The following is a 230,686-nucleotide window of genomic DNA, read 5'->3' as shown; positions in this document are numbered from 1 at the left end:
GCGACGCGCTCGCCCCCGGAGATGAGCTGGTGCGCCATCTCGAAGGCGACGACCCCGCCGAAGGACGACCCGCCGAGCACGTAGGGGCCCTCCGGCTGGATGTGCCGCCGTACCGCCTCGAGGTAGCGCGCGGCCATCTCCTCGACGCGGGTCAAGGGCGGCGCCTTGCCTTCGATGCCCTGCGCCTGCAGCCCGTACACGGGCTGCGCCGGGTCCAGGCAGGTGGCGAGATCGTGGTAGAAGTAAACGTGCCCTCCGACCGGGTGCATCAGGAAGAGCGGCCGCCCGGTGCCGGGCTTGATCCGCACGAGCGAGGGGGGCAAGAGGCGCGCGGGAGAGCGCCGCGACATCGAGGTGGATGAGGGCGAGTCGGACTGCGCGATGAGCTCGGCCAGGGCCGCGACGGTCGGCGCGTTGAGCAGGCTGTGGCCGGGGAGATCCATGTTCACGACGTTGCGCAGCCGGGAGATGAGCTGGACGGCGAGCAGCGAGTCGCCGCCGAGCGCGAAGAAGTCGTCGTGCACGCCGATCCGCTCGATGCCGAACAGCTTCTCCCAGGTCTCGGCGACGGCGCGCTCCAGCGGATCGCGCGGCGCCACGTAGGCCGTGCCGAGGTCGGGCCGCGGGTGGACCGATCTCGGGATGCCCTCGGACTCGACGTCCCGCGAGGGCGGCGCGATCGAGCTGGCCGAGGGGCGCTGCTTGGCCTGCGCTTCACGCTTCAGGACCAGGACGTGGGGCGTGGGGCTCGTGAGGACGCGCATCCAGGCGTCGAGCGCCTCGTCGCGCGAGATCCCCTCCTCCGCGGCGGCCGCGCCGCCCTCGCTCGAGTCGGCCGCGGGCTCGGGATCCTTGCCGCGCGAGGCGTCCTGCCGCTGCCACGGGTCCGACTCGATCGCGATCGTGAGCGGGCCGTCACCGGCGGCCCGCCGCTGCGCGAAGGCGCCGAGGAAGGCGGTCGCGGCGCACTGGCCCGCGAGGTCCGCCCCGCGGGCGCCCGCGGTCCGCGCGGCGCACAGCGCGACGAAATCGGGCCGGAGGCCCCGGAGCGCCTCGTCGAGGACGAGCGCGCCGTCGAGCTTCGGGGCGAGGAGCGCCTCGCCCTCCTCGCGCGTCATGCGCTGGAGGGGCACGGCGCGGCGGGCGCCCGCCGCGTGGATCACGCCGTCGATCCGCCCGAAGCGCTGGAGCCCCTCGGCCACCGCGCGCTGCATGTCGTCGAGCCGCGTGACGTCGGCCGTCACGAGCAGCACCTCGGCGCCCAGCCGCTCCATCTCGAGCACCGCGCCGATCTTGCGGCGTAACGCGTCGGAGGCGCCCGCGCCGGCGAGGTCGCCCCAGGCCTCCCGGGGCGGGAGCGCCGTCCGGCCCGCGAGCACGAGCTTCGCGCGCGCGACCTTCGCGAGGTGCTCCGCCATGGCGGAGCCGACGACCCCGAGCCCGCCGGCGATCAGGTAGACGCCGCCCTCCCGCAGGCGCGGCGGCAGGCCCTCGGCGCGGTCCATGCGCGCGGGCTCGAAGATCCGGACCCAGCGCTCCCCGTTCCGGTAGGCGATGACGGGCTCGGTCTGCTCCAGCGTGACCTCGGCGAGGAGCTGGTCGATGAGCCTCGCCTCCTGGAGCGTCCGCGGCTCCGGCAGGTCGATGTCGACGCTGATGCACGAGATGTTCGGGTACGCCCTGGGGATGGCCTCGCACGGGCCGAGCAGCGTGGCCTTCTCGGGGCAGAGCACCGCCGGGTCGGTCACCTTCTGCATGTGGCTCGTCACGACCCCGAGCCGCACGTCGTCGCGGAGCCCCGCGTCGCTGATGCCCTGGGCCAGCGCGACGAGGCTGGCGAACCCGAGCCGCTGGGCGTCCGCGAGGCGGGCGGCGTCGAGCGGCGCGCGCGCGGGCTTCGTCACGCCCCACAGGAACATGATGCGCGAGGGGGAGACGCCCGCGGCGCGGAGCGCGCGGAAGAGGGATGCGTGGTCCTCGCGGCTCGCGGGGGCGACGGTGAACTCGCCCTCGCCCGTCGCGGCGAAGCCCTCGCCCGGCCGCACGGTGATGACCTTGTAGCCGTCCCGGCGGAGCCGCATCTCCATGCGGGCGCCCAGCCCGTAGCTGTCGGCGAAGACGACGCAGCACTGGGCCCTCGGCGGCCGGGCCGACGCCTTCATCGACCCCGACAACACCGAGCGCTTCCAGGCCTGGAGGTGGATCAGGCCGGCCGGCTCCGGCGCGCTGCGCGCCGGCCGGCGCGCGGCGGTCGTGGCGGCGGGCGCGGGCGGGTCGATCCAGTACCGCTTCCGCTCGAACGGGTAGGTCGGCAGGGACACGCGCCGGCGGGGCTCGTGGGTGTACAAGCCCGACCAGTCGAGGCGGACGCCGGAGAGCCAGAGCTGGCCCAGCGTCTCCAGCAGGAACCCGATGTCGGACTGGCGGTGGTGGACGTGCCGGATCGACGAGAGCATCACCCGGCGGGCGCCCCGCGCGGGGTGATGTTTGGCCAGAGTCGCGAGCACCCGGCCCGGGCCGACCTCGAGCAGGGCGCGGGTCGGATCGGCGAGCACCTCCCCGAGCCCCGCCATGAAGCGCACCGGCTCGCGCACGTGCCTCGCCCAGTACGCGGGGTCCTGCGCGTCGGCCGCGGACAGCCAGGTGCCGGTGACGTTCGACGCGATCGGGATCTTCGGGGCGCTCGGGCGCGCGCGGGCCACGATCGCGGTGAACGCGGCGAGCATCGGCTCCATCATCCGGGAGTGGAACGCGTGCGAGGTCTGGAGTCGGGTGCACTCCAGCTCGCGCTCGGCGAAGAGCCGGTCGGAGAGCGCCTCGATCGCGTCCTCGGGCCCGGCCACGACGCAGGCGGACGGCCCGTTGACGGCCGCGAGCGAGAGCGCGCCGCCGCCCTCGTCGAGCAGCTGCTGCACCTCGGCCTCGGGCAGCGGGACCGCGAGCATCGCGCCCGGCGGCATCTCCTGCATCAGCTTGCCCCGCCGGGCGACGATCCGGAGCGCGTCCTCCAGCGAGAAGACGCCCGCGAGGCAGGCCGCGACGTACTCGCCGAGGCTGTGGCCGATCATCGCCGCGGGCCGGATGCCCCACTCCATCCAGAGCGTGGCCAGCGCGTACTCGATCACGAAAAGCGCGGGCTGGGCGAAGCGCGTCTGCTTGAGCATCTCCGCCGCCGCCGCCTCCCGGCCCGGGGGCGGGTAGATCACCTCGCGGAGATCGAGCCCGAGCTCCGGCTGGAGCATGGCCGCGCAGAGATCGACGCCGGCGCAGAACGTGGGCTCCAGCTCGTACAGCTCGCGCGCCATGCCGGTGTACTGCGTGCCCTGCCCCGGGAACATGAAGACGACCGGGCGGTCGACGGCCTCCTCGACGTGCGCGAGGACCCGCCGCTCCCCGAGCGTCGACAGGAGGCTCACCGCCTCCTCCGCGTCGTTGCAGACGAGCATGCGCCGGTGCGGGAACGTCTTGCGGCCGACCTGGAGCGTGAACGTGACGTCGGGCAGGCTGACGTCCGGGTGCGCCTTGAGATACCCGACGAGGTTCTCGGTGATCGTGTCGAGCGCGGTCCTCGTGCGGGCGGAGAGCAGGAGGAGCTGCCAGGACCGCCCGCCGGGCGCCGCCGCCGCGTGGGGCGCCTCCTCGAGGATGGCGTGGGCGTTGGTGCCGCCGATGCCGAACGAGCTCACGCCGGCGCGGCGGGGCCCGTCGCCGGGATCCCAGTCCGCGAGCGCCGCGTTGACGTAGAAGGGGCTGTTCGCGAAGTCGATCTCGGGGTTCGGCGTGTTGAAGTGCAAGGTGGGCGGGAGCTGCCGGTGGCGGAGCGCCTGGACGACCTTGAGCAGGCCGGTGATGCCGGACGCGACGTCGAGGTGTCCGACGTTCGGCTTGGCCGAGCCGAGCGCGCACCAGCCCTTGCGCTGGCTGCGGGAGCGGGCGTGGAACGCCCTGGTCAGGGCCGCGACCTCGATGGGATCCCCGAGGCGCGTGCCCGTGCCGTGGGCCTCCACGTACGAGATCGTCTCCGGATCCGTGTTCGCCATCGCCAGCGCCTGCGTGATGGCCTGCACCTGCCCCTCCACGCCCGGCGCGGTGAACCCGATCTTGGCCGATCCGTCGTTGTTGACGGCCGAGCCCCGGATCACCGCCTCGATGTGATCGCCGCTGTCGAGGGCGTCCTCGAGCCTGCGCAGCACGACAACGCCCGCGCCGTTCCCGGCGACCGTCCCCTGCGCCTCGGCGTCGAACGTGCGGCAGCGCCCGTCGGGCGAGAGGATCATGCCGTGCCGGTAGAGGTAACCCGACCGCGTGGGGACGTTGATCGCCACGCCGCCGGCCAGCGCGATGTCGCACTGGTACGTGAGCAGCGCCTGACAGGCCATGTGGACGGCGACGAGCGAGGTCGAACAGGCGCTCTGCACCGCGACGCTCGGCCCCCGGAGGTTCAGCTTGTAGGACGTCCGCGTGGCCAGGAAGTCCTTGTCGTTGGCGATGTACATCTGGTAGTCCATCGCCTTCCTGAGCTCGTGATTCGGGTAAAGGTTGCTCAGGAAATACGTGTCGTGGCCGCTCGCGCCCGCGTAGACGCCGATGGTGCCTTTGAACGCCTCGGGGTTGTAGCCGGCGTGCTCCAGCGCCTCCCAGACGCACTCCAGGAAGAAGCGGTGCTGGGGGTCCAGGATCTCGGCCTCTCTCGGGGTCATCCCGAAGAAGGCGGCGTCGAACCACTCCACGTCTTCGAGCACGGCCCGCGCGCGGACGTAGCTCGGGTCCGAGGCCACCTCCGGGGGCACGCCCGCCGCGGCGAGGTCCTGATCCGAGAGCGCGACGATCGACTCGACTCCATCGCGCAGGTTCTGCCAGAAGGCGTCGACGCTCCTCGCGCCCGGGAAGCGGCCCGCCATCCCGATGATCGCGATCTGGTCCTCGGGGACGGGTTGATCAAGCGGATCCATTCTGTCTGCTCTTGGCTGCTTGCTTCTTTCGTTTCAGGATCTCTCGCTGCTTCAGCGCCCGCGCGTCGGCCGCCGAGAGCTCGCTCCCACGGCCGCTGCTGCTCGCGAGGAACGCGGCGAGGTCGGTGACCGTCGGGCGCGCGAAGATGTCGACGAGGGAGAGATCGCTCCCGAACGACTCCCGGACGCGCTCGTGGAGGCGTACCAGGAGCAACGAGTGGCCGCCCAGATCGAAGAAGTTGTCGTGCACGCTCACGCGCTCGATGCCGAGGACGTCCTGCCATATCGCGATGAGCCGCTCCTCGAGCGAGCTCCGCGGCGCCACCATCGGCGCGCTCTCGGGGCGGAGCTCGCCGGGGGCCGGCAGGGCGCGGCGGTCCACCTCGCCGTTGCCCGCGAGGGGCAGCGCGTCGAGCAGCACGATGGCCGAAGGGTGCATGTAATCGGGCAGCCGCCGCTGCGCATGATCGCGGATCGTGCGCTCGAGCCCGCCCGTCGGATCCGCCGTGAATGGGCGCGCGCGGGCCCCGGCTTGCCTGGGCGGCGCCGCGGCCCTGCTGCCGTGAGGGACGACGTACGCCACGAGGCGCCGGTCGCCCGAGCGCGCCGGCTGCGCCACCACGACCACCTCGCGCACGGCCGGGTGCTCGCCGAGGACCACCTCGATCTCGCCGAGCTCGATCCGGTAACCGCGGACCTTGACCTGCTGATCCATGCGGCCGAGGAACTCGAGCTGCCCGTCCGGCATCAGGCGGACGCGATCGCCGGTCCGGTACAGCCGCCCTCCCGGCTCGCCGCCGATGGGATCGTGGATGAACCGCTCCGCGGTGAGCTCCGGCAGATCGAGGTAGCCGCGCGCGAGGCCCTCTCCGCCGATGCACAGCTCCCCGGGGACGCCGGCCGGGACCTCGTTGAGCTCCTGGTCGAGCACGTGCACCCTCGTCCCGGAGATCGGGCGCCCGATGGGCACCGCGTGGCCGACCGGGCGTTCCACCGTGGCGCAGCAGGCGAACGTCGCGGCCTCCGTGGGTCCGTAGCCGCTGATCATCCGGCACCCCGGGAGCTCGGCGAGGACCCGATTGACGTGCTGCGGGGACAGGACATCCCCCCCGGCGACGATCTGGCGCAGGCCGCGCAGCGCCGTGATCCGCTCGTCCACGAGGAGGTGGAAGACGCCGGCGGTGAGCCACACCGTGGTCACCCCGTGCTGGCGGATAACGCGATCCAGGTCGTCGAGCGACGCGGGCACGGGGGGCATGACGACCAGCCGTCCTCCGTTGAGGAGCGCGCCCCAGATCTCGAACTGCGATGTGTCGAACGAGATCGACGCGAGCTGCAGGAAGACCTCGTCCGGCGCGAAGCTCGCGTAGGTCGTGCCCTTGACGAGCCGGGCCACGCCCCGGTGGGGCACGGCCACGCCCTTGGGCCGGCCGGTGGAGCCCGACGTGTACATGACGTAGGCGAGCTGGTCTGGCGTCGCCGGCGCCGACGGGTTGTCGTCGCGCGCCCGGCCGATCTCCTCGCGGTCCGCGTCCAGGCAGAGGACGCGCGCGCGGCACCCCGGCAGCGCCTCGCCGACGCGGGCCTGGGTCAGCATCACGCGGGCGCGAGCCTGCTCCATCATGAACGCGAGGCGATCGGTGGGGTAGGTCGGATCCAGGGGCACGAAGGCGAGGCCCGCCTTCAGCACGCCGAGGAGCGCGACGATCATCTCGACCGACCGGTACATGCACACGGCCACGCGATCTTCGGGCGCGAGGGCGCCCTCGTCGGTGCGCGCGAGGGCCCCCTCGTCGGGGCAGGGCGCGGCCCCGGACCCCGGCGCCTCGCGGACGCGGAGGCCGAGCAGGGTGTGCGCGAGCTGGTTGGCCCGCCGGTTCAGCTCGCGGTAGGTGAGCGACGTGACGTTCCCCGCGCCGTCGTCGAAGACGACCGCGACGGCCTCGGGAGAACGCTCGACCTGGGCCTCGAAGAGGCGGTGAATGCACACGTCCGACCCGGGGCCGGCCGGGGCGGTGCCCCACGCGCGGAGCGCGCTCCGCTCCTCGGGCGTGAGGAGCGGGAGCGCCGAGAGGGGCAGGTCGACGTCGCGCGACGCGCCCTCGAGCAGGGTCTCGTAGTGGCCCGCCATCCGCTCGATGGTGCGCGCGTCGAACAGCGCGGCGCTGTACTCGATGCGCCCGATGATGCCGTCCTCGCGCTCGTCGAGCTCCAGCGTGAGATCGAACTTGGACGCGCCCGTGTCCACGTCGAGCTGACCCAGGGTCCAGCCCGGATCGATCGCCGGCACGGGCGGCTCCAGGATGAAGGCGACCTGGAACAGCGGGTTCTGGCCGGGGACCCGCTTCGACTGGAGCGCCTGCACGACGCTGGCGAACGGCACGTCCTGGTGCGAGAGCGCGGCCTGGCTCACCGCCCGCACGCGCCCGAGCAGCTGCCGGAACGTGGGGTCTCCGCGCAGGTCGGTGCGCAGCACGAGCGTGTTCAGGAAGAAGCCGAGGAGGTCCTCGGTCTCCGGCGGATGGCGGCACGACGCGGACGTGCCCACGACGATCTCGTCCTGCCGCGCGTACCGGCAGAGCATCGCCTTGAAGGCCGAGAGCAGGACCACGAAAAGCGTGACGCCCTGCTCCCGGGCCAGCGCCTTCAGCCGGAGGGTGAGCTCCCTGGACAGGGCGACGCAGTGGCGCGCCCCCGCGAGGTTCGGGGCGGCCGGACGTGGCCTGTCGGTCGGCAGCTCCAGGGTGGGGAGGTCGGCGAGCTGCCGTCTCCAGTAGTCGAGCTGCGGCTGGTGGGCGCCGCTCAGCTGCTGTTCCCGCTGCCAGACCGCGTAATCGGCGTAGTGGATCGCGCGCTCGGGCAGCGGCGACGGCCTGCCCGCGGCGAACGCCTGGTAGAGCGCGTGGAGCTCCCTCGGGAGCACATCGAAGATGGAGACTCCATCCATCAGGATGTGGTGCACCACGACGAACAGCACGTGTTCGGCCTCGTCGAGCCGGACCAGCGTGGCCCGGAGCAGCGGGCCGCGGGCGAGATCGAACGGGCGCCGGGCCTCGTCGGTGGCGAGCGCGACGGCGCGCTCCCACCGCGTTTCGGCCGACAGCGCCGGCAGCGCCGTCAGGTCGACGACGGGCAGGTCGAGCGGCGCCGGGGGCTGGATCTGCTGCACGGGCTCGCCGCGGACGACGGCGACGACGCTCCGGAGGATCTCGTGGCGCCTGAGGAGCTCGTCGAGGGCGCGCCCCAGGGCCGGGACGTCGAGGGGCCCGCGGAGGCGCAGGGAGAACGGCTCGTTGTAGAACAGCGCGCCCGGGTGGAGCGCGGCATGGAGCCAGATCTGCCGCTGCCCGTGCGAGAGGGGGATGGGCCGGTCCCGCGGCGCAGGCGGGATGGCCGCGGCGGCCGGGCGCTGCTTCGGCCGGGGGAGCGACGCCACGAGGTCGGCCAGCGCGGCGACCGTGGGGGCGTCGCACAGGCTCTGCAGGGAGAGATCGACGCCGAGCGCGCGGCGCAGGCGGGACAGCACCCGCGCGGCGAGCAGCGAGTGCGCCCCGAGGTCGAAGACGTCGTCGTGGACGCCGATGCGCTCGATCCCGAGCGCCTCGGCCCACGCCGCGGCGATCGCCGCCTCGATCTGGTTGCGCGGCGCGAGGGGCTCGCCGTCGCCGCGATCGGGCCGGGCGGCGTCCGGCGGCGGCAGGGCCGCGCGGTCCACCTTCCCGCTGGGGCCGAGCGGCAGCGCGTCGAGCAGCACGAACGTCGACGGGATCATGACCTCGGGGAGGCTCTCGCGGAGGAAGCTGCGCAGCGCGGGCACGACGGCCCGGGGGGCGGCCGGGGGCGCGTCCGGCGCGTCCGGGCGCGCGACGACGTAGGCGACGAGGCGGCCCTCGCTGGCGACGGCCACCGCCGCGCGGACGGCGGGGTGGCGCCCAAGCGCGGCCTCGACCTCGCCGAGCTCGACGCGGTGGCCGCGGATCTTCACCTGCTGGTCGACGCGCCCGAGGAAGGCGAGATCGCCGCCGGGCAGGCGGCGCACCACGTCGCCCGTCCGGTAGAGCCGGGCCTCCGGGAGGGCGCTGAACGGATCGGGGACGAACCGGGCCGCCGTGAGCTCGGGCTGACCCAGGTAACCCCGGGCCAGGCCGGGCCCGCCGAGGTAGAGCTCGCCGGACTCGCCGTCCGGGACCGGACGCATGGCGGCGTCGAGCACGAAGCAGCGCGTGTTCCTGATCGGTCGGCCGATGGAGAGCGGCTCGCCGGGGTCCCGATCCGGGTCGAGCCCGTCGGCCATCGTGGCGCACACGGTGGACTCGGTGGGACCGTAGGCGTTGATGAACGTGCGCCCCTCTGCCCAGCGCGCGGCGAGGTCGGCCGGGCAGGATTCGCCGGCGACGATGAGGGTCCGGAGCGCGGGCAGCGAGCGCTCGGCGCCCTCGGGGAAGGCGGCGAGCGCGGAGGGGGGGAAGGTCGCGATCGCCACCTCCTCCGCGCGCATCCGATCGAGGAGCGCGCGCCCGGGGATCATCTCGAACTTCGTCCCCATCACCAGGGTGCCTCCCCGGGCGAGCGTCATCGCGATCTCCCAGACCGACGCGTCGAAGCTGAGGGACGCGAACTGGAGCACGCGGCAGCCCGGCGCCACGTCGAATCGCTCGGCCAGCGCGCGGGTGAGGTTGGTGAGGCCGCGGTGCGTCAGCAGCGTGCCCTTGGGCCTGCCGGTCGAGCCCGACGTGTAGATGACGTAGGCGAGGTCGTCGGGGCCCGTGGTGTCCGGCGGGTCCTCGCCGCTGAAGCCCGCGGTCAGATCGCGATCGCCGTCCAGGAGGACCACGCGCGCCCCGTGGCGCGGCAGCGACGGGAGCAGCCGCGCCTGGGTGAGCAGGACGGGCGCCCCGGCGTCCTCGAGCATGAAGGCGACCCGCTCCCGCGGGTACGCGGGGTCGACAGGGACATAGGCGCCGCCGGCCTTGAGCGCCGCGAGCAGCCCGATGAGCGCCTCCAGGGAGCGCTCGGCGCAGAGCGCGACGAGGACGTCGCGGCCGACGCCCAGGCTCCTCAGGTGGTGCGCGAGCTGGTTCGCGCGGCGATTCAGCTCCTGATAGGTGAGCCGGTCAGGGCCGAAGGATGCGGCCACGACGCCGGGCGTGCGCCCGGCCTGGAGCTCGAACGAGCGATGAATGCTGGCGTCCTCGGAGCTGAAGTCGTGATAGGTCATGTCGTGTGTGGTGGCAGGAGTCTCTTCAGGGGCAGAACATCAGCCGCCGTGTGCGAGCCCGAGCAGCGACGCGAGGGCGTCACGCATCTCGTTCAGAACCGTCCCAGGAGCACCGGAGTGAGCTCCAGGGCGGCAGCCGGTGACACGGGCGCGCCCCCGACGTTTCAGGGGCGCGGTCGGCACGGATACCATGCTGCATCACGCTGGTACTCACGCTTCGATGGGCGAGTCCATCGACGCCGTGGCAGGGTGACGGTCCACAATTCAAGGCTATTCGCAGCGCAGCCGATTACACACAACCGCGGAATGAAGGTCAAGCGGGACGTACGGCTTTTTTCGGCGTGGAGGGGCATGTGGTCGCGGCGCTGCGTCATGAGGCGATCGCTCCCGGCCGGCAGTCTGGCCCGCGTGGCCCGCGTGGCCCGCGACGACCGCGCCGGGCTCGCACACCGCGACGGAGCCCGCCGCGAACGAGGCGTCGGGAGCACTCGTAATCAGGTGGTGATCGACGATGTCCCGATTGCCGATCGTACGGGTTTCATGAATCGAACATCGCCGTTCTTCAGAGGTCGCCGAGAGGGGCTGTCGAGCGTCCGCCCCGGCCCCGACCGCACCGAGACATCCCTCGCGCGGAGCCCTGCCGCGGGGCGGGCCCGCGGCGCGTCCATCGCCGGCGCCGCCTCACCGCGCCTCCGCGGCGGACGCGCCGCGACCCGGACCGGCGCCGCGCTCACCCGATACCCACGCGCTCCTCGTTGAAGCCCTCCGTCCGCGTCATCGCCGACTGGAAGAGGCTCGCCAGCACTTTGACCGGCCACGACAGGCTGTCCATCGACCGGCACCACTCGAGCGCCAGGAAGCCCGCGGCCCCGACCGCGAGCAGCACCGCGGTCGTGATCAGCACGACCCGGCTGTGCAGCGACAGCCGCGGCGGGCGCTCGCCCCGGAGCCGCAGCCTGGCCCGGCGCAGGAGCTCGTCGTGCACCGGGAAGCCGAGGCCGCCGAGGATCACGAGCGTCATCACGACGATGCAGGCCGCGGGCGTCGCGGTGGACTATGGAATACATCATGGACGCCGCTGCGGAGGAGCGGCTTCAGCAGTACATTGACGGCATTGGCACGGTCCTCGGTCATCCCAAGCGCCGGGAGGCGTTTGCGAGCTACACGCTGGGGCTTCTCAGCGATCTGGAACGCAAGAGCGTTGAGCCGATCGCCGCGTTGGGAGTGTGCCAACGATCCAAGTCGCCGGCGCGAAGCGCAGATCCCTGACGGCATTCAGTTCAAGAGCAAGGTGGATCTGGCACTCGACGCGATCGAGCGCGCTGCGGCCGACAACGTGCCGGGTCAGCTCGTGCTTGCGGACGCCGTCTACGGTCGCTCGGCAAAGTTTCGCGACACCGTGCGCCTGCTCGGCTTCGACTACCCCGCTGTGGCTGCTCATCGAGTGGCCGTTCGGCGAAAGCGATCCCTCGAAGTTCGCGGTCACGACGCTGGGGACCAAGATGTCCAAGAAGCAGATCGTACGCCAGTACAAGGAGCGCTACCGAACTGAGCAGGCCTACGAAGAGATGAAGGGCGAGCTGGGGCTCGATCACTTCGAAGGGCGGCGATTCCGAGGCTGGCACCACCATGTTTCCGTCGTCCTGTGCTGTTACGCCTTCATCGTGGCCGAGCGTGATCGGTCTTTTTTTCCCTCGGCAGACGCCGAAGGTCACGCCCACCCGCTCCGCTTCGCGGCCTGAGCGTCACTTCGCCGACTCGCTCGCGACCGTTCGCCGCGCGATCGCTCGCGCCTTGATCGCGTGGCTGCCTCGTTGCCCTGCGTGCCACCGCCCGCCGTTACGCCGCGGCGCGCATTGGTTCGTGTCCGCGCCGCGCTGACACAGTAGTGGTAGGCTCTTCTGGCTTCGCAGGGCGCGGTCCGATGCGCTTGCGCGCCAACGTGGGCGACTTGCCGAGGCGAGCACGCCAGCGTACTTGACGGTGTGAAAGCGCGGCGGCGGGACGCTGGCCGCGAGGCGGCACACGAGCGAGAGCGGATCCATGTCCACCGCGACAGTCCCGTCAGCGAAGGCGCGCCTCCGCGACAGCCGCACCAGGCCGTCCTGCTGCGGCTCGACGCGCTCCTTTGCGCTCGGGGGTCGCAGCACGTAATGCAGCAGCGCCTCCCTCGCCGCGGCATGGTGCGCACCGGCGCGCGTCGCTGCGTGCGAGGTGAAGCCATCGAGCGCAGCGCACAGCGGCTTGTCGTACGCGAGCGCGCTCGGAGAAGACGGCGAGAGCCCGCGGAGCCACTGCGGGGCGACGACGTATGGCGCGGCTCTCGTCCCGAGACGGCGGAGGCACAGAGCGCTGCCTCGGGCTCGTCGTCCTCCTCGACGTCGTGCTCGAGCTCGAGATGCCCGTGCCGCCGGAGGTAACGGAGCATCCGCCCGACGGCGTGCTCTAGGACCTGACCGACCTCGCGCTCGCAGGTGACCGAGTTCGTTCCACACGAGCTCGGTGCCGTCTTCGTGATAAGCCCCGTCGAGGAAGACCACGTGCAGATGCGGATTGAGCCGCATGTCGCCGGACGTGCGTTGCACGTCGGTCACCGCCGGGCTATCGCCCATGGCGGAGCGGCGGGCCGGGGGGCGGCGGGCCGCGACGCGCGCTGCCGCGGCGGCGGAGGCGCTCGCCGAGCACCCGGCTCGCGCTCGATATGTCGGCGCGCGAGAACGCAGAGCGCGAGCGGGCAGCGTTGCAGGAGGAGATCATCCGGGTGCAGCAGAGCCGGCTAGCGGAGCTGTCCACGCGATGATCCCGATCACCGAGCAGGTGATGGTCATGCCTCTCATTGGGACCATGGATGAGCAGCGTGCCAGGCACGTGCTTGAATCTGCGCTCTCTAGCGCCGAGGCGTGGTGCGCGTGCCGCCTTCGTGCCAGCATGCAGGAGCCGCTTCGCCACTCGTTTTCCCACCGCTCCCCGCGGCGTCCGCAGTTCCGCCATGGCGTCGCCATGCAGCATCGCGGCGAGAGAGGGTCGTCGCCTGCGCACGCCGCCGCGCTTGCCTCCCGGCACAGGCCTGGTGCTTGCCGCCAGGATCTCTGCGATGACGAGACGGAGGCAGACGAATATTAATAATTTCAATCTGCTCTGTCTGATTCGCGGCCGGGTCGCCGTGAATCGACCCGAGGGGTAGGGTCACGGGCTGGAAGGAGAGCGCGCGCCTTGCGCGAAGATCCCGCTCGGGCTGGTCGATTGGGTTTGACATCAGAAATGTGATCGTTCACATTTCGAAAGGGGTATACTTGTGCTTTGCCCTGGGTGGGTCGTCCTGCGTGCCTTTGCGCGGGCTGTCCTCCCATCGGATGGGCGCCTCCGTCGAGTCAGCACCAGGGGTGCGGGGCGCCGGCAATTTCGCTCGCGAGAGGATTCAACGTGCGCCTGAACACAACGTGGTACCGAGCAAGAAGAATGACCCTGTCGGCGATGGCGCTGGCCATCGTCGCCGCGATTCCGTCCCCCGCTCGGGCGGACAACCCGATCGTGCAGACCTCCTACACGGCCGACCCCGCTCCCATGGTGCACGAAGGCAGGTTGTACCTCTACACGTCCCACGACGAGGACGTGTCGGTGAACAACTTCTACACCATGAACGACTGGAGGTTGTACTCCACCACGGACATGGTCAACTGGACGGACCACGGCTCGCCCGCGGGCTACAAGACCTTCAGATGGGGAACCGGCGATGCGTGGGCGCCGCAGGGTGTCGCCAGGAACGGCAAGTATTATCTCTACGTGCCGCTGAACAACGCCACCGGCGCGAAGATCGGCGTGGGCGTATCGGACAACGTGGCAGGCCCGTTCATGGACCCGCTGGGGAAGGAGCTGGCCCAGAAAGACAGCGGCAACATCGACCCGACGGTGTTCGTCGACGACGATGGACAGGCGTACATGTACTGGGGGAATGGCACCCTCCGGTACGTGAAGCTGAACTCGGACATGATCAGCACCTCGGGAAGCATCACCAACGTGTCGTTGAATGGCTTCACCGAGGGGCCGTGGTTCTACAAGCGAGGGTCGCTGTACTACCTCGTCTACGCCGCCATCTCCGGGAGCGAGAAGATCAGCTACGCGACCAGCAACAGCCCGACCGGGCCCTGGACCATCCGCGGCGACATCATGGGCGCTGGCCGCACCTTCACCAATCACGCAGGCGTCGTCGACTACAAGGGGCACTCGTACTTCTTCTATCACAACAGCGCATTGCCGGGCGGCGGTGACTTCAAGCGCTCGGTGTGCGTGGAAGAGTTCAAGTACGGCGCCGACGGCAGCATTCCGAGTCTCACGATGTCCACGAACGGACCGCCCGCCATCGCCACGCTGGATCCGTTCAAGCAAGTCGAGGCCGAGACCATCGCCTTCTCGTCCGGGCTCAAGACCGAGGTGTGCACCGACACCGGCGCTGGCATGAATGTCACGTCCGTCAGCAATGGCGACTACATCAAGGTGAAGGACGTCGATTTCCTGGACGGCGTGACCTCCTTCGAGGCTCGGGTATCGTCCGCAGCCGGCAACGCGAAGATCGAGCTCCACCTCGACAGCCAGAACGGCACGCTGCTCGGGACGTGTGACGTCTCGGGCGCGTCGTCCTGGACCACCAAGACCTGCGCGGTCAGCGGGGGCAGCGGGAAACACGACTTGTTCCTGAAGTTCGTCGGTGGCGGCGGCGACCTCTTCAAGTTCAACTGGTGGCGGTTCACCGGACCCACCATGCCGGGTGACGGGGGCGACGGAGGCGGCGGAGGCGGTACCGGCGGCTCGGACCAGGGAACGGGCGGCAGCGGTGGCAGCGACGGCGCCGGGGGCGGGGACACGACCTCGGGCACCGGCGGCAGCGCCAGCGCCGGGGGCACGACCTCGAGCAGCGGCGGCTCGGTCACCGCAGGCACCGGTGGAACGACCGGCACCGCTGGCTCGGCCAGCGCCGGATCCTCCGGTGGAAACGACGCGGCCGGCGACGACTCAGACAGCTCGTGCGCTTGCCGGACGGGCGCGAGTACCGGGAACGGCGGACTCGCCGCCGCTCTCTGGCTGGGCGCTTCTGCGCTCGTTCTTCGGCGTCGGCGCCGGTAGGCGCTCGCGATCCGGTTGCTGTATCAGGTCGTCTGGCAGCGCGCGCTCTACGCGATCTACGGCATCGACATCCTGTCGGTCACGATCGTCGTCACCGCGTTCATGCTTGGTCTCGGCCTCGGGAGCCTCGCAGGTGGGGCGCTTTCGCGCCGGTACCCGCAAGCTGCGGTGACGCTGTTTGCGCTCTCCGAGCTCGGGATAGGCCTCTACGGCGCCTTCAGCCTTCGCCTCTTCGCCCTCATTGCAGAGGTCACGCACGGCATTGGCCATGTCGCCACGGGTGGGGTGGCCTTCGTGCTCGTGGTGCTCCCGGTCATGCTGATGGGAGCCACACTTCCCCTCCTGGTCGCGCACGCCACGTCGCGATCGCATGACGTCGGTCGCTCGCTAGGTAACCTGTACTTCACCAACACGCTGGGCGCTGCGTTCGGTGCCTTTCTGGCGGCGCGCTACCTGCTGGGCGGGCTGGGCCTCCGGGCCACGGCGGAGGTTGCCGCGGCGCTCAACGTATTTCTCGGTGTGCTCATGATGGTTCTGCGCCGGGGGCGTCGCGGCGAGCCATGAGGCTCCTCGTTGCCGTCCTCGTCGCCACGCTCGGCGGTTATCTCGCGCTCTCGCACGAGGTCCTCTGGGTCCGGGTCTACGGCTTTACGCTCGAAGGCGCTCCGGACGCCTTCGGCTTTCTGCTCGCGGCCTACCTCGCCGGTCTGGCCGGTGGATCGCTCCTCGCCGGTCGCTACTGCCGGAGCGCGGCGGCGGAGCGCTCTGGACAGCTCTACCGGGTGGGCGGGGTGATCTTCGCCGGGGCGCTCGCGGCCTTCCTCGTTGCCCCCGCCGTCGCGCACCTCGTCGGCCGCGGTGTGGAGCCGGCCTCGACGCTGCCTGTCTTCGCGCTCGCCAGCGCCTGCCTCGGCGCGGGGTTCCCGCTCCTGTGCCACTTCGGGATCCGCGCGGGCGAGCTGGTCGGCGCGAGGCTGTCCTATGTCTACGTCGGCAACATCGTGGGCTCGACGCTGGGCAGCCTGGTCACCGGCCTCGTGCTTCTGGATGTCTTGCCTCTGCGCGAGCTGAACGTGGCCCTCGCGATCGCGGGCGCCGCGATCGGCGTGATGCTCATGCTCTCCGCGTCGACGACGGCGCGCTCGCGCGTGTTCAGCGGCGCCATCTTGGCCGCCGCCATCGCGTCCTTCGTGGGGTCGGCGCCCACGCTCTACGGCGACCTCTACGAGAAGCTCCTTTACGGGGAGGAATACCGCGAACACGGTCGCTTCGCCCACGTCATCGAGCGTCGCGAAGGCGTCGTCACCGTCTCCCGGTCGGGCACGGTGTACGGCGGCGGATCCTACGAGGGCATCACCAACGTCAGCCCGCTGCCGGAAAAGGACGAGAACCGGGTGCTGCGGGCCTATCTGGTGTCCGCGTTCCATCCCCAGCCGCGCGACATCCTCATGGTCGGCCTCGGATCCGGCTCCTGGCTTCAGGTGCTGGCGAACGACCCCGACGTCGAGCACCTCACCGTGGTCGAGATCAACCCCGGGTTCGTGGAGGCGGCGCGGCGCGCGCCCGTCGTCGCGAGCGCGCTGGACAACCCCAAGGTGGAGCTCCTCATCGACGATGGCCGGCGCTACCTGGGGCGGACCTCGCGGCGCTTCGACGTCATCGTCGAGAACACGATCGTGTACTGGCGCTCGTATGCCTCGATGTTGCTCTCCCGAGAGATGATGGATCTGACCCGCCGTCACCTGAAGCTGGGCGGCGCGCTCACCCCCCGAGGCGGGCGCAGTACCTCACGAGCCGCTCCCGTCCCTCATCGTCCCATCCCTCGATCCGTACCGCAGCTTGCACATCGAGCCGTCGAACTCCGCCGTGAGCGGTCTCCGCCGCTTCGCCTCTAACCTGGCCTCTCCGGCGCCCTTGCGTTGAGATCTCTCTCCGGATCCTTGGCCGGACCTCTGGCGGGCGGAGCTAGATCTTCTCCCAGCGCCTGCTCTCGGCGGAACGGAACAGCGCGTCGATGACCCGCATGTTGCCGACCGCGACATCGATCGAGTTCTCGACCGGGCTGCCCGTGCGGATGGCGCGCGAGAACGCCTCGCTCTGCAGGTGGTACTGGTCGACGACGGGGAACGAGGTGACCTTGGCCGAGCTGCAGTTCAGCGTCGAGCCGTCATCAAGGAAGATCTTGCACGGCTGGTCGGCGGGGGCGTTGAACGGGATCTCGATCTCGATGCGGCCCTTGGTGCCGAGCGCGTTCACGCGCTGGTAGGCCACCGCCTGCGTGCTGCACGTGAACGTCAGGTGCGCGCCGCCGTAATCGAGCAGGCCCGAGGTCAAGCGGTCGGTGCCGAACTCGGGATCGCGCTCGACGAGCACCATCGCCCGCACGGGCTCGCGTCCGAACAGCAAGCGCGACGTGTTCACCGCGTAACAGCCGATGTCGTAGAGCGCGCCGCCCCCGACCTGTTCCCTGTTGCGGATGTTGGTGGCGTCGCGGTTGAAATACGAGAACGCCGCCTGGACGCTGACCAGCTCGCCGATCCGGCCGCTTCGCACCCAGTCCCTGGCCTGCTGCCACTGCGGGTGATAGCGGATCATGAACGCTTCCGCGATCCGCTTGTCCGTCTCGTGCTGGACGTCGACCAGCGCAGCGGCGTCCTTGGCGCTGAGCGCGATCGGCTTCTCGCACAGGACGTGCTTGCCGGCGCGGGCCGCGCGCGCGGACCACTTCACGTGCAGGTGATTGGGCAGCGGGATGTAGACGGCCTCGATCTCCGGGTCGTCGAGCAGCTCATCGTAGCTTCCGTACGCCCTCGGGATCCCGAGCGACTCTGCAGCGGCGCGCGCCTTGCCAATGTCGCGCGATGCCAGCGCGGCGATCTCGGTCAGGGGCCCCCGCCTCATGCTGGGCAGGCTGACCTTCACCGCGAAGTTGCTCGCCCCGAGGACGCCCCAGCGCACGGGGGTGATGGACTCGCTCGACTTCGGATCTAGCGCGGATGTGGACATGGGCACCTTGCAGCGCGCGACGCGGGTGGCCGGCGGCGCGCCTGTAAACGCTCGACGTGAATCGACCCGACGGGCAGGGCCAGGGGCTGGAAGCGGGAAGGAGAGCTCGCGCCCTGCACGAGGAGCGGAGAGGGCGAGAGGGCAGGGCGCGGCGCGTCGGAAGGCGGCGTCACGGCGCTTCGCCTTGTACTCCGCCTTTGTCTGGACCCGTCTTGATCCAGCCCTGCGTCGGACAGGCTATCTGTCCTTTGGCGCCACAGCCGGAATCCTTCCCCTCAGTGACCGATGCGGAGACGTCCGCTGTCCCGCCCGCGGCCCACGCTGCGCCCGCAAAGCCGCCCGCAAACCCGCAGGCAAAGCCAGTGCCGACGCTCACCATCACGGCACCCATCAGCTTCACGCTCATCCACATCCGACGTCTCCTGATCAGGGAAGGGGCAAGCTCAGCCACATGTTCGCAGCTCGGATACAGATTGTGATCGTTCACATGTCAGGGTCAATCAAAATAGATCGACGCGTGGCCATCCTCGGCCCCCATCGACGCGTGATCGACGCGTGGCGGCGGCCGGCCGCGGCGCCCGCGTGAGCTGTCCCACGAGCTTGGCTTGTGCGAGGTCGCAGGTTCCGGGGAGACCAGAGGGGGCTCCCGTGCAGCGCCGGCTCGGCCTCGAGCAGGATGCGCGCGGCGCTGGAGGGCCCCGCCAGCGTCCTCCGTCCTCGGGCTCGAGGGGACCCACATTCCGGTCGATTGGCGTTGACTCACGAAATGTGATCGTTCACATTGCGTTCGGGGGTATCCTTTTGCTTCGCCCTCGGTGGGTCGCCCTGCGCGCCGAGACCTTCGTCTTCTGAGCGGTCCCGGCACCGCTTCCGTTCGCTCGGCCGTCGCGGAAGCGATTGGCGATCGATGGCGCCTGGCGTCTCGCCAGAGGTGATTCACGGGAGGCCACGGTACACCCTGCTGACTCGACGGCTGTCATGAAACCTCAGGTATCGGAGAGCAAGATGAAGAAGCCGTCATGGCACGAACTCCGTTTCTCGAGAGAAGTCGCCGCCGTTTGCGCGCTCGCGTTCGCGGCCGCGTGCACGGGCGCGCTGGGTGACCCGACGGAGGGCGCTGGGGCATCCTCTGCCGGGGAACCCGGGGAAGATGAGACGCCGGCGGGCTCGGACCCGCCGCAGTTCCAGCCCGCGGCCGGGATGCTGCGCCGTTTGACGAGGACGCAGTTTCGCAACGCCGTGCGTGACATGCTGGGCGTCGAGGTCGATATCCAACAGCTCGACGCCGACAGCTGGAACGGTAACTTTGCGGTCATCGGCGCCGCGACCGTCGTGACCTCGGAGCGAGGCGTCGAGCAGTACCACGCGGCCATCGAGAGCGCCGTCGACGCGGTGTTTGCGGATACCGCGAGGCGAGACCAGTTCATCGGCTGCACGCCCAGCGGCGCGGAGAACGACGCTTGCGTGCGCGGTTTCATCGAGGCGCTGGGGCTTCGTGCGTGGCGTCGCCCGCTCGAGGCTGCCGAGGTCGACCGGCTCGCGGCCGTCGCCGCGAAGGCCGCGACCGAGCTCGAGAGCGCCGTCGAGGGGGCCCGCTGGGCGACGGTGGCCCTCTTCGCGTCTCCGAACTTCCTGTACCGCCCGGAGCTCGGAGCTCCGAGCGCCGACGGGTCGCTTCGCTTGACGGGCTACGAGATGGCGTCCCGGCTCGCGTTCCTTGTGTGGAACAGCCTGCCAGACCAGGAGCTGCTCGACCAGGCCGCGAGCGGGGGGCTCGGAACGGTGGAGGGGATCCGCGCCGCGGCGACGCGGCTGCTCGAGGCGCCTGCCGGGCGCGAGGCGGTCGGCGCCTTCGCCGAGGAGTACATGCGGCTCGATCGGATCAGCACGCAGGCAAAAGACACGGCGCTCTTTCCGGAGTACAGCCCCGCGCTGCAAGCGGCGATGGTCCGCGACATGCGAGGCACCTGGGAGGTCCTCGCGTTCGACGATCGCACGAGCGCGCTCGACCTGTTCTCGACCACGAAGGCCGTCGTCAACACCGAGCTCGCCCAGCTCTACGGTATCGACGCCGCCGGCCTGAGCTCGAGCGCCTTCGAGGTCCGCTCGTTGCCTGCGGACGGCCCGCGCGTCGGGATCCTCAGCAAAGCAGGCTTCCTCTCGCAGTTCGCGAACCAGAAAGAGGGCTCTCCCACCCTGCGCGGCAGGTTCATGCGTGACGCCCTCATGTGCACGCCCATCCCGCCGCCCCCCGGCGACGTCGCCCTCGAGCTCCCGGAGCCACCTGCGGACAAGCCCCTCACGAAGCGTCAGCGGCTCGAGATCCACCGGACCGAGCCCGCCTGCGCCGGCTGCCATTCGTACATGGACCCGCTGGGCCTGCCGCTCGAGACGTTCGACGCGATCGGCCGCTTCCGCACGACCGATCACGGCCTGCCGATCGACCCGAGCGGCGAGTTCGACGGGGTGCCGGTCGCCGACGCGCGCGCGCTCGGCGTGACCCTCAGCTCGAGCGCGTCGGTCGCTGAGTGCCTCGTCCGCAAGTACTACACGTATGCAGCGGGTCACGAGGAGAGAGACGTGGACGAGCGCGTGCTGGACGCGCTGACCGCTTCGTTCGAAGGGTCGGGGTACAAGCTGCGCGAGCTGGTCCTCGACGTCGTGACGAACGACGCTTTCTCGTCCGTCGCCCCCCAACCCTGATCGCAGGTACCCCCAATGACGAACAAAGCTTTGAACCGACGAACTGTTCTCCGGGGCATTCTGGCGACGGGCGCCGCCGTCACCATCCCGCTCCCCCTGCTCGAGATCATGCTGAACGAGAGCGGCACGGCGCACGCTCAGACGAAGACCCCGGTCTCGCCGCTCTACGTCACGTGGTTCTTCGGGAACGGCACGCTGCCCGGTCGCTGGAAGCCGACGCGCACGGGCTCCGGTCAGGCCTGGGATCTCAGCCCCGAACTGGAGCCGCTCGCGGACCTCAAGTCGTATCTCACGGTGATCAGTGGCCTCGAGAACAAGCTCGTGGTCTCCGGCGTCGAGCACCCCACGGGGTCGGCGGGGGCCACGACCGGCGCGCCGCTCAGCGGGAACGCCGTGCGGGCCGCGTCCATCGATCAGGTCGTCGCGAACGCCATCTCGGAGGGGGCGCCGTACCGCTCTCTCGAGGTGGGATTGACCCCGGCGACGCCGGGCGGCCCTCAGGACTCGCTGCATACCGTCTCGCACAGGGGGCCGAACGCGCGCAACAACCCGGAGTTCGATCCGAAGGCCGTGTTCAATCGATTGTTCATGAGCGGCTTGCCCGAGCCCAGCGACGACGGCGCGGCGCAGGCCACGAAGCTCGCGAACGTCCGGAAGAGCGTGCTCGACTCCATCCTGCAGGACGGCGCGAGCCTGAAGCAGCGGCTCGGGGCGGCCGACAGGCATCGTATCGAGGAGCACCTCGAGTCGATCCGGGCCATCGAGCAGCGCCTCGATACCATGTCGTCCGGCGGCGGTTCGACCGCAGCGTGCAAGAGCCCGACGGCCCCCACCGCCGGCAAGGACTCGCAGAGCGAAGCGCCCCCTGCGGTGAACACCGCCATGGTCGAGCTCTCGGCGCTCGCGCTCGCCTGCGAGAGGACCCGCGTGCTCTCGTTCATGTTCTCGCTGCCCGCCGCGCACGTCTACTATCGGCACCTCGCGCAGGACATGAACGACGACTTTCACGACACCATCTGCCACGGAGATGCCGGAGATCAATCGAGTCAGCCTCGCGTCGACAAGGGCGTGATCTACACGATGCGCTGCCTGAACGAGTTCTTGACGAAGCTCAAGGACACGCCGCACGGCAGCTCGAACCTGCTCGACAGCTCGCTCGTGTACGTCACGTCCGACACCGCCTGGGGTAAGATACACACGAAGATGGAATGGCCGGTGCTCTTCGCCGGGAAGGCCGGAGGGCGGCTGCGCGGCGACGAGCACCGCAACTTCCCCGGCGACAACCTGAGCAAGGCGCTCCTGACGGTCGCCCAGGTCATGGGCTTGAACGTGAAGGAGATCGGCGTCGACGCGGGGCGGGTCACGTCGCCGCTCGCGGGCATCCAGGTCTGAGCGCGGCGTCGCGGCGCGTCGAAGAGGCGCTCCGCAGGCGCCCGCTGACCGGCCCGCGCCGCCGCATCGTTCCCAACGGAGAATGGTGGTTTTATGAACTCGATTTCATCGTTCGTTACAGCGCGGCTCGTCTACGCGAACCGCACTGCCATCGATGACCCCGGTCCGAGTCCCGATACCGCCGGGATGCGAAGTATCTGCGCAACGCCGGCGATGGCTCTGCTTGCGCTGCTGCTTACGGTCGCCGGATGCAGCAGCTCCGAGACGGGCGGCACGGGGGGAGCCGGGGGAACCGCGGGAGCAGATCCGGGCGATGCCGGTACGCATGACGCCGCGTCGGGCTCGGGTGGCGGTGGTGGCACGGGTGGCGGCGGTGGCTCAGGTGGCGGCGGTGGCTCGGGTGGCGGCGGTGGCTCGGGTGGCGGCGGTGGTTCAGGTGGCGGCGACGCCGCTCCAGACCTGGCAAGCTATGCGAGCGGGTTGGACAAGCTGTTTGTCGATGCCCCATGCGACCCGTCGACGCCCTTGCCGCTGGCCCCCATGGCGACGTGCAATCATCCGCCCAACACACAGCGCATCGAGAAGCAGGTGATCTTCGGCGGCGATCCGAGCACGACGTACTCGGTCAAGCTGCGGGTGCGCGGGATCTGGGAGCCGACGGACATCGAGGGGGGGGAGATGCCCATGAAGCCGTTCATGATCGGCGGCAGCATTGGCCCCAGCGATTCCATCAACTACCAGCAATATTCGATTGAGGTGAGCGAGCCGCACCAGACGTACTGGCTGAACAATTATCAGTACCGCGCTCACGACATTCACAAGGAGGACTACGAGGCGACGATCCAGATCAACGGCGGCGCCATGGTCAAGGTGGTGATGAACGATGGCAACGAACGCCAGATCGCCAATTGGACAAGGGACTATTTCGAGGGGCTGCCACCGTACGACACGGCGCCGACCCCCGGCCAGATGCTGCGCCTGGACGTGGTGTCGGTGAGCAAGTAGGGCGGCGCGTCGGCAAGCCTGCTGCGCGCCCCGAATCGTCGCTCGCTCTCCCTCAAATCGCCGAGGATTCCTCGGTCGGGCTCGGTGGCTTCGGGAGAGACCTGTTCGACATCCGGCGCGCAGCAGCGGGCCAGAATCTCGAGGCGGCCCAGCAAGCTGATCGAGGAGGTGGGGCAACCTGTTGGAGCTCGATGAACTCCAACAGGTTCGGCCCGCTAGCGAACTGCCTTCAACAGGCCAAGGCGGTACGGGAGCTGCGAGTATTCGCCGCCCGAGCCCGGATTGCGTCCTTGATACAGGAACTGCAGATTGCAGGTGTCGAGCGTCGCGGTTTCGTCGTTGCCATCGCGCAACAGCTCGCCATGGCTGACGTCGTCGCTCCAGTCAGCTACGCCTGGCGCGTAGGTGACGTTGTTTTGACCTGCGAACGGCGCGTTCCAGGTATGCGCGAGCGGGGTCCACGCGCCGTCGAGGCGATCCGCGGTGAACGAGCGATAGAACCTGGCGCCCGTCGGGCCGATGGCCTCGATCACGGTCAAGTACTTGTTCATGCCTTTGATCTTGTACGTGGAGCTCCCCTCGAACAGGTTGTTGCGATTCGAGTCCTGAAGGGCGACCGAGACCTGGCCGAATCCGTTCGGAAAATTCTGCAGGGTGGTCTGGCTGCGGTACATCCGACCGTCGTCGCCGGTGAAGAAGAGATAACAGCTGGCGCTGTCGCAGATCACCCAGTAATCGATGGGCAGGCTGGGCATGCCAGCAGGCGTGGACGCGAAGAAGTTCTGGGGTCTGGTCCAGGTTTCGGGGCGACTCGGGTCGCTGGTCGTGGAGAACTGCGGCGGCTGCGATTGATAGATGAGGTACCACTTGTTCTGAGGCCTGAAGAAGAACATCTGCGGCGCGCACCGATAGCCGCTGAAGCCAGGCGTACGATCCATGTAGTAATGCGATGCGGACGCGGCCTGGGACCAATCGGCGAAGTTCAGGTAAGTCATCTGCCAATTCCCGGCGGTGTTTGCCGTGGTGGCATAGACGTGCCATCGGTCGTTGAAGAAGGAGACCGTCGGATCTTTGATGGACACGATATTGTGAGTCGCGTCGGACTTCGGGCTTACCAGCGTGCTGCTCGACTGCCAGCGGAAGGTGGTGGGCAAGCCGCAACCTTCGCCGCCCCCGCTTCCGCCGGCTCCGCCGGCTCCGCCGGTCCCGCCGGTTCCGCCGCCCCCGCTGCCACTGCCCGAGCTCACGGGCGTGATCCGGAATTGCTGATTGGTCCCGCCGTTCGACGCCCATTGAATCAAGGCGGTGCCGTCCGCGGTGCCGCGGCCGTAGACGTCCAGGGACTTGCCGCTGTTGCGCGCGGTGAGGCGCACGACGCCGCTGGCGACGTCCGTGAACGACCACTGCTGGTTTTCCCCGGTCCAGCAGGAGTATTGCTGGACGCGGGCGCCGTCGCTGGTGGAGGCGCCCGCGACGTCCATGCAACGGTTGCTGTTGACGTTGCGGATGCGATAGTAGCCGCCGCCTGCCGATTCCATGCGGAACTGTTGCCGCGTCGAGCCGTTGCAGCTGGCGATCTGCAAGGCCGCTGCGTCCGCGGTGCTGCCTCCGGCCACCTCGACGCATTTTCCGCTCTGGACCCCGACGATCGTGTAGGTCGCCGCGGTGTCGATGGTGACGCTCTCGGCGAGCTCATCGAACTCGTGGCCGTCTTCATCGAGCTGCTCGGCGGAGACGCACGCGGCCGTGGCCGCGATCGTCGTGAGCAGCGACCATCGTCTGAATCGGATTCTCATCATCATCCCCTCTGTTCAAAGGCATACGAAGCGGGAAGGAAGACACATGGAAAGGCGCCCGGGATCGGCTGCGCAAGCTCTGGCCCTAAGGGTAGACTCGTCGACCTACGACCGAGCCGACGAGCCTGCGCAGCGATCTCCGGGCGCGTGGATGTCCGTGAAACGCGCGTCAGCGCGTCCGGGGTCAGCGCCCCAGGTAGCTCATCAGCCAGGACATGGCGGGCCGCATCTGGCCGCTGCTGCTCATGAGTCCTGAGTTGGCCACCCACGTCTGGCCGCTGATGTACCCCCACAGCGTGATGCCCTTCACGCTCGGATGCTCGTAGAACATGGGGAACTGGCTCTGCATCACGTTGAGCTGCTGCGTGTCGTTCGCCAGGTTGATATCGTACTCGGTGATGTAGACCGGTAGGCCGGTGCCGGCGAGTCGGTCGAGGAAGCCCTTGACGGTGCTGGTGTTGAGCTTGTACGCGTCGTGAGCCTGAGCTCCGATGCCGTCGATGGGAGCCCCTGCCGCCCGGATCCGATTGACGATATTGAGCGTGTTCTGATTGTCATTGCTGTACTCGATGTTGTTGTAGTCGTTGAGCAGCAGCTTGGCGTTCGGGCAGTACTGCCGCGCCCACTTGAACGCTTGCACGATCCAGTCGTAGCCGCTCGAGCCCGCGCCGCCGAGGGCGTTCATGTACGACGGGGTGGTGTGCGGGGGCGGCTCGTTCACGACGTCGATGACGGCGACGTCCGGGTAGCGCTGGCAGAACGCCTGGATCCACTCTTCTACCTCTGCGCGTTGCTCGCTCTGCGACAGATTGGCGATCCAGCCCGGCTGCTGGGCACCCCAGATCAGGGTGTGGCCCTTGTAGGGAATGCCCTTCTGGCGAGCGTAATCCCGGACTCGATCCATGCCGGACCAGTTCATGACGTCCCGCGTGCCTTCGACGGAGCCCCACTTGCCCTCGTTCTCTGGGCTGATCTGGTTCCAGTACCGGGACAGATCCGATCGCACCTGCCCGCCGGTCGTGATGTTGCCGACGAACTTGCCGCCGGTGCCGCCGCCGCTGCCGCCGGTGCCGCCGCTGCCGCCGGTGCCTCCGGCGCCGCCGGCGCCGCCGGTGCCGCCGGTGCCCCCGGTGCCGGTGCCGGTGCCCGAGCTCACCGGCGTGATCCGGAATTGCTGATTGGTCCCGCCGTTCGACGCCCATTGAACGAGGGCGGTGCCGTCGGCGGTGCCGCGTGAGTAGACGTCCAGGGACTTGCCGCTGTTGCGCGCGGTGATACGCACGACGCCAGTGGCGACGTCCGTGAACGACCACTGCTGGTTTTCCCCGGTCCAGCAGGAGTATTGCTGGACGCGGGCGCCGTCGCTGGTGGATGCGCCCGCGACGTCCATGCAACGGTTGCTGTTGACGTTGCGGATGCGATAGTAGCCGCCGCCTGTCGATTCCATGCGGAACTGTTGCCGCGTCGAGCCGTTGCAGCTCGCGATCTGCAAGGCCGCTGCGTCAGCGGTGCTGCCTCCAGCCACTTCGACGCATTTTCCGCTCTGGACGCCGGCGATCGTGTAGGTCGCCGCGGTATCGATGGTGATGCCTTCGGCCAGGTCGTCGAACTCGTGGCCGTCTTCATCGATCTGCTCGGCGGAGATGCAGGCGCTGAGCGCGAGCGTCGCGAGCAGGGGCCATCGTTCAAATCGCATTCTCATGAGGTTCTCCTGTACCCAAGCGGGCATGTCCTAGGCCGTGGCGTGAAGCGGCCCCTTGGGCGCATACATAAGTCGTTGCTATGGCGTCGCTTCTTCATGGGGCGGGCGTGCGGGTCGCCGTGGAGACGAGGCCTCGCGCCCAGCGCTGCTGAGGCACGACCGCGACGTTCGCGAGCTCACGGTTGCTCGTCCGTGATGGCCGAGCGAACCCAACCGATGCCCAGATCGATCGGCTGGCGAAGGTCTCGGTGCGCATGACCGCCCTTCCGAAGCGAAGCAAAAGAATACCGACGGGCCTCAATGTGAACGCTCACATATGGGATGTCAATCACAGAAGGCTGTTGGGTGAAGGCGGCCCCGTCGATTCATGGGTAAGTTGTCGATACGGTGTCGCTTTTTCAGAGAGGCCGGATTGCATCGCAAAATATTCTGTCAGCCCAGGGCAGCTCCCGCAGTTGGGACTTGACATCTCCGAGGGGGTTGGACGTCTTTCTCCCTCTCCACACTGAACTTCTCTTCCTCCTACATTGGACTTCCTTCTCCCCCAACAGGCGCGAGCTGCGCCGCGCGCTCTGGCGGGGGACGGCCGCGCTGCCGGCGGCTGTGCTCGCCGCCACGCCAGGGCGTGCCCGCGGCGGGGGCACCGGCTCACCGCCATCCGCGCCGGGCTGGAAGATGACGCCGAGAAGCTCGCGAGCGCCATCCGCGCCGCCGCGCTCGTCGCGGACCGCGGCCGCGCGCTCGCCAAGGAGGTGCGGGCGCTCTCGCAGGGGCTCGGCGGGCGCCTCCTGTCCGGCGCGGACACCGCCTCGTCCGAGGGCGGGATGACCATCGAGCTCGAGCACCGGAGCAGGCTCTTCACCGTGGAGTTCGGCCGGGAAGGGGGGAAGGGCGCGTTCGGCACCCGCGTCCGCGCGGCCCGCGCCGCGTCGCCCTCGGAACGATTCACCCTGAGGCGCCGGCCCGGGCGCAGCCCGCCCCGGGGCGCGCCCGATCCGTCTGGCGACGACGCCCTGCCCCGGGCCTAGGAGCTCCTGACGGAAGCGCCCGACCGGGTGGCTCCGCGCCTCGGTGAGGAGCTGCGGCGCGAGATCGCCGCGCTCCGGCCGGCGTCGATCGTGGGCGACGAGGCCGCGGTCACGCTCGCGTTCGGCCACCTCGAGACGGGGCGCGAGCGGATCGAGCGCGCGATCGCGATCGTCTCCGCGCTCGCGGCCCCCGAGCCGCGCGGGCCCTATCGCTGATCGCCGCGCGACGCGCTCCAGGTCGGCGGGGCGCGGTCGATCCTGTACCCGCAGCAACGACCTGCTGTTGCAGCTGGCCAAGGGGGGCATGGGGCTGCGCCGTATCACCCCTGTCACACCTGACACGTGCCACACCGGTCAGTGTGGCAGGCACCCGGCCGCCGCGCGTGTGCGCGCTGGCGCTCCCGGGAGAGGGGGTGTCCTCTGGGCGGGAGGGGGCAGAGCGCGAAATTCATCGGACATGGCCGCGTGTCGCGCGATATCGCGGCCTGTCATCGCTGCTGGCCCCGCTCTTGCCATCTCCTGCGGTGAAGGCCGCCGCGACGCGCTGACGAGCCGACAAGCCCGCAGGGTAGCCCGCGGGCGCGCCGCATTCGTCGTGATCGAGGGTGTGTCGCGCGCCGGCCGCCGCGCGGGCGGGAGCCTGCGCTCAACCCACGTCTGACCGAGGAGAATGACCATGACCTTGAATTCGATGCTCCGTGATGTCTCGATGGCTCGCACCGCCCGCCGCGCCGCGGCCCTCGCGCTGGGGCTCTGCGCCTTCAGCGGCTGCGCCGTGGGGCAGGAGCCGGCGGACGAGGCGGTCGAGGAGGGGCTCGCCCCGATCACGAGCCTGCAGCTCTCGAACGGCGCCGAGGTTCATTTCTACGAGCCGGAGGAGGGCCGCGTCCTGGCCTTCACCACCGGCAAGCTCGCCGAGTCCATGGAGCGGCTGCCCCCCGTCGCGCTCTACGAGGCGCTCTCGCGAGAGGCCGCGCCGCCGGCGCTGATCGCGGCGCAGGACCGCATGGACGCGGCCCGGCTCGCGGGCGGCGCGCGCCGCGCAGCGATCGCGCCCGGCGTGGACGTGATCGAGGAGGCGAATCCGGCGCCGCGAGCGGGAGAGGAGCTCGGGACCGCCGCGCAAGCGCTGACGGCGAGCGATTTCGTGGCGAGTTATTGCAGCGCGAGCAGCGTCGATTTCGATTATTGCTGGACCGACAGCACCGTTGGCCGCACGGTCGAGGTCAAGGGCACCAAGTGGTATCACGCCCACGCGGACTCCACCTCGGGCACCATCCAGATGGCGGTGTACTACAAGAACATGTGGGGCAACGATGTCCTGGTCTTCCTCCGGACCGTCACGTCGACGGGGGGCGTGTTCTCGTACGAGACCGAAAACAACGATACGTACAAGGTCGTCATCTCGCAGGTGGACCCCGGCAACACCTATCATCTCTCGGTCCACGGCGATCAGTAGGCGGCGGCCCGTCGCGCCCTTCTGCGCGGCGAACCGCCCAGGCGAGATCGGCCGCTCTCGGGCCGGTCTCGCCTGGGCGTACCCTCGCGGGGGCGATACCCTGGGCGAGGATGGAGCCCATCTTCGTCCTGATGATCATCTCGGGGATCGCGGGGCTCGCGCGCGTCTTCGCGCACGCGCGCAAGGACGCGCGGCGAGCGGCCGAGGCCCGCTGGCGGCTCGCACGGCCCATGTGGCAGCGCGCGGCGGCCCTCGTCGGGGGGGAGTTCCGGTCGGGTCCGGGCCCCTTGGGGGACCCGCGGATGCAGATCTCCGTGGTGCTCGACAGCGTCGCGCTCCTCGTCGACCACGACGTCGATCGCAGCGGCGCGGCCGCCGTTCGCTACAGCACCCGCATCACGGGCACGGTGAGGAACCCGTCGGGCCTCAGGCTCCGGGTCAACGAGCAGCAGCTCGACCGGCCGAGCGGCGGGGACTTCCGGGCGCGGCGCGTGGACGTCGGCGACCCGGCGGAGGACGGCGCCTTCGTCGTGCAGGCGAGCAGCCCGGAGCTCGCGCGCTGGTGGTTCACGCGGGAGCTGCGCGAGGCGCTCCGCGCGGCGACCGACTACCAGCTCACGCTCGAGTCGCACCGGCTGACCGCGATTCGCGCCGGGCTGGAGGACGACGCCGAGAAGCTCGCGAGCGCCATCTGCGCTGCGGCGCTCGTCGCCGGCCGCGGCCGGGCGCTCGCGAAGGAGCTGCGGGCGCTCTCGCAACAGCTCGGCGGGCGCCTGTCGTCCGGCGCCGGGACCACCTCGTTCGGAGGAGGCATGACCATCGAGCTCGAGCACCGCGGCCGGCGCCTCACCGTGGCGTTCGGCCGGGATGGAAGGCGGGGGGCGTTCGGCACGCAGGTGCGCGTCGCCCGCGCCGCGTCCCCGTCGGAGCGGTTCATCGTGAGGCGCCGGGCCAGGCGCGGGACGGACCCGGTGATCTCCGGGCAGCCCGACGACGGCGGCCTGTCGCGGGCGTACGAGGTGCAGGCCGACGCGCCGGACCGGGTGGCGTGGCGCCTCACCGACGAGGTAAGGCGCGAGATCGCCGCGCTCCGCCCGGCGGCGGTCGTGGGTGATGAGGCTGCGGTCAGGCTGGTGTTCGGCCGCATCGAGACGGGGCGCGACCGCATCGAGCGCGCGATCGCGATCGTCTCCTCCCTCGCGGCGCCCGCGCCGCACGGGCCCTACCGCTGACGGCGCGGCGAGCTGCCATGTCAGCTCGCGGCGCTGCCACAGGACAACCAACGCGTGCGCTTCGCGCGCCTGAGCTTGCTCCACTGGCTGGCGGGGCGTGATAGATCGTGGGCCTGCGGCATGCAGCCTCGGGTCGATTCCCTGGCGCCTCCTCCGTGCGCGGCCTCCCAGGGGCGGAGAGGGGCAGGATGAGCGCGGGTCGGGACGAGCCGACGACGCTGGTCCGCACCCGGCGGCGCGCCGGCTCCAGCGGCGAGCCGCGGCCGTTCCTCTTTCTCGTCTTGCAGTGCCAGCGGCCGATGGATCCGCCCGCGCGGCTCTCGCTCGACGGGGTCGACGAGGTGCGGTTCGGGCGAGGCCCGGTGCGCTCGATCGACCGGCGGACCGAGGCGGACCGGGCGCTGCTCGACGTGCGCCTCGAGGACGGCTGGGTGTCGTCCCGCCACGCGCGGATCACGCGCGACGGCGGCGGCCAGCTCTGCCTGGAGGACCTCGGCTCGACGAACGGCACCTTCGTGAACGGCGTGCCACGGCGGAGCGCGACGCTCGCCGAGGGGGACCTGATCGAGCTCGGGCACACGTTCTTTCTGTTCCGCGAGGTCGCGGTGCCCGACGAGGCGGCGAGCGACGCGGTCCAGGCGGCGGATCAGCCGTTCGGCCTCGCCACCTTCTCGCCCGAGCTGTCCGAGCGCTTCGCCTCCCTCCGGGCCGTCGCGCCCGCGCCCATCCCCGTCGTCCTCCAGGGCGAGAGCGGCACCGGCAAGGAGGTCGCCGCGCGCGCCATCCACGCGCTCTCGGGGCGGCCCGGCCCGTTCGTCGCCATCAACTGCGGCGCGCTGCCCGAGAGCCTCATCGAGTCCGAGCTGTTCGGCCACAAGAAGGGCGCCTTCTCCGGCGCGGCCGAGGACCGGCCCGGCCTCATCCGCGCCTCCGACCGCGGCACGCTCTTCCTCGACGAGATTGGCGATCTACCCGCGGCGTCACAGACCGCGTTCCTCCGCGTGCTGCAGGAGTCGGAGGTCGTCGCGGTGGGCGCGACGCGCCCTGTGAAGGTCGACCTCCGCGTGGTCGTGGCCACGCACCGCGACCTCCCGGCGATGGTCGAGCGCGGCGACTTCCGGGGCGATCTCTTCGCGCGCCTCTCGGGCTTCGTGCTCGAGCTGCCGCCCCTGCGCAGGCGCCGGGAGGACCTCGGCCTGCTCATCGCCGCGCTGCTCCGCCGCGCCGCCCCCGACCGGGCCGCGTCGATCTCGCTCGGCTGCGAGGCGGCGCGCGCGCTCCTCCTGCGCGAGTGGCGGCTCAACGTCCGCGAGCTGGAGAAGTGCCTGGCGACGGCGATCGTGCTCGCGGGCGGCGGCCGGGTGGAGCTCGACCACCTTCCGCCGCCCGTCGTCGTGCCGCGGAGCAGCCACCCGCCCGAGGCCTCGAAGCCCGACGCCCAGCCCGCCGAGCGCCAGCGGCCCGCCGAGGAGGACCAGCAGCGGCGCGAGGCGCTCATCCGCCTCTTCCGCGAGCACCGCGGGAACGTCAGCGCCGTGGCGCGGGCGATGGGGAAGGGGCGAACGCAGATCCACCGCTGGATCGCGCGTTATGGCATCGAGCCAGGCGACTACAGGGACGGGTGAACGCGCGCTTGGGCGACCGCGCGGCCGCGCGCCCGCGCGGCGGCCACCGTTCAGGGACAGAGCGGCGGGTTGACGGACAGCACGCTGCCGGGCAACAACGGCGCGAACGGAGAGAACGGGAAGTCCCGGACGACATCCGACGGGTGATTGAGAAACACCGTGATCGGATGGGGCCATGTGCCCCCGTCGCCCTCGCACTGCTGGAAGTCCCGGTCGCCCTCCACGAGCCCCCCGTCGTCCACGGAGCACTGGTGGAGCGGCGGACAGTCCGTCACGAGGTGCGATTCGCCGCAGGCGCCGACCGAGGTCGCGACGCAGTCGACCTCGCCCTCGGCGCCGGCGCAGAGGCGTTCCCCCACGTACGCGGCGTGATCGCTCCAGTATTCACCCGTGCAGGCGAAGGCGTGCCGATAGATGGCCTGCCCGGAGAACTCCAGGGGGGCCGGAGCAGGGTGGAATTCGCCCTTCTCGTCGACTTCGTTCATCCCCACCGCGAGACGGGGGTGGAGGGGCTCATTGCCCCACAGGTTCCCGTAGAACGCGCCCTCGCGCCAGCCGAAGACATCGGCCTCCGCCGCCGGATACACCGCGGCGCGGAACGTCGCCTCGGCGATGGAGACGGCGCCGGGCGGTGGCGGAGGGCTCGGCCGCGGGTGGCTCGCGACGCTGAAGCGGCGGTTCCTCTGGAGCACCGCGGCGACGCCTCCACCCGGCGCGAGGAGGCCAACGCGGCCGGTCGTCCGCGGGCCGCTCATGAGGCTGAAGTAGCCGCTTTGAGGGCAGACGAAGCGGAGCGCGGGCTCGGCGCGGCTGTCGCAGCGCACCTCGCTCGGATCGATGTGATCGGGGGAGTCGGCGTCGCAGCCCCGGATACCGCTGCAGACGCGAAGCACCGTATCGCTGACGGGCAGCCCAACGGCGCTCGCCGGGTCGTCGGAGCAGTCGGTCAGGGGCGCGTCGCCGGTCGCGATGAACACGGTCGAGCCCGGGGTGCAGGAGCCGACGTGCTGGGCTGTCCATCCACAGCTGCGCGACGCGCCCTGGGACTCGGTCGCGCACCGCCTGAAGCTCGGAATGGTGTCGCCGTCCTCCGTGTTCGTCACGACGCGGACGGAGGGCGCCGGCGTGAGGAGCCCCGGCCGGTGCTCCGGGAACGCCTGGCCTCGCATCGAGACGGTGATCGAGCGGCCCATGGCGTTCACGAGCGAGAGCATGCACGCCGAGACGAGCTGCTGGCACTTCGCCCCCACCGGGCCCGCGGCCCAGGCAGGGCAGATCCCGATCTCGCCGTCAAACGTGAATTCCTCGCCTGTCGACGTGTCGGTGTACGACACGCTCTGGCCTATCTCGAGGGCGCAGGCGACGAGGTATTTCATCACCTCGCGCGTGGGTTCGTGGCGGAGCTGGCGGCGGAGCGCGGGATAGGGCCCGGTGTCGGCGTAGCTCTCGGTCGCGAGCGGGCGGAGCACCATGGCGGGATTGGCGCGCGGGTTTGCGATCAGCGCGTTGCGGGTGAGCGCCTCGGCAGAGAGGCCGTTGCCATAGACGCCCTGCACGGCCTCCGCGAACGCCGCCACGGCCACCCCGCTGGCCGACCCGCCGCTGGCCGACCCGCCGCTGGCCGGCCCGACGGCCGACCCGCTCGAGCTGCCGCTCCCCGCCGGCGCCGCGTGCGGCGCCCCGTCGAGCGGCGAGGCGTCGTCGCCGACGCCGGCGCAGCCCGCGCCGGCGCTCGAGAGCCCGAGACAGAACACAAGCAGCCCAGGGATCCGGTAGATCATCACGCGGTCAGGTTCCTTTCTCGTCCTGGCGAGCCGATGATCGGTTCACGCTTCGCCGTTTTCGCCGTTCGATTCCGGCGGCAGGAGCGCGCGCTCGATCTCGTCGAACCGCTGCTCCCAGAAGCCCGCCGAGACCGCCCTTGCCTCCCGCACGAGCGCCAGCGCCTCGCTGGCGGCGCCCGCCCGGAGGGCCGAGAGGGCCGCGCCGTGCAGCGCCTCGGCGTGCTCATGGAGGATCGCGGTGTGCCGCGCCTCCTCCACGAGCGCGCGCCACGCCGCAGCGTCGAACCGACCGGCTGCCCGGTCGTCGAGGGCCTGTTGCACCAGACGTGCCAGCGTCCGGGCACAGGGGGTGAGATCGCCCTGGGGGATGCCCGCGCGGGCCTCGGCCAGGCGGCGGGCCGCCTCGTCGTGCTCGCCGCGGGCGACGTGGATGCGGGCGAGGAGGAGGACGTCGTCCGGCGAAGGGCGCTGGTTGACGTAGCGCCGCTGGAGGTCGAGGCTGCGGCGCGCGAGCGGCAGGGCCTCGTCGGGCGCGCCCATCCAGTACCGCAGCTCGGCCAGGTTCAGCGTGGCCCAGCGCTCGAGCTGGGCGTGGCCGAGCTCGCGGGCGAGGCGGACCGCGTTCCGCTGGTCCTCGAGCGCGCGGCCTTCCTCGCGCCGCTTCACCCACATGAAAAGCCGGTTGATGTACGCGGTGCACAGGTGGAAGGCATCGCCGACGCGCAGGCAGGCCACGACGACGGCCTCGCCGTGGCCCTCGGCCTCGTCGAGGCGGCCGGCCACCGAGAGCGCGCCGACGAGCAGCAGCCGGGCGATGGCGTGCGCCTCGTGATCGCCGAGGGCGAGCGCGCCGCGGGCGGCCCGCTCCAGCTTGGGGATCCCCTCGTCGACGCGCTGGTCGCGGCAGTCCGAGCGGCCGCCCGCGAGCAGGCAGCGCGCGTCGAGGCGCGCGTCGCCGAGGCCGGCGCAGAGCTCGGCGGCGCGCGCCGCGACCGCCGCGGAGGCGGGGAAGTCCTCGAGCCAGTCGAGCGCGGTCGCCTCCTCGAGCAGGAGCTCGGCCGCGCGGGCCCGGTCGCGTGCGGCCTCGGCCAGCGCGCGGGCGGCGCGCAGATCGGCGAGCGACTCCTCGAAGCGCTGCAGGCGGTAGCGCGCCCGGCCTCGGCCCGCGAGCGCGCGGCTGCGGGCCTCGGGGTCGTCGCGCTCGAGGAGGCCGACGAGGCGCAGGGCCGCGGTGAAGCGCTGCTCGGCCTCGACGACGTCGTGCCGGGCGAGCGCCTCGTCCGCGAGCTCGGCGTGCGCCGCCGCCGCCGCGGCCAGGTCTCCCGAGGCGGCCGCGTGCCGGGCGATCCGGGCGCGCGCCCCCGCGGCGCGCGGCGCGCCAAGGAGGCCCTGGAGGACGGCTGCGTGCAGGGCGCGGCGGCGGGCGGGCGGGATGCGCGCCTCGACGGCCTCGCGCAGGAGCGGGTGCCGGAAGGCGTAGCGCGGCGGCGACGCCGAGAGCGCGACGAGCACGCCGGCCCGGGCGAGGCGCGCGAGGCCGACGCCGGGGTCCAGCGCGCCAGCCGGCGGCGGCGCGGCCGCAGCGCGCAGGGCGGCCTCGAGCTCGGCCGGGGAGAGGTCGTCGCCGAGGATCGCCGCGCGCTCGAGCAGGTCGACGAGCGGCGGCGGCAGGGCCGCGAGCGCGCGCTCGGCGAGGCGCTCGCCGAGCGGCGCGGCCGACAGGGAGAGCAGCTCGTCCGGCGCGAGCGTCCAGCCCTCGCCGCCCCGCGCGCGCTGGATCGCGCCGCCGACGCGCAGGGCGCACGCCACCTCCACGAGGTCGCGCGGGACGCCGCGCGCCAGCGCGTGGAGGCGATCGAGCACGGCGCGGGGGACGAACTCGACGGGGCGGAGGTGGTCCTGGAGCAGCGCGCCCGCGGCCTCGCCGTCGAGCGGGCCGAGGTCGAGCGCCACGCGGCGGGCGGCGCGCTCCCCGAGCCCCGGACGGAGCGACGCGATCGAGGGCCGCGCGGCGAGCACGATCGCGAGGCGCGCCGCGCTGCCCTCGGCCGTGGCGAGCTCGATCGCGTCGAGCGCGGCCGCGTCGGCGCGGTCGGCGTCGTCGAGCAGCAGCGCGAGCGGCCCGGCGGCCGCGAGGGCGGCCGCGAGCGCGCGGGCCTCCGCATGGCGGCGCGCGCCCGGCGCCTCCAGCAGCGGCGCGGCGGCCGGGTCTCCTGGGGCGAGCCGCCCAAGGGCGAGCCCGACGGCCGGCCACGCCCGCGCGGCCTCCGGTGCGCCGAGCCGCTGGAGGAGCGCTTCCTGGGCGCTCGCGTCGCGCTCGCCGCTGGCCGGCAGATCCAGGGCCGCCCGCAGGAGCGCGGCGAGCGTCGCGCCGTGCTCGGCCGCCTCTGGCCGGAGGGCCGCCGCGGCGTGCACGGTCGCGCCGCCGGCGTGGAGCGCCGCCGCGAGCGCTCCGAGGAACCGGCTCTTGCCGTGCCCTTCCGCGCCGAGCGCGGTGACGAGCGCCGGGCCGCCGCCGGCGAGCGCCTCCTGCGCGGCGGCGAGGGCCGCGCAGAGCGCCGCATCGCGGCCGCGCAGGGAGGTCTCGCCGGGCTCGTCGGGGGGCGCGTTGCGCGGATCGGGGGGCACATCGCGCGGATCGGGGGCCGCATCGCTCGGAGAGGGCGGGGTAGCGTGCGGGCCGTCCGCGAGCGCGTGCCGCGCTTCGGCCGTGAGGATCGCCGGCGGCATGGCGTCCGCATCGCCCGGGCCGGCCCCCCAGGTCTCCGCGTTCTCGAGCGCAGCGCCCGCGAGGGTGACGCCGTGCGTGCCCTCGCGCACCCGCAGCGGAGCCAGGTGGACCACGAGGGGCGGCTCCGCTGCGCCGGCCTCGGCGAGGCGCCGGGCCACCCGCGCCGCCGCGCGCACACCGTCGCCTGGCGCTTCGGCGGCGGGGAAGGCGAGCACCATGCGCTCCCCGCGAAAGCGCGCCAGGATGCCGCCGTCGGCGCGGGCGATGTCGACGAGGGCATCCGCGCGCTCCCGCGTGCGCAGGGCGAGCAGCGCCACCATCCGGCGCAGGCCAGCGGTGGGAGTGGGCGCGTCGGAGCGGCCATGGGGCGCGTCGGATCGGCCTTCGGCGATGTCCGATCGGCCTTGGGACGTGTCGGATCGGCCTGAGGGCGTGTCGGATCGGCCTGCGGGCGCGCCGGAGGAAGCCGCGCGCCCTCGGGACGGGGCGACCCGCGCTTCGACCGACGCCGCGAGCGCGCGCGCCACGTCGCTCGCGCGGTCCGGGCGGGCCTCGGGATCCTTCGCGAGGCAGCGGAGGACCGCCTCGTCGGCGCCCTCCGGCAGCTGCGCGATCGACGACGGCGGTTCGGGGCGGCGCGCCACGTGAGCCTGCCGCACCTCGGCCGCCTCGCCGACGAACGGCGGCCGTCCGGTGAGCAGCTCGAAGATCATCGCGCCGAGCGCGTAGATGTCGGCGCGCGTGTCGACGGCGCGCGCGAGGCACTGCTCCGGCGCCATGTACGCCGCCGTCCCAAGGATCGTCCCCGTCTGCGTCAGGTCGGGGCCGAGCGCCGCGCGCGTATCACCATCGGCGCGCGCCTGCGCGGCCAGGCCAAAGTCGATCAGCGCGACCTCCCCGCCCGGCCGGAGCCACACGTTCTCCGGCTTGAGATCGCGGTGCACCAGCCCGGCGCCGTGCACCGCGTCCAGCGCGACCGAGAGCGCGCGCACGATCGCTGACGCCTGCTCGATCAGCATCGCGCCGGTGCCCGGCAGGTCCGCGAGGCAGCGCGCGAGCGAGCTGCCCTCGAGCCGCTCCAGCACGAGGAATGGGCCGAGCTCTCCCGAGAGCCCGCGGCCGAGCAGCGCGGGGACCAGCGGCGGCGCGAGGCGGGCGAGCGCCGCGGCCTCGCGCTCGATCCGGCCGTCGTCCTGCCGGCGCGCCACCTTGAGGGCCACGGCGCGGCCGTCGCCCTCGCGCGTCGCCGCGTAGACGCGCGCGAACCCCCCTTGCCCGAGCAGCCCCTCGATACGGAACCCTTCGACGAGGAGCCCGGGCACCAGCGGCGACGGATCCTGATCGAGCGCCTCGTGCTCGCCCTCGCCGGCGCTCGTCACCGACGATGTGGCCAGGGGGTGCGCCGGGCACGCGGCGCCGGCCCGCCCTGGGAGGCGGCGATGGCACTCGGAGCAGCGCATGGGGCGCGAGTATAGTGGGGTAGGGTGCCATGCGGCCGCCTGCCGAGCTCAACCAGGACGAGACAGCCGTCATCTCGGGCCGAGCGCTGGAGCTCGAGGCGAGCGCCGCCGGCGACGCGCTCCCTGCCGGCGCGGTGGTCGGGGGTTACGTGCTCGACGACGTGCGGCTCGGGGGCGGCTTCGGCGTCGTGCACCGCGCCGTCCCGGTCGGGGGCGGCGCGCCGGTCGCCCTGAAGGTCCTCCGCCGTGGCCTCTCGCTCCTGCCGGCGATCCTCCGGCGCTTCCAGCGGGAGGCGGAGGTGCTCGCGCGGCTCAAACATCCGGCGATCGTCGAGGTCCGCGGCGTGGGCGCCCTGGACGACGGCCGGCCATACATCGCGATGGAGTGGGTCGAGGGCCGGAGCCTCGCGGCGGAGCTGCGCGCGCGGGGCGCCTTCTCGCCGTCCGAGGCGGTCGCCCTGCTCGAGGAGGTCGGCGGCGCGCTCGCCGCCGCGCACGCGATCGGCGTCGTGCACCGCGACGTGAAGGCCCAGAACGTCATGGTCTGCCCTGGCGCGGGTGCGCCCGGCGCGCCGGGCGTGAAGCTCGTCGACTTCGGCATCGCGAAGCTCCTCCGCCCGCGCGATGTCGATCGCGCGCGCGGCGGCAAGAGCAGCAGCCTGATCCTCGGCACGCCGCTCACGATGGCCCCGGAGCAGATCCTCGGCGGCGCGGTGGACGCGCGCACGGACATCTACGCGGTGGGCCTGCTCGCCTACCAGCTCGTGACGGGTGAGCTGCCGTTCCAGGGCGCCGATGCGGTCGAGACCGAGGAGATGCACCTGCGCGCGCCGCCGCCGTGCCCGAGCGACCGCGCGCCCGTGTCGGCGGCGTTCGGCGCGGTGGTGCGCCGCTGCCTCGCCAAGGAGCCAGCGGACCGATACGCCGGGGTGCCCGAGCTGCTCGCCGCCCTGCGCCGGGCGGTCGGCGCGCCGGGCCGCCAGGCCGTGGCGCCTGTGGCGGGCTCGCCGGTCGACGCTCGCCTCGCGGGCGCCTGCGCGCAGGGGCAACGCGCGCCGCAGGGGCTGTGCGCCGCGCTGCTCGTCGAGGCCCGGCTCTCGGCGCCGGACGACGCCGGCGACGAGGCGCTCGCCGACGTGGAGCGCCTGGTCCAGGCGGCGCGCGCGGCGCTCGTCGGGCTCGGGGCGACGCTCGTGGTCGAGAGCGCCGACGCGCTCCTGGCCGCGCTGCCCGCGCCGTACGATCGCGCGCCGGAGCGGGCGCTCGGCTGGGCCCTCGAGCTCTGGGCGGAGCTCCGCGCGCGGGATGGCGCGAGCCCCGAGGTCCTCCCGCGCCTCGCGCTGCACGCGGCCGAGCCCGAGGCGCTGCGCGGCTGGGCGCCCGCCGCGACCGGGGCGGGCGTGTTCGTGACCGACGCGTTCGCCGAGGGGCTCGCCGGGGAGGCCGGGGAGGGGGAGGCAGGGGAGGCGGGGGAAGCGGGGGAGGCGGGGGAGATCGAGCGTGCGCCGCGCCCGGCCGAGGGCGGCGCGCTGCGCCGGGTGGCGCCGTGAGCGCCGCGGCCTGACCCGGGCGGCGCGCTGACGCGGCCGCTGCCACAGGGTGTCACAGGGGCGGTGTGGCAGGGGACAGCCGGGATGTGGCAGGCAGGGGGCCTGCGCGGCGCGGAGCCGTCCTGCGCGAGCGCGGCGACGGCGGCGAGGGGCGCGCCGGCTGCGCGTCGCTCCCAGGTTTCCGGGTGATCGGTGGGAATCGCCCTCGGCGGGCGACGCGAGGCCGCCGGCGCCGCGCGCTGGCAAGCCGCTTGCGATGGGGCTCCGCCGCGAGGCGCCGCCGCGGCCGCGCCGCTCCTGGCGCGCTGCGCGGCTGGCTGCCTTCGGTTCGACAACAAGAGAGCTCAAGAGAGCTAAGGAGATCCCGTCATGCGCATCGTTCGCTCTGCGTTCCCCCTCGTCGCCCTGTTCGCCGCCGGCTGCGCCGTCGAGGCGGCCGACCCTGAGCTCATGGAGGACGCCCCGTCCCTCTCCGAGACCTGGACCGTCAGCAACGCCGCGGTCAACGTGCGCTGGGACTCGGGCCTGAACGCCAACCTCTCGGCCTGGGAGTATATTCACTGCCACATAGAGAATGGCGCTGGATTCATGTTGACCGACCTCAGCGCGTTCCAGGAGCCCCTCACCGAACCTGACGAGTTCATCGCCAGGATGTCCGGCGTGTGCCGGGAGTTCGACCTCCTGCTGCCCAATCTCCCGCGGACCGGCGCGATCGACGCGGAGACCATCTTCTCGTGGCCGGGCGGCTTCCGCGCCGGCGCGCTCAGCACCGCCATCCCGGCCGCCAACTACCCCACGGGTCTGCAGCTCAAGGTGGACGGCGCCAGCACCTATGTGAAGGACGTGCGTATCAACTACGCTCCCAGGAACGCGGCCAATACGGCCCTCGACCTCGCCTCGTCTTCCCACACGAGCTATGCGATCGGGTACGCCGGGAACAACGTGACCCTGAGCTGCCCGGCCCAGCAGGTGCTGACAGGGCTGGATCTCCGCTACGACACGGTCGAGGGGAAGGTCCGGGTCCTGGAGATCCACTGCAGAGCGCTGCAGCCCTGAGGGGCCAGCGAGGGGCAGCGCGCTCTCGTTCTGAAAAAGGAAAAAGAGAGCTCGCTGCACATGGCAGCTGCGCGCCTTTCCGCCCGCGGCGTTCCACGAGACGGGGCGAACACACGCCGGCGACGAAGTGGCGCGGCCATCGCGGCCTTCATCACCAAGGTATTCCACGAGGGCCCCGGGGTTCCGTTGAAGGCGGCGCAGCCGGCGACATTCACGATCGACACCTTGACCGGCGTGTCAGAGTAATCCACGATACCGCACTTCCGGTTGACCGTATTCACGGGGATTGCCGAGTCGCGCGCTGTCGAGGTGCTTGAAGTGCCTTTGGGCCTTGACCAGAGTGGGTAACTGCTCGCGCGTCGAACGCCGGCCTTCGAGCGAGTCCGCCACGAACAGCAATAAGAAGTTCGCGATCTTCTACGCGTCATATCACGTTCTGAACAGCGTCTTCCCGCGGAGCAACCCACGACCAACAGGTCGATCCGCAGGCGGATCTAGATGCCCATGACGTTGACCGTCCTGTTGCCGGTCTTGAGATGGTTGAAGGGCTCTGGGACCACGCGGTCGATGCCCAGCTTGTACAGCTGTCCCCTCTCGAAATCGCGTTCTTTTACGCTGGTCATCTCCGTGTAGCTGGGAGGTGGCCGCCGACGCTGACGCTTGACGCGCTCGACGTCGTGCACAAGAGCGGACCCATGATGGGTATTCGAACGCGACAATGGCTGGGTCGAACGCGACAATGGCTGGGTCGAACGCCACCATGGCTTGGTCGAACGGGACAATGGCTGGGCGTCGGGCTCCTCGCGGCGCTCATCGTCCTCGGCACGCAGCTCCTCAAGCGCCGCGCAGGAGCTGGAGGCCGCTCCGTCGCCACGGTGACGTATGTCTGGATGCAGCGGAAGGGGCCTGATGGGCCGAACGTCAGCGTCGATCTCTACGCGCCGCCGCGCGCGAGCAAGCGCGGCCCGCTGGTCGTTTTCTTGCAGGGAAACGAGCCCTCGCAGCCCGACGAGCGATTCGCCTTCGCTGCGAACGTTGGCGACTCCCTACAACGAAACGGGGTCACCGCCGCCGCCGTCTCGTTCAACATCCACTCGGGCTACACGCTGCGCGCGTGCGCTGCGGACGTCGCCCGGGTCCTGCAAGAGGTGACCGACGCGCGCAACCCGACGCGCCTGGTCCTCGCCGGTCGCGGCCTCGGCGCGTGGATGGCGTCCATCCTTGCGCTCGATCGGCGGCTCCTCGAGGGGGCCGGCATGGATCCGAAGCGCGTCGATGGCGTCATCCTGTTGCGTGGCACCTACGACCTCGGCGAGGCGGCGCTCGAGGGGCACCCCGACGCGGCGTTCCTCGCGGCCTCGGTCGAAGATCGCAGGGAGTCCTCGCCCATCACGTACGCGCGGTCCGATGCGCCTCCGTTCTTGATGCTGTTCGGCTCGGAGGACGACATCGGCTGGGCGCGTCTCGGTCGCCCCTTCGCGCGCGCGCTCCAGAATGCGGGCGCGCCCGACGTCGACTTCTTCGTCGTCCCCAGGCGCGATGCGCACAGCATCTTGCACTGGGCCGGAAGGGGAGACATGGTCGGCGATCTGGTGTTCCCCTTCATTGCCTCGGGCTTCAAGGACATCCCCATCGACAACCCCTTCGGCGTGCTCCGCCGCTGGGGTGCACGGCCGCCGCTCGACCTGTCGGAGCTCCGCAAGGATCCCCGGGCCATCACCACCTACCCGGTCGACGCCGCGCTACGGGAGACGATAAGCGGCCTTCTGGGCAAGGGGGGGCTCGAGCACTACCCCTTGCCCGGCAGGACGTATCAGGCCATCGATCTGCTCGCCTACCTGGCCGAGCGGCCGAAGTCCGAGGTGGGCGAAGGGGACTGGCTGGTGGTCTCGAACCTCCGGGGCGAGCAACAGTACTTCTCGCGCGAGGTGCTGAAGAAGGCGCAGGCGGTCATCGTGGTCGGACTCGACGACGAGGACAATCTCTACCGCATCGTCGACTTCTACCGGCTGAAGCGCGCCTACTCGTGGATCAAGGGCGAGGAGCCAATGCCCATGATGATCCGGCCGCTCGGCGCGTTCCTGCACTTCCGGACGCCGCCCGCGGACCTGGGGAACAAGACCTACGCGGCATTTGGGCTCGGTACGGCGAGCTTTCACTGGGTAGAGGGCGATCCGCTCGCGCCGCTCCGCTCGCTCCCCGGCGGACTGCGCGAGGTGCTGATCGGCGAACAAGGGTGCGTCAAGTGCCACAGCTTCCGTGGCGTCGAAGCGCGGGCGCACCACGCGCTGGCGCTCGACGGCACGCCGTACGGAGCGTTCGCGCTGCCGCTCGAGGACTACCCGAGCGAGGTGTTGCGGCGCTTCTTGTTCGAGCAGGACGCGGTGGCAGAGAGCTTCGGGGTCGTGCCGATCCGGGTGGAGGAGACCGTCGCGCGGCAGCTCCTCGACGTGGTGAACCACGAGAAGAACGAGAAGAACTAGCTGCCCGCAACCTCAGGGTTCTACTTGTTCGTAGAGCGCCGCCGCCCACTCGGCGTGAGCGCGCGCCGAGGGGTGCAGGCCGTCGCTGGCGAGCATCTGCGCCTCCGCCTGCCTGTGCATGAGCGGATACAGGTCCACGTAACGCGCGCCGGCGGCTCGTGCCTCGTCGCGCAGAATGGTGTTGAAGGCGACGATATCCGCGCCGATCTGCCGCGGATCTCCGAACGAAGCGGCGGCCGGAGAGAGCGACCAGTCGGGCTGCGGGAGCGCCACGATCCGATCCGGCGCGACGCCTGCGTCGATGATCGATCGGAGGAGCACCCGCACGCGCGATCGGTAGGCGTCCGCGCTCCAGCGACGCACATAGTCGTTGGCGCCCGCCGCGAGCGTCACCAGCGTGGGGCGAAAGGGCGCCACCTCCGGGATCTCCCGCTCTTGCACGTCTTCCGTGGTGTAGCCGTTGACCGCCACGTTCTTGAGGGTCACCCGGCGGCCCTGCGCGCGCCAAAGCTCAGCGAGACGCGAGGGGAACGCGTCGGCAGGCTGGTTCCCGGTCCCTGCCGTGAAGGAGTCGCCGAGCGCCAGATAGCGGATCTCCTGGAGCCCGCGCGTGGGCGCGACATCCTCGCTGGCGCCGGTGGGCGCGCTCCGTGGATAGCCACCGCGCAGAGTCAAGGTGAGCAGGAGAATCCCACCGAGCAGGAGCAAAACGGGCAGGAGAAGCGGGCGGATCCAGCGCATCAAGAAGAATAGCATCACTTCATCACCGATCTAGATATCCTTCGAATCGCTCCTTGCGGATTGACCACGGGCTCGGCCAAGGCTCATGGTGCCGTGGACGATTCGTCGATTCAGAGCGCGCCGTCTGTCCGAGCCTGGCTGCGACGCCACCCGCGAGCTTCGAGATGACCTGTTTGTCGAGGACATCGATAGCCCTCGGCGTCCTGGAGATCCACTGCAGCGCGCTGCAGCCCTGAGCGGACCCGGGTCGGCGTGGGAATATCTTTTCACGGCGGGATCGTGCATCATCGAACGAGGGTGCCCCGGAGACGCGCCGCGATCCCGCGGCGGCATCGGACGGCGGACATGGCTGGATGACATGAGCATATGACGACCCCTCTCCGCGCCGAGGAAGCGCTCGCGAGCCTGCGCCGCGCGGGGCTTGCGACCCAGATCGACGCCGCGGCCTTCGCGGCGGCGTGCGACCAGGAGCGAGGCGGCGCGCCGCTTGACGCCGAGATCGCGCTCTCGGCGCTGGCCTCGGTTTACGGCGTGCGCGGTCCCTCGGACGCGAGCGCCGTCGACCGCGCGTTCGTGGTGGACGAGCACGCCGCGACCGACCCGGCGGTCCTCGGGGCCGTGTGGCTCGCGCTCGAGCGATGGCTCGAGCACCCGATCCCCGTCTCGGTAGCGACGGACCTCGACGAGCTCGTCGCGTATGCGGGCGACGTGTGCTTTCTTCGCCGGCACGCCGACGCCGCGGGCGAGGCGCCGTATCTCTTCTCCATCGACAGGTGGCGCACGGGCGATGACACGCCCTACTCGCTCTACGCGCTGCGGAGCGACGGCAAGCCGCTGTACGCGCTCGGCGTGCCCGTCCAGTTCCACGTCCATCCGGACACGGAGGCAGCGGCCGCCGGCATCTTCCGCACGGATGGCCTCACGCCGAGCTACCGCGAGCACGCGCCGGCATGCGCCGCGTGCCGCGACGCGCTCCGGCGTGCCGCGGATCGAGGCGTCCTGCCCGACGTGTTCCGGCCGCTCCTCAGGTAGGGTAGGGACCGGTGGCCTGGCAACGGTTCAGACCGGCAGCCTGGGTGGCTCCTGGACGGGCGAGGGATTGCACCAATGCGTAAAAATTTTATTTCGATTGGACTGCTCACATGCCTGCTCTGGTCTTGCGGCTCGCCGACGTCGGGTCCGGATGATGCGGCCCCAGGAGGAAGCGGGGTGGGCGGCGCGAGCGCAGGTACCGCGGGTGTTGCCGGATCGAGCGGGGTTGCGGGCGCTGGCGGTGCTGGCGGGATCGACGACATGGCGGGCACGAGCGGCGTCGCCGGAAGCAGCAGCAGCGCGGGCGGCGGCGGCACAGCGGGCGCTGGCGGCATGGACACGTTCTCCTGCGCTGTTGGTCCCGTGCCCGAAGCGATCCGTCAGGCGTGGGACGTCGATCCGTTTTATCAAAAGTACGCCGATGCGAACGGGATCCCGGTGATGTCGTCGAATGCCCCGTCGGACGCGTCGGTCGAGCTCGCGTGCCGGCTGGTGATCGAGATGGTGAGCATGCGGGACGACGCGCGGCTCGCGCTGATTGAAAATCACACGTTCTTTGCGATGCTCGGGGTCGACGAGCTGACGAACGATATCCCCGAGTATGCGTACATGCCGGACTCGATCAACGAGCGCGCTCGGGGGCTCGGAGGCAATCCGGGGCTGTGCTCGGAGGAGGGCATCCTGTGCGGGCCGACGGATCGCTGGCGCGGCGAGAGCATCTGTGTGCACGAGTTTGCGCACACGATCTCGCTGTATGGCTTGTACGACGCCGATCCGACGTTTGAGTCTCGTTTGGAGGAGGCGTACCAGAACGCGCGCGACAAGGGGTTGTTTGCGGACACGTACGCCATGGAGAACGCGCAGGAGTACTTCGCCGAAGGGGTGCAGGACTGGTACTACACGAACCTCGAGTCCGATCCGCCGAACGGCGTGCACGGCCCCATCGACACGCGGGAAGAGCTGCTCGAGTACGATCCGGCGCTCTACGATTTGATCAGCGAGTGGCTCTCGACGAACGTGAGCTGGGAAGACTGCTACCGCGACGGATGAGCTTCCCGCGCGCGCTCGCTCGCGAGCAGCAGCGAGTGTTTGGCTTTTCGGAGGCCGTTTGCTCGTCCGTCAGGGCGCCTTCACCTCGACGGGGATCGTGGAGCTCGCCCCGGCGCCGTCGCCGAGCTGACCCAGGGTGCCTCTGCCCCAGCACAGGACCTGGCCAGGGCCCGTGGGGCCGCACGCCCCCTCGACGATCGCGCACGTGTGGAAGAAGCCGGCGCTCACCGCGACGACCTTGGCGAGCGCGGTGCCGTCGCCGAGCACGACGGGTTCCATTCGCGTAGTATCGGCCCTCGTCGGCGTGCTGCGACCGAGCTGCCCTTGCTCGTTGCTGCCACGGCAGCGGAGCTGCCTCTGGTCGTCGATCGCGCAGACGAAGACGTAGCCGGTGGACATCGGACCCCAGACACCCGGGATCGCGGCCGCCGTCCCGGCCGGGGGAGCCTCGGCGCCGTGCTGACCTGAGCTGTTGTTCGTCCCCCAGCAGAAGAGGCCTCCCGCGTCATCGCGCGCACAGCCGAAGTTCGTGCCGTAGGAGATCTCGGAGAAGGGCAGCGTCGCGCCCGCCGCGATGAGCGGCGTGTGCGCGCTGTAGTTCGCGCCGCCCTCGGAGCCGGCGGGGTCGTTCGTGAGGATATATCCGCCGCCGATCGCGCCCCAGCAACGCAGCCCGTCTTCCACGACCCCGGTCGAGAAACAGCTTCCTATCGAGCCGATGCCCGGCGCGAGGATGGCTTTCGGACCGGCCGTCGCGGTGAAGTTGAACGCTCTCACCGGGACGAGGCTCTCCTCGCCGGTCGCCTCCGGCCCGAGGCTCGAGAACAGGTTGGACCCCCAGCAGTAGATGCTGCTGGTCGAGGTGAGCGCGCACGCCGAGTACCACTCTGGCGCGATCTTGCGCACGAGCAACGGGGCCGCGCCGTCATTGACGATCGCCGGGGCGTCGTGGGCCATCGCGTCCTTGGAGCCATTCGCGAGGATGCCGGTCTCGTTGTTTCCCCAGGTCCAGAGTCGGAGCTGGCTATCGATGGCGAAGGTCGCCTGCTCGGTCAACGCGATCTGCGTGATCGTCGCCGCGCCGAGCGACGCGGGAAAATGCACTCTCACCGGCGTGCTCGAGGAGACCGCCATCGCCTGCGGAACACCCAGCTGGCCGAACGAGTTGTCCCCCCAGCAATAGAGGGAGCCGTCATGCCGGATCGCGCACGTATGGCTGCCGCCCGCAGCCACCATGATGGCGTCGGCGAGCGTGGGGCTGTCTGGCGGGATCTGGCATCCAGGATCACCCCCGCCGCCGCCGCCCCCGCCGGACGCCCCAGCGCCGGACGTCCCACCGCCGGACGCGCCCCCGCCGCCCCCGCCGGGCGCGCCGTCGCCTCCGCCGCCCTGCGAATCGATCGGGCCGCCGCCTGTTCCGCCACCCGCGCCGCTGTTCGAGAAACGCCGGTCGGGAGCGGTGCATCCTGCCCCCGCAGCGAGGGTGGCGGCGACGACGAGAAAGGAGCAGATGTTCGGTCGCATCTGGGTGTTCCTCTTCATCTCAAGCATCCGGTTACACTCCTGGCGTCCTTTACACAGCCTTACCGCACAGAGGACAAGAAGTCCAGTTGGGGCAGGATCACCGATGTCCCCGCTTTCCCGGAAGCCTCAGGGGCGCTTCAGGTGGTGCGGATCGACGCGACCACCTCGACGTCCTTACCGGGGCCGGCGGCCCCGACTTCGCCGGCACGGTCTCGCGATCCCAGGCGCCGTCCCCCCGCGACCACAGCAGGGTGCCCCGCCCACCGACCGCGAAGAGCCGATAGGCCGGGCTCGGGTACGCGGGGACGGGCGGGACGACCGGCGGGGCCGCGGCCGGCGCCGTCGCTGCGCTCGGAGGGACCGGCGCGGGTTGGGCGGCTTGAACGCGCCAGGCGAGGACCGCGAGCCCCGCCACGAGGACGACGCCGCCGACGACCAGCAGGAGCAGGAGGGACATGGCGCGAGACTATACGCGGGGAGCCGTCCGGTCCTTGAGGTTCATGCCGGCGCTCGGACGTGATGGGAGGAACACCCCATCGCCGCGCTCATCGAGGACCTGTCAGCAGAGATATGCGTAGAAGTTCCCGAGGGCGCGAAGCGGCTCGACCACTTCCTTCTTGCCGCCCGCCAGAGCCGATTGCCTCCAGCGAATCGCTCTGTCGAGCATGGCTGCAATCCTCCGCTCGAGCTCGGAATCCCTCATGAGCGGCGCCCAGAGAAGCATGCCTGCGCCGTCGACACCTGCGCCACCGTATGCGACCCAGGTGGCGGGATTCTCCCGCCTGAAGTGGAGCAGAAACCTGTGAGCCGATCCGTCAGAGAATTCCAGACAATTGATCGTGCCTGATCGCCACGTGACCAGGTCAGCCACGTCGAGCCCGTTCATCACGGTCGATCGCCAGGTTGCTCCCAGGTCATCCGAGCTCCTGACGGCCTCGGGTACGAGCCCGTCACCAACGTTGAGCTCCACCGACGGCAGCGCTCCCACGAACGCCCAGGTGCCGAACAACGCGCCCCGACGGTGTGAGCCTCGCAGGGGCTCCCCACAGTCGCAACGAATCGTCCACCGCCCGTCGTCCAACCGCACCGGCTTGCCGAGGAGCGATGCGAGCGGCAGGCCACAAGCGTCGCACGCCGTGGGAGGTCGCCAACCGGGAACACCCTTGCGCGCACCGAACGGAAGCCGCGAGAAACAGTTGTCGCAAAGGGCAATGCCTGCCAGCTGGATGCTTCCCGCGGTAAACGGGCATTCGATGTGCGCGTTGTGCAAGCCGGTGGCTGTCGAGCCTTCCAAATGTCCACTCCTTTGCCGGACTTGGTCACGGACGTGGGGCCAGGAAATCCAAACGGGATTCGAAAGTCAAGCTCCTCGTAAGGGCCAGATGGCCCGCCGTTCGGCTGAAAGAGCCTGTCTTCACAAGGCGGACAAACGCTCGCGTCGCCAGAAGTTGATTCACTGTCATCTGAGCTTTCCATGGGCACGCGGCCTGTTTCTCCGTGAATTGGCATGGTTCTGACGGGACCTCATCACCATGCCCGTCCGCCTTTCCGCCGTGATGAGCGAACCAGGCGCGCGCGGGGGCGAGCAACGGCGCAGCCGAGCAGCAGGCGACGGCGGGCAGTGTGCGCCGTGGGAGGAGCTGTCCGAGCCGCCGAGGTGCTTCGTGGGGGGCCACGCTGGCGACCCGCGGCGGCCGCGGATATACACCAGGTTGATGCCTCCCGCGCCGTCGCTGGTCGATGCCATCCACAGCCTGATCTCCGCGTTCGGCGCGAGCTTCGCGCCCGGCGACGCGGCGCCTCTGTACGAGGTGAGCCTCGACGGGCCGAGGATCCGTCTGACCACGAGCCGCGGTGTGATCGAGGAGCACGCGTCCGAGTGGAAGCGCCTGTGCGGCCGGCTCTGGGTGCAGGCCCTGCCGGACGAGCGCGCGCGGGCGCTCGAGATCCTGCTGCCCACGCTCTCCGACTTCGATGGCGCGGTGTGGGCCCCGATGCAGCGCCTGCTCGAGGCGGACGCCGTGGCGTCGGCGCTGCGCACGCTCGAGGCGTCCCTGCCGGATGCGCTCGAGGCCCTCGCGTGTCGATGCTCCGCCTCGTTCGCCGAGTCGATCCACGGCGAGCACCCGTTCGTCCGCGGCGCGATCCCGGCCGCGCAGGACGCGGCCTTCGCGAGGAAGAGCGCGCTCTCGCCCGTGGAGCTCGTGAAGATAGCGCTCGAGTTCCTGGGCAGCGCCGTGCCCCTCGAGCGCCTGGAGGCGCTCTACTGGCTGCGCGAGGCCATGCGCGAGAACCCGACGAAGGTGCTGGGCATTCATCGCCTGCTCGCGCAGCACGTGCTGCCCGTGTGTCGCCAGGGCGTGGGGCTCTGGCGCGAGGGCGCCGTGGGCGTGATCGAGCGCTGGGTAGCGCGCCTGGTCTCGCGCGCCGCCTACCCGGAGGCGCTGCCGATGCTCGACATCCTGCTGGCGTATGGCGTGGCGATCCCAAACCTCTTGCCGCTGCGCTACGAGGCCCTGCTCGCCTCGAACGAGCCGGCCGAGGCGGAGCGCACGCTGCTGCGCCTGCGCGCCATCGCCGACGCCTCGGGGCACCTGCGCTCGCCCTGGGTGCGGGCGGACAGCCACGTGGACGACCTCTGCGCCATCGCCTCGTGGAAGGCCGCCAAGGTGTTCCGCCAGGTCGCCGACGGCGCGCACCCCTTCACGGAGCGGCGCCTGAAGAACGAGCCCGGTCCGCCGGCCGTCACCGCGTCGGAGGCGTCGGAGATCAGCCGTGGCCTCGCGGCACACGCCCTGGAGCTCTTCCAGCGCCGCGCCGCCCAGCCGCCCGCGGTCGCGTATCCCCCCCGCTACGACGTCTACATCGCGTGGGCCAGGCAGCTTGCCGACCATGGCCAGGATCCCCGGGCGACGCCGGAGTGATCCCCGAAGGGTCCTCACGCGCCGAAGAAGCGCAAATAATAGGCGCGGTTCTCTTCCTCGGAGAGCGCCCGGACGCCGAAGTGCTCGAGATCGTCATCCGGAAGGCGCAGCGATTGTAGCGCGCGTCCGACGCGCTCACGGACGCGAAGCTCGCGGCCGTCGTCGATGGTGCCACCCGCGCTCGGCGCGTCCCCGGCGCGGATTCGAACGACGCCGCCCGGGAGAGAAGCCATCTCCACGGACGGCGCGAGCGAGGCGAGCTCTTTGTTCATCCGTTTCGCGAAATCAGGCCCGAGCAGCGTGATCCACCCGACGTGGAGCAGATAAGGTTGATTGCCCCAGATCGAGTACACGAACGGCTCTCCCACGGTGATCCCCGGGAAATCGCGGATCCACGAGGCATAACTCGGGAGCCCTCGTTCACGCAGGGGCCCCCACTGGTCCTCGAGCCATCGCTGCGCGTCTCCGTCGGGGCCGAGGTACTGTGAAACGCCGCACCAGCCGGAGGTGAGCTCGAGGCCTCCGCAGAGCTCGTCCACGAGGGTCGCGAGCTCGGAAGGGCGCGACGCCCACGCGATCGGGAGGCACCCGCGGGCCGCGGCGCCTTCGGGCATGAGCTCCCCGACGAGCGTCGGGGGCTCGGGAAGGCGCACATTTTTCCCTGCGGCGAGCGAATGAACGCCCCCGACCCGCCGATTTTTTGCGTCGAAATGGGAGGACCACGACGCCTGGGCCTGCGCGACGCTCGATGCCCGATAGGCCTTGTGGTCTCCCCCCTTCGAGAGGAGGCCCGTGTCAGGGAATCGCGCGAGCCAGCGCGCGCCGAACTCGCGGACCGCGGAGCGCACGGTCGCGTTTTCCCCGGCCGCCACCACCACGATCTCGATGCAAGGAAGCACGAGCACCTCCTGTGTGTCGGGATGGCGAAGGGCCAGCGGCTCGAAGGCGCCGAGCGCCGACGCCTCGGTCGCTCCCGCGGCACGCCTTTCCGCGGCGACGCCTCGCGGCGGCCGCTCGGCGCGCACGGGCGCGAGCTCCTGATGCAGTCGAAGCTCGACGAGCGCTTCACGCCACTGGCTCTGGAGTCGCGTCCGAAGCCACGTGCTCGCCTTGGGCGGAAGGACGAGGCCTTCCACGGAGCACTCCACGTCGTGATCACTGGACCAGAGAAACGACGCGCCCCCCGACAAGCCACCGTGCCGCGACAGCTCGTCGAGCAGGTGGAGCACGCGCGACTCGACCTCGGGTCGAGAGATCCCGTCGGCATCCGCCGCAAAACGAAGGCTCAGGAACGCGGGTTCGGTGGGCTCGACGCTCTTCGGCCAATCGATCGTGGCGGAGGAGCGGGCGGGGCGGTTTGCCATGGCGCCCGCCCCGTAGACCATGCCTCGATGTGGCGCAAGGGCCGTCGCGAGCGGCGAGCTCGCGACGCCTCGGCTCGCTCTCACAGCCGCTTCAGAAACGCCACCAAGTCGCTCTTCTGATCGGCGGTCAAGGCTTCGGGAGGGCCGATATCACCATCAGGGTCCGGCTCCTTCTCCCCAGGTAGGGTGAGGGATGGAAATCTGGAGAGCAGGTGGTCGCTGTAGACTTCAACAACCCTCTCCAGGGTGTCCGCGGCATTGTTGTGGAAGTAGGGGGCAGATTTCCCTATTCCACGCAATGTTGGTACGTCGAATGCCTCAAAATCGTTGGGGCTTCCGGTAATCATGGAGCGACCCGGATCGGCAGAAAAAAGTTGTAGCCCGAAGTTCGGCCCCGCGACGGGGTTGCCATCGCTGTCCAAATTGTCACCGAATCCCGCGGGGGCGCCATCGCCGTCCAGATCGTCATCGAAGCCCGGCGGGGGAGTCGGAGGCAGGTCCGCGGCGATCTCTTTTCGAGAATCGTTCGTGTAGAACCGATACCGGTAACGTGGAAAGCTTACATCTCTTGTATAAACATGCGAATCAGGGTCTAGCTGACCCATAAATGTTTCGTATGCTGACCCAATATTCAAAAATTCGTTCTTGGGTTGAGCTGCGAGCACCGGGGTTGGGGGATCCGTAGCTGGTACTTCATAAAGGACGGTTCCGTCGGGTTTGATCACTGGGAAGGCCAGATCGTGAACATCCCGATCCACGATGGTCGCCTGGTTGCTGCCCCCATGGCATGCCGCGCATATGGCCTTGTAGACCTCTCGTCCCCGCTCCTCCGTCGGAGTGAGATCGAGCTCGTCCTCCACGTTGGGCGCGTCCTCCGGGGCACCGCCGCCGGCGAGATACTCCGCGACGCTGCGCGCCCGGTCCGAGGAGAAGACATCGCGCTCGAACGCGGCGATGCGATCGAGCTCGCTCCGGGGAGCCTCGCCGCCTTCGCTGTGCCCGGTGATGGCTCCCTGGGCTTGATCCTCGAGCGTTGCCATGCGTCCATCCAGCTGAAAAGGCGCGGTCAACGCGGAGTCAGCGATGGAGGGCACTCCGCGCCATACGAAGAGCTTGCGATCGCCGGGGGTGATCACGTTGCCATCATCGTCTATCAGGTCCATGTTGTCGGGCAATGTGAGCCACACGCGCACGAGGCCCTTTTTCAGGTGTTCGAATGTGAGCTTTTCGGCCGTGGGGTCGTCGGCGTCGATCGCGTTGAACAGCGGGTCGTCCGGGTTCGTCTCCAGCAGCCGCGCCACGTGGGCGGGTGTGAGCGTGAAGTTGTCCTCCGGTACGTGGCAGGTGGCGCACGAGCGGCCGTTGGTGTGCGGGAAGGGCGTGCTGAAGAGCTGCTCTCCCGTGAGGTCCTCTCTGCTGGTGTTGCGTGTGCTGCTCGTGCCACAGGCGCTCGTCGCCACCAGCACGACAGCGGCCCAATGCCAAGGGGGAGCCACGAGCCGGCCTGGACGCGAGCCACCGGACGGCTCGCGCTCTCTGCGGAAGGAGTGTTGGGTCATGGTTTGTCCGTCTGAGCGAGTTGGCTTAAGGATTTGACTGGCCTTCTCAGCTCTCCCATTGGGCGCGTGGCTCGGCCATGCACTTCCGACGAGCCGGCTGTACCTTCCGACGAGCGGTCGCTCGGTGCGCACGAGCCGGTGAGCGCTCGGTTGCGGCCCTTCTTTCCGTCATCGTGCGAGCGGAGAAGGTTGTAGACCGTCTCCCCGAATGGTAGTTGTTGCTTCATGGAAGGATCTGCTTCGCGCGTGCCGCTGACGCTCCACACGCGACGACGTTGGCTCCTCGGCATGGCCTCGGCGATTGGCGTCGGGGTGCTCCAGACCGCCCCTGATCTCGGCGGCGGGGAGCACATCGTGAGCATCGTCATCAGCTTCTCGCTCTGGCTGGTCGCGGCGCCGGTGGTGCTGCTCGCCCTCGCCGTCGCCTTCGAGCGCGGCGTCGAACGCCGTTTCAGCCCGACGAGGTTGTTGGTCGTCAGCCTCCTCGCGGCGGTCGTCACCGGGGCCCTGTTCGCGCTCGCGTTCGTGCTCGTCTTCGAGGGGCTCCTCGGCTTCGAGCTCGACGAGAAGGGGCCGCTCTCCCCACCGCTCGTCGCGGGGTTCGGCGCCGTGATGGGCCTCGTGCTCGCCGGCATCTGGGGGCTCGCCTTCGTGTCCCCGCACGTGACCGAACAAGCCCAGCGCCGCGCGCTCGAGACGGAGAAGCTCCGCCTCGAGGCGGAGCAACTCCGGGTCTCGGCGGAGCTCGCGCGCTTGCGCTCACAGCTCGAGCCGCACTTCCTCCTCAACACGCTCAACACGATCGCGGGGCTCGTCGTTCACGATCCGCGCGAGGCGCGGCGCTTGATCGGGTCACTCGGAGACCTGCTCCGGGACTCGCTGCAAGGGGAGGACGAGATGCAACCGCTCGACCAGGAGATCACGTGGCTCAGGCGCTATGCGGAGATCCTCGAGTCACGCCACCGTGACGCCCTGCGCTTCGACTGGGACATTCCAGCCGGCGTCGGCGGCGTGCTGCTGCCCCGACTCTTGCTGCAACCCCTGGTGGAGAACGCGGTCCAGCACGGTGCGCTGTGTCGCGCAGGCGGCGGGCGGGTGACCGTGCGGGCGGCGATCCATGAGGCTGGCACTTCATCGAAGCTCGTATGTACAGTGACGGACAACGGGCCCGGCCTCTCGGCGAACGAACCGCGCTCGGGCGCGCTGGGCCTCCACACCGTGCGTCGACGACTCCAGCTGAGGTGCCCTGGATCAGAGCTGCGCCTCTCGTCGTCGAGCGAAGGGACCGCTGCAGTCGTCGAGGTGCTGATGACTCGAGGAGCAACGGCATGAGCACGGAGAGCGACGCGAAGCTACGTGCGCTCGTCGTCGAGGACGAGTGGGCGGCGCGCAACTACCTCGTCGAGCTCCTCGATGGGTCGAACCTCGCGCAGGTCGCGGGCGCCGTATCGTCCGCGGAAGAAGCGCGGGAGATCCTCCTCGGAGAAGGGCGCCACGCCTTCGATGTGGTGTTCCTCGACGTGCGTCTCTCCGGCGGCCGCAACGAGGGGCTCGACATCGCGCGCGAGCTCGCGGCGCTGCCGGGCGCTCCGTTGCTCGTGCTCGCGACCGCGTTCCACACGCATGCGCTAGAAGCCTACGATCTCGGCGTCTCCGACTACCTTCTGAAGCCCTTCACCGAGCAACGTGTCGAGCAGTGTCTGAAGAGGCTGCGGGCCCGCGATCCGCGGCCGGAGCGCGCGAGCCCGCTGCGGATCGCCGCGCGACGGAACAAGGGTCTCGTGCTGTTCGACCGGGACGAGGTCTGGGCGTTCGAGGCCGCGGAGCGATTGACGCAGGTGCACACGGCCCACGGCGTCTTCGACATCGACCTCTCGCTGACGGCGATCGAGTCGTCCTTCGGGCGGTCCTTCGTGCGCGTGCATCGCAACTGGCTGATCAACGTGGCGCACGTCAAAGAGCTCACGCGAGAGGGCGAGACCCGCGTCTGGGTAGGCGAGGGTCTCGCAGCGCACGGTCGCGGTGTCCACGCGCCGGTCGCGCGTGAGCGCGCGCAACAGGTGCTCGACCTACTGCTCGCAAACACCACTGGATTGCGCCGCGGAAACGAACCCACGCGAGCGAGACGGCGCGGAGATGCGTGAGCGCCGCGACCTCAGGATCGATTGCCCTTCGCCTTCGTCGCTGCTTTCGTCGCTTTCGTCGTCTTTATCGCTGCCTTCGCCTTCGTCTTCGTCGCTGCCTTCGTCGCCTTCGGCTTCGTCTTCGTCGTCTTTGTCGCGGCCTTCACCTTCGCCTTCGTCTTCGTCGCTGCCTTCGCCTTCGCAGGCGGGGGCTCTTCGCGAGCCTTGAGCCGCCGCGCGCGCGACATGCTCTCTTGCTCGACCTCCTCGATGACGTGGCTCGGCATCTTCACGTCGCCCTCGCGCACGATCATCCGGCCCTTCGCAACCTCGACCCGCACCCCCGAGTCTTGATCGAACACATGATGCAAGAGCACCTCGCCCTTGGCGTCGAGCTCCGCGGCGACGCCGAGCACCGCCGTGACCGTGTCCGCGTCGTCGCGATGCATGAAGCCGCGGAACGTCACGACGGAGCCGTCAGCGATGGCATCGAAGAAGTACGCCGCGCGCTCCCCCGCCGGAGCGCTCGGGTCGAGCAGGGCCTCGCGTGAGGTCCACTCGAGCGCTTGGCCGACCTTGAGCTCCAGGTGGGGATGGGAGCGTTGTGCCAGGCCCGTGGGCCATCTGCTGTCGGAAAGCGGAGGGAGCCGTGGACGACGTAGAACCAGACCATCGGGCTGCGAGCCTACCCGGCTCGGAGCTCCGCGTCTCGATAATCCGAGGACGATCAACCTCGACGTCGTGTCGAGTTGGCCCGACGTCGAGGGAGCCGCGTCGACGCAGCCCTCGGCTTCCGGGCGCCGAAGAGGTCAGCTCTCGATGGTGTAGCAGTCGAACCGATAGGCGCCCGGCGCGGCCGCCTCGACCTCACGCGCGACCTTCATTCCGAGCTCTTTCCAGGTCTCGTCCTGGTCCGCCATGACCTCTTCGGGCATGCCGTAGTAGTTGTAGGACGAATAAAGGAGCACGCAGAGAGCGCCGGCCTCGGTCTCCCCGTAGTCATGGCGGCGAGGCTCGATCGCCTCGTCGTGCTCGTCCGTCACGCCGAGCGTTCGCGTTGCCTGACGCACCAGCTCGACGATGGCCTGTTGCTCCCGCTCGTCGAAATCCTTGCCGTCGGTGCGTCGAACGAACAAGGCGGGACCAAAAGCGGACATGCCCAAACGGTAGTCGAGCCGCCTGATGCTCGTCAAGCATCGCGCTCCGACCTCGCGTCGCCGATGACGCGGTGGGGCGGGACCAAGGCGCGTCGATCTTGTCGGACGAACACGCGGTGCCCTGTGGGTCACGGGCAATGTTGTCGGGATGGCGTGCCAAGATCTGGCCGGCACACGCCTGCACGGAGACTTCGATTGGTCCGTATATCGAGAGAACGGAATGGGTCTGCATAGCGCTCACTGCACTCCCGCCTGCTCGCGTCGAGGTGCTCGACAAGCTGCTGGCGGACTCTTCCAGTCGCCGCCCTTCAGGTAGCGCTCGCTGAAGGCGCGAAGTAGCAACTCCGCTTGGTTGCGCCACGAAGCGTGCTCCGGCGTGAACGGCGCTCCGCAGCCCGATCCCGAGCAGCGATGACCCGCCCTGCAGCACGAGCAGGTGCCCGAGCATCGAGCTGCCGGACGCCTGCTCCTCACCGCCACCGCCTTGCCGCGCCGCACATCCCCGGGCAGGCTTCCGCCATGGGCCAGCCCGCCGCCAAGCAGCGCCGCGCGACGTACGCCGACCTCGAAGCGGTCCCGCCGAACAAGGTGGCGGAGCTCATCGCGGGCACCTTGCATGGGTTCCCCAGGCCAGCGCCGCCTCATGCACGCGCATCGTCTCGCCTCGGCATTGAGCTAGGCGGTCCGTTCGATGCAGGGAAGGGGGGGCCTGGCGGCCCGGCCAGCGCTCTGCGTGCCGGTACAGCTCCACGTCCATCCGGACGCCGAGGCTGCGGCCGCCGCATCTTCCGCACGGACGGCCTCACGCCTAGCTACCGCGAGCACGTGCCGGCGTGCGCCGCGTGCCGCGACGCGCTCCGGAGCGCGGCGGATCGGGGCGTCGTGCCCGACCTGTTCCGGCCGCTCCTCGGGTAGGGAAGAGATGCCGGCGTGACGGTGCCTGACAGGACCTGGCCAGCTTCGCTCCGTGCCGCAGTGTTCGCACCGTCGCGCGCTACCCGCATCTCGGGCTCGTTCAAGACCTCGTTCGCGCTGTTCTCGGGAGCGCCTTCTGGTTACAACCGGGCAGCAATTCGGCCGGTCGAGACAACTTGTGGTGTATCAAATAGCGCCCGTGCCAATTTGCTTAAGTAACAATTGAGGTTGATCTACGAACATTGTGCGCTAAGCGGCGCCTGTGTCCGCCCTCCTCGATCTCAAAATCAACCGCATCACCAATCGAAAGATCGTCGATTTGAAGCGGAGAATTGAGGTCCGTTTCGCGAAAGAATGCTCGTTCTCCGAATCGAGGTTTCACGAAACCCCAGCGATTCCCGGTATCGATCTCTTCGACCACGCCGGATTCCATGGGCAACTGCACATTTTTCGATTCCACGTAGTCGATCGCCCGAGCTGTCACGTCGACGGGGTGCTCGCCCATGCTTGCGTTTGAGCTGCTCGGTGGGAGCTCCCCGCGAGACGCTCGCATGAAGGCCTCACAAAAAGAAGACGCACTGGCGGGCCGCTCTACCGGTTCCCACGCGATTGCCTGCCGCAATACGTTTTTTACCGCGCTGTTGCATCGCAAGCCATCCAGCACCCGCTCCGGTGCGCGCATCACGATCGGTGGCAGCTCCGCCCCGTGCAAACAGAACATGGCTGTCATGCCGAGACCATAGATGTCGGCCCTTGCGTCCGCGTCTTGCGGCCGATGCATGCATTCCGGCGCAGAGTAGATGAACGTCCCGAGCGCGCCCGTCCGCGTTCCACCCGTCGTATACCCCGCGGCGACGAGATCGAAGTCAGTCAGCTTCGGTTCGCCATTCTCATCCAGCAAGATATTTGCGGGTTTGACGTCGCGGTGGACCAGGCCCTTCGCATGGGCGAACGCGAGCGCTTCCCCTACCCTCAGAATGACCGACGCCACGCGGTCCGGTGTTAACAGATTCTTCAGGATCGCCCGTTGAAGGTCATCGCCCGCCACGAACTCCATCACGAAATAGTGCCAGCCTCCATCCTCGCCGCGCTGCTCGAAGACGCGAACCACAGCGGGATGCTCGAGTTCCGCCATGATCCGTGCCCCACGAAAGAAGCGCTCTCGCCTGTGCGGATCACCGGCAAGGTTCGAGTGCATGACTTTGAGCCCCACCGTCTGGTTCCGCTCGCGGTCGAATGCCTTCCACACGAAGGCGAAACCGCCGCGACCGACAGGCTCGAGCAGGAGGTAGCGCCCATCGCCGAGTGAGTCACCAGCCCGGAGCTGGCCGCCATCGCGAATCTGCCGCTTCAGATTCAGGATCTCTCGGTTGAGGTGGGCTGCGCTGGCGCCGATAGCTCCAAGTCTCGCCTTGCGGGCGAGCGCGTCTTCAAGCTGCTCGCTCAGTAGACGCGTCGCATCATCGGGGTACTTCGGGCTTGGTCCCCGCTCCGGGCCGGGGCCTCGACCATTCCTGTTTCCGCTCCCGATAGCCCATGCATCGCCAAAAGGCTCGGTGGTGTCGAGCCGGGGCGGGGAAACCGCGGTGGATGAAGTCGCTCGTCCAAGCTTGTTAGTAGCCTCCCGAATCGCCTGGACCACGTGCGCCCAAGCCTCGTCGCGGTTCGGCCAACTCGCGATAGGCTTTCCGCCGCGCGGGAGCACCTCTATCTTCCGGAAAGGTGCCCCCGTCCAGTCGCAGGCCCGCAGTATGATCGGTATGACGAGCGCTTGGCCGGTATGGTGGCGCTCTATCGCTCGAGCCACCTCGACGTCATAGCAATCATCGGAGGCGAGATAGTCGCGGCTCACGAGGAGGAGGAGCACCTGAGCCGCTTTGAGCTGGATGGCGACCGCGGCGGCTCGATCCTCGCCGGCATTGATGCGCCCGCGGTGCCACGTTCGAATCATACCGTTCCGCTGCATGAGGGCGAGACTGTTCTCGAGCTCGATGAGCAGGGCCTCATCTTCCGGGGCGTAGGAGATGAAGATTGCGACCGGTCCGTTCGCCGCTGTCTCCGTCACGGTCCGTGGGGTGGATCGTGCCCGCGGCATGGCGACCTTCCAGGGCGGCATCTCTCCGACGACAAGACGCTCGTAGTTCTCGTGTAGCCACCAGCAGAAGGTCGATCGGCGAACGTGCTCGGTGAGATCCTTCTCTTCACCGAGCACGGCCCGTAGCCGCGCGCGCACCTTCACCTGCCCCGAAACGCCCCGCTCGCTCGCGGCGCCGAGGAGCAGCGACGCGACATGGCGGTTGGCATCGGAGCCGAGCACGCAGGTGAGCTCTCTGGGTAGAAGCGCACCGAAGAGCCGGTGGAGCTTGGCGCTGGGTCTGCGCTTGAGGTCGCGTGCGACGGCCATCGCGAGGATACGCTCGAACTCAGCCTGGATTGCCGCCGCGCGCGCGGCGGTATCGGCCGGCCACGTGTGCATGCGTAGCCCGACGATGACTTGCACGACCTCGGGGGCAGTGAGAAGCGATCGGACGTCGACTGCGTCGCCTCGGCCCGCGGGCGTGATCGCCCGCGCGTTCCATAGCCTCTTTTGGGCACTCTCCACGCTCAGCTCGGCGGCGGGCGTCACGTGCACCCAGGCCATGAAGTCGAGGTAGCGCTTCTGCCACTCGGCCCAGCCGGGAGGGTCGAAGCTATTCCAGACGGTGATGAGTTGTTCGTCCGTCAGCATGTTGATCCTACAGCCTGGTGCTTCACGAGCCCGCCCGCGTCCCCCGCCGGGCATTCCGATGGCAATCGGCACCTCTGCCAGGGCGTAGCCGGCGTCGTGTGCGACGCTCGGCGATGATACCTGGCCGTCCGAGCGCGGATGGCGCCCTGAATACGTGCCCGTTGGCCGGATGCAGCTGACGACGCGCCTGGGTTCCTGGACGGCCCCGCCCGGTTCCTGGACAGGCGTACCTGGGTTCCTGGGTGGCGCGCCCGAGTTCCTTGACGGCCCCGCCCGCGTCCTGACGAGGCGGACGCGGCGCGAGATCCGCGATCAGGGCGTTGTGCCCTGGCGTTCCAGAAGGCGCGCTGTCATCGCCTGCGCGGCGTCGGCGACGCGGGCGGCAGCGCGCGCCGCGTCGCTGACCACCTCGTCCACACGGCGCGCGCCGTCGCTCCCGGCCCGCCCCCAGAGCAACGCCGCGGGCAGCGCGATCCCGAGCGCCACCGCCACCGCCACCGCGGCCGCCGCGACGCGCAGGGGCCGCCTCCGCGCCGCTGCCGGCGGCGCCACCGGCACCCCTGCCGCGGCCTCGAAGGCGGAGATCATCGCCTGGACGCTGGGGAACCGCTCCGACGGGCTGATGGCGAAGGCGCGCGCGAACCACGCCTCCAGGGCGGGCGGCGCGCCCGGGCACAACGTGGCCAGCGGGGGGCGCCCGCTGACCAGGATGGCCGCGAGCACCGCGGCCAGGTTGCGGCCCGGGAACGGCTGCCGCCCGGTCAGCGCCTCGTGCGCGACGACCGCGAGCGACCACATGTCGAGCTGCGGGCCGCCCAGGCCATCACACGTGTGCTCCGGGCTCAGGTACGCCGGCGTGCCCAGCACCACGCCGTCCGCGGTGCGGCGGCGGAAATCGGCCGGCCGATCCTGGCCGACCCACTTGGCGATCCCGAAGTCGGTGATCTTGGCGCAGAGGTGGCCGTCGCTCCCCTCGACAAGAAGGATGTTCGACGGCTTGATGTCCCGGTGCACGACGCCGAGGCCGTGCGCCACCGACAGCGCCTCGCCCAGCTGCCGCAGCAGCGACGCGAGCTCGATGGCGGGGATCGTCCCTCGCTCCTCCAGCAGCTGACGCAGCGACCTGCCGCGCACGTGCTCCATCACGATGTACGGGCCCGCCGCCAGGTCCTCGCCGGCGTCGAGCACGGCGACGACGCCGCGGGTCTTCTGTCCGAGCTGCGCGGCGACCCGCGCCTCCAGGCGGAACCGCTCGATCGCATCGACGTTCCGCCCGCCCCGCGCCACCGTGAGGAACTTCAGCGCGACATCGGCCCGCCGGACGCCGTCGTGCGCGCGCCAGACCTCGCCCATCGCGCCGCGCCCGAGCAGCTGTTCGACCTGGTAACGCCCGTCGATGAGGCGGCCTCGCAGCCGTACGGAGCGGCGCGAAGAGGCAGGGCGGGAGTCTGCCGGTCGATCAGCGAGCGCGACAGCAGCGCGCGCGCTGTCTCTCCTCTGGGAGTCAGGTTGTGAATCGAACGAGGAAGGATGGAACACGATCGAGCACCTCCGTGCCGCCTCTGTGTCCCAGCCACGTCGGTGTCCCTCTCGGGCGACGCGCTGGGGCCAGGGACCGGGGCATGCCCAGAGCGTATCGCGAACCTGGCACCCTGGGAATCCCGGACAGCACACCTCCAGCAGAGTGCCAATCGGGGATATGTACTCACAAGGTCGTACGGCCGCGCTGGATGTCGGGCCGGGAGCGCAGCGCGGCGCAGAGCCGGCGCGTCGCCTCGCGCAGCTCGCCTTCGTCGAGCGACGCGAACCCGAGCCGCGCGGCGCGCGGTTCGCCCCCGCGGAAGCTGAAGCGCGCGCCGGGGTAGAACCCCACCCCGTGCCGGGGGGCGGCGCGCGCCGCGACCTCGGTGTCCACGCCCTCGGGGAACGAGACCCAGAGGCTCATCCCGCCGGCCGGGACGGTGAGCTCCGCGGCGCCGCCCAGCTCGGCCCAGAGCGCCTCCGCGAGCGCATTCCGCCGCGCCTCGTATATGCGCCGCATCTTGCGCGCGTGGCGCGAGAGGAGCCCGTCCTCGATCAGCGCGGCCACGGCCCGCTCGAGCGCTGGGCTGCCGTGTCGGTCGGCGCGCATGCGCTGCGCGGCGAGCGCCTCGACGAGCGGCCGCGGCCCGGCCACCCACCCGAGGCGCAGCCCGGGCGCGAGGATCTTCGACAGCGTGCCGACATAGATCACCGCGCCCATGTCCGCGGCCGCGAGCGGCAGGACCGGGCGGCCGTCGTAATGGAACTCGAAGTCGTAGTCGTCCTCGAGGACGGCGATCCGTCGCGCGCGCGCGACGTCGAGCAGCTGGAGCCGCCGCGCCGTGGACAGCGTGACCGTGGTCGGGAACTGGTGGTGCGGCGTCAGGTACAGGAGCCGCACCGCCCGCCGCGCGGCGAGCGCCTCCAGCGCGTCGACGCGCAGTCCGTCGCTGTCGACGCCGATGGGCAGGAGCTCGGCGCCGGTCGACGCCAGCGCGTCCCAGGCCGGCGGATAGCCGGGGTCCTCGACTGCGACGGCGTCGCCCGGCCCGAGGAGCCGGCGCGCGACCAGATCGATCGCGCCCTGGCTGCCCGCCGTGACGAGGAGCTGGTCCTCGTCGCACGCGAGCCCGCGCGTCTCCCGCAGCAGCGCCGCGAGCGCGCGCCGGAGGTGCACGTCGCCCCGCGGATCGCTGTACCCGAGCGCGGCGCGGCCGCCCGCGCGCGCCGCCGCCCGGTACGCCCGGGCCAGCTCATCGGCGGGCGCCAGGCGAAGGTCGGGCAGCCCCGCCCCGAAGTGGAGCACGCCCCGGCGCGCCGGATCCGGCGCGAAGGGGCGCCACGCCGGGCGGGCAGGGATGTCGTAGCCGAGCTCGCCCCGGGGCGCTGCCACCCCGCGCGGGCGCGGCGGCAGCGCCGCGGAGACGCGCGTGCTGCGCTCGGCGGAGCTGAGCCAGCCCTCGGCCTCGAGCTCGTCGTAGGCGACCAGCACGGTGTTGCGGTGCACCCCGAGCGTCTGCGCCAGCGTGCGCGACCCGGGCAGCACCGCGCCGGGCCGGAGCCTCCCGCGGGTGATGTCCGCGGCGATCCCCCGGGCGATCTGCCGGAACAGCGGCTCCGCCGAGCCCGGGTCGAGCGAGACGGGGAAGGTCCACGGGCGCATGGTCCAGCCATCATGCCAGAAATGGACCTCCTCGCTGGACCACCCCGGATCCAGCTTCCGGGGCGAAAGAGGAGCCATGACGATCTCGCATTCCGCCCCGCGCCCCGCTGATCCTGCCGCCGTTCTCGCCGCCCGCGGGCTGCGCCTCGCCCCGCCGTGGGCTTCGCCCCGCTTCGCCTGGGCGAGCGCGCTGCTGCTCCGGCTGGGCCTCGCCGCCGCGTTCCTGTCGGCGGTCGCCGACCGCTTCGGCCTGTGGGGGCCACCCGGCACCGGCAACGTGGCCTGGGGCGAGTGGGGCCGCTTCGTGGCGTACACCGGCGCGATCAACCCGTGGGCGCCGGCCTGGATGGTCCCGGCGCTGGCCTGGTCGGCGACCGCGCTGGAGACGGCGCTCGGCGTCGGCCTGATTGCGGGCGTGTGGACGCGTGCGGTCGCGTTCGCGAGCGGGATGCTGCTGCTCGCGTTCGCGCTGGCGATGACCTTCTCGGGACGCGGCGTCGAGGCGGTGCTCTCGTACTCGGTCTACACGGCCGCGGGCGGGGCGCTGCTGCTCGCGGCCGCGCCCGCCGTGCCCTACCGCGCGCTCGCTCGCGGGGGCCAGCGCGCCAGAACCCCTTGAACCGGGCCCTCGCACCGACGACGTTACGCCGCCCGTCATGCCCGGCGACACCCAGGCCGTTCCCGCCATAGCCTCTGCGGCGCCCTTCGAGACCCGCGCGGCCCTCCTCGCCTGGCTCGCGCAGCACGGCGTCGCGCACCTGGCCCGGCTGAGCCTCGAGGCGGTGGCGCCGCGCGTCGACCCCACGCTCTGGCCCGAGCTGCAGCTCCTCGGCGCGCGGCGGCGCCTCATCGACCTCGCGAGCGCCGAGTCGCTCGCGAGCGCGCTCGCGTGGCTCGCGCCGTCGCGCCTCCGCGACGTCCTGCCGCCGCTCGTGGCTCGCTTTCTGGAAGACGAGCGCGACGACGCCGCGCTCGCGCGCGCCGCGGCGCCGTCGCTGCTGCGGGCGCCCGAGGAGCCGCGGGCCCTGTCGGCGCACGAGCGGCTCTGCGAGCTGCGCGCGCGTGTGCCGGACGCGGCGGCCCCGCGCCCCGAGCGGGCGCTCCGGGGCGCGGCGCTGCGGTTCGACGCCGCGCTCCCCGGCTTTCGCCTCGACGACCCGCGGCCCTTCGAGGCGCACCGCGCGGGCGCCGGCTTCGTCAGGCCGGAGGCGCGGCTGACCCTCGCGCCCGGGGCCCTCCGCGCCGAGTGCGACTGCGGCGCGGGCGGCTGCGTCCACGTGCTCGCGGCCATCGACGCCGCGCTGCTCTGGCTCCGCCAGCCCTCGAGCGAGGCCTTCTTCCAGGCGCTCGACGAGCTCGGCCGCCCCGCCTGGGAGCGCGCCTTGCTAGCGCTCGACAGGGCCCTCGACGAGGGCCCCGGGGCGCGCGGCGGCGTCGAGCTCGCCTTCCGGCTCGACGTCGTCGAGGCGGCCGGCGCCGTGGTCGCGCCCTGGATCCACCGGCTGGGCAAGAAGGGGCAGCGCGGCGCCGGGGCGCGGCTCGGCAAGAAACGCCTGCTCCTGGAGCACGGCGGAAAGCTCTCCACCGAGGACGCCCGCATCGCGTCCCTCCTGCCCGAGGGCAACGCCTTCGCCTCGCGGGCGCTGCTCGAGGCGCTCATCGGCCACCCGCGCCTCTTCCTCGACGAGGCGCCCGACGTCGCCGTGCGGATCGAGCGCGCGCCGGTGGGCGTCGTGGCCGAGGAGCGCCACGGCGCCGTGCGGGTGAGCGCCGGCGTCGAGGGCACGGCGCTGCCGCCCGCGCTGCTCGATCGGGCGCGCCGGGCCCGGCCCGAGGAGGTGCTGTTCCTCTGGGACTGGGACAAGGGCGCGCGGCGGCTCACGCTGCTCGACGTCAAGGCCGAGATCCGGGCGCTGCTCGACGTGCTTGCGCGCGAGGGCGACGTCTTCCCGCCGGAGAGCCACGGCGCGCTGCTCGCCGCGCTCTCGCGGTGGGCGCTGCGTGTGCCCGTGGCCATGCCGCGCAGCGTGATGGGCGAGTCGGTCCCGCCGGAGCTGCTCCCGGTGCTTCGGCTCACGGCCCAGCCCCGCGGCGCGGTGGAGGTCGAGCTGCGCGTGCGGCCGCTCGCGGACGCCCCGCCCCTGGTGCCGGGCGCGGGCGCGCGTGACGTTCACGTGCGGCGCGGCGATCGGACCCTTCACGCAGTGCGCGACCTGCGCCGGGAACAGGACTTCGCCGCCGCGCTCGCCGCCGAGCTCCCGCTCGCCGGGGCCGAGCCATTCGAGGACCGCCCGTTCCACTACCGCTTCGCCAGCGCGCAGGGAGCGCTCGATCTGCTCGCGGTCTGCGCGCGGCGCGAGCCGCCCCCGGAGCTCGAGTGGGTCAGCGAGCCCCTGCGCGTCGTGGGCGACGGCGGCCCCCGCGCGCTCAAGGTCGTCCTCGAGAAGCGGCGCGAGTGGTTCGGCGCCCTCGGCGGCCTGAGCGTCGCGGGAGAGCGCGTGGAGCTGGCCCGGCTGCTCGATTCGGCGCGCCGCCACGAGCGCTACGTGCAGGTCGAGGGCACCACCTATGTGGAGCTGGGCGAAGCCCTGCGCGCGCATCTGGAGCGCCTGGCCGACCACGTCCACGACTTCCGGCACGGCCTCTCGGTGGGTCCCTCGGCCGCCATGGTGCTGTGGGAGCTCGAACGAGCGGGCGCCGCGCTCGAGGCGGACGGCGCCTTCCGGCGGCTCGTCGAGCGGGCCGTGGCGGCCGGCGAGCTCTGCCCCGCCGCGCCGGCGGCGCTCGTGGGTGAGCTCCGCCCTTACCAGCTCGACGGGTATCGTTGGCTCGTGCGGCTCGCGGCCTGGGGCGCGGGGGGCGTGCTGGCCGACGACATGGGCCTCGGCAAGACGGTGCAGGCGCTCGCTGTCCTGATCGAGCGCAGCGAGAGCGGGCCGGCGCTCGTCGTCGCGCCCACCTCGGTGGCCTTCAACTGGCAGGACGAGGCGCGGCGCTTCGCGCCCTCCCTCCGCCTCACGCTCTACGCGGACGAGGCCGATCGCGACGACGCGCTCGCGCGGCTCGGCCCGGGCGACGTCCTGGTGCTCAGCTACGGCCTGCTCGTGCGCGACGCCGCGCGCCTCGCGGCGCGGCGCTTCGCCACCGTCGTCTTCGACGAGGCGCAGAGCCTGAAGAACGCGACCACCCAGCGCTTCCGCGCCGCGAGGGCGCTCCAGGCGGACTTCAGGTTCGCGCTCTCGGGAACGCCGATCGAGAACCACCTCGGCGAGCTCTGGAGCCTCTTCGCGCTTGTCTTCCCCGGCCTCCTGGGCGGCTGGGACGCGTTCCGGGACCGCTACGCCATGCCGATCGAGCGGCAGATCGACCCTGCCGCGGGGCCCGCGCTCGCGCGCGTGCTCGCCCCGTTCCTCCTCCGGCGGACCAAGGCGCAGGTGGAGGCCGAGCTGCCGGCGCGCACCGAGGTGCGCGTGCCGGTCGTGCTCTCGGGCGCCGAGTGGCAGCTGTACGAAGACGCGCGCCTCGCGGCGCTGTCCGACCTCGAGACGCCCCGGGCGGTCCGGCGCGAGCAGGAGCGGCGCGTCGAGGTGCTGGCGGCGCTCACGCGCCTCAGGCTGCTCGCCTCGCACCCGCGCCTCTACGACGCGCGCTCGACGCTCGACTCGTCCAAGCTCGCGCGCTTCCTCGGGCTCGTCGACGAGCTGTGCGCGGAGGGGCAGCGCGCGCTCGTGTTCAGCCAGTTCACGTCGCACCTCGCGCTGGTGCGCGAGGCGCTCGAGGCGCGCGGCGTCGCGTACGTCTACCTCGACGGCGAGACGCCCCGGAAGGCCCGGGCCGAGCGGGTGCGCGAGTTCCAGGAGGGGTCGGCGCCGCTCTTTCTGATCTCGCTCAAGGCGGGGGGCTTCGGCATCAACCTCACGGCGGCCACCAACGTGATCCACCTCGACCCCTGGTGGAACCCCGCGGTCGAGGATCAGGCCTCGGACAGGGCGCACCGCCTGGGCCAGCGGCGGCCGGTCACCATCTATCGCCTGGTGGCGCTCGGGACGATCGAGGAGAAGATGCTGTCGCTGCACGCGGAGAAGCGCTCGCTCGTGGCGCAGGTGCTCGGCGGCAAGGACACCGCCGGCAAGCTCTCGACGCAGGAGCTCGTCGGCCTGCTCTCGGCGCAGCTCCGGGGGCCGGACGGCGGCGAGGGCGGGGACGGTGAGCTCTCCGACTCAAGCCCTCCGAGTCGGTGATGGGTGAGGGGGGTTGAACCGCCAAGCCGACAAGGATGGGGCGATTCCCCCCATCGGCCACCAACGTGAACGTTTACGTGGTCGTGGTCGTTTACGTGGTCGTGGTCGTGGTCGTGGTCGTTCACGGCCTACCGTTGACGACCACGACCACGACCACGTAAACGTAAACGTAAACGTAAACGTTGGGATGTAGGAGAATGCGGCGCGAGGCTTGGTTAACGCCTATGGGGATTCCCCCACTACCCCGAGTCGCGCTCTTCCTTACCGGAGCGAGATCTGGTGCGCGAACTGCGACTCCTCGAAGGAGTAGGCCCAGAGCGACGTGTCGCGCTCATCGTAGAGCCAGGCGTGGACGCGCGGCCCGCCTCCCTGCGCCAGGAGCGGGTAGGTGAGCAGGTGATCGAGCTGGGTCAGCACGTTCTCCTGGGCCGTCACCTCGCGGAGGGCGTCACGGTGGAGGCCGCCGTAGTTGTGGCGCACGAGCTCGATCGTCGCGCGCGCCGCGGGCACCTGGGACAGGAGCCCGAATGTCTGTCGGTCGCGTTCCCCGTCGAGGAGCACCTCGAGCGCCGCGCACCGGACGTGGCCGCAGATCACGACGTCGTGTGTCTCCCGCATCGAGAGCGACAGCAGGAGCGAAGCATTCTCGCTCTCGGCGTTGTTCTTCCAGGGCGCCACGAGGTGCGCCGGCGATCGGACCTGCGCGCAGGGCACCCCGTCGGCGGCGAGCCCCATCCGTCCGAGGGGGAGCGCGGCGTCGAAGCATGAGATCAGCAGCGTATGGCGGGGATCCAGCGCGGCGGTCGCGCGCCGCCGCCGCGTCGAGGCCGGGGCCTCGGGTGACGTGCTGTTCCAGAGCTGCATCGGTTCTCCTCGCGGACCAGGAGCGGTCCCCGCATGAGTCGGAACGAGCGCGCGCGAGGTTCCCGAGCCCTGCGCGTTATCGGGCAAGGGGAAGCGGCGCCGGGCGAACAGGACGAGGGAAACCGGGCGCGCGGCCATGGCGCGAGGCGGCCGAGCGGCGGCGCTCAGAGACCTTCCGCCCTGCGCGGCTGCCTCCGCGCAGAGGGGCCGCCTCGCGCGGGCGCTTCGCCGCCCTCACACCTCTCCGACCTCGCTCGCAAACGCCTGCGCAGGGTCGGCCTGCCTCGCCGGGTTGCCCGGAGGCGCCTTCTGAACGAGGGGCCGCTTCCATCGCCCCGAGGCGTAGTACGCCGTGCCGGCGACCATCGACACGATGAAGCTCGCCGCGATGGCGTACCAGACGCCCTTCACGCTGTGCATCTCGCGCGAGAGCCAGTACGCGAGCGGGGCGCGGACGACCCAGAGGCTGAGCAGCGTTGTCGCGGTCGTGATCATGGTCGCGCCGGCGCCGTTGATGATGCCGTTGCTCACGAAGGTGAGGCCGAAGAACACGTAGCACGCGCCGACCGTGTGCAGGTACGACACGCCGAGCTCGATGACGGCCGGATCGGTGATGAACACCCTGAGGAGCGCCTCGGGGAACGCGACCGCCATCGCCGAGATGAGGAGCGTCATGCCGCCGCTGAACACGCACCCCCACGCGAAGATCTCGCGCACGCGGCCGTGGTGCCCCGCCCCCAGGTTCTGCCCGGCGAGCGTCGATATCGCCATCCCCATGTTGATCGCCGGCAGGAAGGCGATCTGGTCGATGCGCGAGGCCGCGCCGAACGCGGCGGTCGCGACCTCCCCGAACCCGTTCACGATCCCCGTCACAACGACCATGCCCAGCGCCACCACCGACTGCTGGACAGCCGCCGGCACGCCGATACGCAGCGTCTTTCGGATCGTCGGCCCGAGCTGGCCGAAGCGCGGCCAGCTCGGCGCGATCAGCGACCCGCGCGACCTGCGGGCGTGGAGGTACAGGTTGAGCGCCACGAGCGCGACGGCCTGAGAGAAGAGCGTGGCCCAGGCCGTCCCGTTCAGGCCGAGCTCCGGCAGCCCCAGCCGCCCGAAGATGAGGAGCGGGTCGAGGACGGTCGTCAGCACGACGGAGCCGAGCAGGAAGTAGAGCGGCGTCTTCGAGTCGCCGGTGCCTTGCAGCATGCTTCGGAGCGCGAACATGCCGAAGCTGAACGGCAGCGAGAGCAGGTAGATGCGGAGATAACTCACCGACGGCGCGAAGACGTCGGCCGGCGTGTCCATCGCGCGGAGGATCTGGGGCGTGAAGAGCTCTCCGAGGGCGGTCAGCAGGAGGCCCAGGCCGTAGATCAGCACGGTGGAGCCGTCGACCACGCGCCGCAGCTCATCGAACCGCCTGGCGCCGAAGCTCTGCGAGACGAGGATGTTCGTTGCCAGCGTCATCCCCATCCCGACGCCGAAGATGGTGAAGACGATCGGGAAGCTCACGGTGACGGCCGCCAGGGCCGCCGTGCCCAGGTACTGACCGACCCAGATGGCGTTGATGAAGCTGTAGGTCGTCTGAAGGAAGCCCCCGATCAGCATCGGGAGGGAGAACGTCACGATATGTCGCGGGATGCTGCCCGTCGTCAGATCGGTTCCAAACTTCGATGGCATCAGGTTCCTCGCTTGGGCGCGGCTGGAGAGCGGCCTCGTGGAGGGTCGTTCAATCGCGGCGTAACGTAGTGAACGCGCGGCGACAGTCCACCCGTCCACCCCGCTGGCGCGCAGCTTGCAATCGGCTGACGCCGCTGAGCGCTCCAGCCCTGTCCACGAGCGCCAGCGAGGAGAAACGACATGCCGAAAGCGAAGTCCGCGAACGCTTCCCGGAACCCGGGAGCACGGCCCGCGTCGTCGGAGCCTTCCGGGGCGTCCCTGCCGCTGGCGCTCACCGCGGCCGAGCAGGATCTCCTGGGTCGCGCCCTCCGGTTCCTCGTCAACATCCAGGCCGCGCCGTTCATCGCGCGGGCGCGTCGCGAGGGCTACGCGGCGAACGAGCACCGCGAGGGGTGGCGGCTGTTCAAGCTCGCCTCCGGCGAGCAGCGCCCGCTCGAGCACCTCTTCGCGGAGGCCGCGGTGGAGGCCGTGAGCGGCGGAGGCGTCGAGGGCGCCGAGCGGATGCAGCTGCTCCGGGAGGTCGACGTCTTCGAGAACACGTGGTTCCCGCGCACGCGCGCGATCATCCGCCGCGTCGTGGCGCGCGAGCGGCGCGACGGCTTCGAGGCCGCGTTCTTCAAGCACCTGGAGCCGCAGCCGCTCGGGTCGACCGTGATCATGGCGGTCGGGACGTACCTTCGACGCCTCGAGGGGCTCGCCAGGAACAGCGATGGCGACGCGAAGAAGGTCCACAAGACGCTGGCGGCGCGCGGGCTGACGGAGGCGAAGGTGCAGCAGGTGCGCGATCTGCTCGCGAAGCTCGAGGCCGGCGCCGGGGCGCGGGCGCAGCCGCCCCGGGTGCCGGCGGCCGAGCTGGCGAGGGCCTGGCGGGAGCAACGGGAGGGGCTCGAGGGGCTGCGGGACTGGTTCAACGACTGGGCGACGACGCTGCGGCAGGTCTTCCCGGTGAAGGCGCAGATCCAGCTCGGCCTCACGGCCGTGAAGCGCACGGCGGCCGCCGGAGAGGTGATCGAGGAGGACGTGTCGCTCGACGAGGACGAGGGCGCCGAGGGGGAGGTCACCGGCGCGGAGCCGCTGCTCGGCTGACGCTTTTCGGCCGCCGCGGTGCCGGACCGGCGCCCGCGGCGCCCACGCTGCCAGCGCAGATCCCGTGCGCAGGCGCACAGACCACACAGGTGGCGGGGATGGGAGCTCGTGCGGCGCCAGGCCGCAGAGGCGGTTACGCAACCGCTTGCTCTCTTCCGCAATGGATTGCGGCATCCAGCAAAAGGTCGCGCTCCGAGGGTCCCGGCGGAACGTCCCGCACGGCACGAGCACGGCTGCGTGCAGGCGGCCGCGCTGCGGGAGAGGCTCGCCCCGTCGACTGGGCTTGTCGTCGGAGCCACGACTCGGTTCTTCGTCGGAGCCACGATTCGGGCTCGTCGCCTGAGCCACAGCCCGGTTCCTCGCCTGAGTCTGAGCCATGACTGGGCTCGTCACGTGAGCCATGACTGGCTCGTTGCCTGAGCCACAGCCCGGCTGCTCGCGTGTACCACGACTCGGTGCCTGGGAAATGCCGCAATGCCGAGCGGCCTGAAATGGCGGAAGAAAAGGAGGAGAACGGCGGGAGCGCTGGTGTGAGCTGGTGTGAAGGAGAGGGGCTGACGCATCCGAGGCGCCGACACCGGACGATGTGGGGGGGTATGCTATAGAACCTTCCAGCAGGCAGCGACGGTTGGCTGCTTGAGCATCGGTCCGGGTACGCCGTCGGGTTCTCTCGCCAGAGCGGCGCGACGAGCTCGACATTCGGGAGCGTTGCGTGTCGATAGGGGGTGGGGACGTTTCGTCCGGAGCCGCCGCGCGGGCGTGGCAGCGATCGGAGGGGCCAGGATGAGCCGTGAGACCCTCGCGCCAGGGACGGTGTTCCAGGGTCGCTATGAGATCCTGTCCTGCTGCCGAGCGAGCGGCCGAACTGTCGTTTACAGGGGCCGGCGCATCGGGGGCGGTCGGCCTATCGTCCTCCAGATTCTCCATCTGCCTCGCGATGGAGACGGCGGGCACCCTGCGCGGCGCTCCATCTCGCGGTTCCTGCGGGAGATGCGCTCTGGCACACGGCTCCAGCACTCTCCGATCATCCGGCCCGTCGACTGGGGGCAGGCCGGCGAGGGGCGGCTCTATACCGTCTTCGAGCTCATGCCGGGGCACACCCTGCGGGAGGTGATGCCCTCGCAGGACGACCTGCAGCAGCACGCGTTCGGCGCGACCCTGCCGCAGGCGACGCTCGAGCTCAAGGAGGCGCCCCGCCGCGACGCCGAGGCCCAGGAGCAGAGACAGCCGGACCGGCCGGGATCGAGCGGAATGGGTGACAAACCGGACGAGACCACGCTCGCGCTCGCCGGACTGGCACCCACAGAGGCGTCGGCCGGCGTGACGCCCGAGGAGCGAGCGCGCGAGGCCGCAGCGCCGTCGGTGCACGTCGCGCACGACGCGCACGGCGCAACCACGGTGGGGGGAGCGACGCCGACGGGGCGCGGTCCGGGCTCCGCGCTGCCGGACGTCGGCGGCACGATCAAGCATTACGAGATCATCCGCAAGCTGGGCCGGGGCGGCATGGGGATCGTGTACCTGGCCCGCGACACGAAGCTCGGGCGCCTCGTGGCGATCAAGCTGCTGCTCGAGTTCAGCGGACAGGGGAACGAGCGCTTCCTGGACGAGGCGCGGGCCACGGCGCGCTGCCGTCACGAGAACATCGTGGTGATCCACGAGGTGGACGAGATCCGCGGCCACCCGTACCTGGTGCTCGAGTACATCAAGGGCCGCACGCTGAGCGAATGGCTGACCCAGCGCGAGCACCCGAGCGCGCCAGGGCCGCTCGCCGCGATAGGGCCGTCCGGCCCGATGTCGCCCGGCCAGGTGGTCGAGCTGATGATCCCGGTGGTCCGCGCGCTGGTCTGCGCGCACGAGCTCGGGATCGTGCACCGCGATCTGAAGCCGGAGAACATCCTCATCGACGACGCCGGGAGCATCAAGGTGCTCGACTTCGGGATCGCGAAGCAGCTCGATGTCAGGGTGATGTCGACGCTCACGGGCGCGCAAGCGACGCTCGCGCGAGGCCACGGCGATGGCCACCGGAGCGGGCTCATCGGCACGCCGGCCTACATGTCGCCCGAGCAATTGCTGGGCGGGGACGTCGATCCTCGCAGCGACCTCTGGGCCGTGGGCATCCTCCTGTACACGCTGCTGGTGGGGGCGCATCCGCTCGACCCGTTCTCGGTCGCGCGGCTCGCGGACATCGTGAAGCTCGATCTCCCCATGCCGCGCGTGAGCGCGCGGCGCCCGGACGTGGGCGTGCTCGGCGATCTGGTCGATCGCTGCTTGAAGAAGCGCAAGCACGAGCGCATCGGCTCGGCCAAGGAGCTGCTCGCGGAGCTGGAGGCGCTGCTGCCCGGTCGAAAGGCGCTCGAGCTGGGCGACGACGAGAGCCCGTTCGCGGGGCTGTCCGCGTTCCAGGAGTCGGACGCCGCGCGCTTCTTCGGCCGTGATCGCCAGATCGCCGCCACGACGACGCGGCTGCGCTACCAGCCGCTCCTCACGGTCGTCGGCCCGTCGGGGGCGGGCAAATCGTCGTTCGTGCGCGCGGGGGTGATCCCTGCGTTGAAGCGCGGCAGCGAGCGGTGGGAGACGTTCATCGTGCGGCCAGGGCGCCGGCCGCTGTCCGCGCTCGTCGATGTGCTCGTGCAGGTGGCCGAGTCCGAGGTGGCCAGCACGGGGTCCGGGTCGGCCGAGCTCGCCGACCACGACGCGATCGTCGCCACGCTGCGCGCGCAGCCTGGGCACCTGGGCGCTCGGCTGCGCGCGCGCTGCCGCCGCGAGGGGACAAGGCACCATGTCCTGCTCTTCGTCGATCAGTTCGAGGAGCTGTACACGCTCGGCGCCAGCCGCGAGGAGCGGGCCGCGTTCGTGGCCTGTCTGGAAGGCGTGGCCGACGATGCGTCATCACCCCTCCGCGTGCTGCTCGCCGTCCGCTCGGACTTCCTCGATCACATGGCCGATGATCACGATTTCGTGATCGACGTGACGCGCGGTCTGTCGCTGCTGCCGCCGATGGGGCGCGACGGCCTGCGCGACGCGCTGACGAGGCCGCTGGAGGCGGCCGGTCATCGCTTCGAGACGGCCGAGATGATCGAGGACATGCTGGGCACGCTGGAGAGCACGCGGAGCCCGCTGCCGCTCTTGCAGTTCACGGCCGCGAAGCTGTGGGAGGCGCGGGATCGCGAGCACCGGCTGCTGACGCGAGACAGCTACGACAGGCTGGGCGGCGTGGCCGGCGCCCTGTCCGCGCACGCGGACGCGGTGCTCTCGGCGCTGCCGGTGCGCGAGCAGCGGCTGGCCCGGGCGGTGCTCGTGCGCCTTGTCACGCCCGAGCGCACGCGCGCGGTGGTCAGCCTGGAGGAGCTCCACGGGCTGGCGCAGCACGGCGAGGGGCCTGCGGGCGAGGCGATCGAGCAGGTGGTCCAGCACCTGGCCGGCGCGCGGCTGCTGCTGATCGAGACCGGGGGCGAGCGCGAGGGCACGACGGTGGAGCTTGTGCACGAGTCGCTGATCGAGCGGTGGCCCAAGCTTCGGCAGTGGCTCGCCGAGGGCGAGCAAGACGCGCAGTTCCTGGCGCGGCTGCGCGCCTCGGCGCAGCAGTGGGAGGCGAGCGGCAGGGCCGAGGGGCTGCTCTGGCGCGACCGCGCGGCCCAGGACGCGAGGGCGTGGTACGAGCGCCGGCGCGCCGCGCAGGGCGCCGAGGGGCGAGCGGGGCTGGGCAAGCGCGAGGAGCGCTATCTCCTGGCCGTCGTCGAGCTCGCCGAGCGCGCGCGGCGCTTGCGGCGGCAGTTCGCCATGGGCGTGATCGCGACGCTCAGCGCGTTTGCGATAATGGTGTCGTACCTGGCGATCCGCGCGCAGGCGGACGCGCTCCTGGCGCGCAACGCCACCCGCATGGCGGCGGCGCGCGAGCTGCAGTCCGATCCCACGACGGTGCTGGCGCTCTTGCGGGAGGTCGAGCCGCCCGAGGTGCCGCGCGGGTGGGCCACCCTCGCGCGCTGGGCGCTGCACAGCTGGGTCGCGCGCGTGGTGCTCACCCATCCGGATTTCGTGATCCGCGCGGCGTTCAGCCCCGACGGCAAGCACATCGCGACGATCTGCGCGGACAGGGTCGTGCGGGTGTGGAACGCGGACGGCACGGGCGAGCCGCTGGTCTTTCGTGGCCACGACGCGCCGATCAACTCGGTGGCGTTCAGCCCCGACGGCGAGCGCATCGTGACGGCGTCCGACGACAGGACAGCGCGGGTGTGGCGCACGGCGGGTGTGGGCGAGCCGCTCGTCCTCCGCGGTCACGAGGAGGGGGTCTATTCGGCGGCGTTCAGCCCCGATGGCGGGCGCATCGTGACGGCGTCGTTCGACCGGACCGCGCGGGTGTGGAAGGCGGATGGCACGGGCGAGCTCGTGGTCCTTCGGGGGCACGCGGAGCCGGTCTATTTCGCGGCGTTCAGCCCCGATGGCGGGCGCATCGTGACGGCGTCGTTCGACCGGACCGCGCGGGTGTGGAAGGCGGATGGCACGGGCGAGCCGGTGGTCCTGCCCGGTCACGAGGATGCCGTCTACTCTGCGGCCTTCAGCCCGGATGGCAAGCGCGTCGTCACGGCGTCATGGGACAAGACGGCGCGGGTGTGGAACGCCGATGGTGCGGGCGAGCCCCGGATCCTGCGCGGTCACGAGGATGTCGTCTACTCTGCGGCGTTCAGCCCGGATGGCGAGCGGATCGTCACGGCGTCGTGGGACAAGACGGCGCGGGTGTGGAACACCGATGGTGCGGGCGAGCCCCGGATCCTGCGCGGCCACCAGGATCGGGTCTATTCGGCGGCGTTCAGCGCCGACGGCAGGCGCATCGTCACCGCGTCCTATGACAAGACGGCGCGGGTGTGGAACGCCGAGAGCACGGGTGAGCCCCTCAGCCTCCGTGGTCACGAGGATTCCGTCTCCTCGGCGGCGTTCAGCCCGGATGGCAAGCGCATCGTCACGGCGTCGTGGGACAAGACAGCGCGGGTGTGGAATGCCGAGGTCGCGGGAGCGCCCGTGACCCTCCGTGGCCACGAGGATGCGGTGTTCTCGGCGGCATTCAGCCCTGACGGCAAGCGCATCGTCACCGCATCCGACGACAAGACGGCGCGGGTGTGGAACGCCGACGGCTCGGGGGAGCTGCTGGTGCTCCGCGGTCACGACAACAGGGTTCGCTCGGCGGCGTTCAGCCCTGACGGCAAGCGCATCGTCACGGCGTCCTTTGACAAGACGGCGCGTGTGTGGAACGCCGACGGGTCTGGAGAGTCCGTGACGCTCCGTGGTCACGCGGACAGGGTGCGTTCGGCGGTCTTCAGCCCCGACGGCGGGCGCATCGTCACCGCCTCGTATGACAACACGGCACGTGTATGGAACGCCGATGGCACGGGCGAGCCCGTGGTCCTGCGAGGGCACGATCGTTGGGTCTTCTCCGCGGCGTTCAGCCCTGACGGCAAGCGCATCGTCACCGCGTCGTGGGACAAGACGGTGCGGGTGTGGAACGCCGACGGCACAGGCAAGCCCGTGATCCTGCGTGGTCACGAGCACCTGGTCAATGCTGCGGTGTTCAGCCCTGACGGCAAGTACATTGTCACCGCGTCCGACGACAGGACGACGCGGATATGGAATGCCGACGGCACGGGCGAGCCCCTGGTGCTGCGCGGGTCCGATGCGCCCGTCAACGCGGTGGCGTACAGCCCCGATGGCAAGCGCATCGTCACCGGTTCCGACGACAAGGTCGCGCGGGTGTGGACCGACCTCGAGCCGCTCCGCGGCGTCGATGACCCGAAGCTGTGGATGGCGACGACCTACTGCATGCCCGTCGAGCGGAGGATCGAGCTCCTTCGTGTGCCCGAGTCGGCCGCCCGGGCGAGCCAGGAGGCCTGTCTGCGGCAGGTCGCGGCGGTCCGCGCGGCCGCACCGGAAGGTCAGGCGGATTCGGGGGGCCGGCTGAGCGGCACGGCCGGCCGATGACGAGCCTTATCGATGCGGGGTGAGGATGTTTCGCCTGAAGCTGGCGAGCGTGGCGGCGGCGAGCGGAGGGGCCAGGATGAACCGGCGGATCCTCGCGCCAGGGATGGTGTTCCAGGGCCGCTACGAGATCTTGTCATGCTTCCGGGCGAGCAGCCGAGCGGCGGTCTACAAAGGGCGGCTGATCGAGAGCGGTCAGCCGATCGTCGTTCAGATCCTGCGCCTGGCGCGGGATGGAGCTGGCGCGCATCTGGTGCGGCGTGGCCTGGCGCGATTCCTGCGGGAGATGCGTTGTTGCACGCGGCTCCACCACCCCCGCATCGGCTGGCCCATCGACTGGGGGCACGCCGGCGAGGGGCGGCTCTATGCCGTCTTCGAGCTCCTGCCCGGACGTGCGGCCGGCGCGGAGGGTAGCGGGCGGGAGGGCCTGGAGCCGAGAGGAGAGGGGGCGAGCGGAGATTCCGAGATTCCGGCGCGGCGGCGGCCGGACCGCCCGAGCGCGAGCGGAGCTCCTGGCGAAGAGGCCGTGCCCACGCTCGCTCTCACCGGCATGGCGCCCGCGGAGGCCGCGGCCGACCCGATGCTTGCGGAGCAAGCGCAGGAGGCCGAGCTCCCGCCGACGCAAGATGGGAAGATGCTGGTGGGAGCGACGCTGGCGGAGCGCGCTCTGGATTCCGTGCTACCGGACGCAGGCGGCACGATCAAGCATTACGAGATCATCCGCAAACTGGGCCGGGGCGGCATGGGGAGCGTGTACCTTGCGCGGGACACCAAGCTCGGGCGCCTCGTCGCGATCAAGCTCCTGAGCGAGCACAGCGGGCAGGGGAGCGAGCGCCTTCTGGCCGAGGCGCGGGCCACGGCGCGCTGCCGGCACGAGAACATCGTGGTGATCCACGAGGTGGACGAGATCCGCGGCCACCCGTACCTGGTGCTCGAGTACATCAAGGGCCGCACGCTGAGCGAATGGCTGGCGCAGCGCGAGCACCCGAGCGCGCCAGGCCTGCTCGCTGCGATAGGGCCGTCCGGCCCGATGCCGCCCGGCCAGGTGGTCGAGCTGATGATCCCGGTGGTTCGCGCGCTGGTCTGCGCGCACGAGCTCGGGATCGTTCATCGCGATCTGAAGCCGGACAACATCCTGATCGATGACGCAGGATGTATCAAGGTGCTCGACTTCGGGATTGCCAAGCAGCTCGATGTCCAGAGGATGTCGACGCTCCCGGGGGCGCGGGCGGCGCTCGCGGGAAGCGGTGTTGAGGGCCATCGGAGCGCGATCATCGGCACGCCGGCGTACATGTCGCCCGAGCAATTGCTGGGCGGGAATATCGATCCTCGCAGCGACCTCTGGGCTGTGGGCATCCTTCTGTACACGCTGCTCGTGGGGGCGCATCCGCTCGACCCGTTCTCGGTCGCGCAGCTCGCGGACCTCGTGAACTTCGATGTCCCAATGCCTCGCGTCAGCGCGCGGCGCCCGGACGTGGGCGCGCTCGGCGACCTGGTCGGCCGATGCCTCAAGAAGCGGAGGCAAGAGCGGATCGGCTCTGCCAAGGAGCTGCTCGCCGAGCTGGAGGCGCTGCTGCCCGGCCGAAAGGGGCCCGAGCTCGGCGAAGGAGAGAGCCCGTTTGCAGGGCTATCGGCGTTCCAGGAGTCGGATACCGCGCGGTTCTTCGGTCGCGATCGCGATGTCGCCGCCATGACAGCGCGGCTGCGCTACCAGCCGCTGGTGACAGTTGCCGGCCCCTCCGGGGCGGGCAAATCGTCGCTCGTGCGCGCGGGGGTGATCCCGGCCTTGAAGCGCGCGAGCGAGCGGTGGGAGACGTTCATCGTGCGGCCGGGGCGCCGGCCGCTGTCGGCGCTCGTCGACGTGCTCGTGCAGGTGGCCGAGCTCGAGGTTGCCGAGCACGACGGGATCGTCGCCGCGTTGCGCGCGCAGCCGGGCCATCTGGGGGCTCGGTTGCGTGCGCGCTGCCGCCGTGAGGGGACGAGGCATCATATCCTGCTCTTCGTCGATCAATTCGAAGAGCTCTATACCCTTGGCGTCGCGCCCGAGGAGAGGGCCGCGTTCGTCGCCTGTCTGGAAGGTGCGGCGGACGACGCGTCGTCGCCCCTGCGTGTCCTGCTCGCCATTCGCTCAGATTTTCTTGATCGAATTGCCGATGATCACGATTTCATGGGCGATGTGACACGCGGCCTCTGCCTGTTGCCGCCGATGGGGCGCGAGGGCCTGCGGAACGCGTTGACGAGGCCGCTGGAGGCGGCCGGTCATCGCTTCGAGACCACGGAGATGGTCGAGGACATGCTGGGTACGCTCGAGAGCACGCGGAGCCCGCTGCCGCTCTTGCAGTTCACGGCCGCGAAGCTGTGGGAGGCGCGGGATCGCGAGCGCCGGCTCTTGACGCGAGACAGCTACGAGAGGCTGGGGGGCGTGGCCGGGGCCCTGTCCGCGCACGCGGACGCGGTGCTCTCGGCGCTGCCGGCACGCGAGCAGCGGCTGGCCCGTGCGGTGCTCGTGCGCCTTGTCACCCCCGAGCGCACGCGCGCGGTGGTGAGCCTGGACGAGCTTTACGGTGGCGCGACGGGCGTCGAGGAGGGGGCGCTTCTGGCGATCCCGCAGGTGGTCCAGCACCTGGCCGGTGCGCGGCTGCTGCTGATCGAGACCGGGGGCGAGCGCGAGGGCACGACCGTGGAGCTGGTCCACGAGTCCTTGATCGAAACGTGGGCGCGGCTCAGGCAGTGGCTTGCGGAGAGCGAGCAAGACGCGCAGCTTCTGGCCCGGCTCCGAGCCGCGGCCCAGCAGTGGGAGGCGGGCAGGCACGCCGAGGGGCTGCTCTGGCGCGACCGCGCTGCCCAGGAGGCCCGAGCATGGTACGAGCGCCGCAGCGCTGCGCAGGGCGCCGAGTGGCGCGTCGGGCTCGGCAAGAGGGACGAGCGCTATCTGCTGGCTGTCGTGACCCTCGCCGAGCGAGCGCAGCGCTTGCGGCGGCGGCTCGCTATGGGCGTGATCGCCGCGCTCGTTGTGATCGCGCTCATCGTGTCGTACCTGGCGCTCCGCGCCGACAAGGAAGCGCAGCATGCGCAGACCGAAGCCCTTCAGGCGCGCAATGCCACCCGTATGGCCGCTGCGCGCGAGCTGCAAGCCGATCCGACGACCGTGCTCGCGATCTTGCGCGAGGTCGAGGCGCCCGATATGCCGCGAGGCTGGGCTGCTCTCGCGGGTTGGGCGCTGCACAGCTGGGTCGCTCGCGCGATGCTCACCCATCCGGACGGCGTCGTGTGTGCGAGCTACAGTCCTGACGGCAAGCGCATCGTGACCGCATCCTTGGATAAGACCGTGCGTGTGTGGAACGCGGAGGGTGCGGGCGAGCCCCTGGTCTTCCGAGGTCAAGACAGCGTTGTTCGTTCGGCGGTATTCAGCCCTGACGGCCAGCGCATCGCAATGGCGCTGTATGACGAGACTGTGCGTGTGTGGAACGCGGATGGTACGGGCGAACCCCTGGTCTTCCGGGGTCATGAAGCCCCTGTCCATTCGGCGGCGTTCAGCCCCGACGGCAAGCGCATCGTCACCGCGTCCTGGGATAAAACCGTGCGGGTATGGAACGCGGAGGGTACGGGTGAGCCCCTGGTCTTCCGGGGTCATGAAGCCCCTGTCCATTCGGCGGCGTTCAGCCCCGACGGCAAGCGCATCGTCACCGCGTCCATGGACAGGACCGCTCGCGTGTGGAACGCGGATGGCACGGGCGAGCCCCTGGTCCTCCGCGGTCACGAGGAGGGGCTCTATTCGGCGGCGTTCAGCCCCGACGGCAAGCGCATCGTCACCGCGTCCTTGGACAGGACTGCGCGCGTATGGAACGCGGATGGCACTGGCGAGCCCCTTGTCCTCCGGGGTAATGAGGAGCAGGTCTCTTCGGCGGCGTTCAGCCCCGACGGCAAGCGCATCGTCACCGCGTCCTTGGACAGGACTGCGCGCGTATGGAACGCGGATGGAATCGGCGAGCCCTTGGTCCTTCGTGGCCACGACGATGTCGTCTACTCGGCGGTGTTTAGCCCTGACGGCAAGCGCATCGTCACCGCGTCTTTGGACAGGACCGCGCGCGTGTGGAGCGCGGGTGGCGCGGGCGATCCCTTGGCGCTTCGCGGTCACGAAAATCCGGTCGTCTCGGCGGCGTTCAGCCCCGACGGCAAGCGCATCGTCACCGCGTCCTTGGACAGGACCGCACGCGTGTGGAGCGCGGAGGGCGTGGGCAATCCCTTGGTGCTTCGCGGTCACGAGGCCCCGGTCTTTTCGACGGCGTTCAGCCCCGACGGCAAGCACATCGTCACGGCGTCAGGGGACGAGACCGTACGTGTGTGGAGCGCGGATGGCGTGGGCGATCCCTTGGTGCTTCGCGGTCACGAGGCCCCGGTCTTTTCGGCGGCGTTCAGCCCCGACGGCAAGCGCATCGTCACGGCCTCCTGGGACAAGACCGCTCGCGTGTGGAGCGCGGATGGCGTGGGCGATCCCTTGGTGCTTCGCGGTCACGAGGATCCGGTCGTTTCAGCGGCGTTCAGCCCCGACGGCAAGCGCATCGTGACTGGGTCATGGGACAAGACCGCTCGCGTGTGGAACGCGGACGGCACGGGCGAGCTCCTGGCCCTTCGTGGTCACGAGGGTCCGGTCTTTTCAGCGACGTTCAGTCCCGACGGCAAGCGCATCGTGACTGGGTCATGGGACAAGACCGCTCGTGTGTGGAACGCGGACGGCACGGGCGAGCCCCTGGTTCTGCGTGGTCACGAGCACTGGGTCAGTTCGGCGGTGTTCAGCCCCGACGGCAAGCGCATCGTCACCGCGTCCCGGGACCATACGGTGCGGATATGGAATGCGGATGGCACGGGCGAGCCTCTGGTCCTGCGCAGCTCCGATTCCCCGGTGAACAGCGTCGCGTTCAGCCCCGATGGCAAGCGCATCGTCACCGCGTCGGACGACAAGGTCGCCCGGGTGTGGACCGACCTCGAACCGCTCCACGGCGTCGATGACCCGAAGCTGTGGACTGCGACGACCTACTGCATGCCCGTCGAGCGGCGGATTGAGCTCTTCCGCGTGCCCGAGGCCACCGCTCGAGCCCACCAGCAGGCCTGTCTGCGCCGGGTCGACGCAGCCCGCGCGGCTGCTCCTTGAAGTCGGCCGGACTCGGCCGCCGGACCGCGTGGCACGCCCGACCGATGACGGGTGTTGTTCCCCCGCGTTGTACATGCTGCCAGGGCGGGCCGGAACGCAGCGCGGAATCGGGGGCTGCCCGTCGGCCAGGTTGCTCACCCGAGGTGCGACTGCAATAACAGGGTGCGACGACCAACAAGACCATTGCGCGGAAATCGCTGGAACGTCGAGTGAACTGAGATTGTGGGGAAGGGAGCCGCCCGGGCATCCAGCAGAGCGGCGATGCCGGACGGGGCGGGGGGGCGATGCCATCGAGCAAGGATAGGCAGCAAGGCTGCCTGAGCGTCGAGCCGGATGCGCCGTTGAGCTCTCTCGTCTCGAGCAGCGCTCCTGGTGAAGAGGCGGTGCGCACGCTCGTGCTCCCCGAGCTCGCGCGCGCGGGGCCCGCGGCTGGCTCGATGCCCGAGGAGCGAGCGCAAGAGACCGGGATCCGGCCGACGCCGGCGTCGAAGACGCTGGCGGGAGCGACGATGGTGTACCGCGCCCGGGGCTCGACGCTCGCGGACGTCGGCGGGACGATCAAGCACTACGAGATCATCCGCGAGCTGGGGCAAGGTGGCATGGGGATCGTGTACCTGGCTCGGGACACGAAGCTCGGGCGCCTCGTCGCGATCAAGCTGCTGCTCGAGTACAGCGGGCAGGGGATCGAGCGCTTCCTGGCCGAGGCGCGTGCCACGGCGAGCTGCCGGCACGAGAACATCGTGGTGATCCACGAGGTGGACGAGATCCGTGGACACCCGTACCTGGTGCTCGAGTACATCAAGGGCCGGACGCTGAGCCAGTGGCGAGCCGAGCGCGAGCGCTCCGGCGCGCCGGGTCCGATGCCGGTCGGGCTGGCGGTCGAGCTGATGATCCCGGTGGTCCGCGCGCTGGTCTGCGCGCACGAGCTCGGGATCGTGCACCGCGATCTGAAGCCGGAGAACATCCTCATCGACGACGCCGGGAGCATCAAGGTCGTCGACTTCGGGATCGCCAAGCAACTCGATGCCAAGCTGCTATCGACGCTCACGGAGGCGCCGGGGGCGCTCGCGGGAGAGGATGAACCGAGCTTTCGGAGCGCGCTTGTCGGAACACCGTCGTACATGTCGCCCGAGCAATTGCTGGGCGAGGACGTGGACGCTCGCTGCGACCTCTGGGCCGTAGGCATCCTGCTGTACACTCTGCTTACCGGGGCGCACCCGCTTGACCCATCCCCGATCGAGCGGCTCGCGGACATCGTGAACTTTGATGTTCCCATGCCCCAGGTCACCTCGCGCCGCCCGGGCGCGGGCGCGCTGGGCGCCCTGGTCGACCGGTGCCTGAAGAAGCGGCGGGACGAGCGCATCGGCTCGGCCAGGGAGCTGCTCGCCGAGCTCGAGGCGCTGCTGCCCGGTCGCAAGGCGCCCGGGCTCGGCGAGGACGACTGCCCGTTCGCGGGGCTGTCCGCGTTCCAGGAGTCGGACGCCGCGCGCTTCTTCGGCCGCGATCGGGACGTGGTCGCCATGACGGCGAGGCTGCGTTACCAGCCGCTCGTGACGGTCGCCGGCCCCTCCGGGGCGGGCAAGTCGTCGTTCGTGCGCGCGGGGGTGATCCCGGCGTTGAAGCGCTCCAGCGATCGCTGGGAGACGTTCACCCTGCGCCCAGGGCGCCACCCGATGTCGGCGCTCGTCGATGTGCTCGCGCAGGTGGCCGAGTCCGAGCGCGCGGGCGCGCCGGCGGGCCCGGTCGAGCTCACCGGGGACGGTGGGATCGTCGCCACGTTGAGCGCGCAGCCGGGCTATCTGGGCGCCCGGCTGCGAGCGCGCTGCCGCCGTCAGGGGACAAGGCACCACGTCCTGCTCTTCGTCGATCAGTTCGAGGAGCTGTACACGCTCGGCGCGAGCCGCGAGGAGCGGGCGGCCTTCGTCGCCTGTCTGGAGGGCACGGCCGATGACGCCTCATCGCCCCTGCGGGTCCTGCTCGCCATCCGCTCGGACTTCCTCGATCGCATCGCGGATGACTACGAGTTCATGACCCACGTGACCCGCGGCCTCTCGTTGCTGCCGCCGATGGGGCGCGAGGGCTTGCATGAAGCCTTGATGAGGCCGCTGGAGGCGGCCGGTCTTCGCTTCGAGACCGCCGAGATGGTCGAGCACATGCTGGATACGCTGGAGAGCACGCGGAGCCCCTTGCCGGTCCTGCAGTTCACGGCCGCGAAGCTGTGGGAGGCGCGGGACCGCGCGCGCCGGCTGCTGACGCGGGACAGCTATGAGCAGCTCGGCGGCGTGGCCGGGGCCCTATCGGCGCACGCGGACGCGGTGCTCTCGGCGCTGCCGGTGCGCGAGCAGCGGCTGGCTCGGGCGGTGCTGGTGCGCCTTGTCACGCCCGAGCGCACGCGCGCGGTGGTCAGCCTGGACGAGCTGTGTGAGCTCGCACAGGACAGCGAAGGCCACGCCGGTGAGGCGATCGCGCAGGTGGTCCAGCACCTGGCCGGTGCGCGGCTGCTGCTGACCGAGGCCGGCGGCGAGCGCGAGGGCACGACCGTGGAGCTGGTCCACGAGTCGTTGATCGAGAGGTGGGCAAAGCTCGGGCAGTGGCTTGCCGAGAGCGAGCAAGACGCGCAGTTTCTGGCCCGGCTGCGCGCCGCGGCCCAGCAGTGGGAGGCGAGCGGTCACGCCGAGGGGCTGCTCTGGCGCGATCGCGCAGCGAACGAGGCCCGAGCGTGGCGCGAGCGCCGCCGCGCCGAGCAGGGCGCCGAGTGGCGCTCCGGGCTTGGCCAGCGCGAGGAGCGCTATCTCCTCGCCGTCGTGGCCCTCGCCGAGCGCGCGCGGCGTTTGCGGCGGCGGCTCGCCATGGGGATGATCGCGACGCTCACCGCGATTGCGCTCATGGTGTCCTACTTCGCGATCTGCGCCGACCGGCAGGCCAGGCGCGCCGAGCAGCAGGCCGCGCGCGCCGACCAGGAAACGGCCCGTGCGCAGGCCGAAGCCCGAGAAGCGCGCAACGCCACCCGCATGGCCGCGGCGCGCGAACTGCAGACCGACCCCACGACAGTGCTCGCGATATTACGAGAGGTCGAGCCGCCCGGTGTGCCGCGAGGGTGGGACTTTCTCGCGCGCTGGGCGCTGCACAGCTGGCTCGCTCGTGCGGTGCTAACCCATCCGGATGGGCTCAATTCTGCAGCGTTCAGCCCCGACGGCAAGCGCATCGTCACGGCGTCGTGGGACAAGGCGGCGCGGGTGTGGAACGCCGACGGCACGGGCGAGCCCGTGGTCCTGAGGGGCCACAGCAAGCCGATCTGGTCCGCGGCGTTCAGCCCTGACGGCAAGCGCATCGTCACGGCGTCCTGGGACAAGACGGCGCGGGTGTGGAACGCCGACGGCACGGGCGAGCCGCTGGTCCTTCGTGGCCACGAGGAGCGTGTCGCGGGCGCGGCGTTCAGCCCCGATGGCAGGCGCATCGTCACGGTGTCCCAGGACAAGACGGTGCGGATATGGAACGCCGACGGCACCGGAAGTCCCCTGATCCTTCGGGGCCATGAGAATCTGGTTTGTTCCGTGGCATTCAGCCCCGATGGCAAGCGCATCGTCACGGCGTCGTGGGACAAGACGGCGCGTGTGTGGAACGCCGATGGCACGGGCGAGCCGCTGGTCCTTCGTGGTCACGAGGACGTGCTCAACGCTGCGGAGTTCAGCCCTGACGGCAAGCGCATCGCCACCGCGTCCTCGGACAAGACGGTGCGGATGTGGAACGCCGACGGCACGGGCAAGCCCTTGGTCCTCCGGGGGCACGAGCAGGAGGTGTCCCATGTGGCGTTCAGCCCCGACGGCAAGCGCATCGTCACCGTGTCCCGCTGGGACAAGAGAGTGCGCGTGTGGAACGCAGATGGCACGGGCGAACCCATGATCCTTCGCGGTCACGAAAGTGGGGTGTACTCGGCGGCTTTCAACCCCGACGGCACGCGCATCGTCACCGCGTCCAATGACAGGACGGTGCGAGTATGGAATGTCGCGGGTACGGTGGAGCCGTTCGCCTTTCGGGGACATGAGAATGCGGTCTATTCGGCGGTATTCAGCCCCGATGGCAAGCGCCTCGTCACCACGTCGTATGACAAGACAGCGCGGGTGTGGAACGCCGATGGGTCGGGTGAACCGTTGATTCTCCGTGGTGAGGCTCCGATCTATTCGGCGGAGTTCAGCCCTGATGGCAAGCGCATCGTCACCGGGTCGTATGACAAGACAGCGCGGGTGTGGAACGCCGACGGCTCCGGTGAGCCCATCGTGCTGCGTGGTCATGAGGACCGGGTCTGCGCTGTGGCGTTCAGCCCTGACGGCGAGCGCATCGTCACCGGGTCGTATGACAAGACAGCGCGGGTGTGGAACGCCGATGGCTCCGGAGAACCGACGGTGCTCCGTGGTCACGACGATTGGGTCCATTCTGCGGCGTTCAGCCCTGACGGTAGGCGCATCGTCACGGCTTCCCGCGACGAGACGGTGCGGGTATGGAATGCCGATGGCACGGGCGAGGCGCTGGTCCTTCGTGGTCACGAGGCTCAAGTCAGCAAGGCGTCGTTCAGCCCCGATGGCACGCGTATCGTCTCGGCGTCATGGGACAAGACAGCGCGGGTGTGGAACGCTGACGGCGGGGGCAAGCCCCTGGTCCTCCGGGGCCATGAGCACTGGGTGAGTGCTGCGGCGTTCAGCCCCGATGGCAAGCGCGTCGTCACCTCGTCCGAAGACGGAACGATACGGGTATGGAATGCCGATGGTACGGGCGAGGCGCTGGTCCTCCGTGATTCGGAGTCTCCCGTCAACAGCGTAGCGTTTAGCCCCGACGGCAAGCGCATCGTGAGCGGGTCGGACGACAAGGCCGTGCGGCTGTGGACCGATCTCGAGCCGCTCCACGGCGTCGATGACCCGAAGCTGTGGACCGCGACCACCTACTGCATGCCGACCGAGCGGCGGATCGAGCTACTCCGCGTTCCTGAGGCCGTGGCCAGGGCTCATCAGGAAGACTGCCTGCGCCGCGTCGAAGCGGCCCGCGTGGCCGGCCCCGGGGCTCAGCCAGGCTCAGCTGGGAACCCGAGCGGCAGCGCCGGCCGATGACGGGCATCCCGCCGTCGTACCGCACCCGCCACCAGGACGGGCCGCTCATGGCGCGACGGTGGGTAGGACCGATGCTACAATCGTGGACGGAAAATACGGTTGCCTGAGCATGAGGTCGGGTACGTCGTTGAGCTCTCCTGCCAGCGCGGCGCGGCGAGCTCAACCGTCGTGATCGTTGCGTATCGATGCGGGGGGGACGCTTCGCCCGAGGCTGGCGCGCGAGGCGGCAGCGATCGGAGGGACCATGATGAACCGGGGGATCCGCGCGCCACGGACGGCGTTCCAGGGTCGCTACGATATCCTGTCATGCTTCCGGGCGAGCAGCCGAGCGGTCGCTTACAAAGGGCGACTGAGCGAGCGCGGTCCGCCGGTCGGCCTCGAGATCCATCGTCTGGCACGAGACGGCGATGGCGCGCGCCTCCTGCGGCGTTGCGCGCGGCTACACCACCGCCGCATCGTCCGGCCGATCGACTGGACACGTGCCGGCGACGGGCAGAACCATGCTGTCTTCGTCGAGCCGGGCGCACCGAACGACGTGGAGGGGAGCAGGCAGGAGAACCGGGAGCCGAGAGGAGAGGAGGCGAGCAGCGGTTCCGAAGCGCTGGTGCGGCGGTCGCCTGATGACGCGATATCGAGCCCCGCTCCTGGCGAAGAGGCGGTTCGTACGCTCGCGCTCACCAGCCTCGCGCGCCCGCGGGTCCCGGCTGACGCGGTGCCCGAGGAGCGAGCGCAGGAAGCCGCGCGTCGGCCGGTGGAGGCGGCGACGACGCTGACGGGAGCGACGTTGCTGGACGGCGCTCGGGGCTCCCCGCTCGTGGGCCTCGGGGGCACGATCAAGCACTACGAGATCATCCGCTCGCTGGGGCAGGGGGGAATGGGGATCGTGTACCTGGCCCGGGACACGAAGCTCGGGCGCCTGGTCGCGATCAAGCTGCTGCTCGAGTACAGCGGGCAGGGGATCGAGCGCTTCCTGGCCGAGGCAAGGGCGACGGCGCGCTGCCGGCACGAGAACATCGTCGTCATCCACGAGGTGGACGAGATCCAGGGATACCCGTACATGGTACTCGAGTACATCAAGGGCTGCACGCTGAGCCAATGGCTGGCCCAGCGCGAGCGCCCCGGCGCGCCAGGCCCGCTCGCCGCCGTCGGGCAGGCCGATCCGATGGTGGCCGGCCAGGTGGTCGAGCTGATGATTCCGGTGGTTCGGGCGCTGGCCTGCGCGCACGAACTCGGGATCATTCACCGCGATCTCAAGCCGGAGAACATCCTCATCGATGACGCAGGGGGCATCAAGGTGGTCGACTTCGGGATCGCCAAGCAACTCGATGCCAAGCTGATATCGACGCTCACGGGCGCGCGGGCGGCGCTCGCGGGGGGTGAGGCTCAGGGCCCTCGGAGCGTGATCATCGGCACGCCGCGCTACATGTCGCCCGAGCAATTGCTGGGCGGAGACATCGATGGTCGCAGCGACCTCTGGGCCGTGGGCATCCTGCTCTACACGCTGCTCGCGGGGTCGCACCCGCTCGACCCGTTCTCGCCCGCGCGGCTCGCGGACATCGTGACACTGGATGTCCCCATGCCGAGCGTCGGTGCGCGGCGCCCGGACGCGGGCGCGCTGGGCGCCCTCGTCGATCGGTGCCTGAAGAAGCGGAGGAACGAGCGCATCGGCTCGGCCAAGGAGCTGCTCGCCGAGCTGGAGGCGCTGCTGCCCGGTCGAAAGGTGTCGGAGCTAGGCGAAGGAGAGAGCCCGTTCGCGGGGCTGTCCGCGTTCCAGGAGTCGGACGCGGCGCGCTTCTTCGGCCGCGATCGGGACATCGCCGCCATGATAGCGCGGCTGCGCAATCGGCGGCTCCTCACGGTTGCCGGCCCCTCCGGGGCGGGCAAGTCGTCGTTCGTGCGCGCGGGGGTGATCCCGGCGTTGAAGCGCTCCAGCGATCGCTGGGAGACGTTCATCCTGCGCCCCGGGCGCCGCCCGCTGTCGGCGCTCGTCGATGTGCTCGTGCAGGTGGCCGAGTCCGAGGTCGCCGGCGCGATGGCGGGCTCGGTGGAGCTCGCCGAGCACGACAGGATCGTCGCCACCTTGCGCTCGCAGCCGGGCCACCTGGGCGCCCGGCTGCGAGCGCGCTGCCGCCGTGAGGGGGCAAACCACCATATCCTGCTCTTTGTCGATCAGTTCGAGGAGCTGTACACGCTCGGCGCGAGCCGCGAGGAACGTGCGGCGTTCGTCGCCTGTCTGGAGGGCGCTGCCGACGACGCCTCGTCGCCCCTGCGCGTCCTGCTCGCCATTCGCTCGGACTTTCTCGATCGCACCGCGGATGATCACGATTTCATGGGCAACGTGACACGCGGTCTCAGCTTGCTGCCGCCCATGGGACGCGAGGGATTGCATGACGCCTTGACGAGGCCGCTGGAGGCGGCCGGCCATCGCTTCGAGACCGCCGAGATGGTCGAGCACATGCTCGATACGCTGGAGAGCACGCGGAGCCCCTTGCCGCTGCTGCAATTCACGGCCGCGAAGCTGTGGGAGGCGCGGGACCGCGCGCGCCGGCTGCTGACGCGGGAAAGCTATGAGCAGCTCGGCGGCGTGGCCGGGGCCCTATCGGCGCATGCGGACGCGGTGCTCTCGGCGCTGCCGGTGCGGGAGCAGCGGCTGGCTCGGGCGGTGCTGGTGCGCCTTGTCACGCCCGAGCGCACGCGCACCGTGGTGAGCCTGGACGAGCTGTGTGAGCTCGCACAGGACAGCGAAGGCCGCGCCGGTGAGGCGGTCGCGCAGGTGGTCCAACATCTGGCCGGGGCGCGGCTGCTGCTCATCGCGACCGGCGGCGAGCGTGAGGGCACGACCGTGGAGCTGGTTCACGAGTCGTTGATCGAACGGTGGGCAAGGCTCGGGCACTGGCTTGCCGAGAGCGAGCAAGACGCGCAGTTCCTGGCCCGGCTCCGCGTCGCGGCCCAGCAATGGGAGGCGAGCGGTCATGCCGAGGGATTGCTCTGGCGGGATCGCGCGGCGAACGAGACCCGAGCGTGGCGTGAGCGCCGTCGCGCGGAGCAGGGCGCCGACTGGCGCATTGGGCTCGGCAAGCGCGAAGAGCGCTATCTCCTCGCCGTCGTGGCCCTGTCCGAGCGCGCGCGGCGTCGGCGTCGGCGGCTCGCCATGGGGATGATCGCAATGCTCTCCGCGATTGCGCTGATGGTGTCGTTCCTCGCGGTCCGCGCCGACCGGCAGGCCAGGCGCGCCGAGCAGCAGGCAGCGCGCGCCGACCAGGAAACGGCCCGTGCGCAAGCCGAAGCCCGAGAAGCGCGCAACGCCACCCGCATGGCCGCGGCGCGCGAGCTGCAATTGGATCCCACGACGGTGCTCGCGATCTTGCGCGAGGTCGAGCCGCCCGGTGTGCCGCGCGGGTGGGCCGTTCTCGCGCGCTGGGCGCTGCACAGTTGGCTCGCTCGTGCGGTGCTAACCCATCCGGATGGGCTCCACTCTGCGGCGTTCAGCCCCGACGGCAAGCGCGTCGTCACGGCGTCGTGGGACAGGACGGCGCGTGTGTGGAACGCCGATGGGACGGGCGAGCCCGTGCTCCTCAACGGTCACGAGGAGACGATATGGTCGGCGGCGTTCAGCCCCGACGGCAAGCGCGTCGTCACGGCGTCGTGGGACAGGACGGCGCGTGTGTGGAATGCCGATGGGACGGGCGAGCCCCTGATCCTTCGCGGTCACAAGGAGCGGGTCTGGAGCGCGGCATTCGGTCCCGACGGCAGGCGCATCGTCACGGCGTCGCAGGACAAGACGGCGCGGGTATGGAACGCCGATGGCGCGGGCACGCCCGTGGTCCTCCGGGGGCATGAGGATCTGGTCCGTTCGGCGGCGTTCAGCCCCGACGGCAAGCGCATCGTCACGGCGTCGTGGGACAGGACGGCGCGTGTGTGGAATGCCGATGGGACGGGCGAGCCCCTGATCCTTCGCGGTCACAAGGAGCGGATCCACTCTGCGGCATATAGCCCCGACGGCAGGCGCATCGTCACTGCATCCTCGGACAAGACGGTACGTGTGTGGAACGCCGATGGGACGGGCGAGCCCTTGGTCATTCGGCACGAGCATGAGGTTTACTCTGCGGCGTTCAGCCCCGACGGCAAGCGCATCGTCACGGCGTCGTGGGACAAGGCCGCGCGGGTGTGGAACGCCGATGGGACGGGCGAGCCCTTGGTCGTTCGCGGCCACGAGGACGGGGTCTGTTCGGCGGCGTTCAGCGCGGACAGCAAGCGCATCGTCACGGCGTCGTGGGACAAGACGGCGCGGGTGTGGGATGCCGAGGGGAGGGGCGAGCCCCTGGTCTTTCAGGGTCATCAGCTGGGCATCAAATCGGTGGCATTCAGCCCCGATGGCAAGCGTATGGTCACCGCGTCTTACGACAGGACCGCGCGGGTGTGGAACGCCGATGGGTCGGGTGAGCCCTTGATCCTTCGTGGCGACGCTCCGATCTCTTCTGCGGCATTCAGCCCCGACGGCAAGCGCATCGTCACCGCGTTGATGAACAAGACAGCGTGGGTGTGGAACGCAGACGGTTCAGGAGAACCGATCGTGCTTCGTGGTCACGGGGAGCGGATCCAGTCGGCGGCGTTCAGCCCGGATGGCAAGCGCATCGTCACCGCATCATGGGATAAGACCGCGCGCGTGTGGAGCGCCGATGGTTCGGGAGAACCGATCGTGCTCCGTGGTCACGAGGATTGGGTCGATTCTGCGGCGTTCAGCCCCGACAGCAAGCGCGTCGTCACCGGGTCATGGGACAAGACCGCCCGCGTGTGGAACGCCGATGGGACGGGCGAGCCCCTGGTCCTCCGGGGGCACCGGCATTGGGTCCATTCTGCGGCGTTCAGCCCGGATGGCAAGCGCATCGTCACCGGGTCATGGGACAAGACCGTTCGCGTGTGGAACGCCGATGGGACGGGCGAGCCCCTGGTCCTTCCGGGACATGAACACTGGGTCAATTCTGCGGCGTTCAGCCCCGACGGCAAGCGCATCGTCACCGGGTCTCAGGACCAGACGGTGCGGGTATGGAGCGCCGATGGTACGGGCGAGCCCTTGGTTCTTCGCGGCTCCGATTCCCCGGTCAACGTCGTGGCATTCAGCCCCGATGGCCAGCGCATCGCCAGCGCGTCCGACGACAAGGTCGCGCGGCTGTGGACCGATCTCGAGCCGCTCCACGGCATGGATGATGCGAAGCTGTGGACTGCGACCACCTACTGCATGCCGATCGAGCGGCGGATGGAACTCCTCCGGGTGCCCGAGGCCATGGCCAGGCCTCATCGGGAAGACTGCCTGCGCCGAGTCGAAGCCGCCCGCGTGGCCGCCCCGGGATCCCAGCCGGACTCGGCCGGCCAACCGAGCGGCACTGCGGGCGGATGACGAGCACCCCTCCATTGTACCGCACCTGTCGCCAAGCCGGCTGCCCATGGTGTGACGGTGTGTGAAGACGATGCTATAGAGCGTGGACAGGCAGCGAGGCTGCGTGAGCATGGGGCCAGGTATATCGTTGAGCTCTCCCGCCAGCGCGGCGCGATGAGCTCAACCGTCGGAATCGGTGCGTATCGATGCGACGTGAGGACGTTTCGTCCGAGGCTGGCGTGTGAGGTGGCAGCGATCGGAGTGGCCATGATGAACCGGGGGATCTTCGCGCCGGGGACGGTGGTCCAGGGCCGCTATGAGATCCTTTCATACATCGGGGAGAGCAGCCGAGCGGCCGCCTACAAGGGGCGGCCGAGCGATAGCGGTCTGCCGGTCGTCCTCGATTTTGCGATCTCGAGCCGTCTTCCTGAACAGGCGGTGCGCATGCGCGCGCTTACCGGCCTCGCGCGCACGGGGCCCCGGCTGACGCGGTGCCCGAGGAGCGAGCGCAGGAGGCCGCGCTTCGGCCGGCGCAGGCTGCGATGACGCTGGCGGCAGCGACGCTTCTGGGCCGCGCTCGGGGCTCCCCGCTCGCGGACGTCGGGGATACGATCAAGCACTACGAGATCATCCGTACGCTGGGGCAGGGGGGAATGGGGATCGTGTACCTGGCCCGGGACACGAAGCTCGGGCGCCTGGTCGCGATCAAGCTGCTGCTCGAGTACAGCGGGCAGGGGATCGAGCGCTTCCTGGCCGAGGCGAGGGCGACGGCGCGCTGCCGGCACGAGAACATCGTCGTCATCCATGAGGTGGATGAGATCCATGGATACCCGTATATGGTGCTCGAGTACATCAAGGGTTGCACGCTGAGCCAATGGTTGGCTCAACGCGAGCCCCTCAGCGCGCCCAGGCCGCTCGCCGCCGTCGGGCAGACCGGTCCGTTGGCGGCCGGACTGGTGGCCGAGCTGATGATTCCGGTGGCGCGCGCTGGTGTGCGCGCACGAACTCGGGATCGTTCACCGCGATCTCAAGCCGGAGAACATCCTCATCGATGACGCAGGGGGCATCAAGGTGGTCGACTTCGGGATCGCCAAGCAGCTCGATGCCAAGCTGCTATCGACGCTCACGGGCGCGCGGGCGGCGCTCGCGGGAGGGGAGGAACAGGGTCATCAGAGCGGGTTCGCCGGCACGCCGGCCTACATGGCACCCGAGCAATTGCTGGGCGGGGACATCGATGCTCGCAGCGACCTCTGGGCCGTGGGCATCCTTCTGTACACGTTGCTTGCGGGGGCGCACCCTCTCGACCCGTTCTCCTTCGCTCGGCTCGTGGACGTCGTGAACCTGGATGTCCCCATGCCCAGCGTCAGCGCGCGGCGCCCGGACGCGGCCGCGCTGGGTGCCCTCGTCGACCGGTGCCTGAAGAAGCGGAAGGACGAGCGCATCGGCTCGGCCAAGGAGCTGCTTGCCGAGCTGGAAGCGCTGCTGCCTGGTCGCAAGGAGCTCGAACTCGGCGAGGACGACAGCCCCTTTGCGGGACTGTCGGCGTTCCAGGAGTCGGATGCCGCGCGCTTCTTCGGCCGAGATCGGGATGTAACTGCCATGACGGCGCGGCTTCGCTACCAGCCGCTGATCACGGTCGCCGGCCCCTCCGGGGCGGGCAAGTCGTCGTTCGTGCGCGCGGGGGTGATCCCGGCGTTGAAGCGCTCCAGCGATCGCTGGGAGACGTTCATCCTGCGCCCAGGGCGCCGCCCGCTGTCGGCGCTCGTCGATGTGCTCGTGCAAGTGGCCGAGTTCGAGGTCGCCAGCGCGATCGCCGGCTCGGCCGAGCTCGCCGGGCACGACGGGATCGTCGCCGCCATGTGCGCCCAGCCGGGCTATCTGGGCGCCCGGCTGCGAGCGCGCTGCCGGCGTCAGGGGAAAAGGCACCATATCCTGCTCTTCGTCGATCAGTTCGAGGAGCTGTACACGCTTGGCGCCAGCCGCGAGGAACGGGCTGCGTTCGTCGCCTGTCTGGAGGGCGCGGCCGACGATGCGTCGTCCCCCTTGCGGGTGCTGCTCGCCATCCGCTCGGACTTCCTCGATCGCATCGCCGATGACTACGAGTTCATGACCCACGTGACCCGCGGCCTCTCGTTGCTGCCGCCCATGGGGCGCGACGGCTTGCATGACGCCTTGACGAGGCCGCTCGCGGCGGCCGGTCATCGCTTCGAGGCCGAAGAGATGGTCGAGCACATGCTGGACACGCTGGAGAGCACGCGGAGCCCGCTGCCGCTCCTGCAGTTCACGGCCGCGAAGCTGTGGGAGGTGCGGGACCGCGCGCGCCGGCTGCTGACGCGGGACAGCTATGAGCAGCTCGGCGGCGTGGCCGGGGCCCTATCGGCGCACGCGGACGCGGTGCTCTCGGCGCTGCCGGTGCGCGAGCAGCGGCTGGCGCGGGCGGTGCTCGTACGCCTGGTCACGCCCGAACGCACGCGCGCAGTAGTGAGTTTGGACGAGCTGCGCGATTTGGCCCAGGACGGCGAAGGCCGTGCTGGCGACGCGATCGCGGAGGTGGTCCAGCACCTGGCCGGCGCGCGACTATTGCTCATCGAGGCCGGCCAGCAGGACATCGGTGGCGAGCGGGGTCGCACGACGGTGGAGCTGGTCCACGAATCCTTGATCGACACGTGGCCGAGGCTTGGGCAGTGGCTCACCGAGGGCGAGCAGGACGCGCAGTTCCTCGCCCGGCTGCGCGCCGTGGCCCAGCCGTGGGAAGCGAGCGGTTATCCCGAGGGGCTGCTCTGGCGCGGTCACACGGCGGAAGACGCGAGGGCGTGGCACGAGCGCCGCCGCGCCGAGCAGGGAGACGCCCTTGGCGTCGGGCTCGGCAGGTGTGAAGAGCGCTACCTGCTGGCCGTCGTTGACCTCATAGAGCGCGCCCGGCGCCTGCGCCGGCGGCTCGTCACCGGCGTGGCCGCTGCGCTGGGTGCGATCTTGGTGCTCGTGTCGTACCTGGCGATCCGCGAAAACCGGCAAGCCACGCGCGCCAACCAGCAGGCTGCGCGTGCCGACCAGGAGGCCGGGCGCGCGCAGACCGAAGCCCGTGACGCACGAAACGCGACCCGCATGGCCATGGCTCGCGAGCTAGAGGCCGATCCCACGACCGTGCTCGCGATCCTGCGCGAGGTCGAGCCACCCGATGTGCCGCGAGGGTGGGCCGTTCTCGCACGAGCGGCGCTGAAGAGCCGGGTCGCCCGCGCGGTCCTCAGCCATCCGGATCTCGTCATGCATGCGGGCTATAGCCCTGACGGCAAGCGCATCATCACCGCCTGTGCGGACAGGACCGTGCGGGTATGGAACGCCGACGGCACGGGCGAGCCTGTGGTCCTTCACGGTCACCAGGATCGGGTCTCTTCAGCGGCCTTCAGCCCCGACGGCAAGCGCATTGTCAGCGCATCACTGGACAGGACCGCGCGGGTCTGGAACGCCGATGGATCGGGCGTGCCGATTGTCCTGCGCGGTCACCAGGGAGACGTCCACACGGCGGCGTTCAGCCCCGACGGCGAGCGCATCGTCACCGCATCTTCGGACCGAACTGCGCGGGTCTGGGACGCAAACGGTGGCGGGGAGCTCGTGGTCCTTCAGGGGCACGAAGAGGCGGTCCTGCACGTAGCGTTCAGCCCCGACGGCAAGCAAATCGCGACCGCATCATCGGACAGGACTGCGCGGGTGTGGAGCGCTGATGGGAGAGGCGGGCCCATCATCCTTCGCGGCCATGGGGGAGTGGTCAGTTCAGCAGTATTCAGCCCCGACGGCAAGCACATCGCCACCGCGTCCTGGGACAGGGCCATACGGGTCTGGAACGCAGACGGGAAGGGCGAGCCCAGGCTCCTTCGCGGTCACGAGGAGGAGGTCTATTCGGTGGAATTCAGCCCCGACGGCAAGCACATTGCCACCGCGTCCTGGGACAGGACCGCACGGGTCTGGAACGCAGACGGCAGGGGCGAGCCCGTGGTTCTCGGTGGCCACGAAGATGGCGTCTTCTCGGCGGAATTCAGCCCTGACGGCAAGCGCATCGTTACCGCGTCCTGGGACAAGACCGCGCGGGTGTGGGACGTCGACGGTACAGGCGAGCCCAGAACTCTCCGCGGACACCAGGAAGAGGTCTATTCGGCGGCGTTCAGCCCAGATGGCAAGCGAATTGTCACCGGGTCACCGGACAGGACCGCGCGGGTGTGGAACGCCGATGGGACGGGCGAGCCCTTGGTCCTTCGCGGTCACGAGAATGAAATCTATTCGGCGGCGTTCAGCCCGGATGGCAAGCGCGTCGTGACCGCGGCAATGGACAAGACCGCGCGGGTGTGGAACGCCGATGGCACGGGTGAGCCTCTGGTCCTTCGCGGTCACGAGAACGTTCTCTACTCGGCGACGTTCAGTCCCGACGGCGAGCACATCGTCACCGCGTCCTTGGACAAGACGGCGCGGGTGTGGAACGCCGATGGCACGGGTGAGCCTCTGGTCCTTCGGGGCCACGAGGATGGGGTTTCTTCAGCGGGGTTCAGTCCTGACGGCAAGCGTATTGCCACCGCCTCCTGGGACAAGACCGCGCGGGTCTGGAATGCCGACGGCACAGCCGAGCCCATCATCCTTCGCGGCCACGACAACCGGGTCCGGGTGGCGGCATTCAGCCCCGACGGCAAGCGCATCGTCACAGCTTCGTATGACAAGACCGTGCGGGTCTGGAATGCCGACGGCACGGGCGAGCCCATCATATTTCGGGGGCACGAGCATTGGGTCCTGGGAGCAGCGTTCAGCCCCGACGGCAAGCGCATCGTCACCGCGTCCCAGGATAAGACGACGCGGGTGTGGAATGCCGACGGCACGGGTGAGCCCCTGGTCCTCCACGGCTCCGACTTTGCGGTCAACGACGCGGCGTTCAGCCCGGATGGCGAGCGCATCGTGACAGCGTCGGACGATAAGGTTGCACGGGTGTGGACCGATCTCGAGCCGCTCCACGGCGTCGATGATCCGAAGCTGTGGACGGCGACGACCTACTGCATGCCCATCGAACGGCGGATTGAGCTCCTCCGCGTGCCCGACGCGTTGGCCCGGACCCATCAGGAAGCATGTCAGCGCCGCGTCGACGCCGCCCGCGCGGTCACCCCTGCATCTCCGCCGGGCCGGGCTGCCCGACCGAGCGACACCGCCGGTCAATGACAAGCACCCTCCGTCGAGCGCGCCCTCACCCCGCCCGCAGCCGCCACACCGCCGGCCGCAGCAGCAGCAGCGGCGCGGCGAAGCCCGCGATGACGAACGCCCAGACCGTCGCCTCCACGCCGATGCGCCCCGCGAGCCAGCCGGCCGCCAGGGTGCCCGCCGGCAGGAGCGCCCCGGTGAGCACATGGAGCGTGGCGTCAACCCGGCCGAGCACGTGCAATGGCAGTATAGATTGCCGCGCGCTCACCGCGTGGATCATGAACGCCATGAGGAACGCGTCCCCCACGAGCTGGTGCACCACGAGGGCAGGCACCGCGAGCCGCCCGAGCTGCGCGGCCAGCGGGATGAGCGCGCAGCCGGCCTGACTCACGAACAGGCTGAGGATCATCGCCGGCCCGGCGCCGAGGCGTCGGCCCAGCCAGCCCGCGAGGAAACTGCCGCCCAGCGCGCCGATGCCGCCCACGCTGATGATCAGCCCGACCGTGGTCGTGTCCAGCCGCAGATGCTCCAGGAGATAGAGCATGTACAGCGCGGAGAAGACCCCGCCGAGCAGGAGGGCGTGGGCGCCCATCGCCAGGAACGTCGCCCCGACCACGGGGTGGCCAAGGCCGTGGCGCAGCCCCACCCGGAGATCTTCGATCAGCGAGGCGCCCCCATCGCCGGCGCCGCTCGCGGGGACGGCCGGCGCCTCCGCCGCCCGGATGCGCCCGAGGAGCGCCGCCGACACGAGATACGACAGCGCGTCCACCACCATCGTCACCGGCGCCGTCAGCGCCTGGATCAGGATGCCCGCGGCGCCGGGGCCGGCGATCTCCGCGGCGGCCTCGGTCCCCTCCAGCCTGGCGTTTGCCTTGACCAGGTGCTCCTGCCCCACCAGCGCCGGCAAGTAGGCGTTGTCGGCTATCTGAAACAGCGAAGTGGCCATGCCCACCAGCGCGGCCACCACGGAGAGGTGGAGCAGGGTGAGCGTTCCGGTCCAGGCCGCGATCGGGACCGAGAGGATCAGCGCCGCGCGCACCAGATCCGCGCCGACGAGGAGCGGCCGCTTGCGCGAGCGATCGACGACCCCGCCCGCGAAGAGCCCCACGAGGACGCCCGGCGCGGTGGACACCGCGGCGAGGACCGCCACGCCCGACGCGTCGGCCCCGAGGCTCATGATGGCGATCACGGGCAGCGCCGTCCGGCTGATGCGGCTGCCGACCGCGCTGACCGCCTGCGCCGCCCAGAGGCGCAGGAAGTCGGGATGGTGTGAGAGGCCGGCAGGGGGAGGGGACATCGTCTGGGGCGTGAGCAGAGCAGAAAAGAGGAGGGAAGGAGAAGCGCGCACTATCGAACACGGCTGATCGGTGGCCATGCGATCACCGCTCACGGTTTCGTCAGGTTCTCGGAAGACACCGCCCTCCTCCCCGAACCGTCCATCGAGAACGCAACTCGCTGGATTGCGCCCGGGCGCCTGCATCCCGCTCGCCTCTCCGGGCAGGCGCGGCTACGAAGGCAGGCCTGGAGTCCCACGCGACCATGCCCACGCTGCTGCGTTCACCGGCCACGAGGCTCGGCGCCGCGCTCGTCGCGATCGCGATGGCGCTCGTCGGCTTCCTGCCCCTCTTCGACGGCCCCGGCTACGAGAGCGCGCTCGCCGCCGGCCTGATCGTTCCGGGCGCCGCGGCGATCGTGACCGCCCTCGACGTCGCCGCGCATCGGCCGCCGCCTGTCGAGGCGTTCCGCCGCGGCGTCGCGAGCGGCGCCCTGCTCGCGGTCGTCGCGTACGCCACCACGCTGGCGCACGGCCTGCGCGCCGGCTTCTGCGACGTGCTCGGCGGCTCGGCGCACTTCGCCCTGGGGCCCGGGCTCGGCGCGGCGCTCGGCGGCGCCTGGGGCGCGGTCGCGGGCGAGCTCGCCGCCGGCATCCGGCGCGACGACGCCGCGCCTCCCCGCCCGGCGTGGCGGCGCCGGCTCATCGCCGTCGTCGCGGCGCTCGCCGCTCCCCTCGGCTCGATCGGCGTGAGCGCCGTCCGCTTCTACACGAGCCCGATCGTCTTCGCCTACGACCCCTTCGCCGGCTTCTTCAGCGGCACGCTCTACGACACCGTCGTCGACGCGTCCGGGCTGCTGACGTACCGCGCAGGGACGCTGGCCACCCTGTTCGCCGCGTCGGCGCTCGCGCAGCACCTCGTGCACGACGCGGGCGGGCGGGTGTCGTTCCAGCCGCAGGGCCGGCCCGGGCTGCTCCTGCTCGGCGTCGTGTGCGCCGCGCTGAGCGCCGCGACCGTCCTGGAGGGCGCGCGCCTCGGCCACTTCCAGACCTCCGAGAGCATCGCGGCCGAGCTCGGCGCGCTCTCGAAGGGCCAGCGCTGCGAGGTCGTCCACCCGCGCGGCATGCGCGAGGCCGACGTCCAGCGCTTCGTGCGCGAGTGCGACGCCCACATCGAGGCCGGCGAGCGCTGGCTCGGGGCGCCCGCGGTGGTCGACGGCCAGCCGCTCCGGGTCCGCGCCTACCTGTTCGAGAGCGCGGCGCAGAAGGGCGCGCTCATGGGCGCGTCGCGCACGTACGTCGCGAAGCCGTGGCGCCGCGAGGTGTACCTGCAGGCCGCCGGCTACCCGCACCCGACGCTCGGGCACGAGATCATGCACGTGCTCGCCGGCGCCTTCGCCCGCGGCCCGTTCAAGGTCGCCGGGCGGCTCGGCGGGTGGCTCCCCGACCCGGGGCTCATCGAGGGGATCGCCGTCGCCGGCTCGCCCAGGGAGGGCGAGGACCTGAGCCCGCGCGCGTGGGCCAAGGCGATGAAAGATCTCGGGATCCTGCCGCCGCTCGCGCGCCTGTTCGCGCTCGGCTTCCTCGCCGAGAACTCGTCGACCGCCTACACCGTGAGCGGCGCCTTCGTCGGCCACGTGCGCGCGACGTACGGCGCGGACGCGGTGCGCGCCTGGTACGGCGGCAAGGCGCTGCCGGAGATCACCGGCGCCTCGTGGGCGGTGATGGAGCGCGCGTGGCACGCCGATCTCGACGCGCTCACGCTCCCCGACGCGGCGAAGGCGCAGGCGAAGGCCCGCTTCGATCGGCCGGCGCTCTTCGAGCGGCGCTGCCCGCACGTGGTCGACGCGTGCACCCACGAGGCGGAGGAGCTGCGCGCGCGCGGCGACCACGAGGGCGCGATCGCCGCGTACCGGCGCGTGCTGTCGCTCGACCGGAGCCCCGCGCCGCGCATCGCCATCGCCGAGACGCGGCTCGCCAGCGACGCGCCCGGCGAGCGGAGCGAGGGGATCCGCGAGCTCGAGGGCATCGCCGGGGACGGGTCGATCCCGCGCCACCTGCGCGATCGCGCGGCGGAGCGGCTCGGCGACGTCGCGCTCGCGGCGGGCGACCGGGAGCGCGCGGCGGCGTGGTACAGCGAGGTCGCAGGCCGGCTCGTCGACGAGGACCGGCTCCGGACGCTCGACGTGAAGATCGCCGCCGCGAACGACGAACGCGCGCGCGCGGCCATCGTCGAGCTGCTGATCGGCACTCGCGGCGGCGCGCCCGACAGGCTCCGGGCGGCGGAGCTCCTCGGCGCGTGGGCCGCGCAATCTCCCGGCGACGGCCTGCCGAACTACCTGCTCGGCCGCCATTACCTGAGCGACGGCCGCTTCGATGAGGCAGCCGATCGCCTGGATCGGGCGCTCGCGGCCCACCTGCCCGTCCAGCGGGTCTGGATCGAGGCCGAGCGGCTGCGGCTCGTGGTCGCGTGCGGCGTCGAGGACGTCGAGACCGCACGCAAGATGTTCGCCCAGTACGCAGCGCACGATGGGGCCGCCGGCACGGGGCCCGCGGTGAGCGAGGAGCGCCGGGACGCCGCCCTCCGCCTGCTCGAGCGCTGCGCAGGCGCGCCGGGCCTGCCTACGTCCCCGGCGACCGCGGGCGACCCGCCGGCCGGACAAAAGTGAAGAATGCCTCTCGTCCCTGCGCGCTGACGTGGTGAGATGTCGTGGAAATGCACGCTGAGCCTGCGAGCGAGAGGGTTGGCCGCCTCGTCGCGCTGAACGCCGTCCTCACCGTCGTGGCCCGCCACTCGAACCTGCTCCTGCCGAGGCCGTTCGAGGAGCTCGCCGGGGCCGTCGGCCGGTTCGCCGCGTTTCAGCTCCTCGCGGTGGTGTTCCCTGAGCCGGAGGGCGGGCTCCGCGCGTACTCGGTCTTCCGCGGCGACGCGCTCTCCGCCGCGCCGTTCGGCGCGCGCCTGCCGGCGCCCGCGGCGCTCTTCCGGCGGGTGTTCGCCGAGGGCGAGCCGTTCTCCTGCGACGACACCCGCGCGGGGAACGCCCTCGCCCAGATGGGCGCCAGCGAGGGGTGCCTCTCGTACGTCGCGCTCCCGGTGCGGGCCGCGCCTCCGGGCGCCGAACCCGGCCAACTCGCCGCGCGCTCCGGGCCGGCCGGCGCCGGGGCCGGCGGCTTCGGCTGCCCGATCATCGCGGCGCTCGTCGTCGGCTACAGCGACGCCGGCGCGGCGGCCTCGGCGCCGAGCCCGCTCCTCGAGCAGATCGCCGACGCGCTCGGCGCAGGCCTGGATCGCTCGCTGCGCGTCGTCGCCGGGGAGCGCGAGGCCGCCGAGCGGCTGCTCAGGATCCGCGAGCTCGAGGAGCAGCACCGGAACCTCCTCGACAACGCGCCGCTCATCATCTTCCGGCTCGATCCCGAGTCCGGCGAGCTCTCGTTCCTGAACCGGCACGCCGAGCGGCTCCTTGGCGTGCCGGTGGCCGAGGCGCTCAAGACGCCGGGCTTCCTCGGGGAGGCCCACGCCGATCCGGAGGGCGTGATGTGCTTCGAGGACGCGGTCGCGCGCGCCAAGCTCGGCGCGCCGTCGGCCTCCTACGAGGCGCGCCTGCGGCGGCGGGGCGGCGACGCGATCACCGCGCGCGGCACGGTGTACCCGCTCGTCTCGGATCGCGGCCGCGTGGTGGCGATCGAGGGCGTCCTCGCGGACGTGAGCACCGAGCACGCGGCGCGCACGCGGCTCATCCAGGTCGATCGCCTCTCGACGCTCGGCACGCTCGCGGCCGGCGTGGCGCACGAGATCAACAACCCCGCGGCGTTCATCCTGCTCGGCCTGGACATGCTCGACCGCCTCCTGCGCGGCCCGAACGTGCGCATGGAGGGCAGCGCCGCGTCCAGCGCGTCGGAGCTCGTGAAGGAGCTCCGCGACTCGATCAAGCGCATCGTCGACATCGTCCGCGATCTCAAGCTGTTCGCGAGCCCCCCGCAGCCCGAGGGCTCGCGGCGCACGCTGACGGACGCGAACCGCACGGTCGACTCCGCGCTGAGCCTCACGCGCGGCCAGATCATCGAGCGGGCGCAGATCGTGAAGAACCTTACCGAAGTGCCGCCGATCCTCATGGATGACGGCCGGCTCGGCCAGGTCATCGTGAACCTCCTCGTCAACGCGGCCCAGGCGATCCCGAAGCCGAGCTCGAAGCACGAGGCGCGCGATCAGACGGTGACGGTCGAGACGCGGAGCGACGGGGAGACGGTCGAGATCGTGGTGAGCGACACCGGCGCCGGCATCGCGGAGGAGAACCTGCCGCGCATCTGGGCGCCCTTCTTCACGACGAAAGGTCCGGAGGTCGGCACGGGGCTCGGGCTGTCGATCAGCCGCGAGATCATCGAGCGCGCGGGCGGGCAGATCACGGCCGAGAGCCCGGTCCCGGGGCGCGTCCCGCCGGGCGGCGCGCGCTTCATCATCTCGCTGCCCGCGGCGGGGCGGACGGACGAGGCGACGCCGAGCGTCTCGCCGGTGCCGCGGCTCGTCTCGAAGCGGGTGCGGGTGCTCGTGGTGGAGGACGAGGCGTCGCTCGCCCGCGCGCTGTCGGATCAGCTGGGCCGCGTCCACGAGGTGGCGCTCGCGCCGAGCGCCGACGCCGCGATGGGGATGCTCGCGGGCGGGCAGCGCTTCGACGTGGTGCTCTGCGATCTGCGCATGCCCGGCATGTCGGGCGACGTCTTCTACACGCGGATCCGCGAGAGCGATCCCGCGCTGGCGCAGGGGTTCATCTTCATGACCGGCGTGGGCTTCGGCGCGGACGTCGAGCGGTTCCTCGCCTCATCGGGCCGCCCGCTCCTGGAGAAGCCGTTCTCCGCCGAGGACGCGCTCTCCGCGATCGCCGAGGTCGTCTCCGCGAACTCCGCGCCCCGCGCGGAGGCGCGCGACAGCAGCAGGTAGCGGCGCCCGCGCTGTCGCCGTGCGTCCGCGCGGCGCGCGATCAGCCGAGGAGCTGCGCGCAGAGCTGCTGGAGCTCACTCAGCGTCTCTGGCGTCGCCTGGAGCGTGATGCGGGAGCGGAGGTCGCCCTCCTGGTAGCTCAGCGTGAGCACGACGACGGGGGCGGCGATCTTCGCGCCGCGGTTGGCGGTCGCGATCGTGTCGATGCGCCAGTCGATACCGGTGAGCAGCTTGCCGTGATCGAGCAGCGCGCCGCGGACGATCTCCCGCCGCACGAGCGCCCTGGCCTGGTCGTAGCCGGCGAGCAGGACGGCCTGGATCTCCTCGGCGTCCTGGCCGGGCGCGAGCGCGGCGACGTCGGCCGCGAGCGCGGCGCGGTCAAGGTCGACCTTGCTCGCCTCGCGGATCAGGAAGCGGCACGCCTTGAGCACCCGCGCGAGCGCGTCGGACGCGACCTCATGCCGGCGGCAGAACGCGTCGAGGAGCCGCTCCACGGCGGCGGGCACCGGCTCGGGAAGGCTGGGCCCGAGCGCCTCCCAGAGGCGCTGCCGCGCGCCCTCGGGCAGCTCCAGGAGCCGGCGCAGGTCGACGGCGAGCTCCGGGGGCGGCGGCGCTCCGCCGAGGCAGCGGAGCTCGGCACCGCGCGGGCTCATTGGCTCAGCTGGATCGGGACGTAGAGCGCCCGCATCGTCGCCGCCGTGCCCGCGCGCGTGTACCCGGCGAGGCCGAACAGGACGTTCCACCAGTGACCGTCCGGGGTCTCGCCGTACGAGAACAGGGGGACGAGGTGGAACTCCCACTCCTTGCCGTTCCGCACCCGGTGCTCCCGGTACACGGTGTTCAGCGCGACCTGCGTCACCGACGTCGGGTCAGCGAACCGGAAGAAGAACGGCAGGGCCACCGTGGTGCGCGACGTCGGCGACGCGAAGTCCCAGAGGAACGGCGCCGCGACGAGGTGCGTCGAGTCGCGGTTCCTCCCCGAGTAGAAGAACGGATAGATGTCCGTCTCCCAGCCGGTGAGATCCCGCGTGTGCCGCACGAGCGGCGTGAGCCACGTGGTGTCGCTCAACCCGTGGCGCTTGAAGCGGCCATAGAACGGGAAGAGGACGAGATCATCGCTGCGCGGCGAGGTGCCTCGGTAATAGAACGGGAGCAGGAACGTCCGCTCGAGATCGATCGCCGGATCCCGGTATTGCCAGAAGAGCGGCGTGATCATGTCGAGCTCCGTCCGCCCTCGGTAGCGAGCGTAGCCCCAGGTCGCGAAGGTGCTCTCCCCCTCCTCACCGCGCGCCTTCAGGAAGAGCGGCGTGACGAGCAGGCTCTTGTTGCCCTCGTACCCGTAGTGGAAGAACGGGAACAGCGTCGTGCGATCGTAGTTCTTGCCCCAGCTGTGCCAGTAGAAGGGCATGACGTTGAACACGTCGCCCTTGCGGGAGTGCTGCCACATCAGCGGGCCCCACACGTTGGTGGAGCGGTCTCCGACGTCGCTGTAGTGGTAGTAGTGCAAGAGCGGCGGGATGACCTCGTACTCGCTGCTCTCGTCGCGGCCGTAGAAGTAGAGGGGGGCCAGGCCGAGATGGATCTTGTCGGCGGAGCGCACGTCGCACGCAGGGCCGCCCTTCCAGCTGCAGTAGAGGGGGCCGACCAGGTTGAAGCCGCTCTGCGCCGTGTGATGCGTGAAGGTCAGCAGGGGAGGGATGTGGAAGTAGCCGCTCCCGTCGTCGCGCTTGCCCTCGAAGAAGAGCGGCGCGAGCCAGTTGTCGTGCCGGCCCGGCTCGGCCTTCCGCCCGGGGCTCGCGGGGCGACCCTCGGACTCGCGGTGCATGAACGGGCCGACGATCGTCGTGTACGTGTTCTCGTCGCGGAGCTTCCAGAAGAAGGGGAAGAGCACGTCGGCGTCGACGTCCTTGCTCCGGCGGTTGTAGTAGAGCGGCGTCACCATCGTGGCGCGGTCGCCGGGCATCCGGCGCTCCGCCCACAGGGGGAAGATCGTCCTGAACTGGTAGCTGCCGCTCCGCTCGCTGTAATAGGGGCCGTACCAGTCGCGCTGGATCTCCTCGGCGCGCCCGCGCTCCCACTCGCCGACGTCGTTCGTGCCGATCTGCTTCTTGACCGCGGGCGGCACCGCCAGCGGGTCCTCCGGCAGGGTCGGCTCCTGGGTCTGGATCGGGCTCTCCTCGGACGTCGGCGCCGCGTGCGTCTCCGGCGTGCCGGGCGGCGGCTTCGGCGCGCTCGCGGGCGGCGGCTGCGCCATGCCGGGCTGGCCGAAGCCGAGCTGCGCCGCCGCGACGGACGGCGCGGCGAGCGCGGCCAGCGCCGCGGCGAGCGACAGCGCCGATCCCGCGCGGCGAGCGCGGCTCCGTGCCTCGCCGCGCGCCCCTCGCGAGCAGCCCTGCGCTCCCATCGCCTTGGAGGTCAACGCGCTCCCCGCTGGCCGCCGGGCGACGCCTCGAGGGCCCGATCCGCGAGCACGCGCGCCGCACCCTCCAGCGGGATCTCCTCCTGCACGTGCGCCACGAGATCCTTGATCTGGAGCACGCCGCGCTCGATCTCCGCGTCGCCCAGGATCACGCAGAGCCGCGCGCCGAGCGAGTCCGCGCGCCGGAGCATCGCCTTGAGCCGCCCGCCGCGCCCGTCGAGCTCGACCGGGACGCCGAGCGCGCGCAGCTGCTTCGCCAGCACGAGCGCCTGATCGGCGCCGCTCTGGCCGAGCGGGGCGAGGAAACAGCCGGGCCTCCGGCGGGGCGAGGCGCCGGGCATCATCGTGAGCAGCCGCTCCATCCCCATCGCGAAGCCGATCGCGGGCACGCTCGGCCCGCCGAGCCCCGCGACCATGGCGTCGTAGCGGCCGCCGCCCGCGAGCGTGCTCTGGGCGCCGAGATCGCCCGCGGTCGCCTTCACCTCGAAGAGCGTGCGCGTGTAGTAGTCGAGCCCTCGCACGAGCGACCGATCGACGACGTAGTTCACGCCGAGCACGTCGAGGCAGCGGCGCACGCCGTCCCAGTGCGCCCGGTCCGCGTCGTCGAGCAGGTCGAGGATCGACGGCGCGTCGCGCGACACCTCGTGATCGCGCTGGTCCTTCGAGTCGAGGATGCGCAGGGGGTTCTTCTCGAGGCGGCGCTGCGAGTCCTCGCTGAGCTCGCCCTTGCGCGGCGTGTAGTGGGCGAGCAGCGCCTCGCGGTAGCGCTCGCGCGTGCCCGCGCTGCCGAGCGAGTTCACGTGGACGACGAACTCGCCGATGCCGATGTACTGCAGGAAGCCGGCGACGAGGTCGATCGTCTCGGCGTCGCAGAGCGGACCGGGATCGCCGAAGAGCTCGCAGCCGGCCTGGTAGAACTGGCGGTAGCGCCCCTTCGCCGGCCGCTCGCCGCGGAACATCGCGCCGAGGTAGTACCAGCGGGTGACCGGCTCCTTCGCGTGGACCGCGTGCTCGACGTAGGCGCGCGCGGCGCCGGCGGTGCCCTCGGGGCGGACGGTGAGGTGATCGCCGTGGCGTTCGAAGGAGTACATCTCCTTCTCGACCACGTCCGTCGTCTCCCCCATCTGGTGCCGGAAGAGCTCCGTCGGCTCGAGCAGCGGCGTGCGCACCTCGGCATAACCGTGGAGCTCCGCGTGGAGGCGGAACGCCCCCTCGAGCTTGTGCCAGCGCTCCACCTCTTCGGGGAGGATGTCGTTCATCCCCCGTACCGCACGCAGTTCCATCGCGCGGCGCTTATGGTCGGTGCTGGCGAGCGGGTCAAGCCGGTCGGATGCTTCCTGGTTACGCTCGGGCCTCGCCGGCGCGTCGCCCGAGGGCTATGGGGTCTTTCCAGAGGCATGGCGAAGGCGAAGGCACGCGCTGCGGCGATCGATCTTGGGAAGGCCCGCGTCGGCGTGGCCGTGACCGACGAGCTCGGGCTCTACGCGCACCCGCGGCCGCTGCTCGACGGGCGAAACCGGAAGGCGCTCCTGGAGGCCCTTGCGGCGCTCGCCCGGGACGAAGGCATCACCCGGTTCCTGGTGGGGCTGCCGCTCGAGATGAACGGGGACGAGGGGCCCGCCGCGCGGCGGGCGCTGGCCTTCGCGCAGGCGCTGGCCGACGCGGCCGGCGTCGAGGTGGAGCTCGTCGACGAGCGGCTGACGACGGTCGAGGCGGCACGGCGGCTGCGCGACGGGGGTGTCTCGGGGCGGAAGAGCAAGGAGCGCGTCGACGGGGCGGCGGCGGCGCTGCTGCTCCAGGCGTGGCTGGACCGGCGCTAGCCGCGCCCGGGGCGATACGGCGCGCGGCCCAGGGGTCGCCGGGCCGCGGGGGGCTACCGGCTCTCGCTGCGGAGCAAGAGGTACGCGCCGGCGGCGCCGACCGCGCCGACCGCGAACAGCACGACGTCCCACATGGGCCACGCGACGCCGGCCGCGCGCCGGAGGACGACGGCCTCCACCACCCGCACGAGCAGCGACGCGAAGCCGTACGCGCACAGGCCGACCACGATCGGCCGCCGCAGGTTGTCGGCCAGATCGACCGCCTTCATGCTGTTGTTCCAGACGGTTCGGCGCACGTGGCTCGCGCTGATCAGCGCAGGGGTGATCAGCGCGAAGCCGATCCCGGACGCGAGTAGGACCGCCTCGAGGCCCGTCAGGTTGTCGGTCACCTGGCCGCCGCGCGACAAGCGGATGATCGCGGTGACGAGCGTGATGAGGCTGCCGGCGACCCAGAAGAGGCCGAGCGCGAAGAGCAGCAGGATGAGCGGCCTCGCCATGCTCACCTGCTGCGCCTGGCGGAGCTGCATCGTCGGCGCCACGCGCGGCGCCGACGGCATCGACGTGCGCGGCCCGGGTACGCCGGGGACGTCGAGCTCCTTGGGCTCTGCCTCGCTGGTGTCGTAGAGCGCGAGCTCCGCGTCGAGCTCCTCCATCGTCTGGTACCGATGGCCGGGCTCCTTCGCCATGGCCCGCTGGATGATCATCTCGAGCGGCTCGGGGATGCTCGGCTCGAGCGAGCGCGGGCGGGGCGGGTCCTCGGTGAGCACCGCGGTGAGCGTCGCGGTCGGATCGTTGCGGTCGAACGGGCGGCTGCCGGTGAGGGCGCAGTAGAGGATCGCGCCGACGGCGTAGATGTCCGCCCGATGATCGACGCGCTCGCCGCGGGCCTGCTCCGGCGCCATGTACGAGGGCGTGCCCATGATCATGCCGGTCTGCGTGAGCGCGGCGCCAGGCGCGTCGTCGACCTTGGAGATGCCGAAGTCGATCACCTTGGCCGTCGGCATCGCGAGGTCGCCGGTGAGGAACACGTTCTCCGGCTTCATATCGCGGTGCACCACGCCCTTCGCGTGGGCCGCGGCGAGCGCCTTGCAGATCTGCCGGACGATGCGCACGGCGGGGCCGGTCTTCATCTTGCCGGCCTCGTTGAGGTAGTCGGCGAGCTCCTTGCCCTCGAGGAACTCGTTCACAAGGAACGGACGGCCCTCCGCGGTGCGGTGGACGTCGAAGACGGTGACGACGTACGGGCTCTGCACTGCGGCCGCGGCCTCGGCCTCGCGCTGGAAGCGCGAGATCACCTGCGGCTGCCGCGCGAACTCCGGGTGCAGCATCTTGATCGCGAACCGCTTGCTGGAGATCCGCGTGTGGCGCGCCTCGTAGACGCGCCCCATGCCGCCCTCGCCGACGACGCGCACGACCGTGTACGTCTCGTTCAGCGTCTTGCCGACGAGATCGTCGCGGACCGCGTCGTCCTCCGACTCATCGAGCGTCGCGGCGTCGCGCGGGCAAACCCTGAACTCGGCCGGGTACCGGACCCCGCAGGTGGGGCAGACCTTGGGGGTCGAGTTGTCGCTCCCGGGGGTCGAGAGCGCAGTGGCGGAGGAGGAGAGGCTCGTCATCGCGTTCGCGATATGAAGGTCCGACTGCGAGCCGCGCGCGTCCGACTGCGCTCGGGAGGCTTCGTCGGGGGGCCGGATGGTGCCGGGCATCGCCGACCGAGGGTAACCAATCGGCCGTTCTGGGGGTGACAAATCGCGCGGCCCGTGTCGACCGCGTTGACGGACCGAGGCACCTGCGTATACTCGCGCGCTCCTCAGCTCACTGGCCTGAACTTCGCGGGCTCCCGCCACTACGGGCGTGGGGCTCACATTCAGGCGTCACTTGGCCAGCCGCCGGTCCCGTTCTTCCGTTTTCGGAGAGGACGAGCCGGCCCGGACGCTCGGTAGCGCACCGGCAGGGCCATGGAGAGCCAGCCATGCTGCACTCGGTTCAGAAGACGGACATCATCCAGAAGTACGCGATCCACGAGGGCGACACCGGGTCGCCGGAGGTCCAGATCGCCCTCCTCAGCGAGCGGATCAACCAGCTGCAGGAGCACTTCCGCACGCACCAGAAGGACCACCACTCCCGTCGCGGCCTGCTGAAGCTCGTGAGCCAGCGCCGCCGTCAGCTCGACTACCTGAAGCGCGTCGACATCGAGCGCTACCGCGGCCTCATCAGCCGCCTCAACCTCCGCAAGTAGCGGATTTTCGGGCCGATCAGGCCTGCCGCCCCGGCGCGAGGCGCGCCTCGCACGCCCGGGTCGACATGCGAAGCATGCCTCGCGCGCTCGCTTGGGTGCGCGGGGCGTGCATCGATCGGGCGCCCGTGCTGCGCGAGGGCAGGCAACCTCGTCTGCCGTCTGCCCGCTGGGACTGTCTGTCCCACCTGCTGCTCCACCTCATCACCAACGGTCCCGCCACCAGCGGCCCACCCACGTGGGATGCACCGCGTGCGGTCCGGCTGATCTGCGGCTCCGCGCGCCTTTCCGCTCGAGCACCCGTGCGCGCGCGGCCGTTCCAGCCCCTTCCGTTCGGGAGGTTTTGCGTCACGGACCCCTGAACACCTGCGTTTTGCGCTGGCGAGAGTGGAGCGGACGCTCTAAGGAGGTCATTCATTGACCACGGACCGGCGGGGCGATCGGACCTCGCCGTTCCCGAGCGCGGGCTCCGCGCGTCTTCGTCTTCGCTTCGTGCGCAGCAGCTCAGCTCCTGCGCAGGAACCGAGGAAGAAGAGCAGCCCCTCGCGCTCGGCGTAGCGCCGCACGCAGCGGCCCTCGCGATCGTGCGAGAGAGAGCTGAAATCCCAATGTTCGTTCGTGAATCCGTCATGGTGGGTGGCCGTGCCCTCACCCTCGAGACCGGCCGCCTGGCCAAGCAGGCCCACGGGGCCGTGCTCGTCACCTACGGCGATACCATGGTGCTCGTGACCGCCGTCTCGCAGGACGAGCGGCCGGGCCTCGACTTCTTCCCCCTCACCTGCGAGTTCGTCGAGAAGACGTACGCCGCCGGCAAGATCCCCGGCGGCTTCTTCAAACGTGAGGCGCGCCAGCGCGAGGAGGAGATCCTCTCGAGCCGCCTCATGGATCGCCCGCTCCGCCCCCTCTTCCCGGAGGGCTTCAAGCGCGACACGCAGATCATCGCGACCGTCCTCTCCAGCGACAAGCAGAACAAGGCGGATGTCCTCGCCCTGACGGGGGCGAGCGCCGCGCTGCACATCTCGGACATCCCCTGGCACGGGCCGGTCGTGGGCGTGCGCGTGGGCCGGCTCGATGGCGAGTTCGTGGCGTACCCCACGGTCGCTGACATCGAGCGCTGCGACATCGACCTCGTCGTCGCCTGTTCGCGCGACGCGATCGTGATGGTCGAGGGCGGCGCCGCGGAGGCGACCGAGGCGGAGATCATCGACGCGCTGATGTTCGCGCACGAGACCGCGCAGCCGGTCATCGATCTGATCGAGAAGATGCGCGCCGCGGTGGGCAAGCCGAAGCGCGAGTTCGTCGCGCCGGCGCTGCCAGACGAGATCAAGCGGCGCGTCGCCCAGATCGTCGACGAGGACCTGAAGGCCGCGACGAAGGTGACCGACAAGAAGGCGCGCTACGACGGCTACAGCTCGCTCAAGAAGAAGCTGACCGAGACGCTGAACGCCGAGCTCGGCGCCGAGAAGCTCCAGCCCCTCCAGGGGCTCGTGAAGGCGGAGTTCGAGGAGCGCAAGGCGCACGTCGTCCGCACCTACGTGACCGAGGAGGGCAGGCGCATCGACGGCCGCGACGGCAGGAGCATCCGGCCGATCATGTGCGAGGTCGGCCTGCTCCCGCGCGTGCACGGCAGCGCCCTGTTCCAGCGCGGCGAGACGCAGGCGATCGTCACGACGACGCTCGGCACCTCGACCGACGAGCAGAAGATCGACGGCCTCATGGGGGAGACGTGGAAGCGCTTCTACCTCCACTACAACTTCCCCCCCTTCTCGACGGGCGAGACGAAGCCGCTCCGCGGCCCCGGCCGGCGCGAGATCGGCCACGGCGCGCTCGCCGAGCGCGCGCTCTCCCGGATGATCCCGGCGCCGGATCAGTTCCCGTACACGATCCGCATCGTGTCGGAGACGCTCGAGTCGAACGGCTCGTCGTCGATGGCGGCCGTCTGCGGCGGGTGCCTCTCGCTCATGGACGCGGGCGTGCCGATCAAGTCGCCCGTCGCGGGCATCGCGATGGGCCTCATCATGGAGGGCCAGCGCTACGCGGTACTCTCGGACATCCTGGGCGACGAGGATCACCTCGGCGACATGGACTTCAAGGTCTGCGGCACGGCGCGCGGCGTGACCGCGATCCAGATGGACATCAAGATCGCGGGCCTGAGCCGGCAGATCCTGGCGCAGGCGCTGGATCAGGCGCGCGAGGGGCGGCTCCACATCCTGGGCAAGATGCTCGAGACGCTGCCGACCACGCGGCCCGAGCTCAGCCAGTACGCGCCGCGGATCACCACGGTGCGCGTGAAGCCCGACCAGATCCGGCTGATCATCGGCCCCGGCGGCAAGACCATCAAGGGCATCGTCGATCAGACCGGGGTCGCGATCGACGTCGAGGACGACGGCACGGTGAACGTCGCCTCGGCCGACTCCGACGCGGTGAAGAGGGCGCTTGACATCATCAAGGGCCTGACGGCCGAGCCCGAGGTCGGCGCGACCTACAAGGGGACGGTCAAGCGCATCACCGACTTCGGCGCCTTCGTCGAGATCCTCCCGAACACCGACGGCCTGCTGCACATCTCGGAGATGGCCCACACGCGCGTCGAGCGCGTCGAGGACGTCGTCAAGGAGGGAGATTCGCTCGACGTGAAGGTTCTGAGCGTCGATCGCGAGGGGAAGATCCGGCTGAGCCGGCGCGAGCTGCTCCCGCTCCCGGAAGGCGAGGAGGGCGATCGGGCGCGCGAGCGCATGGCGCAGGCGCGCGACGCCGGCCCGCCGCCGAGGCGCGATGGGCCGGGCGGGCGAGGTGGCGATCGCGGCGGCGATCGCGGATCGCGCCCCGGCCTGGAGCGCGACCGCGGCGGACCGCCGCGCGAGCGCCGAGAGCGCCGCTCCTAGTCACACGGCCCCAGGCGGGACCTCATGCCGCGCTGCGGCGCGAGCCCGAGCCGTCCCGCCGCTCACTCCCCTCAGAGAGATCTCCGATTCGCAGCGATCCGCGGCCGTGTGCGCGGATCGCCGCCCGCTCGCGGGCCAGCGCGCTCCGCTGCTGCGTTGACGCACGTGCGTGCGCCGCGCCGCGCAGCGGCTCATTTCCCAGCTGCTTTATTGGAATCCGGTGAAGTCCGCATGGCCCGTTCACAATCAGGGTAGTGTCGCGACCCCTGCTCGTGGCATGCTCCGCCCGTGCTCGTACGCAGAGCGAAAATCGTCTGTACCATTGGCCCTTCGTGTGACTCTCAAACGACGCTGGAGCAGCTCATCCGCGCCGGTATGGATGTCGCTCGACTCAACTTCTCTCACGGCTCGCATGAGGATCATGGCAAAGCAATCGCCACGGTCCGTGCGGCTGCGGAGGCTTGCGGGAAGCCTGTGGCTATCCTGCAGGACCTCTGCGGCCCGAAGATTCGAGCCGGTCGCTTCCCCGGCAACACCTTCGAGGTGACTGACGGGGCTACCGTTTGGCTGACCGAGGCGAACAGGGACAGCCCTGTCGCGACGCCCGGCGAGATCCCGATCCTCTATGAGGGGCTCGCGTCCGATCTGCAGCCGGGTGACGTCGTCCTGATCGACGACGGCCGCGTCGTCGTCACCGTGACCAAGGTCGAAGGGGACCGCGTCCAGGCCGGCGTGACGCAGGGCGGACGTCTGCGCGATCGCGTAGGCGTTCACCTGCCCGCCAGGCGTGTGCGCATGTCCGCGCTGACCGACAAGGACAAGGCCGACCTCAGCTTCGGCCTTGCGCAGGGGGTCGACTACGTCGCCCTCTCCTTCGTCCGCAACGCGGACGAGGTCCGGCACGTCCGTGACATCTGCGAGGCCTGGGGTCGCCCGACGCCGATCGTCTCCAAGATCGAGACGCCAGGCGCCATCGACAACCTCGAGGCGATCATCCTCGCCTCGGACGGGGTGATGGTCGCGCGCGGCGATCTCGGCGTGGAGTTCAACCCGGAGCGGGTGCCGATCATCCAGCGCGAGATCCTCGGCCTCGCCCGCGTGCACCAGAAGCCGGTCATCGTCGCCACCGAGATGCTCCAGTCGATGGTGACCGCGACGCGCCCGACGCGCGCCGAGGCGAGCGACGTGGCGACGGCCGTCTTCGACGGCACCGACGCTGTCATGCTCTCGCAGGAGACCGCGACCGGCGCGCACCCGCCGCTCGTCGTGCGGATGATGGCCCGCATCGTGACGGAGGCCGAGCAGAGCTCGTTCTACCGTTATCTCTCGAGCGAGCAGCCCGGGCAGCGGGCCAACGTCCCCGAGGCGACCGCGCGCGCCGCCTGCGACATCGCGAAGGACATCGGCGCGAAGCTGATCGTGGCGTTCACCGAGAGCGGCCTCACCGCGCGGTACGCGTCCAAGGCGCGCCCCGTCGTGCCGATCGTCGCCTTCTCGCCGAACGATACGACGCGCCGGCGCCTCGCGCTGCTCTGGGGCGTGGTGCCGTTCCCCGTCGACGCGCTCCGGAACTCGGACGAGATGATCGAGCGCGCCACCGGGTACCTGCTTGCGAACGGCCTCGTCTCGCCGGGCGACAAGCTCGTCACCATCTTCGGCGCTCCTGTCGGCGTCTCGGGGTCGACCAACACGATTCGGGTGAAGGTCGTTGAATGAGCCTGCCCGCCCGCGATAGGGGCTCGTCGGGCGAGCAGGAATCCCTCTCCAGAAACGCGGGCGCAGAAGGCCTCCCGAGGCTCGAGAAATACGAGCTGATCGAGGAGCTAGGCCACGGCGGGATGGCCACGGTCTACCGCGCCCGCGACCCGCGGCTCCGCCGCGAGGTCGCCGTCAAGATCATCCACAAGCACCTCCGGGAAAACGCGGAGGTCGGCACCCGCTTCGTCGCCGAGGCGCGCGCGGCGGCGAAGCTGCGCCACCCCGGCATCGTCGAGGTGTACGACGTCTCCAGCGAGCAGGACCGCGAGCGTTACCTCGTCGTCGAGCTGCTCCGCGGCGCCACGCTGCGCAAGATCCTGGGTGCCCACCGCGAGATGCCGGCCGAGATCGGCGCCGCGGTGGTGCTCGAGCTCTGCGACGCGCTGGAGCACGCGCACGCGTCGGGGATCATCCACCGCGACGTGAAGCCGGAGAACGTGCTCGTCGAGCTGCCCTCCGACCGCGCCGGCGAGAGCCGGGACGGCGCGAGCGTGGTGATCAAGCTCACTGACTTCGGCATCGCCAAGATCCTCGACGCCCAGGGCGTCACCTCGACGGGGCAGGTGCTCGGCTCTCCGGCACACATGGCGCCGGAGCAGATCGAGGGCGGCGAGGTCGACGCGCGCACCGACGTGTTCGCGCTCGGGGTGCTCTTCTACGAGTGCCTCGTCGGGCACCTGCCGTTCGAGGGCAAGAACCCGGCGCAGGTGCTCCGCAAGGTGCTCGAGGGGATCTACCCGGAAGCCGAGCGCGAGCGATCCACCGTGGGCGCGCGCTGGAGCCGGATCGTCGCGGGCGCCCTCGCGCACGACATCGCCGCCCGCCTGGCGAACCCTCGCGCGCTCGCGGATCAGATCAAGGCCGAGCTCACGGCGCTCGGGATCGCGGAGCCGCGCGCCGAGCTCGCCGCCTACTTCGCCGACCCGGCAGGCTACGCCGAGCGGCACGCCGCGCGGCTCGTCCCGCGCCTCGTGGCGCGCGCGGAGGCCGGCCGCAAGCGCGGCGACGTGCCCGGCGCGGCCGCCGATTACAACCGGGCGCTGGCCCTCGCGCCGAACGACCTCGCCATCCTCAAGCGGCTCGCGAAGCTGAACGCTAGCCGCAACCGGCAGAAGCTCGCGCTGCGCGCGCTGCTCGTCGCGCTCGGGTCGGTGGCGCTCGGCCTCGCCGCGTTCACGATCGCCCGCGCGCTCCGCGACCCGCCGCTGGTGGACGGGGACGCGCTCGCGGCGGCCGAGCCGCCGCCGACGCTGTCGACGCCGCCGACGCACATCGACGCCCTCATCCCGTCGCCGAACGTGCGCGCGGTCGCGCCGAGCGCCACGGAGCCCACGAGCGCGCCGCGGCCCCGCCCGCGGGCACCGCTACCGCACATCGCGCCCTCGGCCGCGCCGACGGAGGACGTCCCGGCGGTGCGCGACGTCGTCTTCCAGATCGTCCCGAGCGGCGCCAAGCTGGTGCTCGATGGCGCCGAGGTCAGCTGGTTCGGCGCGAACAAGGTCACGCCGCTCAAGATCGGCGCGCACACCGTTCACATCAGCGTGCCCGGATCGAGGTGCTGCAGGCCGTACGCGGGCGTCATCTCGGTCGTGGCGCCGAAGCCCGGCGTCTCCGCGCCGCAGCGGATCATCCACAAGCTGGAGATCCTGCCCAGCACGGTCGTCCTGAGCGGCGCGCCGCCGAGCGCGCAGGTCGCGTGCCCGCAGATCGGCCTGATCGGCTATGCCGGCACCCCGCAGGCCGTGACCTTGAGCGACGTGTCCTGGAGCGGGACCTGCCTCTTCACGCCCGCGACGCCGGAGGCCGCGCCGCGCGTCGGCAACGTGACCTTGGTGGCCGGCGAGCCGAACACGGTTTCCTGGCCGTCCGGCTGACGGCATTGCCGTCATTGTGGCGTCCGCTCCGGAATTCTCAGCATCCCCGTCCAAACTCCGCTACATCACGGCGCACCCCTTCCGCATGGCTGCGCGAACTCCAGGCAGGAGATCTCCCGGCGCTCGCTTCCCATCGGTCGGGGGCTGCCGCGCCCTGCGCGCGCCGCGGCGCCTCGCGGCGGCGGCCGCCGCCGCCCTCGCGCTCTGCTTTGCGGCGCCGGCGCGCGCCGACGACGTGCAGCAGTTCGAGCTCGCCAAGACGCGCTTCGACGCCGGGCACTACGAGGAGGCCGTGAGCCGCTTCGCGGCGATGCTCGATCCCGCGAACGCGCCCTGCGAGCGCGGCCCGATCGAGGCAGAGGGCAAGCCGTGCAGGATCTCCGAGCCCGGCCTTGTCGAGCGGGCGCGCGGCCTCGCCGCCGCCGCGCTCGTCGCGCTGCGGCGCGCGAGCGAGGCCGACGCGTACATCGAGAAGATCCTCCTCGACAACCCGGTGTACTCGCCGAACCCGGCGGTGTTCCAGCCCGAGGTCATCGATCGCTTCACCGCGGTCCGGGCGCGCATCCGGGCGCGCATCGAGGAGGTGACGCGGCAGAAGGCCGAGGCGCAGCGCGCGGCGCGGCTGCGGATCGAGCGGAGCCGGGAGGATGAGCGCCGCTGGGTCGCCGAGATCCATCGCCTCGCTGGGCGCGAGCGGGTCGTGGCGCAGAACTCCCGCTGGACCGCGATGCTGCCCTTCGGGGTGGGGCAGTTCCAGAACGGCGACGATGGGCTCGGCTGGTTCTTCCTGGTCAGCCAGGCCGTCGCCGGCGGGACCTCGATCGTCTCGGCGATCGCGCTGGCCAGCTACGAGAACGTCGATATCTCGCCGAGGTCCTCGGGGCAGGGCGGCGGCCCGATACAGAGCGTCGACATCGACGCGCTGAACAGCCGTATCGGGACCGCTGCCGCCGTCAACCGCGTGGCCTTCGGGGCGTTCGCGACGCTCGTCGCGGCCGGGATCGCCCACGCGCAGATCACGTTCGTCCCCGAGCGGGTCTCCTTCCGGACGCGCCCCGTGCCGTCGCCGCCGCCGAGCTTCACCGCCGCGCCGACGATCTCCGTGGTCCCCGGCGGCATGGTCGCGGGGCTCACCGGCCGGTTCTGACCGGGGGAGCCGCGCGGCTCACGCCTTGCGCGCGGCGGCGATCCAGAACCCGCCGAGCTGCGCGAGCGGCGTGTCGCACAGCGCCCACTCCGCCCGGTGCAGGAGGCGCCCGAGGCCCGGCACGCGCATCGCGGCCGCGAACGGCGTCACGATGCGCACCCCGCGCGAGGCGACGACGCGCACGCCGTCCGGCATCAGGGCAGTGGCGGCGCTCGGCGCGTCGAAGCGCGTGAACACGGCGCTCTCCCGGGTCGTGTTGCTGATGGCGCCCGCCGGGCCGAGCCGCTTCACGAGCCCGCGAAGGCTGTAGGGGTTGTAGAACTCGGCGATCACGTGCCCGCCGGGCCTCACCACGCGCGCCATCTCCGCCAGCGCGCGACGGACGTCCTCCACGTGGGCGAGCACCTTGAACGAGCACGCGACGTCGAAGCTCCCGTCCGCGAACGGCAGGTCGGTCGCGCTCCCCTCCACGACGTCGAGCCCGCGCTCCCGGGCGCGCTCGAGCATGCCGGGCGAGAGATCGACCCCGCGCGCCGCGCGCGCGAACGCGCCGATCCGCGCGAGCAGGAGCCCGGTCCCACACCCCACCTCGAGCACGTCGCGGCCCTCGCCGAAGCGGCGCACGAAGTCGACCTCGAGCGCGTCGACGAGGTCGTGGTAGCCCCCGGGATCACGCCCTCCGCGCCGGGCTTCGTAGCGCGCTGAGAACTCGTCGTAGTACGCCCGCGTCGCGCGCAGGTGCTCGTCCGTGCCGACCTCTACCGTCTGGGCTCGCATGGGCCCGCTATAGTACTCCGCGCCGCGCGCTGCCCGCGCTCCTTGCGCTCCTTGCGCTGGCCCGCGCCGGGCCGCATCTCTCCCTGCGAGGTGACCCATGAAACCCGGCGACCATCCCGATTTCTTCCGCTTCGCGCCGCCCCCAGGGACCTCCCGCGAGAGCTCGATCCGGCTCGATCGTGAGGGCCGCTTCTGGCACGACGGCGCCCGGGTCGACCATCCGGCGATCGAGCGCGGGCTCCGGTCCTGGATCGGGCGGCACCCGGACGACGGCCGGCCGATCCTCACGAACGGCTACGACTGGTGTTACTTCCAGGCCGACGATGCGCCGCTCTTCGTCGACGCGCTCCGGATCGGCGAGGGCGGCGCGGTCTCGCTGCTCCTGTTCGACGGCACGGAGGAGCCGCTCGATCCGGCGACGCTCTCCCTCGGCGAGGACGGCGTCGTGTACGCGCGCGCCCGGAGCGGCGCGCTCGAGGCGCGCTTCTCGCGGCACGCGCAGACGCAGCTCGCCCCGCTGCTCGTCGAGGCCGAGCCGCCCACGCTCTGCGTCGGCGGGCGCGAGGTCACGCTGCCCCCGCGGGCCGCGCGCTAGCCCCGCGCGCAGGAGATCCAGAGGGGGATCGCTGTCGCGCGGGGCCGAGGCGGCCGCGCTCGGCTCAGTACCGGTACTGCCAGAGCAGGTCGAGCATCCCCGAGGTCGTCTGGCGCGCGTCGACGCCCACCGTGCCGCGGAGCGTCCAGTGCTCGCTGAAGCGCCAGTCGACGGTGACCTCGGTCCGCGTGCCGCGCTCGCTCGCCGTTCCGCCAGGGGTCGGCCCGCTCGATCCCGTCGCGGCGCTCTGCTGCGCGCCTTCCTGGAAGGTGGCCAGCGCCGTCAGGTTGTCGCTTAGCCGGTAAACCACGCTCGTCCGCAGCGTGCCCTCCGAGGTCGTCCCGAACCGCGTCGTCAGCCCGCGCAGCGGCGCGATGCCGCTCAGCAGCGCGTTGAACTGCGCCGACGCGATCTCGCTGCCGAGCGACGCCGCGACGCCGCCGGCCGCGAGGCCCGCGGGCGTCTCGGCGCCCGCGGCCTGCGCGCCCTCCGAGAAATCGGCGCCGAACAGGAGCCGCGCGAGGATGTCCTGCTGCGAACTCGGCGGGCTCGAGGTGAAGCGCAGCGTCCTGTCGGTGATGGGCCGGAGGTTGCCGTTGAAGGCGACGTGGATGCGCGTGCCGTCGGGGGCGTCCCAGTGCGCGGTGACGTTCAGGTGCGGGTTCGACGCCTCCTCATCGCGCAGGCGCACGCGCCCGCCCTCGATCTCGAACGCCTTGCCGTAGATCTCGAGCTCGCCCCGCGTGATCACGATGCCGCCCGACACCCGCGTGTCCTCTCCGATCACGACGCGCGGCGGCGCGTCCTCGGCGCTCTGCAGGCGCAGCCTTAGCCCCGCGCCGCTGACGAACGCGTCGCGCACATCGAACGTCGCGGAGTAGCGGAGCGCGTCCGCCGCGCGCCGCTGCTTCTCCGGCCCGAGCGGCTGCGAGACGGAGATGTCGGGGTTGTCACCGAGCGGCTGGACGTCGCGGCTGCTCGTCGCCGGGAGCGAGACGCGGAGCGTGGGGACCGTCGCGTACAGGGCGAGCTCGCCCGGCTTCTTCTCCGCGATGAACGACAGCGCCCCGGAGGCGGTCCCGAGCGGCACCCCCTCGAGCGTGAGCGGGAGGGCCTGGTCCTCGGCGATGGTCAGCGCCCCGGCGCCGTCGCGCAGCGCGAGCCCGGCGAGCCGGAACAGGGCCCAGCCCTGCGCCATCCCGGTCGTGCCCGCCGCGCGGAAGCCCTCGATCCGGAGGACGCCGCCCTCGGCCGTGATGCGGGCGGCCACGTCGCGCAGCTCCTGCCCGAGCTCCGGGATGTGCACGACGCCGTCCCTGACCTCCAGCTGGGCGCGGAGGTTCCCGTCGGCGTCGGATGGGCCGCCGAGCTCGATGCGGAGGTCGCCGTCCAGCGTCCCGTCGACCTTGCTCAGCAGCCCGCCGACCAGCGGCTGGAGCGCCGCGAGCCGGAAGCGCTCCGCGGAGATGGCGAGGTCCGTGCGCTCGCCGTCGAGGACCGGGATGAACCCGTCGCGGAAGCGCACGCTGGCGAAGGCGTTCGCGCGGAGCTTGCCGCCGCGCCGGCCCTCGAGGGCGAGCTCGGTGACGCGGAGGTGCCCGCGCCCGGCCTCGCGCATCGGATCGATCCGCAGCGCGAGCACGCCGCGCTCGAAGGCAAGGTCGCTCCCGAGCGTGACGCCCGGCACCGTGAGGCGCGCCTTGAGCGACGGCGCGATGTTGAGGCCGCGCATCTCGATCTCGCCGCTCACGCGCCCGGCGATGCCGCTGTCGGCGAGCAGGGGGATCTCGCCGAGCGGGACCTCGCGCAGCGTCGCGCGGAAGGAGCCCGTCCACGCCGGGGGCGGAGGCGCGCCTTTGAGCGCGCGCGCCGGGACGTCCGCGAGCAGGCGTTCGAGCGGCGCGAGCACCTCGGCGCTCACGGTCGCGATCTCGGCCGCGCCGCGCGTGACGTGCGCGTCCAGCGTGGCCTTCTCGCTGTCGTACGTGAGCCACGCGTCGAGGTCGGTGGGGAACAGGAGATCCGTCGCGCTCGAGGCGCCCGGCGGCGCATAGGTGAAGCCCCACCAGAGGGTGCGCGCCGTCAGGAACGGACGCTCGATCGTGCCGCTGGCGTACGCGTCGATCCGCACCTCGCCGGCGAGCGGCGGGAGCGCCTCGCGCACGAACGAGGGCAGCGTGGCGAGCTGGTCCATCCCGCGCCGCGGGATGGAGGCGTGCGCGGCGATGGGCGAGCGCAGGAGCGACGACCACCGGTCTGCGGCGGGCCCCGTGAGCGCCTCGAGATCGAGCTCGATCGCGCCGGAGACATCGGCGAGCAGCCCGCCGTCGTACAGGGTCAGCGCGGCGTCCGCCCTGCCGGTCGCGCCGCTGAACGAGCCCTTGAGCTGCGCGTCGACGAAGCGCGACTCCCAGGCCGGGCGCTCGGCGCCCAGCCGATGAGGCCCGGCGAGCGCGAGGCCGTGCGTCCGTACGAGCACGTCGTGCAGCGAAGGCAACGGCTCGCCGGCCGCGCGCGACACCCCGAAGCGGGTCGTGAGCGTGCCGCGCACCTCGCTCACGATGTGCCCGATCGGCATGAGCTGCGCGAGGCAGCCGAGGTCCCAGTCGTCCGCGGCGACCTCGGCCTTCCCGACCAGGGTGGTCCAGGTCTCCGCGCGCAGGAGGGGCCCTTCCAGCGTGCCCTCGGCGCCGGACACGCGCACGCTCGCGAGGGTGCCTGCGCACCGCGGCAGGGCGTCGTTCCACGCGCCGTTCGGCGGCTGCCCGCCGTTCCCGTTCGGTTGCGGCGATTTCGCGTCGATGCGCACGGACCCGTCGGCCTTGACCTGGTCGCGCTCGAAGGTCGCCGTGAGCTGCGCCGAGATGCCGGACAGGAACGCGACCTCGCCCCCCGTAAGGCCGAGCCGCACGTGGCCCGAGCGCCCGGTCGCGCGGTCCCGATCGAGCGCGACGTCGACCTCCGCGCGCCCGCGCACGCGGACCGGGATCCCGAGCATCCGGGCCACGCGGCCGACGTCGATGCCATCGCCCCGGAGTCGCCCGGTCACGTCATCGCCCCGCACCGCGAGCCGGCCCTTCAGCGAGCCGAGCTCGGCCGAGGAGAGATCGAGCCCCTCGACGGCGAGCCCGCCGGCCGAGGAGGTGATCGCCGTGATCTTCCCCGCGACCGCGGCGCCGTCGCGCTTCAGCTGGAGCTCGACGTCGCGGAGGGCGAGGGGAGTGGAGCTCAGCCGCGCGGAGGCGCTCAGGGAGTCGTCGCCGTCGGTGAGCGTCGCGCGGAGCTTCGGCGAGGCGAGCGGGCCGGAGATCTGCGCGGTGACCTCGTCGAGCGTGTGGCCGCCGGCGAGCGCCTCTTTCCCGGTGAGGGAGGCGTCGATCGAGAGCGCGTCGATCGGCCCGGAGACCCGCCCCGCGACGCGCGCGCTGGCGAGCGCGACGTCCTGGCCGACGCGGAGCCCGGCGAACGCGCCTTCGACGCGCGCGTCGAGCGCTCCCTCGCGCAGGCTCCCCTCGACGCGCACGCGGCCGGCGCCGTTGACGGGCCCGGCGAGGCGTGGGGCCGCGGCGATCGCCGGGATGTCGGCCGTCGCCGCGAAGTGAAGGCCCTGGCCGCCCGGCAGGAAGGAGACGGTGGCGTCGATCGGCGCGCCCGGCTCGTGGAGGTGCACGCGCGCGTGGAGCTCGCCGCGGTCGAGCACGAGGTGGACGTCCGCCGCCGGCACGCGCTCCCCGAGCAGCGCTGTGGGCTCGGTCCGCGCCTCGACGGAGAGCCGGAGCAGGTCCCCGAGCTCGACGTGCACCCGGCCGTCCGCGGTGATCAAGGGCGCCGGCTCGGAGCCGCGCTCCAGCGCGGGCTTCGCCGCGGCAGCGCGGAGCCGGCCGGGCGCAACGCGGGGCAGGGCGGGCGCGGCGTGGGTCAGGGAGGGTACGGCGCGGGGCAGGGCAGGCGCAGCCGGGGCGGGCGCCGCGCCGGCCGGGGCGGGCACCGCGCCCGTTTGCGCCGGCGCCGCGCCGGCCGGGACGGGCGCTGCTTCGGGCGAGAGGCGCACGCCGAAGAGCCGCAGATCGATGTCGCGCGCCTGGACCTCCGCGTCGAGCCGCACGGGCCCCGTCACGTCGAGCCGCCCTGTGAGGGCAAGGCCGCCGCCCGCCGGACCGGCAGCGTCCGCCGAGGCCGAGGCCACCACGTCGAGCTGAGGGAGATGGCCGTTCACGGCCACGCGCGCGGAGATCGGCTCGGTGAGCGGGTGGTCCGGGAGGAGGCTCCGCAGCTGCTCCGGCGTGGCGCGCGGGACGCTCGCTTGCGCCTCGAGGTGCTCCTCGTCGAGCACGGCCCGCGCGGTGACCTCGACGTCGGCGAGCCGACCGGCGAAGCTGCTCCACATCCGGACCTTGTCCCCGGCGCGGAGGTGGTAGTTCGCCGTGCCCGCCGTCCTGGCCGGCAGGAACGCGCGATCCACGAGGCCTGTCTGATCGACGTCGACCGCGACGCCCTCGGGCCCGACGTGCACCGACCCGAAGAGCCGGCTGACATCGGCGTCGAGCGCGCGCGGCGGCGCGGCCTGCCCGTGGACCCACCCGCGCCCGATCTCGATGTGCGAGAGGGCGACGACGACGTCGCGCGGAGGCCCCTCGGACCTGGACGAGGGCGGAGTTCGCGGCGGCAGCGGCGTGAACGTGTCGCCGAGGGTGACGCCCCCCGCGCCGTTGTCCTGGACCAGCACGTCGGCCTGCTCGACCCGGATGTACGGGACCTCGATGCGGAGCGCGCCCGCGCCGAAGAGCGCGCCGCGGAGCATCGGGAGCACGTCGGCGCGCGCCTCGAGGCCGCTCGCCCGGATCACCTTGTTTCCCTGCGGATCGAGCGCGACCGCGGATCGGATCCGCACGCCGCTCAGGCTGAGCGCGTCGATCTCGTCAGCGACGATCCGCCCCTGGAACAGCGAGCCGAGGAGCCGGTTCGTGGCGTCGCGGGCCACGCGGCGCGCGGCGGGCGTGTCGAGGTGGAGCGCGACGCCGACGGCCGCGGCGCCCGCGAACGTCAGCGTGAGCCCGAGCGCCGCCGCGACGGCGGACGCAGCGCGGCGCACGCGTCCCGGCGCGCGCGGAGGCGAGGAGCGCCGCACCTCGGGTGCGGGGTCGGGCGTCACGGCGGGTAGCTTAGTACGCACGGGGCGCGGCGACCGTGCTGGCGCGCGGCGCGACGGCAGGCGGCGGAGGAAAGCCGCGCCGCCGGGTCGAGCTCCGCGGGGGCGCGCCCGAGCCGGATCCACGCGCGCCGCAGGGAGGCCCTCGCCAGAGCCCCACGACCTGCGACACGCCGCCACGGTGTGCGCCGGAGGCGCGCCGGGGCGGAGCGGTCAGCCGGCGAGCCGCTCGAGCTCCACGAAGAGCGTGCCGAGCTCCGGCTTCGATCGGAGCGGCGCGCAGAAGCGGCTGGCGAGGTGGAGCAGCTCGGCGTCGAGCTGATCGACCCTCCGCCCGATCTCGGCGATGCGCTCCTGGGACTCCCGGCGCCGCGCCTCGAGCTGCCTGTCGAGCTCTTCGAGGCGCTCGCGCAGCTTCTTGATCTGCGCGTCCACCTCGGCCACCTCGTGCTCGCGGGCGATCGCCTCGCTCTCTGCCTCGTAGTCCGCCTTGCGCGACGCGTACCAGCCCTCGACGAGCTCGGCCAGCTTGCGGTAGCTGGCGGCGAGCTCGAGGTAGGGCTCGGCGAACCCGCACCGGCCCTCCCAGCGCACGGCCTCCTTGTGCGCGACCAGCACCTCGGGGACGAACGCCTGCGTCGCGGCGTTGAGCGGCGCCACCCTGGCGCGGAAGGACCGGGCCTCGTCGCGCGTGAGCGAGGCGTCGACCGTGAGCGCATCCATCGCCCGCCCGATCTGCATCCGGCCGTCCCGCCACTCCTCGGCGACGCCCTCGAGGCGCCGCTGCTCGTCGAGGGCCCTCGAGCGGAGGTCGGCGTGCTCCCGCACGACGCCGCGCAGCGCCTCGATCTGCCGCTGGATGTCCACCGGCGCCGACGCGCCGAACGCGCGGGCCGTCATCCGCTCGAACAGCTCGAGCCGGCTGACCCAGGGATCGCGCCCGGCGCCCCTCGAACGCACCGCCGAGTCGCGCGGCATCGCCTCCGGCGGCGGGGGGAGCGCGATCCGGCTCGCGGCCGCGATCTCCTCGAGCTCCGCGAGCACGCGGTACGCGTCGACGGGGCGCTCGGAGGGCTCCTTCGCCATCAGGGCGCTGACGAGGCGGTCGAGCGCGTCCGGCATCTCCGGGGCGAGCTCCTTGAGGTGCGGCGGCTGCTCGTTCATGTGCTTCAGGATCCAGCTCGCCGGATCCGGCGCGTCGAACGGCAGACGCTGCGTGATCATCTCGAACATGATGACCCCGAGCGAGTAGAGGTCCGCCGGGGGGCCCGCGTCGATCGTCGTGCTGCGCTCTGGCGCCATGTACTGCGGTGTGCCGAAGATCTCGCCGAGGTTCGTGAGACGCGCGTCCTGCGCGCAGCGGGCGATGCCGAAGTCGAGGAGCTTCACCCAGTCGCCCTTCAGCAGGAACACGTTCTCCGGCTTGAGATCGCGGTGAACGACGTCGAAGTCGTGCGCTCGGCCGAGGGCGCGCGCCATCTGCACCCAGATGGGCAGCGCCCGGGCGAGCGGCACCCGGCTGCGCTCCACCACGTCGGCGAGGCTCGTCCCCTGGAGCAGCTCCATCACGAGGAAGGGCAGCCCGTCGTCGGTGTCGCCCTGATCGAAGATCTCGATGATGTTGGGGTGCGCGAGCCGCTGCGCGTGCCGTGCCTCGCGCCGGAAGCGCTCCCGCGTCGTCGTGTCCTGCGCGAACTCGCGGTTCAGGATCTTGATGGCGCACGGGGTGCCGATCAGCTTGTTGTACGCCCTGTAGACCGTGGCCATCCCGCCGATCCCGAGGCCCTGTTCGATGACGTAGCGACCCGCGATCGATGTCCCGATGCGGGGATCCTTCTCGGAGACGAGCGACGAGCCGTCGATGAAGCAGAAGGCGCTGTCGGCCGGGTAACGCTGATGGCACTGCGGGCAGGTCTTCATAGCGGGCACGTCGGCTGCAAGGCTACACTCTACGGGGGGCCGCTCTCGAGGGTCAACGCTCGGCGCGCGCCTCGGCGCTTTGTCGAGTCGCGGTGTGCTGCGCTGCCTTGCGCTGCGTGATTCCGCGTAGCCCGGTGTCTCCTCGCGTGGCCCCGCGTCCTCCCACGTGGCTCACGCGTCTCCTCGCAGCCCGCGGTCTGCCCTCACGTGGTCTCACGTCTCCTCGCGTCTCCCCGCGTCTCCCCGCGTCTCCCCGCGTCTCCCCGCGTCTCCCCGCGTCTCCCCGCGTCTCCCCGCGTGATTCCAGCGCGGTTTCCACGTGATTGCCGACAGGGCGGCGCGCGCCCGCGGGGCTCTCCGCGATATGTTCTCGTGACGTCATGGACGAGGCTCCCTTGCGCGCGGTGGTGATCGGCTCTGGCGTCGGCGGCGCTGCCGCGGCGCTCCTCCTTGCGCACGCCGGCATCCCGACCCTGCTCGTCGAGAAGGAGCGCCGCCTGGGCGGCTCCTCTGCCGCTTACGAGAGGGACGGCTTCCGTGTCGACACAGCCACGCACATGCTCGGCTGTGGCGAGCAAGGCCCGCTCGGCGACGTGCTCCGCCGCGTGGGCCAGGGCGACGCGATCACCTTCCGGCAGAGCGACGAGCCGGCGGCGCTCTGCTTCGCAGGCGCCCGCGCCGGGGCCGCGCGCGCTCGCCGCGTCGTCCTGCAGGCCGATCTCCTCCGGCTCGCCGGGACCGCCCTGGATCTCGCGCGCGGCCTCGACCTCACGCCGCTGGAGGCCGCGGGCGCCGCGCGTCTCTTCGCGCACGCGGCGGCGATGCGCGACGTCGATCTGGCCGCGTGCGACGACGTGACGGCCGAGGCGTACGTGGCCGGCTTCATCCCGCGCGCCGCGGCCGCCGCTCGGCTCGGCGGGCTGCTTGGCCTGCCGCTGCTGCTGCCAGGAACCGAGGCGTCGGCGGGCGAGGCGCTGTTCTCCTTGCGCCGGCTCGCCCGCGCCGGCCGGCAGCGTTATCCCGAGGGCGGCGCGTCGCGGATCCCGGAAGTCTTCTGCCGCCTGGCCCGGGAGCTCGGCGCTGCCGTGTGGACGGGCGCGACCGTGCGCCGCGTGGTGGTGCGCGATCGTCGCGTGCAGGGCGTCGAGCTCGAGGACGGAACGGCGCTCCCCGCGCGCATCGTGGTGAGCGCGGCCGGGCTCCTGCGCACGGTGTCGGGCCTCGTTGGCGAGCCGCACTTTCCCGAGGCCTACGTTGCGCGCGTCCGTGCGATCGCGCCCCAGCCGAGGCCGGTCGAGGTCAAGATCGGGCTGCGCAGGCGGCTCGTCCCGGCGGGCGCGCTCGCCGGTCTCGCCGGCGGCGCCGGCGCCGCCGCGCTCCCGTTCTACTGCCTCGCTCCGACGCGCTTCGACCCGTCGCTCGCGCCGCCCGGGCATGAGCTCCTCTGCGCGTGCGCCGTACCGGGTGGGAGCGGCGGCGCCTCGCGCGGCGGATCCGGCGCGACGGTTGACGAGCTTCTGCGCGCGCTGTCGGTCGCGGTGCCCGGCGTGCTCTCGCAGGCGATCTTCGTCGACAGATCGCCCGCGGACGGAGGCGGAGAGGCGTGCGCCGCAGGCGGCGCGCTCGCGTCGGGGACAGCGCAGACGCCTGGCCAGGTCGGCCGCGCGCGGCCGGCGGTGTACACGCCCGTGCGGGGGCTATACCTCGCAGGGCGCGCGGCCGGCGGGCGCGGCGCGGGGATGGATCTCGCCGCCTCGAGCGCGATGGAGTGCGTCGACCGCATCCTCGTCGATCTCGGCCGCGATCTCGGCGCGCCCGCGCCTCCCGCGCTGGTCGCCATCGCCGGCGATCTGCTCGGGCGCGCCGCGGGCTCTACCGTCTCGTGGCTCACGCGCCCCCGCTAGAGCGGCGGTCACCCGCTTCGGATACGGGCCCATCTCGACGTTTTCGGTGCTCAGCGCACCGGAGTGCGCTTGCGCGCCGAAAACGCCGATCTGGGCCCGTCTCCTGTGCGGGAGACCGCCGCTCTGCTGCGGCTCTGCTCTGGATGGTGCAGAGGTGGGCAGGAACCGCTCTGGCCGGCGGTTCAGCGCGTGGTCGTGGTGCCCCGGTTGCCCCGCGCGAGCGCGTCGAGCGGCAGCTTCTGATCCTCGAACACGGCATCGAGCTCCTCGCTGCCCCGCTCTCGCACGCCGGAGCGCGGCGACAGCTCGGGGCGCACCGAGGACGCCGGGGCCATCCGCGCCGATAGGGGCCCCATCGTCTTGATCGACGGCGGGGGCTCGGCGCTCGAGAGCATGCCGGGCGGGACGGACCGCACGGAGGGGGGCGAGTTCGCCATCGTGCGCAAGGACGGCGGGCTCGGCAGGCTGCGCGTGGAGGAGGGCGGCCCTGCTTGCCCGCTCGACGGCGTCGGCGTGGGCCGCCGCGCCGCAGGGCCCCCCGGCAGAGGGCGCGACGAGGGGACCGGCGGCGCGCTCGGCTGCGCGCGCGTCGACGGAGGCGGACCCGACAGGAGCTGTGAGCGCATCGACGGGGGCGGGCTCGACAGGGGCTCGGGCCGCGACGACGGGGGCAGGCTCGACAGACGGCCGCTCGCGGCGCTCTCCGCGTACGCATGCGCGGGGCTCGACAGCGGGCGCGCAGAGGGCGGCGGTGCCGATTGCGACACGCCCGGCGCGTACGCGCTCGGCTGCGTGCGCGCCAGCGGCGGCGCCGAGGGCACCGACGGCGGGGAGCGAAACGACGGCGGCGCGCTCGACGGGGGCACCGGCGTGAACGTGTGGCTCGCGAGGGGCGCCCGGGCCGACGGCGGGGCGGCGGAGCGCGCCGAGGGCGGCGGCAGCGTGCTCTGGCTCGTTGACGACTCGCGGACCCGCGGCGCGAGGCGGGGATCCGAGCCCGCCCGCTGCGGTGCGCGCGAGTCTGCGCTCGAGGCCGCCTTGTGGCCGAAGGTCTCGCTGCGCTGCGCCCCGATCATCGTGTAGCGCCCGCTGGCCTCGTCGCGCCGAGCCATGTCGCGCTGCGCGTTCATCTCACGCGTCTCGCGCAGCGCGCCGTTCAGCATCGCCTCGAGCTCTCGCTCGCTGACCTCCTCATCGAGCCGCAGCAGCGTCGAGTGGACGTCCCGGGCGAGCGCCTCGAAATCGGCCGGATCCCTTGCGTAGATGCTGTTGGACAGGAGGATCGCGAGCGGCCGCCGCTCGGCGGCGATCGTCGCGGCGGTGGCCGCGTCGCACCGGTGCAGGAGCACCCCGCAGCCCGGCGCCACCGCGAGGCACAGGCTGAAAAGCGCCGGCCACGCGGGATCAAGGACCACAAGAATGCTGGGCACATGAAGCGGGGTGGCGGTGATCTGCGCGCGGCGGTCCATGGCAGCCCGAGGATAAACGAAACTGCCGGAGCGATCGTAGTTCTCTTTCTCTGAATCGGTCATTTTTACTCTGCTTGTGCGTTCTGCGATGAGGCCAGAGGCGTCGATCTCCTACAGCTCGATTGCGTGTGCGCCATTCATTGCGGCGTCGCGTCATCACGTGGTCGCGTCGTCGCGTCATGGCGTCACGGCGTCGTCGTCGTGACATCGACCTTTCGGCTCCCGCGTCCACGCGTCCAACCGGGGCGACGGGCTCCTGCACCGAGCCGGGCGCGAGCGCTGCGCGCCCCCCGCCGGGATGAGCGGCGGAGGGCGCGCGGCGTTGCAATCTCGGTGTTGCGGTGGGCGTCGTGGGCTCGGTGGACGCCGGGAGACGACGTGGTGCGATGTCTGCGCGGCGCCGCCCCGCCCGGCGGCGCCGCGATCACAGCCCGGTATAGATGGTGGCGAAGGAGGCCGCCTCACCGCGAAGAAGCAGGCTGAGCCGCGGGTTCGGCACCTTGAAGGTGTGAATCTTGGCGTTCCGTACGTCGAGCACCGCGAAGGCGCCGCCCGGCGTGCTCTCCGCGAGCCCGTTCATGAGCAGGTTCAGCACGACGGAGACGCGCTTGGACGACAGAGGCTCCCCGCGGAAATACATCTTGATGACATGCGGCGTCCCATCGATGAGGAGCCCGAGCTCCGGGTTGACGTTGATCTCGAGATCGCCGAGGCGGTACGTCGACGCCGGCGGCTCGAACCACGTCATCTTCGTCGAGGCGAGGAACTTGCGATATCCGTTCACCACCGACGGATAGATGCGACGGCGCCGCTCGTCGTGCTGCGCGGCGAGGAAGCCGTCGAGCACGCTGGTGGGCTTTCCGCTCCTGTGCATGTCGACGATCGCCTCTCGCACCTGCCTGTAAAAGTCCGTGTGGAGCTCGTCCTTCCGCTCCTTGAACTCCCTGACGCCCGTCAGCTTGGGCGTCCCGGCCTTGAGAACGAAGTCGACAAAGTACGTGAGCGAGATCTTTTCCATGAAGTCTCCTCCAAAACGAAGCATTCCGGCGCGCCATTTACACGCTCGTGCGAGAGACACGCCGTCGCGCCGCGTCCTTGATGTCTACCATGGATAGTCATCTTCGACCCGTCGGGAAAGGGATCGATCGGACGGACATTGTCCCAACCTGTCAGGGGCGGACGGCGGCGCCTGCGGTCAGAAAAATCATTGTAATTACGTGTATTTATGTGTTTCGTCGGGCGCCGGTTCGATCTGCGGCGCGGGCCTCCGCTAGGCTGTGCGAATGGCCATGACGACAAGACGCGCGCGCGGCGAAGGTAATCGACAGAATCCAGCTGTTGTCCAGGGGATGTCCTGTGGAGAACGCCTGTGGAGAACTGGAGAGGAGGGGGCGTTATCGAGGCGTCGACCTGGTCGGACATGGTCTGTCCTAACCGCGTCCTCTTTGGCGCTTGACGCTGCTCGCTGGTGGGGGATCGCGCCGGACGCTGCCCCTTGCGCAGGCGGATCGGCGGAGGGGCGTTGGCCCGGCGGGGTGCGTCGATGATGATGGACGTCAGGCCCGAGCGCGCGGGGGATGAAGCGGGGATCCGCGCCGTTCACCTCGCGGCGTTTCCCTCCGCGCTCGAGGCGGATCTCGTGGACAGGCTGCGGGACGCGGGGCGCGCGGCCGTCTCGCTGGTCGCGGAGGCGGACACCGGCATCGTAGGACACGTCCTGTTCAGCCCCGTGACGATCGCCGGCGACGGCGTCCGCGGCAAAGGCCTCGGCCTCGCGCCGCTCGCGGTCTCGCCTGGGCTTTCGGGCCGCGGCATCGGCTCTGCGCTGGCGCGACGGGGGATCGCGGCGTGCAGGGACGCCGGCTTCGCGTTCGCCGTCGTCCTCGGATCGCCTGAGTACTACGCTCGGTTCGGTTTCAAGGAGGCCAGCCTGTACGGCCTCGGCAACGAGTACGCGGCGGACGAGGCGTTCATGGCGATCGAGCTCGCGCAGGGGGCGCTCGAGCGCGCTCAAGGCGTGGTCATCTACAGCCCCGAGTTCGGCGTCTTCACGACCTGAGCCCGAGTCCGGCGTCTTCACGACCTGAGCTCGCGTCCTCTCCGCCAGATCGCCCGGCCCGTCCCAACGGTGGCCCCACCCCGCGCGCCCGGCGCCGACCAGGTGACGATCGGGCTTGCTAACATACATTCGAGAATGTATACGAAGTGGGTGCGACGGACGAAGGAGGAAGCAGCGGCGACCCGCGAGCAGATCCTCGACGCGGCGCTGCGCGTCTTCAGCCGCAAGGGATACTCGGCGGCGACGCTGCAGGACGTCGCGGCGGAAGCCGCGTTGACGCGGGGCGCGGTCTACTGGCACTTCAAGGGCAAGGTGGAGCTCTACTCGGCGCTGATCGGCGAGCGCTTCGCCAAGGCGAACGAGGTCTTCGCCGAGGCGCTCTCGCCCCGGTACGCGCCGCTCGAGTCGATCGAGCGCCTGCTCACGCGATCGCTCGAGTACCTCGAGGAAGATCCGGAGTACCGCGCGGTCCTCTCGATCACGCTGTTCAAGACCGAGCTCACGCCCGAGCTAGAACCGGGATTCCAGCAGAAGATCGCGAACGCGCGCCGCCTCGTCGACATGGTCGCCGACCTCGTGCGAAAGGGCATCGCGGCCGGCCAGATCGACCGCGCCACCGACCCGAGGGCCGCGGCCCTCGCGGCCGTCAGCCTCGTGCACGGAGCGACCGCGCTGCACCTCATGGACCCGACGGCGCTGGAGTCGAGGGCCGTCGTGCGCCGCATGGTCGCGACGTTCCTGCGCGGGCTCCGGCGCTGAGGGCGTTTTTTTAGGTCGATTTACATACATTCATGAATGTTTGCTGGAGGTGAGGTCATGTTCCTCAGGGAGTACTGGTATGTTGCCTGTGCGTCCTCGCAGCTCGGGGATGCCCCCCGCGCGGTCCGGGTCCTCGATCGGGACATCGTTGTATTTCGCGGAGACGGCCGCCGTCCCCGCGCGCTCGCGGATCGCTGCTGCCACCGCGGCGTCAAGCTGTCTCTCGGGCGCGTGACCCGGGGAGAGCTGGCGTGCGGATACCACGGCTGGAGGTATGGCGGCGGCGGCGAGTGCGTGCACATCCCGTCGCTCGCGGGGGGCAGGCGCATCCCCGAGAGGTGCGGTGTCCCCGCGTTCCCGTGCGCGGAGCTGGATGGGTATGTATGGGTCTGGCTTGGCGAGGGCCACGGCGGAGCGCCGCCGCCCGCGCCGGGCATCGACGGCTTCGCGGCGCACCGCTGGGATCAGGGCTCGGTGGAGCTCGGGTGCTCCTCCATCAAAGGCCTGGAGAACAACCTCGACTGGTGTCATCCAGCGTTTGCGCACCCGTGGACCCACTGGCAGTTCTACACAGCGCTCTTCCGCGGCCTGCGCGAGGAGCTCCTCGAGCTGCGGCCGACGCTCGACGGGATGACGCTGCGCGGGCCGGTCCGCGAGGACGGCGGCGCGACCGGGCAGCGGTCGCTGCAGACGCTGCTCTCGTTCAAGCTCCCCGACCGCGTCGAGGTGCGCTCGCTGGGAGGGCCCTCGCGCCGGATCGTCCTGCACTTCGTCCCGACCGCGCCCGATCGGTGCCGCCTGGAGTGGATGAGCGCGAGGGCATTGCCCTTCGGGGCGCGCGTGCGCTTTCGCCAGGAAGAGCCGGCGATCCTCCGGCAAGACCGGCTCCTCCTGGAGAGCGCGGAGCTCGCCTGCGCGGAACAGGGGGCCCTCCGCGAGCATCACGTCGAGTCGGACGCGCCAGCGCTGCTCCTGCGCCGCATCCTCGAGTCGGCGGCGCGCGGCGAATGGGAGCAGCGGCGGGCGAGCCTGCCGGAGCGGCGGGTGATCCGCGTGACGGCGTGACGTCGCGTCCGCGCAGGCTCCAGGCTGCGCGGCGCTGTGTGCGAGAGCTGGCGGGGGCCGGCTCAGGGGGCGCGGCCGTCTTGCGGCGCCGCGCGGCGGATGGGAAGCGTCCGGCTCAGGGGGGCGCTGTCGCCGCGCGCCACGCGGCGGCCGCGTCGAGGCCGTGCTCGCCGAAGCGAGGCACGTAGTCCCGCTCCACGGCGCGCTCGAGGATGTCGCCGTACCGAGCGGGCGGCATCAGGCCCCAGGCGCGGTCGTCGTCGGAGATCGCCGCGCGCCTCGCGCCGCCAGGGGGCATGTAGCTCCTGCGTAGCCGCGTGAACATGGCGTGGAGCTCGCGCTCGACCAGCTGCCGCACGGCCGGCGCGCACGGCAGATCGAGCAGGTAACGGAGCAGCGTCCAGCCGAAGTCGCGGTGCCGCACCTCGTCGCGCAGGATGCGGTCGAGCGCCCGGCGCGCGACAGGCACGGTGCACCCCTCGCGGAGCACCTTGAAGAGCGGGACCGCGACCGTCTCTCCCAGGCAGAACACCTCCACGCCCGCCCGGGCGACGGCCATCTCGAGCGGCTCGTCTCCGCTGCTCCTGAGCCCGAGCGTCTCGCGGCGGAGCGCCGGCAAGGCGCCGCCGCCCGCGCGGGCGTGGACGCGATGGCTGAGGCGCGCGTGCGCGAGCTCGTCCTTGACGATCCGGAGGCCGTCGTCGATGAGATCCGGCGACGCGCCCATCTGGATCAGCCAGAGCGTGAGGTGCTGCGTGATCGCCGCCGAGCGGTACTCGGCCTCGACGCGCCGCCCCCACTCGGCGCGCACCGCGTCGCTCGCGGGAGGGAGGGGGGCGCGCTGCCCGCGCGGCGCCTCCGCGTCAGCGTCGCTGTCCTGCTCTGCATCGGAGGCGTCCGTCATGGGATCACGGTAGGCGGGGAGTCCGGGGGCGGCAAGACGGCTGGCGGGCGCTCACCGCCCCCGAGGCGCTCATGGCGACGTGCTGGGGCGCCCGCCAGGCGGCGCGCACACCTTGATGGTCGAGCCGCACGCGTCACAGGCCTGCTTGTAACAGGGGTTGATGACGACCTCCTGGCAGAGCGTCCCGCCCGGGCACGCCTCGTTGACCTCGCAACCCTGGCTCGGGAAGCAGCCCGCCTCGGCCAGCACGGGGGTACTCGAGGCGTCGCCGCAGCCTGGCGTGAGCCAGCGGCACGTCGGCCCGAGGTTGGTGCACGCGTCCTCGGTGGCGGCGTTGAGACAGACTTCGGGGGGCGGCGGGTTGCAGAAGATCTCGTGTGCCTGCCAGCGCCAGGTGCCCTTCTCCTCGACGCATACGGCCTCGGTCGGCATCGGGCCGCAGCCGGTCATCATCTCGTAGGGGCAGGTCCCGCTCGCTGCTGTGCAGGGATCCCCGTCGGTCGGCATCACCTCGGGGCACACCGGCGCCGGCGGGTTGCAGGCCGGCGAGATCGGCTCGGACCACGTGCCGTCGTCACCGCAGCTCACCACTGCAGGGCAACCGGTGTCGTCGTAGTTGCAGGTCGTCCCGGGCTCCGCGCAGGCGCTGCCGGCCTTCGGCACCTCCACGGGGCACTCCGGCGGCGGCGGGTTGCAGGCCGGCGAGATCGGCTCGGACCACGTGCCGTCGTCACCGCAGCTCACCACTGCAGGGCAACCGGTGTCGTCGTAGTTGCAGGTCGTCCCGGGCTCCGCGCAGGCGCTGCCGGCCTTCGGCACCTCCACGGGGCACTCCGGCGGCGGCGGGTTGCAGGTCGCTGTGGGCTCCTGCTCCCACACCCCGCCCGAACACGTGAAGTCGATGGGGTTGCCGCACCCGTCATCGCCGTAGCCGCACGAGAGGTCGTCCCCCTCGCAGGCCGAGCCGACCGCCGGCGCCGACTCGGGACAGCTGCCGCTCGTCACCGTGGGATCGCACCCCGGCAAGACCACCGCGCCCGTGAACGAGGCCGCCGCGGCGATGGTCATGATGAACGGCGCCTTCAGCACCTTTCGCTTCTTCTGCATGGGCATGGTTCAATGGGTCCTTTCTTTGGCACAGGTTGGCGCAGGGTTACGTCCTCGCGCGCTCCAAGGCTGGGTCGAGCAAGCGAGGTGCCAGGGCGATCCATGGCGGACCCGGGAGCGACGTTTGTCAGCAAGAAAGGAAAATGACGCTATGGGTGTGTCTTCCCGCTGCGTTCGTGGGCACTCGAGGGCGTTCTCCCGCGCGGGCCCATGAGCCGGCTCAGCGGCAGGCGCTGATCTGCACGTCGTCGATGTTCCAGCCCGACATGGGCGCGCCGCCGAAGGCGATGACGGCGCTGTAGCCGAACCGCACCCGCAGGTTCGAGCTCTTGTAGGGCGTCAGATCGTAGGTGACGCGCTTCCATCCGGACTCGGTGACATCGTCGTGCGGAGACTCGTAGACGATCCGCCAGCGCGATCCGTCGAAGATCTCGACGCGGGCCTTGTTGCGGTAGGTCGTGTTCAGCCATCGCCAGAACGACAGCGTGACTCGCCCGCTCACGAGCGCGTCGACGGCGGGGCTCGTCAGGTAGCGCTGCGGGTGCGGCGCGGTGACGCTCGGGCTGCCGCCGAGGACCACGCCCGCCACGCCGTTGTCGCCGGCCTCGGTGTGATCGCTCGCCGGATCGGGGAACCCCGCGCGCTGGTCGCTCGACGTCCTCGCAGGCCCGATCTCCCACCCCGCCGCGAGGCTCCACCGGGTCGCCTTGTCCGCGAAGGCCTCCGTGAAGAGGACCCGCGCGGAGCACGGCGCGCTCGGGTCGACGTTCCCGGGGGCGCCGCGGAACGCCGTCGGAGAGGCCGCCGCCCAGTCCAGCGCCAGAGACCCGTCCCCCTCCGCGAGCCATGGCGCGTCCGCCGGGCCGGGCGTGCACGCGGCCGCGGCGAGGCCGCACAGGACAGCGGCCCGCCCAATCCACGTCTTCATGATCGCTCCTACGAACGTTCAATGCCGGAGGCGCAGACACCCTTCCGCAGGGCCGTCGCGCGGCACCGAGAGCACGTGTTTGTAGGCCCGAACCAGGGCGGCGGATAGCCCACGTGAGCGGCGCCAGATGCGGTGAGATCGGCGTCGCGCCCTCCGGCGACAGCCGAGCTCCCGCGTCGCCCCGCCGAGCTCGATCGCGCGGTCATCGCGACGCGCGACGGCGCCGCGCGCCCATCGCGACGCCGGCGAGACCCCGTCGCCGCGCGGCGGCGGCCCGCTACGGACCGCGCCGGCGGGCGCGCTCGCGCGATGGACGGATCATCGGGATGCGGCCGTCATCGGGGCGCGGCCGTGGCCCTGGGCAGCGCGGATGGCGGGAGCGGCCTGCGCGAGATCGCCTCGCGGCTCGTCACGTCGCTGAGCATCAGCGTGAGCAAGAGGCCGAGCAGGAGCGCCGCCACGATCATCGGGAGCGCGTTCGCGAAGCGTTGCTCGATGAGGTGCATGAAGAAGAGCAGCACGAGCACCGTCTTCGCCGTGGCGATGAGCAGCGCCGCGACGACATCGGCCTGGCCCAGGTGGGCCAGCGAGAGGAGGTACGACGCCAGCGTGAGCCCCATCAAAAGGAGCCAGACGATCACGTAGGTCCGCGAGGAGAGGTGCTTGACGGTCATGGGCGCAACGTCCCGTTAGCGGTGCATCAGGTAGAGCATCGGCCAGAGGAATATCCAGATCACGTCGACGAGGTGCCAGTAGAGCCCGCCGAGCTCGACGTGCGTCTCGTTGCCCGCGCCGTACCGGCGCCGGAAGCACCCCCACGCGAGCCAGCCGAGGACCACGAGCCCCGCGGTCACGTGGATCGCGTGGAGCCCGGTCGTCAGGTAATAGAGCGTGAAGAACATCTTCGCGCCGGCATACGGGAGCTCCTCGAAGCGGTAGCCGGCGCCGGGGAAGATCCCCTCGTGGAAGTGCGCCGCGTACTCGACGCCCTTCAGCACGAGGAAGGCGACGCCGAGCGCGATCGCGCCGAGCAGGAGGCGGCCGGCCCTCGCCGGCCGGTCGAGGCGCACGGCGTAGACGCTCAGCGCGACGAGCAGGCTGCTCGTCAGGAGGATCCCTGTGTTGGCCGTCCCGATGACGGCGTTGTTGTGCTCGATGCCAGCGGTGAACTCGGGGCCGAAGACCGCGCGGTAGGCGGCGTACAGGCCGAAGAGCCCGCCGAAGAGCAGGACCTCGCTGGCGAGGAAGATCCACATGCCGAAGTGCGCGGCGTGGGTCTGCTTCTCGAGGTCCTCGAACTGCATGGCCAGCCGCGCCGGGGCGAGCGGCTCAGCGGGCGGGTGAGACTCGGGCATGGGCCTCCTCGTCGGTCAGGTGGTAATCGTACGGGCCGCGATCGACGACCGGTGTCACGGGGAAGTTGTGCTCCGGCGGGATGGGTGGCGTCATCCACTCGTAGCTCCGGGACCTCCATGGATTGGCGGTCGCGCGCGGCCCCCATCGCAGGGCGATAAGGAGGTTCACCAGCGTGAGCAGGAGCGCGCCGGTGAGCAGGAAGGCCCCCCCGGTCGAGAGCACGTTGAGCCACTGGTACTGCTCCGGGTAGCTGTAATAGCGGCGCGGCATCCCGGCGTTGCCCGCCAGGAACTGGGGGAGGAACGTCAGGATGAACCCAAGGAACACCCCGAACGACGTGAGCAGCCCCATCGACTCGGAGTAGGTGCGGCCGAACATCTTGGGGAACCAGTAGTGCGCCGCCGCGAGGAACGCGGTGAGCGTGCCGCCCACCATGATGAAATGGAAGTGGGCGACGACGAAGTACGTGTCGTGCCAGTGGACGTCGAGCGACTGCGTGGCCACGGCGACGCCCGTCATGCCCCCGAAGACGAAGAGGAACAGGAACCAGAAGAAATAGAGCATCGGGGTGTTGAACTGGATGGCCCCCTTGTGCAGCGTCGCCACCCAGGTGAACACCTTGATGGCGGAGAAGATCGCGACGAACATCGAGAGCGCGCCGAAGATCCCGGCGTCGAGCTCGCTGATCCCGGCCACGAACATGTGGTGCCCCCACCCCGTGAACCCGATGAACGCGATGCCGAGCGACGAGAGGGCGATCGCCCAGTAGGACGCCGGCTGCCGCTGCGCGAAGGTGCAGACCACCTCGCTGATGACCCCGAGCGCCGGGAGCACCATGATGTAAACGGCCGGGTGGGAGTAGAACCAGAACAGGTGCTGGAACAGCACGGGGTCTCCGCCCAGCGTCGGGTCGAAGACGCCGAAATGGTAGATGTGGTCCAGCCCGACGAGCAGGATCGTCAATCCGAGGACGGGCGTCGCGAGCAGCATGATGATGCTCGTGCTGTAGATGGCCCACACGAAGAGCGGCACTCGCCCCCAGCCGATCCCGCGGGCGCGCATCGTGTGCGTCGTGGCGATGAAGTTCACCGCCGTCATGATCGACGAGGCGCCGAGGATGAAGATGCCGATCACGACCGGCAGGACGCCCGCGGGCGTGGTCGTGCTGTACGGCGGGTAGAACGTCCAGCCGGTGTCGGCGCCCCCGGCGATCGTCGCCGCCAGCGTGATGACGGCGCCGAACGCATAGACGTAGAGGCTCGCCAGGTTGAGGCGCGGGAAGGCGAGATCCTTGGCGCCGATCATGAGCGGGAGGGCGAAATTCCCGAAGATGTTCGGGATCGACGGGATCATGAAGAGCCACACCATGACCACGCCGTGGAGCGTGAACATGCGGTTGTAGGTCGCCGCGCTGATCACGGTGGGCCCGGGGGTCAGGAGCTCGGTCCGGAGGACCAGCGCGAAGGCGCCGCCGAGCATGAGCATCGGCACGATCAGCGCATAGAACATGAGCCCGATGCGCTTGTGATCGGTCGTGAGCAGCCACGAGCGCACCCCGGAGCCGGCTCGGAGATAGTCAGCGTCGTGCGCGCCGTGGAGTGGCGCGGTCCCCTCGATCTCGTGGGCCATCATGGCGTCACCCCCTCCGGTGCCGCAGCGCCGGTCTCGCCGACCCCGCCGTCCCACGGCACGACGGCGCCGTGCGGCACGTCGCGGATCGATTTCATGAGCTCGATGATCGCCGCGACGTCGGGCGGCGTGATCTGCCCCCGGAAAGACGGCATGACCGGCGTGAACCCGCGGTGCACCGCGGCGAGCGGATCCATGATCGACTCCGTGATGTAGGCCTCGTCGGCGATGCGCTCGCCGCCGCCGTCGAGCGGCACGACCGAGCGGTAGAGCCCGGCCCAGGTCGGGCCGACGTGCTGTGTTCCGTCGAGGGTGTGGCAGCGGAGGCAGCCGTGCTTCGCGGCGGCGTGCTCGCCGCGGCTCGGCATCGTCGGCTCCGCCTCGGCGAGCTCGTTCTCCGCCTCGGCGGCGGCCTCCTGCGCGAACGCCGGGGCGCTCGCCGCCCCGCCCGCGAGCCAGCGCTCGTAGTCGGACGGGTCGAGCGCGATCACCTGGCCGCGCATCTCCGAGTGGCTCGTGCCGCAGAACTCCGCGCAGAGGATGGGGTAGGCGCCCGGCTCGGTCGCCTCGAACCAGGCCGTGGTGTACCGGCCCGGGAGGACATCCTGCTTGATGCGGAACGCGGGCACGTAGAAGCTGTGGATGACGTCGCGCGACGTCATGATGAGCCGGACCGGCCTGTGCGCGGGGACATAGAGCACCGAGATCTCGCTGTCTCCCCCCGGATAGCCGAACTTCCACATCCACTGCTTGGCCGTGACATAGACGTCGAGCGCGTCCTCAGGCGGCGTGCGCAGGTCGACGAACTGGCGCGTGCCGATGGTCCAGAACGTGAGGAACACGAAGCCCAGGCCGAAGAGCGATATCGTCTCGAGGAAGAGCGCGGGCCGCGCGAAGGCCCCGGGGTGCGGCCGAGGTGTGTCCTCCAGCCGGCGGCGATAGCGGATAAGGAAATACCCGCCGATGAGCGTGATGAGGGCGGCGCCGCCCATCGTCACCAGGATGACGAAGTAGTGCAGCCCGTCGATCTCGCGGGCGAGCGAGGAGCGCTGCTCGGGCAGGAAGAGCAGCTGGCGCAGGAGCTCGTTCATCGCGCGCGCCTCTCTCCCCTGCGCCGCCGCCCTTGCCAGCCGAAGAAGGCGATCACCGCGGCGGTCCACGCCAGGATGGCGGCCCCGCCGAGCCGCAGGAAGCCGGCCACATACGGGCCGTAGCGGCGGCTCGCGGGGTCGTAGCGATAACACGTCATGAGGACGCGCTCGAGGGGGGTGCCGATCTGCCCGCGGCTCGCCTCGAGGAGCGCGAGGCGGAGATCGAGGGGGGGAAACTCGATGCCATAGAGGACCCGTGAGATGCGGCCGTTCGGCGTGAGGACGAAGATGGCGGCGGGGTGCGCGTATTGCTCGGTCTGCGGGTCGTACCCGAACCGGAAGCCGAGATCGCCCGCGAGCGCGCGGATCTCGGGCAGCGCGCCGGTCAGGAAGGGCCAGGTCTCCGGCGTCGGCGCGCCGGCCATGCCCAGGGCCGACAGCGCGGATGTCCTCTTGCGCGCCGCGGACGCCGGGGTGTCCCGCGGATCGAAGCTCACCGTGAGCGCGCGGTAGTGCTCTCCCAGCCGGTAATCGAGCTTCGCCATGCCGGCGACCAGGCCGCGCAGCACGAGGCCGCAGAGCGTCGGGCAGCGGTAATAGGCGAGGACGAGGACGACTGGCCTCTTCCCGTCGAAGTGCTCGGCGAGCGGGGCGCGCCGCCCGTCCATGTCGGTGAACGGGAGCGTCGTGTCGATGGCGTTCCCGAGGCGCTCGTCGATGTCGGACTCGCGCGCCGCGGGCGGGAGCGACGGCGGGTCCGCGGCGGCCGCGAGCGGCGCGCGCATGAGCGCGAGCGCGACGAGCGCCGTGGTGGACAGGTGTTGCATCCTCATCAGCGGCTCTCCTCCACGATGAGATTCATCGCGTCCTCGATCGGGATCTGCACGAGCCCGCGGTCGCGGTCGGCCCAGCCGAAGCGGCCGAGCTCCTCGCGCTTCCGGTGATTCAGCGTCTCGCCGACGCCCTCCTCGCCCATGGCCTGGCGCCGGAAGATCCGCTGATCCACGCCGGCCGCCTCGCCGCGCGGCAGGGCGATCTCCCGGGCGCGCGCGTCGCTCGTTCCCGCTGGTCCGAGCTCCGCGCTCTTTCCTGAGGGGCGGAGCTCCGCCTCGCGCCCGTGCAGGAGCATCCAGGACCAGAGGCCCAGGACGGCGAAGATCACGACGACGGCGAACGCGACGGCGAGGATCGTCTTCCAGGGGACGACATCCTCTTCCTGGCGCACGTCGGGACGGCGGTAGTGGGACGTCATATGCTCTCGTAGCGGAGCGCGGCCGGCAGCGCCGGGTCGTTGACGGGGACGAGCGGACTGCCGCGCACCCGCAGCGCGGCGAACGCGACGCACGGGCCGATCACGGCGAGGAGCGCCGCGATGTCGAGCCAGTGGAACGGCGCGCGAGCGCCCGGGACCTCGGGCACGACGAGCCAGTGCATGTCGAGGTAGTGCGCGACGAAGATCCAGGCGGCGACGGCCGACAGCCAGGCTGGGCGCCGCTTGATCCCGTAGTTGAGCAGGATCGCGAAGGGGATCACGAACCGCGCGACGACGAGGATGAGGGACGCGATCGCCCACGGGCCGTGGGCGCGGAGCACGTAGAACTCCGCCTCTTCGGGCTTGTTCGCGATCCATATCAGCATGAACTGGAAGAACGCGGCGTAGGCCCAGAAGATGGTGAACGCGAGGAGCAGCCGGCCGAGCGCGTAGTAGTGCGACGCGCTCAGCCCGGGCAGGAGCCCGGCGCGCTCGGCGGCGAACGCCAGCACCGTCAGCAGCGCTATCGCGGCGACGAAGCCGCCGGCGAACACATAGACGGGGAACATCGTCGACACCCACGTCGGCGCGAGCGACATGAGCCAGTCGAAGGCCGCGAACGAGAGCGTGAGCCCGACGAGCGGGAGGCCGACGACGCTGATCACGCGGAGGCGGTGGCTGTCCGCGAGCGCCGGGGTCGCGTCGCCCTGGATCGAGCCGCGCCGGAGCAGGGCGCCGAAGATGAGCCACACCGTGAAATAGATCCCCGTCCTCACGAGGAAGAAGGGGAGGTTCAGGTAAGGCGTCTTGTGGAGCACGATGGCTCGAACGTGCTCGTCGCCGATCGACTCGGGGTGGAGCCACTCCCCGTAGAGCGCGCCGAGGCCGAACAGGAGCGGGACGAACAGCACGCAGAGGAGCGGCAGCGCTCCGACGATCGCCTCCGCGAGGCGGCGGACGGCCACAGGCCATGTCGCGCCCATGGCGTGGCAGATCATGAGAAAGAGGAGCGCCCCGACCGCCGTGGTCACGGCGAAGGCGTAGGCCGCGAGGTACGCGTAGAAGAGCCGCTCCCTGTCCACGAACGCCCCGACGACGAGGAGCAGGGTGCCGAGGAGCGCGAGGCCGAGGGAGCGCGTCACGATCGCGCGGCCGCCTCGGAAGACGGGAAATCGCCGGTTCACGGGAGCTCCTTCAGGGCGCGCTCGCGGAGGGGTGGGGGGAGCGCGTCGAGCGCCGTGCCGCGGCTCTTCCCGAGTGCCTTCACATAGGCCACGATCGCCCAGCGCTCCCTGAGCGCGACGTGCGGCGCGTACGAGCGCATGAGCCCGTAGCCCTCGACGATGACCTGGTAGATTCGTCCGGGCGGGAACGCCTGGACGCGCGGGTCGACGAGCGACGGCGGGCGCCGCAGCGTCATGTTGCGCGCGACCTCCGACTCGCCATCTCCGGCGACCCCGTGGCAGGCAGCGCAGAAGATCTCGTAGCGCTCCTTTCCGCGCCGGAGCAGCTCGATCGTCACCGGGACCGGGACGCGCGCCACGTACGCTCCGTCCGCGATCCCGCGGGTGAGCCCGGGGTCGCCGAGCACGCGGTCGGTCGGTACGGTGCCCTCGGGCGGGCGGCGCATGGCCGAGCCGTCGTCGAAGAGCTGTGTCTCCTGGTAGGCCGTGTACCGCCGCTGGCGGAGCATGCGCTCGAGATCCAGGAGGTCGATCTCGCCGGGCTCGGCGTCGGGCGAGGTCACCGGGGTGCACGAGAGGCAGAGCGCCGCGGCCAGGCAGGAGAGCGAGAGAGGCCGTCCGCGCGTCATGAGCGCTCCTTTCCAGCCCAGGCGACGGTCATGGCGCCGAGATCGGTGAGATCGCGCTCGGTGATGGGGCTGAGGAGCGCCGGATCGCGGGCGTCGATGCCGATCCAGAACCGATCGATGGAGGCGCGCTCGAACCCGGGCACGTCGAACACCGGGTGCCAGAGCTCGGGCAGCCGCGAGAGGACGAGCAGGATGACGAACCCGGAGAGGGCCGCCGAGAGCACCATCATCTCGAAGGTGATCGGGATGAACGCAGGGGCCGCGTGCCCCGGCCGCCCACCCACGTTGAGCGGGTAGGCGTAGGCGTTGCAATACCACTGGACCAGGTAGCCTCCCGCGGTGCCCGCGAGCGCGAAGGGCAGGACCATCCAGTTGAGCGGCGAGCGGCGGAACCCGAGCGCCTGCTCAAGGCCGTGGATCGGATACGGCGTGAACGCGTCGAGGCGACGGTATCCGCGGCTCCTGAGCTCCGCGATCGCCCGGAGCATCGCCTCGGGCGTCTCGAACTCGGCGAGCAGACCTCTCCTCATCTCAGTGCTTCTCCTTGTGGCGGAGCTCGTGGTTCAGCTCCTTGACCTCGGCCACCGGCACGAAGGGGAAGAGGCGGAGGAAGATCAGGAAGAGCAGCAGGAAGAAGCTGATCGTCCCGGCGAACATCGAGATATCGACCCACGTCGGGTGGTAGGCGTGCCACGCCGACGGGATGAACTCGCGCTGCAGCGACAGGACGATGATCACGAACCGCTCGGACCACATCCCGACGTTCACGAGGATCGAGATGATCCAGAGCACGATCATGTTCCTCCGCACCTTCGGGAACCAGAGCAGCTGGGGGACGAGCACGTTGCAGATCATCTGCGCCCAGAAGACAGCGGCGTTCGGTCCCGTGGGGCGCGCGACGAAGAACTGGTAGATCTCGGCCTCCGATGCGCTGTACCAGGCGGCGAAGAGCTCGATGATGTACGAGTAGATGACGATCCAGGCGGTGACGAGCGTCATCTTGCTCAGGTTGTCGATGTGCCGCTGGGTGACGACGTTCCCGAGGTGGAAGATCCGACGCGCCGGGATGAGCAGCGTCAGCACCATCGCGAAGCCGGAGAAGATGGCCCCGGCGACGAAGAACGGGGGGAAGATCGTCGCGTGCCAGCCCGGCACGAGCGCCATGGCGAAATCGGTGCTCACGATCGAGTGCACCGAGAGCACGAGCGGCGTCGCGAGCCCGGCGAGCAGCCCGTAGAGGAGCCGGTAGTGGCGGTACGAAGACGCGGAGCCGCGCCAGCCGAGCGACAGGACACCGTAGATGATCCGGCGGCGGCGGTCGGGGGCGCGGTCGCGGAGCGACGCGAAGTCGGGGACGAGCCCGACGTACCAGAAGACGAGAGAGACCGTGAAGTACGTGAAGATGGCCGCCGCGTCCCACGGGAGCGCGCTCTTGAACTGGGGCCAGGTCTTCAGCGTCGAGGGGTAGGGGACGAGCCAGTAGGCGAACCACGGCCGGCCGAGGTGCAGGAGCGGATAGAGGCCCGCCTGCATGACGGCGAAGAGGGTCATCGCCTCGGCGAACCGGTTGATGCTCGTGCGCCAGCGCTGCTCCAGGAGCAGCAGGATGGCGGAGATGAACGTCCCCGCGTGGCCGATGCCGACCCAGAACACGAAGTTGATGATCCCGAACGCCCAGCCCACCGGGATGTTGTTCCCCCAGACCCCGATGCCGGTGGTGATGGTGTAGAGGATGGAGATCGCGAGCAGGACCGTCCCGGCGCCGGTGAGGGTGAACGCCGCCCACCACAGCCTGGATCGCGGCTTCCAGACGACCGACAGGAGCTCTTCGGAGAGCGCCTCGTCGGTGGGTCGCCCGAGGAGGAGAGGCTCCGTCACGGCTCTTCGATCTCCGGGTTCTTGTTGTTGATGCGCGCGAGGTACATGGTCCTCGGTCGGGTGCCCAGCTCGTGGAGCACCGCGTAGCTCCGCGGCTCGCCCCGCCATGCCACCATCGCTGTCTCTTCGTGCGTGAGGGAGCCGAACTGGATCGCCTGCGTCGGACAGGCCTGCTGGCAGGCGGTGACGACCTCTCCCGGGCGGATCAGGCGGTCTTCCACCCGCGCGGCGATCTCCGCGCGGCGAATCCGCTGGACGCAGTACGTGCACTTCTCCATGACGCCGCGCTCCCGCACGGTCACGTCGGGGTTGCGCTGGAGCCTCGAGAGCCCGGTGTTGTACCCGCGGAGCTCGCCGTAATCGAACCAGTTGAAGCGGCGGACCTTGTACGGGCAGTTGTTCGAGCAGAACCGCGTCCCGACGCAGCGGTTGTAGGTCATCTCGTTGAGCCCGTCGGGGCTGTGCGTCGTCGCGTTCACGGGGCACACGTACTCGCACGGCGCCTTCTCGCAGTGCTGGCACATCATGGGCTGATGGACGACGGCCGGGTCGCGCGGGTCGTTCGATGCGTACGAGTCGATGCGGAGCCAGTGCATCTCACGGCTGTTGAGGACCTCCTCCTTGCCGACCACAGGGACGTTGTTCTCGGCCTGGCACGCGACGACGCACGCGCTGCAGCCGGTGCAGATCGTGAGATCGATCGACATGGCCCATTGCTCCTTCAGCGGGCCGGGGGCAACCGCGGGCATGAGGGACGGCTGGGGCCCCTTCAGCGCCTCCGTGAAGCCGGGGTGCTCGCGGTAGACGGCGAGGGGGACCGAGAGCGCGACCGGGCGCCCCTCCAGGCTCCAGTGCAACTGCGTCCGGGCGAGCTTGTGCTTCTGGTCGGGCCGCTTGGTCACCGAGACGCCCGCCGCGAAGAACGGCGCGGCCGCGGTGCGGAGCCGGTACGCGTCGGACCCCACCCCGGCGGCGATCGACTCGGCGCCGCTCCGCCCGTAACCGAGCTTGAGCGACACCGTCCTGTCGGCGTGCCCCGGCGCGACGAGGACCGGTATCGATATCTTCCGCCCCCCGAGCTCGAGTTCGACGACATCCTCGCTCTCGACGCCGAGCGCCTTCGCGGTCTCCGGGCTGAGCAGCGCGGCGTTGTCCCAGGTGAGCTTGGTGATGGGATCCGGCAGCTCGAGCAACCACGGGTTGTTGGCGAACCGGCCGTCATAGACGCTGGCGTCGACCGAGAAGGCGACCTCGATGGCCTCCGCCGGCGGCGGGGCCGCCGCCGCGAGCTTCGCGAGCGCCGCGATCACGCCGTCGAGCCGCAGCGAGGCATTCTCACGCGGGGCCGCGGTGCCCTCGACGAGCCCGCGCCGGAGCGCGTCCTCCCAGAACGCGTCGAAATCGGCGCCGCCGCGGCGCGCGGCCCAGGCGTCGCGCAGGAGCTCTCGCGCGCTCTTCTGCGGCTCGCCCGCGAACACCGCCAGCACCTCGGAGGCGGTCTTGCCCTGGAAGAGCGGCTCGATGAGCGGCTGGACCAGCGAGGTCGTGCCGTCGTACGCGCGCGCGTCCCCCCAGGCCTCGAGATCGTGCGCGGCGGGCACGAACCAGTCGCAGCCCGCGGCGGTCTCGTCCTCGTAGAGACCGAGGTAGACGCGGCTCGGGACGGAGCGGAGCAGCGCCGCGAGCTCGAGATCCGCGGGCGCGGTGTACGCCACGTTGTTCTCGAGGAGCACGAGGGTGTCGACGGCGCCGCGGCGGATCTCCTCGGCGAGCGCCGTGAGGTCCTGCTCGGCGGCGCCGGCCGTGATCAAGGTCCCCGCGGTGGTCCACGCCGCGCGGTCGTTGCGGAGCGCTGCGTTCATGAGGTGCGCGAGCGCGTGCACCGCCGGAGGCTGCCGCTCCCCCGCGACGACGACGCTCGCGATGCCGCCGCGCGCGAGGTCGCGCGCGAGCGCCCGGACGAAGCGCCTCTCCGCCTCGCTGATCCGCGCCCGGAGCGGCTCGAGCGCGCCGAGCGCCTGGGGAGGGATGAACCCTGGGCGCGCGCCCTCGGTGAGGAGCAGCTCGGCGGCGACCGCCGCGGCGATCGCCGCCACGTCGCTCGGCCGCTTGCGCAATCGGTGATCGGCGATGCTCCCCGTCGGGGTCAGCCCGGGCTCGATCACATAGAGTCGGTTCATGGTGCCCGTCGGCGAGCCGAGGCGCCTTCGCTCCGAGAACTGGCGCGCATACCGCGCGTGGAAAGGCATCGACGCGAGGAAGTCGGCGTCGAGCGCGAGGATGACGTCCGCCGTCCGGAAGTCGTACTGCGCCTGGAGCGGAGCGCCGAAGGCGAGCTCGGCCCCGCGCGCCGGGTGCGCCGACCTCGCGGGCGCGTGGAACGTGAACCGGGCGGCCGGATAACGCGCCTGGACGCGGCCGATGAGGTCGAGGAGGAGCGGAGAGCCGGTGGGCCGAAGGACGAACCGGAGCCCGGCGCCGCTGTCGCTCCGCGCGCCCCCGAACTGCTGGACGAACGCGTGCCACGTCGTCGGGTCCTGGCCGCGCCGCGCCGCGCGCGCGCGGTGTTGATCGTACAGGCCGAGCACCGACGCCTGCTCGTAGACGCCGGTCGAGCCGAGGCTCGCCGGGTGCTCCGGGTTGCCCTCGATCTTCGTCGGCCGCCCTTCGTGGCTCTCGACGAGGACGCCCGTGGCGAAGCCATCGAGCTCGAGGCTGGTGGCGTAATACCGGAGGACGCCCGGCGTCACCTCGGGCGGCGTCGTCACGTAAGGGACGATCTTGTCCGCTGCCCTCGATCGGCACCCGGACACGCCGGCGAGCGCCATGCTCGCGCCGAGGAGCTTGAGCCAGCTCCGCCGGCTCACCGCGGCGGGCTCGCCGCCGCCCCCCGGGAGCTCCCGCGCCGCGGCCTCGCGGAGCTCCGGTGACTCGAGGAGCTCCGCCAGGCTGCGCCAGTACGCTTTACCGGTCTTGCCGTCGAGCGCGGCGCTCCACGGGGTCTGTCTCTGATCAGCCATCGTCCCTCTTCAGGTCATCGGTGGATCGGCGCCGCCGCCGTGGCGGTGCTCCGCTGTTCGCCGCCTGTTGGCCCTCTGTCTCGCGTGCTCTCGCAGGCTCCCTTTGTGTCTCGCGTGGATCCCTCGTTTGCCACTCGCGCTGCGCCTGCGCGCTCACCTGTGGCAGGTCGAGCAGTGGACGAGGCTCCGCGCGCCGACCTCCTGCGCGATCTGCCGGCCGATCCGCTCCGCGTCGGGGCCGGGGTCCCAGTCCATGTCCACGATCGCGGAGAGCGGGCGGAGGTGACGCTCCGGCGCCCTGTGGCAGCCGAGGCACCAGCCCATCGTCATCGGCGTCGCCTGGCGGACGTCGGGCATCTGGTCCACGCGGCCGTGGCACGTCACGCAGCCGACGCCCTTGTTCACGTGGATCGCGTGGTTGAAATAGACGAAGTCGGGCACGTCGTTGACGCGGTTCCAGACGATCGGCGTGTCCGAGAAATAGCTGTTCCGGACGAGCTCGAGCTTGGGGCTCTGATTCCAGACCTGGCTGTGACAGCCCATGCAGTCCGCGGTCGACGGCATGCCCGCCGTGGCCGCCCGCTCGACCGAGTGATGGCAGAACCGGCAATCGATGGCGTCGTCCTGCACGTGGTGCCTGTGGTCGAACTGCACCGGCTGCTGCACGGGCAGGTTCTGCCCGGTGTTCCAATCCGAGCGCACGTAGATCATCGGCGCTGACACGGCCGCCGCGCCGCCGAGGAAGACGGCGGCGATGGCGAGTCGGAAAGCGGTGTTGCTCCAGCGCGGAAAAACGGATGCCATGCTCTCGTGTGCTCGGCCTCGCTCGAAGTGCGGCGATGGGGCCAGCTCCATCGATATCGATGCGTGGATCGCAGGGCTCGTTTCGCGATCTCGCCACGCCCCGAACGCCGGCGTAGGCGCGTCAGGTGGGCCCGCAGCGGCGCCGTCCGGCGTGCGCGCGTGGCGGGCGCCCTCGATCGTGCGCGGGGCGCGCGGGGGCCTCCAACACCGGATCTTCGCCGCCCTGGGCTTCGATCTACGATATCGTCCGGCCATGAGGCCGTCGAGCTCTGCCCTGTCGCCCGTTCCGATCATCGCGCTTTCTCTGGCGGCCGAGCTCGCGTTCATCGCCTGCTCGCGCGAGGAGTCGATTTCTCCGCTGCCGCCCGGCACGACCGGCGGGGCCTCGTCGGTCGCAGCCGGCGGAGCGGGCGCGAGCGGGGGTGGCGGCAGCGGGGCTGGCGCGAGTGGGGGTGGCGGCGGCGGGGCTGGCGCGAGCGGGGGTGGCGGCGGCGGGGCTGGCGCGAGCGGCGCTGGCGGCAGCGGGGCTGGCGCGAGCGGGGTTGGCGGCAGCGGGGCTGGCGCGAGCGGCGCTGGCGGCAGCGGCGGGAGCGGCAGCGCCGCTGGCGGGAGCGGCGGCGGTGAGCCCGCTGAGGGATTCAGCTGCGCGCCGCCGAGCGAGGACGAGGGCGCGCTGAAGCTCACCACGCTCGTCTCCGGCCTCGATCACCCGCTCCTCGTGAAATCCGCGCCGGGCGACCCCACGCGGCTCTTCATCCTGACGCAGCCTGGTCAGATCCTCGTCCTCGACGATGGAGCGGTGGAGCCCAGGGTGTTTCTCGATATCCGGGATCGCGTCCTGTTCAATGACAACGGTGAGCGCGGCCTCCTCGGGCTCGCCTTCCACCCGGATTACGAGGACAGCGGTCGCTTCTTCGTCCACTACACGGACAAGGCGACGGGCGGCAACGCGCGTGTGGTCGAGTTCGCGCGGGGAGAGCGACCGGACGTGGCCAGTCCAGACCCGGTGGCCACGTACCTCGAGGTCGTGGATCTGCATCGGAACCACAACGGCGGTTCGCTCGAGTTCAGCCCGATCGACGGCTTCCTCTATCTCGGGCTCGGCGACGGCGGGGACAACAACGACGCCGGCCCCAACCATGCGGACATCGGCAATGGCCAGGCGCTCACGACGCTGCTCGGGAAGATCCTTCGCCTCGACGTCTCGACACACCCGTACAGCATCCCGGAAGGGAACATGACGGGCGAAGGCGTCCTGCCCGAGATCTGGGACTATGGCCTGCGGAACCCGTACCGCTTCAGCTTCGACGCGTGTACAGGCGATCTCTACATCGCGGACGTCGGCCAGCGCCTCTGGGAAGAGATCGATATCGAGCCGGCCGGGCAGGGACGGAAGAACTACGGCTGGCGCCGGATGGAGGGCGCGCACTGCTTCATTCCCGCGGAGAGCTGCGATCTCGACGGGACCATCACGCTCCCTGCCGTCGAGTACGGCCACGCCGGGCGGGTCATCGAGGATTGCTCGGTCACCGGCGGCTACGTCTACCGGGGCAGCAAGATCCCGTGGCTCCGGGGGAGCTACTTCTACGGTGATTACTGCAGCGGCAGGATCTGGACGCTCACCTACGAGGGCGGGGTGGCCTCCGCGCCCGTCGACCGAACGGACGACCTCGGATCGTTCGGCTTCAGCATATCCAGCTTCGGGCAGGACGGCGCTGGCGAGGTCTACGTGGTCGATCTCGGCGGTACCGTGTACCGCATCGATCCGGAGTGAGCGCTCACGGCCCCCTCGCTGCGCGCCGCGCCGGCGCAGCGCCGCGCGCGCCGGGCTGGCGCAGCGCTGTGCAGGCGCTCACATGGACCAGCGGAGCCCGGCGTAGCGCGGGCCGATGACGAGCTCGGGCGGCGGCGCCGGCGCGGAGGCGGCCTGCTTCTCGGGCTGCACTGGCACTTTGCGGCCGCCGATGATGGCGAGCGGGATGCCGACGCCGGCGAGGATGAGCCCGCTGACGACGAGCCCGACCCCGGCGCCATCCGTGTCCTCTTCCTCGTAGACGCTGGAGCTGTCGTACCCGCAGCTGTCGCCGGAGCACGAGGTGGTGGAGGCGATCACCAGGCCCCCGCCCAGGACGGCGACGGTGCCGAGGCTCGTCAGGACGATGCCTGTGACCATCATCCCCTTGCTGCGGCGCTTGGTCAGCGGCGCAGCCGGGGGGGGCGGCGCATACGCGGCGACCGGGGCGCCGCTCGCTCGCGGCGCGGCGGCGCCCGCTGGCGCCAGGGCGCTGCTCGGCGGGGGCGCGGCGGCGCCCGCAGGCGCGGGGGGGCCGCTCGGCGGGAGCGCGGCGTCGCGCGCCGGCGCGCCCGCGGGCAGCGGCGGGACGGCCAGCGTCTCCGAGGCGCCCGCCCGGGTGAGCTCCACGGACCTCGCGAACGGCGCTCGGCCGGCGGCGGAGGCCTCGACCGTGTGCTTCCCGGGATCCACGGGCACCGGCGTGCCCCACTGCGCGCGGCCCACGAGGGCGCCGTCGCGCTTCACCTGGAGGTCGGCCGGGGCGTCGGCCGGCGCCGTGATCGTCAGCCGGATGAGCCGCGGCTCGAGCGCGGCGGCGCGCTGCCGCGCGACCTTCTCGCGCTCCAGCTGGCCGGCGGCCTTCGAAGCGCCGGCCACCTCGAGGAACATCGACCAGGCGCTCGCCGTCCGGCCGAGCTGCTCGTAGCAGGCCGCGAGGTTGAACTGCGTGCCGATGCCTGGGTCGAGCCGCTGGCTCTCCTCGAGCTTGGGGCACGCGTCGGCGTATTTGCCTTGGGCCATCAGCTGCTTGGCCGCGTCGAACAGGGCCTGCGCGGCCGCCGTATCGGCCCTCGCGTCGCGGCCGCCCGAGAGGAGGGCGGCAAGGAACATCGCGAGCGCCAGCAGGCGCCCGAGGTGCTGCACGGGCAGGCTCGTCATGGTGGTGTCCTCACTTGCGATCGTCGAACAGGTTGCCGCCGGGCGGCGCAGCGGCCGGGGCGGCGGGCGGCCGGGTGGCCGGAGCCTGCTGCGTCGCGGCCGCGGGGCGCGGTGAAGTGCTCGGCCGGCGCGGCGCCGCGGGCTTGGCGCTGGCTGGCGCCGCGGGGGGGATCTCGGCCGGGCCCGGCGCCGCCGTGCGGTCGTCCGCTGGCGCGGGATCCGCCGGCGCGGGGGCCTCGGCGCTGCCGGGCGTGACGGTCGGCGAGAGCGACGCGGGCGCGGTCGGCGGCTGTGCCGCGGCGTCCGCCGGCGACGGCGCGGCCGAGGCGCTGGCGGATGGCTCGGTCGCTGCGCCGTCGCCGCGTGAGCGGGACGTCAGGAACGCGAAGACCGCCACCGCGGCGATCAGCGACACGCCGGCGCCGGCCGCGACGGCGAGCCCCACCGGCCGCTTTCGCGTCACGACCGTCCCGCTCCACGTCGGCGAGGTGTTCAGCGACGTGTTCACCACGGTCGGCGAGGTCACCCCGCTCGCCGAAGGGAGCTCCGGCCGCGGGGGCCCCGAGCTCCGCGAGATCCCGCTGATCCGGTCGATGGAGAGCCGGGCCCGCCCGGTCGCGAACGGCGCGAGCGCCTCGGCCAGCTCCCCGACGTGGCGGAACCGCTGCTCCGGCAGCTTCTCCAGGCACTTGCGGATCACCGCCTCGAGCGCTGGGGGCACGTCGGAGCGGAACGCGGCGAGGGGGCTCGGGATCCCCTGCATGATCGCCACGCAGAGCTGCGGCATCGTCGCGCCGTCGAACGGCGGCGCGCCGGTGAGCAGCTCGAACAGGATGACGCCGAGCGACCAGATGTCGGTGCGCGCATCGACGTCGCGCGAGGACTTGAGCTGCTCGGGCGACATGTAGAGCGGCGACCCCATGATGGCCTTCGTGTCGGTGATCCGCGGGTCGGAGCCGCCGCTCACCACCTTCGAGATCCCGAAGTCGAGCACCTTCACGCACGGGGAGCTGTCCGCGCGCCGCGTGAGGAACAGGTTCGCGGGCTTGAGGTCGCGGTGGATGATGCCCGCGGCGTGCGCCTCGGCGAGCGCCTCGCAGGCCTGGAGGACGTACTCGACGGCCGCCTGCGGGGTCATCGGTCCGCCCGCGCGGAGCGCGTCGGCGAGGTCGCTGCCCGACAGGTACTCCATCACCATGTACGGCGTGCCGGAGTCGAGCGTCCCGACGTCCGTCACGCGCGCCACGTGCTCGCTTTTGACCTTCACCGCGGCGCGCGCCTCGCGCACGAAGCGCTCGGCGAGCGTGCGGGACTTCGCCGCCTCGGGCAGGAGCAGCTTGATCGCGACCCGCTCCTCCAGCTGGAGGTGGGTCGCGGCGACGACGACGCCCATGCCGCCGGCGCCGATCACCCGCTCGACGCGGTACTTCTCGGCGATGACCTGCCCCGGTCGCACCAGCCCTTCGGCTTCGTCGTGTGTCGGCGCGGTGGTCGTCATGGCTCGGTCCCTTCGCGCGCCGGACCGCGGATCCCGTGAACAGCGCGATCTTCGCGGAAAATCCGGTGCAAAGCCAGCCCACGATAGCCGCCGGACGGACGGCAATCAATCTCGGGGCTGGGCTCCGTCGCGCCGGCGCGGCCCGCGCGCCGTCGGGTTCGTGCCATCGCCAGCGCGCCGCTGCGCCCGTGCCAACGCGCCACCGCACCCGTGCCCGCGCGCCGTGGCGTCCCCACGGTCCCTCCCGGCCGACCGCCAGGACGCTTCCCCCGGCCGTGAATCCGGGAGAACATCGCTCACCTCATGGAGCACGGTTACCCCGGCGGCGCCAGTGAGCGGCGCCAGCGGATCCTCGAGGCGACAGAGCGGCTCCTCCGCCGGTACGGGCCTGCCAAGACCACCGTCGCCGATATCGCGCGCGAGGCCGAGATCGCGGTCGGCGCCGTGTACCTGGAGTTCGCCTCGAAGGACGCCATCGTCGAGGAGCTCTCCCAGGGCGAGCACCGCGCCGTCATGGCCGCGATGCGCGCCGCCGCGGCCGGGGACGACGTGCCCTTTTGCGACCGGCTGCGGGCGGTGTTCGACGCCCGCGCGCGCGCTTTCCTGGAGCTCGCCGGCTCGGGCGCGCACGCGTGCGATCTCGTGCATTGCCAGAGCCGCGCGGTGAAGGCCGCGCACGCCCGCTTCCTCGACGAGGAGCGGGCGCTCCTCCGCGATCTCGTCGCGCGCGGCGCCTGCGCCGGCGAGCTCGACGCCGCCGACCCTGAGCTCACGGCGCGCGCCCTCCTGCGCGCCTATGCGAGCTTCGCTCCTCCGTGGCTGTTCCAGGGCTCCCGCGAAGAGGTCGAGTCCATGCTGTCCGCGGTCCACCGGATCGTCCTTTACGGCCTCGTCGGCCGCGGGCCTGTCCGCAAGCCGGGGGGCTGACGCCGCGCCGTCACATCCCCGCTCGCGGGCCACCTTGCCTGTCGGCGGCGGCCCTCACGCATCGATGGAGAGCCGTTCTCCTCGGAGGGGAGGGATCGTGCGACGCGGGCGGGCGGCGGCGGCTCAGCCGCCGGGCCTGCGCAGGCTCGCGGCCTCGGATACGCCCCAGTCCCTGAAGGCGGCCACCGGCTTTCGCCGCAGGCTCGCGCGCGTGCTCACGAGGTAGTAGGCGAGGCCCGTCGGCAGCGCCGGGAGCCTGGGAAAGAGCAGCACCAGGCGGCCGAGCTCGAGCTCGGCGGCCGCGAGCGACCAGCGCACGAGCGCCACCCCCTGACCACGCACCGCCGCGTCCACCAGCATCGACGAGTCGGTGAGCTGGGTCTGGCGCACCCGGGCCGGCAGGCGGCGCGAGCGCTCGCGAAACCAGCGGCCCCAGGCGTCGGGGTGGTCGTCCCCGAGCAACACCTCGTGGCTCAGGTCCTCGACGCGCCAGCGCGCGCGCTTGCTCGCGACGCTCGGCGCGGCGGCCACGATCAGGGCGTCGTCCGCCAGCTTGACGGTGACCAGGCCCGGGTAGCTGCCGAGGCCATAACGAATGCCGATGTCCACCGGCTCTCTCGCGAGATCGACGAGGCGTTCGGTGGCGGAGATGCGCACGTCCACCTCCGGGTGGCTCACAAGGAACTGCCCGAGCCGCGGCACGAGCCAGCGCGCCCCGAACGACGGCGTGACGCTGACCGATACGGCGGGCCGCGCGTCCACGGCGGGCCGCCGCAGGCGGGCGTTCGCCTCACGCAGCCTGGCGAACACGACGCCCAGCTCCGCAGCCCAGCGCTCGCCGTCCTCCGTCAGGCTGATGCCGTGGGGCGAGCGCCGAAACAGCGCCGTCTCCAGCGTGTCCTCGAGGGCGCGGATCTGGTGGCTGACGGCTGTCTGGGTCACGCCCAGCTCGCGCGCTGCGTGGGTGACGCTCGAATGGCGCGCCGCGGCCTCGAACGCCTGCAGGGCGGTGAGGGACGGCAGCGGCGGAGGGCGATCCCCCGGGGCGGGGCTGGTCATGAGAATTTCTCATGGTTCATGGAAAACATTCGTTCGCTCGTCCTGGTGCGCCGGGGTATCCCGGGAGCCATGAAGCTCTACCGACTCCGATATAGCCCGTTCGCCCGCAAAGTTCAGATGCTGCTCGACCTGCTGGGTCGCCCGTACGAGCTGGTCGAGGTGCCGTACGATGATCGCGACGAGCTGGCCCGCGTGACCGGCGGCTATATCTACGTGCCCGTGCTCGTCGGCGACGACGGCCGGGTGACGGTCGAGTCGCGGCGGATCTGCGAGCTCCTGCTCGAGGACCCTGCCGCCCGGCGCTTGACGTTGGACGTCCTCGAGGGCCCGGTCTGGGCGTACGCGGACTTCTGCGACGGACCGCTCGAGGACGTGCTGTTTCGAGTCGCGTCGCCGCGCATCCGCGACGCCTGGGAGCGGCCGGGTCAGCGCGCCCTGTACACGCTGATCAAGGAGCGCAAGTTCGGCGCCGGCTGTATCGAGCAGTGGGAGCGCGACACCCCGGCGCTGCTCGAGCGCGCGAAAACCCTGCTCGCGCCGACCGTCCGGACGCTGAAGCGAGCGCCGTTCCTGTTCGGCGAGGCCCCGAGCCTCGCGGACGCGGCGCTTTACGGCAACCTGGCGATGTTGTTCGAAGCGGACCGGGCGCTGCCTGGAGCGCTGGCGGCGGAGCTGCCGGGGTACATCTCCCGGCTCGAGCGGCTCATCCCGTCGCGGTGAGCCTGGGCTCCCCCGCTGCGCTCATTGCCCCGCTTCGCAGAATTCACCAATTCGGCGGTCAGGAGCGGGGCTGTGGGGAGGGGAGCGCGCAACTTGACGAGACGCACGATGGGGCGCGCTTCGAGCTCAGGGCTCTGCGCGCCCGGGGAGCGCCCCGCGGCTCAGATGCAGACGCCCTCGACGCACTCGCTGCCGCTCGGGCAGTCGCAGTTCGCCTCGCAGGAGATGGCCGGCTCCGGCGGGGGCGCGCAATAGCCACCCTCGCACGACTCGCCCTCGGGGCACTCGCACGAGGCCGCGCACGGCGTCTTGCAGGTCCCTTCGACACACGCATCGCCGCTCGGGCAGTCGCACGCCGCCTCGCAGGCGCCCGGGACTGGTGAGCTCTCGCCGCCGCCGCTCGCGCTGCTCTCGCCGCCGCTGCTCGCGCTGCTTTCGCCGCCGCTGCTGCTCGCACCGTCCTCACCGTCGGGTTCCTCGGTGTCCTCGTCCGGATCCGGGCGCTCGAAGTCGGGAGCGTCGGGTGCGTCGATACAGTCATCGTCCCAGTCGCAGTCCTCGCCAGTCTCGATGTAACAACCGACCGTCGTCATCGAGAAGAAGGACAAAGAGAGACCGAGACCCCACTCGAAGGCCGTGCGCATGCTCATGTGTCATCACTCCTGATCAGCGATGGATCCAGGGCAGCGGCGCGGCTCGTCGGCGCGGCGCCCTCTGCCCACTCGGAGCTGCGTGCCCGCTGCTGCGCGCTCCGTTCAACGGGTCGCGCGCCTGCGCACGATCTCGACGGCCGCCGGTCCGGAGCTCCCGGGCGGCGGGATGGACCCCGGCGGTCGATCGCGCCCCTTGCCCGTCGATTTCAGCCGTCCGGACCCCGGCGGTCGATTTTGTGGACCGGGGTTGAACGTTCCGGACCCCTCCGGGCACGAAACCGACGCGCCGACCATGAACGCTCTCTTCCACGCCGGGCACGACGGGGTGTGCCTCATGTCGACCCGGGCTCTCCGACGCTTGTTGATGGCAAACGGGCGACGCCGCCGAGCGCGTTCGGGTGTAACGATGATGGCGCAGGGATGGACCGAGATGGGACGGAGCGAGCAGCGGGTTTTCCGGGCGCAGAGCCGCCCGACGCCGACGAGCCCCCGCGCGCCGGGGAGAGGTGGCGCCCGATGAAGACCATGGCGCTCCTCATGCCGTTCTTCTTCTCCCGCGGCGCCGAGCGCGCGCAGGACGAGGAAGAGGACCTCGTAGAGCGGCTGCGGCGCGGGGATGCCGCGGCGGTCGGGGAGGCGTACGACAGGCACTACGGCGCGGTGCGCGGGTTCGCCCGCCGCCTCACCGGCGACGACGCGTCCGCCGAGGACCTGGCCCACGACGTCTTCATCAGCCTGCCGCAGGCCGCGCAGCGGTTCCGCGGCGGCTCGTCGCTCAAGACGTTCCTTATCGCGATCGCGGTCAATCATGCCCGCCACCACCTCCGCTCGGCGGCGCGGCGCCGCGCGGCCATGGAGCGGCTCGCCCTGGAGCCGGACGAGGACCACGCGTCGAGCCCCGAGCGGGAAGCCGGCCGCGCCGCGCTCGCCCAGGCCCTGAACCGCGCCCTCGACGCGCTGCCGACGGCGCAGCGCGTGGCGTTCGTGCTCTGCGAGGTCGAGGAGCGCAGCGCGCGAGAGGCGTCCGAGATCACGGGCGTGCCCGAGGCCACCGTGCGCACGCGGCTGTTCCACGCCAAGCAGAAGCTCCGGACGCTGCTGGAAGAGAGGGCGCCGTGAAGGAGAAGGACGACGTGCTCCGCGATGCCGCGCGAGCGCTGCGCGCAGAGGCAGACGGGTCGCGCGGCCGCCGCGACGAGACGCGCGCCCGCGTGATGAGGAGCCTGAAGGCCCAGCGCGCCCGCCGCCTCGCGATGGTCCGCGTGGTGGTCCCGCTGGCCGCCGTGCTCGTCGGATCGGTCGCGTGGGCCTCGGCCGCGCGCTGGTTCCCCGGCGGCTGGGACGACGTCGCGTCGCGGCTCGGGCTGCGCGTCTCCGAGGCGCCCACCATGCCGCCCGCGCCGCCGCCGCAGCGCGCGCTGTCCGGGCCGCGGCACGCGGCCGAGGCGCCCGCACCGCCGGAGGTCGAGGCGCCCGCGCCGCCGGCGGCCGAGGCGAGCGCGGAGGCGGTCGCGCCGGAGCCGCCGCCGCTGCCTGCGCCGATCGCGGAGCCCCCGATCGCCCCTGCGCCGCCGCGCGCGCAGGTGCTGGCGGTCGCGCCGGTCCGGTCGGCCTCGCGCCCGGTCGCGGCCGTCGCGCCGAGCGCCGCGCGCCAGCCGACCGCGCCGCGGCCGGCTGCGGGTGATCCGCAGGCCGTCGGGCGCCCGCCGGCCGGCCCCGACGCGGACGCGCTCTATCAGGCGGCGCACCGCGCGCACTTCGTCGAGCGCAACCCGACGGCCGCGCTCGACGCATGGAACGCGTACCTGGCCGCCGCCCCGCGCGGCCGCTTCGCCGTGGAGGCCCAGTACAACCGCGCCCTCTGCCTGGTGCGCCTCGGCCGCACGGACGAGGCGAGGCGAGCGCTCGAGCCGTTCGCGCAGGGCACCTTCGGTGGCTACCGGCAGACCGAGTCGCGCTCGCTGCTCGAGGCGATGGGAAGCGCGGACGAGTGAACGTCGCGGCGCGTGAACGAACGCGCTGCGAGCGGGCACAGCACGGTCGATGAACACACCCGCCCTCGCACCTCTCCCCGCGCCGCCGCGGGGCTCGCCGCGCCGCGATCGGAAGACGTCCGCGCGCGGCGCAGGCCTCCGCGCGGGCGTCCTCCTTCTGCACACGCTCGCGGCCGCGGGCGCCCTCGCCGCGGTCATCGCGCCTCCCGCGCGTGCCCTCGCCGAGGAGCCGAGCGCCGCGGGCGTCGATCTCGTCGTCGACGGCGCGCCGTGGACGCTCGATCCCGACGCGGTGCGCGCCGCCATCGGGCGCGAGCTCGGCGCCGACGTCACGCTGGCCCGCGCGGCGACCGCCGGGCGCTCCACGCTCGTCCTCCGCGGCGAGCCCGACGGCCGCGTCACGCTGAGCCACAGCGCCGCGGACGGCCGCCGCATCGAGCGCACCATCGACGTCCCCCAGGATCCCGACCGCGCCGCCGAGGCGATCGCCTTGCTCGCGGGCAACCTCGTCCGGGACGAGGCCGCGGAGCTCGCCGCGGCGCTCGGCAAGCGCCCGCCCGAGGCGCCGGCGGCGGCGCAGCCAGCGCCCGCGGCGCCCCCCGCGCCGCCCGCCGCCGGCAGGCCGGCGCCGCCTCCCCGCGCCGCGCGCCCCGCGAAGGACGCGCGCCCCGCCCCCGCGCCACCGGAGCCGCCTCGGTGCGTGTCCCCCGGCGCGACGACCGTCCTCTTCGGCGCCGACGTCCTCCCCCTCGTCGGCTCCTCGACCTCCACCGGCACGAACGTGGTCCGCCACTACTCGCTGAGCCTCATCGCCGGGTACACGGCGGGCACCACGGGCATCGAGCTCAGCGCGGGCGCCAGCATCTCCTCGTCGTTCCTGTGCGGGGCGCAGCTCTCGACCGCGGCCAACCTCGTGTTCGGTCCGGCGCGCGGCGTGCAGGTCACGAGCGGCGTCAACCTCGTCGGCTCGCTCCAGGGCGCGCAGATCGGCGCGGTCAACGCCGCCATCGGCCCGGTCGCGGGCGCGCAGGTCGGCGTGCTCAACGCCGCCGGCCAGGTCGACGGCGCCCAGGTGGGCGTGGCCAACCTCGCCGTGGGAGCGTCGATGGATCTTCAGGTCGGCGTGGCCAACGTCGCGGTGAGCAAGGCGACCGACGTTCAGATCGGCGTGGCCAACGTCGCCGTGGGCGAGGCGACGGACGTGCAGCTCAGCCTGGTCAACGTCGCCGCCGGCGGGTCGGTCGACCTGCAGGCCGGCCTGACCAACGTGGCCGCGGGCGAGTCGACGGACGTGCAGATCGGGCTCCTCAACGTCGCCACCGGCAAGGTGGGGGGCGCTCAGATAGGCCTCGTCAACTACGCCGACGACTCGCCGTTCTCGCTCGGGTTGTTCAACTTCATCCGCAAGGGCCGCCTGCACGTGGACGTCTGGGGGCTCGAGTCCGGCATCGTGGTGGCCGGCGTCAAGCACGGGAGCGACCACTTCCACAACATCTACGGGATCGGCCTTCGCACGATCGGCAACCGCCCTCTCCTGGTCTCCGCGCTCGGCCTGGGCGGCCGCGTCTCCATCCACCAGCGCGTCTATGTCGACCTCGACGTGCTCGGGTACACGCTCCACGAGCCCTCGACGCTCGAGTCCGCGGCCACGCTCGCGCAGGCGCGCGCGCTCCTCGGCTTCCGCCTCTTCCCGGAGCTCGCGATCTTCGGGGGCCCCAGCTTCAACGTCTCGTTCAGCGACACCCCGAAGGACGCCCAGCTGAGCCCCTACGGCAGCGCCTCCCTCGGCTCCGACGGCGCCAGCAGCACCGAGCGCGTCTGGCCTGGCCTCGTGCTCGGCGTACAGGCGTTCTGATCCAGCCGTCGCGCTCGCCGGGGGGGCGGGTTGACGGGCGCGTGAACGAATTTACTTTTCGTTCATCGATTCATGGAGCTCGCCCGAGCGGTTGCTCGCGGCGGTCTACGTGAGCCCATCCGCGCGCCGCGCTGCCCTGACGGGCGGAGGCGCGGCGCGCTGTCCACGCAGTCCACCGAACCTTCCACCGATCCGGCAGGGATGGCGCGAGCCGACCGCTGCCACAGGAGTTCGCATGAGCCAGCTTCGCAGCGGCGCCAGCGCGCCTCGTTCTCCCTTTCCCCTGCTCCCGCTCCGCACCGGCGTCCTCTTTCCCGGCACCGTGCTCACGCTCCCGGTCGGGCGCCCCCGCTCGGTGGCGCTGCTCAACGCCGTCCACGCCGGCGACGTGATCGGCGTCATCGCGCAGCGCGATCCGAAGCGCGAGGATCCGCGGCGCGAGGACCTCCACGACATCGGCACGTTTGCCCGGGTCGTCGACATCTCGCGCGTCTCGAACGGCTACCGGCTGGTGATCGAGGGGCTCGATCGCTTCGCGCTCTCGGCCCTGGTCGAGAGCGAGCCGACGTGGCGGGCCGAGGGCACCCTCGCGCCTGAGTTCCTCGGCGACGCCGAGGAGGCGCGCCTGCTCGCGGCGTCGCTGCGCGAGCGCGCCCGCGAGGTCGGCCCGAAGACGGGGACGAACCTCGCCGAGATCGCCGCGACGAGCCGGGCGGAGCCGGGCGTCTTCGCGGATCAGGTCGCCGGCGCGCTCGGCCTGCCCACCGAGAAGGAGATGGAGGTGCTCTCCGAGCTCCGCGTGGTGCCGCGGCTCCAGCGGGTCGCCGGCCTGCTCGCCGAGGCGTCCGCGCTGGCGGACCTGAAGAAGAAGATCGACGGCGACGTGCGGCGCGAGCTCGGCAAGGGCCAGCGCGAGGCGATCCTCCGCGAGCAGCTCCGGGCCATCCAGAAGGAGCTCGCGGGCGGCGAGGAGGGCGAGGACGAGCTGTCGGCCCTCCGGCGGCGCCTCGACGAGGCCGAGCTCTCCGAGGAGGCGCGCGCGGTCGCCGATCGGGAGCTCCGCCGGCTCGAGTCGGTCGGCCCGCAGAGCGCGGAGCACAACGTGATCCGCACGTACCTCGAGTGGATCGCGGACCTGCCGTGGAGCGCGAGGGCGGAGGTGAAGGACGACCTCGACGCCGTGAAGGCGAAGCTCGACGAGGATCACCGCGGCCTCGACGACGTGAAGCGCCGCATCCTGGAGCACATGGCGGTGCTCAAGCTGACCGGGAAGGCGCGCGCGACGATCCTGTGCTTCGCGGGCCCGCCCGGCGTGGGCAAGACCTCGCTCGGCCAGTCGATCGCCGACGCCACGGGCCGCCCGTTCGTGCGCATCTCGCTCGGCGGCGTGCACGACGAGGCGGAGCTGCGCGGCCACCGGAGGACGTACGTCGGCGCGCTGCCCGGCCGGATCGTGCACGCGCTGAAGAAGGCCAAGGTGAAGAACCCGATCGTGCTCCTCGACGAGGTCGACAAGCTCGGCGCGGGGTGGCGGGGCTCGCCCGAGGCGGCGCTGCTGGAGGTGCTCGATCCGGAGCAGAACCGGACGTTCGTCGACCACTACCTGGAGCTCCCGTTCGATCTGTCGGAGGTCGTCTTCCTCTGCACGGTGAACGATCTCGGCGCGCTCTCGGCGCCGCTCCGGGACCGGCTCGAGGTCATCGAGCTGTCCGGCTACACGCCGGACGAGAAGATCGCGATCGCGCGGTCGCACCTCGTCCCGAAGCAGCTCAAGGAGCACGCGATCGACCCGGGGTCGCTGTCGATCACGGACGAGGCGCTCGCGGCGATCGTGCGCGACTACACGCGCGAGGCCGGGGTGCGGCAGCTCGGCCGCGAGATCAAGAAGCTCTGCCGGGCGGTGGCGCTGGAGATCGCGCGCGCGGCGGACGGCAAGGCGCCGCGGGTGGTGGTCGAGGCGGGCGATCTCGGGACGTACCTTGGCAAGGTCCGGTTCTTCAGCGACGTGGCGGAGCGGACGAGCGTCGCTGGTGTTGCGACCGGGCTCGCCTGGACGCCGGTGGGCGGGGACATCCTGTTCATCGAGACGTCGCGGATGCCGGGGAAGGGGAGGGTCGAGATCACGGGCCAGCTCGGCGACGTGATGAAGGAGTCGGCGAAGGCGGCGCTCACCTACGTGCGCAGCCACGCGGTCGAGCTCGGCGTCGACACGGCGAAGCTCGAGGCGGAGGACCTGCACATCCACGTCCCTGCGGGCGGCGTGCCCAAGGACGGGCCGTCCGCGGGCGTGACGATGTTCACGGCGCTGACGTCGCTCCTCTCCGGGAGGCGGGTGCGCTCGGACACGGCGATGACGGGCGAGTGCACGCTGCGCGGGCGGGTGCTGCCGGTCGGCGGGATCAAGTCCAAGGTGCTCGCGGCGCACCGCGCCGGGATCACGCGGGTCATCCTGCCGCAGAAGAACGCGCGCGACGCCGAGGAGATCCCGAAGGAGGTGCGGGCCAAGCTGGAGCTCATCTTCGTCGAGGACATGAGCCAGGTGATCGCGGCGGCGCTGGAGGAGGCGCCTATCGAGGCCGCGGGCACGGGCGGCGCGGCGGGGGCGGCGGCTGGAGAGCCGGCGGCGGCCGCGTAGCGGAGAGGGGCTGAGCCGAGCCGCCGCGCCGGCGGGGGGCTGTGCGCGGCGGCGCGCGGGTGGGCGCTCGGCCATCCGCCAAGACGGGGGCGGGGGAGCTTGCGCATGAACCACCGCCCGGCATGTCTCACTTCGGGCCATGCCTTCTGAGACGTTCCGTCGCGCGCCACACAAGGCGCGCCTGGGACGTGGAGCCTCCTGAGAGGTTATGGCACCTCGTTCGGTGCTCGCCGCGCCCACCCGCGCGCCGCCGCGCACAGCCCCCCGCCGGCGCTCACGTGGTTTTGGGGGAATTGGGGGAACCGGTCGAAGGGCGCCGGTTCATGACGTCGGCGCGAGCGCGGCGAGGGCGGCTTCGACGGCGAGCGACTTGACCTTCTCCATCGGTACGTCGGTGAACTCGATGACGCAGTCGGAGAGGCCGCCGATGGCGACCACGGCGCGGGCGCGGGCGGCGAGGGAGGGGCGGGGACCGATGAGAAGGCGCATCAGGCGGCGGCGCCACTCGATCATGCGCATGCCAAGGTCGAGGTAGGCGAGCGTGGCGAGGTCGCGGACCACCATCGTGAGGGTGTCACGGTGGCGGTGCAGGAGATCGAAGTAGTCGGCGAGCAGGACGCGCGGGTCAGGCTGCGGGCCGCCCTCGCGCTCGGCGACGAACGTGTCCATCTCCGCGAGCAGCGGTTCGACGATGCTGGCGACCAGCGATTCGCGCGAGTCGAAGTGGTAGTAGAGCGCGGGCTTGGTGATGCCGAGGTGATCGGCGATCTCGCGCAGGCTGGTCCGCTGGACTCCCTGGCGCGCGAACAGCTCGCGCGCCACCGCCTGGATTCGCGCCTTGGTGTCGGAGGGCCGGGCTCGGGGCACCCGCGCAGCGTAGCCGCTTACTTACCGTTCGGTAAGCCTTGTGCGAGGCGGGGCCGCGTGCTTACCTATCGGTAAGTAAGGAGGGGCTCATGGAGATCCTCATTTCGGGGGCCAGCATCGCCGGTCCGGTGCTGGCCTACTGGCTCAAGCGGCACGGGTTTCGGCCCACGGTGGTGGAGCGCGCGCCGACGCTGCGCAAGACGGGCGGCCACGCGGTCGACCTGTTTCGGCCAGCGATGGACATCATCGAGCGGATGGGTGTGCTGGCGCGGGTCGAGGCCAAGAAGACCGGCACCGAGCGCATGACGCTGCTGCGCGAGGGGGTGCAGGGGCAGGTCGACATCGACGTCGGACGGTTGATGCACGCGGTGTCCGACCGCCACGTCGAGATCATGCGCGACGATCTCAGCGAGATCCTCCACGACGCGACCCGGGGCGACGTCGAGTACGTGTTCGGCGACTCGATCGCGTCGCTCGCCGAGGATAAGGCCGGGGTCGACGTGACGTTCGAGCGCGGCGCGCCGCGGCGCTTCGATCTGGTGATCGGCGCCGACGGGCTGCACTCGAACGTGCGGCGGCTGGTGTTCGGCGAGGAGCGGCAGTTCGCCCGCTTCATCGGCGCTTACCTCGCGGTGATCTCGATCCCCAACGATTGGCAGCTGCACGACCACGCGATCGTGCTCGGCGGGGTCGGGCGGATGGCGGCGATCTACGGCTCGCACACGATCGACGACGCGCGCGCGGTGTTCCTGTTCCGCAGCCCTCGGGAGCTCGATGTCCACCACCGGGACGTCGCGCGGCAGAAGCAGTTGCTGCGCGAGGCGTTCGCCGGGGCCGGCTGGGAGGTGCCGCGGCTGATGGGCGAGCTCGATCGGACCCCGGCGTTCTACTTCGACTCGATCACGCAGCTGCGCATGGACTCGTGGTCACGCGGGCGCGTCACGCTGACGGGTGATGCCGGCTATTCGCCGGGGCCGGCGGTCGGTGGCAGCACCAGCCTCGCGGTGGTCGGCGCCTATATCCTCGCCGGCGAGCTGGCCGCGGCCGGCGGCGACCACGCGCGCGCGTTCCAGGCCTGCGAGCGCAAGCTGGCCGACTACGTGCGCCGCAGCCGGGTGTTCGCGCTGAACGCCGCCAGGCGCCTGGTCCCGGGCAGCCAGTTCGAGCTGTGGGCGCTGGCGCAGGTTGGCCGCCTGGTCAGCGTGGTGCCGCGCGGGGTGTCGCGCGCGCTGGCCAAGCTGAGCAGCCACGGGGTCCGGCTGCACGACTCGATCGCGCTCAAGGAATACGCGCGCGCGCCGACGGCGGTCCGCCAGTCGGCTGTCTTCGCGGACAGGCTGTGATGTTGGCGGATCCTGGTGCGCCGCTCCGCGGCGTCGAGCTGAGCCGAGCCGAGCCGCCGCGCCGGCGGGGGGCTGTGCGCGGCGGCGCGCGGGCGGGCGCTCGGCCATCCGCCAAGACGGGGACGGGGGAGCTTGCGCTGAGAACACCGCCCGGCATGTCTCACTTCGGGCCATGCCTTCTGAGACGTCTCGTCGCGCGCCACACAAGGCGCGCCTGGGACGTAGAGCCAGCTGGGACCTTATGGCACCTCGTTCGGTGCTCGCCGCGCCCACCCGCGCGCCGCCGCGCACAGCCCCCCGCCGGCGCTCCCGTTGTCTTGTGGGACCGTTCACCGATACGCGTCGAGCTGCCGGGGGCGCAGGCCTGAGATGTCCAGGCCTGCCGAGCCTGCGCCGGTTTGAGGGGAGATGCACCGGTTTGATCTGAGCCGAAAAATCCAGGTTGCGCATGCCGAGCTCGCCGGTAGATGCTCGGCGCGCCGAGGCATCGTGTTGCAGCGGGACCCCAGGTCGCGCGCCTCGGCATCCTCAATCCAGCGTTGCCCGCCCGCTACCTCGTCGTGGAGGTGATCCATGTCCGACGACCGTCTTACCGCCGTTGAGCTCGGCGAGATCTGGGCGGTGCTGTCCCCCGAGGAGCGCGCTGAAGGCGTCGAGCACCTCGATCGGGGCGAGGCGCACAGCTTCTTTCTCGGCCTCTCGGAGCAGGAGCAGGCGGCCGTCCTCCGTGCGATGAAGGCCGGTGAGCGGAGGCTCTGGATGCGGCTGCTCGCGCCCGACGACGCCGCGGACGTGATCCAGCTCGTTCCGCAGGAAGTCCGCGCCTCGCTCCTGGAGACGCTGGACGAGCCGACGCGGCGCGAGGTCGCGGCGCTCATGGCGTACGCCGAGGACGCGGCCGGCGGGCTCATGAGCCCGCGGTTCGCGCGGCTGCGGCCCGACATGAGGGTCGGCGAGGCCATCGGGTACCTCCGGCGGCAGGCCCAGGAGAAGCTCGAGACCATCTACTACGCGTACGTGCTCGACCAGGAGCAGCGGCTCCTGGGCGTGGTGTCCTTTCGGGACCTCATCACCGCGCGCAGCGACAAGGCTCTTTGCGAGGTCATGCGGCGGGACATCATCTCGGTGCCCGATACGCTGGACCAGGAGGCGGTCGCGCGCGTCATCGCGCGCCATGACCTCAACGCGATCCCGGTCGTCGACGCCGAGGGCCGGATGAAGGGCATCGTGACCGTCGACGACATCGTCGACGTCGTCCAGAGCGCGGCGACCGAGGACATCCAGAAGCTCGGCGGCATGGAGGCGCTCGACACGCCCTACATGCAGACCGGCATGGTCGCCCTGGTGAAGAAGCGCGCCGGCTGGCTCTCGGCGCTCTTCCTCGGCGAGATGCTGACCGCGAGCGCGATGGGACATTACGAGGACGAGATCGCGAGGGCGGTCGTGCTCGCGCTCTTCGTGCCGCTCATCATCTCGAGCGGCGGCAACTCCGGGTCTCAGGCGACGACGCTGATCATCCGCGCGATGGCGCTCGGCGAGGTCACGATCAAGGACTGGTGGAGCATCGTCCGCCGCGAGCTCACCGCCGGCCTCTCGCTCGGCCTCATCCTCGCCACGATCGGCATGATTCGCATCCTCGTGTGGCAGGCGCTCTTCCACACGTACGGGGAGCATTACATCGAGGTGGCCGTCACCGTCGCGGCGAGCCTGGTCGGCATCGTCGCCTGGGGGACGCTCGCCGGCGCGATGCTGCCCTTCGTGATCCGCCGGCTAGGATTCGACCCGGCCAGCGCATCCGCGCCGTTCGTCGCGACCCTCGTCGACGTCTCCGGGCTCATGATCTACTTCAACGTCGCGCAGATCGTCCTCCAGGGGAGCCTGCTGTGACGCCGCGGAGAAGCTCATCCGCCTTGCCCGCGGGCCAGCTCCTCCAGGGCCCGCGGCAGATCCTCGTGAGCGACAAGGCGCGCCCGGCCCGCCGCGCCGCCGGCAGCGCGGCGCCCTAGAAGAGCTCCCCGATGCGCCGCAGGAAGCTGCCGCTCGAGAAGAGCGCGCGCATGCCTCGCTTGAACCAGCTGTACGACGACGCGGTGTAGGGGAACCAGGTCGGGTCCTTCGACCCCAGCGCGATGCGGTCCGCGTTGATGTGCTTGACGTCGCACATCTGCCGGAGCCCGTCCTCGCCCATCACCCGGCCGAAGCCGCTCTGCTTGACGCCGCCGAACGGCGCGTCGGGGAGGGCGCCGTTCATGAGCACGTCGTTCACCAGCACGCTGCCGGCCTGCAGGCGCTCGGCGAGCCGGCGGGCGTGATCGGTGTCCTCCGAGAAGACATAGGCGTTGAGGCCGAGGTGCGACTCGTTCGCGAGGCGGATCGCCTCCTCCTCGGTCGCGACCTGCATGAACGGCACGACCGGCCCGAAGATCTCCTCGGTCATCACCGTCATCGCATGATCGCAGCCGGCGAGGATCGTCGGCTCGAAGAACTGGCCCTGCCCCGGCGCGCGCTTGCCGCCGGCCTTCACGCTCGCCCCCTTGTCGACCGCATCCTTGATGTGCCGCTCGGCGACGTCGATCTGCGGCGGGAAGATGATCGCCCCCACGTCGACGAACTCCTTGCCCGGATCACCCTGGTTCAGCCCCTTCGTGATCTCGACGGTCCGCTCGAGCAGGCGGTCGTGGATCTCGCGGTGCGCATAGACCCGCTCCACCGCGACGCACACCTGCCCGGCGTTCGCGAAGCCGCCGAAGACGATCGCCTGCGCCGTGCGCTCGATGTCCGCGTCCGCGCAGGCGATGAGCGGCGCCTTGCCGCCGAGCTCCATCACGCACGGGATGAGGCGCTCGCCGCAGGCGGCGGCGACCTTCCTTCCGGTGCCGACGCTGCCGGTGAACAGGAGCATCTGGATGCCGCTGTCGATGAGCGCCGCGCCGGTCGGCCCGTAACCGGTGACGACCTGGAAGAGATCCTCGGGCATCCCCGCGCCGTCCCAGATCTCCTTCTGCTTCAGCGCGATGAGCGGCGTCACCTCGCTCGGCTTGAGCACGGCGGCGTTGCCGGCGACGATCGCCGCGAGCACGTCGCGCAGCGCGAGCTGGAACGGGAAGTTCCACGGCGAGATCACGCCGACCACGCCGCGGGGGACGTAATGGACCCAGCTGCGCCGGTGCTTGAAGAGGTGGAGCTTGATCTCGTGCGGCTCGAGCGCCTTCGGGGCGACCTGCGCGAAGTACGTCGCCATGTCGGCCGCGACCAGGACCTCGTGCAGCAGCGCCTCGTGGCGCGGCTTGCCGCACTCGCGCGAGAGCAGATCGACGATCTCGTCCGTCCGATCGACGATGGCGTCGCGGAAGCGAAGGACGCGCTGGCAGCGCTCCTCCACGGGCAGCGCGCCCCACGCCTCCTGCGCGCGCCGCGCCCGGGCGACCGCGGCACGCACCTCCTCGGCGCTGGTGTTCGGGGCCTCTCCAAGGAGCTCCCCGGTCGCGGGCGCGTAGCTGCGGATCGCCGCGCCCCCGTGCCCGTTCATACCAGGACCGCTGCCGTTGCCCCCCATCGGGCGTTCGCTCACCACCTGACCCATGTTCGATCCCTCCGCCTGTCGAGCCCGCGTCGCTGCCGGATGGCCTCCGTGGCTCGCTGCTCGACGCCGGGACCCTACCCTTCCCGAGAAGGTACAGCAAATGAGCATTTGCGCTGTTTCCCGATGAATCCCGACGATTTTCGGCGTGCGCGCGGTCGATCCAGCCCCCGACATCCGCTGTTGCGTTGCGGACAAATGGTGAGCACACCGTGGTTGCGCCAGGGGGGACCGGCGCCGCAGGCCGCGCCGGTGTGCCCGGGTGAGCCTGGTCGGCGTCTCGGGCGGACTCTCGGCATGACGTCGGCGAGTGGAGCCGCTATAGGCGGACCCCGACATGTTGGAACAACGAGAACTCGATCTCATCGCGGCAGTCGAGCATCCGGATCCGCACCACGTGCTCGGCGCGCACGAAGACGAGGACGACCTGGTGGTCCGCGTCTTTCGGCCGGACGCCACCGAGATCGCGGTGGTCCCGAGCGACCCCAGGCTCCGGAGGCAGCCGATGGAGCGCGTCCACCCCGCAGGTATCTTCGAGGCGCGCTTCCCCGGCGTGTCCTACCCCGCGGACGGACGCTTCCGGTACCAGCTCGAGCTGCGCTTCGCGGACGGCAACTCCTCGGTGGAGCTCGACCCGTACTCGATGCCGCCGACGCTCGGGGACATCGATCGCCACCTCCTGGCCGAGGGGCGGCATTGGGAGCTCTACCGCGTCCTCGGCGCGCACGTGCGCGAGGTGGACGGGGTCTCCGGGACATCGTTCGCGGTCTGGGCCCCGAACGCGCGGCGGGTGAGCGTCCTCGGCGACTTCAACTACTGGGACGGCCGCCGCCACGCGATGCGCCGGATGGGCGAGGGCTTCTGGGAGCTCTTCATCCCGGGCCTCGGCGAGGGCGCGGTCTACAAGTACGAGATCAAGACGCCGGAGGGGCACATCACGGTGAAGACCGATCCCGTCGCCCAGGCGATGGAGCTCCGGCCGGCCACCGCCTCGCGCGTCTACACGAGCCGCTATACGTTCCAGGACGGCGACTGGATGCAGGAGCGCGGCAAGCTCGACTCCCGCAAGAAGCCGATCACGATCTACGAGGTCCACGCCGGCTCCTGGCGGCGCGTGCCGGGCGAGGGCCCGCCGTACGAGGGCGGGATGCGCTGGATGACGTACCGCGAGCTCGCCGATCACCTCGTCGAGTACGTGGCCGAGCTCGGCTTCACGCACATCGAGCTCATGCCGGTCATGGAGCACCCCTTCGACGGGTCGTGGGGCTACCAGGTGGCGGGCTACTTCGCCCCGACCAGCCGCTTCGGCGATCCCGACGACCTCCGCTACTTCATCGACCGCTGCCACCAGCGGGGGATCGGCGTGATCCTCGACTGGACCCCCGCGCACTTCCCCAAGGATGCGTGGGCGCTCGGGCGGTTCGACGGCACGGCGCTCTATGAGCACCTCGACCCGCGCCTCGGCGAGCACCGCGAGTGGAACACGTACATCTTCAACTACGGCCGCCACGAGGTGCGGAACTTCCTTGTGGCCAACGCGCTTTACTGGCTCGACCAGTTCCACATCGACGGCCTGCGGGTCGACGCGGTCGCCTCGATGCTCTACCTCGACTACGCCGCGCAGGGCGGCGACTGGGTGCCGAACCGGTACGGCGGCCGCGAGAACATCGAGGCGATCGACTTCATCCGGGAGCTGTCGAACCGGGTGCACGAGCGCTGTCCGGGCGCGATCATCTGCGCGGAGGAGTCCACCGCCTGGCCGTCGGTGACCCACGCGACGTATGTCGGCGGGCTCGGCTTCGACTTCAAGTGGAACATGGGGTGGATGCACGACACGCTCGACTTCTTCAAGCACGAGCCCATCCACCGCGCGTTCCACTACCACCAGCTCACGTTCGGGCTCATCTATGCCTTCTCCGAGAAGTTCCTCCTGCCGCTGAGCCACGACGAGGTCGTGCACCTCAAGCGGGCGCTGCTCTCGAAGATGCCCGGCGACTACTGGCAGATGCTGGCGAACCTGCGCGCGCTCTACGGCTATATGTGGGCGCACCCGGGCAAGAAGCTGCTCTTCATGGGCGGCGAGATCGGTCAGTTCGCCGAGTGGAGCGAGAAGACGGAGCTCGACTGGGGCCTGCTCTCGGTGCCCGAGCACGCGGGGCTCAAGCGGCTCGTGACGGAGCTCAACGCGCTCTACAAGAAGTATCCGGCGATGTACGAGCTCGACGACGAGCACCACGGCTTCCGGTGGATCGACTGCACTGACCACATGCAGACCGTGATCTCGTTCATCCGCTACGGGGACGGCGCGGGAGATCAGATGTCGCCCTCGGGCACGCACGTCGTGTTCATCGGCAATTTCACGCCGGTCCCGCGCCATCCGTACCGGATCGGCGTCCCGCGGCGCGGCGCCTACCTGGAGGTGCTCAACACCGATGCGGTCCAGTACGGCGGCAGCGGCGTGGGCAACCTGGGTCGCGTCGAGGTCGAGGACGTCCCCAGCCACGGGTTCCCCCAATCCATCGTGCTGTCGCTCCCGCCGCTCGGGGTGCTCTGGCTCGTCCCCGAGCGGGACGCGCCGGGCTGAGACCTCATCCGGCGCCCTGGTATCTAGGCACCCAGGGCGCCGTTGCTCGTCGGGGCGAGCGCGCTCCGCGCGGGGCGCGCGCTGGTTTACTGGGCCTGGGCTTCGTCGGCCGGCGCTGCCTCGCCTCGCCGCGCGCGCCTCGGCAGCCACATGTCCACGGTCGAGACGACCGCCATGGCGCCGAGCGACAGCAGCATCGCCACGCCGGAGATGGGCATCAGCGCCGCGGCGCCGGGCGCGCTCCGGATGAGCCATGGCGCCGCGATGTGCAGCCCGCTCGTGACGACGGCGGCCGCGACGCCCGCGGTGTGGAGCCACGACGGCAGGCGCGCGAGCAGCCAGAGGTGCGCGAGGATCAGCACGTAGACCGGCACGGAGAAGAGGTGGAAATGGGTCACCTCGAGCAGCTTCCGCTCGGAGATCTGCTCGACAAGGACGCGTGGCGCCTCCGGCGTTCCGGGGAGCTCGAGCTCCGGGCCCAGATCGAGCGCGGGCCCCTCGGCCGCGGAGGGCGCCTGGGTCGGGGCAGGTGGCGGCGCAGAGACGGCCGCGCCCGCGTAGTACGCGGCGGCCCCCGCGTCCTGCACCATCGCCCCGTAGAGTCGCCACGACACGAGCAGCCCGATGATCGACGCGAGCGCGAACGCCGAGTAGAGGAGCTTCGCGCCGAGCGAGAGCGACCTCAGCCGACCGGCTGAAGCTGTGAAATCCCTCACAGAGCGCCGCGCTTCAGCGCGAGCTGGAGGACGAGCGTGTCGCGCTTGACGCCGAGCGCCACGGAGCGGGACGAGATGGATGCGCCCGACACGATGTCGATGTCCTTGCCCGCGGTGATCGGGTCGCCCGCGGTCTTGCCGCGGAACTGGGCGCGGAAGCGATCGCCGCGGACCTCGTCGCCGTACGCCTCGCGGTACTCGAGGATCTCGATGCGCCCCACCGCGCCGGCCGTCGAGAACTGCACGGCGAAGTCGATCGGCTCGTGCATCCCCTTCTCTTCGTCCTTGATCGCGTAGCCGTCGATCTTGCCCTCGGACTCCGCGACGTACACCACCCACTCGCGCTTGACCGGCGCCCCCAGCTTCTTGCCGAGCTCCTGCGCCTCTGCGTCGTCGAGGACGACCTTGCGATAACCGACCTTCTTCGAGCTCGCGAAGAAGCTCTTCAGGACAGCAGGGACCGTCCAGTACGTCGCGCCGTGGGCGGGCAGCGCCGCCAGGATGAACGTGAGCGCCGCTGCTGCAGCGAAGTGGGCGGTACGGAGGTCACGAGAAGGACGCATCAAGGCTCCGACGAAGCTGTCATTCGTGAAAGTCAAAGTCAACGGCGTTTGGGCCGCGGATTTGCGGCGCGCAGGCTTCAATCGCGCACCTGGACGTCCAGGTAGCGCTCGGCGTTCAGCGCCCACGCTTCCGGGCTGCGGCCGGCCTCGACGTGCGCCACCGCGTCGGCCGCTATCGCGGCGCAGTGATCGAGGTTGCAGTGCAGGAAGAGCGCCTGCCGCCCGAAGGGGACCACGCCGAGCGCGGCGGCGCGGCGCATCGCGGCGCGCCAGTCCCGCAGCCAGCCGCGCCGGTAGAGCGGGTACACGCGGGGCACGAAGCGCTGCCGGGCCTCGATCGGCGCCACCCCGCGCGGGGCGATGCCCGCGCGCACGAGCTGGTCGAGCAGCGCCTCGAGCGGCGGGCCCGAGGCGAAGTCGCGCCCGCTCCCCCAGGCCCCCTCGGGGATCTCGACGCACAGCACCGTCTCGCCCGGGCGGCGGAGATCGGGCGCGTAGTTCTGCAGCTCGGAGACGCGGCCGAACCAGAAGCGCGGGTCGGGGCAGTAGTACGTCTCCGGGGCGCCGAGCCGCGCGCGCGGGTACGCCAGGTAGACCAGGTAGAGCCCGCGGTGCTCGAGGGGCGCGTCGGGCACGAGATCCGCGAGATCACCAGCGAACAGGATCGGCGCCACGCCGGCGCGCGCGCCCGCCCCGGCCAGATCGAAGGCGGTCCCGCACTCGGCCTTGACGCCGGCCTCCGCGAGGCGCGCCTCGAGGTACGTGATGAGCGACGAGATGCCCGCCGGCGGGTAGATGAACCGCGCGAGATCCGCCGCCGCGCCGCCGCGATCGCGGGCGAGCCCCTTGAACAGCGCGAGCGGGGTCGTCGTGCTGATCCGCTTCTTCGCGACGCTCTGGGAGAGCTCGGACGGCGGGATGCCCCAGACCTTCTCGGCGTAGGGCCGGTAGAACGACGCGTAGGCCGCCGCGCCGACGCGGTCGCGCACGAACCGCTCGAAGCCGACGTCCTCGCCGGCGAGGGCGCGGTCGTGCTCCCAGCGGGCGAAGGCCGCGCGGCGGCCGCGCTGCGCCACGAACCCGAGGCCCATGGCGGCGCCGGCGCGCAGGCCGAGCGCGCGGAGCATCGAGGGCGCGCTCGGCGGGTAGGGGACGTGGCGCCCGCCGAGCACGAGCACCCCGCGGCGCGGGCGCGAGAGGAACGGGGAGCGCGCGTGCACCTCGCGGAAGAGCGGCTGATCGAGGGCGGCCGGGTGGAGCCGGTGCGAGCCGAGATCGCACGGCAGGCCGCGGAACGTCTCGGCGCCCGCGAGCCCGCCGGCCCGCGCTGCGCGCTCCAGGAGGCGCACGCGCCGGCCGGCTCGCGCGAGCAGCAGCGCGGCGTAGAGGCCGGAGATGCCGGCGCCGACCACGAGGCGCTCGGGCCCGGCGTCGTCTGGGCGGAGTGACATGGTGTGCCCGCGTTCGGCGCGCTCAGTACATGAACCCGAGGCCGAAATTGAGCTGCGTCTGGTCGAACCCGAGGGTGCGGTCGCGCAGCTGGTAGTCGGCCTTCACCACGACCCCCTGGGTCGGCCGGTACGAGGCGCCGAGCGTGAGCTCGCGGACGCCGTACGAGGCGTTGGCCTTGTAGCCCTCGGGCACCGCGGACTGCGTGTCGTACGCCTCGACGCGCGCGAACGGCAGGAGCTCGTGGCCCACGCCGAGCGGGCGGAGCACGTCGAACGCAGCCTCGACATAGCCGCCGCGGATCCGGGAGGCCACGGGGCTCGTGGGATCGATGAAGTTCGGCGCGCCGCTCTCGTTGAACGAGACCATCAGGGCGCGCGCCTCGGGGAGGTGCCACTCGGCGAACAGGATCCTCGTCTCCAGGCCGCTCCTGCGCCAGCGCGCGTCGAGCGACCAGCCGAGGACCGGGACCGAGAGATCCACCGGGGTGCCATCGCGAAGGAAGAATTTGCCCTCGCCGTTCGGACCAGCGTCGCTCGCGTACACCGACGCGCCTGCGACGACCCCGAGCAGCGGCTCGGCCTCGACGCGGGCGACGGCCGCCCATGCGTTGGCGCGGGCGAGCCCGCCGTTCTGCCGCCCGCCGGCGAGGCCGCCCGCGCGGAAGCCGAGCGGATCGAGGCCGGTCATGGCGTAGGCCTCGAAGCGCAGCCAGTCGAGCGGCTGCCCGAACGCGCCGATCCCGATCTCGCGCCACGTCGAGGGGATGACGATTGTGTCGACCTTGGGCCTGACCACGCCGTGGAACACCGGCGGCTCGTGCCACTGGTTGATGATCCCCATCGGGACGAGCACGAGGCCCGCGCGCAGCCCGAGGGCGCGGCCTACAGCGTTCCACTCGAGGTATGCCTGCTCGAGCTCCGCGGCGCCCGGGCAGCTCGCGCAGGAGATCGAGTGCTCCACCTCGAGCTCGACGTAGGACCGGATGTCGGCCGTGAACTCGTGCGCCACGAAGAGCACGAGCCGGGGGATGTCGGCGACCCACGCGCGCTCGCCCTCGCGGCCGGTCGTCGTGCCGCGGACCTGCACCTCGCCGTAGCCGCCGACGGAGGTGCTGCTGGCGCTCGCCCCGGCGCTGCGGAACCGCTGCTCGGTCAGGCCGCGGATGAGCTCATGCTCGGGCGCCTCTCCGGCGCCGAGACCGACGGCGGGCTTCCGGGGCTCCGGCGGCGGCGCGGCGTGCTCGGGGGGCAGGTCGAGGACCGGGCCGTCCGGCGTGGGTTGGGCGGTGGGTGCCGGCTGCGCGGTGGGCGCCGGCTGGGCGGTGGGTGTCGGCTGCGCGGTAAGCGCGGGCGGCGTGGTGGGCGCCGGCTGTGCGGCGGGCGCCGGCTGCGTGGCAGGCGCGGGCTGCGCGGCGGCGGTGAAGGGCAGCAGCGCGCCGAGGACGACGCCCGCGGAGCGAGGCCACAAGGACGAGATCGCTTTCATGACGAGGACCGGGAGCCCGGGGGGGCGGGAGTCTGCGCGCCCTTGAAAACGGAGGTCAACCTCGTTTTCAGCGAGGGGGCGCGCCGTGGGGCGCGCGTGAGAGCGCGCCGCCTGCCGGAGGTCCGGCGGGCAGCGCCTCGAGCAGGGCGAGGTCGCTCCACAGCGCGTCGACGTAACGCGAGCGCGGGCGCGCGAAGCGGATCGCGATCGTGTAACCGCGGCCTGCGAGCGCGTCGCGCGCCTGCTGCGACAGCGCCTCACTGGTGATGAGCGCGCCGCCCGGCCCGGCCTGCTCGACGCCGCGGACGAGCGCGGCGTCATCGCCGGCGCGCACCGGCAGCCGGCCTGGCGCGCCCTCCTGGATCATCCGGTCGAGGTCGCGCGTGAGCACCGGGCGCTGCTCTTCGCCAGCGTCGCGGAGGAAGCGCACGATCGCGGCCGCCGGCGAGGGCGCCTCGTGCTGGCGAGCGAGCGAGATCGCGTCGGCGAGCCATTGCGCCGCGAGGGCCGCGACGAGGGCGAAGGGCGCGGCGCCGCCGAGCGCGCGTCGGCACGGAGCGCCCTCCGCCGCGGGGCGCGCTGCCGAGAGGGCCGCTGCGCCGGCGGCCATGGCGACGAGGAGGAGCGGGACGAGCGGGAGCCAGTGCCGCGGCTTGTAGGCGATGTTTTGCCCGAGGAGCGCCCAGAGGAAGTAGGCGAACGCGGAGGCCCAGAGCTCGGGTTGCTCGCGCAGCGCGCGCGCGGCCCGCTGGAGCGACGCGACGCGGAGCGCGCCCGCAGCGAGGAGCGCGACCAGCAGCGGCGCGCCGAGCCAGCGCGCCGCCGGCGCGTCAGGCCACGCTCCGCCGAGCCCGTTGGCCCAGATCCCCCAGATCACGCCGCGGAGGCGATCGAGCGGCGACGAGACGGTGATCGCCGTCCCTCCCCAGCGGGTGAAGTGCCCGAGCCCCTGGACCCACGTCGTCGCGACGAGGTCGCGCGGCGTCGCGATCAGCACGAGCGGCACGAGCCACGCGAGCGCGCCAGCCGCGAGGTCGCGGCCGCGCGCGAGCCACGCGAGGCGGCCGCCCTCGCCGCGGGCGATGACGGCGATGCAGGCGAGCGCGAACGGGAAGTAAGAGAGCCGAACGCCGAGCCCGACGCCGAGCAACACGAGCGCCCAGGTGCGCGTGCGCGCCGCCGCGGCGGCGGCATCCAGCGGCGCGGCGGGAGCGGCGATCTGCGCGCCGCGGAGGCGCCTCGCGCGGGCGCACAGCCAGAGCGCCGCGGTCACCGCCGCGGTGCCGGCCATGTCGCTGAGGAGCTTCTCGGACGACAGCCAGAGGAACGGCGAGGCGAGCGCGAGGACCCCGGCGAACACCGCTGCGCGCCGCCCGGCGACGTCGCGCGCGAGCAGGGCGGTGAAGGCGACGGTGGCCGCGCCCGACGCGGCGCTGACGAGGGCGAGCGCCGCGCGTGGCGTCGCGCCGAGCAGCGTGAGCCCCTTCGCCGCCGCGATGAACACGGGGTAGTACGGCGCGTGCGGGCGGAGCGCGGCCACGTCGAACCGCTCCACGCCGAGCGCGAACCGCAGCGCGTCGATGTCCTCGTCGTGATCGATGCGGAAGAGCAGGCGCGAGGTGAGCGCGGCGGCGGTGAGCGCGGCGAGCGCGAGGAGATCGCGCCGCTCCTCCCTCACGAGCCCGAGCCGGATCCCGAGCCAGGCGCGTGCGTCGGCGCGCCGCAGTCCGGCTGATCCACGCTGGCCGCCCCGGCGCTGGTGGTGGCGCCCGAGCCGGACCCCGAGCCGGGGAGCGGCGCGGCCGGCGTGTCGCACTGGTCGAACAGCTCCTCGCCCGCGTAGTCGAGGCACGCGGTCGCGAGCGACGCGACGACGAACGTGGCGCCCGCCACGACGAACGCAGTGCGAAGCGATGCCCAGGAGCCCAAGCCAGCCACGCAAGCACCGTGCCGCTGACCCAAATGACTGTCAAGCACGTGTGTCTCCCGAGTTGCGCCTGCGCGGCGGGGCGGAGCGTCGCTCGTTTTTTGCTCCTTCCGCCGCTGCGCGCGTAGGGTCGCGCGCATGGAGTGGCTCGAGTCGATGCACCGCATCCGCGCGCTCAAGCTGGAGCTCGCGCGGATGGATCCACGGCGGGGAATGCCGATCGCGCCGCCGGCCGGGGCCTCCGAGGAGGCGATCGCCGGCGTCGAGCGGCGCCTCGGGATGGCGCTGCCGCCGAGCTACCGGGAGCTGCTCTCGCGGCACGACGGCTGGCCGCAGCTGTTCGCCGGCGCCAGCCTGCTCGGGGTTCGCGCGCTCGCGCGCGGCTCGTACATGGACGTCGGGCGGATGGTGCTCGAGCACTGCGACGGCGAGGAGGTGCGCGGCGCGGGCGAGCGCGACGGCGCGCCGGCGACCGTGCGCGGACGCTATGGCGCGCGGAGCGCGCTCGTCCCGTTCGGCATCGACGCGGCGGCCGAGACGGTCTTCGCGTGGGATCCCGAGGTGAGGACGCCTGACGGAGAGCTCGAGATCATCCTCTGGACGAACGACGTCGGGCTGCGCCTGTCGGGCTTCCCGGAGCTCCTCGACATGGTGAAGGACATGCTCGCCGCGGAGCTGGACGATCGCCGGAGGCGCGCCGTCGCACAGGTCGCACAGATCGAGCCCGCGGCGCTCGCGCGCGGCGCGGTCGCGTCGAGGAGCCGCGTGCGCGCTGTGGCGGTGCCGCTCACACCTGCACCTCGCCCGCTCATGCGGAGCGCGCTCACGGGCTGAGCGAGCCTCGCCTCCCGAGCCCGGCCGCTGCGATGCCCGCATCAGGCTACGTCCGGGGGGATAGGGAGGGCGCGCGCGCGCTCGTTGCGGGCCGCACTCTTTGCGCGCATCGCCCGCGGACTCCGATGAAGACGAGCCGGTTGTTTCCGCGCGCAGCGTGGGACGTGGTGTACTAGGTGGACCATGACGGAAGCCCACCAGCAGCAGCGCTACCGGGTCATCGAGCGGCTAGCTTCGGGCGGCATGGCCGAGGTCTTCCTGGCGGAGAGCGCCGGGATCGAGGGGTTCAAGAAGCAGGTCGCGATCAAGCGCGTGCTCCCGCACCTCAGCGAGAAGAAGCGCTTCATCGCGATGTTCCTCGACGAAGCGCGGCTGTCTGCGCACCTCTCCCACTCCAACGTCGCGCAGGTGTTCGACATCGGCGTCGGCGACAACGCGTACTTCATCGTGATGGAGTACGTGGACGGCGCCGACCTGAAGGCGGTCCTCGAATCGATGCGCAAGGCCGGGCGCACGCTCCCGGTCGAGTCTGCCGTGTTCATCACGGCGAAGCTCTGCGAGGGGCTCACGTACGCCCACGAGCTCAAGGCGGCCGACGGGCACCAGCTCCAGATCGTCCACCGGGACATGTCGCCTCCGAACGTGCTCATCACGAAGTACGGCGAGGTGAAGATCGTCGACTTCGGCCTCGCCAAGGCGACGAGCCAGCTCGAGAAGAGCGAGGCCGGGATCATCAAGGGCAAGTTCAGCTACCTCTCGCCCGAGGCCGCGCAGGGCCAGGAGGTCGATCACCGCACCGACATCTTCGCGCTCGGCGCGATCCTCTGGGAGATGCTCTCCGGGAAGCGGCTCTTCCTCGGCGACACCGACTACCAGACGGTCAAGCTCGTGCAGCAGGCGCAGATCCCGCCGCTCTCCGAGAGCAACAAGGCGGTTCCCCCCGAGCTCGATCGCATCATCGCCCGCTCGCTGGCCCGCGATCCCGGCGAACGTTATAGCTCGGCGCGCGAGCTCGGCCGGGATCTCACGACCTTCCTGTACAGGTTCGGCAGGCCCGTCAGCGCCTATGACATCGCCGAGCACGTCCGCAGCGCCATGGCGCTCCGCAAGCGGGCTCCCACGTCGGACAAGGCGTCGTTCATCGACCGGCTCATCGAGGAGACGCTGCTCGAGTTCACGTCGCTCCCGGACGACAAGGCGGCGCCGAGCACCACGCGCCTGAACGAGCCGCTCAAGATCTCGGCCTTCGAGGACATCGGCAAGTGGGCCGACGAGATCAAGCTCTCGGCGCCGGGGGACAAGCTCTCGGCGCCGGGGGAGGACGTCATGCGGCGGTCCCTCGCCACCGTGTCGGTCGAGGAGGGCAACCTCGCCGCGCTCGAGGAGACGGGGTTCGGCCTTCCGCTTGCCCCTTCCTCCAGGGCCCCCTCGTCCAGGCCCGCGGGGGCGCTGCTCGCACCGCCCCCGCCGGCGCATCCGCCGCTTGAGAGGCGAGCCGTGCCGACCCTGGCCTCCCCGCAGCCCGTACCCGAGGTGCAGCGCCCTGCGCCGCCCACGCCGGCGCCTATTGCGCCGCTCGTCCCGGCCGCGCCGCGCGACCTGGAGCTGGATCTGGCTGCTCCCGCCAGGACCGGGGGCGGCGCGGTGAAGGCCGTGCTGCTCGTCGCCGCGCTGGCCGCCCTCGCCGCAGGCGCGTGGTTCGGCGGCCTGATCCCGCACTGACCCGGCGAAGGGAGCGTGCTCCCTGCGGCGCCCACGGCCGAGCCATGGGCGCGCTGCGTGCCGCGCGGCGGGCGAGGTGCCCAGCGCACGAGCGCTCAGCGCATGTCAGCGCGGGTCAACACGCGACGACACGCCGCCCCTGCGAGGCGCGCCGCACCGTGATCGGCGTCGTGGCGCGCTCTCTCGCCGGATGCGTTACTCGGTCCCCTCCGCCTCGTCGTCCTCTTCGTCGTCCTGCTCCTCGAGCTCCCTCTCGAGCTTCTCGATCTCCTCTTCCTCGGTGTCGTCCTGGGCAGGAGCGGCGCGCCCTTCCTGGATCGCCTTCTGACGCGCCTTCTCGGCGGCGGCGCGGGCCTGGGCCACCTTCTGCAGGATCGCCGGCTTGGGCGCCATCATCAGCGTCATCGTGCGCTGCTCCATCATGGGGCGCACCTCGACGTTCGCGATCTCCTCGCAGTGCTGGACGATCCAGTCGAGCTGCTCCTGCGCCTTCTCCGGGTGGGTGATCTCGCGGCCGCGGAAGCGCACCGTGAACTTCACCTTGTGGCCTGCGCCGAGGAACCGATGCGCAGCTCTGGTCTTGAACTCGAGATCGTGGTCGTCCGTCTTGGGACGGAGCTTGATCTCCTTGATCTCCACCACACTCTGCTTGCGCTTCGCCTCGCGGGCCTTCTTCTTCTCGTCGTACTTGTACTTGCCGAAGTCGAGGATCTTGCAGACCGGGGGATCCGCCTTCGGGTTGACCTCGACGAGGTCGAGCCCCTTCTCCTGTGCTCGGCGCAGCGCCTCGTGGGTCTGCATGATGCCGAGCATCTCGCCATCATCACCGATGACGCGGATCTCCGGGACGCGGATGCGCTGGTTGATGCGGATCTGCGGCCCCCGCTGGGCCTGCCGAGGGTCGAAGCGTCTCATCGCCATGTGATATTTCGCTGCCTCCTTGTGTTCTGTGCTCTTGAAAGCGACGGGCCGCCGCTTCGCGACCGAGCCCGGTCGTGGCGTCCATCACCACGACAATGTCGCCTGACTCTGCGCCGCAGGCAACGGCAGCAAGCAGGACGAGCGCCGTGGCGCATGGGCGCTCCGGGCCATGGCGCGCCGGGCTCGACGGGGGTGGGGAAGGGCCTGCCGGGCGAGAGAGGCCGGCCGGAGCGGCAGGTCACGAACCCGATGCGCTCACGGCGAGCCGGGGGAGCTTCGACTCCGCGGCTCGCCGGTCGGCGAGCTCCTCGAGCGGCATCGCTCCGAGGGCCTTGTCGAGATCGCGCGACCGCGGGGCGGCCACGACGTTCGCCGAAAGGCCATCCGGAGCGCTCGTCCGGACCGGCCCGAGCCGGGCCGAGTCGTCGCAGTAGAAGGGTGTGTGAAGATCGATGAGGCGCCCGTTGACGTGAGCGCCGAGGATGGGGCGGTTCTTGGCGATGTCGTCGGCGAGAGCCTTGCGCACCGTGGTGCGGGCCGCCGAAGCGGCCAGGGCTGTCTGATCGATGGCCATGAAACCTCGCAGGCTAGGTCACCTGCTGATTTGTAGGCGCGGCCGGTTTCGAACCGGCGACCCCTACCGTGTCAAGGTAGTGCTCTACCACTGAGCTACGCGCCTATGTCCCGCCCGCTCGGCCCGAGGCCGACGAAACGGAGAGCGCCTCCTATCAAGGGGGGCGAGGTCCGTCAAGCGATATGTTTCGTGGGGTCGCTTTTGTCGTGGCGGCCTGGTGACGGATTCCCGGTGAAGGCTCGGGCGGCGGCCGTCCTCGCTCCCCCGCCTTGTCGAGCAGCCGGCTCGCCGAACCGTCGATGCCGTCGATGGGTCGACGAGGCCGGCGCAGCCACAGGCCTGGCGCGGCAGGCTTCTACGGCGTGCTTACGGCGTGCTCGACGCGCCGGGCGAGCGACCGCTCGGCAGCGGCGCGCGGCGGAAGCTCATTGCGCGGTGGGAGCGTGAATTCTCGGAGTTACGTCCGGACACCGACAATCGCGATCGCCGCGCTACTTCAGGCCGGTCGCTGCGCGGAGGCCGATCGCGCTCGCGCTTGACCTCGCGTGCGGCTCGGGCGACGAACGATGGGATGGCAGGACCTGACGGTCTAGGCTCGCCGCCGGATCCGGCGGCGGTGATCGCACATGTCGAGGTGGCCGCGGGGAGCGCGCTGTTCGCCGCGCACGCGGCGGTGCCCGGCAATCTGCCGATCGAGCGCGCCGCGTGCGCCACCGAGGCGATCCGCGGCGCCGCTGCGCGCACGCGCGCCGGGCAGCGCGCGAGCGTGGTGCTGGGCGCCCACGAGCTCGTCGGGGCGCTCGCCGCGCTCGGCGAGGCGGCGGCGGTGCGGACGCCGGTCACCGTGCACGTCATCGAGCGGCGCGGCGGGCTCGCCGTCGGGCGCGACGAGCTCGCGCCTGCGCTCGACGTCGGCGCGGGGGTGCTCGTGACCTGGAGCAGCCAGGAGGCGGCCGACATGACGCTCGTGGCGCGGCGCGCCGCCGAGGACAGCGAGACGCCGTTCCTGCACCTCGTCGACGCGCTGCCGTCGGACGTGTCGGCTCTCGGCGGGGCGCGCGAGCTCGCGGCGCGCTTCCTCGGCTCCGAGCGGAGCGCGCCGACCTTCACCGACGCAGCGCCGGGCGAGAGCGATGGCGACGGGGGGCCTCGCCCGCAGGGGCGTGGCGTCGTCCGGAAGCGGGCCGAGCGGGGCTTCTGCGCGCGCGTTCCGTTCGCGCTCGCCAGCGCAATGCGGGAGCTCTGCGAGCTGACCGGCAGGCCGCTCGGCGCGATCGAGCGCGTCGACACCGCGGACGCGGAGGAGATCATGGTCGTCGTGGGCTGCGCGTTCCCGGCGGCCCGCGAGGTCGTGCGCAGCCTGCGCGCGCAGGGCCGGCGCGTCGGCCTCGTGGGCGTGCGCGCGCTCCGCCCGTTCTTCGGCGCCGACGTGGTGAAGACGCTCGCGCGGGCCAAGGCCATCGTGGTCCTGGAGCCGCTCGACGTGCCGCTCGCGCCGTACGGGCCCGTCGCCGCCGGGGTGAAGGCAGCGTTCGCGGACGCGCTCACCTGGGCGCCGGGCTTCCCCAGCGTCGGGCGCATCCCGCCGATCCTCTCCGCGACGTTCGCGACGATCGACGGCACCATCACCGAACGCGACGTGCGCCTCTCGCTCGCGGAGATCGCGAGCGGGGAGCGCGCTCGCCGGCACATCGTGTTCGGCAGCGACGGCTGACGCCGCGCGGCAGCGGAAGGGCGGAAGAGCGGAAGAGAACGCAAGCGCGGAAAGGGCCGTCAGGCTGCATTCCCCGGACGCCCGGGTGAGCCTGCCCGCCTAGCTCCTTGCGCGACCCCTGGATCCTGGGTATGGAGGCGGGCCCCGGGGGGTTGGGAGAGGCCCGCAAATTGCGGGCGAGCCCGTCGGGGCCCGGAGACACGCGTCACCTTGGCAAGCTCAAACTGGTTCCAGCCGAACGCCGCCCCCGGGCGAGCGGGCAATGCGCCCGCGACGCCGGTCGAAGGTCAATCGCCGCCGTCCGGAGGTCAGGAGGCGCCGCCTTCTTCGCCGTTCGGCGGAGGGGCCTTCCAGTTCCTCATCCTGGCGCTGCCGCTGCTGCTCATCTTCGTGATGACGCGGAGCCAGAGCAAGAAGCAGAAGCAGCTCGAGTCGAGCCTCAAGGCGGGCGACCGGGTCGTCACGCAGTCCGGGCTCCTCGGCAGGATCATCGACATCAGCCCGAACTCCCCCAGGGTCAAGCTGGAGATCGCCCCTGGCGTGAACGTGCAGGTCCTGAAGAGCGCGATCCAGGGCCCCGATCCGGGCGAGGTCGCGGCGGCGGACGCCAAGGTCGCCGACGCGGCGAAGGAAAAGAAGTCGTAGGCCGGCGCTCGGCCCAACAGGAAGCTTTTTTACCGCCCCCGCGGCGCCACACTCCATGCTCCTAAACATCTTCCAGTACGGGTTCGCCGGCGTCGCCGGCCTGTGCCTCCTCGGCGCCTGGCTCAGCCGATCGAAGCGCAGCGTCTTCGCCTGGGCGGCACTCTCCGCCGGCGCCGCTGCGATCGCGGCCCACTACCACGTGTTCTGGGCCCTCGCGACCTTCGGCCTGATGGTGCCGTGGGCGCTGCTCTGCGTCGGGCCGTGGATCGATTTCGGGTGGCGGGTAAAGACGGGCTTCGTGCTCTTCCTGGCGCTCGGCTCGGCGCTCGCCATCTACCCGACCTACCACGACGAGCGGTACGGCCGCCCCGTCCACACCGGCCTCTCATCGGAGGAGGTGGCGGAGCAGGAGACCCGGGCGAGGGCGGGCGAGCTCGGGTTCAGCCGCTTCCTGACGTCGAACATCCCGTTCCGCCTGGTGCGCGGGCTGGATCTGAAGGGCGGCCTCCGCCTCGTCTACACGGTCGACGTCGACGAGGCGATCAGCGACAAGCGGGATCGGTACTACGACGACCTGCGCGCGGCGCTCGCGAAGTCGTTCGGGTTCCACGAGGGCGACAAGCCGCCGACGATCGAGGAGATGCAGAAGCTCCAGACGAAGCTCCGCATCGAGAAGTCGCGCGAGCAGGCGGACACGATCGCGATCACGTTCAACGACCCGGCGGACTCCGAGAAGATCAACGACGAGTTCCTGGCGAAGTTCCTGCACGAGCTGCAGCTCCAGCGCTCGGCGGATCGCCGCGTGGCGAAGTTCCGGATCCGCGACGAGGTCTCGAGCAGCATCCGCGACCGGGCTGTGACGCAGGCCAAGGAGACGGTGCTCCGCCGCGTCGACGGGCTCGGCCTCAAGGAGGCGAGCGTCTCCACGCGCGACGAGGACGTCATCATCGAGGTCCCCGGCGACGACGAGAACGCGTTCACCACGATCCGCGAGATCATCAGCCAGACCGCGCGGCTCGAGTTCAAGATGGTCGACGACGACCACGACTTCTTCGAGCCGATCGCGAGGAGCGCCAAGGAGGAAGACCTCCCGAAGGGGCTGACGTTCTCGATCGAGAACGCGCCGGTCGGCCCCGGGAAGACGAAGCCGGTCCACTTCGCGCGGATGGTGCGCGCGGAGCACGAGGAGATGCGCGACACGCTGAAGCGGCTGCGCGAGTGGGTCGGGACGCTCCAGGTCCCGGCGGACAACGAGGTCGGCTACGGCAAGCTGTACGAGTACAACGAGGAGAAGGACGCCATCGAGGAGATCGGCTGGCGGACGTACTTCCTCTTCAGCAAGGCCGAGATCACGGGCGACATGGTGCGCGACGCGCAGGCGCTCCCGGATCAGCGCGATGGCGGCCTCGGCGGCTGGTACGTGTCGATGGATTTCACCCCGACCGGCGCCGACCGGTTCGAGGACATCACCGGCAGGAACGTCAAGCGGCGGTTCGCCATCATCCTCGACGAGAAGGTCGAGAGCGCGCCGGTCATCCAGACGAAGATCGGCGGCGGCCGCGCGCAGATCACGATGGGCTCGCAGAACCCCGATCAGCAGCTCCAGGACGCGCGCAAGCTCGAGCTGGTGCTCCGATCGGGCGCGTTGCCGGCCCCGATCTCCCCCTCGAACGAGCAGCGCATCGGCCCGTCGCTGGGCAAGGACGCGATCCAGCAGAGCATGAAGGGGGCCATCGCGAGCGGCGTGCTCGTCGTCGTCTTCATGGTGGTGATCTACAGCCGCGCCGGGCTCATCGCGGACATCGCCGTCGTCTTCAACCTCATCCTGCAGATCGCCGTCCTCGCGATGTTCGGGGCGTCGATGACGCTGCCCGGCATCGCCGGCCTGGTGCTCACCATGGGCATCGCCGTCGACGCCAACGTGCTGATCAACGAGCGCATCCGGGAGGAGCTCAGGGCCGGCAAGAGCCCGCGCGCCGCGGTCGACGTCGGCTACGACAAGGCGTTCAGCGCGATCCTCGACGGCCACGTGACCACGCTGCTCTCCGGGCTCATCCTCGCGCAGTACGGCACCGGCCCCATCAAGGGCTTCGCGATCACGCTGATCGTCGGCATCGCGATCAGCCTGTTCACCGGGGTCGTCTGCACCCGCCTGATGTTCGATTGGGCGGTCCGCGGCCGAAAGATCAAGACGCTCTCGCTCGGCTGAGTACGGGGGCGCGCGAGCCGATCTCCGACCTTATGAGGGAGAACGCGCGAGCGGATCTCCGATTGAGACACGACGATGGAACTCATCAAACCTGGCCGTCAGTTCGACTTCATGAGCAAGCGCTGGCTCTTCATCGGGCTCAGCGGGGTGCTGCTCATCCTGTCGATCATCTCGTTCATCGTGCCGGGGCCGAAGCTCGGGACCGATTTCAAGGGAGGCACCGAGGTCGAGGTCGCCTTCCGGGCTCCGGTCTCGAGCGCCGAGGTCCGTGAGGCCGTCACCAAGGCGGGCTTCGACTCCCCGGACATCGTGTCCGTCGCGGATCAGGCCAACCCGAACCGCTACCTCATCCGGGTCCACGAGGTCTCGACCCTGTCGGAGCAGCAGAAGGCCGCGGTGCGCGATCGGATGTGCCTGCCGCCGGAGAACGGCTCCGTCCCCGAGGACCGCTGCCCGCACGCGGTGCGCGCCACCGAGGTCAAGTTCAGCCCCGGCGGCGACAAGATCTCCACGCGCTACGACACCACGCCCGACCTGGAGGGGATCAAGAAGCAGCTCGAGGGCATCGAGGGGGTCGAGCTCAGGGCCGGCGGGAACAATCCGCTCATCGTGAGCGAGCGCGACCACAAGGTCGAGCTCCACCTGAAGTCGAAGGGCGACCAGCTGATGGATGGCCTCCGGCAGCACCTCGGCGCGGACAAGGTGCCGGAGCAGGCGCTCCGGGTCGAGTGGATCGGCCCGAAGGCCGGCGCGCAGCTGCGCGACGCGGCCATCAAGAGCATCGCCATCACGATCTTCTTCATCATGGCGTACATCGCGTTCCGGTTCGACATCCGGTTCGCGCCCGGCGGCATCGTCGCGCTCGTGCACGACGTCGGCATCGCGCTCGGGGCGATGGTGATCACGCAGCGGGAGATCACCCTCTCCACGGTCGCCGCGCTGCTCACGATCGTCGGCTACTCGATCACGGACACGGTCGTCGTCTACGACCGGATCCGCGAGAACCTGGGGAAGCACCGGGACATGAGCTTCGCGGCCGTCATCAACTTCTCGCTCTCCGAGATGCTCGGGCGCACGATCCTCGTGTCCATGACGACGCTGCTGTCGCTCGTCATGTTCCTCTTCTACGGCACGGGCGTCATCCGGGACTTCGCGTTCACGCTCGTCGTCGGGATCGTCGTCGGCACGTACTCGTCGATCTACGTCGCGGCGCCGCTCACCGAGTGGATCGACCGCCGGTTCTTCGGCGCGAGCTCGGGCAAGCGCAAGAAGGTCAGCCGCGTCCGCACGCAGAAGCGCGCCGACGCGGTCGTCTGAGCGCCTCGCCGTGGCCGCGCGGAGCCGCGCGGCCTGAACCGCCCCAGGTCATGGACGCATCCATCCCGCCGGTGTACCCGCTTCTGTGATGAGCACGGCCACGGAGGCGTGGAGGGAGCTCGCCGAGCGCGAGGCGCCGGGCTCGGCTTCGCCCGGCGCGCGGGGCGCCGCGCCCGTCGCGGATCCGGGCGAGGCGTCCGCCGAGGCGCTCGTGATGGCGCGCCAGCTGGGGCTGTCGATCACGGTAGCGGACATCCTGCACCGGGCCGGCTGGGCGCCTGACGACGCGACCCGGCGCTTCCTCGACCCGCGGCTCTCGCACCTCACGTCGCCCGACGCGATGGCCGATCGCGAGGCGAGCGCGGAGCGGATCGCGCGCGCCGTGCGCGCCCGCGAGCGGATCGCCGTCTTCGGCGACTACGACTGCGACGGGATCACCGCGACCGCCATCATGACCGGCGGGCTGCGCGCCCTCTCGGGACAGGTGGTGCCGCTCCTCGCGACGCGCGCCGAGGGCAGCTACGGCCTCTCGGTGCCCGCGCTGGAGCGCGTGATGCGCGCCGGTCCCACGCTGCTCATCACGTGCGACTGCGGATCCAGCGATCACGAGCGGCTGGCCGCGGCCCGCGCGGCCGGCATCGACTGCGTCGTCATCGATCACCACCTCGTACCGGCCGAGCCGCTCCCCGCGATCGCGTTCCTGAACCCGCACCGCGCCGATTGCGGCTTCCCGTACAAGGGGCTCGCCTCGTGCGGGCTCGCGCTCTCGCTCCTGGCGGCCGTGCGCAAGAAGCTCGGCTCGTCGCTCGATCTCCGCCCCTACCTCGATCTCGTGGCGATCGGCACGGTCGCCGACGTCGCTCCGCTGACCGGCGACAACCGCGCGCTCGTTCGGGCCGGCCTTGGCGTGCTCCAGACCGGGCCCCGTCCAGGGCTCCGCGCGCTCGCGGCGCTCGCCAACCTCGATCTCGGGCGCGGCGCGTCCGCCGAGGACGTCGCCTTCCGGATCGCGCCTCGCCTCAACGCGCCCGGTCGGCTCGGCGATCCCGACATCTCCCTGGAGCTCCTGCTCGCGCACGACGGCGTGACCGCCTCTGCGCTCGCCGCCACGGTGGAGCAGGCGCAGATGAAGCGGCGCGCGATCCAGGACGAGATGCTGACCTCCGCGCTCGCCGAGATCGAGCGCGCCGGGTTCGATCGGGATCCTGCGATCGTCATCGCGCGGCAGGGTTTCCACCCCGGCGTGGTCGGCATCGTCGCTGGCAGGATCACGGGTCGCTACGGCAAGCCGACGATCGTGATCGCGCTCGAGGGCGCGAAGGGGCGCGGCTCGGTGCGCGGTCCGGCGGGCGCGCGGCTCCACGACGCGCTCACCCGCTGCCGCGCCGAGCTCGTCGGCTTCGGCGGCCACCAGGCAGCGGCCGGCGTCGAGGTGCGCGCCGATCGCGTCGAGGCGCTCCGGGCAGCGTGGTGCGACGCCTTCCGCGAGCAGGACCTCCCGGCCGCCGCGGCGTTCGCGACCGCCCACGTCCGGCTCGACGATCGCGACGATCCGGCGGCCGTGGCGCGTGATCTCGAGCGGCTCGAGCCGTGCGGCGAGGGCAACCGCCCGTCGTACGTCCTCGTGCCGGGCGCGGCCGTGCGCTCCGCGAGGAATCTCAAGGGCCACCTCAAGCTGGAGCTCACGTTCGCCCGACGCGAGATCTCGTGCTTCGGGTTCGAGATGGGCGAGCTCGCGCCGCGGTTCACCGGCAAGCGCGTCGACGTGGTGGGCCGCCTCCGGCGCGACGCCTGGCGCGGCGGGGACGCCGTCGAGATCAGGATCGAGCACGTCGCCGCGTCCGACTGAGCGTTCGCGGCGGGCCTTCGCGGCGTGCTAGCGTGAACGCGTGGCTGAGCCGCTGATCCGGTTCTCGCGTGTGCGCAAGGCCTTCGGTCCGAAGGTCATCTACCGCGACCTGAACCTCGAAGTGTACCCGGGCGAGACGATCACCATCATGGGCGGCTCGGGCGTCGGCAAGAGCGTCATGCTCAAGCTGCTCATCCGGCTGCTCGACGCTGATGATGGATCTATCCAGTTTCACGGTGAGGAGATCACGCGCCTGAGTGAGTCGCGCATCGCCGGGGTGCGTCAGCGCATCGCGATGCTCTTCCAGGGCGGCGCCCTGTTCGACTCGATCTCGGTCGGTGAGAACGTCGCTTACGGCCTGCACGAGCACTACCGCAAGGAGATGACCGAGACGCAGATCGCGGATCGGGTCAACTGGGCGCTGTCGCTCGTCGGCCTGCCGGGCATCGAGCAGATGCGCCCGGGAGACCTGTCCGGCGGCATGAAGAAGCGCGTCGGCCTCGCGCGCGCCATCGCGGTGCAGCCCGAGGTGCTGCTCTACGACGAGCCGACGACCGGCCTCGATCCGATCAACACCGAGCGCATCAACCACCTCATCAAGGGGCTGAAACAGGCGCTCAACGTGACGAGCATCGTGGTGACACACGACATGAAGAGCGCGTTCACGATCTCGGATCGGATGGCGATGATCTTCCGCGGCGAGGTCATCGCTACCGGCACTCCGGATGAGTTCCGGGCGTCCACCGATCCGCATGTCGCCGATTTCATTACCGGGACTGCTCCGGTGAATGAGGACGTCCAGACGCTTCTCGGCGCGTGACGATCCCTCCGAGATCGCGCAAGATGCCCTTCTGCATGGGCAGAGCGCGCGATCTGAAGGTCGGACTCTTTGTGCTGGCGGGCCTCGTACTCTCCGCCGTAGTCATTTTCCTGATAGGTGACGAGCGGCGGCTCTTCGATTCCTCCGTTGGCTTCACGACGAACTTCGCCGATGTGCAGGGGCTGAAGCCGGGCGCGCCCATCCGCATGGGAGGCATCGACATCGGTCACGTCGCTGAGGTCGGTTACGGCCCTGATCCGAAGGACTCCCGGATCTATGTGAAGCTCGAGATCGTCGAGAGCGAGGCGAGCCGGATCAAGACGGACAGCGTCGCCCAGATCGCGAACAAGGGCCTGCTCGGCGACAAGATGCTGGAGCTCACGAAGGGGCAGAGCCCGGATTCGGTGCCGCCTGGCGGGCACATCCCCGGCGAGGTGCCGACCGACGTGATGGGCAAGGTCACCGGCATGGCCGAGAAGGCCGAGGCGACGCTCGACAACATCCAGAAGGTCTCGGAGAACATCGCCGACGAGAAGCTCCAGAGGGATCTCCGCGAGACGGTCGCCTCGGCGAACACGCTGATGAAGCAGGTGACCGAGGGCGAAGGCTACCCGCACCGCTTCCTGACCGATCCCGAGGAGGCCGAGCGCATCTCGCGCACGGTACAAAGCCTCGATCGCCTCAGCACGGAGCTCGCGAGCACGGTGCGCGAGGTGCGGGGGGTCGTCTCGCGGGTCAAGGAGGGGCCGGGGTTCGCGCACGACGTCATCTACGGCGACGGCCCGCAGAAGCAGATTCAGCAGTTCGGGAACGCGGCGGACGAGGTCGCCATGACGCTGCGGGGCATCCGCGAGAGCGACAGCCTCGCGCACGACGCGCTCTACGGCGGCAAGGGTGACGGCGCCGAGGCGCTCGCCAACGTGACGGCGATGACCGGCGATCTGCGGGCGATCGTGCACGACATGAGGGCGGGCAAGGGGACCCTCGGCGCCCTGCTGGTCGATCCGTCGATCTACGAGGACATGAAGAGCCTCCTCGGAAACGTGCAGCGCAACGACGTGCTCCGCGCGCTCGTGCGCTACTCGATCAAGCAGGACGAGCAGAAGCCCGCGGTCCAGGTCGGCGGCGCCACGCCGTCGCCCTAGCTGCACATCCGCGCCGCCCGCGCAAGCGCCGGAGCGGTCGCGCCTTGCGTTATCTCAGGCCGCCCTTTATTCCTCAGTGTCTCGATGCCCAGGAAGCTCGCTGACCGTCTGTCGGCCGTCGCGCCCAGTGCAACGCTCGCCATGGCGGCGAGGGCCGCGCGCCTCCGCGCCGACGGGCACAAGGTCTACTCCTTCGGCGTGGGCGAGCCTGACTTCGATACGCCCGAGCACATTCGCAGCGCGGCGAAGGCGGCGCTGGACGCCGGCGCCACCCACTACACGGCCGTGTCCGGCATCGCCGAGCTGAAGTCGGCGATCTGCGCCACGACCGAGCAGCACCGCGGCTGGCGGCCGCTGCCGAGCCAGGTCACCGTGAGCTGCGGCGCGAAGCACGCGTTGTTCAACCTCGCGACCGCGCTCTTCGAGCCGGGAGACGAGGTCGTCATCCCCGCGCCTTACTGGGTGAGCTACCCCGAGCAGGTGCGCCTCGCCGGCGCCACGCCGGTCATCGTCAACACGACCGAGGAGATGGGCTTCCGCCTCACGGCGGACGCGCTCCAGGCCGCGCTCTCTCCGCGGGTGAAGGCGATCATCCTGTGCACGCCCTCCAATCCGACCGGCTCAGCGTATGCGGAGGAGCACCTGCTCCCGCTTCTGGGCGTGCTGCGGCGCTACGACTGCTGGATCATCGTCGACGAGATCTATGCCGATCTCACCTACGACGGGTTCCGGCACGTCTCGCTCCCCGCGCTCGCGGAGGACCTCGCGCCGCGAGTGATCGTCGTCGATGGGGTCAGCAAGACCTTCGCCATGACCGGCTGGCGCATCGGCTGGAGCATCGCGCCGATCGAGGTCGCGAGGGCGCTCGACGTGGTCCAGGGCCAGAGCACCACGAACGCGGCGGCCGTCTCCCAGGCGGCCGCCGTCGCCGCCCTGAACGGGCCCCGCGACGCGGTGTTCGCGATGCGCGCGGCGTTCGCCCGGCGGCGCTCGCTGATGGTCGAGGGGCTCAACGCCGTACCGGGGGTGCGCTGCAGGATGCCGGAGGGCGCCTTCTACGCGTTCGCCGACGTGCGTGGGCTCTGCGGGCGCGCTTTCCAGGGGACGACGCTCGCGAGCGACGAGGACGTGGCGACGTGGATGCTCGAGCAGGCGCACGTCGCGGCGGTCGCCGGCACCCCCTTCGGCGCGCCTGGGTACCTTCGCTTCTCGTACGCCTGCGATGAGGACCACATCGAAGCAGGCCTCGCTGCGCTCCGGCGGGCCGTCGCGACGCTCGATTGACCGCGCGCCTCGCTCTGCGTCGGTGTCCATGCGCGCGCTCGAATGGCAGCGGGGCCTGTCCCCGCTCGCTCGAGCGCGACGCCGCGCGGGCGCGGTAGCCCGCCTGGCTCCGTCCCCCGTCGCTCACGGCTGGCGCACAGCCGGCGCGCGCGGGCTCAGCGGCCGGCTCGCTGGCCGGAGCCGGAGCCGCCAGACGCGCCTTCACAGGCGACCCGCCGGTTCCGGGTCTGCCCCACGGGCCGCCGGCTCCGGGTCTGCCCGAGCGCCGCGAAGAAGTTCGACATCGCCAGCGAGTTCTTCTTGTCGAACGCCGATGTTTGGGTTAAAAGCGCCACGTCTTTCCGAAACGGCCGGGTGACAACCGGCTGGCATCGGGCGCATAACTCAGCGGTAGAGTGCGTCCTTCACACGGACGAAGTCGCAGGTTCAAGTCCTGCTGCGCCCACCCCGATTCGCTCCCCTGGTGAGCTGGTTCCACGCGTCGAGCTGTCTGCGTGGCCGTGCCGCTCCCAGCGGGTGTTGAGCGGCTGCTTCGGAGCATTGAGCCGCCCACGCGGCCGTGCCGAGGCACTCCCTTCGTGCGGGCAGCTTTGCGGGGGTAGCGCGGCGCGGGCCGCTCGGCGCCGTCACGTCGACGCGTGAAGGCGGCGAAGCGAGGGACGGAGGCTGCTCCGGGGTTGCGAGACGAAGGCGCTCAGCGAGCGGCGCTCGCAGCGGGCGGCGCTGCCGCCGCCTTGTCGTTCTTGCGCTTCTCGATGGCGCTGGCCGTCGCGCGAAGCTCCTTCTGGAGGGGGCCGCACCTGAGGCACTTGCGCGTCCGATGGCCCCGGCATGGCTGAGGGGTGCCGAGCGCCTTGATGTAATGGAGCGCGCGGATATCGCCTTCTTCGCGCACCCTGGCGAGCATCGCCTTGGTGGGGCACTCCGTGAGGCGGCGCAGATCGTCGGCGACGAGCAGCGCCGGCGACGCGAGCTGCCGCACGCTGCTCTCCATCAGCCGTGTGCTCGCGTGGTCCCTGGGCCAATCGCCGAATTTCGGCGCGGTCACCACCTCGTAGAGCAGGTCGGGACCGCGGCTTCCCATGTGCTTGGCCATCAGATCGAACGCCGTGAGGGCGAGGTCCGGGGTGCCGTTGGCTGCCCTCAGGATGATCTGCTTGAGCTCGTCGTTCCCGGCCTCCTCGGGAGCGAGCTCGAACAGCCGCTGCGCCGTGAGCAGCGCGGTCGCCATCGCCTTCTCGCGCCCCTGCGCGACCGCGAGCGCCCGGAGGACCGCAGGGTCTTCCGGATACCGCTGTGCGAGCGCGCCGAGCGCCGCGCTCCCCGCGGCCTGGGCGCTCTCGAGCTCCGCGGGCTGAGCGCGGGCAGGCGGCGCCTTCGCCGGGGCTTCGGGCTCCGCGGGCGCGAGCGCCGGCGCCGGCTCGGGGGCCGGCGCGCTGCTGCTCTCGCGGCTGCTGCTGTTGCTGCTGCTGCTCGGCGCGGCGGCCGGCGAAGGGCTCGACGAGGCGCTGGCGCCCTGCTCGAGCGCCGTCACGGCCGTCGGATCGCGCAACGCTACCGCGCCGCAGACGAGCCCGGTCGCGGCCAGCAGGCCCAGCGCGGCCAGCGTGGCGGCCGCCTTCGGGCGGCCCAGCCCTGATTCACCGACGTGACTCACCGAGCCGCTCATCGCAGCTGCCTCTCCCGCGGAGGACCCGCGGCCTGGTCATCAACCGTAGGGATCGTCGTTCTTCGGCGGCCTCGGCGCGGCCGGCCTGGGCCTGGGCGCCACCGGCTTGGGGGCCGCGGGCGCCGCCGTCGCCGTGGGCGCCGCGGGCTCTGGCGTGGGCGCCGCAGGCTCCGCCGTCGCCTTCGGCGCAGCGGGCTCCGCCGTCGCCGCGGGGGCCGCAGGCTCCGCCGTTGCCTTGGGCGCCGCTGGCTCCGCCGTCGCGGTGGCGCTCGCTGTCGGCGCCGCCGGCGCTTCGGCGGTCGTCGTGGGGGCCGCCGTGGCGGCGGGCGCAGCCTTGTCCGTCGCTGCGGGCACGACCTCCGTCGGCTGAGGCTTCTCCGCCGGAGCCGCAGGCTTCTCCGCCGGAGCCGCAGGCTTCGCTGCAGGCTGCTCCGGCGCGGCCGGTGGGGTCGCGGGGGGCTTGTCGCTCTGCCCGAAGACGAGCCAGAGCGCGCCGCAGAGCGCCGCCGCGACCAGCAGGATCGTGAGCAGCCGCCCAGTGCCGCTGCTCTCCTCTTCCTGTGCGAGAGGAGCCTGGGCCGTTGTTGCGGCCTTGGCCGTGGCCGGTTTGTCTTCCTTCGGTTTGGCGGCCGCTGGCTTCGCCTTCGCCTGATCGTCGGCCGCCTTCACGTCCTGGCGCGCAGGCTTGCCGTGCAGATCGTCTGCCGGCGCCCTGTCCGCGACCTCGGCCGGCCTCTTGGCCGCGGCCGCCTTCGCTGGTCTCGCCTCGGCCGCGGGCGCATCGTCCCGCGCTTCACGCTCGTTCGCCAGCTGAGCGACCGCCGGAACGGGTATCGCCGCCGGCTCGGCCAGGGGCCTGACATGCTCCTCTTTCGGCGCCGGAGCGGGCTCGGCCTTCTTCGGCGGGGCGGCCATGAGCGGCTCCTTCGACGGGCCGATCTCGTCCAGCGAGCCGCCGGCGTCGGCGAGCGCTTGCTTCAGCAGCTCGGCCGCCTGCTTCATCATCGTCCGCTCGTCGGGCGGCGGCATCTCCTTCTCGGGGTTCGTCTGCGGGAAGAAGCTGCCGCCCTCCGCGACGTCGGCCTTCTTGGCCTCACCCTTGCCCGCGTCGCCCTTCGCCCCGATCGAGCCGAGCCCCAGCATCGTCGACGCCCGCTTCACCTGCTGGGCCTGCGCTGCCTTGGAGGCCGCGGGCTCGGCCTGCGGCGCGCTCGCGGTCGCCGACGGGGCCGTGATCTCCTGCACGTCGTCGCCCAGATCCGCGCGGTCGGTGATGCCGGCCTCGAACGCCGACCCGGCGCCCGCTTGCGCGTCGACGAGCCGGGTGATCACGGCCTTGGATTTCTCATCGATCTTGATGAACTTCACGCCCATGCCCGCCGGATGCGCGTCGCTTCCTTGCGCGGGCTCGCGCTTCCACACGACGCGGCCGACGCCGGCGATCACGGCTTGCTCGTCCTGTAGACGGATCTCGAACTTGAGCAGCGTGCCAGCGGGGAAGGGCGACGGCGTCTTGATGAAGATGCCGCCACGGCTCACGTCATGCGAGTGGTGCTCGATGAACTCGTCGACCGTGGCGCTCTTGTAGCGGACGGTCATCTGCAGCACTCTCGCTCGCGGATCTTTGCGTGTGTCCTGGGCCATCAGGGTAGAACTCCCGTCTACTTCGCGACTCGCTCCAGCGGATGTGGTCCGCATGTTACCGAAGGTTCGCCGCGAAGCCCAAAGGCTAACACGTGACGGTCGCTTTACCGAACGCAGCCATGGGCGACCGGGCGAGCATGCTGTTCGCGCGGCGCGTGTCGCCACGCCCGCGCCCGCGCCCCTGCGCCGCAGGGCTTGGCGAACCGAGCGTGTGCGCGCGTCTCTCGTGATATGTTCGCGTCGACTGGAGAATGCGCCAGGATGGCTGTCCGGGACCACTTTCGCGTTCACGCGAGGCGACGCGTCGATCTTGGGGCGACGCTGCGCGATCGGCAGTCGATCGAGGAGCACGGCGTTCGCATCCGCGATCTGGGGCTGGGCGGCGCCGGCATCGAGCTGTCCGAGGCCCAGCTCGCGTCGGAGCTCCTGGATCCCGAGGCGTCGGTGACGCTCGAGGTCACCGCCCCGAACCTGTGGGATCCGCTGAGCCTCCGCGGTCGTATCGCCTGGATCCGCCGCGGTGCGGCGGGGCGGCCGGCGCGCGCGGGCGTCCGCTTCGAGCACCACGACGCCGGGTCGCTCTACGGCCTCTACCAGCTGCTCGGCACCGAACACTTCGATCTTTAGCGCGGGGGGCGACCGCTTCGGATACGGGCTCATCTCGGCGCTTTCGATGCTCGGCGTATGTGAGTACGCCTGCGCGCCGAAAACGCCGATCTGGGCCCGTCTCCTGTGCGGGCGCCCCCCGCGCTGCGGCTGGGACGGGGGAGGGAGGAGGGGCTCGGATGCACCGACGCGCTGCGCTGCGGCGGGGATGGCGTGCTGGAGCACGCTTGCGCGTCGGCAACGTCGCTGTGGGGGCGGGAGACGGAGCTAGAAGGCGAACACGGGGCTGACGGTGGGGGCCAGGACGAGGCCGAGCGTTGGCCACATCAGCATCACCTTCATCTCGGCAGAGACACCGAAGTTCTGGGTGATGCCATAGACCACACCGGCGCCTAGCGCCGAGAAGTTCCGCCCGGTGATCTGGTAGGCATCGAGATTCTCGACGTAGCGGGTGTTCGCCGGACACCTGTTGCTGCTGCTGGTGTGCAGCAGATCCCCTTCCTCGGTGCGGCGATCGCACACATCCACAGGCACCGAGGCGTTCGCCTGGGCCAGCCCGATGGGCGAGGCGAAGGCATAGGGGCGGAACCCGCCCTTCTCGACAATCCGATCCCCCAGGAGGAAATACGTGGCGCGGAGCTCCCCATGGAGCGGTAGGAAGCTGAGCGCCTGGAGATGCGGGTTCTGCAGATCATTGCCCGCCTCGTCCGTCCACGCGCTCGGCCCGTTCTTGGAAGACGGCGAGCCGCCGAACGCGAACCCGACCCGCACGCCGAGGAGCAGCGGCAGATCCGAGAACAGCTGCCGATCGTACGACAGCATCACCCGCCACCCAGCGAGGCTCAGGCCGCCCTTGACCCCGTTCGTTCCCTCGAGATCCGCGGGCTCACCATAGAACTGCCGGCCGTCGCCGCCCGGATAGAAGCAGGCGTAGGCGGCGTCGCTGCCCGAGCAGACGTAATCGGTACCGCGCACCAGGAGCAGGTCGAGCTGGCCGGAGACGCCGACCACGTTGCGGTTACCCTTGCCCTTGCCCTTCGGCGCCCCGCCCGCCTCGTCGCTCCCCTGCTCGCAGGTCCCGTTCACACAGGCGAGCCCCGACTGGCACTCCTCGGTCGCCTCGCAGGCCGAGCCCCAGGTCTTGTCCCCGCGCTTGCCGCCGGCCTCGGGGCAGCCAGGCAGGCCTGGCGGGCAATCCTCCTTCGCGGCGCACCGCTTCGGTGGCTCCTGGCCAGGCAGCGACGGCTCCTGGTCGATCTCGTTCTTGATCGGCACCCGGTGAGGGGCTTGCATCGAACCGGCGGTGCCCACCGGATCGCCCGCTTCGTCCCTCAGGATGACAAAATACCGGATATCGCCGGTCGTCGTGACATCCTCGCAGGGGATCTCCGCCCCGAAGCCGCTCTCGATACGCCTCATCTCGAGCGACTTCCACTTGGGCGAGCCGAACGGCTTGTAGCGGACCGTCGCCTTGGACGCGTCGATCTCCTCCGGGATCTCGACATAGACAGGCACCGGCGTATTCACCGCCTGCTCCGCCACCGGCGTGTGGGGAACGTCGCCCGCCGCGGCCTTCGTGCCCTTGCCGCCGCCGTCGCCAGGCGCCTTCCCGGCCTTCCCGGCGGCCTGCGCCTCCTTCTGGGCCTCCTTGAACGCCTGGGCCAGCTCGGTCGTCGTCAGCGCGTCGATGAGCGCCGCCTTTGGATCGGCCTGGAGCGCTAGCACGAACTCGGCCTTGGCCTGATCGAGCTTGTTGCCGCCGCCGTACACCGTGCCGAGCGCGATGTGCAGCTTGCCGACCACCGGCTTCGAGCAGGCGTTCTTGTCGCACTTCTTCAGGGCGTCTTTGAGCTTCTTCTCCGCCTTGTCGAACTCGACAGAGAGGTAGTCATCGTCCATCGCCTGGTTGTGCAGCTTCATCGCCTCCGCGTCCTTTTCGCCGGCGGCGCCGGCGACCGCCGGCACGCCGAGGACCCACAGCGAAGTCAGTGCAGACGCGAGACGAGCGCGGCGCGAACGACGGAAAAACACGGGTTCAGACCTCCAGGGTGTGCTGGGGAGGGGCTCTTGCTTTCAGGATGAGGGGGCCGGGTCCGGCCCCCTGGACTGCTGCGCGGTCGAGAGCGACCGTACCCCGACACGCCAGGCGGCGCCCCCGCGACGGCTCGACTACTGCGCGCCCTCCGTGCGGACGAACTGCACGCGCCGGTTCAGGGCGCGGTTCTGGTCGGACGTGTTCGGCACGATCGGCTGCTCCATGCCGTACCCCTTCGATGTCAGCCGGGCCTCGTCGATGCCCTTGGCCACCAGGTACTTCTTCACCGAGGCCGCACGCCGATCCGACAGCTTCTTGTTGTAGGCCGCGGCGCCCTTGTTGTCCGTATGCCCCTGGATCTCGATCTTGATCTTCGGGTTCTGCTGAAGGACCTCCACCACGGCGTCGAGGATCGGGAAGCTCTCGGGCCGGATCTTGTCCTTGTCGAACTCGAAGTGGATCTGCTGCGTGATCTTGATCTCCTTCTCGGTGACGATGACCAGGCTCGGCTTCTTCGGGCAGCCCGGCTTGTCGCCGCCGACCACGCCCGGCTCGTTCGGGCACTGGTCCTCGAGATCGACCACGGTGTCCTGGTCGTTGTCCGGCTCGGGGCAGCCGTCGGCGTCCTCGTAGCCGTCCGGATCCTCCGGATCGTTCGCGCAGTTCTTGCCCGTGCTGTCCTTGTCGTTCGCGTCGAGGATCGTGTCGAGGTCGTTGTCGAGCTCGGGGCAGCCGTCCTCGTCGAGGTAGCCGTCCTTGTCCTCGGGCAGGAGCACGCAGCTGTCCTTGCCGTCCGTGAGGCCGTCGCCGTCCGTGTCCGGATCGTCCGGGCAGCCGTCATCGTCCTGGAAGCCGTTCCAGGTCTCGGCGTCGCACGGGCACTTCTTGTCCTGCGGATCCAGCAGCCCGTCGCCGTCGCAGTCTCCGGGCTTGGGCGGCGGCGCCTCCTCGACGAACCCGCGCTCGGCGCACTTCTGCGGCGGCGAGAGGTCGTACGCGGCGTGCGTGTTCGCCTTCGCGATGTCGAGGTGCTCCTTGGCCCGGGCGAAGAAGCCCTGATCGAGCTCGACCGAGGCGAACGACAGGTGCGACTTCGCCATCGCCAGCTCGCGCGGCGCACAGCGGAGCGCGCCGTTGCGCTCCGCCTGGCTCGCGATCGTGCTCAGCGCCTCGATGTCGCCGCGCATGACCGGCACCTGCGTGCACGAGAAGGCGGCTCCGGCGATCGCCACGACAGCGACGGCGCCTGCGCGACGGGCGCGGCGGGAACTGCGGCGCGTCATTCCAATGCTCATCGACCCGCGCCCTCGTGCGCCTGTTTCGCTAGGGTGATCGCCTTGTCCGCGTACTCCTCTGCGACGTCGGCGAAGTCGATCGCGTCGCCGTAGTCGGCGGCCGCGGCCTCCTCCCGAGCCTTCCAGAGGTGCTCGCGCGCGGTGTAGTACTCGTACGGCGCATACTTCTCTGCGCCGAGCGCCTCGGCCGTCTCGAGCTTGCTCGAGGCCGAGTTCGCGGTGAACGCGTAGAGGGTGCCGCCGCAGCCGCCCGTGAGGGCCGCTGCGAGCACCATGCCCGCGCCTGAAATCCAAGTCCCGAATCGCCGCCCGTGCGTCGTCACGATCGCGTTCTTTCTGGAGCGGGCACCTAAGACCGTCTGCCCGGCCGTCGCGACGCTATCAAGGCCGCTCGGCGCGCGTCAACCGGCTCGGGGAAGGGAAGGGTGAGGTCAGAGCTTCCGGTAGACGCCGACGACCACGCCGAGGAGCATCGCGGGCTTGAAGTCGCTCGCCCGGACCAGGATCGGCGCCATCGCCGCGTTCGCCGGCTGGAAACGCACGTAGTCCTTCTCGGGGAAGAAGTACTTCACGGTCGCCTCGTCGCCGATCAGCGCCACCACGATGTCGCCGCGCTGCGCGGTGAGCTGCCGGCGCACAAAGATGTAGTCGCCGCTGAAGATGCCCGCCTCGATCATCGAGTCGCCGGTGACGCGCAGGCCGAACACCTCGCGCCCGCCGCGCACGAGCGTGCGCTCGATCCGGACCGTATCGAGGACGTGCTCCTCGGCGAGGATCGGCAGGCCCGCGGCGATCCGGCCGACGACCGCGATCTCGACGAGGTCGTCCTCCTGGTCGTTCGCAGGGGCGTCGTTCCCACCGTTCACGAGCGCGCCGCGGAGATCGGCGCCGCCGCCGGCGCCCGCGCCATCGAGATCGCGCGGGCGGAGCGCGCGCGACTTCATGTCCTCGCGCGTGAGGTAGCCCTTGCGTTCGAGCGCCCGGAGGTGATCGTTCACCCCGTTCGTCGAGCGAATCCCCATATGCGCGCCGATCTCGCGCAGCGTCGGCGGGTAGCCGCGCTCGCTGATCGACTGCCGGATATAGTGAAGCACCTGCTGTTGTCGCTCGGTGAGCCCCTGCATCGGGCGGAACCTACTGAACGGTTGGGTAGATGTCAAAAAAGTGTGGAGCCCCCTCGCTATGGGCTCGATTCTACTGCGATTTTCTGGATGCCAGCGGCGCCCGTCCGCCCGTCCGTCTCGCCTCCCGCCGCGCCGCGCCGTGAGCCCCGAGGCGCGTCGAGCGTGCAGGGTGAACCGAAGGGCAGGGCTCCGCTGTGGTCAAGGCTGCTTCGGGCCGTTGTTCCGTGAGCTCACCGCCTGACGGGGCTCCAGCATCGCCCGGATCTCTTCGCCGTCGGCGGCCGCGGCGAACGCCTCCTCCAGCGTGATCATCCGGCGCTGGTAGAGGGACACGAGCGACTGGGCCATCGTCTGCATGCCGCTGCCGGACTGGCCCACCTGCATCTGCGAGTAGATCTGGTGGAGCTTGTCCTCGCGGATGAGGTTCCGGATCGCCGCGTTCGGGATCATGACCTCCATCGACATGACGCGCCCCGGGCCGTTCGCGCGCGGCAGGAGGAGCTGCGTCATCACGGCGACGAGCGTGAAGGAGAGCTGCTGGCGCACCTGCGACTGCTGGTGCGGCGGGAAGACGTCGATGATGCGGTTGATCGTCGAGATCGCCGAGTTCGTGTGGAGCGTGGCGAACACGAGGTGACCGGTCTCGGCGATCGTCAGCGCCGACTCGACGGTCTCGAGGTCGCGCATCTCACCGACGAGCACGACGTCCGGATCCTGGCGCAGGGCGTACCGCAGGGCGTCCTTGAACGACGCGGTGTCGGAGCCGATCTCGCGCTGGTTGACGAGCGACAGCTTGTGCGGGTGCAGGTACTCGATCGGATCCTCGATCGTGAGGATGTGCAGCCGCTGCTCCGAGTTGATCTTGTCGATGATGCTCGCGAGCGTTGTCGTCTTACCCGAGCCCGTCGGGCCCGTCACGAGCACGAGGCCGCGGGGCTTGGCGGTGATGTCGAGCACGACCGGCGGCAGGCCCAGCTCGTCGAAATTCATGATCCGGAAGGGGATCTGCCGGAAGGCGGCCGCCACGGCGCCGCGCTGCATGTAGATGTTGGCGCGGAAGCGGGCGAGCCCCTTCATGCCGAACGAGAGATCGAGCTCGTTGCGCTGCTCGAACGTCGCCACCTGCTCCTCGCTCAGCACCGAGTAGCAGAGCTGCTTCGTGTCGCTCGGCATGAGCGGCGGGAGCTTCAGCGGCACCACCGTGCCGTCGATGCGCAGGAGCGGCGGCGTGCCGCTCGTGATGTGCATGTCGCTCGCGCCCTTCTCCACCATCGCGCGGAGGAGCTGTTGGAGCGTGTACCGGAGGCCTTCCTGCTGTCCGACGAGCTCGGTGGTCATGCGCTCAGTCCCCCATCGTCACGCGGCCGACCTCCTCGGTCGTGGTGACGCCCGCGAGCACCTTCTCGATCCCGCTCATCCGGAGGGACAGCATCCCGCCCTTGACCGCGGCGGCCTTGAGCTCGGCCGTGGACGCGCCCTGGAGGACCATCTCCTTCAGCGCGTCGGTGAAGCGCATGACCTCGTAGAGCGCGACGCGGCCCTTGTAGCCCGAGCCGTTGCAGGTCTTGCAGCCCGCGCCGCGGACGAGCTCCGCGCGCGCCACCTGTTGCTCGGTGAAGCCGAAGTCGAGGAGCACGTTCGCGTCGACCTTCAGCGGGACGCGGCAGTCGGGGCAGATCTTGCGCGCGAGGCGCTGGGCCAGCACGAGGTTCACGCTAGCGGTGATCAGGAACGGCTCCACGCCCATGTTGAGGAGGCGCGAGATCGTCGACGGCGCGTCGTTCGTGTGCAGCGTCGAGAGCACGAGGTGGCCGGTGAGCGCGGCCTTGACAGCGATCTCGGCCGTCTCGAAGTCGCGGATCTCGCCGACCATGATGATGTCCGGGTCCTGCCGGAGGAACGACCGCAGCGACATCGCGAAGTTCAGCCCGATGTCGTCGTGCATCTGCACCTGGTTGATGCCGTGCAGGTTGTACTCGACCGGGTCCTCGGCGGTGCTGATGTTCGAGCCGATCTGGTTGAGATCCGAGAGCGCCGAGTAGAGCGTCGTCGTCTTGCCGGAGCCGGTCGGGCCGGTGACGAGGACCATGCCCCACGGCTGGCCGATCGCCCACTTGAAGTCCGCGAGCGGCTTCGGATCGAAGCCGAGCTTCGCCATGTCGAGCTGCAGGTTCGACTTGTCGAGGAGGCGGAGGACGATCTTCTCGCCCCAGATCGTCGGGAGCACCGAGACGCGGAAGTCCATCTCCCGGCCCCTGCCCATCTTCAGCTTGATGCGGCCGTCCTGCGGGAGCCTCCGCTCGGCGATGTCGAGCGAGCTCATGATCTTGAGGCGGCTCGAGATCGCGTTCTTCAGCTTGATCGGCGGCTGCATCTCCTCCATCAGCACGCCGTCGATGCGGTAGCGCACGCGGAGCTTCTTCTCGTACGGCTCGACGTGGATGTCGCTCGCGCCCTTCTTGATGGCGTTCAGGAGGATCGCGTTGACGAGCCGGACGACGGGCGCGCCCTCGGCGGCCTTCTCCAGCTCGAGGACGTTGACGTCGTCGGCCTCGACCTGGAAGCCGACCTCCTCCTCTCCGAACTCGCTCAGCACCTCGTCGTAGGAGGGGCCGACGTTGTAGGCGCGCTCGATCGCCTCCGTGATGCCGGTCTCCGACGCGACGACGGGCTCGACGTTGAAGCCCGTGAGGAACTTGATGTCGTCGATCGCGTGGAGGTTCGTCGGATCGGCCATCGCCACGACGAGCGCCGTCCCCGACCTGGAGATGGGGATGATCTTGTGCTTCTCGCAGACGTCCCGCGAGACGAGGCGCGAGACCTCCGCGTCGATCTCGTACTCGTCGAGGGCGACGGCCGGGACGCGGTACTGCGTCGAGAGGAAGCTCGTGATCTCTCCGTCGGAGATGTACCCGAGCTTGGCGAGCGCGTACCCGAGGTTCTGACCTGTCTTGCGCTGCTCCTCTTGGGCTTGCCTGAGCTGCTGGAGGTTGATGAGCTTTTCGCGGACGAGCAGTTCGCCGAGGCGGTTCGTTGTCGACATCGAGGCCGCAAATCCTGCGGGTGACGAGGAAGGGAGTCAACGCTGGCGGTTGGGGCCGGCGCGCATCAAGGGTAGGATGTCGGATGGTGGCGAGGATGGCGCTGCGTGAGTCTCTTTGAGTGGTTCGGGCTCAGGCGGGGGGACAGCCGACGCAGGGCGGCCGAGGCCAAGGAGCTCGCCGGCGATCTCGCGGGGGCGGTCGAGCTGTACCTCGACGCCGGGATGCCGGACGACGCGGCCCGGGTCCTCCTCCTCCGGGCGGACGCCGAGCGGAGCGTCGAGAAGCGGATCGCCTTCTGCGCGTCGGCGTCCCGCATGGCGGAGAGCCCGGAGCTCAAGCGCGCGGCGCTCGGGCGCAAGGCGCTTCTCGCCTTCGATCTGGTGCGCGCGCGGGGCGCGAGCGTGATGCGGAGCGAGGCGCTGGCCGTCGCGCGCGAGCTCGAGGAGGCGGGCGAGCTCGAGCGCGCAGCCGACGCATACGCCCTGGTGGGCGACACCGAGTCGGAGACGCGGGTGCTGGCCGCGGCGGGCGCGATCGAGCGGCTCGAGGAGCGGCTCCGCTCCGCGATGACCGTCGAGAGGGACCAGCGAGAGCTCGCCGCGGTCCTGCGGGCGATCGCGGATCTCGACCGGATGGCGGAGCGCCGCGAGGCGATCGCGGTGGCCGAGGCGTGGATCGCGGGGAACCGCGGCGGCGAGCAGGTGGCCGACGCCCTGCGCGCGATCCGCGCGCGGCTCCTCTCGGGGCCGATCCTCTCGATCGAGCTCGGCGGCGCCCTCCTGCGGTGCGCGCTCGGCGACGAGGTCACGATCGGTCGCGGCGAGGCGACCATCGTCATCGCGTCCCGCGCCGTCAGCAGGACGCACGTGCGGATCCGGCGCGGCCCGTCCGGCGTCGAGGTCGAGGATCTCGGGACGCGCAACGGCACGACGCTGGCGGGCGCGCGGCTCACGGGGCCGCTGCCCGTCGGCCGCGGCGTGCAGCTCTTGCTCGGCGGGGAGGTGCCGTGCGCGATCGCGCCGGGGACCGGCGAGGGGTGCGTGGTGGAGATCGCGGGCGATCGCTTCGCGGCGCCGCTCGGCGATCTGCCGGTCGGTCCCTGGCGGATCCGCCTCGATCAGGCGGGGGCCTCGTCCTTCGTCGCGCTGAAGACGCCGCCGGGGGCGCCGCCGCCGTTCCTCGGCGATTACCAGCTCGCGCCGTCGGTCGAGCTCTGCGCGGGCGACGCGATCGCCTCGGCGCGCGGGGGAACGGCGGTCTTCCGGCTACCCCCGGCGGGCGAGGCTCCGTCGATCCGGCGCGGCGGCGCCGAGGGCGGCCCGGCGTGAGCCTGTGGCGGCGGCTCAAGGAGCGCCTCGGCGGCGCCGCGGCGGACGGCGGTGCACCGGCGGACGCGCGCGGCGGCGCTGCGTCGGGAGGGGCGGACGTTGGGGGCAGCGCGCATCCGGCGCGAGCGGATCGGCCGCAGGCGCATGCGCGCGCGTCGCGCGACGGCGGAGGCGACGAGATCGCGCGCCTGCGGAGCTCCGGCGCGCGGGACGGACCCTCGACGGACGAGGTGATCGCGGTGCTCCGGCGGGCGCGCGGGACGCTCCGGGAGGCCGAGGCCGTGGCGCACCTCGTCGCGGCGATGGAGGAGCGGGTGCTGCCCGATCCGATCCGCGTGGCCTGCGCGGATCTGCTCGCGGCCCGGGGCGACGAGCAGGGCGCGCTCGCCGTGCTGGAGGGCGCCGCGTCGCGCGAGCGCGGGGGCGCGTCGCGCGCGCAGCCGGTGTCCTCGACCGAAGGCCTCGTCCTCGCGGCCGATCTTTACGCCTCGCTGGGGCAGCTCCCGCGCGCGGTCGGCGCGATCGAGCGGGTGCTCGTCCGGGAGATCGGCGCGCCAGGCGCGCGCGAGCGCCACCAGCGCTGGCGGGCGGCGCTCGGCGCGGATCGGCCCGCGATCGCCCGCGTGGAGGACGCGACCGTGATCGCGCCCTCGGCGGGCAAGAGCCCGTTCCGCCTGCTCCGCGAGGTGGCGCGCGGCGGCGCTGGCGCGGTTTACGAGGCCGAGGACGAGGTGCTCGGCCGGCGCATCGGGTTCAAGGTCTACCATGGGCGGGGCGGCGACCGGGCGCACCTCACCCGCGAGGTCCGGCTCGCCACGGCGCTCGCGGGCCCCGGCGTCGTGCGGGTGTTCGACGCGGACCCCGAGGAGGGGTGGATCGCGCTCGAGTGGATAGCGCGGGGGTCGGTGAGAGACGTGCTCCGCGCCGGCGACGCGGCGGCGCTCGCGCCGATCGCGCGGTGGGCGCGTCCGCTCGCGCGCGCGCTCGCCCGCATCCATGAGCGCGGCTACGTCCACGCGGACGTGAAGCCCGCCAACGTGCTCCTGCGCAACCTCGGCGAGCCCGTGCTCACCGACTTTGGGCTGGCCAGGCCCCGTGGCGCGCCGTCCGCCGGCGGCAGCCCAGGGTACGTCTCACCGGAGCGGCTCGCCGGGCGGGCGAGCGATCCGCGCGATGACATCTACGGCTTCGGCCGCGTGCTCGAGGACGTCCTCGTCCACCTCGAGCCGCTCGGCGGCGAGGGGCTCGCTCCCTGGAAGGAGCTGTCGCTCCGGTGCCTCGGCCCGGACGACGACCGGCCGCCGGACGGCGCCGCGCTCGTCCGGGCCGCCCGCTGAGCGCCGCGGCGAGCTCAGCAAGCTTCGAGGCAGCGCTGGTACCGATCGAACGCCGCCGCGTCGGTGCCATCGAACGCGCCGCAGGGAGCCTCCGCCGCGCACGCCGACGCGCACCGGACGCGGCCGTCGCACGACGCCTCGGGGGAGATGCCGCTGCCGTGGAAGCCGCACTCCTCGGTATGCTCCGTCGCCTCGTCGCACACGCTCCCGCAGCCGGGCGCGAGGGCGACCGCGAGCGCAATTGACGCGGCTGACGCGGCGCGAGCTGCTCGTGCGCTGCCGGGTGCTTCCGTCCACCAACGACGCCTGCCTTCGCTCATGCCTGCTCTCTGCCGGGCTGATCTCTCGTGCGGGGGACCTCACGCTGCGGCGGGGTTCGGCGCAGGGTGGCAACCCGCTTCGCTTCGGGCGCGGCCCTGGGTAGATTGCTCGCCTGCATGCGCGTACGCAACGAGAAGAGGGCGCCCTGATGCGCTTGGCCATCGTCGCCACGCCTAGCTTGCACCGCGATCAGCGGCCAGCGCCCGGATCGCTGGACGGAGATCTCATCCGGGCCCGCCTCTCGCTGGACGACGCGGGCTTCCGGGTGATCGACGTCGACCCCGCCCGGGATCTCGCGGAGCAGCTCGACGCGCTGTTCGACGAGGTGGTTGCGACGCGGAGGACCCTGGTCGACGCGGAGGACGCCGCGCGCGACGACGCCTCCACCCTGTTCCTCTTTTACGCCTCCAGCGCGGTCGCGCTGTCGCCGGACGGGGAGCTCTTCCTCTGCCTCGACCCCGAGAACCCCGGCGTGGGCGACGCGCTGAGCGACATCGCCGCGGTGTTCCGCGATCGCGCGCGCGGCGAGGTGCTCTTCGTCATCGAGTGCCACCACGGCCCCGGGGCGACCTCGCGCGCCGTCGTCGCCGCCGCGGAGCAGGCGGTGGCGTATCCGGTGACAAGGGTCGAGCTCCTCGTGGCGGCCCACCCGATCGGCTCGCTCGACGCCGATCTGCCGTCGGTGCTCACCCGCGCCTTCGTCGAGCACCTCGACGAGGCCGAGCCGGAGCGCGGCCTCACCGCGGAGGCGATCTTCCGCCGCGTGGAGGGGAACGCCGAGCTCGCCAGCGCGATCCCGTGCTTCGCGCGGACGGGCGGGCAGGGCTCCTTCTCGGTGCTCGTCCCGCGCGGCGGCGCCCCGGGCGCGTCCCCGGCGAAGAGGCCCGAGGCAGCGCTGATGGACGTGGCGGACGAGCGGGACGCCGCCACCACGCCGGCGCCGGCGCCGGACGATCCGGTCGCGCAGTACCTCGCGGCTGGCGACATGCTCGCCGCCGCCGCGGACCTGGAGGGCGCGCTCACGGCGTACAGGAAGGCGCTCGCGCTCGTCGGTGTCGCGCACCGGGACGCCCGCGCGGAGGTGCATCTGCGCATCGCCCAGACCAGGTGGCGCCAGGAGCGGCATCGCGAGGCGATCGAGAGCTTCGACAAGGCGCTCGCGCTCGCGCCGGAGCACCGGCCCGCGCTCGAGGCCCTGGTCGAGCTCCACGTCGCCGGGCGCGACTTCGTCCGGCTGCGCGTCGCGGAGGAGCGGCTGCTCACGCGCGTCGAGGGGGACGGCGATCGCTTCGGGTTCCTCGTCCAGTTCGCAGAGCGCTGGGAGAGCATCGCCGGGGAGCCGGCGCGCGCGCTGGAGCTCCTCGAGCGGGCGCGGGAGCTCCGCCCCGACGACGCCGCGGTCTTGCGCAGCCTGGGCCGGCTCTACCAGGCCGCGGGCGACGTCGAGGCGTCGATCGAGGCGCGCCGCTGCCTCATCGAGCGGATGGAGGAGCCGAGGCAGCGGGCGGTCGCGCTCCTGGAGCTCGCGCGCGCCGCGATGCAAGGCGAGGCCCGCGCGACCTTGACCGAGGTCACGCGGGAGCGGGACGGGATCGAGCTGCTCGAGCGCGCGCTGGACGCAGATCCCACGTTCCTCGATCCGCTCTCCCTCATCGCGATCCTCCTCTCGGCGCGGCAGGAATGGGGCGAGCTCGAGCTCGCGTACCGGCGCATGCTCGATCGGGCGCAGCGCATCCCCGACCTGCACGTCCGGAGCGACGTCACCTGGGAGCTCTGCCGCCGCCTCGGCATGCTCTTCCGCGATCACCTCGAGGATCCCAGCTCCGCGCTGGAGGCGTTCGAGGGCGCAGTGGACGAGCGACCGGACGACGTCCCCGGGCGGCTCAGCGCGGCGTCGCTCGCGCGGACCGCCGGCCTGCTCGAGCGCGCCGCCGCGCACCTCCAGGCCGCGGCCGTGCTCGACCCCGGCAACGTCCAGGTGTTTCACGACCTGTTCGACACGTTCCAGAAGCTGAGGCGGGTCGACCAGGCCTGGTCCGCGGCGAGCGTGGCCGTTTACCTCGGCGCGGCCGAGGCGCGGGAGCGCTTCATCTTCGAGGAGCACCGCCCGGCGGGCCTCGTCCAGCCGGCGCGCGGGCTGAGCATCGGGACGTGGGACCTCCTGCGCGCGGGCGATCGCGATCGCGCGCTCGAGGAGGTCCTCGCGTCGGTCGCCGGCGCGGCGATCCGCGCGCGGTTCGCCCAGCGCGTGCGGGAGAAGCGGGTTCCCCAGCTCGATCCGGCCGCGCGCGCCGACGCAGAGCGGAACGCGGCGGGCGTGGTTCGCCTGTTCTCGTGGGCGAGCCGGTGTCTCGGGATCGCCGCGCCGGCCGTCTACCTCCGCAAGGACGCGCCGATCGCGGTCGCCGCCGTGGCGGTCGAAGAGCCGAGCGTCCTCGTCGGCGGCGAGGCGCTCCGCGGGAGGACGGCGGCCGAGCTCGCGTTCCTGGTGGGCAGCCACGTCGCGTACCACGTAGGCCCGCACCGGCTGCTGCTCCATTTCTCATCGCTCGAGGAGCTCGGCGTCTGTCTGGCCGCGGCCGTCAAGGTGGCGCGGCCGTCGGAGCTTGTCCCTGTCGATCTCGAGAGCGCGGTGCTCGCGCTGGTGCCCCTCCTCGACGAGCACCTGACGGAGAGCGAGCGTGACGCCCTGGAGGCCGCGGTGTTCGAGCTCTACGAGATCCGCGCGCCGCTCGATCTCGCGCACTGGGTGGGATCGGTCGAGCGGTGCGCTGCCCGGGTCGGCTATCTGCTGACCGGCGAGCTCTCGGTGGCGGCGTCGTCGCTCTCGCGGGGAGACGCGCCGGGCGTGCTGACGGCCGAGGAGAAGATCGGCGATCTTCTCTCCTTCACGGTCTCGGACGCCTACCACGCCTTGCGCGAGGAGCTCGGCGTCGCGATCGAGCCCTGAGCTTTCCCCGTCAGGGGTCCGGCCGCGGATGGCTGGACCCCTGCGTGGCTGCGCGGCCGAGCGCACGGCGCTGGCTTTGTCGCCTCCCAGCGCTGCGTCCGCTCCGCGGCCGGCCCGTTCACTCCTTGCCCTGGAGGTAAGCGAGGTACGCGTCGTGGCTCGGCGGCCGGCCGAGGAAGCGGGTGACGAGCGCTCCCGCCTCGACGCCGCCGCCCTTCGCGAGCACCTCGTCGCGGAAGGCGCGCGCGACGGCGGGGTTCAGCAGGCCTTCCTGCTTGAAGCGGGTGAGCACGTCGCGCGAGAGCGACAGCGCCCACTGGTAGCCGTAGTAGCCCGCGTCGTAGGTGATGAGGTGTCCGAAGCTCGACTGCAGGTGCGTCCCCTTCACGAAGGCGAAGGACTCGTTCGCGCGCTGCGCCTGCTCCACGACCAGGGTCGCGTCGAAGCCCGGATCGCGGGTGTGGAGCTCCAGATCGATCGACGCGAGGGTGAGCTGCCGCTGCGTCGCGAGCGCTCGACCGAAGCCTCGCGCGCGGGTCATCGCCTGGAAGAGGGCGTCCGGGATCTTCTCGCCGGTCGCGTGGTGCTTCGCGAACAGATCGAGCACCTCGCGCGACCACGCCCACTCCTCGAACATCTGGCTCGGCGCTTCGACGAAGTCGCGCACCGTCGCGGTCCCTGAATAGGAGGCCAGCTCGGAGCGCGTCAGGAGGTGGTGCAGCACGTGCCCGAACTCGTGGAAGAACGTCACCACGTCCTCGTGGGACATCAGCGCCGGCTGCGCCCCCGGCTTCGGGAAGTTGCACTCGAGCGCCGCGACGGGGGTCTGCCATGACCCGTCGTCGAGCAGCTTCGCCGTCCGCACGGTGAACATCGCCGCGTGTTTGTACTTGTCGGGCCTGCTGTAGAGGTCGAGGTAGAACTTGCCGATCAGCTTGCCCTCCGAGCGCACCTCGTACGCGGTCACGTCGGGGTGCCACGCCTTCGCGGGGACCTCCTTGTACTCGAGGGCGTACATCTTCGCGGTGATGTCCATGAGCCCCTGCTTCACCGCGCCGAGCTCGAGGTAGTCCGAGAGCGCCTGCGAATCGAACTGGTACGTGGACGCGCGGACCCGATCCTCGAGGAAGTAGCGATCGGAGGGGGGGAGCTTGTCGGTCGGCTTGCCTCCGAGCCGCACGTGCTCCTTCATCAGCGCGGCGAACTCGGCCTTGGCGGGCTCTTTCAGCGCGGTCCTGACCTGGTCAAGGAAGCCGCGCACGGCGCCGCTCGTCCTGGCCATTCGCGGCTCGATGGCGTAGTCCGCCCAGCTCTTGTAGCCGAGCATCTTCGCCTTCTCGGAGCGGAGCGCGAGGAGGCGATCGATCAGCTTCACGTTCTTCTCGCCGCCGCGGTTGGTGAACAGGACGTAGAGCTCGAGCGCGGCCTTGCGGTCCTTGGCGTAGGTGACGAACGGGAAGAAGTCGGGGTAGTCGGTGGTGATCTCGACCTTGCCGTTCGCCTTGGGCGCGTGCTTCGCCACGTACTCCTTGGGCAGCCCCTGGAGGGACGCGGGCGCGATCTCGATCGATGCGGTCGACGCGGACAGGTTCGACATGAACTCCTGCCCCATGCGGGTGATCTGCTCGTTCACGTCGCGGAGGCGCTGCTGTCGGTCCACCGGCAGCGACAGCCCGTTGCGGCGGAAGTCGCGGAGGACATCGGACAGCAGCCGGGCGCGCTCGCCTTTCAGCGTCTCGCGCGCGTCGCCTTTCGCGGCGTACGCCTCGATGACGGCGGCGAGATCGGCGTCCAGCCACATCGCGGTCGTGAACCTGTCGACCTTCGGCTCGCAGAGCCTCGCGGCCTCTCGCACCGCCGCGTCCGGGTGCGCGACCCCCATCAAGTACGGGAACTCGCCCGCGCTGTTCACCTCGAGCGCGGCATCGTCGAACCGCCCGAGCGTCGCGGCGTAGGTGAGCTTCTCCGGCGGCGCGCCCCGGAGCGCCCTGATGGCGTCGAGGTGCCCCTGTGCTGCGCGCAGGTGCTCGTCGCAGAGCTGCTTCACGCCCTCGACGGTGAGCCCCTGCGCCACGGGGTCGAACTCGGCGCGCGGCGGCGTCTCGGACGGCGCGGTCGTCGCCGGCGTCGACGTCGCTCCCGGCGGCGTCGCGCTGCCGGCCGTGGCCGGCGAGGAGATCTCACCGGTCTGGGTGCCAGCGTTGCAGGCGACGAGCAGGAGAAGTGAGAGGAGCCCTGAGCGCGCGGGTGTGTAGCCGACCTTCATGTCGGTCGGGCTATACCACGGGGAGCGGGGAGGCCCGGGGGGAGCCGCCGGCAATCTGCGCCCGCGGGTCTGCCGACGACGGAGCGCGCGGTGCCGGCCTTCGAGCGCGGTCCGGCGCCGCGTGCTCCAGAGCACCCGGCGGCGCGCGCCCGGTGCACGGGCGCTCACGCCGCGAGGTGCTTCAGATTCTCAGTTGGTCTCCGGCGGCAGGTAAGCGAAGAGGCAGTTGTATCCCCGGCTCGTCACGTCGGCGGCGGGGGTTCCGGCCGATACCCTGACGAGCAACCGGTTCTCCGCTGCGCCCTCCGGGATCGCGACGCGCTCGATGTACAGGTTGTCGTCTTCGGTCTCCTTGGCCGAGTAGGTGGCGGCGTCGATCGGTGTGCCGTCTCCGTTCAGCACCTCGGCGCTGAGCTCGCGGACCCCGGACCCGTTCCGCTGCGCTTCGCAGATGACCGAGAACGTCCAGCCCTGTTCCACATCGTCGAGGGGGACCGCATAGATGTCGAGATCGGCGGTCTCTCCGTCGGCGATCTGCCCCTCGATCGCGTAGCTGACGCCGCCTCCCCCGTTGGGGAAGGAGACCAGGCCGGCTTCCGGCGTCTCCACGACACCGTTGGTCTCCTCCTCGGCCTCGAGGGGATCGGAGCTCGTGCGGTTGTGCAGCAGGATGTAGAAGTCGTTCTTTCCTACCTCTCCCGCAGGGCGCTTGACGAAGACGAAGTACTCTTGCCCGGCTTCCACGGGGAGGGTGATATCGCCGCCCGTCGACGGGTCCACCTTCGCGTACGCGTTGGTCAGATCGGTCGAAGCGAACAGGGCGATCTCGCTGACCTTCACCGTCGAGCCGTTGCCCTCGATCCCTGTCGGCTGGTCGGCGATCAGCTGGGCGAGGATGGCGTTGTCGACCTCGGGGGTCTCCGGCGGGGTGAACGAATACACGTCGACGTCGGTCGCGCTCTCGAAATTGCCGAACGCGAAGGTTGTGAAGTAGCCCGACTCGTCGCTGTTCAGCTCATAGTGCAGCTGCACGGCCTGCTCGGAGTCATTGTTGGGCTCGGTGTCGCCGATGAGGCTGTCGGTATCGCTCTCCGCCACATCGAGCGGGAGGAGCGCCACCCCGTAGTCGAAGCTCAAGACCTCGGCGGGGTCGAAGCAGCCGTTCGGGAAGGCGAAATCCGGGAAGGCGGCGTTGCAATCCTGGACGACGATGAAGTAATCGCCGTCTGCTGGTAGGACGGTGAGGAGCTCGCTGTCATTGGTGAAGCCCAGGGCCGGGTCGTCGTTCTGCGCGAGCTGGTTCCCGTCGGCGTCGAGCAGCGTGATGACGGTATCCGGGTATGTCGGATCCCTCTCGTCATCCGCAGGCCTCGCGTCGCTCAGGATGTACACCGGCTGCCCCTTGGTGCCGGTGAACCTGTAGTAGTCAGCGTCCTCTTCGAGCGGATCGAGCGTCCCCTCGAGCCAACCGTCCTCGGGTTGGATCGGCTCCGCTTCTTCGGGGCTGTCGTTCCCGTCGTCCACCTCGCCTGAGCCCGTGGAGGTGCTTCCGGCGACGGCGCCGGTGGTCGCGGAGGACGTCGTGGTGCTCCCGGCTCCTCCCTCGCCGCCGCCGCCGTCGCCCTCGTCGTCTCCGCCGCAGCCTGCGGCGGTCGCCGCGATCGTGCTGAGCACGAAGAAACCCAGAAAATGCATCGACTTCATGGCACCTCCAACGTTTTCTATCCCACAGCGACTCCTGGTGTAGCGGCGTGGGAAATATACACCTACGCTTCTGCTCGTCCTGCGCGCCATGGGAGCGCACGCTTTTGACGGGCGGAGATCTGGAGCATACGTAATGGCCGGGTGCTGCTCCACAACCGAATGGTCGAGGTCGGATCGGCCTGTAGAGTTCGGTGGTTGGTGAATCTGGTCGCAATGGCTCCGGGTATGACTCCCTGAGAAGAGATCCCGATCTTCGTTGGTGCGCTTAACGACTCGGGCGGAACACGGAATTCGCCGGTGGGCTCACCGGCTCGATTCGCGTCCGGCGGCGCGTGCTTCCAGCAGGGAGGGGCGAGGTGAGCCGGCGCCGCGCGGCCGCCCCCTGCTCGCCTCTCGCCGCCGGCTCGACCGCGTGCTCCGATGGCCGCTGGAACTTTCGCCATGCCCCGTCCCGCGCTCGTCCTGGCCCTGCTCTTCGCTCTCACCCCTGGCTGCTCGTCGGACATCGACGCGTGCGAGGTGGTCTGCACCAAGAACGCCGAGTGCCAGACCGACAGCCCTGGAAAGGACACGTGCGTCGCGCTGTGCCTCGATCTGTCCGACCGCGCATCCTATGCCACGGCCATCGAGCGCACGGCCGAGTGTTACGAGGAGGAGGACCGGTCCTGCGCCGATCTCGCGGGTGGCGTCTGCGACTACTCGCCGGAGGATTGATCGACGAGGCCCCCGCCTCGCCGGTGCGCGGCGCGCTTCCTACTCGGCCGCCATGAACGGATAGGCGACCGCGCGCGGTGGGGCGAACGTCTCCTTCACGACCCGCGGGGAGACCCAGCGGAGCAGGTTGAACAGGCTGCCCGCCTTGTCGTTCGTGCCGGAGGCGCGCGCGCCGCCGAACGGCTGCTGCCCGACCACGGCGCCGGTCGGCTTGTCGTTGATGTAGAAATTGCCCGCGGCGAAGCGGAGCGCGTCGCTCGCCGCCTCGATGAACGCCCGATCCCGCGCGAACACGGCGCCGGTCAGGCCATACGGCGACGTCTCATCGCAGAGCGCGAGCGCCCTGTGCTCCTCGCCGTCGGGGTAGACCCAGACCGTGAGCACCGGCCCGAACAGCTCCTCCGCCATCAGCGGGTGGCGCGGATCCGTGGTCTCGATCAGCGTCGGCTCGACGAACCAGCCGTCGCTCCCGTCGTGCGCGCGCGCACCGCCGCCGCACACGATCGAGCACGCCGCGTCCGCCTTCGCCGCGGCGATCCGCCCCGTGAGCCGGGCGTGCGCTCGCTCGTCGATCACCGCGCCCATGAAATTGCGGAAGTCAGCGACGTCCCCCACGCGGATCGCCCGGATGTGCCCCACGAGCCGGTCCTTGAGGGCCGGCCAGAGCGAGCGGGGGATGTACGCGCGCGACGCGGCCGAGCACTTCTGCCCCTGGAATTCGTAGGCGCCCCGGACCAGCGCCACGGCGAGCGCGTCGACGTCGGCGCTCGCGTGCGCGAAGACGAAGTCCTTCCCGCCGGTCTCACCCACGATCCGCGGGTAGCTGCGGTAGCGCCCGATGTTCTCCCCGATGCGACGCCAGATCGACTGGAAGACCGCGGTCGAGCCGGTGAAGTGGATGCCCGCGAAGTCCGGATGATCGAGGCACGCGTTCGAGACGAGCTCGGGCTGGCCCATGACGAGGTTGATGACGCCGCGCGGGAGGCCCGCCTCGATCAGCAGCTCCATCACGAAGTGCGCGGAGTACAGCGCGTTCGCGGACGGCTTCCAGACCACCGTGTTGCCCATCAGCGCCGGGGCCGCGCACAGGTTGCCCGCGATCGCGGTGAAGTTGAACGGCGTCGCCGCGAAGACGAAGCCCTCCAGCGGGCGAGGCTCCGCGAGGTTCCAGATGCCGGGCGCGCTCGCCGGCTGCTCCGCCGCGATCCGGTGGGCGAAGTGGACGTTGTAGCGGAAGAAGTCGATGAGCTCGCAGGCCGAGTCGATCTCGGCCTGGTACGCCGTCTTGCTCTGCCCGAGCATCGTCGCCGCGTTGAGCGTGGGGCGGTAGCGGGTCGCGAGCAGCTCGGCCGCCTTGAGGAACACGGCGGCGCGCTCGGTCCACGGCGTCCTCGACCAGGCCGGGTGCGCCCGCCGGGCGGCCTCGATCGCGCGCGCGATGTGCTCGGCGCCGCCTTGATGGGCGCGGGCGAGGAGGAGGTCGCGCCGGTGCGGCGCGCGGACCTCGTCGAGCGCTCCGGTCCGGATCGCCTCCCCGTCGATGACCATCGGGATCTCGATCGTCTCCCGCGCCCGGCGATCGAGCTCCGCCTTGAGGGCCGCGCGCTCCGGACTGCCAGGCGCGTACGTGAGGACGGGCTCGTTCAGAGGGCTCGGGGGCGTGGCGATGGCGTCGATCATGACGCGAGTCTAGCGGGGGAGCCGAGGGCGCGCAGGCTCCGGCGCCGCTGCTCTCCGCCGCGGCGTGAGCCAGATGGCCGCGGAGGAGAGCGCTCGGCGCAATTACGCGATTCGCACAATTCTAACGATGTCAGGTTTCCGGCGTCGCTCGCCTTGGGCAGCGACCACGTCGCCGCTACTCTCGTGAGATGCGCGAGCTCATCACGCCGCCCGATACGATCCTCGACCCGATCACGGGAGCGGCGCGCGTCGGGTCGTACCGGGGCGATCTCCCGCGCGTCGACCCGGCGCTCCTCGCGCCGCGCAGGCTCGATCGGCTGCGCAAGCACAAGCGATGGGTCTACGTGGCGATCGCGTCCGACGAGGTCTTCGTCGCCGTCGCGGTCGTGCACCTCGGCTACCTGTCGATCGCGTTCAGCGTCGTCTTCGACAAGGCAGGCCGGCGGTTGCTCGTGGACCGCGCGACGTTCGGGCCGCCCTTCGCGGCGAGCGTGGGCGACGCGAGCGGCGAAGGCTGCTCCGCGCGCGCGTGGCTCCCCCGCGCGCGCGTGCGGATCGAGCGGCCGCGCAGGGACGCGACGACCGCGGTGACCGCCGCGCTCCGCGGCATCGAGCTCGAGGCGCGGCTCGACAGCCGCGGGGCTCCGCCTGCGCTCTCGGCGATCGCGCAGGCATCGGACGGCGTCCTGGTCACCACCGAGAAGCGCCTGCTCCTCGGCGTCGAAGGCGAGGCGTCGGTGCTCGGTCGCCGCATCTCCCTCGACGGAGCGATCGCCAGCTACGACTACACGGGCGGCCTCCTGCGGCGCCGCACGACCTGGCGCTGGGCCCTCGCGCTGGGGCGCGCGGAGAGCGGCGAGCGCGTCGGTCTTAACCTGGGCGAAGGCTTCGTCGGCGACGCCGAGTGCGCGCTCTGGATCGACGGAGAGCTCATCCCGCTCGCCGAAGGCCGTTTCACCTTCGACGCGGCGCGGCCGCTCGACCCATGGCGCGTCCGGACCGCGGATGGCGCCGTGGATCTACGCTTCGTTCCCGGCGCGGCGCACTCGAACCACACGAACCTCGGCTTGCTCGCGTCGGAGTTCATGCAGCCGATCGGCCTCTACTCGGGCACGATCCGCCTCCCAGACGGGCGGCTCCTCGAGCTCAGGGACGTCCTCGGCGTCACGGAGGACCAGGACATCACCTGGTAGGGGCCGACGGGTCGAGGTGGCGGCTCCGCTCGGTCAGCCGCCGCGGCGCTCGGCGATGAGCTTGTCCAGATCGTCCTCGGTGACGAGCTTCGTGCCGTACTTGCGCGCCTTCACCGCCTTGCTCGACGTGGACGCCACGTCGGCGATGACGAGGTAGTTGAGCTCCTTCGTGACGCTGTTCAGCACGCGCCCGCCGTTCGACTCGACGAGGTGCGTGAGCTCGCCGCGGGGACGCGCGCCCGCGCCGGTGAAGCAGAACGTCAGTCCGGCGAGCGGGCCTTCGGCCTCGGGCGCGACCGGGACGATGCCGCCGGCGAGCAGCCGCGCGATCTCTTCGCTGCGGGCGCGCAGCCCTCGAACGATGCTCGCGGCCTTGATCGCGCCGAGGCCCGGGATGCTGGCGAGCTCGTCCTCGCCGGCGGCGAGCAGCTTCTCGATCGTCGTGTACCCCGCCGACACGAGCAGCCGCGCGGTCTGGATCGCGAACCCCTCGATGCCGAGCGCCGCGAGGAACACCGGCAGCGCGAGCGGGAGGCGGCTCTTCAGCTGCTCCAGGCACTTCGTTGCGCTCTTCTCGCCGCGCCGATCGAGGTCGGCGATGCTCTTGACCGTGAGCTTGTAGAGGTCGAGCGGCTCTCGAACGAGACCCGCGGCCACCACCTGCTCGATCAGCTTGTCGCCCCACTCCAGCGCGCCGATGGCGTCGATCCAGTTGTGGATGCGCCCCTCGATGAGCGCGCGGCACGCGGCGTTCCGGCAGAGGAGGTACTCTCCCTCGACGACGAGCGGCGCGCTGCAGACCGGGCAGACCGACGGCGGGACGGCGACGGGGCCGCGCTTCTCGACGACCTCCTCGACGTACGGGATCACGTCGTTGCGCCGCGAGACCAGCACCTCGTCGCCCACCCCGATGCCGAGGCTCCGCACGTTGGCCGAGTTGTGCAGGGAAGCGCGCCGGACGTTCGCGCCGGCGAGCTCCACCGGCTCGACGATCGCCACCGGGGTGACCCTGCCGCTCGGCCCGGTGTCCCACTGGATCGCCACGACCGTCGTCACCTTGGCGGGCGACGCGAACTTGAAGGCGACCGCGCCGCGCGGCCGGCGGTTGACGTCGCCGAGCAGGCCCTGGAGGTGGAGCGAGTCCACGTAGACGACGAGCCCATCGATCTCGTAGTCGAGGCCTGCGCGGAGCTCGCTCGAGTAGCGCCGGTAGAGCTTCACGACGTCCTCGACGCTGCCGTGCGCGGTCTGCGGCGTCGCGAAGCCGAGCTCGCGCAGCCAGGCGAAGCGCGCTCGGCACGTCGGGATCTCGAGGTGCTCGGCGACATCGTAGAAGAGCACGGTGCAGTGCTCCGCCCCCTGGCCGTCGAACCGCTTGGCGGCGCCCGCGGCCATGTTGCGCGGGCTGGTGACGCCGGGGAAGTGGCGCTTCATGTCCGAGAGGCGAAGGATGATCTCTCCGCGCACGGACAGCCGGCCCTTCTCCCGGATCCGCGAGGGGATCCCCTTCATCCGCGCGACGTTCGCGGTGATCCGCTCGCCCCACTCACCGTCGCCGCGGGTGATGGCGTCGACGAGCTTGCCGCCCTTGAAGATGACCTCGATGGAGATGCCGTCGAGCTTCTCCGCCACGAAGAGGTCACCCGCGACGCTCGAGGCGGCGGCGTGCGCTGGCGGCGCGGCGCCCGTGCCGCCGTCGCCGTGCCCGTCCTTCACGAGGATCTCGTCGCACCGGGCGACCCAGGCCAGGAGCTCGTCCTCGGAGACGACCTTGTTGAGCGAGCCCATCGGGATCTCGTGCCGCGCCTTCTCCCACTCGGTGATCAGGGAGGCTGAGCCGACCCGGGCGAGCACCGGGTGCGCCGGATCGAGGGCGCGGAGCTCGTCCTCGAGGGCATCGAACGCCGCGTCCGAGATCTCGGGGCGCCCTGCGTAGTAGCTCGCCCTGTATTTCTCGATGCGCTCGGCGAGCTCCTCGATCCTTGCCTTGTGCTTCGGATCCGTCGCGAGCCCGCCCTGCAGCGCGTTGCGCGCTCCGGCGTCGTCGTGGTGTGCCTGCGTCATCGCTTGCCTCGGCTCACTCGAGCTCCGTGTCGCCGGCGCGCCGGGCGGCGGCGAAGAGATCCCCCATGTCCATCGCGAGCTCGGACGGGAGCTCGTCTTCCCGGAACAGCCTGACCTCGCGGATCTCGAGCGGGTTTTGCGGAGGGCGCGTCGGCGCGGCGATCCGGGCGGTGACGACGACCGTCACGGCGTGGAAGCGGATGTCGCGATCAGGCCGCGAGTACACGCCCACGACCCGCCCAAGCTCGACCTCGGTGACGCCGGCCTCCTCGGCGAGCTCCCGCACGATGCTGTCGCGGAGCGTCTCCCCCCATTCCAGGGTGCCTCCCGGGAGCGCCCATGTTCCGGTGTCGCTGCGGCGAATGAGCAGCCAGCGGCCGTCGGCGGTCTGAGCGGCGGCGGCGATCCCGACGACAGGTCGCCGGAGCAGCGCGCGCGCGACCTCCTTGGCAAGGGCGAGCACAGAGCGCGGCAATATCGACAGGGGAGCGATTTCCATGAGAATTTTTGTGACGTGCGGGGAAAGCATAGGAGCGATCGGGCGCCGCCGGGAGAGGGTTCCGTGCGGCCTCGGCGGATCGTGCGGACATCCATGAGCCATGCGGCTCAGGCTCGGTCGCGGGAGAGAGGCAGGCTACGCTCGTCCCCATCATGGCGATCGTGCGGAGGGCGATGCGCGCTCCTGTCGGGTTGTACGGCTGGGCTTTCCTCTGCGGTGTGATGGCCTCAGGGGCGGCGCTTGCGCTCGCGTCGCTCCCGAGCTGCACCGAGGAGCGGCTCCCGTCGCCGCGCCCTCAGGCGGGCAGCTCCACCAGCGCGGGCGCCTCGGGGGGAGCGCTGCCCGATGCGGGCGCCGACGAGGGGCCGGCGAACGTCTGCGAGTGCCTCGCGGCCTATGGCGGCGAAGCCGGGCGCTGCGGCGATTGCTTCAACGAGCATGCGTCCCGCGGTGGGCGCTGCGAGGCGGAGCTCGCGGCGTGCGACGGGGAGCCTGAGTGCAGGCCGATCAGCCTGTGCCTCAAGGGGTGCGGCCACAACAAAGCCTGCCAGATGGCGTGTGTGTTCCCGGACGATGCGGGCGCCGCTCACCGGATGTTCCAGCGGGTGCTCGCCTGTGTGTGCTCCGCGTGTGACGCCAGGTGCACCTACTCAGGCGCGCCGCTCGAGTGCGCCGCGCCCGCCGAGGTGGATGGCGGCGGTGGAGCCGCGGGCGCAGGCGGGGCAGGTGGCGCTGGCGCCGGCGGCGCTGCGGGTGGCGGCGGGGCAGGTGGCGCTGGCGCCGGCGGGGCTGCGGGTGGCGGCGGGGCAGGTGGCGTTGGCGCCGGCGGGGCTGCCGGTGCCGGCGGGGCAGGTGGCGCTGGTGCTGTCGGGGCTGCGGGAGCGTCCGGAGATCGAGGAATCTGACGAGCCCTGCGCTCCCGTCGGCGTGTGGTCCACGCCGGTTCCCCGTGCGGTAGGCTTGCCGCATGGAAAAACCGGTGATCTGGGCGGCCCTTCAGCTCTCCAGTCAGGAGAACGTGAGCGAGAACCTGGCGCGGGTCGAGGTGCTCGTCGTGGAGGCGGCGCGCCGCGGGGCGACGACGGTCGTGCTGCCCGAGAACTTCGCGTACATGGGCAACGAGGAGGGGAAGCGCAACATCGCGGAGGACCTCGACGCTGGCGGCGGTCCGATCGCGCGTCGTCTCGCCGACGCGGCGCGCTCCGCCCAGGTGACCCTCGTGGCCGGCGGCTTCCCTGAGCGCGCACACGATCCGGCGCGGCCCTACAACACCTGCGCGGTGTTCGGGCCCGACGGCCGGCTCACCGCGCGCTACCGGAAGATTCACCTCTTCGACGTCGAGATCGCCGACGGAACGAAGTACCGCGAGTCGGCGTCAACAACCGCCGGCGATCGCCCCGTCGTCACCGAGATCGACGGCGTGAAGCTCGGGCTCTCGATCTGCTACGATGTGAGGTTTCCGGAGCTCTACCGTGCGCTGTCGTCCGCGGGTGCAGAGGCCATCGTCGTCCCTGCGGCGTTCACGTTGCTCACCGGCAAGGACCACTGGCTGGTCCTGCTCCGCGCCCGGGCCATCGAGGCCCAGGCGTACGTCGTGGCCGCGGCACAGTGGGGCAAGCATCCTGGCGGGCGGGCGACGTTCGGGAAATCGTGCGTCATCGATCCGTGGGGTGAGGTGATCGCTCAGGCCTCGGAAGGGGAGGGGATCGCGATGGCGATGCTCGACCCCTCCTACCTCGATCGGGTCAGGGCGAACCTACCCTCGCTCACGCACCGTAGGCTCTGATCGTCGTGTCATGGGGGTAAGCACTTTGTCCTCGCACCGGAGGTGGCAGTGCCGGCGCTCCGTAGGGTCGATCTCTGCCGTCAGCTCACTCGGCAGAGGCGTCGCTCGGCTCCGACTCTCCGGCCGGGGGCGGCGTGCTGCCGCGCTTGGACAGGAGGGCGCGGAGCTCCGCAGGCCTGCGAAAGCCGATGCGGCGGGCGACCTCTCCCTCGGTTAGCCCCTCATGCAGCAGCGCTCGCGCGCGCTCCGCACGCACCTCATCGTAATAGACGTGGGGCGATGACCCGAAGGCGGCGCGGAAGAGCCGTGCGAAGTGAAACTCGGACAGATCGAGGTCCAGCGCGACCTCGTAGGAACGGATCCTCTGGCCCGCTTCCGCGGCGCTGCGGATGCGGTCGCGGCCGAGCAGGATTCGCTCCGAGGTACTGCGCGGGAGCGGGGCTGCCGAGCGCGGTGGTGGCGTGGATCGGGGGACGCCGGTCGCTCGCGGCGGCTGCGCGCTGTGGATCGGCGCAGCGACACCAGGCGTGGGGAGCGACGCCGGCCGTGCGGCAGGCGCGCCGCTCGGAACCGACAGGGAACATGCGGCCGGCATGCTGTGGGACGAGGAGGGTGCGAGCGGAGTCGAGATGGGAAGCGCAGTCGTCACGAGTACCTCTCCAGCGGTGAAAGGGCGGTGTCTCGCGGTCATCGCGGCCACCGGCGCGACGTATTGCAACCAGCAGGCCGCAAGCTGACGCAGCGAACTCGGCTCCCGTGGATCGGCATTCAGCAGCACAAAATGTCGCGATTGCCCGGCAGCCTGCTCGCGATGTCCGACGGGGTGTGGCCTGCCGTTCACGTGGCACAGGCGCCAGAGATCACCCGCGGTTGGCACATTGTGTCTTCGCGACGTGCACGCCATGGCGGTCGCCTGCATTGCGACATCCTCGCGGCGAGCTCATGGCGGTCAGGGAGGATGAATGCAGGAGCGCGGCCCCGCATCCAACGAGGTCCGCGCGAGGCGCGAAGTCGCCGGGACCTCTCGAACGAGGGATCGATGTCAGACGTCGATCTCGGCGTTCGGCGCGCGCTCCATGATGAAGCGGAAGCGCGCCTGGGCGTCCTTGCCCATCAGCTCGTTCAGGATGCGATCGGTCTCGATCTCTCCCTCGATCACGATGCGCAGCGCGCGCCGGCGCCGGATGTCGAGCGTGGTCGCCTTGAGGTCCTCCGCGGGCATCTCGCCGAGCCCCTTGAACCGCGAGATATCCGCCTTGGCCGTCTTGGGGAGCTTCGCGAGGACCCGGTCGCGCTCGGCGTCGTCGAGCGCCCAGTGCGTCTCCTTGCCGACGTCGATCCTGTAGAGGGGCGGCTGCGCGAGGAACACGTGCCCGCCGCGGAGCAGGCCGGGCAGGTGCCGGTAGAAGAACGTCAGCAGCAGCGTCGCGATGTGCTGGCCGTCGCTGTCGGCGTCCATGAGTAGAAAAATCCTTCCGTACCGCAACTTGGAGGCATCGAAGTCCTTTCCAAAGCCGCAGCCCAGCGCGCTCACGATGTCCTGGAGCTCTTTGTTGCCGAGCACCTTCGAGGTCGAGGCCTGCTCCGCGTTGAGCACCTTGCCGCGGAGCGGGAGGATCGCCTGGGTCCGGCGGTCCCGGCCCTGCTTGGCCGAGCCACCTGCGCTGTCGCCCTCGACGATGAAGAGCTCGCTCTCGCTCGGATCGGTCGAGGCGCAATCGGCGAGCTTCCCCGGCAGGTTGAGCCGGTGCGACACCGGCGTCTTGCGCAGGACCTGCTGGGTCGCCTCGCGCCGCGCCTCCCTGGCGCGCGCCGCCAGGATCGCGCGGGCCACGATCGACTCGCCGGCCGTGCCATTGTGGAGCATCCACTGCTCGAGCGCCGGCCGGACCATGCCCTCGACCGCCGGTCCAGCCTCCGTGTTGTTGAGTCGATCCTTCGTCTGCCCCTGGAACTGCGGGTCCTGGATGTAGATGGAGAGGACACCCACGATCCCCTCGCGGATGTCGTCGGCCGTCAGCGTCACCCCCTTCGGCTGGACCTTCTTTGCGTCCATGAACGCCCGGACCGCCTTCACGATCGCGGCGCCGAAGCCGGACTCGTGCGCCCCGCCCGCGTGCGTGGGGATGCCGTTGACGTACGACTTCACGTACTCGTCGGTCGACTCGGTCCACTGGAGCGCGGCCTCCAGGCGGATCTCGCCCTCGCGCGCGACGTAGAAGATGGTCGGGTGCGTGACCGTCTTGCCGCGCTGGGCGACCAGCTTCGGCAAGAAGTCCGCGATGCCGTTCGGGTGGAGGAGCTCGATCGACTCTCCGGACGAGAGATCGCGGAACACGATCTCGAGCCCTCCGTGGAGGTACGCCTTGGCCTCCAGGCGCTCGCGGATGGTCTCGGAATCGAAGCGCCGGCCCTGCCCGAAGATCTCCGGATCGGGCCGGAAATGGATGCTCGTGCCGTGCTTGCGGGTGGGCGCGCCCTTCTTGAGCTTGCTGGTCGGCGCGCCGCGCGAGAACGTCTGCTGGTGCTCGAAGCCGTCGCGCAGCACCCGGACATCGACGAGCTCGGAGAGCGCGTTGACGACGCTCGAGCCGACGCCGTGGAGCCCGCCTGAGACCTTGTAGTTGTCGCTCCCGAACTTCCCGCCCGCGTGCAGCGTGCAGAGGATGAGCTCGAGCGCGGGGCGCTTGTACCTGGGATGGATGTCCACGGGGAAGCCGCGTCCGTCGTCGGTCACGGTGGCGCCCTGGAGATCGGCGTCGAGCGTCACCTCGATCCGCTTCGCGTGCCCGTTGATGGCCTCGTCGACGGCGTTGTCGACGATCTCCCAGAGCAGGTGGTGGTAGCCCCTGACGTCGGTGCCGCCGATGTACATGGCGGGGCGCTTGCGGACGGGCTCCAGCCCCTCGAGCACCTCGATGTCAGCGGCCGTGTAACGTGCGCCGGAAGCGGCGCGGACCGGGGGATTCGTGGCGGCCATGTTCAGCTCACCTCCAGCGTCGGTACGACGACGGCCGGCGGCACCACGCGGACGAAGCGGTCGCGTCGTGCGACCGGCTCGCCTTGGGTGCCGCGCTGGCCGGCGATTTTGCTCGCGGTTATCTCGAGCGTCTTGCCCTTCTCCGTCTCGACCGTGATCGCGTCGCTCGGCCCGAGGGCGAGCGCGGCGCCGATCAGGCGCTCCCCCTCGGCGACCCGCATGACGACCGAGCCCTTGCCCGGGCCGGAGAGCAGGGCGAGCTCCTCCACGGCCACGCTGAGCGCCCAGGCGTCGCTCGAGGCGCAGAGCACCCGGTCGGCGCCGTCCACCGCGTGGACGAACAGCACCTCGTCGCCCTCGTTCAGCTTGGCGAAGCGGCGCCCGGAGCGCGTCGATGGATCGCGGTGCGGCCGCAGCGAGAACCTGAAGCCGAGGCCTCCTCGGGTGATCGCCAGCGCGAAGGGCGGCTCCGGCTCGACGGAGTCCGGGGTCTGCGCCGGGACGTCGAGCGCCCTCGGATCGAAGGACATCAGCGCGATCAGCCGCTCGCCGTCGGCCAGCTTGAACAGCTTCTGCACGGGATCGCCGTAGCCGGTCGACTGCGGCACCTCGTGGATGCGGCACACGTAACACGCGCCGAGGTTCGAGAAGAACGCGACCGTCGACCGCGTCGAGCCGGCGACGGCCGCGAGGACGCTGTCTCCCTCGCGGATGCGCGTCGAGGCCAGATCCTTGACCTCGCGGACCCGCTTCACCCAGCCTTGCGCCGAGAGGATCACGTTCGCGTCCTCGGCCACGATGAAGTCCTCCGCCTGGTACTCGGGCTCGTCGATCGAGCCGACCACCTTCGTGCGGCGCTTCTCGCCGTAGGATCCCTTGATCTCGACGAGCTCGTCGCGGACGATCCCCCAGCGCTTCGCGTCGCTACGGAGCAGCCCTTCGATCCGCTTGGCCTCGGCGCGCTTCTCGCCGAGATCCTTCTGCACGAGCAGGATCTCGAGCCGCGCAAGCCGGTAGAGCTTGAGCTCGAGGATCGCGTCCGTCTGCTCCTCGTTGAGGGTGAAGCGCTTCATCAGCTTCTCGGCTGCGTCGGCCTTGCCCTCGCTCTTGCGGATGATCCGGATCACCTCGTCGAGCGCGTCGAAGATCTTCTCGAAGCCTTCGAGGATCGTGATCCGCCGCCTCAGCTCGCCGAGCTCGAACTCGAGGCGCCGCGTCACCGTCGCGTAGCGGAAGTCGAGGAACTTCGTCAGGATCTCGTGCAGGCCGAGCCGCCGCGGCGCGGCGATCTCCGCGTTGTCGGTGGGCACGAGACAGGTGAGGTTCACCTGCACGTTGATGGCGAGCGGCGTCTGTTTGTAGAGGTACGCCATCACGAGCTGCGCGTCGGCGCCGCGCTTGAGCTCCATCACGATGCGCACCTCGCCGGTCGACTCGTCGCGCACGTCCACGAGCGTCGGCAGCTTCTTGGAGAGGATCACCTCGGCGATCTTCTCGACGATCGCCTTCCGCTCGATGCCGTACGGGATGGAGGTGATCACGATCTGCGGAGCGGCGCCGCGCTTGCCGTCGCCCTCTTCCAGCTGCCACTCACCGCGGAGCTTCAGCGAGCCCTGGCCAGCCGTGTAGACGGCCTCGAGCTCCTTCTTCGTCGCGTGCAGCTGACCTCCGGTCGGGAAATCCGGCCCCTTCACGTACGAGAGCAGCCGGTGCGTGGTGAGCTCGCGGTTCTCGATCAGCGCGACGCACGCGTCGATCACCTCGCCCAGGTTGTGCGGCGGGATGCTCGTCGCCATCCCGACCGCGATCCCCTGAGAGCCGTTCACGAGGAGGTTGGGGAAGCGCGACGGAAGGACGATCGGCTCGAAGCGGGTCCCGTCGTAATTGGGACGAAAGTCCACGGTGCGCTGGCCGAGCTCGCTGAGCAGCTCCAGCGCCAGGGGCCGGAGCTTCGCCTCGGTGTAACGCATCGCGGCGGGCGCATCGCCGTCCACGGAGCCGAAGTTCCCGTGGCCGGCGATGAGCGGCGCCCGCATCACGAAGTCCTGCGCGAGCCGGACCATCGCGTCGTAAATCGCGACGTCGCCGTGCGGGTGGTACTTGCCCATCACGTCACCGACGACGGCGGCGCTCTTCCGGTACTTCGCGTCCGGCCCGAGGTGCAGGTCGTGCAGCATCGCGTAGAGGATGCGGCGCTGCACCGGCTTCAACCCGTCGCGGACGTCGGGCAGCGCGCGCGACGTGATGACGCTGAGCGCATAGTTCAGGTACCGGCGCTGCGCCTCGTCGGCGAGCGAGGTGTCGGGCGCCGGGGGCGGCGGCGGCTCGCTGTCACCGGGCCGGCCGCCACGGCGGCCCTTGCGGGACGCGTCACCGTCGGACGGAAGGGAGGGGGTTCGAGACACGCGATGCTCCAGGGAGTGCGCGGGCACCGGACGAACAGGTGCTCCGATGTTCAGGTGAACGCTGGCGAGCCTCGGCAATTACCCAGGGGCTCGCGCTCGGTCAAGGCTGCCTCGCGGGAATTTCTGGCAGCGCGTGCTCGCCTGCGCTCGTGCGGACCCTGGCATAGCGTCAGATGGCCGCGAGATCGACCCGAACACAGGGCAGCCGAGCGCGCGCTGACGACGACGCCTTGATTTCAGCGTCCGCCCTTGAGACTCACGGCGCGCTGGGCTACGGGGTGGCGCCTTGTACGCGACAGGCACCCGTCCCATGCTTCGCCTTCTCGGCCGCTGGCTGCGGCTTGTCTGGCTCGGCCTTTTCCTGGTGTTCGTTGCAGTAGCGGCGCTACGGCCCCGGCTCGCGGCAGCTCAGGTGCCCGGAGGTGCTCCAGGCGCGCAGCCGCCCAGGGGTGGCGCCACGCCGCCTCCCGCCCCGGCAAGCGCTGCGCAGCCGCCCGCGCCGGCCGACGCGACCGTGGGAGCCCAGCCTGGCGCCGTTACACCTGCGCAGGTCGCCGCCGACGCCGTCGAGCCGACGATCCATCTGGCGCCCACGGAGGCCGAGCTCGCTCGGGGGCAGCCGGTCGTTCAGGTCGCCGTCGCCGGCAACCGGCGGGTCTCGACCGAGGACGTGCTCGTCTACCTCGGGCAGACGCGGGTCGGCAGGCCGTTCACCCCCGAGGGGCTGGCGCGCGACGTGCGCGAGCTCTGGGACTCCGGCCTGTTCGACGACGTCGAGGTCGACCTCACGCGCCGCGACGACGGCGTGAGCCTGAGGGTGCTGGTCCGCGAGCGCCCGAGCATCAAGGCCATCGAGTTCTCCGGCAACAAGGAGATCGACAGTGAGGACCTCACCGAGGCGCTCTCGGTCGAGATCAAGACCGGCACGATCCTGAGCTACGCGGCGATCCGGCGTGGCGTTCAGAAGCTCCGCGACAAGTACGCCGAGGAGGGCTTCTTCCTCGCCGAGGTCAGCTACGAGGTCAAGCCGGAGCGGGAGAACCAGGTCACCCTCAAGTTCACGATCAAGGAGCACTCGCCGGTCACCGTCCGGCGCGTCACGTTCATCGGCAACCACAACATCCCGGACGAGGAGCTCCGGGAGGTCATGATCACGGGGCAGGGGGGCTTCTTCGCCTTCGGCACCGGCGGTCCGTTCCGCCAGGACGCGTTCGAGCGCGACGTCCTCGTGATCAACGCGCTCTACTACGATCGTGGCTTCCTCGCGGCGCAGGTGGCGACGCCCAGGGTGATGCTCACGCCCGACCGCACGGGCATCGAGGTCACGATCACGATCAACGAGGGGCCGCGCTTCCGCATCCGCTCGCTCCGCGTGTATGAGCGCGACGCCGACGGCCGCGAGATCGAGCCGCTCGGCGGGCGCCGCGCGCTGCGCGAGATGGTGCGGGCCAAGCCGGGCGACTGGTTCAACCGCGCCGAGCTGGCGAAGGATATCGGCGCGATCCAGACGCTCTACCGGGACGCCGGCTACGCCAACGTCGAGGGGTTGCCCGACACCCAGCTCGACCCGGACAGGCGTGAGGTCGACATCACCGTCGCCATCCGCAGAAACCAGCTCGTCTACTTCGGGCGCATCGAGATCCGCGGCAACACGAAGACGCGGGACAAGGTGATCCGCCGCGAGATGGAGGTGGAGGAGCGGCGGCTGTTCAGCGAGACGAAGCTGGAGCGATCGAAGCAGCGGATCACGGCGCTCGGTTACTTCGAGCGGGTCGACATCTCCACCGAGCAGGGCGACGACCCCCAGCACATCAACGTCAACGTCGACATCGGCGAGAAGCCGACGGGCACCTTTCAGATTGGCGCGGGCTTCTCGAGCGTCGAGAACTTCATCGCGACGGCGCAGGTCCAGCAGGCGAACCTGCTCGGGAGCGGACAGTCTCTGTCGCTCCAGGCGCAGATCTCCGGATCGCGGCGCCTCATCGACGTCCGCTTCTTCGAGCCGTACCTGTTCGACAGCCCGTTCTCCGCGGCGGTGAGCGTCTACAACCAGCTGCGCACCTACACGGAGTTCTCGCAGACCTCCACCGGCGGCTCGCTCACGCTCGGCTACCCGCTCATCGAGCCGGAGC

General features: G+C 71.1%; 159 protein-coding genes, 2 tRNA genes and 1 pseudogene (2 of these 162 running past the window's edge). 80 read left to right on the top strand and 82 right to left on the bottom strand.

Annotation, left to right across the window (positions count from 1 at the left end):
- The 3 genes from WME79_RS25880 to WME79_RS25870 form a co-directional block, all read right to left on the bottom strand.
- Window positions 1–4,952, bottom strand: partial view of a type I polyketide synthase gene (locus WME79_RS25880; RefSeq protein WP_437520051.1) — the 5' portion only. 490 nt of this gene lie to the left of the window's left edge; 4,952 of the gene's 5,442 nt are visible here — the first part of the coding sequence; the start codon lies at window positions 4,950–4,952; its stop codon lies beyond the left edge, outside the window.
- The gene (locus WME79_RS25875) at window positions 4,939–10,170 is read right to left on the bottom strand and encodes an amino acid adenylation domain-containing protein (protein ID WP_437520048.1); all 5,232 of its coding nucleotides are present in this window, start codon (window positions 10,168–10,170) and stop codon (window positions 4,939–4,941) included. The genes WME79_RS25880 and WME79_RS25875 overlap by 14 nt, the downstream gene beginning before the upstream one ends.
- Before the next feature lie 730 nt (window positions 10,171–10,900).
- Window positions 10,901–11,191: a hypothetical protein gene (locus tag WME79_RS25870; RefSeq protein WP_437328970.1), complete on the bottom strand. Its 291-nt coding sequence runs from the start codon at window positions 11,189–11,191 to the stop codon at window positions 10,901–10,903.
- A gap of 47 nt (window positions 11,192–11,238) precedes the next feature.
- Between WME79_RS25870 and WME79_RS25865 the strand changes: the two genes are divergently transcribed.
- Genes WME79_RS25865 through WME79_RS25855 form a run of 3 tightly spaced genes read left to right on the top strand, consistent with a single transcriptional unit; the run spans window position 11,239 to window position 11,912 of the window.
- A complete protein-coding gene (locus WME79_RS25865) occupies window positions 11,239–11,439 on the top strand; it encodes a hypothetical protein (protein ID WP_437328969.1) in 201 nt (66 codons plus the stop codon).
- Entirely contained in the window at window positions 11,372–11,722 is a 351-nt protein-coding gene (locus WME79_RS25860) for a transposase (protein ID WP_437520045.1), read from the top strand. The genes WME79_RS25865 and WME79_RS25860 overlap by 68 nt, the downstream gene beginning before the upstream one ends.
- Window positions 11,673–11,912 (top strand): hypothetical protein, encoded by a 240-nt coding sequence (locus tag WME79_RS25855; RefSeq protein WP_437520042.1) that lies wholly within the window; start codon window positions 11,673–11,675, stop codon window positions 11,910–11,912. The genes WME79_RS25860 and WME79_RS25855 overlap by 50 nt, the downstream gene beginning before the upstream one ends.
- 3 nt (window positions 11,913–11,915) lie before the next feature.
- Here WME79_RS25855 and WME79_RS25850 read toward each other — a convergent pair whose 3' ends face one another.
- The gene (locus WME79_RS25850; RefSeq protein ID WP_437539950.1) at window positions 11,916–12,734 is read right to left on the bottom strand and encodes a transposase; all 819 of its coding nucleotides are present in this window, start codon (window positions 12,732–12,734) and stop codon (window positions 11,916–11,918) included.
- Window positions 12,735–13,629: 895 nt separating this feature from the next.
- On the opposite strand from WME79_RS25850, the gene WME79_RS25845 reads away from it, so the two are divergent.
- The 3 genes from WME79_RS25845 to WME79_RS25835 are packed head-to-tail and all read left to right on the top strand — an operon-like array spanning window position 13,630 to window position 17,186.
- Complete coding sequence (locus tag WME79_RS25845) at window positions 13,630–15,291, top strand: glycoside hydrolase family 43 protein (protein WP_437520039.1); 1,662 nt, start codon at window positions 13,630–13,632, stop codon at window positions 15,289–15,291.
- A 15-nt stretch (window positions 15,292–15,306) separates the two neighbouring features.
- Window positions 15,307–15,855 (top strand): hypothetical protein, encoded by a 549-nt coding sequence (locus WME79_RS25840; protein ID WP_437520037.1) that lies wholly within the window; start codon window positions 15,307–15,309, stop codon window positions 15,853–15,855.
- Window positions 15,852–17,186, top strand: a complete 1,335-nt coding sequence (locus WME79_RS25835; protein WP_437520034.1) for a hypothetical protein — start codon at window positions 15,852–15,854, stop codon at window positions 17,184–17,186. Before WME79_RS25840 ends, WME79_RS25835 begins: the two co-directional genes overlap by 4 nt.
- Before the next feature lie 70 nt (window positions 17,187–17,256).
- Here the strand turns inward: WME79_RS25835 and WME79_RS25830 are convergent, their stop codons facing one another.
- Entirely contained in the window at window positions 17,257–18,297 is a 1,041-nt protein-coding gene (locus WME79_RS25830; RefSeq protein ID WP_437520032.1) for a Gfo/Idh/MocA family protein, read from the bottom strand.
- 169 nt (window positions 18,298–18,466) lie between these two features.
- A complete protein-coding gene (locus tag WME79_RS25825) occupies window positions 18,467–18,784 on the bottom strand; it encodes a hypothetical protein (protein ID WP_437520029.1) in 318 nt (105 codons plus the stop codon).
- 518 nt (window positions 18,785–19,302) lie between these two features.
- Here WME79_RS25825 and WME79_RS25820 point away from each other — a divergent pair.
- From WME79_RS25820 to WME79_RS25810, 3 genes are all read left to right on the top strand, one after another.
- On the top strand, window positions 19,303–21,000 hold the full coding sequence (locus tag WME79_RS25820; protein ID WP_437520026.1) for a DUF1592 domain-containing protein: 1,698 nt from the start codon (window positions 19,303–19,305) through the stop codon (window positions 20,998–21,000).
- Between the two features lie 30 nt (window positions 21,001–21,030).
- Complete coding sequence (locus WME79_RS25815; protein WP_437520023.1) at window positions 21,031–22,392, top strand: DUF1552 domain-containing protein; 1,362 nt, start codon at window positions 21,031–21,033, stop codon at window positions 22,390–22,392.
- Window positions 22,393–22,485: 93 nt separating this feature from the next.
- A complete protein-coding gene (locus WME79_RS25810) occupies window positions 22,486–23,397 on the top strand; it encodes a hypothetical protein (RefSeq protein WP_437520020.1) in 912 nt (303 codons plus the stop codon).
- 215 nt (window positions 23,398–23,612) lie between these two features.
- Here the strand turns inward: WME79_RS25810 and WME79_RS25805 are convergent, their stop codons facing one another.
- Both WME79_RS25805 and WME79_RS25800 read right to left on the bottom strand, forming a co-directional pair.
- Window positions 23,613–25,199: a non-reducing end alpha-L-arabinofuranosidase family hydrolase gene (locus WME79_RS25805; protein ID WP_437520017.1), complete on the bottom strand. Its 1,587-nt coding sequence runs from the start codon at window positions 25,197–25,199 to the stop codon at window positions 23,613–23,615.
- A 178-nt stretch (window positions 25,200–25,377) separates the two neighbouring features.
- On the bottom strand, window positions 25,378–26,895 hold the full coding sequence (locus WME79_RS25800; RefSeq protein ID WP_437520014.1) for an endo-1,4-beta-xylanase: 1,518 nt from the start codon (window positions 26,893–26,895) through the stop codon (window positions 25,378–25,380).
- 527 nt (window positions 26,896–27,422) lie between these two features.
- On the opposite strand from WME79_RS25800, the gene WME79_RS25795 reads away from it, so the two are divergent.
- The 5 genes from WME79_RS25795 (at window position 27,423) to WME79_RS25775 (ending at window position 32,239) form a co-directional block, all read left to right on the top strand.
- A complete protein-coding gene (locus WME79_RS25795; protein ID WP_437520011.1) occupies window positions 27,423–27,923 on the top strand; it encodes a hypothetical protein in 501 nt (166 codons plus the stop codon).
- A 27-nt stretch (window positions 27,924–27,950) separates the two neighbouring features.
- Window positions 27,951–28,139 carry a hypothetical protein gene (locus WME79_RS25790; RefSeq protein ID WP_437520009.1) on the top strand — a complete coding sequence of 63 codons (189 nt, stop codon included), beginning with the start codon at window positions 27,951–27,953 and terminating at the stop codon, window positions 28,137–28,139.
- 460 nt (window positions 28,140–28,599) lie between these two features.
- Window positions 28,600–29,382: a hypothetical protein gene (locus WME79_RS25785; RefSeq protein WP_437520007.1), complete on the top strand. Its 783-nt coding sequence runs from the start codon at window positions 28,600–28,602 to the stop codon at window positions 29,380–29,382.
- Window positions 29,383–29,492: 110 nt separating this feature from the next.
- The gene (locus WME79_RS25780) at window positions 29,493–30,614 is read left to right on the top strand and encodes a hypothetical protein (RefSeq protein ID WP_437520005.1); all 1,122 of its coding nucleotides are present in this window, start codon (window positions 29,493–29,495) and stop codon (window positions 30,612–30,614) included.
- Between the two features lie 188 nt (window positions 30,615–30,802).
- A complete protein-coding gene (locus tag WME79_RS25775) occupies window positions 30,803–32,239 on the top strand; it encodes a sigma 54-interacting transcriptional regulator (RefSeq protein ID WP_437520002.1) in 1,437 nt (478 codons plus the stop codon).
- Between the two features lie 50 nt (window positions 32,240–32,289).
- Here WME79_RS25775 and WME79_RS25770 read toward each other — a convergent pair whose 3' ends face one another.
- Together WME79_RS25770 and WME79_RS25765 are read right to left on the bottom strand one after the other, a co-directional pair.
- Window positions 32,290–34,020, bottom strand: coding sequence for a hypothetical protein (locus WME79_RS25770; protein ID WP_437519999.1), 1,731 nt, complete (start codon window positions 34,018–34,020; stop codon window positions 32,290–32,292).
- 45 nt (window positions 34,021–34,065) lie between these two features.
- The gene (locus WME79_RS25765; RefSeq protein WP_437519996.1) at window positions 34,066–38,214 is read right to left on the bottom strand and encodes a protein kinase domain-containing protein; all 4,149 of its coding nucleotides are present in this window, start codon (window positions 38,212–38,214) and stop codon (window positions 34,066–34,068) included.
- A 29-nt stretch (window positions 38,215–38,243) separates the two neighbouring features.
- Here WME79_RS25765 and WME79_RS25760 point away from each other — a divergent pair, with 29 nt between their 5' ends.
- The 3 genes from WME79_RS25760 to WME79_RS25750 all read left to right on the top strand — a co-directional run bounded on the left by WME79_RS25760 (window position 38,244) and on the right by WME79_RS25750 (window position 41,328).
- On the top strand, window positions 38,244–39,764 hold the full coding sequence (locus WME79_RS25760; RefSeq protein WP_437519993.1) for a serine/threonine-protein kinase: 1,521 nt from the start codon (window positions 38,244–38,246) through the stop codon (window positions 39,762–39,764).
- Between the two features lie 369 nt (window positions 39,765–40,133).
- A complete protein-coding gene (locus WME79_RS25755; protein ID WP_437519990.1) occupies window positions 40,134–40,820 on the top strand; it encodes a hypothetical protein in 687 nt (228 codons plus the stop codon).
- A gap of 340 nt (window positions 40,821–41,160) precedes the next feature.
- Window positions 41,161–41,328 (top strand): DUF6851 domain-containing protein, encoded by a 168-nt coding sequence (locus WME79_RS25750; protein ID WP_437539949.1) that lies wholly within the window; start codon window positions 41,161–41,163, stop codon window positions 41,326–41,328.
- Here the strand turns inward: WME79_RS25750 and WME79_RS25745 are convergent.
- Window positions 41,315–41,503 carry a hypothetical protein gene (locus tag WME79_RS25745; protein WP_437519987.1) on the bottom strand — a complete coding sequence of 63 codons (189 nt, stop codon included), beginning with the start codon at window positions 41,501–41,503 and terminating at the stop codon, window positions 41,315–41,317. The genes WME79_RS25750 and WME79_RS25745 overlap by 14 nt on opposite strands.
- A 12-nt stretch (window positions 41,504–41,515) precedes the next feature.
- On the opposite strand from WME79_RS25745, the gene WME79_RS25740 reads away from it, so the two are divergent.
- Window positions 41,516–43,303 (top strand): alpha/beta hydrolase family protein, encoded by a 1,788-nt coding sequence (locus WME79_RS25740; RefSeq protein ID WP_437519984.1) that lies wholly within the window; start codon window positions 41,516–41,518, stop codon window positions 43,301–43,303.
- A gap of 12 nt (window positions 43,304–43,315) precedes the next feature.
- On the opposite strand, the gene WME79_RS25735 is transcribed toward WME79_RS25740, so the two are convergent.
- Window positions 43,316–44,059 carry an SGNH/GDSL hydrolase family protein gene (locus tag WME79_RS25735; protein ID WP_437519981.1) on the bottom strand — a complete coding sequence of 248 codons (744 nt, stop codon included), beginning with the start codon at window positions 44,057–44,059 and terminating at the stop codon, window positions 43,316–43,318.
- 351 nt (window positions 44,060–44,410) lie between these two features.
- On the opposite strand from WME79_RS25735, the gene WME79_RS25730 reads away from it, so the two are divergent.
- Both WME79_RS25730 and WME79_RS25725 read left to right on the top strand, forming a co-directional pair.
- A complete protein-coding gene (locus WME79_RS25730; RefSeq protein WP_437519978.1) occupies window positions 44,411–45,076 on the top strand; it encodes a hypothetical protein in 666 nt (221 codons plus the stop codon).
- A gap of 261 nt (window positions 45,077–45,337) precedes the next feature.
- A complete protein-coding gene (locus WME79_RS25725; protein ID WP_437519975.1) occupies window positions 45,338–46,126 on the top strand; it encodes a hypothetical protein in 789 nt (262 codons plus the stop codon).
- Between the two features lie 69 nt (window positions 46,127–46,195).
- Here WME79_RS25725 and WME79_RS25720 read toward each other — a convergent pair whose 3' ends face one another.
- The 3 genes from WME79_RS25720 to WME79_RS25710 form a co-directional block, all read right to left on the bottom strand.
- A complete protein-coding gene (locus tag WME79_RS25720; protein WP_437519973.1) occupies window positions 46,196–47,677 on the bottom strand; it encodes an RCC1 domain-containing protein in 1,482 nt (493 codons plus the stop codon).
- 70 nt (window positions 47,678–47,747) lie between these two features.
- Window positions 47,748–48,107 (bottom strand): hypothetical protein, encoded by a 360-nt coding sequence (locus tag WME79_RS25715; RefSeq protein WP_437519970.1) that lies wholly within the window; start codon window positions 48,105–48,107, stop codon window positions 47,748–47,750.
- 102 nt (window positions 48,108–48,209) lie between these two features.
- Complete coding sequence (locus WME79_RS25710; protein ID WP_437519968.1) at window positions 48,210–48,944, bottom strand: hypothetical protein; 735 nt, start codon at window positions 48,942–48,944, stop codon at window positions 48,210–48,212.
- A 421-nt stretch (window positions 48,945–49,365) separates the two neighbouring features.
- Here WME79_RS25710 and WME79_RS25705 point away from each other — a divergent pair, with 421 nt between their 5' ends.
- On the top strand, window positions 49,366–50,574 hold the full coding sequence (locus WME79_RS25705; RefSeq protein WP_437519966.1) for a hypothetical protein: 1,209 nt from the start codon (window positions 49,366–49,368) through the stop codon (window positions 50,572–50,574).
- A gap of 14 nt (window positions 50,575–50,588) precedes the next feature.
- Here WME79_RS25705 and WME79_RS25700 read toward each other — a convergent pair whose 3' ends face one another.
- Window positions 50,589–51,938 (bottom strand): hypothetical protein, encoded by a 1,350-nt coding sequence (locus tag WME79_RS25700; RefSeq protein WP_437519963.1) that lies wholly within the window; start codon window positions 51,936–51,938, stop codon window positions 50,589–50,591.
- An 80-nt stretch (window positions 51,939–52,018) separates the two neighbouring features.
- On the bottom strand, window positions 52,019–53,497 hold the full coding sequence (locus WME79_RS25695) for a cytochrome c peroxidase (protein ID WP_437519960.1): 1,479 nt from the start codon (window positions 53,495–53,497) through the stop codon (window positions 52,019–52,021).
- A gap of 288 nt (window positions 53,498–53,785) precedes the next feature.
- Between WME79_RS25695 and WME79_RS25690 the strand changes: the two genes are divergently transcribed.
- Both WME79_RS25690 and WME79_RS25685 read left to right on the top strand, forming a co-directional pair.
- A complete protein-coding gene (locus WME79_RS25690; protein WP_437519957.1) occupies window positions 53,786–54,829 on the top strand; it encodes a sensor histidine kinase in 1,044 nt (347 codons plus the stop codon).
- Window positions 54,826–55,641, top strand: a complete 816-nt coding sequence (locus WME79_RS25685) for a LytR/AlgR family response regulator transcription factor (RefSeq protein ID WP_437519955.1) — start codon at window positions 54,826–54,828, stop codon at window positions 55,639–55,641. Before WME79_RS25690 ends, WME79_RS25685 begins: the two co-directional genes overlap by 4 nt.
- 11 nt (window positions 55,642–55,652) lie before the next feature.
- Here the strand turns inward: WME79_RS25685 and WME79_RS25680 are convergent, their stop codons facing one another.
- A complete protein-coding gene (locus tag WME79_RS25680; RefSeq protein WP_437519954.1) occupies window positions 55,653–56,069 on the bottom strand; it encodes a hypothetical protein in 417 nt (138 codons plus the stop codon).
- A gap of 360 nt (window positions 56,070–56,429) precedes the next feature.
- Window positions 56,430–56,777: a hypothetical protein gene (locus WME79_RS25675; RefSeq protein ID WP_437519952.1), complete on the bottom strand. Its 348-nt coding sequence runs from the start codon at window positions 56,775–56,777 to the stop codon at window positions 56,430–56,432.
- A gap of 519 nt (window positions 56,778–57,296) precedes the next feature.
- Between WME79_RS25675 and WME79_RS25670 the strand changes: the two are divergent.
- Window positions 57,297–57,494 (top strand): annotated as a pseudogene (locus WME79_RS25670) (Uma2 family endonuclease); the annotation flags it as partial.
- 409 nt (window positions 57,495–57,903) lie between these two features.
- Here the strand turns inward: WME79_RS25670 and WME79_RS25665 are convergent.
- From WME79_RS25665 to WME79_RS25655, 3 genes are all read right to left on the bottom strand, one after another.
- Window positions 57,904–60,420, bottom strand: a complete 2,517-nt coding sequence (locus tag WME79_RS25665; RefSeq protein ID WP_437519950.1) for a protein kinase domain-containing protein — start codon at window positions 60,418–60,420, stop codon at window positions 57,904–57,906.
- A gap of 312 nt (window positions 60,421–60,732) precedes the next feature.
- A complete protein-coding gene (locus tag WME79_RS25660; RefSeq protein WP_437519948.1) occupies window positions 60,733–61,773 on the bottom strand; it encodes a serine/threonine-protein kinase in 1,041 nt (346 codons plus the stop codon).
- Between the two features lie 352 nt (window positions 61,774–62,125).
- Window positions 62,126–63,682, bottom strand: coding sequence for a PLP-dependent aminotransferase family protein (locus WME79_RS25655; protein WP_437519946.1), 1,557 nt, complete (start codon window positions 63,680–63,682; stop codon window positions 62,126–62,128).
- Here WME79_RS25655 and WME79_RS25650 point away from each other — a divergent pair.
- Genes WME79_RS25650 through WME79_RS25640 form a run of 3 tightly spaced genes read left to right on the top strand, consistent with a single transcriptional unit; the run spans window position 63,681 to window position 68,006 of the window.
- On the top strand, window positions 63,681–64,223 hold the full coding sequence (locus WME79_RS25650) for a DoxX family protein (RefSeq protein ID WP_437519944.1): 543 nt from the start codon (window positions 63,681–63,683) through the stop codon (window positions 64,221–64,223). The genes WME79_RS25655 and WME79_RS25650 overlap by 2 nt on opposite strands.
- A gap of 37 nt (window positions 64,224–64,260) precedes the next feature.
- Window positions 64,261–67,845 carry an SNF2-related protein gene (locus WME79_RS25645; protein WP_437519942.1) on the top strand — a complete coding sequence of 1,195 codons (3,585 nt, stop codon included), beginning with the start codon at window positions 64,261–64,263 and terminating at the stop codon, window positions 67,843–67,845.
- 35 nt (window positions 67,846–67,880) lie between these two features.
- Window positions 67,881–68,006, top strand: coding sequence for a hypothetical protein (locus tag WME79_RS25640; RefSeq protein ID WP_437519941.1), 126 nt, complete (start codon window positions 67,881–67,883; stop codon window positions 68,004–68,006).
- A gap of 100 nt (window positions 68,007–68,106) precedes the next feature.
- Here WME79_RS25640 and WME79_RS25635 read toward each other — a convergent pair whose 3' ends face one another.
- A complete protein-coding gene (locus WME79_RS25635) occupies window positions 68,107–68,709 on the bottom strand; it encodes a carbonic anhydrase (RefSeq protein ID WP_437519939.1) in 603 nt (200 codons plus the stop codon).
- Between the two features lie 234 nt (window positions 68,710–68,943).
- Entirely contained in the window at window positions 68,944–70,383 is a 1,440-nt protein-coding gene (locus WME79_RS25630) for an MATE family efflux transporter (protein WP_437519937.1), read from the bottom strand.
- A 180-nt stretch (window positions 70,384–70,563) separates the two neighbouring features.
- Between WME79_RS25630 and WME79_RS25625 the strand changes: the two genes are divergently transcribed.
- The 8 genes from WME79_RS25625 to WME79_RS25590 all read left to right on the top strand — a co-directional run bounded on the left by WME79_RS25625 (window position 70,564) and on the right by WME79_RS25590 (window position 98,263).
- Window positions 70,564–71,469 carry a hypothetical protein gene (locus WME79_RS25625; RefSeq protein WP_437519935.1) on the top strand — a complete coding sequence of 302 codons (906 nt, stop codon included), beginning with the start codon at window positions 70,564–70,566 and terminating at the stop codon, window positions 71,467–71,469.
- 783 nt (window positions 71,470–72,252) lie between these two features.
- Entirely contained in the window at window positions 72,253–77,439 is a 5,187-nt protein-coding gene (locus WME79_RS25620; RefSeq protein ID WP_437519933.1) for an nSTAND1 domain-containing NTPase, read from the top strand.
- A 631-nt stretch (window positions 77,440–78,070) separates the two neighbouring features.
- Window positions 78,071–82,588: an nSTAND1 domain-containing NTPase gene (locus tag WME79_RS25615; protein WP_437539947.1), complete on the top strand. Its 4,518-nt coding sequence runs from the start codon at window positions 78,071–78,073 to the stop codon at window positions 82,586–82,588.
- A 509-nt stretch (window positions 82,589–83,097) separates the two neighbouring features.
- Window positions 83,098–87,690 carry an nSTAND1 domain-containing NTPase gene (locus WME79_RS25610; RefSeq protein WP_437539945.1) on the top strand — a complete coding sequence of 1,531 codons (4,593 nt, stop codon included), beginning with the start codon at window positions 83,098–83,100 and terminating at the stop codon, window positions 87,688–87,690.
- A 244-nt stretch (window positions 87,691–87,934) separates the two neighbouring features.
- Window positions 87,935–93,088: an nSTAND1 domain-containing NTPase gene (locus WME79_RS25605; RefSeq protein WP_437519931.1), complete on the top strand. Its 5,154-nt coding sequence runs from the start codon at window positions 87,935–87,937 to the stop codon at window positions 93,086–93,088.
- Window positions 93,089–93,313: 225 nt separating this feature from the next.
- Window positions 93,314–93,613 carry a hypothetical protein gene (locus tag WME79_RS25600; RefSeq protein ID WP_437519929.1) on the top strand — a complete coding sequence of 100 codons (300 nt, stop codon included), beginning with the start codon at window positions 93,314–93,316 and terminating at the stop codon, window positions 93,611–93,613.
- On the top strand, window positions 93,610–94,122 hold the full coding sequence (locus WME79_RS25595; protein WP_437519927.1) for a protein kinase domain-containing protein: 513 nt from the start codon (window positions 93,610–93,612) through the stop codon (window positions 94,120–94,122). Before WME79_RS25600 ends, WME79_RS25595 begins: the two co-directional genes overlap by 4 nt.
- Window positions 94,058–98,263, top strand: a complete 4,206-nt coding sequence (locus WME79_RS25590; RefSeq protein WP_437519925.1) for an nSTAND1 domain-containing NTPase — start codon at window positions 94,058–94,060, stop codon at window positions 98,261–98,263. Before WME79_RS25595 ends, WME79_RS25590 begins: the two co-directional genes overlap by 65 nt.
- Window positions 98,264–98,288: 25 nt before the next feature.
- Here WME79_RS25590 and WME79_RS25585 read toward each other — a convergent pair whose 3' ends face one another.
- Window positions 98,289–99,539 (bottom strand): MFS transporter, encoded by a 1,251-nt coding sequence (locus WME79_RS25585; protein WP_437519923.1) that lies wholly within the window; start codon window positions 99,537–99,539, stop codon window positions 98,289–98,291.
- Between the two features lie 242 nt (window positions 99,540–99,781).
- Between WME79_RS25585 and WME79_RS25580 the strand changes: the two genes are divergently transcribed.
- A complete protein-coding gene (locus tag WME79_RS25580) occupies window positions 99,782–102,184 on the top strand; it encodes a hypothetical protein (RefSeq protein ID WP_437519921.1) in 2,403 nt (800 codons plus the stop codon).
- A 47-nt stretch (window positions 102,185–102,231) separates the two neighbouring features.
- Complete coding sequence (locus WME79_RS25575) at window positions 102,232–104,451, top strand: hybrid sensor histidine kinase/response regulator (RefSeq protein ID WP_437519919.1); 2,220 nt, start codon at window positions 102,232–102,234, stop codon at window positions 104,449–104,451.
- 40 nt (window positions 104,452–104,491) lie between these two features.
- On the opposite strand, the gene WME79_RS25570 is transcribed toward WME79_RS25575, so the two are convergent.
- From WME79_RS25570 to hisS, 3 genes are read right to left on the bottom strand one after another with little or no spacing between them, the layout of a single operon-like run.
- A complete protein-coding gene (locus WME79_RS25570; RefSeq protein ID WP_437519917.1) occupies window positions 104,492–105,103 on the bottom strand; it encodes a COMM domain-containing protein in 612 nt (203 codons plus the stop codon).
- A complete protein-coding gene (locus WME79_RS25565; RefSeq protein WP_437519915.1) occupies window positions 105,100–106,869 on the bottom strand; it encodes a hypothetical protein in 1,770 nt (589 codons plus the stop codon). Before WME79_RS25565 ends, WME79_RS25570 begins: the two co-directional genes overlap by 4 nt.
- The gene (hisS, locus tag WME79_RS25560) at window positions 106,866–108,152 is read right to left on the bottom strand and encodes a histidine--tRNA ligase (protein ID WP_437519913.1); all 1,287 of its coding nucleotides are present in this window, start codon (window positions 108,150–108,152) and stop codon (window positions 106,866–106,868) included. Before hisS ends, WME79_RS25565 begins: the two co-directional genes overlap by 4 nt.
- A 114-nt stretch (window positions 108,153–108,266) precedes the next feature.
- Between hisS and ruvX the strand changes: the two genes are divergently transcribed.
- A complete protein-coding gene (gene ruvX / locus WME79_RS25555; RefSeq protein ID WP_437519911.1) occupies window positions 108,267–108,689 on the top strand; it encodes a Holliday junction resolvase RuvX in 423 nt (140 codons plus the stop codon).
- 53 nt (window positions 108,690–108,742) lie between these two features.
- On the opposite strand, the gene WME79_RS25550 is transcribed toward ruvX, so the two are convergent.
- Window positions 108,743–110,305: a serine/threonine-protein kinase gene (locus WME79_RS25550; RefSeq protein WP_437519909.1), complete on the bottom strand. Its 1,563-nt coding sequence runs from the start codon at window positions 110,303–110,305 to the stop codon at window positions 108,743–108,745.
- Window positions 110,306–110,661: 356 nt separating this feature from the next.
- On the opposite strand from WME79_RS25550, the gene rpsO reads away from it, so the two are divergent.
- The 5 genes from rpsO to WME79_RS25525 all read left to right on the top strand — a co-directional run bounded on the left by rpsO (window position 110,662) and on the right by WME79_RS25525 (window position 118,586).
- Window positions 110,662–110,928, top strand: a complete 267-nt coding sequence (rpsO, locus tag WME79_RS25545) for a 30S ribosomal protein S15 (protein WP_437519907.1) — start codon at window positions 110,662–110,664, stop codon at window positions 110,926–110,928.
- 605 nt (window positions 110,929–111,533) lie between these two features.
- Window positions 111,534–113,807: a polyribonucleotide nucleotidyltransferase gene (gene pnp, locus WME79_RS25540; RefSeq protein ID WP_437519905.1), complete on the top strand. Its 2,274-nt coding sequence runs from the start codon at window positions 111,534–111,536 to the stop codon at window positions 113,805–113,807.
- 288 nt (window positions 113,808–114,095) lie between these two features.
- Complete coding sequence (gene pyk / locus WME79_RS25535; protein WP_437519903.1) at window positions 114,096–115,523, top strand: pyruvate kinase; 1,428 nt, start codon at window positions 114,096–114,098, stop codon at window positions 115,521–115,523.
- Window positions 115,520–117,439, top strand: a complete 1,920-nt coding sequence (locus tag WME79_RS25530; RefSeq protein WP_437519901.1) for a protein kinase domain-containing protein — start codon at window positions 115,520–115,522, stop codon at window positions 117,437–117,439. Before pyk ends, WME79_RS25530 begins: the two co-directional genes overlap by 4 nt.
- Window positions 117,440–117,524: 85 nt before the next feature.
- On the top strand, window positions 117,525–118,586 hold the full coding sequence (locus WME79_RS25525) for a hypothetical protein (RefSeq protein WP_437519899.1): 1,062 nt from the start codon (window positions 117,525–117,527) through the stop codon (window positions 118,584–118,586).
- An 18-nt stretch (window positions 118,587–118,604) separates the two neighbouring features.
- Here WME79_RS25525 and WME79_RS25520 read toward each other — a convergent pair whose 3' ends face one another.
- A complete protein-coding gene (locus WME79_RS25520; protein ID WP_437519898.1) occupies window positions 118,605–119,363 on the bottom strand; it encodes a class I SAM-dependent methyltransferase in 759 nt (252 codons plus the stop codon).
- Window positions 119,364–119,460: 97 nt separating this feature from the next.
- Here WME79_RS25520 and WME79_RS25515 point away from each other — a divergent pair, with 97 nt between their 5' ends.
- A complete protein-coding gene (locus tag WME79_RS25515) occupies window positions 119,461–119,958 on the top strand; it encodes a hypothetical protein (protein ID WP_437519896.1) in 498 nt (165 codons plus the stop codon).
- A gap of 64 nt (window positions 119,959–120,022) precedes the next feature.
- Here WME79_RS25515 and WME79_RS25510 read toward each other — a convergent pair whose 3' ends face one another.
- Together WME79_RS25510 and WME79_RS25505 are read right to left on the bottom strand one after the other, a co-directional pair.
- Window positions 120,023–125,110: a translocation/assembly module TamB domain-containing protein gene (locus tag WME79_RS25510; protein ID WP_437519894.1), complete on the bottom strand. Its 5,088-nt coding sequence runs from the start codon at window positions 125,108–125,110 to the stop codon at window positions 120,023–120,025.
- A 210-nt stretch (window positions 125,111–125,320) separates the two neighbouring features.
- Window positions 125,321–127,027, bottom strand: a complete 1,707-nt coding sequence (locus WME79_RS25505; protein WP_437519892.1) for a protein kinase domain-containing protein — start codon at window positions 127,025–127,027, stop codon at window positions 125,321–125,323.
- Between the two features lie 380 nt (window positions 127,028–127,407).
- Between WME79_RS25505 and WME79_RS25500 the strand changes: the two genes are divergently transcribed.
- A complete protein-coding gene (locus WME79_RS25500; protein WP_437519890.1) occupies window positions 127,408–128,931 on the top strand; it encodes an FAD-dependent oxidoreductase in 1,524 nt (507 codons plus the stop codon).
- A 182-nt stretch (window positions 128,932–129,113) separates the two neighbouring features.
- On the opposite strand, the gene WME79_RS25495 is transcribed toward WME79_RS25500, so the two are convergent.
- Window positions 129,114–129,287, bottom strand: coding sequence for a hypothetical protein (locus WME79_RS25495; RefSeq protein ID WP_437519889.1), 174 nt, complete (start codon window positions 129,285–129,287; stop codon window positions 129,114–129,116).
- 4 nt (window positions 129,288–129,291) lie between these two features.
- Between WME79_RS25495 and WME79_RS25490 the strand changes: the two genes are divergently transcribed.
- Together WME79_RS25490 and WME79_RS25485 are read left to right on the top strand one after the other, a co-directional pair.
- Window positions 129,292–130,014 carry a hypothetical protein gene (locus WME79_RS25490; RefSeq protein ID WP_437519887.1) on the top strand — a complete coding sequence of 241 codons (723 nt, stop codon included), beginning with the start codon at window positions 129,292–129,294 and terminating at the stop codon, window positions 130,012–130,014.
- On the top strand, window positions 129,972–130,454 hold the full coding sequence (locus WME79_RS25485; protein WP_437519885.1) for a hypothetical protein: 483 nt from the start codon (window positions 129,972–129,974) through the stop codon (window positions 130,452–130,454). The genes WME79_RS25490 and WME79_RS25485 overlap by 43 nt, the downstream gene beginning before the upstream one ends.
- Window positions 130,455–130,824: 370 nt before the next feature.
- Here the strand turns inward: WME79_RS25485 and WME79_RS25480 are convergent, their stop codons facing one another.
- Window positions 130,825–131,418, bottom strand: coding sequence for a hypothetical protein (locus tag WME79_RS25480; protein WP_437475705.1), 594 nt, complete (start codon window positions 131,416–131,418; stop codon window positions 130,825–130,827).
- A 525-nt stretch (window positions 131,419–131,943) separates the two neighbouring features.
- Here WME79_RS25480 and WME79_RS25475 point away from each other — a divergent pair.
- From WME79_RS25475 to WME79_RS25465, 3 genes are all read left to right on the top strand, one after another.
- The gene (locus WME79_RS25475) at window positions 131,944–132,459 is read left to right on the top strand and encodes a GNAT family N-acetyltransferase (protein ID WP_437519883.1); all 516 of its coding nucleotides are present in this window, start codon (window positions 131,944–131,946) and stop codon (window positions 132,457–132,459) included.
- Window positions 132,460–132,594: 135 nt separating this feature from the next.
- Window positions 132,595–133,218, top strand: coding sequence for a TetR family transcriptional regulator (locus WME79_RS25470; protein ID WP_437519881.1), 624 nt, complete (start codon window positions 132,595–132,597; stop codon window positions 133,216–133,218).
- A 57-nt stretch (window positions 133,219–133,275) separates the two neighbouring features.
- A complete protein-coding gene (locus WME79_RS25465) occupies window positions 133,276–134,283 on the top strand; it encodes a Rieske 2Fe-2S domain-containing protein (protein WP_437519879.1) in 1,008 nt (335 codons plus the stop codon).
- Window positions 134,284–134,398: 115 nt separating this feature from the next.
- On the opposite strand, the gene WME79_RS25460 is transcribed toward WME79_RS25465, so the two are convergent.
- From WME79_RS25460 to WME79_RS25390, 15 genes are all read right to left on the bottom strand, one after another.
- On the bottom strand, window positions 134,399–135,187 hold the full coding sequence (locus WME79_RS25460; RefSeq protein WP_437519877.1) for a ferritin-like domain-containing protein: 789 nt from the start codon (window positions 135,185–135,187) through the stop codon (window positions 134,399–134,401).
- A gap of 69 nt (window positions 135,188–135,256) precedes the next feature.
- Window positions 135,257–136,294, bottom strand: a complete 1,038-nt coding sequence (locus WME79_RS25455; RefSeq protein ID WP_437519875.1) for a hypothetical protein — start codon at window positions 136,292–136,294, stop codon at window positions 135,257–135,259.
- Window positions 136,295–136,514: 220 nt separating this feature from the next.
- On the bottom strand, window positions 136,515–137,222 hold the full coding sequence (locus tag WME79_RS25450; RefSeq protein ID WP_437519873.1) for a hypothetical protein: 708 nt from the start codon (window positions 137,220–137,222) through the stop codon (window positions 136,515–136,517).
- A 335-nt stretch (window positions 137,223–137,557) separates the two neighbouring features.
- A complete protein-coding gene (locus WME79_RS25445; protein WP_437519871.1) occupies window positions 137,558–137,896 on the bottom strand; it encodes a cytochrome C oxidase subunit IV family protein in 339 nt (112 codons plus the stop codon).
- 15 nt (window positions 137,897–137,911) lie between these two features.
- Entirely contained in the window at window positions 137,912–138,577 is a 666-nt protein-coding gene (locus WME79_RS25440; RefSeq protein WP_437519869.1) for a cytochrome c oxidase subunit 3 family protein, read from the bottom strand.
- Window positions 138,552–140,210, bottom strand: a complete 1,659-nt coding sequence (locus WME79_RS25435; protein WP_437519867.1) for a cytochrome c oxidase subunit I — start codon at window positions 140,208–140,210, stop codon at window positions 138,552–138,554. Before WME79_RS25435 ends, WME79_RS25440 begins: the two co-directional genes overlap by 26 nt.
- Complete coding sequence (gene coxB, locus WME79_RS25430; protein ID WP_437519865.1) at window positions 140,207–141,298, bottom strand: cytochrome c oxidase subunit II; 1,092 nt, start codon at window positions 141,296–141,298, stop codon at window positions 140,207–140,209. Before coxB ends, WME79_RS25435 begins: the two co-directional genes overlap by 4 nt.
- Entirely contained in the window at window positions 141,295–142,131 is an 837-nt protein-coding gene (locus WME79_RS25425) for an SCO family protein (RefSeq protein WP_437519863.1), read from the bottom strand. Before WME79_RS25425 ends, coxB begins: the two co-directional genes overlap by 4 nt.
- A complete protein-coding gene (locus WME79_RS25420) occupies window positions 142,131–142,550 on the bottom strand; it encodes a hypothetical protein (protein WP_437519861.1) in 420 nt (139 codons plus the stop codon). The genes WME79_RS25425 and WME79_RS25420 overlap by 1 nt, the downstream gene beginning before the upstream one ends.
- Window positions 142,547–143,734 carry a hypothetical protein gene (locus WME79_RS25415; protein WP_437519859.1) on the bottom strand — a complete coding sequence of 396 codons (1,188 nt, stop codon included), beginning with the start codon at window positions 143,732–143,734 and terminating at the stop codon, window positions 142,547–142,549. Before WME79_RS25415 ends, WME79_RS25420 begins: the two co-directional genes overlap by 4 nt.
- The gene (locus WME79_RS25410) at window positions 143,731–144,363 is read right to left on the bottom strand and encodes a c-type cytochrome (protein ID WP_437519857.1); all 633 of its coding nucleotides are present in this window, start codon (window positions 144,361–144,363) and stop codon (window positions 143,731–143,733) included. The genes WME79_RS25415 and WME79_RS25410 overlap by 4 nt, the downstream gene beginning before the upstream one ends.
- Window positions 144,360–144,893: a DUF3341 domain-containing protein gene (locus WME79_RS25405; protein ID WP_437519855.1), complete on the bottom strand. Its 534-nt coding sequence runs from the start codon at window positions 144,891–144,893 to the stop codon at window positions 144,360–144,362. The genes WME79_RS25410 and WME79_RS25405 overlap by 4 nt, the downstream gene beginning before the upstream one ends.
- 1 nt (window position 144,894) lies before the next feature.
- The gene (gene nrfD / locus WME79_RS25400; RefSeq protein ID WP_437519853.1) at window positions 144,895–146,241 is read right to left on the bottom strand and encodes an NrfD/PsrC family molybdoenzyme membrane anchor subunit; all 1,347 of its coding nucleotides are present in this window, start codon (window positions 146,239–146,241) and stop codon (window positions 144,895–144,897) included.
- Window positions 146,238–149,261: a TAT-variant-translocated molybdopterin oxidoreductase gene (locus tag WME79_RS25395; protein WP_437519851.1), complete on the bottom strand. Its 3,024-nt coding sequence runs from the start codon at window positions 149,259–149,261 to the stop codon at window positions 146,238–146,240. The genes nrfD and WME79_RS25395 overlap by 4 nt, the downstream gene beginning before the upstream one ends.
- A 153-nt stretch (window positions 149,262–149,414) precedes the next feature.
- Window positions 149,415–150,065 carry a cytochrome c3 family protein gene (locus tag WME79_RS25390; protein WP_437519849.1) on the bottom strand — a complete coding sequence of 217 codons (651 nt, stop codon included), beginning with the start codon at window positions 150,063–150,065 and terminating at the stop codon, window positions 149,415–149,417.
- Between the two features lie 253 nt (window positions 150,066–150,318).
- Between WME79_RS25390 and WME79_RS25385 the strand changes: the two genes are divergently transcribed.
- Window positions 150,319–151,839, top strand: a complete 1,521-nt coding sequence (locus WME79_RS25385; protein ID WP_437519847.1) for a PQQ-dependent sugar dehydrogenase — start codon at window positions 150,319–150,321, stop codon at window positions 151,837–151,839.
- 78 nt (window positions 151,840–151,917) lie between these two features.
- Here WME79_RS25385 and WME79_RS25380 read toward each other — a convergent pair whose 3' ends face one another.
- Together WME79_RS25380 and WME79_RS25375 are read right to left on the bottom strand one after the other, a co-directional pair.
- Window positions 151,918–153,018: a hypothetical protein gene (locus WME79_RS25380; RefSeq protein WP_437519845.1), complete on the bottom strand. Its 1,101-nt coding sequence runs from the start codon at window positions 153,016–153,018 to the stop codon at window positions 151,918–151,920.
- A 10-nt stretch (window positions 153,019–153,028) separates the two neighbouring features.
- Window positions 153,029–154,516 (bottom strand): serine/threonine-protein kinase, encoded by a 1,488-nt coding sequence (locus WME79_RS25375; RefSeq protein WP_437519844.1) that lies wholly within the window; start codon window positions 154,514–154,516, stop codon window positions 153,029–153,031.
- 303 nt (window positions 154,517–154,819) lie between these two features.
- Here WME79_RS25375 and WME79_RS25370 point away from each other — a divergent pair, with 303 nt between their 5' ends.
- Entirely contained in the window at window positions 154,820–155,443 is a 624-nt protein-coding gene (locus WME79_RS25370) for a TetR/AcrR family transcriptional regulator (protein ID WP_437519842.1), read from the top strand.
- Between the two features lie 123 nt (window positions 155,444–155,566).
- On the opposite strand, the gene gcvA is transcribed toward WME79_RS25370, so the two are convergent.
- Window positions 155,567–156,502 (bottom strand): transcriptional regulator GcvA, encoded by a 936-nt coding sequence (gcvA, locus tag WME79_RS25365; RefSeq protein WP_437519840.1) that lies wholly within the window; start codon window positions 156,500–156,502, stop codon window positions 155,567–155,569.
- An 18-nt stretch (window positions 156,503–156,520) separates the two neighbouring features.
- On the opposite strand from gcvA, the gene WME79_RS25360 reads away from it, so the two are divergent.
- Entirely contained in the window at window positions 156,521–157,222 is a 702-nt protein-coding gene (locus WME79_RS25360; protein ID WP_437519838.1) for a glutathione S-transferase family protein, read from the top strand.
- A 161-nt stretch (window positions 157,223–157,383) separates the two neighbouring features.
- On the opposite strand, the gene WME79_RS25355 is transcribed toward WME79_RS25360, so the two are convergent.
- Window positions 157,384–157,872 carry a hypothetical protein gene (locus WME79_RS25355; protein ID WP_437519836.1) on the bottom strand — a complete coding sequence of 163 codons (489 nt, stop codon included), beginning with the start codon at window positions 157,870–157,872 and terminating at the stop codon, window positions 157,384–157,386.
- 519 nt (window positions 157,873–158,391) lie between these two features.
- On the opposite strand from WME79_RS25355, the gene WME79_RS25350 reads away from it, so the two are divergent.
- The 4 genes from WME79_RS25350 (at window position 158,392) to lon (ending at window position 164,359) form a co-directional block, all read left to right on the top strand.
- Window positions 158,392–158,994 carry an RNA polymerase sigma factor gene (locus tag WME79_RS25350; protein ID WP_437519834.1) on the top strand — a complete coding sequence of 201 codons (603 nt, stop codon included), beginning with the start codon at window positions 158,392–158,394 and terminating at the stop codon, window positions 158,992–158,994.
- Window positions 158,991–159,869, top strand: a complete 879-nt coding sequence (locus WME79_RS25345; protein WP_437519832.1) for a tetratricopeptide repeat protein — start codon at window positions 158,991–158,993, stop codon at window positions 159,867–159,869. The genes WME79_RS25350 and WME79_RS25345 overlap by 4 nt, the downstream gene beginning before the upstream one ends.
- A gap of 49 nt (window positions 159,870–159,918) precedes the next feature.
- Entirely contained in the window at window positions 159,919–161,724 is a 1,806-nt protein-coding gene (locus WME79_RS25340) for an LA_2272 family surface repeat-containing protein (protein ID WP_437519830.1), read from the top strand.
- A 235-nt stretch (window positions 161,725–161,959) separates the two neighbouring features.
- Complete coding sequence (lon, locus tag WME79_RS25335) at window positions 161,960–164,359, top strand: endopeptidase La (RefSeq protein ID WP_437519828.1); 2,400 nt, start codon at window positions 161,960–161,962, stop codon at window positions 164,357–164,359.
- 321 nt (window positions 164,360–164,680) lie between these two features.
- Here lon and WME79_RS25330 read toward each other — a convergent pair whose 3' ends face one another.
- Window positions 164,681–165,226: a TetR/AcrR family transcriptional regulator gene (locus tag WME79_RS25330; RefSeq protein ID WP_437519826.1), complete on the bottom strand. Its 546-nt coding sequence runs from the start codon at window positions 165,224–165,226 to the stop codon at window positions 164,681–164,683.
- Between the two features lie 89 nt (window positions 165,227–165,315).
- Here WME79_RS25330 and WME79_RS25325 point away from each other — a divergent pair, with 89 nt between their 5' ends.
- A complete protein-coding gene (locus WME79_RS25325) occupies window positions 165,316–166,569 on the top strand; it encodes an FAD-dependent monooxygenase (protein ID WP_437539943.1) in 1,254 nt (417 codons plus the stop codon).
- A 573-nt stretch (window positions 166,570–167,142) separates the two neighbouring features.
- The gene (gene mgtE, locus WME79_RS25320; RefSeq protein ID WP_437519824.1) at window positions 167,143–168,456 is read left to right on the top strand and encodes a magnesium transporter; all 1,314 of its coding nucleotides are present in this window, start codon (window positions 167,143–167,145) and stop codon (window positions 168,454–168,456) included.
- 115 nt (window positions 168,457–168,571) lie between these two features.
- Here mgtE and WME79_RS25315 read toward each other — a convergent pair whose 3' ends face one another.
- Window positions 168,572–170,152, bottom strand: coding sequence for an aldehyde dehydrogenase family protein (locus tag WME79_RS25315; protein ID WP_437519822.1), 1,581 nt, complete (start codon window positions 170,150–170,152; stop codon window positions 168,572–168,574).
- 334 nt (window positions 170,153–170,486) lie between these two features.
- On the opposite strand from WME79_RS25315, the gene glgB reads away from it, so the two are divergent.
- Window positions 170,487–172,733, top strand: coding sequence for a 1,4-alpha-glucan branching protein GlgB (glgB, locus tag WME79_RS25310; protein ID WP_437519820.1), 2,247 nt, complete (start codon window positions 170,487–170,489; stop codon window positions 172,731–172,733).
- Between the two features lie 86 nt (window positions 172,734–172,819).
- On the opposite strand, the gene WME79_RS25305 is transcribed toward glgB, so the two are convergent.
- The 6 genes from WME79_RS25305 to WME79_RS25280 form a co-directional block, all read right to left on the bottom strand.
- Window positions 172,820–173,449, bottom strand: coding sequence for a hypothetical protein (locus WME79_RS25305; protein ID WP_437519818.1), 630 nt, complete (start codon window positions 173,447–173,449; stop codon window positions 172,820–172,822).
- Window positions 173,446–174,012, bottom strand: coding sequence for an FMN-binding protein (locus WME79_RS25300; protein ID WP_437519816.1), 567 nt, complete (start codon window positions 174,010–174,012; stop codon window positions 173,446–173,448). Before WME79_RS25300 ends, WME79_RS25305 begins: the two co-directional genes overlap by 4 nt.
- Before the next feature lie 77 nt (window positions 174,013–174,089).
- Complete coding sequence (locus tag WME79_RS25295; RefSeq protein WP_437519814.1) at window positions 174,090–175,463, bottom strand: protoporphyrinogen/coproporphyrinogen oxidase; 1,374 nt, start codon at window positions 175,461–175,463, stop codon at window positions 174,090–174,092.
- Between the two features lie 22 nt (window positions 175,464–175,485).
- Window positions 175,486–176,931, bottom strand: coding sequence for a PT domain-containing protein (locus tag WME79_RS25290; protein ID WP_437519812.1), 1,446 nt, complete (start codon window positions 176,929–176,931; stop codon window positions 175,486–175,488).
- 85 nt (window positions 176,932–177,016) lie between these two features.
- Window positions 177,017–178,627 carry a hypothetical protein gene (locus WME79_RS25285; protein ID WP_437519810.1) on the bottom strand — a complete coding sequence of 537 codons (1,611 nt, stop codon included), beginning with the start codon at window positions 178,625–178,627 and terminating at the stop codon, window positions 177,017–177,019.
- Window positions 178,624–178,887 (bottom strand): hypothetical protein, encoded by a 264-nt coding sequence (locus tag WME79_RS25280; RefSeq protein ID WP_162144007.1) that lies wholly within the window; start codon window positions 178,885–178,887, stop codon window positions 178,624–178,626. Before WME79_RS25280 ends, WME79_RS25285 begins: the two co-directional genes overlap by 4 nt.
- Window positions 178,888–179,014: 127 nt before the next feature.
- Between WME79_RS25280 and WME79_RS25275 the strand changes: the two genes are divergently transcribed.
- Window positions 179,015–179,710, top strand: coding sequence for an SMI1/KNR4 family protein (locus tag WME79_RS25275; protein WP_437519808.1), 696 nt, complete (start codon window positions 179,015–179,017; stop codon window positions 179,708–179,710).
- A gap of 183 nt (window positions 179,711–179,893) precedes the next feature.
- On the top strand, window positions 179,894–181,432 hold the full coding sequence (locus WME79_RS25270; protein WP_437519806.1) for a serine/threonine protein kinase: 1,539 nt from the start codon (window positions 179,894–179,896) through the stop codon (window positions 181,430–181,432).
- A gap of 195 nt (window positions 181,433–181,627) precedes the next feature.
- Here WME79_RS25270 and infC read toward each other — a convergent pair whose 3' ends face one another.
- From infC to WME79_RS25255, 3 genes are all read right to left on the bottom strand, one after another.
- Window positions 181,628–182,353, bottom strand: coding sequence for a translation initiation factor IF-3 (gene infC / locus WME79_RS25265; protein ID WP_437519804.1), 726 nt, complete (start codon window positions 182,351–182,353; stop codon window positions 181,628–181,630).
- 238 nt (window positions 182,354–182,591) lie between these two features.
- Window positions 182,592–182,927, bottom strand: a complete 336-nt coding sequence (locus WME79_RS25260; RefSeq protein WP_437519802.1) for a hypothetical protein — start codon at window positions 182,925–182,927, stop codon at window positions 182,592–182,594.
- 33 nt (window positions 182,928–182,960) lie between these two features.
- A tRNA-Val gene (locus tag WME79_RS25255) sits at window positions 182,961–183,032 on the bottom strand.
- 466 nt (window positions 183,033–183,498) lie between these two features.
- On the opposite strand from WME79_RS25255, the gene WME79_RS25250 reads away from it, so the two are divergent.
- The 8 genes from WME79_RS25250 to WME79_RS25215 all read left to right on the top strand — a co-directional run bounded on the left by WME79_RS25250 (window position 183,499) and on the right by WME79_RS25215 (window position 193,910).
- On the top strand, window positions 183,499–184,641 hold the full coding sequence (locus WME79_RS25250; RefSeq protein ID WP_437519800.1) for a transketolase: 1,143 nt from the start codon (window positions 183,499–183,501) through the stop codon (window positions 184,639–184,641).
- A 210-nt stretch (window positions 184,642–184,851) separates the two neighbouring features.
- Entirely contained in the window at window positions 184,852–185,286 is a 435-nt protein-coding gene (gene yajC, locus WME79_RS25245) for a preprotein translocase subunit YajC (RefSeq protein WP_437519798.1), read from the top strand.
- A gap of 55 nt (window positions 185,287–185,341) precedes the next feature.
- Window positions 185,342–187,495 (top strand): protein translocase subunit SecD, encoded by a 2,154-nt coding sequence (secD, locus tag WME79_RS25240; protein WP_437519796.1) that lies wholly within the window; start codon window positions 185,342–185,344, stop codon window positions 187,493–187,495.
- A 75-nt stretch (window positions 187,496–187,570) separates the two neighbouring features.
- Window positions 187,571–188,812, top strand: a complete 1,242-nt coding sequence (gene secF, locus WME79_RS25235; RefSeq protein WP_437519794.1) for a protein translocase subunit SecF — start codon at window positions 187,571–187,573, stop codon at window positions 188,810–188,812.
- An 88-nt stretch (window positions 188,813–188,900) separates the two neighbouring features.
- Window positions 188,901–190,661 (top strand): single-stranded-DNA-specific exonuclease RecJ, encoded by a 1,761-nt coding sequence (gene recJ / locus WME79_RS25230; protein ID WP_437519792.1) that lies wholly within the window; start codon window positions 188,901–188,903, stop codon window positions 190,659–190,661.
- 40 nt (window positions 190,662–190,701) lie between these two features.
- A complete protein-coding gene (locus WME79_RS25225) occupies window positions 190,702–191,481 on the top strand; it encodes an ABC transporter ATP-binding protein (RefSeq protein ID WP_437519790.1) in 780 nt (259 codons plus the stop codon).
- Between the two features lie 35 nt (window positions 191,482–191,516).
- The gene (locus WME79_RS25220) at window positions 191,517–192,626 is read left to right on the top strand and encodes an MlaD family protein (protein WP_437519788.1); all 1,110 of its coding nucleotides are present in this window, start codon (window positions 191,517–191,519) and stop codon (window positions 192,624–192,626) included.
- A 141-nt stretch (window positions 192,627–192,767) separates the two neighbouring features.
- Window positions 192,768–193,910 carry a pyridoxal phosphate-dependent aminotransferase gene (locus WME79_RS25215; RefSeq protein ID WP_437519786.1) on the top strand — a complete coding sequence of 381 codons (1,143 nt, stop codon included), beginning with the start codon at window positions 192,768–192,770 and terminating at the stop codon, window positions 193,908–193,910.
- A 155-nt stretch (window positions 193,911–194,065) separates the two neighbouring features.
- Here WME79_RS25215 and WME79_RS25210 read toward each other — a convergent pair whose 3' ends face one another.
- Window positions 194,066–194,245, bottom strand: coding sequence for a hypothetical protein (locus WME79_RS25210; protein ID WP_437519784.1), 180 nt, complete (start codon window positions 194,243–194,245; stop codon window positions 194,066–194,068).
- A 38-nt stretch (window positions 194,246–194,283) separates the two neighbouring features.
- Between WME79_RS25210 and WME79_RS25205 the strand changes: the two genes are divergently transcribed.
- Window positions 194,284–194,355 (top strand) — tRNA-Val (locus tag WME79_RS25205).
- Between the two features lie 249 nt (window positions 194,356–194,604).
- Here the strand turns inward: WME79_RS25205 and WME79_RS25200 are convergent.
- Together WME79_RS25200 and WME79_RS25195 are read right to left on the bottom strand one after the other, a co-directional pair.
- A complete protein-coding gene (locus tag WME79_RS25200) occupies window positions 194,605–195,567 on the bottom strand; it encodes a hypothetical protein (protein WP_437519782.1) in 963 nt (320 codons plus the stop codon).
- Window positions 195,568–195,618: 51 nt separating this feature from the next.
- Window positions 195,619–197,223 (bottom strand): TIGR02266 family protein, encoded by a 1,605-nt coding sequence (locus WME79_RS25195; protein WP_437519780.1) that lies wholly within the window; start codon window positions 197,221–197,223, stop codon window positions 195,619–195,621.
- A gap of 261 nt (window positions 197,224–197,484) precedes the next feature.
- Between WME79_RS25195 and WME79_RS25190 the strand changes: the two genes are divergently transcribed.
- The gene (locus WME79_RS25190; protein WP_012237106.1) at window positions 197,485–197,850 is read left to right on the top strand and encodes a PilZ domain-containing protein; all 366 of its coding nucleotides are present in this window, start codon (window positions 197,485–197,487) and stop codon (window positions 197,848–197,850) included.
- A gap of 246 nt (window positions 197,851–198,096) precedes the next feature.
- On the opposite strand, the gene WME79_RS25185 is transcribed toward WME79_RS25190, so the two are convergent.
- The 6 genes from WME79_RS25185 to pilB all read right to left on the bottom strand — a co-directional run bounded on the left by WME79_RS25185 (window position 198,097) and on the right by pilB (window position 205,326).
- On the bottom strand, window positions 198,097–199,794 hold the full coding sequence (locus tag WME79_RS25185) for an EB domain-containing protein (protein ID WP_437519778.1): 1,698 nt from the start codon (window positions 199,792–199,794) through the stop codon (window positions 198,097–198,099).
- Between the two features lie 204 nt (window positions 199,795–199,998).
- Window positions 199,999–201,147: an OmpA family protein gene (locus WME79_RS25180; protein WP_437519776.1), complete on the bottom strand. Its 1,149-nt coding sequence runs from the start codon at window positions 201,145–201,147 to the stop codon at window positions 199,999–200,001.
- An 8-nt stretch (window positions 201,148–201,155) separates the two neighbouring features.
- Entirely contained in the window at window positions 201,156–201,434 is a 279-nt protein-coding gene (locus tag WME79_RS25175) for a DUF4398 domain-containing protein (RefSeq protein WP_044965531.1), read from the bottom strand.
- Between the two features lie 156 nt (window positions 201,435–201,590).
- On the bottom strand, window positions 201,591–202,283 hold the full coding sequence (gene lexA / locus WME79_RS25170) for a transcriptional repressor LexA (RefSeq protein ID WP_012237101.1): 693 nt from the start codon (window positions 202,281–202,283) through the stop codon (window positions 201,591–201,593).
- A gap of 198 nt (window positions 202,284–202,481) precedes the next feature.
- Entirely contained in the window at window positions 202,482–203,621 is a 1,140-nt protein-coding gene (locus tag WME79_RS25165; protein ID WP_437519773.1) for a type IV pilus twitching motility protein PilT, read from the bottom strand.
- 4 nt (window positions 203,622–203,625) lie between these two features.
- On the bottom strand, window positions 203,626–205,326 hold the full coding sequence (pilB, locus tag WME79_RS25160) for a type IV-A pilus assembly ATPase PilB (RefSeq protein WP_437519771.1): 1,701 nt from the start codon (window positions 205,324–205,326) through the stop codon (window positions 203,626–203,628).
- Between the two features lie 105 nt (window positions 205,327–205,431).
- Here pilB and WME79_RS25155 point away from each other — a divergent pair, with 105 nt between their 5' ends.
- Entirely contained in the window at window positions 205,432–206,655 is a 1,224-nt protein-coding gene (locus WME79_RS25155) for an FHA domain-containing protein (RefSeq protein ID WP_437519769.1), read from the top strand.
- Window positions 206,652–207,992 (top strand): serine/threonine-protein kinase, encoded by a 1,341-nt coding sequence (locus WME79_RS25150; RefSeq protein WP_437519767.1) that lies wholly within the window; start codon window positions 206,652–206,654, stop codon window positions 207,990–207,992. The genes WME79_RS25155 and WME79_RS25150 overlap by 4 nt, the downstream gene beginning before the upstream one ends.
- A 14-nt stretch (window positions 207,993–208,006) precedes the next feature.
- On the opposite strand, the gene WME79_RS25145 is transcribed toward WME79_RS25150, so the two are convergent.
- Window positions 208,007–208,312: a hypothetical protein gene (locus WME79_RS25145; RefSeq protein ID WP_437519765.1), complete on the bottom strand. Its 306-nt coding sequence runs from the start codon at window positions 208,310–208,312 to the stop codon at window positions 208,007–208,009.
- 149 nt (window positions 208,313–208,461) lie between these two features.
- Between WME79_RS25145 and WME79_RS25140 the strand changes: the two genes are divergently transcribed.
- A complete protein-coding gene (locus WME79_RS25140) occupies window positions 208,462–211,263 on the top strand; it encodes a tetratricopeptide repeat protein (RefSeq protein ID WP_437519763.1) in 2,802 nt (933 codons plus the stop codon).
- A 118-nt stretch (window positions 211,264–211,381) separates the two neighbouring features.
- On the opposite strand, the gene WME79_RS25135 is transcribed toward WME79_RS25140, so the two are convergent.
- Together WME79_RS25135 and WME79_RS25130 are read right to left on the bottom strand one after the other, a co-directional pair.
- Window positions 211,382–213,529 carry a M3 family metallopeptidase gene (locus WME79_RS25135; protein ID WP_437519761.1) on the bottom strand — a complete coding sequence of 716 codons (2,148 nt, stop codon included), beginning with the start codon at window positions 213,527–213,529 and terminating at the stop codon, window positions 211,382–211,384.
- A gap of 189 nt (window positions 213,530–213,718) precedes the next feature.
- The gene (locus WME79_RS25130; protein ID WP_437519759.1) at window positions 213,719–215,233 is read right to left on the bottom strand and encodes a pre-peptidase C-terminal domain-containing protein; all 1,515 of its coding nucleotides are present in this window, start codon (window positions 215,231–215,233) and stop codon (window positions 213,719–213,721) included.
- Window positions 215,234–215,674: 441 nt separating this feature from the next.
- Between WME79_RS25130 and WME79_RS25125 the strand changes: the two genes are divergently transcribed.
- The gene (locus WME79_RS25125; RefSeq protein ID WP_437519757.1) at window positions 215,675–215,947 is read left to right on the top strand and encodes a hypothetical protein; all 273 of its coding nucleotides are present in this window, start codon (window positions 215,675–215,677) and stop codon (window positions 215,945–215,947) included.
- A 39-nt stretch (window positions 215,948–215,986) separates the two neighbouring features.
- On the opposite strand, the gene pruA is transcribed toward WME79_RS25125, so the two are convergent.
- Window positions 215,987–217,627, bottom strand: a complete 1,641-nt coding sequence (gene pruA, locus WME79_RS25120; protein ID WP_437519755.1) for an L-glutamate gamma-semialdehyde dehydrogenase — start codon at window positions 217,625–217,627, stop codon at window positions 215,987–215,989.
- 188 nt (window positions 217,628–217,815) lie between these two features.
- Here pruA and WME79_RS25115 point away from each other — a divergent pair, with 188 nt between their 5' ends.
- On the top strand, window positions 217,816–218,820 hold the full coding sequence (locus WME79_RS25115) for a DUF2804 domain-containing protein (protein WP_437519753.1): 1,005 nt from the start codon (window positions 217,816–217,818) through the stop codon (window positions 218,818–218,820).
- A gap of 33 nt (window positions 218,821–218,853) precedes the next feature.
- Here WME79_RS25115 and ligA read toward each other — a convergent pair whose 3' ends face one another.
- Together ligA and WME79_RS25105 are read right to left on the bottom strand one after the other, a co-directional pair.
- Entirely contained in the window at window positions 218,854–220,884 is a 2,031-nt protein-coding gene (gene ligA / locus WME79_RS25110; protein WP_437539733.1) for an NAD-dependent DNA ligase LigA, read from the bottom strand.
- A 13-nt stretch (window positions 220,885–220,897) separates the two neighbouring features.
- Window positions 220,898–221,383 (bottom strand): NUDIX hydrolase, encoded by a 486-nt coding sequence (locus tag WME79_RS25105; RefSeq protein WP_437539731.1) that lies wholly within the window; start codon window positions 221,381–221,383, stop codon window positions 220,898–220,900.
- 152 nt (window positions 221,384–221,535) lie between these two features.
- Here WME79_RS25105 and WME79_RS25100 point away from each other — a divergent pair, with 152 nt between their 5' ends.
- Both WME79_RS25100 and WME79_RS25095 read left to right on the top strand, forming a co-directional pair.
- Window positions 221,536–222,288: a hypothetical protein gene (locus WME79_RS25100; protein ID WP_437539729.1), complete on the top strand. Its 753-nt coding sequence runs from the start codon at window positions 221,536–221,538 to the stop codon at window positions 222,286–222,288.
- A 62-nt stretch (window positions 222,289–222,350) separates the two neighbouring features.
- Entirely contained in the window at window positions 222,351–223,169 is an 819-nt protein-coding gene (locus WME79_RS25095) for a carbon-nitrogen hydrolase family protein (RefSeq protein WP_437539727.1), read from the top strand.
- 85 nt (window positions 223,170–223,254) lie between these two features.
- Here WME79_RS25095 and WME79_RS25090 read toward each other — a convergent pair whose 3' ends face one another.
- The 3 genes from WME79_RS25090 to WME79_RS25080 form a co-directional block, all read right to left on the bottom strand.
- Window positions 223,255–223,818, bottom strand: a complete 564-nt coding sequence (locus tag WME79_RS25090; protein WP_437539725.1) for a helix-turn-helix domain-containing protein — start codon at window positions 223,816–223,818, stop codon at window positions 223,255–223,257.
- 393 nt (window positions 223,819–224,211) lie between these two features.
- Complete coding sequence (locus WME79_RS25085; protein WP_437539723.1) at window positions 224,212–226,149, bottom strand: DNA gyrase/topoisomerase IV subunit B; 1,938 nt, start codon at window positions 226,147–226,149, stop codon at window positions 224,212–224,214.
- A gap of 2 nt (window positions 226,150–226,151) precedes the next feature.
- Window positions 226,152–228,554 carry a DNA gyrase/topoisomerase IV subunit A gene (locus WME79_RS25080; RefSeq protein WP_437539721.1) on the bottom strand — a complete coding sequence of 801 codons (2,403 nt, stop codon included), beginning with the start codon at window positions 228,552–228,554 and terminating at the stop codon, window positions 226,152–226,154.
- Window positions 228,555–228,864: 310 nt separating this feature from the next.
- Here WME79_RS25080 and bamA point away from each other — a divergent pair, with 310 nt between their 5' ends.
- Window positions 228,865–230,686, top strand: the 5' portion of a protein-coding gene (bamA, locus tag WME79_RS25075) for an outer membrane protein assembly factor BamA (protein ID WP_437539719.1). 827 nt of this gene lie beyond the right edge of the window; 1,822 of the gene's 2,649 nt are visible here — the first part of the coding sequence; its start codon is at window positions 228,865–228,867; its stop codon lies beyond the right edge, outside the window.

This window comes from Sorangium sp. So ce726, from assembly GCF_051521405.1.
GTDB lineage: Bacteria > Myxococcota_A > Polyangia > Polyangiales > Polyangiaceae > Sorangium.
Note: the sequence above shows the minus strand (reverse complement) of the source record. Positions and strands in the feature narration are given on the sequence as shown.

Bases quoted from the DNA above. Each gene is read 5' to 3' on its own strand.
- WME79_RS25445 (WP_437519871.1), bottom strand. From the start codon at position 137,896: ATGACCGTCAAGCACCTCTCCTCGCGGACCTACGTGATCGTCTGGCTC.
- WME79_RS25450 (WP_437519873.1), bottom strand. From the start codon at position 137,222: ATGAAGACGTGGATTGGGCGGGCCGCTGTCCTGTGCGGCCTCGCCGCG.
- WME79_RS25370 (WP_437519842.1), top strand. From the start codon at position 154,820: ATGGAGCACGGTTACCCCGGCGGCGCCAGTGAGCGGCGCCAGCGGATC.
- WME79_RS25700 (WP_437519963.1), bottom strand. From the start codon at position 51,938: ATGGCAAACCGCCCCGCCCGCTCCTCCGCCACGATCGATTGGCCGAAG.
- WME79_RS25250 (WP_437519800.1), top strand. From the start codon at position 183,499: ATGGCAGGACCTGACGGTCTAGGCTCGCCGCCGGATCCGGCGGCGGTG.
- WME79_RS25085 (WP_437539723.1), bottom strand. From the start codon at position 226,149: ATGGCCGCCACGAATCCCCCGGTCCGCGCCGCTTCCGGCGCACGTTAC.
- rpsO (WP_437519907.1), top strand. From the start codon at position 110,662: ATGCTGCACTCGGTTCAGAAGACGGACATCATCCAGAAGTACGCGATC.
- WME79_RS25765 (WP_437519996.1), bottom strand. From the start codon at position 38,214: ATGCGCTGCTCCGAGTGCCATCGCCGCCTCCCAGGGCGGGCCGGCGCC.
- lon (WP_437519828.1), top strand. From the start codon at position 161,960: ATGAGCCAGCTTCGCAGCGGCGCCAGCGCGCCTCGTTCTCCCTTTCCC.
- WME79_RS25775 (WP_437520002.1), top strand. From the start codon at position 30,803: ATGAGCGCGGGTCGGGACGAGCCGACGACGCTGGTCCGCACCCGGCGG.
- WME79_RS25175 (WP_044965531.1), bottom strand. From the start codon at position 201,434: ATGGTGCTCGCAGCGGCCCTCACGGGCGGCTGCGGCGGCACCCTCTAC.
- WME79_RS25340 (WP_437519830.1), top strand. From the start codon at position 159,919: ATGAACACACCCGCCCTCGCACCTCTCCCCGCGCCGCCGCGGGGCTCG.
- pilB (WP_437519771.1), bottom strand. From the start codon at position 205,326: ATGTCGACAACGAACCGCCTCGGCGAACTGCTCGTCCGCGAAAAGCTC.
- WME79_RS25675 (WP_437519952.1), bottom strand. From the start codon at position 56,777: ATGTCCGCTTTTGGTCCCGCCTTGTTCGTTCGACGCACCGACGGCAAG.
- WME79_RS25375 (WP_437519844.1), bottom strand. From the start codon at position 154,516: ATGACGACCACCGCGCCGACACACGACGAAGCCGAAGGGCTGGTGCGA.
- WME79_RS25455 (WP_437519875.1), bottom strand. From the start codon at position 136,294: ATGCAGAAGAAGCGAAAGGTGCTGAAGGCGCCGTTCATCATGACCATC.
- WME79_RS25875 (WP_437520048.1), bottom strand. From the start codon at position 10,170: ATGACCTATCACGACTTCAGCTCCGAGGACGCCAGCATTCATCGCTCG.
- WME79_RS25220 (WP_437519788.1), top strand. From the start codon at position 191,517: ATGGGCAGAGCGCGCGATCTGAAGGTCGGACTCTTTGTGCTGGCGGGC.
- WME79_RS25395 (WP_437519851.1), bottom strand. From the start codon at position 149,261: ATGGCTGATCAGAGACAGACCCCGTGGAGCGCCGCGCTCGACGGCAAG.
- WME79_RS25845 (WP_437520039.1), top strand. From the start codon at position 13,630: ATGACCCTGTCGGCGATGGCGCTGGCCATCGTCGCCGCGATTCCGTCC.
- WME79_RS25385 (WP_437519847.1), top strand. From the start codon at position 150,319: ATGAGGCCGTCGAGCTCTGCCCTGTCGCCCGTTCCGATCATCGCGCTT.
- WME79_RS25410 (WP_437519857.1), bottom strand. From the start codon at position 144,363: ATGACGCGCGGACGGCCTCTCTCGCTCTCCTGCCTGGCCGCGGCGCTC.
- WME79_RS25260 (WP_437519802.1), bottom strand. From the start codon at position 182,927: ATGGCCATCGATCAGACAGCCCTGGCCGCTTCGGCGGCCCGCACCACG.
- WME79_RS25350 (WP_437519834.1), top strand. From the start codon at position 158,392: ATGAAGACCATGGCGCTCCTCATGCCGTTCTTCTTCTCCCGCGGCGCC.
- WME79_RS25125 (WP_437519757.1), top strand. From the start codon at position 215,675: ATGCCCCGTCCCGCGCTCGTCCTGGCCCTGCTCTTCGCTCTCACCCCT.
- WME79_RS25465 (WP_437519879.1), top strand. From the start codon at position 133,276: ATGTTCCTCAGGGAGTACTGGTATGTTGCCTGTGCGTCCTCGCAGCTC.
- WME79_RS25650 (WP_437519944.1), top strand. From the start codon at position 63,681: ATGACGATCTCGCATTCCGCCCCGCGCCCCGCTGATCCTGCCGCCGTT.
- WME79_RS25820 (WP_437520026.1), top strand. From the start codon at position 19,303: ATGAAGAAGCCGTCATGGCACGAACTCCGTTTCTCGAGAGAAGTCGCC.
- WME79_RS25630 (WP_437519937.1), bottom strand. From the start codon at position 70,383: ATGCCATCGAAGTTTGGAACCGATCTGACGACGGGCAGCATCCCGCGA.
- WME79_RS25500 (WP_437519890.1), top strand. From the start codon at position 127,408: ATGGACGAGGCTCCCTTGCGCGCGGTGGTGATCGGCTCTGGCGTCGGC.
- WME79_RS25095 (WP_437539727.1), top strand. From the start codon at position 222,351: ATGGAAAAACCGGTGATCTGGGCGGCCCTTCAGCTCTCCAGTCAGGAG.
- WME79_RS25530 (WP_437519901.1), top strand. From the start codon at position 115,520: ATGAGCCTGCCCGCCCGCGATAGGGGCTCGTCGGGCGAGCAGGAATCC.
- WME79_RS25610 (WP_437539945.1), top strand. From the start codon at position 83,098: ATGGTGTACCGCGCCCGGGGCTCGACGCTCGCGGACGTCGGCGGGACG.
- WME79_RS25780 (WP_437520005.1), top strand. From the start codon at position 29,493: ATGGAGCCCATCTTCGTCCTGATGATCATCTCGGGGATCGCGGGGCTC.
- WME79_RS25475 (WP_437519883.1), top strand. From the start codon at position 131,944: ATGATGATGGACGTCAGGCCCGAGCGCGCGGGGGATGAAGCGGGGATC.
- WME79_RS25595 (WP_437519927.1), top strand. From the start codon at position 93,610: ATGACGCTGGCGGCAGCGACGCTTCTGGGCCGCGCTCGGGGCTCCCCG.
- glgB (WP_437519820.1), top strand. From the start codon at position 170,487: ATGTTGGAACAACGAGAACTCGATCTCATCGCGGCAGTCGAGCATCCG.
- WME79_RS25800 (WP_437520014.1), bottom strand. From the start codon at position 26,895: ATGAGAATGCGATTTGAACGATGGCCCCTGCTCGCGACGCTCGCGCTC.
- WME79_RS25100 (WP_437539729.1), top strand. From the start codon at position 221,536: ATGGCGATCGTGCGGAGGGCGATGCGCGCTCCTGTCGGGTTGTACGGC.
- WME79_RS25140 (WP_437519763.1), top strand. From the start codon at position 208,462: ATGCGCTTGGCCATCGTCGCCACGCCTAGCTTGCACCGCGATCAGCGG.
- WME79_RS25870 (WP_437328970.1), bottom strand. From the start codon at position 11,191: ATGACGCTCGTGATCCTCGGCGGCCTCGGCTTCCCGGTGCACGACGAG.
- WME79_RS25315 (WP_437519822.1), bottom strand. From the start codon at position 170,152: ATGGGTCAGGTGGTGAGCGAACGCCCGATGGGGGGCAACGGCAGCGGT.
- WME79_RS25165 (WP_437519773.1), bottom strand. From the start codon at position 203,621: ATGACCACCGAGCTCGTCGGACAGCAGGAAGGCCTCCGGTACACGCTC.
- WME79_RS25215 (WP_437519786.1), top strand. From the start codon at position 192,768: ATGGCGGCGAGGGCCGCGCGCCTCCGCGCCGACGGGCACAAGGTCTAC.
- WME79_RS25405 (WP_437519855.1), bottom strand. From the start codon at position 144,893: ATGAGGAGAGGTCTGCTCGCCGAGTTCGAGACGCCCGAGGCGATGCTC.
- WME79_RS25830 (WP_437520032.1), bottom strand. From the start codon at position 18,297: ATGTCCACATCCGCGCTAGATCCGAAGTCGAGCGAGTCCATCACCCCC.
- WME79_RS25580 (WP_437519921.1), top strand. From the start codon at position 99,782: ATGCCCACGCTGCTGCGTTCACCGGCCACGAGGCTCGGCGCCGCGCTC.
- WME79_RS25695 (WP_437519960.1), bottom strand. From the start codon at position 53,497: ATGACCCAACACTCCTTCCGCAGAGAGCGCGAGCCGTCCGGTGGCTCG.
- WME79_RS25190 (WP_012237106.1), top strand. From the start codon at position 197,485: ATGGCTGTCCGGGACCACTTTCGCGTTCACGCGAGGCGACGCGTCGAT.
- WME79_RS25115 (WP_437519753.1), top strand. From the start codon at position 217,816: ATGCGCGAGCTCATCACGCCGCCCGATACGATCCTCGACCCGATCACG.
- WME79_RS25735 (WP_437519981.1), bottom strand. From the start codon at position 44,059: ATGCTATTCTTCTTGATGCGCTGGATCCGCCCGCTTCTCCTGCCCGTT.
- WME79_RS25850 (WP_437539950.1), bottom strand. From the start codon at position 12,734: ATGCGGCTCAATCCGCATCTGCACGTGGTCTTCCTCGACGGGGCTTAT.
- WME79_RS25440 (WP_437519869.1), bottom strand. From the start codon at position 138,577: ATGCCCGAGTCTCACCCGCCCGCTGAGCCGCTCGCCCCGGCGCGGCTG.
- secF (WP_437519794.1), top strand. From the start codon at position 187,571: ATGGAACTCATCAAACCTGGCCGTCAGTTCGACTTCATGAGCAAGCGC.
- WME79_RS25760 (WP_437519993.1), top strand. From the start codon at position 38,244: ATGCGGCCGCCTGCCGAGCTCAACCAGGACGAGACAGCCGTCATCTCG.
- WME79_RS25835 (WP_437520034.1), top strand. From the start codon at position 15,852: ATGAGGCTCCTCGTTGCCGTCCTCGTCGCCACGCTCGGCGGTTATCTC.
- WME79_RS25360 (WP_437519838.1), top strand. From the start codon at position 156,521: ATGGAAAACATTCGTTCGCTCGTCCTGGTGCGCCGGGGTATCCCGGGA.
- ligA (WP_437539733.1), bottom strand. From the start codon at position 220,884: ATGACGCAGGCACACCACGACGACGCCGGAGCGCGCAACGCGCTGCAG.
- hisS (WP_437519913.1), bottom strand. From the start codon at position 108,152: ATGGAACTGCGTGCGGTACGGGGGATGAACGACATCCTCCCCGAAGAG.
- WME79_RS25655 (WP_437519946.1), bottom strand. From the start codon at position 63,682: ATGGCTCCTCTTTCGCCCCGGAAGCTGGATCCGGGGTGGTCCAGCGAG.
- WME79_RS25785 (WP_437520007.1), top strand. From the start codon at position 28,600: ATGACCTTGAATTCGATGCTCCGTGATGTCTCGATGGCTCGCACCGCC.
- mgtE (WP_437519824.1), top strand. From the start codon at position 167,143: ATGTCCGACGACCGTCTTACCGCCGTTGAGCTCGGCGAGATCTGGGCG.
- WME79_RS25725 (WP_437519975.1), top strand. From the start codon at position 45,338: ATGGCGGGCACGAGCGGCGTCGCCGGAAGCAGCAGCAGCGCGGGCGGC.
- WME79_RS25770 (WP_437519999.1), bottom strand. From the start codon at position 34,020: ATGATCTACCGGATCCCTGGGCTGCTTGTGTTCTGTCTCGGGCTCTCG.
- WME79_RS25105 (WP_437539731.1), bottom strand. From the start codon at position 221,383: ATGGAAATCGCTCCCCTGTCGATATTGCCGCGCTCTGTGCTCGCCCTT.
- WME79_RS25325 (WP_437539943.1), top strand. From the start codon at position 165,316: ATGGAGATCCTCATTTCGGGGGCCAGCATCGCCGGTCCGGTGCTGGCC.
- WME79_RS25460 (WP_437519877.1), bottom strand. From the start codon at position 135,187: ATGACGGACGCCTCCGATGCAGAGCAGGACAGCGACGCTGACGCGGAG.
- WME79_RS25195 (WP_437519780.1), bottom strand. From the start codon at position 197,223: ATGGCCCAGGACACACGCAAAGATCCGCGAGCGAGAGTGCTGCAGATG.
- WME79_RS25740 (WP_437519984.1), top strand. From the start codon at position 41,516: ATGATGGGTATTCGAACGCGACAATGGCTGGGTCGAACGCGACAATGG.
- WME79_RS25570 (WP_437519917.1), bottom strand. From the start codon at position 105,103: ATGAGCCCGCGCGGTGCCGAGCTCCGCTGCCTCGGCGGAGCGCCGCCG.
- WME79_RS25755 (WP_437519990.1), top strand. From the start codon at position 40,134: ATGCGCATCGTTCGCTCTGCGTTCCCCCTCGTCGCCCTGTTCGCCGCC.
- WME79_RS25480 (WP_437475705.1), bottom strand. From the start codon at position 131,418: ATGGAAAAGATCTCGCTCACGTACTTTGTCGACTTCGTTCTCAAGGCC.
- WME79_RS25810 (WP_437520020.1), top strand. From the start codon at position 22,486: ATGAACTCGATTTCATCGTTCGTTACAGCGCGGCTCGTCTACGCGAAC.
- WME79_RS25680 (WP_437519954.1), bottom strand. From the start codon at position 56,069: ATGCATCGCGACGACGCGGACACGGTCACGGCGGTGCTCGGCGTCGCC.
- WME79_RS25805 (WP_437520017.1), bottom strand. From the start codon at position 25,199: ATGATGATGAGAATCCGATTCAGACGATGGTCGCTGCTCACGACGATC.
- WME79_RS25550 (WP_437519909.1), bottom strand. From the start codon at position 110,305: ATGACGAGCCTCTCCTCCTCCGCCACTGCGCTCTCGACCCCCGGGAGC.
- pruA (WP_437519755.1), bottom strand. From the start codon at position 217,627: ATGATCGACGCCATCGCCACGCCCCCGAGCCCTCTGAACGAGCCCGTC.
- WME79_RS25300 (WP_437519816.1), bottom strand. From the start codon at position 174,012: ATGCGTCCTTCTCGTGACCTCCGTACCGCCCACTTCGCTGCAGCAGCG.
- WME79_RS25130 (WP_437519759.1), bottom strand. From the start codon at position 215,233: ATGAAGTCGATGCATTTTCTGGGTTTCTTCGTGCTCAGCACGATCGCG.
- WME79_RS25605 (WP_437519931.1), top strand. From the start codon at position 87,935: ATGATGAACCGGGGGATCCGCGCGCCACGGACGGCGTTCCAGGGTCGC.
- WME79_RS25470 (WP_437519881.1), top strand. From the start codon at position 132,595: ATGTATACGAAGTGGGTGCGACGGACGAAGGAGGAAGCAGCGGCGACC.
- WME79_RS25635 (WP_437519939.1), bottom strand. From the start codon at position 68,709: ATGCAGCTCTGGAACAGCACGTCACCCGAGGCCCCGGCCTCGACGCGG.
- WME79_RS25145 (WP_437519765.1), bottom strand. From the start codon at position 208,312: ATGAGCGAAGGCAGGCGTCGTTGGTGGACGGAAGCACCCGGCAGCGCA.
- WME79_RS25665 (WP_437519950.1), bottom strand. From the start codon at position 60,420: ATGCTGACGGACGAACAACTCATCACCGTCTGGAATAGCTTCGACCCT.
- WME79_RS25390 (WP_437519849.1), bottom strand. From the start codon at position 150,065: ATGGCATCCGTTTTTCCGCGCTGGAGCAACACCGCTTTCCGACTCGCC.
- WME79_RS25645 (WP_437519942.1), top strand. From the start codon at position 64,261: ATGCCCGGCGACACCCAGGCCGTTCCCGCCATAGCCTCTGCGGCGCCC.
- gcvA (WP_437519840.1), bottom strand. From the start codon at position 156,502: ATGACCAGCCCCGCCCCGGGGGATCGCCCTCCGCCGCTGCCGTCCCTC.
- WME79_RS25690 (WP_437519957.1), top strand. From the start codon at position 53,786: ATGGCCTCGGCGATTGGCGTCGGGGTGCTCCAGACCGCCCCTGATCTC.
- WME79_RS25520 (WP_437519898.1), bottom strand. From the start codon at position 119,363: ATGCGAGCCCAGACGGTAGAGGTCGGCACGGACGAGCACCTGCGCGCG.
- WME79_RS25855 (WP_437520042.1), top strand. From the start codon at position 11,673: ATGTCCAAGAAGCAGATCGTACGCCAGTACAAGGAGCGCTACCGAACT.
- WME79_RS25720 (WP_437519973.1), bottom strand. From the start codon at position 47,677: ATGCTTGAGATGAAGAGGAACACCCAGATGCGACCGAACATCTGCTCC.
- WME79_RS25295 (WP_437519814.1), bottom strand. From the start codon at position 175,463: ATGTCACTCCGCCCAGACGACGCCGGGCCCGAGCGCCTCGTGGTCGGC.
- WME79_RS25640 (WP_437519941.1), top strand. From the start codon at position 67,881: ATGGGGCGATTCCCCCCATCGGCCACCAACGTGAACGTTTACGTGGTC.
- WME79_RS25135 (WP_437519761.1), bottom strand. From the start codon at position 213,529: ATGAAGGTCGGCTACACACCCGCGCGCTCAGGGCTCCTCTCACTTCTC.
- secD (WP_437519796.1), top strand. From the start codon at position 185,342: ATGCTCCTAAACATCTTCCAGTACGGGTTCGCCGGCGTCGCCGGCCTG.
- lexA (WP_012237101.1), bottom strand. From the start codon at position 202,283: ATGCAGGGGCTCACCGAGCGACAACAGCAGGTGCTTCACTATATCCGG.
- ruvX (WP_437519911.1), top strand. From the start codon at position 108,267: ATGGCGAAGGCGAAGGCACGCGCTGCGGCGATCGATCTTGGGAAGGCC.
- WME79_RS25525 (WP_437519899.1), top strand. From the start codon at position 117,525: ATGGCTGCGCGAACTCCAGGCAGGAGATCTCCCGGCGCTCGCTTCCCA.
- WME79_RS25575 (WP_437519919.1), top strand. From the start codon at position 102,232: ATGCACGCTGAGCCTGCGAGCGAGAGGGTTGGCCGCCTCGTCGCGCTG.
- WME79_RS25705 (WP_437519966.1), top strand. From the start codon at position 49,366: ATGCCTCCCGCGCCGTCGCTGGTCGATGCCATCCACAGCCTGATCTCC.
- WME79_RS25380 (WP_437519845.1), bottom strand. From the start codon at position 153,018: ATGACGAGCCTGCCCGTGCAGCACCTCGGGCGCCTGCTGGCGCTCGCG.
- WME79_RS25420 (WP_437519861.1), bottom strand. From the start codon at position 142,550: ATGACGTCCCACTACCGCCGTCCCGACGTGCGCCAGGAAGAGGATGTC.
- coxB (WP_437519865.1), bottom strand. From the start codon at position 141,298: ATGAACGAGCTCCTGCGCCAGCTGCTCTTCCTGCCCGAGCAGCGCTCC.
- WME79_RS25180 (WP_437519776.1), bottom strand. From the start codon at position 201,147: ATGACGCGCCGCAGTTCCCGCCGCGCCCGTCGCGCAGGCGCCGTCGCT.
- pnp (WP_437519905.1), top strand. From the start codon at position 111,534: ATGTTCGTTCGTGAATCCGTCATGGTGGGTGGCCGTGCCCTCACCCTC.
- WME79_RS25865 (WP_437328969.1), top strand. From the start codon at position 11,239: ATGGACGCCGCTGCGGAGGAGCGGCTTCAGCAGTACATTGACGGCATT.
- WME79_RS25620 (WP_437519933.1), top strand. From the start codon at position 72,253: ATGAGCCGTGAGACCCTCGCGCCAGGGACGGTGTTCCAGGGTCGCTAT.
- WME79_RS25275 (WP_437519808.1), top strand. From the start codon at position 179,015: ATGGAGTGGCTCGAGTCGATGCACCGCATCCGCGCGCTCAAGCTGGAG.
- infC (WP_437519804.1), bottom strand. From the start codon at position 182,353: ATGGCGATGAGACGCTTCGACCCTCGGCAGGCCCAGCGGGGGCCGCAG.
- WME79_RS25425 (WP_437519863.1), bottom strand. From the start codon at position 142,131: ATGAGGATGCAACACCTGTCCACCACGGCGCTCGTCGCGCTCGCGCTC.
- WME79_RS25625 (WP_437519935.1), top strand. From the start codon at position 70,564: ATGCCGAAAGCGAAGTCCGCGAACGCTTCCCGGAACCCGGGAGCACGG.
- WME79_RS25585 (WP_437519923.1), bottom strand. From the start codon at position 99,539: ATGTCCCCTCCCCCTGCCGGCCTCTCACACCATCCCGACTTCCTGCGC.
- WME79_RS25660 (WP_437519948.1), bottom strand. From the start codon at position 61,773: ATGGGCGAGGTCTGGCGCGCGCACGACGGCGTCCGGCGGGCCGATGTC.
- recJ (WP_437519792.1), top strand. From the start codon at position 188,901: ATGAGCACGGCCACGGAGGCGTGGAGGGAGCTCGCCGAGCGCGAGGCG.
- WME79_RS25515 (WP_437519896.1), top strand. From the start codon at position 119,461: ATGAAACCCGGCGACCATCCCGATTTCTTCCGCTTCGCGCCGCCCCCA.
- WME79_RS25435 (WP_437519867.1), bottom strand. From the start codon at position 140,210: ATGATGGCCCACGAGATCGAGGGGACCGCGCCACTCCACGGCGCGCAC.
- WME79_RS25615 (WP_437539947.1), top strand. From the start codon at position 78,071: ATGCTGGTGGGAGCGACGCTGGCGGAGCGCGCTCTGGATTCCGTGCTA.
- WME79_RS25715 (WP_437519970.1), bottom strand. From the start codon at position 48,107: ATGTCCCTCCTGCTCCTGCTGGTCGTCGGCGGCGTCGTCCTCGTGGCG.
- WME79_RS25505 (WP_437519892.1), bottom strand. From the start codon at position 127,027: ATGAAGACCTGCCCGCAGTGCCATCAGCGTTACCCGGCCGACAGCGCC.
- WME79_RS25495 (WP_437519889.1), bottom strand. From the start codon at position 129,287: ATGGGGCCCCTATCGGCGCGGATGGCCCCGGCGTCCTCGGTGCGCCCC.
- WME79_RS25270 (WP_437519806.1), top strand. From the start codon at position 179,894: ATGACGGAAGCCCACCAGCAGCAGCGCTACCGGGTCATCGAGCGGCTA.
- WME79_RS25685 (WP_437519955.1), top strand. From the start codon at position 54,826: ATGAGCACGGAGAGCGACGCGAAGCTACGTGCGCTCGTCGTCGAGGAC.
- WME79_RS25730 (WP_437519978.1), top strand. From the start codon at position 44,411: ATGACGACCCCTCTCCGCGCCGAGGAAGCGCTCGCGAGCCTGCGCCGC.
- WME79_RS25355 (WP_437519836.1), bottom strand. From the start codon at position 157,872: ATGAGCATGCGCACGGCCTTCGAGTGGGGTCTCGGTCTCTCTTTGTCC.